This is a genomic window from Flavobacterium nitratireducens (assembly GCF_029625335.1).
In the GTDB taxonomy this organism is placed as follows: Bacteria; Bacteroidota; Bacteroidia; order Flavobacteriales; family Flavobacteriaceae; genus Flavobacterium; species Flavobacterium nitratireducens.
In genome coordinates this window covers 1,614,663-1,845,348 of sequence record NZ_CP121111.1, presented here as the reverse complement: position 1 = coordinate 1,845,348, position 230,686 = coordinate 1,614,663, and the positions used below count along the sequence as shown (strand labels likewise).

The 230,686-nt window shown below is 34.1% G+C and carries 203 protein-coding genes, 6 tRNA genes and 12 pseudogenes (2 of these 221 only partly in view); 105 read left to right on the top strand and 116 right to left on the bottom strand.

What is annotated here, in order from left to right; all coding sequences use genetic code 11:
• Together P5P90_RS08760 and P5P90_RS08755 are read right to left on the bottom strand one after the other, a co-directional pair.
• Positions 1-788, bottom strand: the 5' portion of a protein-coding gene (locus P5P90_RS08760; protein ID WP_278034345.1) for a hypothetical protein. Its footprint begins 340 nt before the window's first position; 788 of the gene's 1,128 nt are visible here — the first part of the coding sequence; the start codon lies at positions 786-788; its stop codon lies beyond the left edge, outside the window.
• A 282-nt stretch (positions 789-1,070) separates the two neighbouring features.
• Positions 1,071-1,610 (bottom strand): hypothetical protein, encoded by a 540-nt coding sequence (locus tag P5P90_RS08755; RefSeq protein ID WP_278034344.1) that lies wholly within the window; start codon positions 1,608-1,610, stop codon positions 1,071-1,073.
• 240 nt (positions 1,611-1,850) lie between these two features.
• Between P5P90_RS08755 and P5P90_RS08750 the strand changes: the two genes are divergently transcribed.
• From P5P90_RS08750 to P5P90_RS08730, 5 genes and pseudogenes are all read left to right on the top strand, one after another.
• Positions 1,851-3,008, top strand: coding sequence for an aminotransferase class I/II-fold pyridoxal phosphate-dependent enzyme (locus P5P90_RS08750; RefSeq protein ID WP_278034343.1), 1,158 nt, complete (start codon positions 1,851-1,853; stop codon positions 3,006-3,008).
• Between the two features lie 42 nt (positions 3,009-3,050).
• On the top strand, positions 3,051-3,452 hold the full coding sequence (locus P5P90_RS08745) for a GxxExxY protein (RefSeq protein WP_278034342.1): 402 nt from the start codon (positions 3,051-3,053) through the stop codon (positions 3,450-3,452).
• Between the two features lie 150 nt (positions 3,453-3,602).
• Positions 3,603-4,223 (top strand): dethiobiotin synthase, encoded by a 621-nt coding sequence (bioD, locus tag P5P90_RS08740; protein WP_278034341.1) that lies wholly within the window; start codon positions 3,603-3,605, stop codon positions 4,221-4,223.
• 40 nt (positions 4,224-4,263) lie between these two features.
• Entirely contained in the window at positions 4,264-5,535 is a 1,272-nt protein-coding gene (gene bioA, locus P5P90_RS08735) for an adenosylmethionine--8-amino-7-oxononanoate transaminase (protein ID WP_278034340.1), read from the top strand.
• A gap of 27 nt (positions 5,536-5,562) precedes the next feature.
• Positions 5,563-6,718: pseudogene (locus P5P90_RS08730) on the top strand (beta-ketoacyl synthase N-terminal-like domain-containing protein).
• A gap of 151 nt (positions 6,719-6,869) precedes the next feature.
• On the opposite strand, the gene P5P90_RS08725 reads toward P5P90_RS08730, so the two are convergent.
• A complete protein-coding gene (locus P5P90_RS08725) occupies positions 6,870-7,346 on the bottom strand; it encodes a regulatory protein RecX (protein ID WP_278034339.1) in 477 nt (158 codons plus the stop codon).
• 250 nt (positions 7,347-7,596) lie between these two features.
• Between P5P90_RS08725 and P5P90_RS08720 the strand changes: the two genes are divergently transcribed.
• Together P5P90_RS08720 and P5P90_RS08715 are read left to right on the top strand one after the other, a co-directional pair.
• Entirely contained in the window at positions 7,597-10,725 is a 3,129-nt protein-coding gene (locus P5P90_RS08720; protein ID WP_278034338.1) for a hypothetical protein, read from the top strand.
• A gap of 232 nt (positions 10,726-10,957) precedes the next feature.
• Positions 10,958-14,287 carry an Ig-like domain-containing protein gene (locus P5P90_RS08715; protein ID WP_278034337.1) on the top strand — a complete coding sequence of 1,110 codons (3,330 nt, stop codon included), beginning with the start codon at positions 10,958-10,960 and terminating at the stop codon, positions 14,285-14,287.
• A 98-nt stretch (positions 14,288-14,385) separates the two neighbouring features.
• Here the strand turns inward: P5P90_RS08715 and bioB are convergent, their stop codons facing one another.
• From bioB to P5P90_RS08695, 4 genes are all read right to left on the bottom strand, one after another.
• Positions 14,386-15,471 carry a biotin synthase BioB gene (bioB, locus tag P5P90_RS08710; protein ID WP_278034336.1) on the bottom strand — a complete coding sequence of 362 codons (1,086 nt, stop codon included), beginning with the start codon at positions 15,469-15,471 and terminating at the stop codon, positions 14,386-14,388.
• Between the two features lie 91 nt (positions 15,472-15,562).
• A complete protein-coding gene (locus P5P90_RS08705; protein WP_278034335.1) occupies positions 15,563-16,000 on the bottom strand; it encodes a hypothetical protein in 438 nt (145 codons plus the stop codon).
• 66 nt (positions 16,001-16,066) lie between these two features.
• A complete protein-coding gene (locus tag P5P90_RS08700; RefSeq protein WP_340696391.1) occupies positions 16,067-16,474 on the bottom strand; it encodes a hypothetical protein in 408 nt (135 codons plus the stop codon).
• 142 nt (positions 16,475-16,616) lie between these two features.
• Entirely contained in the window at positions 16,617-17,549 is a 933-nt protein-coding gene (locus P5P90_RS08695; RefSeq protein ID WP_278034334.1) for a bifunctional riboflavin kinase/FAD synthetase, read from the bottom strand.
• A 207-nt stretch (positions 17,550-17,756) separates the two neighbouring features.
• Here P5P90_RS08695 and P5P90_RS08690 point away from each other — a divergent pair, with 207 nt between their 5' ends.
• Positions 17,757-20,429: a reprolysin-like metallopeptidase gene (locus tag P5P90_RS08690; RefSeq protein WP_278034333.1), complete on the top strand. Its 2,673-nt coding sequence runs from the start codon at positions 17,757-17,759 to the stop codon at positions 20,427-20,429.
• Positions 20,430-20,476: 47 nt separating this feature from the next.
• Here P5P90_RS08690 and pth read toward each other — a convergent pair whose 3' ends face one another.
• From pth to P5P90_RS08675, 3 genes are all read right to left on the bottom strand, one after another.
• Entirely contained in the window at positions 20,477-21,103 is a 627-nt protein-coding gene (gene pth / locus P5P90_RS08685; RefSeq protein ID WP_278034332.1) for an aminoacyl-tRNA hydrolase, read from the bottom strand.
• Positions 21,104-21,355: 252 nt separating this feature from the next.
• Positions 21,356-21,967, bottom strand: a complete 612-nt coding sequence (locus P5P90_RS08680) for a 50S ribosomal protein L25/general stress protein Ctc (protein ID WP_278034331.1) — start codon at positions 21,965-21,967, stop codon at positions 21,356-21,358.
• 31 nt (positions 21,968-21,998) lie between these two features.
• Positions 21,999-22,940: a ribose-phosphate pyrophosphokinase gene (locus tag P5P90_RS08675; protein ID WP_278034330.1), complete on the bottom strand. Its 942-nt coding sequence runs from the start codon at positions 22,938-22,940 to the stop codon at positions 21,999-22,001.
• Between the two features lie 285 nt (positions 22,941-23,225).
• On the opposite strand from P5P90_RS08675, the gene P5P90_RS08670 reads away from it, so the two are divergent.
• The 9 genes and pseudogenes from P5P90_RS08670 (at position 23,226) to P5P90_RS08630 (ending at position 34,462) form a co-directional block, all read left to right on the top strand.
• A tRNA-Leu gene (locus P5P90_RS08670) sits at positions 23,226-23,305 on the top strand.
• A gap of 245 nt (positions 23,306-23,550) precedes the next feature.
• Complete coding sequence (locus P5P90_RS08665; RefSeq protein WP_278034329.1) at positions 23,551-24,573, top strand: aldose epimerase family protein; 1,023 nt, start codon at positions 23,551-23,553, stop codon at positions 24,571-24,573.
• Positions 24,574-24,677: 104 nt separating this feature from the next.
• Positions 24,678-25,775, top strand: a complete 1,098-nt coding sequence (locus P5P90_RS08660; protein WP_278034328.1) for a glycoside hydrolase family 53 protein — start codon at positions 24,678-24,680, stop codon at positions 25,773-25,775.
• 2 nt (positions 25,776-25,777) lie between these two features.
• A complete protein-coding gene (locus P5P90_RS08655; protein WP_278034327.1) occupies positions 25,778-26,815 on the top strand; it encodes a glycoside hydrolase family 53 protein in 1,038 nt (345 codons plus the stop codon).
• Between the two features lie 135 nt (positions 26,816-26,950).
• Positions 26,951-29,376 (top strand): annotated as a pseudogene (locus tag P5P90_RS08650) (DUF4982 domain-containing protein).
• 83 nt (positions 29,377-29,459) lie between these two features.
• The gene (gene galK, locus P5P90_RS08645) at positions 29,460-30,626 is read left to right on the top strand and encodes a galactokinase (RefSeq protein WP_278034326.1); all 1,167 of its coding nucleotides are present in this window, start codon (positions 29,460-29,462) and stop codon (positions 30,624-30,626) included.
• Positions 30,627-30,631: 5 nt separating this feature from the next.
• Complete coding sequence (locus P5P90_RS08640) at positions 30,632-31,681, top strand: UDP-glucose--hexose-1-phosphate uridylyltransferase (RefSeq protein ID WP_278034325.1); 1,050 nt, start codon at positions 30,632-30,634, stop codon at positions 31,679-31,681.
• Positions 31,682-31,708: 27 nt separating this feature from the next.
• Positions 31,709-32,757: pseudogene (gene galE / locus P5P90_RS08635) on the top strand (UDP-glucose 4-epimerase GalE).
• 19 nt (positions 32,758-32,776) lie between these two features.
• Positions 32,777-34,462, top strand: coding sequence for a sodium/sugar symporter (locus P5P90_RS08630; RefSeq protein ID WP_278034324.1), 1,686 nt, complete (start codon positions 32,777-32,779; stop codon positions 34,460-34,462).
• Between the two features lie 52 nt (positions 34,463-34,514).
• Here P5P90_RS08630 and P5P90_RS08625 read toward each other — a convergent pair.
• The 21 genes and pseudogenes from P5P90_RS08625 to aspS all read right to left on the bottom strand — a co-directional run.
• A pseudogene (locus P5P90_RS08625) lies at positions 34,515-34,838 on the bottom strand (LexA family protein); the annotation flags it as partial.
• A 106-nt stretch (positions 34,839-34,944) separates the two neighbouring features.
• Positions 34,945-35,568 (bottom strand): DinB/UmuC family translesion DNA polymerase, encoded by a 624-nt coding sequence (locus tag P5P90_RS14190; protein ID WP_340696390.1) that lies wholly within the window; start codon positions 35,566-35,568, stop codon positions 34,945-34,947.
• 158 nt (positions 35,569-35,726) lie between these two features.
• Positions 35,727-36,218 carry a Y-family DNA polymerase gene (locus P5P90_RS14185; RefSeq protein WP_340696389.1) on the bottom strand — a complete coding sequence of 164 codons (492 nt, stop codon included), beginning with the start codon at positions 36,216-36,218 and terminating at the stop codon, positions 35,727-35,729.
• A 287-nt stretch (positions 36,219-36,505) separates the two neighbouring features.
• Positions 36,506-37,483: a Gfo/Idh/MocA family protein gene (locus P5P90_RS08615; RefSeq protein ID WP_278036499.1), complete on the bottom strand. Its 978-nt coding sequence runs from the start codon at positions 37,481-37,483 to the stop codon at positions 36,506-36,508.
• A gap of 24 nt (positions 37,484-37,507) precedes the next feature.
• On the bottom strand, positions 37,508-38,224 hold the full coding sequence (locus tag P5P90_RS08610) for a DsbA family oxidoreductase (RefSeq protein WP_278034323.1): 717 nt from the start codon (positions 38,222-38,224) through the stop codon (positions 37,508-37,510).
• 147 nt (positions 38,225-38,371) lie between these two features.
• Complete coding sequence (locus P5P90_RS08605; RefSeq protein WP_278034322.1) at positions 38,372-39,742, bottom strand: NADH-quinone oxidoreductase subunit N; 1,371 nt, start codon at positions 39,740-39,742, stop codon at positions 38,372-38,374.
• A 52-nt stretch (positions 39,743-39,794) separates the two neighbouring features.
• On the bottom strand, positions 39,795-41,237 hold the full coding sequence (locus tag P5P90_RS08600) for a complex I subunit 4 family protein (RefSeq protein ID WP_278034321.1): 1,443 nt from the start codon (positions 41,235-41,237) through the stop codon (positions 39,795-39,797).
• 9 nt (positions 41,238-41,246) lie between these two features.
• Positions 41,247-43,130 carry an NADH-quinone oxidoreductase subunit L gene (nuoL, locus tag P5P90_RS08595; RefSeq protein WP_278034320.1) on the bottom strand — a complete coding sequence of 628 codons (1,884 nt, stop codon included), beginning with the start codon at positions 43,128-43,130 and terminating at the stop codon, positions 41,247-41,249.
• A gap of 6 nt (positions 43,131-43,136) precedes the next feature.
• Positions 43,137-43,457: an NADH-quinone oxidoreductase subunit NuoK gene (gene nuoK / locus P5P90_RS08590; protein WP_026712543.1), complete on the bottom strand. Its 321-nt coding sequence runs from the start codon at positions 43,455-43,457 to the stop codon at positions 43,137-43,139.
• 1 nt (position 43,458) lies between these two features.
• A complete protein-coding gene (locus tag P5P90_RS08585; protein ID WP_278034319.1) occupies positions 43,459-43,998 on the bottom strand; it encodes an NADH-quinone oxidoreductase subunit J family protein in 540 nt (179 codons plus the stop codon).
• Positions 43,999-44,562 carry a NuoI/complex I 23 kDa subunit family protein gene (locus P5P90_RS08580; RefSeq protein WP_278034318.1) on the bottom strand — a complete coding sequence of 188 codons (564 nt, stop codon included), beginning with the start codon at positions 44,560-44,562 and terminating at the stop codon, positions 43,999-44,001.
• 113 nt (positions 44,563-44,675) lie between these two features.
• Positions 44,676-45,728: an NADH-quinone oxidoreductase subunit NuoH gene (gene nuoH, locus P5P90_RS08575; protein WP_278034317.1), complete on the bottom strand. Its 1,053-nt coding sequence runs from the start codon at positions 45,726-45,728 to the stop codon at positions 44,676-44,678.
• A 3-nt stretch (positions 45,729-45,731) separates the two neighbouring features.
• Positions 45,732-46,775, bottom strand: coding sequence for an NADH-quinone oxidoreductase subunit G (locus P5P90_RS08570; protein ID WP_278034316.1), 1,044 nt, complete (start codon positions 46,773-46,775; stop codon positions 45,732-45,734).
• An 84-nt stretch (positions 46,776-46,859) separates the two neighbouring features.
• Positions 46,860-48,227: an NADH-quinone oxidoreductase subunit NuoF gene (nuoF, locus tag P5P90_RS08565; protein ID WP_278034315.1), complete on the bottom strand. Its 1,368-nt coding sequence runs from the start codon at positions 48,225-48,227 to the stop codon at positions 46,860-46,862.
• Between the two features lies 1 nt (position 48,228).
• Complete coding sequence (locus tag P5P90_RS08560) at positions 48,229-48,759, bottom strand: NADH-quinone oxidoreductase subunit NuoE family protein (RefSeq protein ID WP_278034314.1); 531 nt, start codon at positions 48,757-48,759, stop codon at positions 48,229-48,231.
• A gap of 3 nt (positions 48,760-48,762) precedes the next feature.
• The gene (locus P5P90_RS08555) at positions 48,763-50,001 is read right to left on the bottom strand and encodes an NADH-quinone oxidoreductase subunit D (protein ID WP_278034313.1); all 1,239 of its coding nucleotides are present in this window, start codon (positions 49,999-50,001) and stop codon (positions 48,763-48,765) included.
• A 32-nt stretch (positions 50,002-50,033) separates the two neighbouring features.
• Positions 50,034-50,555, bottom strand: a complete 522-nt coding sequence (locus P5P90_RS08550; RefSeq protein ID WP_278034312.1) for an NADH-quinone oxidoreductase subunit C — start codon at positions 50,553-50,555, stop codon at positions 50,034-50,036.
• Position 50,556: 1 nt separating this feature from the next.
• Positions 50,557-51,105: an NADH-quinone oxidoreductase subunit B gene (locus tag P5P90_RS08545; protein WP_278034311.1), complete on the bottom strand. Its 549-nt coding sequence runs from the start codon at positions 51,103-51,105 to the stop codon at positions 50,557-50,559.
• A gap of 137 nt (positions 51,106-51,242) precedes the next feature.
• Positions 51,243-51,608 (bottom strand): NADH-quinone oxidoreductase subunit A, encoded by a 366-nt coding sequence (locus P5P90_RS08540; RefSeq protein WP_278034310.1) that lies wholly within the window; start codon positions 51,606-51,608, stop codon positions 51,243-51,245.
• Positions 51,609-51,844: 236 nt separating this feature from the next.
• Positions 51,845-52,039 (bottom strand): cold-shock protein, encoded by a 195-nt coding sequence (locus P5P90_RS08535; protein WP_035634121.1) that lies wholly within the window; start codon positions 52,037-52,039, stop codon positions 51,845-51,847.
• A gap of 128 nt (positions 52,040-52,167) precedes the next feature.
• Positions 52,168-53,916, bottom strand: a complete 1,749-nt coding sequence (gene aspS, locus P5P90_RS08530; RefSeq protein ID WP_278034309.1) for an aspartate--tRNA ligase — start codon at positions 53,914-53,916, stop codon at positions 52,168-52,170.
• 237 nt (positions 53,917-54,153) lie between these two features.
• On the opposite strand from aspS, the gene P5P90_RS08525 reads away from it, so the two are divergent.
• On the top strand, positions 54,154-54,522 hold the full coding sequence (locus tag P5P90_RS08525) for a toxin-antitoxin system YwqK family antitoxin (protein ID WP_278034308.1): 369 nt from the start codon (positions 54,154-54,156) through the stop codon (positions 54,520-54,522).
• 253 nt (positions 54,523-54,775) lie between these two features.
• On the opposite strand, the gene P5P90_RS08520 is transcribed toward P5P90_RS08525, so the two are convergent.
• From P5P90_RS08520 to P5P90_RS08500, 5 genes are all read right to left on the bottom strand, one after another.
• The gene (locus P5P90_RS08520; protein ID WP_278034307.1) at positions 54,776-57,952 is read right to left on the bottom strand and encodes an efflux RND transporter permease subunit; all 3,177 of its coding nucleotides are present in this window, start codon (positions 57,950-57,952) and stop codon (positions 54,776-54,778) included.
• Between the two features lie 195 nt (positions 57,953-58,147).
• Positions 58,148-59,215 (bottom strand): efflux RND transporter periplasmic adaptor subunit, encoded by a 1,068-nt coding sequence (locus P5P90_RS08515; protein ID WP_278034306.1) that lies wholly within the window; start codon positions 59,213-59,215, stop codon positions 58,148-58,150.
• Position 59,216: 1 nt separating this feature from the next.
• Positions 59,217-60,554 carry a TolC family protein gene (locus P5P90_RS08510; protein ID WP_278034305.1) on the bottom strand — a complete coding sequence of 446 codons (1,338 nt, stop codon included), beginning with the start codon at positions 60,552-60,554 and terminating at the stop codon, positions 59,217-59,219.
• The gene (locus tag P5P90_RS08505) at positions 60,554-61,153 is read right to left on the bottom strand and encodes a TetR/AcrR family transcriptional regulator (RefSeq protein ID WP_278034304.1); all 600 of its coding nucleotides are present in this window, start codon (positions 61,151-61,153) and stop codon (positions 60,554-60,556) included. The genes P5P90_RS08510 and P5P90_RS08505 overlap by 1 nt, the downstream gene beginning before the upstream one ends.
• Positions 61,154-61,184: 31 nt before the next feature.
• Positions 61,185-61,706, bottom strand: a complete 522-nt coding sequence (locus P5P90_RS08500; RefSeq protein WP_278034303.1) for a YceI family protein — start codon at positions 61,704-61,706, stop codon at positions 61,185-61,187.
• A gap of 205 nt (positions 61,707-61,911) precedes the next feature.
• On the opposite strand from P5P90_RS08500, the gene P5P90_RS08495 reads away from it, so the two are divergent.
• Positions 61,912-62,886, top strand: a complete 975-nt coding sequence (locus P5P90_RS08495; RefSeq protein ID WP_278034302.1) for a polyprenyl synthetase family protein — start codon at positions 61,912-61,914, stop codon at positions 62,884-62,886.
• 46 nt (positions 62,887-62,932) lie between these two features.
• Positions 62,933-63,283, top strand: a complete 351-nt coding sequence (locus P5P90_RS08490) for a hypothetical protein (protein WP_278036498.1) — start codon at positions 62,933-62,935, stop codon at positions 63,281-63,283.
• 364 nt (positions 63,284-63,647) lie between these two features.
• Here the strand turns inward: P5P90_RS08490 and P5P90_RS08485 are convergent, their stop codons facing one another.
• Together P5P90_RS08485 and P5P90_RS08480 are read right to left on the bottom strand one after the other, a co-directional pair.
• On the bottom strand, positions 63,648-63,833 hold the full coding sequence (locus tag P5P90_RS08485; RefSeq protein WP_278034301.1) for a hypothetical protein: 186 nt from the start codon (positions 63,831-63,833) through the stop codon (positions 63,648-63,650).
• Positions 63,834-64,181: 348 nt separating this feature from the next.
• Entirely contained in the window at positions 64,182-64,727 is a 546-nt protein-coding gene (locus P5P90_RS08480) for a hypothetical protein (protein ID WP_278034300.1), read from the bottom strand.
• Positions 64,728-64,842: 115 nt separating this feature from the next.
• Here P5P90_RS08480 and P5P90_RS08475 point away from each other — a divergent pair, with 115 nt between their 5' ends.
• The 4 genes and pseudogenes from P5P90_RS08475 to P5P90_RS08460 all read left to right on the top strand — a co-directional run bounded on the left by P5P90_RS08475 (position 64,843) and on the right by P5P90_RS08460 (position 70,440).
• Complete coding sequence (locus tag P5P90_RS08475) at positions 64,843-67,632, top strand: 2-oxoglutarate dehydrogenase E1 component (RefSeq protein WP_278034299.1); 2,790 nt, start codon at positions 64,843-64,845, stop codon at positions 67,630-67,632.
• 83 nt (positions 67,633-67,715) lie between these two features.
• Positions 67,716-68,942: a 2-oxoglutarate dehydrogenase complex dihydrolipoyllysine-residue succinyltransferase gene (odhB, locus tag P5P90_RS08470; protein WP_278034298.1), complete on the top strand. Its 1,227-nt coding sequence runs from the start codon at positions 67,716-67,718 to the stop codon at positions 68,940-68,942.
• Between the two features lie 268 nt (positions 68,943-69,210).
• The gene (locus P5P90_RS08465) at positions 69,211-69,627 is read left to right on the top strand and encodes an endonuclease domain-containing protein (RefSeq protein ID WP_278034297.1); all 417 of its coding nucleotides are present in this window, start codon (positions 69,211-69,213) and stop codon (positions 69,625-69,627) included.
• A 30-nt stretch (positions 69,628-69,657) separates the two neighbouring features.
• Positions 69,658-70,440 (top strand): annotated as a pseudogene (locus tag P5P90_RS08460) (ThuA domain-containing protein).
• A 67-nt stretch (positions 70,441-70,507) separates the two neighbouring features.
• Here P5P90_RS08460 and P5P90_RS08455 read toward each other — a convergent pair.
• The 6 genes from P5P90_RS08455 to urtA all read right to left on the bottom strand — a co-directional run bounded on the left by P5P90_RS08455 (position 70,508) and on the right by urtA (position 76,066).
• A complete protein-coding gene (locus P5P90_RS08455) occupies positions 70,508-71,206 on the bottom strand; it encodes an ATP-binding cassette domain-containing protein (RefSeq protein ID WP_278034296.1) in 699 nt (232 codons plus the stop codon).
• Between the two features lie 49 nt (positions 71,207-71,255).
• A complete protein-coding gene (locus P5P90_RS08450) occupies positions 71,256-72,026 on the bottom strand; it encodes an ATP-binding cassette domain-containing protein (protein WP_278034295.1) in 771 nt (256 codons plus the stop codon).
• A gap of 15 nt (positions 72,027-72,041) precedes the next feature.
• Entirely contained in the window at positions 72,042-73,049 is a 1,008-nt protein-coding gene (urtC, locus tag P5P90_RS08445; protein WP_278034294.1) for an urea ABC transporter permease subunit UrtC, read from the bottom strand.
• An 18-nt stretch (positions 73,050-73,067) separates the two neighbouring features.
• Positions 73,068-73,961 carry an urea ABC transporter permease subunit UrtB gene (gene urtB / locus P5P90_RS08440; protein WP_278034293.1) on the bottom strand — a complete coding sequence of 298 codons (894 nt, stop codon included), beginning with the start codon at positions 73,959-73,961 and terminating at the stop codon, positions 73,068-73,070.
• A gap of 75 nt (positions 73,962-74,036) precedes the next feature.
• Positions 74,037-74,810 (bottom strand): hypothetical protein, encoded by a 774-nt coding sequence (locus P5P90_RS08435; protein WP_278034292.1) that lies wholly within the window; start codon positions 74,808-74,810, stop codon positions 74,037-74,039.
• A 41-nt stretch (positions 74,811-74,851) separates the two neighbouring features.
• Positions 74,852-76,066 (bottom strand): urea ABC transporter substrate-binding protein, encoded by a 1,215-nt coding sequence (gene urtA / locus P5P90_RS08430; RefSeq protein WP_278034291.1) that lies wholly within the window; start codon positions 76,064-76,066, stop codon positions 74,852-74,854.
• 257 nt (positions 76,067-76,323) lie between these two features.
• Here urtA and ureA point away from each other — a divergent pair, with 257 nt between their 5' ends.
• From ureA to P5P90_RS08390, 8 genes and pseudogenes are all read left to right on the top strand, one after another.
• The gene (ureA, locus tag P5P90_RS08425) at positions 76,324-76,626 is read left to right on the top strand and encodes an urease subunit gamma (RefSeq protein WP_278034290.1); all 303 of its coding nucleotides are present in this window, start codon (positions 76,324-76,326) and stop codon (positions 76,624-76,626) included.
• The gene (gene ureB / locus P5P90_RS08420) at positions 76,623-76,982 is read left to right on the top strand and encodes an urease subunit beta (protein ID WP_278034289.1); all 360 of its coding nucleotides are present in this window, start codon (positions 76,623-76,625) and stop codon (positions 76,980-76,982) included. Before ureA ends, ureB begins: the two co-directional genes overlap by 4 nt.
• Positions 76,983-76,990: 8 nt before the next feature.
• The gene (gene ureC, locus P5P90_RS08415) at positions 76,991-78,712 is read left to right on the top strand and encodes an urease subunit alpha (RefSeq protein ID WP_278034288.1); all 1,722 of its coding nucleotides are present in this window, start codon (positions 76,991-76,993) and stop codon (positions 78,710-78,712) included.
• Entirely contained in the window at positions 78,713-79,204 is a 492-nt protein-coding gene (locus P5P90_RS08410; RefSeq protein WP_278034287.1) for an urease accessory protein UreE, read from the top strand.
• Positions 79,204-79,889, top strand: a pseudogene (locus P5P90_RS08405) (urease accessory protein UreF). The gene P5P90_RS08410 and the pseudogene P5P90_RS08405 overlap by 1 nt, the downstream one beginning before the upstream one ends.
• A 9-nt stretch (positions 79,890-79,898) precedes the next feature.
• Positions 79,899-80,534 carry an urease accessory protein UreG gene (gene ureG / locus P5P90_RS08400; RefSeq protein WP_278034285.1) on the top strand — a complete coding sequence of 212 codons (636 nt, stop codon included), beginning with the start codon at positions 79,899-79,901 and terminating at the stop codon, positions 80,532-80,534.
• Positions 80,531-81,310 (top strand): urease accessory protein UreD, encoded by a 780-nt coding sequence (locus P5P90_RS08395; protein ID WP_278034284.1) that lies wholly within the window; start codon positions 80,531-80,533, stop codon positions 81,308-81,310. The genes ureG and P5P90_RS08395 overlap by 4 nt, the downstream gene beginning before the upstream one ends.
• Positions 81,300-81,995 carry a hypothetical protein gene (locus P5P90_RS08390; protein ID WP_278034283.1) on the top strand — a complete coding sequence of 232 codons (696 nt, stop codon included), beginning with the start codon at positions 81,300-81,302 and terminating at the stop codon, positions 81,993-81,995. Before P5P90_RS08395 ends, P5P90_RS08390 begins: the two co-directional genes overlap by 11 nt.
• 23 nt (positions 81,996-82,018) lie before the next feature.
• Here the strand turns inward: P5P90_RS08390 and P5P90_RS08385 are convergent, their stop codons facing one another.
• The 8 genes from P5P90_RS08385 to P5P90_RS08350 all read right to left on the bottom strand — a co-directional run bounded on the left by P5P90_RS08385 (position 82,019) and on the right by P5P90_RS08350 (position 89,944).
• Complete coding sequence (locus P5P90_RS08385; RefSeq protein WP_278034282.1) at positions 82,019-82,780, bottom strand: hypothetical protein; 762 nt, start codon at positions 82,778-82,780, stop codon at positions 82,019-82,021.
• 21 nt (positions 82,781-82,801) lie between these two features.
• Complete coding sequence (locus tag P5P90_RS08380; RefSeq protein WP_278034281.1) at positions 82,802-83,239, bottom strand: retropepsin-like aspartic protease; 438 nt, start codon at positions 83,237-83,239, stop codon at positions 82,802-82,804.
• Entirely contained in the window at positions 83,199-84,323 is a 1,125-nt protein-coding gene (locus P5P90_RS08375; protein ID WP_278034280.1) for a CHAT domain-containing protein, read from the bottom strand. The genes P5P90_RS08380 and P5P90_RS08375 overlap by 41 nt, the downstream gene beginning before the upstream one ends.
• Before the next feature lie 14 nt (positions 84,324-84,337).
• Complete coding sequence (locus P5P90_RS08370) at positions 84,338-85,900, bottom strand: tetratricopeptide repeat protein (protein WP_278034279.1); 1,563 nt, start codon at positions 85,898-85,900, stop codon at positions 84,338-84,340.
• A 171-nt stretch (positions 85,901-86,071) separates the two neighbouring features.
• Complete coding sequence (locus P5P90_RS14375; RefSeq protein ID WP_479724210.1) at positions 86,072-87,070, bottom strand: DUF7849 domain-containing protein; 999 nt, start codon at positions 87,068-87,070, stop codon at positions 86,072-86,074.
• 65 nt (positions 87,071-87,135) lie between these two features.
• Entirely contained in the window at positions 87,136-88,023 is an 888-nt protein-coding gene (locus P5P90_RS14370; protein ID WP_278034277.1) for a PKD domain-containing protein, read from the bottom strand.
• Positions 88,024-88,330: 307 nt separating this feature from the next.
• On the bottom strand, positions 88,331-89,305 hold the full coding sequence (locus P5P90_RS08355; protein WP_278034276.1) for a hypothetical protein: 975 nt from the start codon (positions 89,303-89,305) through the stop codon (positions 88,331-88,333).
• Positions 89,306-89,656: 351 nt separating this feature from the next.
• Positions 89,657-89,944, bottom strand: a complete 288-nt coding sequence (locus tag P5P90_RS08350) for a hypothetical protein (RefSeq protein ID WP_278034275.1) — start codon at positions 89,942-89,944, stop codon at positions 89,657-89,659.
• 110 nt (positions 89,945-90,054) lie between these two features.
• Between P5P90_RS08350 and P5P90_RS08345 the strand changes: the two genes are divergently transcribed.
• The 5 genes from P5P90_RS08345 (at position 90,055) to P5P90_RS08325 (ending at position 94,518) form a co-directional block, all read left to right on the top strand.
• On the top strand, positions 90,055-90,633 hold the full coding sequence (locus tag P5P90_RS08345; RefSeq protein ID WP_278034274.1) for an RNA polymerase sigma factor: 579 nt from the start codon (positions 90,055-90,057) through the stop codon (positions 90,631-90,633).
• Positions 90,634-90,642: 9 nt separating this feature from the next.
• Positions 90,643-91,368 (top strand): tetratricopeptide repeat protein, encoded by a 726-nt coding sequence (locus tag P5P90_RS08340; RefSeq protein WP_278034273.1) that lies wholly within the window; start codon positions 90,643-90,645, stop codon positions 91,366-91,368.
• A 154-nt stretch (positions 91,369-91,522) separates the two neighbouring features.
• On the top strand, positions 91,523-92,302 hold the full coding sequence (locus tag P5P90_RS08335) for a TatD family hydrolase (RefSeq protein ID WP_278034272.1): 780 nt from the start codon (positions 91,523-91,525) through the stop codon (positions 92,300-92,302).
• Between the two features lie 61 nt (positions 92,303-92,363).
• A complete protein-coding gene (locus P5P90_RS08330; RefSeq protein WP_278034271.1) occupies positions 92,364-93,506 on the top strand; it encodes a 1-acyl-sn-glycerol-3-phosphate acyltransferase in 1,143 nt (380 codons plus the stop codon).
• Positions 93,490-94,518 carry an asparaginase gene (locus P5P90_RS08325; RefSeq protein ID WP_278034270.1) on the top strand — a complete coding sequence of 343 codons (1,029 nt, stop codon included), beginning with the start codon at positions 93,490-93,492 and terminating at the stop codon, positions 94,516-94,518. The genes P5P90_RS08330 and P5P90_RS08325 overlap by 17 nt, the downstream gene beginning before the upstream one ends.
• A gap of 146 nt (positions 94,519-94,664) precedes the next feature.
• On the opposite strand, the gene P5P90_RS08320 is transcribed toward P5P90_RS08325, so the two are convergent.
• Complete coding sequence (locus P5P90_RS08320; RefSeq protein ID WP_278034269.1) at positions 94,665-97,127, bottom strand: glycoside hydrolase family 3 C-terminal domain-containing protein; 2,463 nt, start codon at positions 97,125-97,127, stop codon at positions 94,665-94,667.
• A gap of 151 nt (positions 97,128-97,278) precedes the next feature.
• Between P5P90_RS08320 and P5P90_RS08315 the strand changes: the two genes are divergently transcribed.
• Both P5P90_RS08315 and P5P90_RS08310 read left to right on the top strand, forming a co-directional pair.
• On the top strand, positions 97,279-98,025 hold the full coding sequence (locus P5P90_RS08315; protein ID WP_278034268.1) for an NUDIX hydrolase: 747 nt from the start codon (positions 97,279-97,281) through the stop codon (positions 98,023-98,025).
• Positions 98,026-98,107: 82 nt separating this feature from the next.
• A tRNA-Ser gene (locus P5P90_RS08310) sits at positions 98,108-98,194 on the top strand.
• 233 nt (positions 98,195-98,427) lie between these two features.
• Here P5P90_RS08310 and P5P90_RS14340 read toward each other — a convergent pair.
• The 4 genes from P5P90_RS14340 to P5P90_RS08300 all read right to left on the bottom strand — a co-directional run bounded on the left by P5P90_RS14340 (position 98,428) and on the right by P5P90_RS08300 (position 102,113).
• Complete coding sequence (locus P5P90_RS14340) at positions 98,428-98,916, bottom strand: DUF4982 domain-containing protein (RefSeq protein WP_422851707.1); 489 nt, start codon at positions 98,914-98,916, stop codon at positions 98,428-98,430.
• Between the two features lie 337 nt (positions 98,917-99,253).
• Positions 99,254-100,204: a glycoside hydrolase family 2 TIM barrel-domain containing protein gene (locus P5P90_RS14335; protein ID WP_422851736.1), complete on the bottom strand. Its 951-nt coding sequence runs from the start codon at positions 100,202-100,204 to the stop codon at positions 99,254-99,256.
• Between the two features lie 228 nt (positions 100,205-100,432).
• Positions 100,433-100,891 carry a sugar-binding domain-containing protein gene (locus tag P5P90_RS14330; RefSeq protein ID WP_422851706.1) on the bottom strand — a complete coding sequence of 153 codons (459 nt, stop codon included), beginning with the start codon at positions 100,889-100,891 and terminating at the stop codon, positions 100,433-100,435.
• A 223-nt stretch (positions 100,892-101,114) separates the two neighbouring features.
• A complete protein-coding gene (locus tag P5P90_RS08300) occupies positions 101,115-102,113 on the bottom strand; it encodes a GntR family transcriptional regulator (RefSeq protein WP_278034267.1) in 999 nt (332 codons plus the stop codon).
• A gap of 177 nt (positions 102,114-102,290) precedes the next feature.
• Between P5P90_RS08300 and P5P90_RS08295 the strand changes: the two genes are divergently transcribed.
• Positions 102,291-102,542, top strand: a complete 252-nt coding sequence (locus tag P5P90_RS08295; protein ID WP_278034266.1) for a transposase — start codon at positions 102,291-102,293, stop codon at positions 102,540-102,542.
• 127 nt (positions 102,543-102,669) lie between these two features.
• Positions 102,670-103,398, top strand: coding sequence for a porin family protein (locus tag P5P90_RS08290; protein ID WP_278034265.1), 729 nt, complete (start codon positions 102,670-102,672; stop codon positions 103,396-103,398).
• Here P5P90_RS08290 and P5P90_RS08285 read toward each other — a convergent pair.
• Entirely contained in the window at positions 103,393-103,605 is a 213-nt protein-coding gene (locus tag P5P90_RS08285) for a hypothetical protein (RefSeq protein WP_278034264.1), read from the bottom strand. The genes P5P90_RS08290 and P5P90_RS08285 overlap by 6 nt on opposite strands.
• Positions 103,606-104,164: 559 nt before the next feature.
• Between P5P90_RS08285 and P5P90_RS08280 the strand changes: the two genes are divergently transcribed.
• From P5P90_RS08280 to P5P90_RS08270, 3 genes are all read left to right on the top strand, one after another.
• The gene (locus P5P90_RS08280; protein WP_278034263.1) at positions 104,165-106,609 is read left to right on the top strand and encodes a bifunctional UDP-N-acetylmuramoyl-tripeptide:D-alanyl-D-alanine ligase/alanine racemase; all 2,445 of its coding nucleotides are present in this window, start codon (positions 104,165-104,167) and stop codon (positions 106,607-106,609) included.
• 85 nt (positions 106,610-106,694) lie between these two features.
• Positions 106,695-107,078 (top strand): large conductance mechanosensitive channel protein MscL, encoded by a 384-nt coding sequence (mscL, locus tag P5P90_RS08275; RefSeq protein ID WP_278034262.1) that lies wholly within the window; start codon positions 106,695-106,697, stop codon positions 107,076-107,078.
• 173 nt (positions 107,079-107,251) lie between these two features.
• On the top strand, positions 107,252-108,247 hold the full coding sequence (locus tag P5P90_RS08270; RefSeq protein ID WP_278034261.1) for an aspartate-semialdehyde dehydrogenase: 996 nt from the start codon (positions 107,252-107,254) through the stop codon (positions 108,245-108,247).
• A gap of 243 nt (positions 108,248-108,490) precedes the next feature.
• Here P5P90_RS08270 and P5P90_RS08265 read toward each other — a convergent pair whose 3' ends face one another.
• Complete coding sequence (locus tag P5P90_RS08265; protein ID WP_278034260.1) at positions 108,491-108,916, bottom strand: SMI1/KNR4 family protein; 426 nt, start codon at positions 108,914-108,916, stop codon at positions 108,491-108,493.
• 213 nt (positions 108,917-109,129) lie between these two features.
• On the opposite strand from P5P90_RS08265, the gene P5P90_RS08260 reads away from it, so the two are divergent.
• The 10 genes from P5P90_RS08260 (at position 109,130) to P5P90_RS08220 (ending at position 119,919) form a co-directional block, all read left to right on the top strand.
• A complete protein-coding gene (locus P5P90_RS08260) occupies positions 109,130-109,480 on the top strand; it encodes a hypothetical protein (protein WP_278034259.1) in 351 nt (116 codons plus the stop codon).
• 199 nt (positions 109,481-109,679) lie between these two features.
• Positions 109,680-111,923: a TonB-dependent receptor gene (locus P5P90_RS08255; protein ID WP_278034258.1), complete on the top strand. Its 2,244-nt coding sequence runs from the start codon at positions 109,680-109,682 to the stop codon at positions 111,921-111,923.
• A 246-nt stretch (positions 111,924-112,169) separates the two neighbouring features.
• Positions 112,170-112,823 carry a flavin reductase family protein gene (locus tag P5P90_RS08250; protein WP_278034257.1) on the top strand — a complete coding sequence of 218 codons (654 nt, stop codon included), beginning with the start codon at positions 112,170-112,172 and terminating at the stop codon, positions 112,821-112,823.
• Complete coding sequence (locus P5P90_RS08245) at positions 112,816-114,285, top strand: cryptochrome/deoxyribodipyrimidine photo-lyase family protein (RefSeq protein WP_278034256.1); 1,470 nt, start codon at positions 112,816-112,818, stop codon at positions 114,283-114,285. The genes P5P90_RS08250 and P5P90_RS08245 overlap by 8 nt, the downstream gene beginning before the upstream one ends.
• A gap of 85 nt (positions 114,286-114,370) precedes the next feature.
• Positions 114,371-114,517: a DUF2256 domain-containing protein gene (locus P5P90_RS08240; protein WP_278034255.1), complete on the top strand. Its 147-nt coding sequence runs from the start codon at positions 114,371-114,373 to the stop codon at positions 114,515-114,517.
• The gene (locus tag P5P90_RS14180) at positions 114,510-115,325 is read left to right on the top strand and encodes a cryptochrome/photolyase family protein (protein WP_340696388.1); all 816 of its coding nucleotides are present in this window, start codon (positions 114,510-114,512) and stop codon (positions 115,323-115,325) included. Before P5P90_RS08240 ends, P5P90_RS14180 begins: the two co-directional genes overlap by 8 nt.
• An 8-nt stretch (positions 115,326-115,333) precedes the next feature.
• Entirely contained in the window at positions 115,334-116,044 is a 711-nt protein-coding gene (locus tag P5P90_RS14175) for a cryptochrome/photolyase family protein (protein ID WP_340696387.1), read from the top strand.
• Entirely contained in the window at positions 116,041-117,333 is a 1,293-nt protein-coding gene (locus P5P90_RS08230) for a DASH family cryptochrome (RefSeq protein WP_278034254.1), read from the top strand. Before P5P90_RS14175 ends, P5P90_RS08230 begins: the two co-directional genes overlap by 4 nt.
• Before the next feature lie 40 nt (positions 117,334-117,373).
• Positions 117,374-119,503, top strand: a complete 2,130-nt coding sequence (locus tag P5P90_RS08225) for a prolyl oligopeptidase family serine peptidase (protein ID WP_422851705.1) — start codon at positions 117,374-117,376, stop codon at positions 119,501-119,503.
• 101 nt (positions 119,504-119,604) lie between these two features.
• Positions 119,605-119,919, top strand: coding sequence for an HPF/RaiA family ribosome-associated protein (locus P5P90_RS08220; protein ID WP_278034252.1), 315 nt, complete (start codon positions 119,605-119,607; stop codon positions 119,917-119,919).
• Positions 119,920-119,995: 76 nt separating this feature from the next.
• Here P5P90_RS08220 and P5P90_RS08215 read toward each other — a convergent pair whose 3' ends face one another.
• Complete coding sequence (locus P5P90_RS08215) at positions 119,996-120,760, bottom strand: L,D-transpeptidase family protein (protein ID WP_278034251.1); 765 nt, start codon at positions 120,758-120,760, stop codon at positions 119,996-119,998.
• A gap of 148 nt (positions 120,761-120,908) precedes the next feature.
• Positions 120,909-121,577 (bottom strand): L,D-transpeptidase scaffold domain-containing protein, encoded by a 669-nt coding sequence (locus tag P5P90_RS08210; protein WP_278034250.1) that lies wholly within the window; start codon positions 121,575-121,577, stop codon positions 120,909-120,911.
• 316 nt (positions 121,578-121,893) lie between these two features.
• Between P5P90_RS08210 and P5P90_RS08205 the strand changes: the two genes are divergently transcribed.
• The 7 genes from P5P90_RS08205 (at position 121,894) to P5P90_RS08175 (ending at position 127,062) form a co-directional block, all read left to right on the top strand.
• Positions 121,894-123,258, top strand: a complete 1,365-nt coding sequence (locus P5P90_RS08205; RefSeq protein WP_278034249.1) for an ammonium transporter — start codon at positions 121,894-121,896, stop codon at positions 123,256-123,258.
• 104 nt (positions 123,259-123,362) lie between these two features.
• A complete protein-coding gene (gene trmB, locus P5P90_RS08200; protein ID WP_278034248.1) occupies positions 123,363-124,040 on the top strand; it encodes a tRNA (guanosine(46)-N7)-methyltransferase TrmB in 678 nt (225 codons plus the stop codon).
• Positions 124,041-124,087: 47 nt separating this feature from the next.
• The gene (locus P5P90_RS08195; protein WP_340696386.1) at positions 124,088-124,645 is read left to right on the top strand and encodes a LysE family transporter; all 558 of its coding nucleotides are present in this window, start codon (positions 124,088-124,090) and stop codon (positions 124,643-124,645) included.
• Between the two features lie 127 nt (positions 124,646-124,772).
• On the top strand, positions 124,773-125,108 hold the full coding sequence (locus P5P90_RS08190) for an MGMT family protein (RefSeq protein ID WP_278034247.1): 336 nt from the start codon (positions 124,773-124,775) through the stop codon (positions 125,106-125,108).
• Between the two features lie 185 nt (positions 125,109-125,293).
• A complete protein-coding gene (locus tag P5P90_RS08185; RefSeq protein ID WP_278034246.1) occupies positions 125,294-126,421 on the top strand; it encodes an Mrp/NBP35 family ATP-binding protein in 1,128 nt (375 codons plus the stop codon).
• A 14-nt stretch (positions 126,422-126,435) separates the two neighbouring features.
• Entirely contained in the window at positions 126,436-126,675 is a 240-nt protein-coding gene (locus P5P90_RS08180) for a NifU family protein (RefSeq protein ID WP_278034245.1), read from the top strand.
• A 69-nt stretch (positions 126,676-126,744) separates the two neighbouring features.
• The gene (locus P5P90_RS08175; RefSeq protein WP_026712464.1) at positions 126,745-127,062 is read left to right on the top strand and encodes a 2Fe-2S iron-sulfur cluster-binding family protein; all 318 of its coding nucleotides are present in this window, start codon (positions 126,745-126,747) and stop codon (positions 127,060-127,062) included.
• 59 nt (positions 127,063-127,121) lie between these two features.
• On the opposite strand, the gene P5P90_RS08170 is transcribed toward P5P90_RS08175, so the two are convergent.
• From P5P90_RS08170 to P5P90_RS08140, 7 genes and pseudogenes are all read right to left on the bottom strand, one after another.
• The gene (locus tag P5P90_RS08170) at positions 127,122-127,874 is read right to left on the bottom strand and encodes an SGNH/GDSL hydrolase family protein (protein ID WP_278034244.1); all 753 of its coding nucleotides are present in this window, start codon (positions 127,872-127,874) and stop codon (positions 127,122-127,124) included.
• A 53-nt stretch (positions 127,875-127,927) separates the two neighbouring features.
• Positions 127,928-128,710 (bottom strand): DUF3050 domain-containing protein, encoded by a 783-nt coding sequence (locus P5P90_RS08165; RefSeq protein ID WP_278034243.1) that lies wholly within the window; start codon positions 128,708-128,710, stop codon positions 127,928-127,930.
• Between the two features lie 171 nt (positions 128,711-128,881).
• Positions 128,882-130,059: pseudogene (locus P5P90_RS08160) on the bottom strand (acyl-CoA dehydrogenase family protein).
• 147 nt (positions 130,060-130,206) lie between these two features.
• Entirely contained in the window at positions 130,207-130,914 is a 708-nt protein-coding gene (locus P5P90_RS08155) for a tRNA1(Val) (adenine(37)-N6)-methyltransferase (RefSeq protein WP_278034242.1), read from the bottom strand.
• Positions 130,915-131,071: 157 nt separating this feature from the next.
• Complete coding sequence (locus P5P90_RS08150) at positions 131,072-131,401, bottom strand: four helix bundle protein (protein ID WP_278036497.1); 330 nt, start codon at positions 131,399-131,401, stop codon at positions 131,072-131,074.
• 82 nt (positions 131,402-131,483) lie between these two features.
• The gene (gene rimM / locus P5P90_RS08145; protein WP_278034241.1) at positions 131,484-132,008 is read right to left on the bottom strand and encodes a ribosome maturation factor RimM; all 525 of its coding nucleotides are present in this window, start codon (positions 132,006-132,008) and stop codon (positions 131,484-131,486) included.
• Between the two features lie 13 nt (positions 132,009-132,021).
• Positions 132,022-132,570: a 30S ribosomal protein S16 gene (locus P5P90_RS08140; RefSeq protein ID WP_278034240.1), complete on the bottom strand. Its 549-nt coding sequence runs from the start codon at positions 132,568-132,570 to the stop codon at positions 132,022-132,024.
• A gap of 192 nt (positions 132,571-132,762) precedes the next feature.
• Here P5P90_RS08140 and P5P90_RS08135 point away from each other — a divergent pair, with 192 nt between their 5' ends.
• Positions 132,763-133,242, top strand: coding sequence for a DUF6252 domain-containing protein (locus P5P90_RS08135; protein WP_278034239.1), 480 nt, complete (start codon positions 132,763-132,765; stop codon positions 133,240-133,242).
• Between the two features lie 112 nt (positions 133,243-133,354).
• Entirely contained in the window at positions 133,355-133,702 is a 348-nt protein-coding gene (locus P5P90_RS08130; protein WP_278034238.1) for an RNA recognition motif domain-containing protein, read from the top strand.
• 73 nt (positions 133,703-133,775) lie between these two features.
• Here P5P90_RS08130 and leuB read toward each other — a convergent pair whose 3' ends face one another.
• From leuB to leuC, 4 genes are all read right to left on the bottom strand, one after another.
• Positions 133,776-134,831, bottom strand: a complete 1,056-nt coding sequence (gene leuB, locus P5P90_RS08125) for a 3-isopropylmalate dehydrogenase (RefSeq protein ID WP_278034237.1) — start codon at positions 134,829-134,831, stop codon at positions 133,776-133,778.
• A gap of 39 nt (positions 134,832-134,870) precedes the next feature.
• Complete coding sequence (locus P5P90_RS08120) at positions 134,871-136,394, bottom strand: alpha-isopropylmalate synthase regulatory domain-containing protein (protein ID WP_278034236.1); 1,524 nt, start codon at positions 136,392-136,394, stop codon at positions 134,871-134,873.
• A 142-nt stretch (positions 136,395-136,536) separates the two neighbouring features.
• Positions 136,537-137,133, bottom strand: a complete 597-nt coding sequence (gene leuD / locus P5P90_RS08115) for a 3-isopropylmalate dehydratase small subunit (protein ID WP_278034235.1) — start codon at positions 137,131-137,133, stop codon at positions 136,537-136,539.
• 128 nt (positions 137,134-137,261) lie between these two features.
• Positions 137,262-138,656, bottom strand: coding sequence for a 3-isopropylmalate dehydratase large subunit (gene leuC / locus P5P90_RS08110; RefSeq protein WP_278034234.1), 1,395 nt, complete (start codon positions 138,654-138,656; stop codon positions 137,262-137,264).
• 705 nt (positions 138,657-139,361) lie between these two features.
• Between leuC and P5P90_RS08105 the strand changes: the two genes are divergently transcribed.
• Positions 139,362-140,186: a tetratricopeptide repeat protein gene (locus P5P90_RS08105; protein WP_278034233.1), complete on the top strand. Its 825-nt coding sequence runs from the start codon at positions 139,362-139,364 to the stop codon at positions 140,184-140,186.
• Positions 140,187-140,228: 42 nt separating this feature from the next.
• On the opposite strand, the gene P5P90_RS08100 is transcribed toward P5P90_RS08105, so the two are convergent.
• The gene (locus tag P5P90_RS08100) at positions 140,229-141,446 is read right to left on the bottom strand and encodes a S8 family serine peptidase (protein ID WP_278034232.1); all 1,218 of its coding nucleotides are present in this window, start codon (positions 141,444-141,446) and stop codon (positions 140,229-140,231) included.
• 263 nt (positions 141,447-141,709) lie between these two features.
• Here P5P90_RS08100 and dnaE point away from each other — a divergent pair, with 263 nt between their 5' ends.
• From dnaE to P5P90_RS08060, 8 genes and pseudogenes are all read left to right on the top strand, one after another.
• Positions 141,710-146,248 carry a DNA polymerase III subunit alpha gene (gene dnaE, locus P5P90_RS08095; protein WP_278034231.1) on the top strand — a complete coding sequence of 1,513 codons (4,539 nt, stop codon included), beginning with the start codon at positions 141,710-141,712 and terminating at the stop codon, positions 146,246-146,248.
• A 194-nt stretch (positions 146,249-146,442) separates the two neighbouring features.
• A complete protein-coding gene (gene trxA, locus P5P90_RS08090; protein ID WP_024980008.1) occupies positions 146,443-146,760 on the top strand; it encodes a thioredoxin in 318 nt (105 codons plus the stop codon).
• 83 nt (positions 146,761-146,843) lie between these two features.
• A complete protein-coding gene (locus tag P5P90_RS08085; RefSeq protein ID WP_278034230.1) occupies positions 146,844-149,405 on the top strand; it encodes a M1 family metallopeptidase in 2,562 nt (853 codons plus the stop codon).
• 4 nt (positions 149,406-149,409) lie between these two features.
• The gene (locus P5P90_RS08080) at positions 149,410-150,336 is read left to right on the top strand and encodes a DUF58 domain-containing protein (RefSeq protein WP_278034229.1); all 927 of its coding nucleotides are present in this window, start codon (positions 149,410-149,412) and stop codon (positions 150,334-150,336) included.
• Positions 150,337-150,423: 87 nt separating this feature from the next.
• Positions 150,424-150,497, top strand: a tRNA-Asp gene (locus tag P5P90_RS08075).
• 372 nt (positions 150,498-150,869) lie between these two features.
• Positions 150,870-150,943 (top strand) — tRNA-Asp (locus P5P90_RS08070).
• 135 nt (positions 150,944-151,078) lie between these two features.
• On the top strand, positions 151,079-151,555 hold the full coding sequence (locus P5P90_RS08065; protein ID WP_278034228.1) for a hypothetical protein: 477 nt from the start codon (positions 151,079-151,081) through the stop codon (positions 151,553-151,555).
• Between the two features lies 1 nt (position 151,556).
• Positions 151,557-152,276 (top strand): annotated as a pseudogene (locus P5P90_RS08060) (DUF4184 family protein).
• Here P5P90_RS08060 and P5P90_RS08055 read toward each other — a convergent pair.
• Together P5P90_RS08055 and P5P90_RS08050 are read right to left on the bottom strand one after the other, a co-directional pair.
• Positions 152,273-153,364 (bottom strand): glycosyltransferase family 2 protein, encoded by a 1,092-nt coding sequence (locus P5P90_RS08055; RefSeq protein ID WP_278034227.1) that lies wholly within the window; start codon positions 153,362-153,364, stop codon positions 152,273-152,275. The pseudogene P5P90_RS08060 and the gene P5P90_RS08055 sit on opposite strands and share 4 nt — an antisense overlap.
• Positions 153,364-154,308, bottom strand: a complete 945-nt coding sequence (locus P5P90_RS08050) for a hypothetical protein (protein ID WP_278034226.1) — start codon at positions 154,306-154,308, stop codon at positions 153,364-153,366. Before P5P90_RS08050 ends, P5P90_RS08055 begins: the two co-directional genes overlap by 1 nt.
• A gap of 55 nt (positions 154,309-154,363) precedes the next feature.
• Here P5P90_RS08050 and ruvC point away from each other — a divergent pair, with 55 nt between their 5' ends.
• The 8 genes from ruvC (at position 154,364) to P5P90_RS08010 (ending at position 159,459) form a co-directional block, all read left to right on the top strand.
• Positions 154,364-154,918: a crossover junction endodeoxyribonuclease RuvC gene (ruvC, locus tag P5P90_RS08045; protein WP_278034225.1), complete on the top strand. Its 555-nt coding sequence runs from the start codon at positions 154,364-154,366 to the stop codon at positions 154,916-154,918.
• Between the two features lie 62 nt (positions 154,919-154,980).
• Positions 154,981-156,108: a radical SAM family heme chaperone HemW gene (gene hemW, locus P5P90_RS08040; protein ID WP_278034224.1), complete on the top strand. Its 1,128-nt coding sequence runs from the start codon at positions 154,981-154,983 to the stop codon at positions 156,106-156,108.
• 32 nt (positions 156,109-156,140) lie between these two features.
• Positions 156,141-156,425: a GIY-YIG nuclease family protein gene (locus tag P5P90_RS08035; protein ID WP_278034223.1), complete on the top strand. Its 285-nt coding sequence runs from the start codon at positions 156,141-156,143 to the stop codon at positions 156,423-156,425.
• A gap of 39 nt (positions 156,426-156,464) precedes the next feature.
• On the top strand, positions 156,465-157,229 hold the full coding sequence (locus P5P90_RS08030; protein WP_278034222.1) for a cyclase family protein: 765 nt from the start codon (positions 156,465-156,467) through the stop codon (positions 157,227-157,229).
• Positions 157,226-157,627, top strand: coding sequence for a GNAT family N-acetyltransferase (locus P5P90_RS08025; protein ID WP_278034221.1), 402 nt, complete (start codon positions 157,226-157,228; stop codon positions 157,625-157,627). The genes P5P90_RS08030 and P5P90_RS08025 overlap by 4 nt, the downstream gene beginning before the upstream one ends.
• Complete coding sequence (locus P5P90_RS08020; protein WP_278034220.1) at positions 157,624-157,980, top strand: DUF4260 domain-containing protein; 357 nt, start codon at positions 157,624-157,626, stop codon at positions 157,978-157,980. The genes P5P90_RS08025 and P5P90_RS08020 overlap by 4 nt, the downstream gene beginning before the upstream one ends.
• Positions 157,980-158,342, top strand: a complete 363-nt coding sequence (locus P5P90_RS08015; protein ID WP_278034219.1) for an MmcQ/YjbR family DNA-binding protein — start codon at positions 157,980-157,982, stop codon at positions 158,340-158,342. The genes P5P90_RS08020 and P5P90_RS08015 overlap by 1 nt, the downstream gene beginning before the upstream one ends.
• 109 nt (positions 158,343-158,451) lie before the next feature.
• Entirely contained in the window at positions 158,452-159,459 is a 1,008-nt protein-coding gene (locus P5P90_RS08010) for a LacI family DNA-binding transcriptional regulator (protein ID WP_278034218.1), read from the top strand.
• Positions 159,460-159,542: 83 nt separating this feature from the next.
• On the opposite strand, the pseudogene P5P90_RS08005 reads toward P5P90_RS08010, so the two are convergent.
• Positions 159,543-160,427: pseudogene (locus tag P5P90_RS08005) on the bottom strand (IS982 family transposase).
• A 109-nt stretch (positions 160,428-160,536) separates the two neighbouring features.
• On the opposite strand from P5P90_RS08005, the gene P5P90_RS08000 reads away from it, so the two are divergent.
• The 4 genes and pseudogenes from P5P90_RS08000 to P5P90_RS07985 all read left to right on the top strand — a co-directional run bounded on the left by P5P90_RS08000 (position 160,537) and on the right by P5P90_RS07985 (position 166,037).
• A complete protein-coding gene (locus P5P90_RS08000) occupies positions 160,537-160,944 on the top strand; it encodes a hypothetical protein (protein WP_278034217.1) in 408 nt (135 codons plus the stop codon).
• A 326-nt stretch (positions 160,945-161,270) separates the two neighbouring features.
• On the top strand, positions 161,271-164,081 hold the full coding sequence (locus P5P90_RS07995; RefSeq protein WP_278034216.1) for a TonB-dependent receptor: 2,811 nt from the start codon (positions 161,271-161,273) through the stop codon (positions 164,079-164,081).
• A gap of 75 nt (positions 164,082-164,156) precedes the next feature.
• Positions 164,157-165,216: pseudogene (locus P5P90_RS07990) on the top strand (phytase).
• 191 nt (positions 165,217-165,407) lie between these two features.
• Positions 165,408-166,037 carry a tetratricopeptide repeat protein gene (locus P5P90_RS07985; protein WP_278034215.1) on the top strand — a complete coding sequence of 210 codons (630 nt, stop codon included), beginning with the start codon at positions 165,408-165,410 and terminating at the stop codon, positions 166,035-166,037.
• 344 nt (positions 166,038-166,381) lie between these two features.
• On the opposite strand, the gene P5P90_RS07980 is transcribed toward P5P90_RS07985, so the two are convergent.
• The 3 genes from P5P90_RS07980 to P5P90_RS07970 form a co-directional block, all read right to left on the bottom strand.
• Positions 166,382-167,482 (bottom strand): DUF4407 domain-containing protein, encoded by a 1,101-nt coding sequence (locus P5P90_RS07980; RefSeq protein WP_278034214.1) that lies wholly within the window; start codon positions 167,480-167,482, stop codon positions 166,382-166,384.
• Between the two features lie 164 nt (positions 167,483-167,646).
• Positions 167,647-169,248, bottom strand: a complete 1,602-nt coding sequence (gene pckA / locus P5P90_RS07975) for a phosphoenolpyruvate carboxykinase (ATP) (RefSeq protein WP_278034213.1) — start codon at positions 169,246-169,248, stop codon at positions 167,647-167,649.
• 72 nt (positions 169,249-169,320) lie between these two features.
• On the bottom strand, positions 169,321-169,713 hold the full coding sequence (locus tag P5P90_RS07970; RefSeq protein WP_278034212.1) for a DUF423 domain-containing protein: 393 nt from the start codon (positions 169,711-169,713) through the stop codon (positions 169,321-169,323).
• 403 nt (positions 169,714-170,116) lie between these two features.
• On the opposite strand from P5P90_RS07970, the gene P5P90_RS07965 reads away from it, so the two are divergent.
• The gene (locus tag P5P90_RS07965; protein ID WP_278034211.1) at positions 170,117-171,478 is read left to right on the top strand and encodes a saccharopine dehydrogenase family protein; all 1,362 of its coding nucleotides are present in this window, start codon (positions 170,117-170,119) and stop codon (positions 171,476-171,478) included.
• 9 nt (positions 171,479-171,487) lie between these two features.
• On the opposite strand, the gene P5P90_RS07960 is transcribed toward P5P90_RS07965, so the two are convergent.
• From P5P90_RS07960 to P5P90_RS07945, 4 genes are all read right to left on the bottom strand, one after another.
• The gene (locus P5P90_RS07960) at positions 171,488-171,667 is read right to left on the bottom strand and encodes an energy transducer TonB (RefSeq protein ID WP_340696465.1); all 180 of its coding nucleotides are present in this window, start codon (positions 171,665-171,667) and stop codon (positions 171,488-171,490) included.
• Positions 171,667-171,918, bottom strand: coding sequence for a 2OG-Fe(II) oxygenase family protein (locus tag P5P90_RS07955; RefSeq protein ID WP_278034209.1), 252 nt, complete (start codon positions 171,916-171,918; stop codon positions 171,667-171,669). The genes P5P90_RS07960 and P5P90_RS07955 overlap by 1 nt, the downstream gene beginning before the upstream one ends.
• A gap of 21 nt (positions 171,919-171,939) precedes the next feature.
• Positions 171,940-172,443: an energy transducer TonB gene (locus tag P5P90_RS07950; protein WP_278034208.1), complete on the bottom strand. Its 504-nt coding sequence runs from the start codon at positions 172,441-172,443 to the stop codon at positions 171,940-171,942.
• Positions 172,444-172,713: 270 nt separating this feature from the next.
• A complete protein-coding gene (locus P5P90_RS07945; protein ID WP_278034207.1) occupies positions 172,714-174,102 on the bottom strand; it encodes a dipeptidase in 1,389 nt (462 codons plus the stop codon).
• A 111-nt stretch (positions 174,103-174,213) separates the two neighbouring features.
• On the opposite strand from P5P90_RS07945, the gene P5P90_RS07940 reads away from it, so the two are divergent.
• Positions 174,214-174,295: transfer RNA gene (locus tag P5P90_RS07940), tRNA-Leu, on the top strand.
• Positions 174,296-174,374: 79 nt separating this feature from the next.
• Here P5P90_RS07940 and P5P90_RS07935 read toward each other — a convergent pair.
• The 11 genes from P5P90_RS07935 to P5P90_RS07885 form a co-directional block, all read right to left on the bottom strand.
• Entirely contained in the window at positions 174,375-174,941 is a 567-nt protein-coding gene (locus P5P90_RS07935; protein ID WP_278034206.1) for a hypothetical protein, read from the bottom strand.
• Positions 174,942-174,999: 58 nt separating this feature from the next.
• Positions 175,000-175,263 carry a hypothetical protein gene (locus P5P90_RS07930; RefSeq protein WP_278034205.1) on the bottom strand — a complete coding sequence of 88 codons (264 nt, stop codon included), beginning with the start codon at positions 175,261-175,263 and terminating at the stop codon, positions 175,000-175,002.
• Between the two features lie 18 nt (positions 175,264-175,281).
• Positions 175,282-175,692 (bottom strand): lipocalin family protein, encoded by a 411-nt coding sequence (locus P5P90_RS07925; RefSeq protein ID WP_278034204.1) that lies wholly within the window; start codon positions 175,690-175,692, stop codon positions 175,282-175,284.
• A 98-nt stretch (positions 175,693-175,790) separates the two neighbouring features.
• Entirely contained in the window at positions 175,791-176,999 is a 1,209-nt protein-coding gene (locus tag P5P90_RS07920; protein ID WP_278034203.1) for a hypothetical protein, read from the bottom strand.
• Between the two features lie 118 nt (positions 177,000-177,117).
• On the bottom strand, positions 177,118-177,240 hold the full coding sequence (locus tag P5P90_RS07915; protein WP_278034202.1) for a hypothetical protein: 123 nt from the start codon (positions 177,238-177,240) through the stop codon (positions 177,118-177,120).
• A gap of 4 nt (positions 177,241-177,244) precedes the next feature.
• Positions 177,245-177,523 (bottom strand): helix-turn-helix domain-containing protein, encoded by a 279-nt coding sequence (locus P5P90_RS07910; RefSeq protein WP_278034201.1) that lies wholly within the window; start codon positions 177,521-177,523, stop codon positions 177,245-177,247.
• An 86-nt stretch (positions 177,524-177,609) separates the two neighbouring features.
• Entirely contained in the window at positions 177,610-178,254 is a 645-nt protein-coding gene (locus P5P90_RS07905; protein ID WP_278034200.1) for a hypothetical protein, read from the bottom strand.
• Positions 178,255-178,289: 35 nt separating this feature from the next.
• Positions 178,290-178,523, bottom strand: coding sequence for a hypothetical protein (locus P5P90_RS07900; protein WP_278034199.1), 234 nt, complete (start codon positions 178,521-178,523; stop codon positions 178,290-178,292).
• Positions 178,524-178,976: 453 nt separating this feature from the next.
• Entirely contained in the window at positions 178,977-179,291 is a 315-nt protein-coding gene (locus P5P90_RS07895) for a helix-turn-helix domain-containing protein (RefSeq protein WP_278034198.1), read from the bottom strand.
• Positions 179,273-179,611 carry a type II toxin-antitoxin system RelE/ParE family toxin gene (locus P5P90_RS07890; protein WP_278034197.1) on the bottom strand — a complete coding sequence of 113 codons (339 nt, stop codon included), beginning with the start codon at positions 179,609-179,611 and terminating at the stop codon, positions 179,273-179,275. The genes P5P90_RS07895 and P5P90_RS07890 overlap by 19 nt, the downstream gene beginning before the upstream one ends.
• Positions 179,612-179,654: 43 nt before the next feature.
• Complete coding sequence (locus tag P5P90_RS07885; protein WP_278034196.1) at positions 179,655-181,025, bottom strand: phage integrase SAM-like domain-containing protein; 1,371 nt, start codon at positions 181,023-181,025, stop codon at positions 179,655-179,657.
• A 737-nt stretch (positions 181,026-181,762) separates the two neighbouring features.
• Between P5P90_RS07885 and P5P90_RS07880 the strand changes: the two genes are divergently transcribed.
• Both P5P90_RS07880 and P5P90_RS07875 read left to right on the top strand, forming a co-directional pair.
• Complete coding sequence (locus P5P90_RS07880) at positions 181,763-184,498, top strand: glycosyl hydrolase (RefSeq protein ID WP_278034195.1); 2,736 nt, start codon at positions 181,763-181,765, stop codon at positions 184,496-184,498.
• Between the two features lie 16 nt (positions 184,499-184,514).
• On the top strand, positions 184,515-185,063 hold the full coding sequence (locus P5P90_RS07875; RefSeq protein WP_278034194.1) for a glycoside hydrolase family 88 protein: 549 nt from the start codon (positions 184,515-184,517) through the stop codon (positions 185,061-185,063).
• 125 nt (positions 185,064-185,188) lie between these two features.
• Here the strand turns inward: P5P90_RS07875 and P5P90_RS07870 are convergent, their stop codons facing one another.
• Complete coding sequence (locus tag P5P90_RS07870; RefSeq protein ID WP_278034193.1) at positions 185,189-185,677, bottom strand: GntR family transcriptional regulator; 489 nt, start codon at positions 185,675-185,677, stop codon at positions 185,189-185,191.
• A gap of 444 nt (positions 185,678-186,121) precedes the next feature.
• On the opposite strand from P5P90_RS07870, the gene P5P90_RS07865 reads away from it, so the two are divergent.
• From P5P90_RS07865 to P5P90_RS07850, 4 genes are all read left to right on the top strand, one after another.
• Positions 186,122-189,196, top strand: a complete 3,075-nt coding sequence (locus P5P90_RS07865) for a SusC/RagA family TonB-linked outer membrane protein (protein ID WP_278034192.1) — start codon at positions 186,122-186,124, stop codon at positions 189,194-189,196.
• Between the two features lie 11 nt (positions 189,197-189,207).
• Positions 189,208-190,725: a RagB/SusD family nutrient uptake outer membrane protein gene (locus P5P90_RS07860; protein ID WP_278034191.1), complete on the top strand. Its 1,518-nt coding sequence runs from the start codon at positions 189,208-189,210 to the stop codon at positions 190,723-190,725.
• A gap of 161 nt (positions 190,726-190,886) precedes the next feature.
• Complete coding sequence (gene lacZ / locus P5P90_RS07855) at positions 190,887-194,024, top strand: beta-galactosidase, LacZ type (RefSeq protein ID WP_278034190.1); 3,138 nt, start codon at positions 190,887-190,889, stop codon at positions 194,022-194,024.
• A gap of 142 nt (positions 194,025-194,166) precedes the next feature.
• Entirely contained in the window at positions 194,167-194,454 is a 288-nt protein-coding gene (locus P5P90_RS07850) for a glycoside hydrolase family 36 N-terminal domain-containing protein (protein ID WP_278034189.1), read from the top strand.
• 141 nt (positions 194,455-194,595) lie between these two features.
• On the opposite strand, the gene P5P90_RS07845 is transcribed toward P5P90_RS07850, so the two are convergent.
• The 5 genes and pseudogenes from P5P90_RS07845 to P5P90_RS07825 form a co-directional block, all read right to left on the bottom strand.
• Entirely contained in the window at positions 194,596-195,957 is a 1,362-nt protein-coding gene (locus P5P90_RS07845; RefSeq protein WP_278034188.1) for a transposase, read from the bottom strand.
• Positions 195,958-196,188: 231 nt separating this feature from the next.
• Positions 196,189-197,096: pseudogene (locus tag P5P90_RS07840) on the bottom strand (pseudouridine synthase).
• A gap of 111 nt (positions 197,097-197,207) precedes the next feature.
• Entirely contained in the window at positions 197,208-198,164 is a 957-nt protein-coding gene (locus P5P90_RS07835) for a geranylgeranylglycerol-phosphate geranylgeranyltransferase (RefSeq protein WP_278034187.1), read from the bottom strand.
• A 37-nt stretch (positions 198,165-198,201) separates the two neighbouring features.
• A complete protein-coding gene (locus P5P90_RS07830) occupies positions 198,202-199,140 on the bottom strand; it encodes a mevalonate kinase family protein (RefSeq protein WP_278034186.1) in 939 nt (312 codons plus the stop codon).
• 57 nt (positions 199,141-199,197) lie between these two features.
• Positions 199,198-200,280, bottom strand: coding sequence for a diphosphomevalonate decarboxylase (locus P5P90_RS07825; RefSeq protein ID WP_278034185.1), 1,083 nt, complete (start codon positions 200,278-200,280; stop codon positions 199,198-199,200).
• A 103-nt stretch (positions 200,281-200,383) separates the two neighbouring features.
• On the opposite strand from P5P90_RS07825, the gene P5P90_RS07820 reads away from it, so the two are divergent.
• Positions 200,384-200,860 (top strand): TspO/MBR family protein, encoded by a 477-nt coding sequence (locus P5P90_RS07820; RefSeq protein ID WP_278034184.1) that lies wholly within the window; start codon positions 200,384-200,386, stop codon positions 200,858-200,860.
• Between the two features lie 9 nt (positions 200,861-200,869).
• Here P5P90_RS07820 and P5P90_RS07815 read toward each other — a convergent pair whose 3' ends face one another.
• The 10 genes from P5P90_RS07815 to P5P90_RS07775 all read right to left on the bottom strand — a co-directional run bounded on the left by P5P90_RS07815 (position 200,870) and on the right by P5P90_RS07775 (position 209,895).
• Positions 200,870-201,223: an iron chaperone gene (locus tag P5P90_RS07815; RefSeq protein ID WP_278034183.1), complete on the bottom strand. Its 354-nt coding sequence runs from the start codon at positions 201,221-201,223 to the stop codon at positions 200,870-200,872.
• A gap of 16 nt (positions 201,224-201,239) precedes the next feature.
• On the bottom strand, positions 201,240-201,983 hold the full coding sequence (locus tag P5P90_RS07810; RefSeq protein ID WP_278034182.1) for a hypothetical protein: 744 nt from the start codon (positions 201,981-201,983) through the stop codon (positions 201,240-201,242).
• A 55-nt stretch (positions 201,984-202,038) separates the two neighbouring features.
• Positions 202,039-203,262 carry a BaiN/RdsA family NAD(P)/FAD-dependent oxidoreductase gene (locus P5P90_RS07805; RefSeq protein WP_278034181.1) on the bottom strand — a complete coding sequence of 408 codons (1,224 nt, stop codon included), beginning with the start codon at positions 203,260-203,262 and terminating at the stop codon, positions 202,039-202,041.
• A complete protein-coding gene (locus P5P90_RS07800; protein ID WP_278034180.1) occupies positions 203,259-203,936 on the bottom strand; it encodes a glycerophosphodiester phosphodiesterase in 678 nt (225 codons plus the stop codon). Before P5P90_RS07800 ends, P5P90_RS07805 begins: the two co-directional genes overlap by 4 nt.
• A 43-nt stretch (positions 203,937-203,979) precedes the next feature.
• Positions 203,980-205,785, bottom strand: coding sequence for a glycoside hydrolase family 13 protein (locus P5P90_RS07795; RefSeq protein WP_278034179.1), 1,806 nt, complete (start codon positions 205,783-205,785; stop codon positions 203,980-203,982).
• Between the two features lie 224 nt (positions 205,786-206,009).
• Positions 206,010-207,917, bottom strand: coding sequence for an acetate--CoA ligase (gene acs / locus P5P90_RS07790; protein WP_278034178.1), 1,908 nt, complete (start codon positions 207,915-207,917; stop codon positions 206,010-206,012).
• A 22-nt stretch (positions 207,918-207,939) separates the two neighbouring features.
• Positions 207,940-208,302 (bottom strand): response regulator transcription factor, encoded by a 363-nt coding sequence (locus P5P90_RS07785; RefSeq protein WP_278034177.1) that lies wholly within the window; start codon positions 208,300-208,302, stop codon positions 207,940-207,942.
• Positions 208,299-209,474: a sensor histidine kinase gene (locus tag P5P90_RS07780; RefSeq protein WP_278034176.1), complete on the bottom strand. Its 1,176-nt coding sequence runs from the start codon at positions 209,472-209,474 to the stop codon at positions 208,299-208,301. Before P5P90_RS07780 ends, P5P90_RS07785 begins: the two co-directional genes overlap by 4 nt.
• 63 nt (positions 209,475-209,537) lie before the next feature.
• Positions 209,538-209,648: a transposase-like zinc-binding domain-containing protein gene (locus P5P90_RS14325; protein ID WP_422851703.1), complete on the bottom strand. Its 111-nt coding sequence runs from the start codon at positions 209,646-209,648 to the stop codon at positions 209,538-209,540.
• A 174-nt stretch (positions 209,649-209,822) separates the two neighbouring features.
• Positions 209,823-209,895 (bottom strand) — tRNA-Phe (locus P5P90_RS07775).
• A 99-nt stretch (positions 209,896-209,994) separates the two neighbouring features.
• On the opposite strand from P5P90_RS07775, the gene P5P90_RS07770 reads away from it, so the two are divergent.
• From P5P90_RS07770 to P5P90_RS07745, 6 genes are all read left to right on the top strand, one after another.
• Complete coding sequence (locus P5P90_RS07770; protein ID WP_278034175.1) at positions 209,995-210,729, top strand: type III pantothenate kinase; 735 nt, start codon at positions 209,995-209,997, stop codon at positions 210,727-210,729.
• Positions 210,722-211,972: a BamG family beta-barrel-assembly machinery protein gene (gene bamG, locus P5P90_RS07765; protein WP_278034174.1), complete on the top strand. Its 1,251-nt coding sequence runs from the start codon at positions 210,722-210,724 to the stop codon at positions 211,970-211,972. The genes P5P90_RS07770 and bamG overlap by 8 nt, the downstream gene beginning before the upstream one ends.
• A gap of 39 nt (positions 211,973-212,011) precedes the next feature.
• Entirely contained in the window at positions 212,012-212,569 is a 558-nt protein-coding gene (gene lptC / locus P5P90_RS07760; protein ID WP_278034173.1) for an LPS export ABC transporter periplasmic protein LptC, read from the top strand.
• Positions 212,570-212,587: 18 nt separating this feature from the next.
• Positions 212,588-212,782 (top strand): hypothetical protein, encoded by a 195-nt coding sequence (locus P5P90_RS07755; RefSeq protein ID WP_278034172.1) that lies wholly within the window; start codon positions 212,588-212,590, stop codon positions 212,780-212,782.
• A gap of 26 nt (positions 212,783-212,808) precedes the next feature.
• The gene (locus P5P90_RS07750) at positions 212,809-214,044 is read left to right on the top strand and encodes a hemolysin family protein (RefSeq protein WP_340696384.1); all 1,236 of its coding nucleotides are present in this window, start codon (positions 212,809-212,811) and stop codon (positions 214,042-214,044) included.
• Positions 214,045-214,151: 107 nt separating this feature from the next.
• A complete protein-coding gene (locus P5P90_RS07745) occupies positions 214,152-216,251 on the top strand; it encodes a peptidylprolyl isomerase (protein ID WP_278034171.1) in 2,100 nt (699 codons plus the stop codon).
• Between the two features lie 93 nt (positions 216,252-216,344).
• Here the strand turns inward: P5P90_RS07745 and P5P90_RS07740 are convergent, their stop codons facing one another.
• Together P5P90_RS07740 and P5P90_RS07735 are read right to left on the bottom strand one after the other, a co-directional pair.
• Positions 216,345-217,268 (bottom strand): GYDIA family GHMP kinase, encoded by a 924-nt coding sequence (locus tag P5P90_RS07740; RefSeq protein WP_278034170.1) that lies wholly within the window; start codon positions 217,266-217,268, stop codon positions 216,345-216,347.
• A gap of 29 nt (positions 217,269-217,297) precedes the next feature.
• Entirely contained in the window at positions 217,298-218,617 is a 1,320-nt protein-coding gene (locus P5P90_RS07735) for a hydroxymethylglutaryl-CoA reductase, degradative (protein WP_278034169.1), read from the bottom strand.
• A 180-nt stretch (positions 218,618-218,797) separates the two neighbouring features.
• Here P5P90_RS07735 and P5P90_RS07730 point away from each other — a divergent pair.
• The 5 genes and pseudogenes from P5P90_RS07730 to P5P90_RS14165 all read left to right on the top strand — a co-directional run bounded on the left by P5P90_RS07730 (position 218,798) and on the right by P5P90_RS14165 (position 224,792).
• Positions 218,798-220,965, top strand: a pseudogene (locus tag P5P90_RS07730) (S9 family peptidase).
• 2 nt (positions 220,966-220,967) lie between these two features.
• A complete protein-coding gene (locus P5P90_RS07725) occupies positions 220,968-222,512 on the top strand; it encodes a peptide MFS transporter (protein ID WP_278034168.1) in 1,545 nt (514 codons plus the stop codon).
• Between the two features lie 10 nt (positions 222,513-222,522).
• On the top strand, positions 222,523-224,280 hold the full coding sequence (locus P5P90_RS07720) for a peptide MFS transporter (RefSeq protein WP_278034167.1): 1,758 nt from the start codon (positions 222,523-222,525) through the stop codon (positions 224,278-224,280).
• 51 nt (positions 224,281-224,331) lie between these two features.
• Positions 224,332-224,523 carry a hypothetical protein gene (locus tag P5P90_RS14170; protein WP_340696383.1) on the top strand — a complete coding sequence of 64 codons (192 nt, stop codon included), beginning with the start codon at positions 224,332-224,334 and terminating at the stop codon, positions 224,521-224,523.
• Positions 224,502-224,792 carry a hypothetical protein gene (locus tag P5P90_RS14165; protein WP_340696382.1) on the top strand — a complete coding sequence of 97 codons (291 nt, stop codon included), beginning with the start codon at positions 224,502-224,504 and terminating at the stop codon, positions 224,790-224,792. Before P5P90_RS14170 ends, P5P90_RS14165 begins: the two co-directional genes overlap by 22 nt.
• A 6-nt stretch (positions 224,793-224,798) precedes the next feature.
• On the opposite strand, the gene P5P90_RS07710 is transcribed toward P5P90_RS14165, so the two are convergent.
• The 4 genes from P5P90_RS07710 to surE form a co-directional block, all read right to left on the bottom strand.
• Entirely contained in the window at positions 224,799-226,826 is a 2,028-nt protein-coding gene (locus P5P90_RS07710) for a ComEC/Rec2 family competence protein (protein ID WP_278034166.1), read from the bottom strand.
• Between the two features lie 38 nt (positions 226,827-226,864).
• Positions 226,865-227,356, bottom strand: a complete 492-nt coding sequence (locus tag P5P90_RS07705; RefSeq protein WP_278034165.1) for a C40 family peptidase — start codon at positions 227,354-227,356, stop codon at positions 226,865-226,867.
• Entirely contained in the window at positions 227,349-228,464 is a 1,116-nt protein-coding gene (gene lpxB, locus P5P90_RS07700) for a lipid-A-disaccharide synthase (protein ID WP_278034164.1), read from the bottom strand. Before lpxB ends, P5P90_RS07705 begins: the two co-directional genes overlap by 8 nt.
• A 78-nt stretch (positions 228,465-228,542) precedes the next feature.
• Entirely contained in the window at positions 228,543-229,322 is a 780-nt protein-coding gene (gene surE, locus P5P90_RS07695; RefSeq protein ID WP_278034163.1) for a 5'/3'-nucleotidase SurE, read from the bottom strand.
• A 172-nt stretch (positions 229,323-229,494) separates the two neighbouring features.
• On the opposite strand from surE, the gene P5P90_RS07690 reads away from it, so the two are divergent.
• On the top strand, positions 229,495-230,686 hold the 5' portion of the coding sequence (locus tag P5P90_RS07690) for a carboxy terminal-processing peptidase (protein ID WP_278034162.1). Its footprint extends 1,079 nt past the window's final position; 1,192 of the gene's 2,271 nt are visible here — the first part of the coding sequence; its start codon is at positions 229,495-229,497; its stop codon lies off the right edge, out of view.

The window sequence follows — 230,686 nt, the reverse complement described above, 5'->3', positions numbered from 1 at the left end:
GGTACACTCATAATAGCTTCGTTAGCTAATCTTGATGCAATTGTTTCTCTGTAGGTTCTGGTTCCGTTTTGTTCTCTTGGGTTACTCAAGTAATAGAAGTTACCATACATGCCAAAATTATCTTTGAATTTATAGAATGTATTTAGTTCCAGAGTTATTCCAGTACCTCCATCGCCTAATTGTATAGATTGATCAACAGTACGTAATTCATTGGTTCCGTCAGGTCCTACATTATGAAAATAGTCTTTATAATTGTAATCTCCAGTAGCAAGTTTAAGACCTAATCCTAACTGGATATTGATTTTTTCGTTTTTTAGAGGGTCTAATAACCATCTGTATACTGCAAATCGGATATCACCTATTCCAAATGAACTTGTAGTGTTTCTTTCTCTTTTGACATAGGTTCCATTTACTAGCCCATGTTCATATAATGAAGATCTTACATTGTTTATAATTGGAATGTCTACCATTGCTGACCAACGATTATTAATTATTCTTGTTAATGAAAGATCTACTATAGTTGAATAATTAATAACTTCTGTTCCTAGACTTAATCTTTCTTCGTTTTCTGTTGTTCCTGAAAAATGTCTAAAAGATCTAAAATATCGACTACCCGCTGTGAATTGCCATTGAGAAACATTGGTGCTGTCAGTATGTACCATCATGCAGCTTGTTGCATTACCTTTTATGGCCACACAACCTTGTGCAGTAATTGTTTTTGAAGAAATTAAGGCAAGAAATAATATGATGATATTTACTAAAATATGGTTTTGTGATTTTATTTTCATGTATATAGGATTAAATAGTCCATTCCATGGAAAATCTTTCTCATAGTTAATATATGAGAGGATTAGTGTGTTTCTAACTCATTGGTACACTCTAGTTGTGTTTGTTGTTTTTTAACAACAACATTGTGTGCCAAAATGTTAAGAAACATTTTGGAATGATCTTGTAAATTGATTGAAATAGCTCATTTTGATTATCAATAAACTTAATAATCAGGTGTTATATGTCATTTCTCCGATATTTTCATCGCAGAATTTAAACATATAAGCATGGTGCAAAGTGGATTAAGCTATTTTAGGAGGAGTGTAATGAATTGTTAAGAATCCATCAAGTAAAACATTATTAGGGTTTGAATGCGATCTTATACTGTATGTGGCTATTAACGGTTTTGTTTCTAGCTCGTAATAATCATTAGAGATATAATCTTTAATGAAAGATTTCATCATTTTTTTTAATGGGCTATTACTTTTAGAGGACTCATTAAACAATTGACTTGCAATAATATTTTTTGCTTCATTGCTAATCACCTCATTATGTTTATTTCTTAAATAATATAAACTTAAGATATTGTTTTTAATCCTTTTTTTAAATATGTGATAACTTTTGTTTTCAATGGTTATGTTTTCATTGACATATTCAAAATCAGTGTCTTCGATAAAAGAATATAAAGAAGCATTGAGATGGATTACCTTAAATGCTGATGTATCATTTTTTTCCATAGAGGCTACCCATGCTTGCTCCTCTTGTTGGGCAAACATCAGATAATATCCAAGTACATTGTAAAATAATGTAGCGATTAGAAAAAGTGATGCAATTCTTTTCATAGATTTCTAAAATAGAAAACTAATTTTAAGTTAAATGATTTTGATATAAAAAACAGCGTAAAATCAAGTCGAAAAGGTTTTCGAAAATTGTATTTCCTTGGTTTGTGATTCCTTTTTTTGATTTAAGTATGATATTATTGGTAAAAATGATTCTGAACTAGAAATCGAAATCCTTAGTTCAAAAACAGAAACAATAAACCGTCATATTTTATCCCAAAAAAGTTGCTTATTTTTGGTGCTATGAAAAAAATTCCCAAAAATCTTTCTAAGAAGCTTGAAATCCGTATGCAAAACAATGCATTGAGACAGTTGCCTTCAGAGAAAAAAAATATTGATTTTGCGTCCAATGACTATCTCGGATTATCTCAATCAGAAGCTGTTTTTCATGCAACCCATCAGTATTTAATTGAAAAGAAGAGGACTCAAAACGGGGCAACGGGTTCCCGATTGCTTTCGGGGAATCATAATTTATATAGTATAACAGAAGATTTTATTAGCAACTTTCATCAAGTTGAAAGTGCGTTGATTTTCAATTCGGGTTATGATGCTAATGTTGGTTTCTTTAGTTCCGTTCCTCAAAAAGGCGATTTGATTCTATATGATGAACTATGTCATGCTTCCATTCGCGACGGAATCCAATTGTCTTATGCTAAAGCCTATAAATTCAATCACAATGATTTTGAAGATTTAGAAAAATTTATAGTTAAATTCCAATCTTCCAAATCCCAAATTCCAACAAACATTTACATTGTTACTGAGAGTGTTTTTTCAATGGATGGTGATACACCAAATTTGGAAGAATTAGTTCATTTATCTGAAAAGCACAATTGCTATTTAGTACTTGACGAAGCCCATGCTTTAGGCGTTTTTGGTGTAAATGGGACAGGATTGGTTCAGCAGTTTGGCTTACAGCATAAGGTTTTCGCCCGAATTATGACCTTCGGAAAAGGATTGGGATGTCATGGTGCAGCAGTTTTAGGTTCTGAAGATTTGAAAGAATATTTAGTCAATTTTGCCCGAAGTTTTATTTATACTACAGGACTTTCACCTCATTCTGTAGCAACAATTTTAATTGCTTATCAGCATTTGGAAATCGAAAAGGAGAATATGCATTTGTTGAGAGAAAATATCATTCATTTTAATCAGCAAAAGAATTTATTGGGTTTGAAACCCATCTTCGTTCGAAGTAAATCGGCAATACAATCGGCGATTATTCCCGGAAATGAGAAAGTGAAATGGATTGCTAAGCAAATTCAGGAAAAAGGTTTTGATGTCAAAGCCATTCTTTCGCCTACGGTTCCTGAGGGACAGGAAAGACTACGTTTTTGTCTGCATGCTTTTAATTCGAAAGAAGAAATAACAGAAGTGTTGACTTTGTTGAGTAACTTTGTTTTTTAGCCCACAGATTTAACGGATGACACGGATTAATACTGATTTTATATGAGTGAACTGTTACATAAAAAAATCACCGATGATATTTTAAAAGTATATTTCGATATATACAATCATCTTGGGTATGGTTTTCTAGAAAAAGTATATCAAAATGCTATGTATTTCGAATTGCAGAAAAAAGGATATAAAGTTGAGGCTCAAAAATCTATAAAAGTATATTTAAAAGGTCAATTGATTGGAGAGTATTACGCGGATTTATTGATTGAAGATAGAATTATTATTGAATTGAAAGCATGTGAATTGCTTATGAGTGTACACGTTGCCCAATTGATGAATTATCTGAAAGCGACAAAAGTTGAAGTTGGTCTTTTGTTGAATTTTGGTGAAGAGCCGGAATTCAAACGTATTATTTATACGAACGATAGAAAGAAGAATTTAAACAATCAGTGATAATCCGTATCATCTGTTAAATCTGTGGGCTATTTTTTATGGGATAATTTTGAAAAGGAAATCTAGTAAAGACATTTACACTGCATTAAAGAAATTAAAACATTGTGAACTTTGCGCTTTCTTTGTGAACTTTAAGGTTAAACAAAATCTATGAAATTATTTATAACAGGAATTGGTACCGATGTAGGTAAAACAATCGCCTCAGCCATTATTACCGAAGCTTTAGAGGCTGATTATTGGAAACCGGTACAGGCTGGAGATTTAGATACATCGGATAGTCATAAAATAAAGGCTTTTTTATCGAATGATAAAACGGTAATTTATCCTAATAGTTATGCTTTAAATACGCCCGCAAGCCCACATTTGGCTGCTGAAATTGATGGAATTATTATTGATTTGGAAAAAATGACAGAACCTATCACTAATAATCATTTAGTTGTTGAAGGAGCAGGAGGAATATTTGTTCCATTGAATGATCAAGATTGTGTGATTGATTTGATACAACCCGATTATAAGGTAATTGTAGTTTCGCGTCATTATCTGGGCAGTATCAATCATACACTTTTGACTATTGAAGCTTTGCAAAGTCGAAAAATTACTATTGCGGGTATACTCTTTAACGGAAAGGAAAATCAAGCAACTGAATCTGTAATTTTGAAAAAAACAGGACTCAATTGCATTGGAAGAATCGAGGAAGAGCCTTATTTTGATCAAAATGTAATTCGTGAATATGCCGATTTGTTTCGAGACGAGCTGTTGAAACTTCAATAGCGATTTCAAAAATCAATAGCAATTTCAAATCTGAACTCAAATGAACTTAACAGAAAAAGACAGCCAATATCTTTGGCATCCTTATACTCAACATAAAACAGCTCAATTACCGATTGCAATTACTAGAGGTGAAGGTGCTTTGCTTTGGGATGAAAATAACAAGGAATATATTGATGCGATTGCATCTTGGTGGGTAAATCCATATGGTCATTCCAATCGTTTTATTGCCGATAAGATTTACAAGCAATTAACTATCTTAGAACACGTTCTTTTTGGAGGTTTTACACACGAACCTGCTATTCAGGTGGCAGAGCAATTGATGAAAATGTTGCCAAAGAATCAACAGAAAATTTTCTTTTCAGATAATGGTTCGACTTCGGTGGAAGTAGCAATAAAAGTGGCTTTACAGTATTTTTATAATAAAGGCGAGAAACGTACAACTGTTATTGCATTTGAAGATGCCTTTCATGGGGATACTTTTGCAGCGATGGCAGCTAGCGGAATTTCGTTTTATACTCAGGCTTTTCAAGGAATGTTTATCGATGTGGTTCGTATTCCGGTACCTGTGAAAGGGAAAGAACAAGTTAGTTTTGATACTTTAAAAAAAGTAATACAAGAAAAGCAATGTGCGGCATTTATTTTTGAGCCTTTGGTCCAAGGAGCAGCTGGAATGGTGATGTATGAGGCTGATGCTTTAGATGAGTTAATTAAAATTTGTCAGGAAAATAAAGTGTTGACGATTGCCGATGAAGTGATGACCGGTTTTGGAAAAACGGGTAAAACTTTTGCAATGGATTATGCTCAGGAAATGCCGGATATGATGTGTTTGTCAAAGGCTTTGACAGCGGGAACTATCCCAATGGCAATTACCACTTTTACTCAGGAAATATTTGATGCTTTTTATGATGACGATATCAATAAAGCCTTGTTTCACGGACATACTTTTACCGGAAATCCTACGGGTTGTGCTGCGGCTTTAGCTAGTTTTGAATTGTTGCAAACTCAGGAGATGCAGGAGAATATAATTCGAATAAATAAACGGCATTTGGCATTTCAGGAATATATACAAAATCATCCTAAAGTAACCGCAACTCGGGTTTTAGGGACTATTTTTGCTTTGGATGTTAAGAAAGAAAACGAGGAAACCTATTATGGTACTATGCGAACCAAACTCTATAATTTCTTTATCGAAAACGGGGTGATTTTACGCCCAGTTGGTAATATCGTTTATATTTTGCCACCTTATATCATGACCGATGAGCAATTGCAAAAAGTATATGATGTAGTCGAAAAAGCATTGGAAATAGTTTAATTTTGCAGCTCAATAAATATTTAGGATTTGTCAACAACCATTTCAATAACAGCCTTAGCTTCCATTTCTCCATTAGGTAATGATTTAAAAACCATTTGGGAAAATTACCTTTCACCGAATCATTGTTTTTCTAAAACACATTTAGACAAGCAAGAGACTTTAGTGGCTGCATTGGATCTAGATTCAAAAAAAGTTATTGAAGCTTTAAAAGAATCGGATGTTAAGTATAAATCGTTAGATAAATCGGTTTTGTATGCAATGGCGGCTTCGCGTAAGGCGGTTAATGAAGCGGGATGGGGTAAAAATGATGTTTTTGGAATTAATATTGGTTCTTCTCGTGGGGCAACTGAATTGTTTGAAAATCATTATAAAGAATATTTAGAAACAGGGAAGTCGCATACTTTAGCTGTCTCCAACCACTACTTTAGGAAATATTTCTTCTTGGGTAGGACATGACTTGCAATGTACAGGTCCTGAAATTTCGCATTCTATAACTTGTTCTACCGCTTTGCATGCGCTTTTAAATGGCGTGGCCTGGTTGCGTGCGGGTATGGTAGATAAATTTTTGGTAGGTGGTAGTGAAGCTCCTTTGACTGATTTTACCATTGCTCAAATGCGCGCTTTAAAAATCTATTCGCATAGTGAAGAAGCTTTTCCTAATCAGGCATTGAATTTTGAAAAGAAATTAAATTCGATGATTTTGGGAGAGGGTGCTGCTGTTTGTTGTATGGAAATAGGAAAAAAAGATAATGCTTTGGCTTATATTGAAGGTGTTGGTTATGCAACGGAAATTTTGGAACATAATATTTCTATTTCGGCAGAAGCTACTTGTTTTCAAAAGTCAATGAAAATGGCTTTAGAATATACTAATTTAGAAGATGTAGATGCGATTGTGATGCATGCGCCAGGAACTAAAGCTGGTGATTTAACCGAGTATAAAGCAATTCAGAAAATCTTTGGCGAAAAGCTACCTTTATTAACTACCAATAAATGGAAAATAGGACACACTTTTGGTGCTTCGGGTATTTTAAGTGTTGAATTGGCAATCTTAATGATGCAACACAATCAGTTCATCGGAGTTCCTTTTGCGGAAGCGCAAACACAAACGAAACCAATTAAAAAAGTTTTGGTAAATGCCGTAGGTTTTGGTGGAAATGCGGTAAGTGTTTTGTTGAGTTTGTAATAGAGTTATTATGCAAAGTTTCGCTAAGATTTCTTAAAGCTACGCTAATTATTATTTCATTTCAATCTTTGCGATAAAACTTTTTTACTTTGCGGTAGAATAGTAATTGTGCTTTTCAGTTGAAAGTTATGTGACTGAAAACGGAGATTGCTCAATGCTCACTAGCCTCTAATTCTTTTACTTTCTCGTAAACTAAATTACTTTCGAAACCTCTGCGAAGCATATAATCACAGAATTTTTTTCTTTTTTTGAGCGAATTGGTTTCGCGAATCGATTCCCAATTTCTGTTTGCTAATGTTTCAAAAGTGTCAAAATATTCTTCTGGGCTAATTTCTTTTAAAGCAATATTAATCAAAGTTTGATTGATGCCTCTGAATTTTAATTCATTGGTAATTCGAATTTTTCCCCAATGTTTAATTCTATGTTTGCCTCTGGCAAAACTACAGGCAAAACGTTCCTCGTTAAGAAAGTTTTCATTGATAAGATGCGAAATGATTTCATCAATTTCTGCGGCACTCATTTTCATGCTGCGCAATTTCTGCTCCACCTCTTCGTGGCAACGGTCTTGATACGCACAATAATGTTCGATTTTTTGGATGGCTTCATTAACAGAAAAAAAATCTTTCATGGTATCAATAAATTGGGTTTAAAAGAAAATGTAAAGGTATTTATTTCTGTTAAAAAGCGGATTTAATCCTGTCAAAAGATGTTTTTTCAGGTAAGTATGTATGTTGGCGACAAAAAATGCCTGTCATCGATTTTGTTTTACTATCTGATTCTTAATATCTTAATTTATTTCGTTGCTTAATTTTTAAGTCCATTTAGTTAATTGTTAATTGAAGGTTTATGCGAATATTTCTACGCAAAGGTTTTTTTTATTGAGTATTTTAGTAGGGTTTAATTTATCAGCTCAATGTATAATTTCTAGTGCTACAGACGCAAGTTCCTTAGGTTGTGGTAGTGGAGTTTTAAGTTCTTGTGGAGGGATAATAACTATTGGGAATGGAGTATCTCCAATTTCATTGAAAATGGATGCTGATTTAGATTTAACAAGTTGTGGAGTTGTACAATTGATTGTTGATAAAGCAATACTTGATTTTTCTGTTGCAAATAAAAGATTATATCTTGCTGAAGGCTCTTCTATTTCTTTTATAAATGGAGGAACTTTAAATCCTTCTGGGGGTACAGGCGGAGGATGTACTGGAAATGACAGATTGTATATTGGTGGGGTTTTGTTAGCAGCCTGTCAAGGGGGAGCTGGCATCCTTGGGTTTGATGAAGTAATATCTTTTGGTGGGACAGGAAAAGCTACATCGAATTCTCCTGTTTGTCCAGGAAATACAATTAATTTAACAGCTACAGCACCACCTATAGGGACTTATACTTATTCCTGGTCTGGGCCTGGACTTGCAGCAACTGCTTATAGTAGCAGTCCTAATTATTCTTTTACGGCTTCAACTACACCTTCAAGTCCTGTATATACAGTTTCTATGAAACGAACGTCGGATAATAAAATAATTACAGCAAATACAACTGTAAAAATAGAAACACCAACAATTACAACTCAACCTACAAATCAATTGGATTGTGAGGGGGCTTCCGTTAAATTTAAGGTTGTTGCAACGGGTACAAGTTTAAATTATACTTGGCAATATAAAAAACCAACAGATTCTAGTTTCACATCAATTATAGGTTCAGTTGCAAATACTTCGAATAATTCGACTAATGAGATTACGATTGGAAATGTTGGAAGTGCTCAATACCCTAAAGGTACTCAATTTCAGGTGATAGTTTCAAACGGGAGTTGTAGTGTGACCTCTAATGTTGTAACCCTTTCCGTAAACGAAATTTTAAACATTAATCCAATTTCAACCAATGTAAAGCAATGTTATGGAACAGATTATTCTTATACCGTTACTACTTCATACCCGTCTAATGTAGTTTCTTATCAATGGAAAAAATCAGTAACTACAGGTGTTTGGACAGTTTTGAATGATGGAGGTGCTTATTCTGGAGCAAACACAAATACTTTGAAAATTACTGGAGGAACTCCTGCTGAATCAGCCGAATATCGTGTTTATATTACTTTTAATAATTCAACAACTCAATGTAATGTTGACAGTGCTTCTAGAACAAGAAAAATTACTTTCTTGCCTCAATTGACTACACCTGTCACTACAATTACGCAACCCACTTGTTCAAATACGTTGGGAACTATTACTGTGGCCGTTCAAAGTGCCACGGATACCTATAGTTTTGATGGTGGACAAACCTATCAAGCTAGTAATGTTAAATCGGGATTAGCGGTAGGGACCTATGATGTGATAATAAAGAATGAGGCTGATTGTACATCCCCAGTTACAAGTTGTACCATTATTAGTGATACATCATACTGGAATGGAAGTACTTGGGTAAACGGAATGCCAGATAGTACAAGAAAAGTAGTTTTTCAACAAAATTTTAATTCTACATCTGACATTGAGGCGTGTTCTTGCCAAGTAACTAATGGGGCGAATGTTTTTATTAACAGTTATCACACCTTAAAAGTAACAAATGAAGTGAATGTGGCTAGTGGAAGCTTAACATTTGATAATACGGCTAGTTTAGTTCAAATTAATGATGCAGCAATTAATACGGGAGCTATTAATTATAAACGTTTTACTACTCCTGTGAGGCGTTTTGATTTTACCTATTGGTCGTCTCCGGTTGCTGATCAAACTTTAAAAAAATTATCACCTAATACATTTTATGATAAGTATTATGGGTATAATTCTAATACAGGATGGGTAATTTATTACTATGGTTCTGAAATTATGAAACCAGGGAATGGTTATTCAATAAGAGCCCCACAATCATTTAGTGTGAATGACCCTCAAGTAGATGCTGATCCAGTTTTTGTTGGAGTACCAAATAATGGTGAAATTCCTTTAACAATTGATGCAAATAAATTGTATTTACTTGGTAATCCCTATCCTTCGGCAATTGATGCTTATAAATTTTTGGAATTTAATGAAAACGTGCTAGAAGGGACACTATATTTTTGGACACACAATACAACGCCAACTGTTTCAGGAGGAGCTACTAAATACAACTATAATTCAAGTGATTATGCTACTTATAATCGCACGGGAACTGTAACTACCGCTACTCAAGCGGCAATAGGTGGTTATGTTCCTAGTGGGATGATAGCTGCAGGTCAAGGTTTTTTTGCACCTGCAAGTACTACTGGTGGGAATTTAAAATTTAAAAATAGTATGCGTGTTGCAGGTGGTGCTTATGGGGTGAATAATGCTCAGTTTTTTAAAGTGAACACAAAAGAAAAGCAAAGTCTAAATCATAAGGAAACGAATAGGGTTTGGTTAAATTTGACTAACACAGAAGGGATATCTAAACAAACATTGATAGGTTATTTAGAGGGGGCTACTAATGGTTATGATCCAGGGTTTGATGGGCAAATTTTGCCAATTCATCAAGAAATTGAGTTTTATAGTGTGAATCAAGGAAAGGCGTTGGCTATTCAGGGGCGTGCTTTGCCCTTTGTAGAGAAAGACAGCATTGCTTTAGCTTATAAAACAGATTATAGTGGAAATTTTCAAATTAGTATTCATAAAACGGATGGATTTTTAGATACTCAAGATGTTTTCTTGGAGGATAATTATTTGCATATAACTCACAATTTGAAAAAATCGCCCTATTTGTTTACAACGGAAAAAGGAGTGTTTGATAATCGATTTGAATTGCGTTATGTAGAGCAAAATAAAGTTGCTACCATTTCGAATCAAGAGGTTATGGTTTTGGTAAAGAATAAACAACTAAGAATTAAATCTTCTTCAGATTCTATTCAAAAAGTAATTATTTATAATTCGATAGGGCAAATTTTATATCAAAACAATCAAGTTAACCTCCATGATTATGTAGTTGAAAATTTGAATGTAGCTCATCAAGTTCTAATCGTGAAAGTAGTATTAGGAAATGGGCAAACACAAACTGTTAAAATTGTTTTTTGATTTTAGGATTTTGGTAGGCAACTTAGGCGCTTTTTTTAAATAGTAATTTTTTTAAAATCCCTTTAAACGTGGGATTTAAGTGCGTAAAAAGTGCGTTTTAACGACTAAATAAGCACGTCAACGTTTTTAATTTATCTAGCGATTATTATGCAATAATCTTGTATCGTGATTTAATTAGAAATAATTAATGATTATAGTTTTAAAGGCTTGCCCGGCTCCAAATCAAATAATTATGAGATTGAATTTTACTAATAATAGCTTCTTGTTTGTATTGTTTTTTACTTTGTTTATTGGACTTAAAGTAAATGCACAATGCGCTATCACTACTTCAAGAAATACAACTGGATTAACTTGTGGGACATCTCCCTTAACAGTTTGTAATGGGGTTGTGACAATTGGGGATGGAATAAATGCAATGGTTTTGACTATGACTTCCAATGTTGATCTTTCTTGTTTAGGTCCAATAAGATTTGTAGTTAAAAAATATGCAAATGTTGATTTTTCAACTGGAAATTATAATTTACAATTAGCTGATGGTTCTTCTATTGAAGTAGAAACAGGTGGGCAAATTGGTGCACCAACAAATTGTAGTGCTTCTGATTTGATTAAAATTGGAGATGTAAAAGTTGCTTCATGTACCGGACAAAGTGCATTAACAAATTTTCCTGATTTAGTTTCAAATGGAGGATATAGTTCAATTACAGCAACAGCAGATAATAGTTCAATATGTACTTCTGGAAGTACAACATTAAGAGCTAGTGCAAGTCCTTCAACCGGAGTTACTTTTAAATGGTATAATGCTCAAACAGGAGGGACTCTTTTGTCTACTGGAGCTAACTATACAATCCCTACGATTTCTACTACTACTACATATTATGTTGAAGGTGTTTACAGTGGATATACTACTGTTAGAAAAGCAGTAACAGTAACGATTGTTAACTTGTCTCAACCAACTTTAGGTACTGTAACGCAACCAACATGTAGTGTTGCAACCGGAAGTTTTTCTATTTCAAATTATAATGCTTCTTATTCTTATGCAGTATCTCCATCTACTGGAGTAATTGTATCAGGAAGTACAATTACAGCACCTGCCGGTACTTATACAGTGACTGCTACGTTAGGAAGTTGTACATCGACAGCATCTGCTAGTGTTACAGTAAATGCTCAGCCAGCTACTCCTGTGCAACCAACTTTAGGTACTGTAACGCAACCAACATGTAGTGTTGCTAAAGGAAGTTTTGCTATTTCAAATTTCGATGCTGCCTATACTTATTCTGTATCACCTGCAACAGGAGTTACTTTTTCAGGAAGTACTGTTGTTGCACCAGCAGGTACTTATACAGTTACTGCTATATTGGGAAGTTGTTCTTCAGTAGCTTCTGCTAGTGTTACAGTAAATCCGCAACCAGCTACACCTTTACAACCAACATTAGGTACAGTCGTACAACCAGGATGTAGTGTTGCAACAGGAAGTTTTACAATTACAAATTATAATGCATCTTATACTTATACAGTGTCTCCATCAACTGGTGTGTCCAGAACAGGAGCAAATGTTACAGCTCCAGCTGGTAATTATACAGTTACTGCTACATTAGGTAGTTGTGTTTCTGTAGCTTCTGCCAGTGTTTCGGTAACTGCTCAACCATCAATACCTTCGACACCATCAGCAGGTACACCAACCAATCCAACCTGTACTGTTCCTACTGGTAGTGTTACTTTGAGTGGTTTACCTGCAACAGGAACTATTATTCAAACAGGAACAAAATCTGAAACCTACACAATTTCAGGTAGTGGAAGTCAAATTATTTCAAGTTTGTTACCTGGAACTTACTATTTTTCTGCTTCTAATGGAACTTGTGAGTCTTCAATAGTACAAGTTGATATTGTAACTCCTGAAACAAATACATGGTCTAATGGTTCTTGGTCAAAAGGAACACCAACTATTAATCAAAGATTAGTTTTTGCTTCAGATTATACTAATGCTAATGATGTAGATTTAGTCGGTTGTTCATGTCAGGTGACTGGAACTTCAGCTGTTACTATCAAATCTGGGCGTACTATGAAAATAGAAAATGGTATTGAGGTAATGCCTAATGCTTCATTAACATTTGAAAATAATGCGAGTTTAGTTCAAATTAATAATGCAGCTGTAAATTCAGGAAATATTAATTACAGACGTTACACGGCAGCTGTTAAGAGATACGACTTTACGTATTGGTCATCTCCGGTTGCGGGACAAACTTTAAAGAATTTGTCGCCTAATACACTTTATGATAAATACTATAGTTACAATAATGGGTGGCAAATTATTTATAATGGTGCGGCTACTATGGTTGCGGGAAAAGGTTATCTTGTTAGAGCGCCACAAACATTTAGTATTGCTGTTGCTGCTGTTGATACTAATCCAATTTTTATTGGAACGCCTAATAACGGAGTGGTGTCTTTCTCAGTAGCTGGGAATCAAGTACATCTTTTAGGGAATCCTTATCCGTCAGCAATAGATGCAAATGCTTTTTTGGATGCCAATGCTGCAACATTAGAGGGTACACTTTATTTTTGGACGCATAATTCAGCGCCAAGTAGTGCAGTAGCTGGAGATGCTACTTACAATTATACAACAAGTGATTACTTAATTTATAATCGAGTAGGTGGTGTTGTTACTAACAATACTTCTAAGCCTTTTGATGGTAAAATTGCTGCAGGACAAGGCTTTTTTGCCCCTGCAAGTACTGCTGGAGGTACTTTAATTTTCAATAATAGTATGCGTGTAGAAGGGGGTGCTTCTGGAGCGAATAACTCACAGTTTTTTAAATTAAGTTCTACAACTAAAACAAGTGTTTCCACTGTAGAGAAAAGCCGTATTTGGTTGAATTTGTCAAATAAACAAGGCGCTTTCAAACAAATGTTAGTGGGATATATTAAAGGTGCGACAAATGATTATGATTCAGGTTATGATGGTGTAACCTATGATGGGAATCAATATGTTGATTTTTACAGTGTAAATCAAGCAAGTAAATATGTAATTCAAGGTCGTGCATTACCATTTGTAAAACAAGACACGGTTGTTTTAGGTTATAAATCAACTATAGTTGGAGAATTTCAAATCGGTATAGACCATGCAGATGGGGTTTTGGAAACACAAAATGTGTTTTTAGAAGATAAGACTTTGAATGTACTTCATAATCTTAAAAATGGGTCTTATACTTTTACAACTGAAAAAGGAGTATTTAACGATCGATTTGTATTGCGATATGTAGATAAAAATGCAGTAGAAGAAATAGCAGAAACACCTACACCAAATGACGGTGTTTCAAATAGTGGAAATGAAATTTCAAGTTCTATTGTGATTTATTCAAAAGATAAGCTTATTACGGTAAAATCTCCAGAAGTTGATGTGCAAAAAATTGTAGTTTATGATAGTACAGGTAAACTTCTTTATGCTAATGAAAATGTAGCTGTAGCTCAATTTACATTTACAGAACAACTTGCAAGTGATCAGGTTTTATTAGTAGATGTTTTATTGACAAATGGAACTAAAGTAAGTAGAAAGGTGATTTACTAGTTAAAAATGTGTAATTGCTTATAAATGCTACCAACAACTAAAAATGCCCTAAAAAGTATCACTTTTTAGGGCATTTTAGTTTGTGTAATTTATTCTATTTATTTTCCTTTTATTGAAGCTTCAACATTTCTTTCTATCACGTGACCTGGACGAGACCATTTTGGCTTCTCATCAAGTGGAGCAAATTGAGAATCTTCTGCTTCAACTGTTTTTGGCTGAGATACTTTTGTGAATGGTTTTTGAGGAATCAGTCCTAACATTTCAAACATCTTCATATCTTCATTAACATCTGGGTTTGGAGTAGTTAAAAGTTTATCACCTGCAAAAATGGAATTGGCTCCCGCAAAGAAACACATAGCTTGTCCTTCACGACTCATGTTAGTTCTTCCTGCCGAAAGACGAACTTGAGTTTCTGGCATTACGATACGAGTCGTTGCAACCATGCGTATCATTTCCCAAATTTCAACTGGTTTTTCTTCTTCCATTGGTGTTCCTTCAACAGCAACTAATGCATTGATAGGTACTGATTCTGGTTGTGGGTTTAAAGTTGAAAGCGCTACTAGCATACCTGCGCGGTCTTCGATTCTTTCTCCCATTCCAATAATACCTCCACTACAAACCGTTACATTCGTTTTACGAACATTGTCAATTGTTTCTAAACGATCTTCAAATCCTCTTGTCGAAATAACTTCTTTATAATATTCCTCAGACGTATCTAAGTTGTGGTTGTATGCATATAATCCTGCTTCTGCCAAACGATGCGCTTGGTTTTCCGTTAGCATACCTAGTGTACAACAAACTTCCATGTCCAATTTGTTAATGGTACGAACCATTTCTAGAACTTGATCAAATTCTGGTCCGTCTTTAACGTTTCTCCATGCAGCCCCCATACATACACGTGAAGAACCTGATTCTTTAGCGCGCAAAGCTTGTGCTTTTACTTGATTAACAGACATTAACTCGTTTCCTTCAACACCTGTGTGATAGCGTGCTGCCTGTGGGCAATACCCGCAATCTTCTGGACAACCTCCTGTTTTAATAGATAATAAAGTAGATACCTGAACCACATTTGGGTCATGGTGTTCTCTATGGATAGAAGCTGCTTCGTAAAGCAAATCCATCATTGGTTTATTATATATCGCAATAATCTCTTCTTTTGTCCAATTGTGTTTTGTAATACTCATTGTATTGTGATTTTTGATGGCTCAAAAGTAGTTAAAATGTTCAAAACGGCAATGCAATAGCTGTAAAAACGATTGGACTTAAAAAAGAAGATTAATCAGTTGAGAATTGATTGTTCCAATAGAGCATTAATAACATGGTTACTATGACAGATGAGGCTAGTCCTTCAAAAAGGAGAGAAATCGAATAAGCATCTATTGAAGGATTTCCGCCAAAAAGGAAACTTTCTGATAGCGATTGAACAAATGTATCTCCTCCTCGTAAATTGCTATATATTACAAGAGCAATTATGCTTAGTACTACACCTATAATTGCGGTAAATAAAGCGGATACAGCATTGGAAACAAATTTTTTCTTTCCTTCGTCAAGGTTCATCTGGATTGTTCGATTTACACCATAAAAAACAAATAAGATGTTTAGTATTCGTAAATAAAACAAATCAGATAGCTTAAGCATTTCCATCAGTATAAAATAGATTCCGATGGTTATAAAAATAATACATCCGTTAGTGATTTCTTTTGTAGATTTCATGATACTGTTTTTTATGGATGAATACTAAATAAAATAAAACCCAATCTACTTTAAATAGGGAACCGTTTAGTCCGATGGATATTTCTTTTTCCAGAATAGTAAAAGTGAAAAAGTAACAATAACAGCAGAAACAATTCCTTCAAAGAGTAAAGAAATGTTATAAGTCATAACAGAAGGGCTTCCTACAAATAACAACGATTCAGAAAGTGTTTTGATATATTCATCTCCACCTTTTGCGTAGATATAAGCTACTAGTCCTGAAATACTTAAAAATACGCCAGTTAATGAAGTAAATAATGCGGAAATGGCATTGTCTGCAAGGTTCGTTTTTCCTTCAACAAAATTGGTCTTCAGGCTTCTATTTACACCATAGTAGATAAAAATAATGTTGAATAGTCTTAGGTAGAAAAAATTGGAGAGGTGTAGCGCTTCCATCAACAAGAAATAAAGTGCAATACCAATAAAAATAATCACTCCATTATAAAATTCTTTAGGCAGTTTTATGCGCTTAATTTTTTAGGGTTAAAAAATAAATGTTTGATAAACAAGGTGTTGTCTATCGAATTTACGTAAAATATAGGAGTTAATTTAAAAAACGGCCTAGTTTTTTATTTACTTATGAAAGCGCTTTGATGTACTCGAGCGTTTGAGTTTTGTCTTTTTCGATTTGCTCTTTCAAAAGTGTTAGTGAGTCAAATTTTTGCTCTGCACGAATATGTTTAAGAATGGAAACACTAATGTTTTGGTCATATAAATCGGCATCAAAATTTAAAAAATGTATTTCAATCGATAGCTCTTCGCCTCCTACCGTTGGATTATGGCCAATATTCATCATTCCAAATACTTTTTGATTGTCGATTGTGCTTGACACAATATAAACCCCTTTTTGAGGGATCAGTTTGTAATCTTCTTCAATAGAAAGATTAGCAGTTGGGAAACCTATTGTTTTTCCTAGTTGTTTGCCTTTTATTACAGTTCCAGATAAAAAATAATCATAGCCTAGATATTTATTAGCCAAAAACATATTTCCTTCATTCAAGGCGTTTCTGATTTTGGTGGAACTTACCGAAATGTCATTGATTTCTTGGGCAGAAATTTGTTCAACTTCAAAGTCGTATTTTTTACCAAATTCAATAAGGTTATTGATGTCGGCAGTTCTATTTCGTCCAAATCGATGGTCGTAACCAATAATAATTTTTTGAATTTTAAATTGCTCTACCAAAACTGTCTTAACAAATTCTTCGGCAGTTAGTCTTGAAAAACTTTCGTCAAAAGGATGTATGACTAAATTTTGAATCCCTAATTGTTCTAGCAAATCAATTTTTTCAGAAATAGTATTTAGTAATTTTATTTCTGAACGCTCCTGTAAAATCATTCTTGGATGGGGAAAAAAAGTCAATACTAGACTTTCATAGTTAGTGTCAACCGTTTGTTGAATTAACCTTTCTAGTATTTTTTTGTGGCCAATATGAACCCCATCAAAAGTTCCCAAAGTAAGAATTGTTTTTTTTGGAGAACTGAAATCTTTTATAGAATGAAAAATCTTCAAAGTGATTATTTTATAGTAGTGCAAATTTATACTATCTAAATCATATTTTAGGCTTAGTGGTTTCTGTTTTTTTATTTGATTTTGGTAGAATTAGTAAAAAATGGATGTAATTGAGGTAATTGCATAGATATTCATTTGTTAATTAACGATGCTGTTCAATATTTTTGATTGGAATCGCGTATTTTTGAAACATAAATTTAGCAGCTTATGAAAATTAATACTCTATTCGTATTCTTTTTGTTATTTTTCTCCATTGTTAATGCGCAAGATAAAAACCCTTGGAAACGTGTTGATGCTTCTGCTGTTCAATCTACCGCTAGACTTTTAGGTAAAGTTGAATCTTCAAACGCTGTTTTATTTCAATTGGATGAAGAACATATAAAATCCAAGCTACAAATTATTCATGATACAAAACAGTCTGCTGTAACTGTTATCATTATTCCAAATGCCAAAGGAGAATTTGAAAAATTTTCTATACATGAGAATTCTAATTTTGAACCAGAATTGCAGGCTAAATATCCCGATATCCGCTCTTATTCAGGTGTGGGTATTTCTGATCCAACTGCAGTTTTGAATTTTAGTATGTCTTCTTTGGGTATCCAAACGATGATAAGTCGAAATGGAAATCAAATGGAGTTTATTGAAAAAGATTCAGATAATAAAGGTATTTATGTTGTTTTTGATTCGGAAAAAAAGATAAAAGAACGATTGCCTTTTAATTGTTCTACCGTAGATAACTCTTTTTCAACTAAGACAAGTAAGCAAACATCAAAATTAGTTTCAAGTGATCAAAAATTTAGGACACTTAGATTAGCCTTGTCCTGCACAGGCGAATATGCGGTTTATCATGGTGGAACAGTAAATGCTACTCTTGCTGCAATGAATGCTACTATGACTCGTGTAAATGGGGTTTTTAGTAGAGATTTAGCAGTCAAACTTTTGCTAATTGCAAACAATGATCAAATTATTTATACTAATGCTTCAACTGATCCGTATTCTAATGCTACAACAGGGGTAGGAAACGAAGATGTTGCTGGTGCTTGGAGTGCTGAATTACAAAATAATTTAAATACAGTAATTGGCAATTCAAATTATGACATAGGGCATTTGTTTGGAGCCACTGGTGGAGGAGGAAATGCTGGATGTATTGGCTGTGTGTGTAATTCAGGTAAAGGAAGCGCATATACGTCACCCTCAAATAATATACCCAAAGGAGATGCCTTTGATATCGATTTTGTAGCACATGAAATGGGACATCAGTTAGGTGCTAATCATACATTTTCTTATGATATTGAAGGTACTTCAGCTAATGTTGAGCCTGGAAGTGGTTCTACTATAATGGGTTATGCGGGAATTACAACTGATTATGATGTGGAATTGCGTTCTAGTGATTATTTTTCATTTGTAAGTATAAGTCAAATACAAACTAATTTAGCTACTAAAACTTGTCCAGAAATTTCAACAATAACGGCTGCGGCACCAACGGTAAATGCTGGTTCGGATTACACGATTCCTAAATCGACCCCATTTGTTTTAAAAGGCACTGCTAGAAATGTAGCTACGGATAGTTTTGTTTGGGAACAAAATGACCCAGCAACTTCTGCTAGTGGCGATTTAAGTTTGGCTGTTAGTACTAAAACAAATGGTCCGCTTTTTAGATCTTTTCCGCCGGTGAGCACAGCTGTTCGTTATATGCCAAGCTTTGAAAATGTTTTGGCAGGTAGGTTGACTAGTAAATGGGAATCTGTTTCATCTGTTGGTCGTACATTACATTTTGTGTTAACAGCTAGAGATAATGCTGCTGAAGGATTGGCTCAAACAGTTTCTGATGAAATGGTTGTAACGGTAAACGCAAACACAGGTCCATTTGAAGTTACCTCTCAAAATACCGAGAATTTAAGTTGGTTTCAAGATGCTGAACAAACAATTACATGGAATGTAAATGGAACAAATACTTTGGCTGGAGCTGCTACAGTAAACATCAAGTTATCTACAGATAACGGGCTAACATTTCCAATTACTTTAGCAGCCGCTGTTCCAAATGATGGTAATGAGGTGATAGTAGTTCCAAATGTTTCTTCGAAATTTTGTAGAGTTTTAATAGAACCAACGGATAATATTTTTTATGCTGTAAATAGTACCACTTTCGCTATTGGTTATATTGTGGAATCGAGTTGTCAAACTTTTAATTTTGCTACCCCTTATGAAATACCTGAACAAAGTAATTTTGATACTACAAGAGTAATTTCATTTCCGGCATCTTCATCATCTGTTGCTGATGTAAATCTTAATTTAGAAATTACACATTCTTATTTTTCTGATATTCAAATGGATTTAGTAAGCCCTCAAGGGACAGTTGTTAAGTTATTGTACAATGCCTGTGGAGATAGTAATGGTAAGTTGAGATTGGTATTTGACGATTTAGGTGAGAGTTTGTCTTGTTCGAATACTTCTTTACAAGCTGTTGCTCCAGATGGTGTTTTAGGTGATTTTAATGGCGAAAATCCTCAAGGAAATTGGACGTTGCGTATGCGAGATATGTTTACCAATGATACAGGAGTTTTGAATTCGGCATCGATTAGTATTTGTACGCAGGATTATAAGTTGATTCCGTATGGAGATGCTTCCAGTGATTTGATAGTTAGTTCTACTTCTAATGATGGTAATTTTAATGTTCAATATATCAGTAATTCAACTAGTAAAGAACTAGAAGTTATGGTTTTTGATATGGTTGGTAAAAGACTTTTTGCTGAGAAATATGTAAACAATGGTGGTTTTAATCAAAATATACAAATGTCTCAAAAGCCACATTCAGGGGTGTATTTAGTGGTGTTGGTAGATGGTTCTATTAAAAAATCGACTAAGATTATTATTAAATAATGTGTTATGAATCAATGAAAAAGGCGAGTGTTTGTTCTCGCCTTTTTTTATTTACCATTAAATGTTGTCATTGTGTTTTCTAGTCCAGCTGTTCCAAATGATTTTATCACTTCTGAAGCTATTTCTAATCGTTCTGGAAGGGCTTCATTTTCGGCAGAGTTCCATTCGCCTAAAACATAATCTACTTGTTTTCCTTTTTTGAATTCATCGCTAATACCAAATCGGAAACGAGTGTATTGATTGGTGTTTAGTACCAGGTTAATATTTTTAAGTCCGTTATGTCCACCGTCGCTGCCTTTAGGCTTGATTCGTATGGTACCAAAGGGTAAATTCAAATCATCAGTAATTACGAATACGTTTTCCAATGGGATGTTTTCTTTTTCCATCCAATATTGAACCGCTTTACCGCTTAAATTCATGTAGGTATTGGGTTTTAATAAAAAAAAGCTTCTTCCTTTGAATTTGTATTCGGCGAGTGAACCCAATTTTACGGTTTGGAAATCAAGATTTTCTTTTTTGGCTAAATGATCCAATACTTTAAAACCAATGTTGTGACGTGTATTTACATATTCGGCTCCGATATTTCCTAAGCCTACAATTAAAAATTTCTTCATATCAGTTGTGTTGTTCTCTGTTTTTGTTTTTGAAAACAGCTTTTTGAACCAGTTTTTCATTTTGCAAAAATAGTTTTTTTGAAGTTTCTAAGTTTCAGAGTTGCTAATTTTTTGAGTTTTCCGGTTATTAATGACAAATACAAAACTATAAAACCCAAATTAGCCCCGATAGAGCCGCTATCCTCGTAACGTAGTGGAGAGATATAGGCGATAGCGGGAATCTTGTTTGCTGGTAATCCTTGTCTTTCGCTTTTAATCAAAAAAAAAGCACCAGTTGGATAACTGATGCTTTTAAGTATGATTGAAAAAAGATTATTTTTTCTTTCCTTTTGCAGGTGCTTTTGCTGCTTTTGCTGCTTCTTGAGCTGCTTTCATAGCTGCACGAGACATCTTCACTTGGCAGATAACTGTGTTGTCTGGGTGCATGATTTTGAAGTCTGGTGTAGGTACTTTAGTAACATATAATTTGTTACCCATGTCAAGAGGAGTGATATCAGCTTCCACAAAATCAGGAAGATTTTTAGGTAAAGCTTTAACTTTTAATTTACGGTTGTTGATACGTAAATCTCCTCCGGCCATAACTCCTTTAGAGTTACCAGTGATTTTAACAGGAACTTCGATAGTGATTTCTTTATTATCAAATAATTGAAAGAAGTCAATGTGTAAGATTTTGTCAGAAACTGGGTGAACTTGAATGTCTTGTAAGATAGCATTGAAAGTTTTACCGTTTCCAAGGTCGATCACAACTGTGTGAGCGTTTGGAGTGTAAACCAAGTTTTTGAATGCTTTTTCTTCTGCTGAAAAATGAACTGGTTGATCTCCTCCGTATAACACGCAAGGAACCGCTCCAGCATTACGTAAGGCTTTAGTAGCAACTTTGCCCACGCTTTCTCTTTCTGATCCTTTAATTGTAATCGATTTCATTTTAAATATTTATAGTTATTAATACTCTTTTTTACATGATAAATTTTCCACTGATGGAATTGTTGTTTTGTACCATGTGCATCACTTCTGCAAAAAGTGGAGCGCAACTTACCACTCTGATTTTTTTAGATTCTTTCTTTAAAGGAATAGAATCAGTAACAATTAACTCGCTAAGTTTTGATTCTTCAATTCTTTCATAAGCATTACCCGATAATATGGCGTGTGTGCAAATCGCTCTTACGCTTAGTGCACCTCTTTCGATCATTAAATCGGCAGCTTTTGCAAGTGTTCCTCCCGTATCAATCATGTCATCAACCAAGATAACATTACGACCTTTTACTTCCCCAATTAGTTCCATAGTGTCGATAACGTTCGCTTGCTTTCTTTGTTTGTAGCAAATCACAACATCAGATGCTAAGAATTTTGAGTAAGCATAAGCTCTCTTTGAACCACCCATATCTGGAGAAGCAATAGTCAGGTTGTCTAACTTTAAGCTTTCTACATAAGGTAAGAAAATAGTAGAAGCAAATAAATGGTCTACTGGTTTTTCAAAGAAACCCTGGATTTGATCAGCATGTAAATCCATGGTCATAATTCTAGTTGCACCAGCAGCTTCAAGCATTTTAGCAATTAATTTTGCTCCAATTGGTACTCTAGGTTTGTCTTTTCTGTCTTGTCTAGCCCAACCAAAGTATGGCATCACAGCAGTAATATGTCTTGCTGATGCACGTTTCGCAGCATCAATCATCAACAATAACTCCATTAAGTTTTCGGTGCTCGGAAATGTAGATCCAATAAGAAAAACGCGTAATCCTCTTATTGATTCTTCAAATGATGGTTGGAATTCACCATCACTATAATGTGATAAAGAAACTTTCCCTAGCGGTATTCCGTATGCTTCGGATATCTTTTCTGCTAGATAGACACTTTTTGAACAAGCAAAAATTTTAGCTTCTGGTTCTCTTTGTGACATTTGATTTGTTGTTTTTACTCCGATTTGTTTTGTGTTTTTTAATTTCGATTTTTTTTCAAAGCTAAAAAACCTGTAAATGTCTCGGATGTAGTGAGTTAGTATATGCTGTTTTAACGAGCTGCAAATTTAGAAAATTAATTTGACTGTGAAAGTAAAATTTCCATTAATTTTGTTAGAAACTTTAATATTATTTTTTACATTTGCACCGTCTTAAACGATAAGACTTTTAGAGTTTATTTAAAATCTTATTGACCACTATAGAATAATTCGTTATTCTTAGCCTATGCCCAGGTGGCGGAATTGGTAGACGCGCTGGTCTCAAACACCAGTTCTTAGGAGTACCGGTTCGATCCCGGTCCTGGGTACAAAGCCTCTTTGAAAAAAGAGGCTTTTTTGTTTTTAATTATTTCGTTTCCTCCAGAGGTTTTAGTCTATAGTAAAGAAAAAGGCTCTATTTTTGTCTAAATGGGCGGAATTACCCCCTTTAATATTGCATTATACCCAGTTTATATCTAGTGGTTATTTTTAAAAACTGGTAGGTGCTGGTATATAATATGTGTAGTTTGTTCCTATTTTTGCTTTCCCAACCCAAAATAAAAAAACCAAAGATATGTCAACTTCTGAAAATAATTTATCCACTCTGGACTATGATGCTCCTTTTTACGAATTAACAAATGGAAATGGAGCAGTGGCAAAAGTAATACCTTTTGGAGCTACGGTTACCTCCTTAAAAATTCCAACTAAAAATGGTGATTTAATTGATGTGGTTTTAGGTTTTGATTCGGTTGAAGGTTATGAAAAATCCTTTCAACTAGATGGATCGCCTTATATCGGAACAACAGTGGGACGCTATGCGGGAAGAATTAATGAAGGTAAATTTGAATTGAACGGGAAAACGTACCAATTAGCCATCAATAATGGACCAAATTCTTTTCATGGAGGAATCAATAACTTTAGTAAAAAAACATGGAAAGTCGAGGCTGTAACTACGGGCAAAAATCCTTCAATCACTTTGAGTTATAGTAGTGCTGCTAATGAGGAAAATTATCCTGGAGAACTTACCGTAAGTTTGACTTATACATTATCTGAAGAAAACGAATTAATCCTTGATTATAAGGCAACAACGACTGAAGATACGATTATTAATTTGACGCATCATGGTTATTTTAATCTTGACGGACATCAATCGGATGTTAGTAATCAAGATTTAATTGTGTATGCTCAAAAAGTTTTAGAAACCAGAGAGGATTGTATTCCTACCGGTAAAATTTTAGAGGTAGCAGATACTGTTTTTGACTATAGAACGGCTAAAAAATGTCCTGCAACCATCGATAATACCTTTGTGGTTGAAAATAATGAAGCTGTAAAAGCAACACTTTTTAGTTCATTATCCAATATTAAAATGGACGTTTATACCGATCAACCCGGCGTTCATATTTATGTAGGCGGTAATTGTGGACCTGATTTAAAAGGAAAAGAGAATGCTTCGTATCATGCGTTAAGCGGAATTTGTTTTGAAACTCAAAATTTCCCAGATGCACCTAATCACCCACATTTCCCATCTGCTGTTTTGAAAAAAGGAGAGGTTTACACGCAAAAAACGACCTATAAATTCCAATCCAAATCAATTTAATTACCTAATTATGAAATCGCCATTAACAACAGGTTTGTTGAAAACAAACACTTATAAATAAAGGCTATAACATATTTGACCTTTAAAAAATAAATTTTACAAATATGAAAAAAACCTTTTTAACTATAGTTCTTCTTCTAAGCGTTTTGTTGCAAACAGCATGTTCGAGCGATAGCGAAAAAAGCGATGGCGGAACCGTTACGCCACCTGTAGTAACAAGTGATTTTATCAAAGCGGCTGATATTTCTTTTTTACCAGAAATAGAAGCGGCAGGTGTCGTTTTTACCAACAACGGAAAAACCGAAGACATGTTGACTACATTAAAAACTGCTGGTTGTAATACCATCCGAATTCGTTTGTGGAAAGACCCTGCCAATGGACATTCTGGGTTGACTGAAGTAAAAACTCTAGCACAGCGAGTAAAAAAAGCAGGTTTAAAAGTTTGGTTAACGGTTCACTATTCTGACGATTGGGCAGATCCTGCGGTTCAAACCACTCCAGCTGCTTGGAAAAACTTATCGTTTACTGATTTGAAAGCTGCGGTAGCTTCATACACCACAACTATTTTGACCGAAATTAATCCAGATATTATTCAAATCGGGAACGAAATCAATACCGGATTGCTATGGCCTCAAGGACATTTAATCAATCAAGAAGCACAATGTATAGATTTGTTAAAAACAATGAGTACTACCATTCGAAGCAAAGCGCCAAGTACCAAAATTATGATTCACTATGCAGGTGTTTCGGCTACAGATACTAATTGGTTTTTTACTAAAGTAAAAAGTGTCGATTATGATTATATCGGTTTGTCGTATTATCCAATATGGCACGGTAAAGATTTAGGCACAATAAAAAACACTATTGATGCCTTAGGAAAAAACTTTTCTAAAAAAGTATTGATTGCAGAAACAGCTTATCCTTTTACATTGGGCTATAATGACTGGACGAATAATATTGTTGGGTTAGATTCACAATTAGTTAGTGGTTATCCAGCTACAGCAGAGGGGCAAAAAAACTTTGTTTTGGCAATTAAAGATTTAGTGAAATCATCTACTTACGGACAAGGTTTTGCGTATTGGGGAGGCGAATGGGTTTCTTTCAAAGGCAACCAAGCTACTAATGGGTCTACTTTCGAAAATCAGGCATTCTATGATTTTTCAAATAAAGCATTGCCCGTTTTGCAAGCATTTACCAATTAGTTATGAATACTACAATTAGCGTTTTTCAAAGAATAGTGCTACTGCTTCTTTTTATAAGTAGTACCACTATCGCTTTGGCACAAAAGAAAAATAAAATGGCTTTCGCCAAAGGAGCCGACGTGAGTTGGTTGCCGCAAATGGAAGCTACGGGCTATCGTTTTTATGATACCGACGGAAAGGAAAAAGATTGTTTGCAATTGCTAAAAGAACGCGGAATGAATACCATTCGTTTGCGTGTATTTGTCAATCCAAGCCAAGATAAAGTAAGCGGTCATTGCAGTAAGGAAGAAACAGTAGCTATGGCTTTGCGTGCTCAAAAAGCCAAAATGCGCATTATGATCGATTTTCATTATAGCGATACTTGGGCCGATCCCGCCAAACAAGCCAAACCTGCTGCTTGGGTCAATTTATCATTCGATGCGTTACAGAAAAAAGTGTATGAACATACATTTGATGTGTTGACCGCTTTAAAAAAAGCAGGTGTTACTCCGGAATGGGTTCAGGTGGGAAATGAAATTCCAGGCGGAATGCTTTGGCCTGATGGGAGCACGAACAATTGGGCGCAACTGGCGCAATTGTTGAATAAAGGATACGAAGCGACCAAAGCTGTGAATGCCAAAATCAAAGTAATTGTGCACGTAGACGAAGGAAACAACAACGAAAAATTCCGTTGGTTTTTTGATAAAGCTACCGAGCATCAAGTAAAGTATGACGTAATTGGTTTGTCTTATTATCCGTTTTGGATTAAAAAAGACTATTCAGAAACCATAGCCGATTTACAAAAGAATCTGAACGATATGGCTTCACGTTATCAGAAAGAAGTAATGGTGGTCGAAGTCGGAGGTGTTGATGAACAAGTACAAAACACCAAAGAACTTCTAGATGCTACGATCAAAGCCGTAAGAGCCGTTCCCGATCATAAAGGTTTGGGCGTTTTGTATTGGGAACCGCAAGGAGCCAAATCTTGGAGTGGTTATGGCTTGAGTGCGTGGCAACCAGATGGGAAACCTTCACCAGCATTGGATGCTTTTAAAGAATAATGAATTGGATTCAGAATAAAGACGAAATAAGTAAACCATATTTCTGAATGTTAGAAATGAGGAAACTCTATAGATTAAAATAAAAACCTTATATTGCCTTAAATGTCTTATATGGTTCAAAAATATGTTGTATAAATGAAAAAAATACCCTCTTTTTTGTTGGTTTTTATAATTTTCACAACCATGGCTTTCTCTCAAGCGCGAGTGGTAAAGGTATTGGATGCCCGCTGGAAATTTCAAAAGGAAATTTTGAAGACGCTTTCAAAACGAACTTCAATGACTCGAAATGGGAATCAGTTACTGTTCCACACGATTGGGCAATTTATGGTCCTTTTGATAAAAAAGTGGACATACAAAATGTAGCCATCGTTCAAAATGGAGAAAATGTAGCTACCGAAAAAACAGGAAGAACAGGTGCCTTGCCGCATATTGGCACTGCTTGGTATCGCAATACTTTTACTTTGCCTAAAGATGCCAAAGGGAAAATAGTGCTACTCCTTTTTGAAGGCGCTATGAGTGAACCTCAAGTGTATTTGAATGGGAAAAAAGTGGGAGAATGGGCTTATGGCTATAGTTATTTTTATTTTGATGTTTCTCGATTCATTCAAGAAGGCGCTAATACTGTAGCAGTAAAGTTATCCAATAAAGAATTTGCCTCCCGTTGGTATCCCGGAGCTGGTTTGTATCGAAAAGTAAGTGTTATTATTAAGAACAATGAAAGCATTGACCAATGGGGGCAATTTATAACGACACCTTTTATTAGCGATGCCGTGGCCAAAGTCAATATTAAGACCAAAGCTTCTGGTGAAAATACACGTTTGGTGACCACCATTTTTGATGCTGAAGGGCACAAAGTAAGTGCAGAGGAATCTTCCTTACGCTTCGGAAAAGAGTTTGATCAAAATTTAAAAGTAGAGAATCCAAAATTGTGGAGCCCAGAAACGCCTTATTTGTACAAAGCGGTTGCTCAATTGTATGTTGGCAATGAACTAAAAGATGAGGTTGCCACCCGATTTGGAATTCGTGAAATTAAATATGAAGCCAATAAAGGATTTAGTCTTAATGGAAAAGTGACCAAATTCAAAGGGGTTTGTTTGCATCACGATTTGGGACCTCTTGGTGCTGCGGTAAACAAAGCGGCTTTGCGTAGACAGTTGACCATTTTAAAAGATATGGGATGTAATGCCATTCGTAGTTCGCATAATATGCCTTCTTTCGAGCAATTGGAGTTGGCAGACGAAATGGGCTTTTTGTTTTTGGCAGAGAGTTTCGATGAATGGGTTTTACCAAAAGTAGAAAACGGCTACCATCGCTTTTTTGACGAATATGCCGAAAAAGACATAGTGAATTTGGTACAAGCCACAAGAAATCATCCCTCAATTGTGATGTGGAGTTCAGGGAATGAAGTCCCAGATCAGTGGGGAGAAGCGGGTGTAAAACGGGCCAAATGGTTGCAGGAGATTTTTCATAGAGAAGATCCAACGCGTCCTGTAACCGTAGGAATGGATCAAGTGAAAGCGACTATGGAGTCTGGTTTTGGAGCTTTGTTGGATATTCCAGGATTGAATTATCGCGTGCATTTGTATGATGAGGCATTCAAAAAATTCCCACAAGGATTCATTTTGGGTTCCGAAACCGCTTCAACCGTGAGTTCTAGAGGGATTTACAAATTTCCTGTAGTACAAGAAAAAATGAAGCAATATCCAGACTTTCAATCTTCATCGTATGATTTGGAAGCCTGTAGTTGGTCCAATGTTCCCGATGAAGATTTTGTACTTCAGGATGATAAACCTTGGGTAATTGGTGAATTCGTTTGGACAGGATTTGATTATTTGGGCGAACCAACACCTTATGACGAAAGCTGGCCGTCTCGTAGTTCTTATTTCGGAATTAACGATTTAGCAGGCTTACCGAAAGACCGTTATTATTTGTACCGAAGCCGTTGGAACACCAAGGCAACTACGCTACACATTTTACCCCATTGGAACTGGGAAGGTCGCGAGGGACAAACAACACCTGTTTTTGTGTATACCAGTTACAACAGTGCCGAACTTTTTATCAATGGCAAAAGTATGGGCGTGCAAACCAAAAACAAAAACACTCCGCAAAACCGTTACCGCCTAATGTGGATGGATGTAAAATATGAACCAGGAACGGTAAAAGTGGTGGCTTATGATGACAATGGAAAAGTGGCTGAAGAAAAGGAAATCCGAACCGCTGGTCAACCGTACCAAATTGTTTTGGATACTGACCGAAAAACCATCACAGCCGATGGCGAGGATATATCGTTTGTGACGGTTTCTGTAGTGGATAAAAATGGAGTGCCTTGTCCAACAGCCACGAACCAATTAAAATTTAAAGTGTCAGGAGCAGGTACGTACCGCGCCGCTTGTAATGGAGATGCGACTTCACTCGAAATGTTCCATAAGGACACCATGAAATTGTTTAGCGGAAAATTGGTTGTATTGGTGAAATCGAAAACCACCGCTGGAGACATCCAACTAGAAGTAAAAGGAGCAGGTTTAAAATCGGGTAAACTGACTTTATCTTCAACTAAATAGAATTTACATTAAAAGAACACAAACGTTTTGAAAAAGATTTTTGTGAACTAATTCATAACAAACAACATAATAATTTAAATAAAATGAACAGTATTTTAATTGAAAAAACAAGAGCGTTCTTCAAATCGACTTTTGGGAACGACCCTCAAAAAGTGGTGCTTTCACCGGGAAGAATTAATATTATTGGAGAACATATCGATTACAATGATGGCTATGTATTGCCTGCTGCTATAGATAAGATTATTTGCTTTGCTTTTGCAAAAAACAATACCAATACTACTAAAGTAATCGCTTTAGATCTTAATGATTCGTTTGAAATTGATGTTACGGCTGAGGTTAATTTAGACGATAATGCATGGACAAATTACATTAGAGGTGTAATTAATCAATTAAAAGTAAACGGATTCCAATTAGAAGGTGTAAATTGTGTGTTCAGTAGTAATATTCCTGTTGGTTCAGGTTTGTCTTCTTCTGCAGCTTTAGAGTGTGGTTTCTTATTTGGGATGAATGATTTGTTTAATTTGAATATTAAACCAATTGATATTGCTTTGTTAGGACAAAAAGCGGAGCATTGGGTAGGAATCAAATGCGGAATTATGGATCAGTTTTCGAGTGTAATGGGACAAGAAGACAAAGTGATTAAAATTGATTGCCGCACTTTAGAATATACGTATCATGAAGCTAATTTTAGTGATTATTCGTTGATTTTATTTGATTCGAATGTAAAGCATTCGTTGATGACTTCGGCTTATAATGAAAGAAGACAACAATGTGAGGAAGGAATTGCCATTGTAAAGGCTAATTTCCCGGAAATTCAAAGTTTTAGAGATTGTACAGAACAAACAATCATTGATTTGAAAGACAAAATGAGTCATGATGTTTTTAGACGTTCTCTTTTTGTGGTAAAAGAAATCAACCGTGTAATTCAGGCTTGTGAGGCTTTAGACAATGGGAATATTGAATTGTTAGGCAAATTAATGTTTGCTACTCACGATGGCTTGTCTAAAGACTACGAAGTAAGCTGCGAAGAACTGGATTTATTAGTGGATTTAGCCAAAGCAGAACCAGCTGTTATTGGTTCAAGATTAATGGGAGGTGGTTTTGGAGGTTGTACCATCAACTTGGTTAAAAAAGGACAAGAACAAATCATTAAAGATAAATTTTCTAAATTATATACGGAAGCTTTCGGAATTGAATTGAAAATTTATGACGTTAAAGTAAGTAACGGAACATCACAATACACTAAATAATGACTATGAGACAGTTTGATATTAATGAAGATCCACATAGACGATACAACCCTTTAATCAACGAATGGGTTTTAGTTTCTCCACATCGTGCCAAAAGACCTTGGCAAGGTCAAAAAGAAGCTATTAATACAGTTGCTTTACCGGAATATGACCCAGAATGTTATTTATGTGCCGGAAATGTACGTGCTAATGGTGAAGTAAATCCGCCTTACGAAAGTAGCTTTGTTTTTGATAATGATTTTGCGGCGCTAAAACAAGAGCCTATTGCATTTGAAGGGAATGAAGAGAAAAGTTTCTTTAAAGCACAACCGGAAAGAGGGATTTCTAGAGTAGTGTGTTTTTCACCAAAACACAATTTGACTTTACCTGAAATGGATGTGGATGGAATTATCAATATTATCCATACTTGGCAAAGAGAATATACAGATTTGGGTAGTATTGATTACATCAATCACGTTCAGATTTTTGAAAACAAAGGAAGTGTAATGGGATGTAGTAATCCGCATCCACACGGACAAATTTGGGCACAATCATCATTGCCTACACAGGTTGAGAAAACACAAAACAACCTAAAAGAGTACTACGATAAAAACGGAAGTAATTTATTGCAAGATTATTTACAACAAGAAATCTTGAAAAAAGAGCGTATTGTGGTAGAAAATGATCATTTTGCTGCTATTGTTCCTTTTTGGGCTATTTGGCCATTCGAAACTATGATTATTAGTAAACGTCATATCACTAAAATCACCGAATTTACAGAAGATGAAGTGGCAGCTTTTGCAGTAATTTTAAAACAATTAACGTCTAAATACGATAATCTTTTCGAAACATCATTTCCTTATTCTTCAGGAATTCACCAAGCGCCAACAGATGGTGAGGAGCATCCGGAATGGCAATTCCACATGCATTTTTACCCACCTTTATTGCGTTCGGCTTCAGTAAAGAAATTCATGGTAGGATACGAAATGATGGGCGAATCTCAAAGAGATATTACACCAGAGAAAAGTGCCGAAATGTTGAGAAACTTATCTGAGGTACATTACAAACAAAAATAACTAAACGGATATTTAAAAAAACAAATCATGAAAATACTTGTTACGGGAGGTTTAGGTTTCATAGGTTCTCATACTGTAGTTGAATTACAAAACGAAGGTTTTGAGGTAGTGGTAATTGATAATTTATCAAATTCATCTGAAGACGTTTTAAAAGGAATTGAAGCCATTACAGGGAAAAAACCACTTTTTGAAAAATTAGACTTAAGAGAAAAAGCGGCAGTTCAGGATTTTTCAAAAGACATTCAGATGTAAACGGTGTTATCCATTTTGCAGCATCGAAAGCTGTTGGTGAAAGTGTTGGAAATCCGTTGTTGTATTATGAAAACAACATCAATTCTTTAGTGTATTTGCTTCAGGAATTAGAGAAAAAAGAATCGGCTAACTTTATTTTTAGTTCTTCTTGTACGGTTTATGGTCAAGCCGAAACAATGCCTATTAATGAAGATTCGGCAGTACAACCAGCTATGTCTCCATATGGAAATACAAAGCAAATTGGGGAAGAAATTATTACTGATGTTGCAAAAGTAAGCGGAATCAACGCTATTTTGTTGCGTTATTTTAATCCGGTAGGTGCGCATGCTTCAGTTGAAATTGGAGAATTGCCAATTGGTGTTCCGCAAAATTTAGTACCATTTATTACTCAAACCGCAATTGGGTTGCGTAAAGAATTATTAGTTTACGGAAATGATTACCCAACACCAGATGGAACTTGTATTCGTGATTACATCCATGTGGTTGATTTAGCTAAAGCACACGTTATTGCTTTGCAACGTTTAATAAATAATAAAAACGAAGCTAAAGTAGAAACTTTCAACTTAGGAACAGGAGTAGGAAGTTCAGTATTGGAAGTAATCAATGCTTTTGAAAAAGTGAGTGGTCAAAATTTGGCTTACCGAATCGTTGATAGAAGAGAAGGTGATGTTACCTTAGCTTATGCCAATACAGACAAAGCTAATCAAGTACTAGGTTGGAAAACCCAATTGACTCTTGAAGAAGCTATGGCTAGTGCTTGGAAATGGGAACAAAAATTAGAAGCTAAAAGCTTTTTGAATAGCTATCAATCAACCAATAATTAATAATTTAAAACTTTTTTTTATGAGCTCAACTCTCGGATTTGCAGATTATGCAGTCTTTATAATTTACTTTTTAATAGTATCTATTTATGGATACATTGTTTATCGCAAGCGCGAAAAAAACGAACACGATGCTAAGGCGTATTTCTTAGCCGAAGGAACTTTGACATGGTGGGCTATTGGAGCTTCGCTTATTGCTTCTAATATCTCTGCGGAGCAGTTTATTGGAATGAGTGGAGAAGGTTTCTTCTTAGGGATTGCAGTTGCTGCCTACGAGTGGGTTGCTGCTATATCACTTATTATTATCGCGATTTGGTTTATTCCTGTTTATTTGAAAAACAAGATTTATACCATGCCGCAATTTTTGAAAACACGTTATAATGAAACTACAGCTTTGATTATGGCTGTTTTCTGGTTGTTCTTGTATGTTTTTGTAAACTTAACTTCTATTTTATACTTAGGAGCTGTAGCGATTAACGGATTAGCAGGAGGAGAATATCTTCATGTAATTATGTTAGGTTTAGCGGTATTTGCTTTGATTATCTCTCTTGGAGGTATGAAAGTAGTAGCCTATACAGATGTTATTCAAGTAGCGGTATTGATTATTGGAGGTTTAGTGACTTCTTATATTGCTTTGACAACAGTAGGAGAATATTTTGGAGTAGGAAAAGATGCTATTGCAGGATTCAATGTATTAATGCAGGAAGCACCAGAGCATTTCAAAATGATTATTCCACGTCCAACAGCTACTTCTACACAATTAGAAATTGATAAATACCTTACTTTCCCTGGAATTTTATCTTATTTAGCAGGTATCTGGATTATCAACTTGAACTATTGGGGATGTAACCAATACATCACACAAAGAGCACTTGGAGCTGACTTAACTACAGCTCGTACAGGAATTTTATTTGCAGGATTGTTAAAATTATTAATGCCTGTAATTGTAATGTTACCTGGTATTGCTGCTTATGTTTTAAACGAAGGAGGTCATTTACCACAATTAGTAGGAGGAAAAGACGGTGCTTACTCGGCGATGTTGACATTCTTGCCTACAGGATTAAAAGGGTTATCAGTGGCGGCATTAACAGCAGCTATTGTAGCTTCGTTAGCAGGTAAAGTGAATAGTATTTCTACGATTTATACTTTAGACGTTCATAAAAAATACATTCAAAAAAGTGCTTCAGATAGAGCTCAGGTAAACATTGGTAGATATGCTGTTTTTGCTTCTATGGTTCTTGCAGTATTGTTTACATGGAATGATGTTTTAGGAATTGGAGGAGTTGGAGGATTTACCTATATCCAAAAGTATACAGGATTTATTAGTCCTGGAGTATTTGCTATGTTCTTCTTAGGGATGTTCTGGAAGCGTACAACAGGAACTGCAGCTATTGTGGGAGTATTAGCAGGATTCTTATTATCAGTATTGTTTAATGAATATGCACCAGCATTGTTTGGAAATGAAACGTTCTTATACACTGCTTGGCCAAATGGGAAAGGTGGATTTGAAATTCCATTCCACATTTGTATGGGATTATCATTTATGTTCACTATGCTTTTAATGGTTGCAGTGAGTTTCGCAGGACCAAAAGTGAACCCTAAAGCTTTTGAATTGGATACTGAAATGTTCAAGGTAAAACCACAAACAACAGTATTAATTATCATTACTTTATTAATTATCGCAGCTTTATACGTGAAGTTCTGGTAGGATTACAATAATAGTTTTAAATGCAAAGATGTGGAGTCGAATTTGTTCGACTTCACATTTTTTTTATCACATAGGTCACAATTCCCCAAATGATAAGTTGGTTTTCTTCAGTGACATTTATGGGGTTGTAATTTGAATTTTCAGGCATGAGATATAGACAATCTTTTTCCAGTTTGATGCGTTTTACAGTAAATTCTACATCGATAAAACAAACGGCGATTTTGTTGTCTTGTGGTTCAATGCTTCGGTCTACAATCAATACGTCCTTGTCTTCAATTCCTGCATCAATCATCGAATTTCCTTTTACTTTGATATAAAAGGTTGCCAGCGGATTTTCGCTTAGTTCCTTATTCAAATCGATGTTATTCTCCATGAAATCAGCTGCAGGCTAGGGGAATCCTGCCGATACACCATCAGGGATGAAAGGAATTCGCAGTTCGCTTTCGTAATCTGGTTTGTGGAATGTGAGTTTTGGATTTTTTTCATTCGCATCGTATTTCAAGAATATCTTTAAAACTAGTTGTGTATTTAGGCGATAAATACCTTTGGTTCATATCCCAAGTAAGATTTAAGTTTTGGCTTGCCAATTTTATTTTGGTATCCCCTAGTTTTGAATTCAACTGATCCATGACTTTCATCAAAGCCAAATGTTTTGGGTTTTCTTCTTCAAATAATTGAAACTGTTTTTGGTTTTCACCAATGAGTTCCGTAACAATAACACCTGCTTTTTTAAATTTCAAATTTTCGTTGCCTTTGTGTAATTGTTTGAATAATTCGACTGCTGTATTGGCAATGGTCAAAGTCGAATTGGTCGCAAAAGGCAAAGTCATTGCTTTGTTGAAATAGTATTGTGTGTTTTTGTTACTGTGTTTGTCAATAACAAGCATCACAATAACGGTATGACAACAGGATTTTTGCTTGCGTAATTTTTCGGCACAAACCGAAGCAAAGGTCGTGATACGTTCCCGTAGTAAATCATATTCTGCTATTTGTTTGGGAAAACTTCGGGTTATGGAAATGCTTTTCTTTTGTTCTACAATTGGTTCAAGTTCTATAACGGCTTTACCTTCCAATTCTGCCTTTAAGCGGAGTCCCACTACTCCCATTTCTCTCTTTATCCAGGCTTCGTGTTGCGGCTGAATAAAGTCAAAAGCCGTGTTGATGTTTCGTATTTTAGCTTTCTTAGTAGTTCGGTATCCAATGCCCCAAACATCCTCAATTTTAGTCCATTTTAAGGCTTTGATGCGTTTTTCTTCCGAGTCAATTACATAACACCTAGTGTGCGGTCTTGGAATTTCTTAGCAATTTTATTGGCAACTTTTGATAAGGCTTTGGTTTCGGCAAATCCAATACAAACTGGAATTCCAATCCATTTTTGAATCCTTTTTTTGATTTGGATGCCATAATCGTGGTAATCTGCAATGTTTAATCCATCAAAATTTAGAAAGGCTTCGTCTATACTATATATTTCTACGTTTGGTGTAAACTGTTGGAGTACTTCCATCACGCGACGACTTAAATCACCATAAAGAGCATAATTGGATGAAAATACTTTTACATCTTTCTCTTTTATCAAATCTTTGATTTGGAATGCTGGTACACCCATTGCAATTCCTGCAGCCTTGGCTTCATTACTTCTAGATATAACACAGCCATCGTTGTTAGATAATATCGCAACCGCTTTTCCGTTGAGTTCCGGCTGGAAAACACGTTCACAGGAAGCATAAAAATTATTACAATCGACTAAAGCATACATACTACAAAATTACATATTAGTATGCTTTTTATACGTTTTGAATTAGATTTTTGTTTATGAGCCACTATATTTTTATATGACTTATTTTTCGCTCAGTATTTATTTGTTCTTAATTTTTCAGGTTAACTTTGTTGTAAATTGTTTTAGTTTTTAAAATAAGTGCAACTGTTATTTATTTTTGGTACGATATGTGTTATTCTTTTTTTGGTTAGAAATTTGCTATTGGTTAGTAATTAATTAGTTTGTGTAGTTAGTTAAAAAGCTTCAGGTGGTTCTGAAGCTTTTTTTTATATTGAATTCATAATTTTATCCATGATCCAACTAGTGTGTAGGGCTGTTTTCCCTCCAGATGGATGTGTTCCATTACCCAATAGTTGTTCTTTCATTGCTTCTACATGATGTAATTGTACGTTTTCAGGATGTTCAATTACTAGAGGTATAGTTCCATTTTCATTAGTAAGTACAATTGGATTTTCGTCAAACACTGAAAATTCTATCGTTCCTTGGCTTCCGTAAATTATTACTTTGTCCTCTCTTTTTGTACATCCAAAATTCCAACTTCCAGTTCCTGTAATCCCCGTTTTGTGTATCCAGCAAGCTACTAATGCGTCTTTTGCAGAATATAAGTTTTGCTGGTTAGTACTTATACCTGAAACTTCTTCGAATTCGCCCAGTAAAAAATGAAATAAATCCAATCCATGGCTAGCTAAATCATCAAAATAACCGCCTTTAGCTACATTTGCATCTGTACGCCAGTTGTAAATTCCTGATAAATCCTGTGCAGAGGCAGGTTTGCTTAAATGCCAGTTGATATGACGGATTTCTCCAATACTATTAGCATCCAGCCATTTCTTTATTTGTGTAAATCGAGGTAGAGAACGACGATAATAAGCAACAAAAAGGGGTACTTTTTTGGTTTTAAATGCATCATATATTGTTACACAATCATCATAACTAGGAGCTAATGGTTTTTCAATACAACATGTTTTTCCTGCTTCAGCTACTTTTAGTCCATATAGTTTGTGCGAATTGGGTGGGGTAGCTATATATACAGCGTCTACTTCTGGATCGTTGATTAGTGCATCAGCATCCGAATAGAATTTTTTTATACCGAGTCTTTTGGCATAATCTTCTGCTTTTTCCGCATCTCTGCGCATTACGGCTACAATTTCAAATCCTTCGGTTTTTTGATAGGCAGGACCACTTTTCTTTTCAGTAACATCTCCACAACCTATAATTCCCCATTTGATGATTTTTTTGTTCAGAAGTATTCATTTTATCTTTTATCTTTAATTGCATCCATCTATGCCACAGCTAGCATTGTTTTCGGTATTCAAGATAGTAATTTTTGAATCAAACTGTCCTTCTTCCCATACCTTTTCTAAAGTTTTTATAAAGGTTTCTTTGTATTGGGCTCCTGAAATAGCATATTTGTTTTCAAATACAAAAAAGGGCACTCCTTGTATTCCAATTTTTTGCGCAAGTTCGATGTCTTGTCTTACTTCTTCTGAGAACTCATCTGAGTGTAGTACTTTTTCAATATTATTCGTTTCAAGTCCTGCTTCTAAACCTATTTGTTTTAATGTTTCATTGTCATCTACATTTTTTCCATCCGTAAAATAGGCTTTAAAAAGTAATTCTTTAAGTGTGTTTCCAAGCTTTTGTTTTTTAGCTAAATGAAGTAATCGATGTGCTTTGAATGTATTGGCCATAATGGCTTTTTCGAAATGGAATTCTAATCCCGAATTAGCAGCATTTTGAGTCGTATTTTCTAACATTTCTAGAGCCCATTCTTTGTTTTTTTGATACTTTTCGGCTAAATGTTCGGCTAAATTATCATTTTCTTCAGCAATAAAATAGGGGTCTAATTGGAAACTTTTCCATTCTATTTCAATGGCATCCTGATGTCCAAATTGTGCTAATGCCTGTTCTAATCTTCTTTTACCGATATAACAAAAAGGACATACAATATCCGACCAAATTTGAATCTTTAATTTATTTTCCATCTTTTTATCTTTAATATTTGTATATACAAATGTATAATTTCTTTTCCTAATTTGTTGTTTCTATATGTTTTAATTAGGATTGGTTTATGCAAATAAAAAAACCATCAAAACGAATCTTGATGGTTTGTATATAATTTGAACGTTTGACTATATTAAATCCAAAACAATTGAAGGGAAAAATCCTAAAGCAATGTTTAAAATTATAGCAACTACTGCAACTATATAGTAAAGTGTAGGAGTAGGGATTTTAGCTTCATTAGGTTCTTTAGTATACATTGCTAAAATTAATTTGAAATAATAGCCAACACTTATAATAGAGTTAATTACAGCTACAATCACTAAGGCTATGAAACCAGCTTGAATAGTTTGTGTAAATAAGAATAATTTAGCAAAGAAACCTCCGAAAATTGGAATTCCCGCCATAGATAATAAGGATGCAGTTAATATAGCAGCCATTAGTGGATTGTTTTTTCCTAAACCATGGAAGTTATTAATATCTTCATTTTCTCTTGTTTTACAAACGTATAATATCACGGTAAAGGCTGCAATACCAGCTAAGGCATAAGCTGAAGTATAATATAATAATGTTCCTGAAGATTTTTCGGTACTTAATAAAGTCATTAACATAAAACCAGCATGTGAAATACCTGAAAAGGCAAGCATACGTTTTACGTTTATTTGACGTAATGCCATGATATTTCCAACAGTCATAGAAGCAATAGATACAATCACAATTACTAATTGGAACGCCGGAGAAATATCAGCATTCATTGTTTTTACTAATTTGTAAAGTGTGGCAATAGCTACCACTTTAGCTAAAGTACTCATCAATGCAGTTGTCAAAGCTGGTGAACCTTCATACACATCTGGAGCCCAGAAATGGAATGGAACGGCTGCAATTTTGAAAAGCATTCCTATAAAAACCAATACAATTCCAATAGGAAACCAAATTGGTAATTCAGCTGAGTGTGATAATTCGCTTATTTCAGCAATATCAAAACTTCCCATTGCTCCGTATATTAAACAGATTCCAAAAAGGATAATGCCTGAAGCAAATGAACCCATTAAGAAATATTTCAAACCCGCTTCATTACTTTTAATACTTGTACGATTGCTTGATGCTAATACATAAAGGGCAATTGATAGTACTTCGATTCCTAAAAAGAACATCGCTAAGTTTCCAAAAGAAACCATTGCTACTGCTCCAGCTAATAAGAATAGTTTTATCGCAATAAAATCTGAAAATTTTGATGGACGATTTTCATAAAATTTTTGTCCTAAGATTACTAAAAATAGCGTTAGAATAATAAATAATGCTGAAAAAGCCGATGAATATTTGCCCACTACAATCATATTGTTGTAATAAGCAACAGGCGATTCGTTAATTTCTGAAATATCTAATCCCAGAATAGCTAGTAATCCAATTACTACTATTGGAACGATTGCTTTTCTAGCATCAAAAATTTCAAATAAAAGGCATAAAACACCTAATCCAATTATAGCTATTAATGTATTCATATTTTTTATTGTGATTCAGGATTAGAACCTGATATTAAATAGTCGGTCTTTATTATTGAATTTTAAAAAATGTTCTCAGTATCTGATCCAAAGCGGGAGTAATTAAATCATTGATTGGTTTTGGATACAAACCAAAAATGAAAATTACCGCAATGATGATTACTAAAACCAAAGTTTCATGAAAATTTACATCAGCAAAAACTCTTGTATTGGTTTCACCAAGCATTACTTGTTGGTACATTTTCAACATGTAATAAGCTCCTAAAATAATAGTTGTTCCTCCCAATAAAGCAAACCACAAATTGATTTGTGATAAACTGTATAATACGGTAAACTCTCCAACAAAGTTAAAGGTTGTTGGTAAAGCTACAGAAGCTAAAACTAAAATCATAAACAAAGAAGCAAATTTTGGTGCTTGTGAACGAATACCACCCATATCGGCAATGTTTCTGGTTTCATATCTTCTGTAGATAATTTCGGCAGCAAAGAACAAACCTACTACCACAAAACCGTGAGCTAACATTTGCAATACAGCTCCTCTTAGACCATCGATGTTTAAGGTATAACAGCCTGCTGCAATTAAACCTACGTGAGCCAAAGAAGAATAAGCCAATAATTTTTTTAAATCTCTTTGTCTTAATGCTACAATTGAGCCATAGATTACTCCTGCAATCCCTAAACCGATTAGTATTGGTAAATACGTTTTTGAAGCGATTGGAGCTAATGGAAGTTGCCAACGTAAAACACTATACAATCCCATTTTAAGCATAATACCTGATAAAAGCATGGTTCCAACTGTTGGTGCTTTTTGGTACACCTGTGCTTGCCAAGTGTGGAATGGTATAATCGGAATTTTAATAGCATAAGCTAAGAAGAATGCCCAGAAAACGAAGAATTGCTCTGTTCTGCTTAATTCTACTTTGTATAAATCTTGAATTAAGAAGCTTCCCGCTTTTTGATATAAATAAACAAAAGCAATTAACATAAATAAGGAACCTGCAAGCGTGTAGATAAAGAATTTAACTACTGCTTTTTTGCGTTCCTCTACATCACCATTACCCCAAATTAAAGCAATAAAGTAAATTGGAATTAGGGCCAACTCCCAGAAAATATAATACAATAAACCATCGGAAGCTAAGAATGTTCCTGTCATGGCAAATGACATAAACAAGATCAAAGCATAAAATGATTTTGCATTTTTATATTCATTTCCAAAAGACGAATAGATAATCAAAGGAGTTAATGCCGTAGTAAGCAAAAGCATAATTAATGATAAACCATCTGCAGTTAATGAATAAGCTATAGATGGATTATTAATCCAATAAGTAAAGAAACTTATATTTTCACCTGCATTATAACTGTTTAATAACGCTATAGATAATCCAAAAGCAACTAAGCTGAATAATAATGCCACTTTTGAAGCCAGTTTATCGCCAGCAAAGTAAGTAGCAAATGCGCCAACAAAAAGTATAATTAAAAGTACTGATACGTTCATGATATAAAATTATTGAGCTAAAAATAAATAAGTTACTATACTGCAAAGACCTAATACAAATACGAACAAGTAAAATCCAATACTTCCTGTTTGTAATTTTCTTCCTTGATAACTTATTTCGTTGGTTACTTTTCCTAATCCAAATACCAAAGCAGATAATGTTGTTTCTACATAATCTCTAAAGAATTTTGACAAGCCATTTATAGAGTTTACAAAGATCACATCGTAAATTTCATCAATGTAATATTTGTTGTAAAGCACTTTATCTAAACCTGTAATTTCTGAATCCTCAGCTGGAACTTGTCTTTGTTTAATGTATTTTACAAAAGCAATGATAATTCCAATTAATCCCCCTGCTACTGCTACTGCCATTAGTGCATATTCTTGTGTTCCAAAATGATGTGCTTCATGCGCTTCTTTTGAAAATAAAGGTGCTAAATAACCATTTAACCAGCTATTAGTTGGTAAGCTTATTGCACCCCCAATAGTCGCTAAAATAGCTAATACAATCAATGGGAAAGTAATTAAAGCCGGACTTTCGTGTAAGTGACTTTTTTGATGTTCAGTTCCTCTAAAATCAGTATAGAAAGTTAAGTACAATAAACGGAACATATAGAAAGCGGTCATCAATGATGCTAAAGAAGCGATTACCCAAAGAACCGTGTTATGTTCAAAAGCAGTCATTAATATTTCATCTTTCGAGAAAAATCCTGAAAAAGGAGGAATGCCTGAAATGGCTAATGTTGAAAGTAAGAAAGTGATAAAGGTAATTCCCATAACTTTTTTCAATCCTCCCATGTTACGCATGTCTTGTTCTCCATGTAAAGCATGAATTACCGAACCTGAACCCAAGAACAAACAAGCTTTAAAGAAAGCATGAGTAATTACGTGGAAAACGGCAATTTCGTATGCTCCAAATCCTAAAGCTAAGAACATTAATCCCAATTGTGATACTGTAGAATAGGCTAGTACTTTTTTGATGTCTGTCTGTACCAAAGCAATAGTTGCAGCAACTAAAGACGTTACAGCACCAATGATGGCAATGAAGTTTTGTACTTCTGGAGCTAAATCAAAAACATAATTCAATCGGGTAATCATAAAGATACCTGCAGTTACCATCGTAGCCGCGTGGATTAAAGCCGAAACCGGTGTTGGTCCTGCCATCGCATCAGGTAACCAAGTGTACAATGGAATTTGAGCCGATTTACCACATGCTCCAATGAACAAAGCAAAAGCAGCTAATGATATTAGGGATAAATCTACATTGCTAGATGAAACAATGGCTGTTTTTAAAGTAGTATAATCTAAAGTTGAGAACATAGCACCAATGATAAAAATACCAATTAGTAATCCTAAATCCCCAATTCTGTTCATGATGAAAGCTTTCTTTGCCGCATCATTATAATCTTGGTTTTTATGCCAAAACCCGATAAGTAAGTAAGAACAAAGTCCTACACCTTCCCAACCAATGAATAGTACTAATAAGTTGCTTCCAACAACTAAGGTAATCATGAAGAAGATGAATAAATTCAAGTAAGCAAAAAACTTATGCATATTTTCATCATCATGCATGTAGCTGATAGAATACAAGTGAATCAACGAACCAATTCCAGTTACAAAAAGCAACCATAAAACTGATAATTGATCTAAAAGAAAACCAAAATCAACTCTGAAATTACTAATTTGAATCCAATCGAATAATTGAATATGTATCGGCTGCTGGTCAATATTTATTTTTGAAAAGAAACAAAGTGTAAGCGCAAATGATAAGACAACAGTTAATGTTCCCACTACACCTGAAGCTGTTTTGCCAATATTTTTTCCAAAGAAAATATTAAATAAAAATCCTAAAAGAGGAGCTAATAATAAGAGTAAAGCTAAATTCGTATTCATTATCGTTTATCCTTTTAAGTTTTTTAAATTATTAATATCAATCGAACCTAAATTTCTAAAAATCGATACTAAAATAGCTAAACCTACTGCTACTTCGGCTGCTGCTACTGCCATAGAGAAAAACACAAAAACCTGTCCTTGTGCATCCTGATGATAGGTTGAAAATGCCACAAACAATAAGTTTACTGCATTCAACATAATTTCTATCGACATAAATACGATGATAGCATTTCGTCTGTATAACACTCCAAAAACTCCAATACAAAACAGTATTACAGAAAGGAAGATATAATTCTCAATGCCTATTTCATTTAAAATATTAGTCATTTTATTTCTCCGTTTTTTCTTTTTTAGACAATAGTACAACTCCAATCATTGCTACTAAAAGCAAGATAGAAGCAAATTCAAAAGGAACCATATATTCGTTCAGTAATACGTTTCCTAATACTTTTATAGATTGGTAATCTTCTCCAGTAGCAATATATTCTCCTTCAATTGGTTTAGAATTGATAAATACCAAAATCAAAACAATGCAGATTAAACAAAAAGAAACAATAGCTCCTAATCGGGTAATACGTGGTTTATGTACTTCATTTTCTTTATTCAAATTCATCAACATCAGTGTGAATAAGAATAAAATCATAATAGCTCCGGAATACACTATAATATGAACTATAGCCAAAAACTGAGCGTTTAATAGTAAATAATGACCTGCAATAGTGAAAAAACAAATCACTAAATATAAAGCACTATGAATAGGATTTCTACTAAAAATAGCTAAGAAAGCAGTAATAACGGTGATAAATGCCAGAATACAAAAAACAATTTGTATAGTAGTTACGTTTGCAAAATCAGGTATATGTATCATTTAGTTAGCGTTTTTAAGCCCGCCCGCTGCAAGCTGGTTAGTATTCTTTATAGCCATTTCTAAAGGCATCACTAATCTATCTTTTCCAAAAATAAAATCCTCTCTTTCATAACTGGAAGGAACTAATACTTTTGAAGTCGTTAAGTAAATTGCGTCTTTAGGACACGCCTCTTCACAAAGTCCGCAAAAAATACAGCGTAACATATTAATTTCGTATATCTCTGCATATTTCTCTTCACGATACAAATGTTTCTCATCCGCTTTACGCTCTGCCGCCTTCATGGTAATGGCTTCCGCAGGACAAGACAAAGCACATAAACCGCAAGCGGTACAGTTTTCTCTTCCTTGTTCGTCACGTTTCAACATGTGTTGTCCGCGATATACGGGACTCATCGTACGTACTTGTTCCGGATACATAATAGTAACCTTCTTAGAAAACAAGTGTTTTAGGGTAATAATTAATCCTTTTACAATCGCAACAAGATATAAACGCTCTAAAAAAGTCATCTCTTTGTTAGAGACTTGCTTTTTTCTTCCCGATAAGGATATGGTTTCTATTGACATCTTTTTTATTTTTATTTGAAGCTATTCCCGCTATTCGTTTCAATCTTTTAAGTTTTAAAGAAAAACTTAAAAGGATTTCCACTGCTATCGGGGCTAATACAACTCTTTGCTAATTAAAATCCTAAGAATGCTAGTAATTCATGTCTTAAAATTACAATTCCCGTAATCATGATGTTTAAAATCGAAAGTGGAATTAAAATTCTCCATCCTAAATGCATCAATTGATCGTATCTAAATCTTGGGATAGTCCATCTTACCCACATATAAAAGAAAATGAAGAAACATATTTTAGCAAATAAAACTCCAATTCCAATAACGTTAGCAATATTTACACCCCAGTTTTCTACAGCCCAACTCATTCCTGGATAATTGTAACCACCAAAGAATAATACAGCCAAGATGGTAGAAGAGATAAACATACTTGCATATTCAGCAAATAAATAGAATCCCATTTTCATCGAAGAGTATTCAGTGTGATAACCACCAATTAATTCACTTTCACATTCTGCTAAATCAAAAGGAGTTCTGTTCGTTTCAGCAAATGAACAAATTAAAAAGATTAAGAACGAGAGCGGTTGGTAAAACACATTCCATTTTAAACCTTCTTGTTGCAAACTTATTTCTCTTAAACTCAAGGTTCCTGTCATCATCAACAATGCAATTATAGATAATCCCATAGCAATTTCATAGGAAACCATTTGAGATCCAGCACGAACAGCACCCATTAAAGAGAATTTGTTGTTAGATGCCCATCCACCTATCATGATGCCATAAACACCAATAGAAAGAATGGCAAAAATGTACAACATAGCATTATCGATATCCGAAGCCTGTAAAATGATATCTCTTCCAAATAAATGAAAATGATCTCCCCAAGGGATTACAGCACTTGTCATCAATGCTGTACTCATAGCAATCGCTGGACCAACATAAAATAAGAATTTATTAGGAGTGTTTGGTTCAAATTCCTCTTTCGCAAATAATTTCATTCCATCTGCTAATGGTTGTAATAAACCTCCTTTTCCTGCTCTGTTCGGTCCTATACGGTCTTGCAACCAGGCTGCAATTTTACGTTCAGCAAGTGTAGAATACATGGCCATAACCATCGTAATGGCAAAGACAGCCAGAATGATCACACTTTTTTCTATAATAATTGTACTGTCCATTTTTTATAGATTACCATTTTTAAATTCTTTTTGCTCTTCTTTGCTCAACGGGATTGCCGTCATACTGATTTTTTTACGGTCTTGTTCTCTACCTTTCAAAATTCCTTCTTCAGTAGCAATGTGTACCGTATCCATTTTTCTGGTGTAATTGTTTTGGTTAATAACCGAATCTTTATCGAATTTTTTTGGTCCTTCAATTACCCAGTCAGCTGGATCTTTGTGGTCAAAACGACATTCGTTACAAATAAATTCTTCTACCTCGTGGTATTGATCTTTACGACCTGTAACTCTTTGAATTTCGTTACCAAACATCCAAACAGTTGTTTTTCCACAACATTTATCACAATCTCTGTGAGCATTATAAGGCTTGTTAAACCAAACTCTTGATTTGAAACGGAACGTTTTATCAGTTAATGCTCCAACTGGGCATACATCAATCATGTTTCCTGAGAATTCATTATCAATTGCCTTAGAAATACAAGTCGAAATATTAGCATGGTCACCACGGTCTAATACTCCATGAACTCTATTATCTGTTAATTGATCAGCAACAGCAACACAACGTTGACATAAAATACAACGGTTCATGTGCAATTGAATATTCGGACCAATATCTTCTGGTTCAAAAGTTCTTTTTTCTTCAATAAAACGGGTCTTCGATTTTCCGTGCTCAAAGCTTAAATCCTGCAAATCACATTCTCCAGCTTGATCGCAAATAGGACAATCTAATGGGTGGTTGATTAATAAAAATTCGGTTACTGACTGACGTGCTTCACGTACACGATCCGAATTTTTGCTATTTACTTCCATACCATCCATACATCCTGTTACACAAGAGGCCATCAATTTAGGCATTGGTCTTGGATCGGCATCACTACCTTTTGACACTTCCACTAAACAACAACGGCATTTACCTCCCGTTTTCTCTAGTTTAGAATAATAGCACATTGCAGGTGGAACTGATTCTCCTCCTATCATACGAGCAGCTTGCAGGATGGTAGTTCCTGGTGCTACTTCTATGCTTTGACCGTCTATTGTTACTTTCATTTATTCTTTTGTTTTTTTAGTTTTAGGTTTAAAAGTTTCAGGTTAACTAACTTCAAAACTTTAAACTTCTAACTTTAAACTATTTTATACTGTTTGTTTTGCTACCAAATGTCTTACTTTCTCAAAAGGCTCAGCAACAAAGTGATCTCTGTTTTTGATTCTTTCTGGGAAACGAATATGATATTCAAATTCTTCTCTAAAATGACGAATAGCTGCAGCTACCGGCCACGATGCGGCATCTCCTAATGGACAGATCGTGTTTCCTTCAATTTTACTTTGAATACTCCACAATAATTCGATGTCTTCTTCACGACCCTGACCATTTTCAATACGCCATAAAACTTTTTCTAACCATCCTGTTCCTTCTCGACATGGAGTACATTGCCCACATGATTCGTGGTGGTAGAAACGTGAGAAATTCCAAGTGTTACGTACAATACAAGCCGTATCATCGTACACGATAAATCCTCCTGAACCTAACATCGAACCCGTTGCAAATCCACCATCACTTAAGGATTCGTAAGTCATTAAACGATCTTCACCATTTGCTGTTTTAAAAATCAAATCAGCTGGTAAAATTGGCACAGATGAACCTCCAGGTACTAATGCTTTTAGAGGACGACTTGAACTCATTCCTCCTAAATATTCATCAGAATTCATGAATTCATCTACACTTAAACCCAATTCTATTTCGTAAACCCCTGGATTTTTAATGTTTCCAGATGCCGAAATTAATTTAGTTCCTGTTGATCTTCCGATTCCAATTTTTGCATAATCATCACCTGAATTATTTACAATCCATGGCACTGCTGCTATAGTTTCTACGTTGTTTACTACTGTTGGGTTCGCCCAAAGTCCTGAAACGGCTGGGAATGGTGGTTTGATACGTGGATTTCCTCTTTTTCCTTCTAATGATTCGATTAAAGCGGTTTCTTCTCCACAAATGTAAGCACCTGCACCACAGTGAACGTGTAATTCTAAGTCGTAACCTGTTCCTAAAATATTTTTCCCTAACCATCCTGCAGCTTTAGCCTCAGCAATCGCTCTTTCTAATATTTTAAAAACCCACATGTATTCTCCACGGATGTAGATGTACGAGCGGTTAGCGCCCAAGGCATAACTGGAAGTAATCATACCTTCGATTAATAAGTGAGGAATAAATTCCATCAAATACCTATCTTTGAATGTACCCGGTTCAGACTCATCGGCATTACAAACCAAGTGTCTTGGTTTTCCTGATTTTTTGTCAATAAAACTCCATTTCATTCCAGCTGGGAAACCTGCACCACCACGACCTCTAAGCCCTGATTTTTTTACTTCCTCAACGACATCGTCAGGAGTCATTGTTTTCATGGCTTTTTCAACAGAAGCATAACCGCCGTGTTGACGGTAAACTTCATAGGTTTTAATCCCTGGAACGTTGATTTTGTCTAATAATATTTTTCTTGACATCTTATTTATCGTGTAATATTATTTTATTATCTCGGCAATCAGCAATTAACTGATCGATTTTTTCTTTCGTTAAATGCTCTTTGTAAAAATCACCTAATTGCATCATAGGAGCATATCCGCATGCACCTAAACATTCTACCCCTCTTACTTCGAAAAGACCGTCTGGAGTCGTTTCACCGATGCCTACACCTAATTTTTCGCAGGTATAATCCATTAAATCTTCAACTCCGTTTAGACAGCAGCAAGAAGTTTGACAAAACTCAAACATGTATTTCCCAATAGGTTTTAGGTTAAACATGGTGTAGAAAGTAGCTACTTCGTAAACTTCGATAGGTAAAATTTCAAGAATTTCGGCAACTTTATCCATTAGCTCAACGCTTAACCAGTTGTCATGAGCATCCTGAACTTCGTGTAAAACGGGCAGTAAAGCCGATTTCTTTTTGTCTTCAGGGTAATGACTTATTAATTCATTGATGCGAGCCATCAATGCTTCAGTCATATTTATTTCTTGTTTGTGATGTGTACGTTCCATAATTTATGCGTCTAATTCTCCAGCAATTACATTTAAACTGGATAAAATAACAATGGCATCTGATAATAATGCGCCTTTTATCATTTCAGGATAAGCTTGGTAGTAAATAAAACAAGGTCTTCTAAAGTGAAGTCTGTATGGAGTACGACTACCGTCAGTTACTAAATAGAAACCAATTTCTCCATTTCCTCCTTCTACTGGGTGATAGATTTCGGCAACTGGAACAGGAACTTCTCCCATTACAATTTTGAAATGATAGATTAAGGATTCCATGTTGTGGTAAACATCCTCTTTTGGAGGTAAATAGTAATCAGGAACTTCGGCATGGTATTCGTTTCCAGCTGGCATTTTATCTAACGCCTGACGAATGATGCTTAAACTTTCCCAAACTTCGGCATTACGCACACAAAAACGGTCGTAGGTATCTCCTGATTTTCCTACTGGGACTTTAAAGTCAAAATCCTCGTAAGAACTATATGGTTGTGCAACACGAACATCATAATCCACACCAGCAGCTCGTAAATTTGGACCTGTAAATCCGTAAGCCATGGCTTTTTCAGCCGAAATAGCTCCAACGTTTACAGTTCTGTCAATAAAAATTCGGTTTCTTTCAAATAAGTTTTCAAATTCTTTCCAAGCAACCGGGAATTCTTCTAAAAACGTGTTTAGTAATTCAAAAGCTCTTGGTGACCAGTCTCTCTCAAAACCACCAATTCTACCCATGTTTGTTGTTAAACGAGCTCCACAGATTTCCTCGTAAATTTCATATACTTTTTCTCTAAATTGGAAAACATATAGGAAACCAGAATAAGCTCCTGTATCTACACCTAAAATCGAGTTACAAATTAAGTGATCGGTAATTCTAGCTAATTCCATTACAATTACTCTTAAATATTGAGCTCGTTTTGGAACTTCGATATTTAGTAATTTTTCTAAGGTCATCCACCATCCCATATTATTAATAGGAGAGGAGCAATAGTTCATACGGTCTGTAAGAGGGGTGATTTGATAGAAAGGACGATTTTCGGCAATTTTTTCAAAAGCACGATGGATATAACCAATAGTAGGTTCTGCATCCAGAATTCGTTCTCCATCCATCAACAGAATATTTTGGAAAATTCCGTGTGTAGCTGGGTGAGTAGGACCTAAATTCAAGATAGAAAGCTCGCTTCCGTCTTCATTTGATCGCTCTTTTATTATTTTAGCATAGCGATGCTCTGGTGGTAATAATAGTTCTGACATTTATAGAATGTGAAAAATTATATATTGTTTTTTTAGCAATTGTCTACTGTTCTTCCGAAGAAACGGTCGTCTTTATCAGTTCTTCCACCATCTTCCATTGGGAATTCTTTACGCATAGGGAAAGAAATCATTTCATCCATATTCAAAATACGTTTTAATTGTGGATGACTAATAAAGTTGATGCCGAAGAAATCGTATGTTTCTCTTTCCATCCAATTGGAAGTCAAGAATATATTAGAAACGGTTTTGATTTCAGGATTTTCTCCGTTAAGGAAAGTTTTGATTCGAATACGTTTGTTTTCGTACCAATTGTGCATGTGATAAACAACGGCAAATTGTTTATCAGCTGGGTTATCAGGATAATGAATTCCGCATAAATCTGTTAGGAAATGAAAACGTAATTCAGGATCGTTTTTTAAGAATAAAATGATTGCAGTGTTGTTTTTTGCATTAATTTCAAACGAAAAAATATCTCTTTCCTGTTGGAAATTAAAAACATCAGCTGCGAATGTTTCTACTAATTTATCTTGGATAGCTGTATTTTCTAATGCCATTTTATTTGATATTATAAGAAGCTAATAATTCTTGATACTCAGGTGAACTTCTTCTTCTTACTGATTCTGATTTTACAAGTTCTTGTAATTTCATTACACCATCAACAATTTGTTCTGGTCTTGGTGGGCAACCTGGAACATATACATCCACAGGGATAACTTTGTCAATTCCTTGTAGTACAGAATAAGTATCGAATATTCCTCCTGAAGAAGCACAAGCTCCTACAGCAATTACCCATCTTGGTTCAGACATTTGCTCGTAAACTTGGCGCAAGATTGGCGCCATTTTTTTGGAAATAGTTCCCATAACCATCAACATATCCGCTTGACGAGGAGAGAAACTTACACGCTCAGAACCAAAACGCGCTAAGTCGTAATGAGAAGCCATAGTGGCCATAAATTCAATTCCACAACAAGAAGTAGCAAAAGGTAATGGCCAAAGTGAATTGGCACGTGCCAAACCTACAACATCATTAAGTTTTGTAGCAAAGAATCCTTCACCTACAACACCTTCTGGAGGGGCAACCATATTTATTTTTGAATTACTCATTTTATAAATGTTATGCGTTATGAGTTATAAATTCATAACTTAAATTTAAAATCAATTTTTTTAAATCTTTTATCTTTTAAGATTTCTAGTTTTAGATTATAGTTTCTATTTAAAAATCTAAAATCTGAGATCTTTTATTAGTCCCATTCTAAAGCTTTCTTTTTGATGATATAGAAAAATCCAACCAAAAGTAAAGCCATGAAAACAATCATTTTTAGCATTCCTTCGATTCCTAATTCTTTGAAGTTAATGGCCCAAGGATATAGAAATATTACCTCGACATCAAACAAAACGAATAAAATAGCAACCAAGAAATATTTTACAGAAAATGGAATACGGGCATTTCCCACAGATTCAATTCCACATTCGAAGTTTTTATCTTTTGAAGCCGATTTTCTTCTAGGTCCTAGCTTACCTGAAATTAGGATGGTACCTACTACGAAACCTATTGCAAGTAAGGCTTGCATGAGAATTGGTAGGTAGTTAAATTGTTCTGATTGCATAGAAATAAATTTTGTGCTAAAATAAGTGACAAAGATATACTTCAATGTTATAAAACACAAGTTTAAAACCAAAATTACACATTGATTTTAAAGGTTTTTTTTGTAGTTTTTAATGATTATAAATAAGTAAATTTTGAATTTCTTTAAATAATCTAAAATTTTTAAGATTTGTACCAAAAAAAAGGTTCCGATACTATCGGAACCTTTTGGTCATTCGTAACAAAAAGCTATTTTGTTTAGATTACTGCAACTTTAGCAGCAACCTTTCCTTTTCTTCCTTCTTCTTCTTCGTAGCTCACTCTGTCTCCTTCGCGTAATTCTTCCGCGCTGATTCCTGAAGCATGAACAAAAATGTCTTTTCCTGTTTCTTCGTCTGTAATGAATCCGTAACCTTTTGATTCATTGAAAAATTTAACTGTACCTGTACGCATTGTAATAGTAATAATAATTTATAATAAGACAAATGTAATGTTTAATATCATACGAAAATGATTAATAGCAATATTTTTAATAAAATAATTGATATTCAGTGTTTTCAAACATTTTAAGAAGGCTTTTATTATAAATTTATTTTGATATGTAATTCCTCTAATTGCGTAGTATCAATAGCCGATGGAGCATCAATCATGACGTCTCTACCTGAGTTGTTTTTAGGGAAAGCAATAAAATCTCTAATGGTTTCCTGACCTCCTAAAATGGCAACCAATCGATCTAATCCAAAGGCTAAACCTCCGTGGGGTGGTGCTCCAAATTGGAAAGCGTCCATCAAGAATCCAAATTGCGCTTTAGCTTCCTCTTCTGAAAATCCTAAATATTTAAACATTAATTGTTGTGTAGCCTTATCGTGAATACGAATAGAACCACCTCCAATTTCGTTTCCGTTCAATACCATATCGTAAGCATTGGCGCGAACTTCCCCTGGTTTAGTTTCTAACAACGCAATGTCTTCTGGTTTTGGAGAGGTGAAAGGGTGGTGCATGGCATGATAACGACCGCTTTCTTCATCAAATTCTAATAATGGGAAATCCACAACCCAAAGCGGCGCAAAAACTTCCGGATTACGCAATCCTAAACGGGTTGCTAATTCCATACGCAAAGCACTTAATTGCGCTCTAGTTTTGTTAGCAGGTCCTGAAAGTACAAAAATCATATCGCCGGCTTTTGCTCCTGTTGTTTTAGCCCAGTTAGCTAAATCGTCTTGGTCGTAGAATTTATCTACAGATGATTTGTAAGTTCCGTCTTCATTACATTTTACATAAACCATTCCCGAAGCTCCTACTTGTGGACGTTTTACCCATTCGATTAAAGCATCGATTTCTTTACGTGTATAATTTCCAGCTCCAGGCACTGCAATACCTACTACTAATTCGGCTGCATTGAATACAGGGAATTCCTTATGTTGCGCAAATTCGTTTAGTTCTCCAAATTCCATCCCGAAACGGATGTCTGGTTTGTCATTTCCGTAGGTTTTCATCGCATGCTCATAAGTCATACGAGGGAATTTATCAACTTCAACTCCTTTTAATTCTTTTAATAAATGACGGGTCAATCCTTCAAAAATATTTAGGATGTCTTCTTGCTCTACAAATGCCATTTCACAGTCAATCTGAGTGAATTCAGGCTGACGATCGGCACGCAAATCCTCATCACGGAAACATTTCACAATTTGGAAATATTTGTCCATTCCACCTACCATCAATAATTGCTTGAAAGTTTGTGGCGATTGTGGTAAGGCATAGAATTGTCCTTCGTTCATACGACTTGGCACAACGAAATCTCTTGCTCCTTCAGGAGTCGATTTGATTAAATAAGGAGTTTCCACTTCGCAGAAATCCAAATCAGATAAATATTTACGAACTTCCATTGCTACTTTATGACGGAATAGCAAACTGTTTTTTACCGGATTTCTTCTAATGTCAAGGTAACGGTATTTCATTCGGATGTCTTCGCCACCGTCTGTTTCATCTTCAATTGTAAATGGTGGTGTTAATGCCGAATTAAGAATGTTTAATTCAGAAACTAAAATTTCAATTTCTCCTGTTGGTATGTTTTTGTTTTTAGCCTCGCGCTCAATTACCGTTCCTTTTACCTGAATTACAAATTCTCTTCCCAGCGTTTTTGCTAATTCGAATACGGTTTTTTCTGTACGACTTTCGTCAAATATTAATTGTGTTATTCCATAACGGTCTCTTAAATCCACCCAATTCATGAATCCTTTATCTCGTGATTTTTGAACCCAACCCGCAAGTGTTACTTCGGTGTTTATGTGTGAGGCGTTTAACTCGCCACAGTTATGACTTCTGTACATTATTGAAAAAATTTAATTATTTGGTTATAAGCCTTAAAAATGACTTGGCTGCAAATTTAGAACTAATTATGTACATTGAATTGAGAAAATCAATTTTTTAATGCATTGAATTTATTGGCTTTTTTAATTTCCAATGTTAAGTTTTTATCTAATGTTACTAAATTGTTACCAAAATGTTTTTTAAATGTAAATTAAGATGTAAATTTGATAAAAATAAATCATTTAAATTTTTACATCATGAAAAAATATATAATTATTGCAGCCGTTTTATTTACAGGAGTTATTTTCGCTCAAGATGCAAAACCAGTTTTAGAACCTTTTGGAAAAAAAGTAAAAGCTACTTATTTTTATGACAATGGTCAAGTGCAACAAGAAGGTTATTTTGTGAAAGGCAAATTAGAAGGAACTTGGGTTTCTTATGACGAAAATGGAAATAAAACCGCTATCGCCGAATATAAAAATGGAAAAAAAGTTGGAAAATGGTTTTTCTGGACAGATAACAATGATAAAGGATTTGCTACTTTAAGTGAAGTGGATTATTCCGATAACCGAATTGCATCAGTAAAAAACTGGAAAAAAGACGCAATTGTCAATAATATGAATTAAATCTACAATAGTTAATTACGAAAAAGGCTTCGCTGGAATTTTAGCGAAGCCTTTTTTATGGAACTAATTTTTTAGTTTAGTTTTCAATTTATAAGCAGCATACAAAGTGATTGCTGAAAGGATAATCCATAAGACATCTACAAAAAATAGCTGAAACTTTTTACTGCTAATGCAGTAAATCTATTCCTATAAAAACAAGAACCCACCTAAAATCAAATTTCAGGTGGGTTCTTTTATTGAAAAGGGGGTAAGATTACATGTTGTGTTTCGGGTTGAAACCGTCTTCACTTAGTTCTCTATGAACATAGTCGGCAACCATTTCGGCTTCGTAATCGATTTTTTCACCTTTAGAGAATTTAGCTATGATTTTTTCCATGATTTCATAAATCACCGGAACGATAATTAAAGTAAGGAATAAAGAAGAAATCAAACCTCCGATGATTACCCAGGCCAAACCATTTTTCCATTCGGCACCAGCTCCAGAAGCCAAAGCAATAGGAAGCATACCAAATACCATCGCAATAGTTGTCATCAGGATAGGACGCAAACGAGCGTGGTTTGCCTGAATCAAAGCAGTACGAATACTTTCGCCTGCTGCACGACGTTGATTCGTATAATCCACAAGCATAATCGCATTTTTACAAACCAAACCAATCAACATAATAATACCTAAAATGGTAAAGATATTTAATGAATTATTCGTTAATGCTAAGGCTAACATAGCTCCAATAAACGAAAGTGGAATAGCAAACAATACCACAAATGGATGTACGAAACTGTCGTATAATCCTACCATAACTAAGTACACTAAGATAATAGCCGCTAATAATGCAATTCCAAGTGTACCAAATCCTTCGGATTGATTTTCTTGATCACCTCCCCAAATGTAACTTACACCAGTAGGTTTTTCTAATTTTTGCAGTTTTTCCTCCCATTGGGTTACAATAGTTCCAGCTGGAACCCCGATGTTTTGACCTTGTACAGTTACTGAAGCCGTTTTGTCTCTTCGTTCTAATTTACTAGGTCCAGAACCTTCGGTTATAGTTGCAAATTGAGATAATTTAATTTGTTGTCCTAAATCATTAATAAAAATTAAGTTGCTTACATCAGTAATGTTTTTTCTATCAAAAGCATTGTATTTAATGTTAATATCGTATTCGTATTCACCAGCTCTAAATTTACCATCTGTATTCCCGCTGTAAGCTGTTTGCATGGTCATACCAACTGTTTGTAAGTTCAAGCCTAATGCCGCCATTTTATCACGATCCACCTGAACATTGATTTCAGGATTTCCGTCTTCAACGGTTAGTTTAATCTCGGTAGTTCCAGGAATTTTACGTAATTCAGCTTCGGCTAATTTGGCAAATTTCATGGCACTTTCTACATTAGGACCGGTAACAATTAATCCTAAAGTAGCATCTTCTGCCGAACCCATAATACCTACAGGTACTGTTTTTACTTTGGCACCAACCAATACTTTTTCTAATTGACGTTTCATTTTGGCTGCATATACAGAAGCTTCATCGGTGCGTTCTGATTGCTCAATCATTTTAACATCAATTTCAGCTTTATATGTGGTTGCCTGCGAAGCTCCCATACCTTCTGAAGTTTGACCTACAGTGGTAATTTGGCTATGTACATATTTTTGTTTTTTCAAATAGGCTTCTGCTTTTTGCGTCATGAAGTTGGTTTGTTCCAATGAAGCGTCTTTTGGCATTTCAATTTGCACTAAAAACTCACCACTATCCGAAGCAGCAAAGAATTCTCCACCTATAAAGCCTCCACCTAATAATCCTATTGTAGAAGCAAAGAATAAGATTACTACAATAACGATAGTTTTGATATAATGATTTAAAGACCATTCTAAAATTTCAGTAACCCAGTTAGTGAAACGAGTTAATAAACTTTCGAAACCAAGAATAATTCTTCCAAATAGATTTTTACCTTCAATATGTTCTAATTTTCCAAATCTTGAAGACAACCATGGAATAATAGTAAATGAAGCCAAAAGTGATAATAAGGTCGAAATTACTACCGTAGTACAAAATTGAGTAATAATATTAGAAACTAAACCGCTACTCATGGCAATTGGTAAAAATACCACCACAATTACTAAGGTAATTGAGGTTACTGTTCCGCCAATTTCTGCTGTTCCATCAAAGGCGGCACGAATACGACTTTTACCCATTTCCATGTGCCTGTAAATATTTTCTAATACCACAATGGCATCATCCACCAGAATACCTACAACGAGTGATAAACCAAGTAAACTCATTAAGTTTAAAGTGTAACCCATTAAGTAAATACCAATGAAAGTTGCAATTAATGAAGCAGGAATAGAAACCATTACAATTAATGAGTTTCTAATACTGTGCAAGAAGAACAACATTACTAATGCTACTAATATGACAGCAATCAATAAATCATGAATAACCGAATCAGCTGCTTCAAGGGTAAAAATAGTACTGTCTTTAGCTGTTTCTAGTTCAAGTTGTACAACCTTGTAATCTTTTTCCAGATTGCTAACCGTTTTAGCCACTTGTTCACTTACAGCAACGGCATTAGCATCTGATTGTTTTACTATTTGTAATACGATGGCACTTTTTTGATCTACACGAGCAATTTTCTCTGCAATTTTTTGGGTATCTTGAACATCAGCAATGTCTTGTAAGCGGATTTGAATTCCGTTTTTAGAAGAGATTACTAAATTTCTAAGTTCGTCAACATTTTTGTATTTACCAGCTAAACGGATAAGGATTTTTTGTTCACGAGTTTGAATATTTCCTGTAGGGAAATCAAGGTTTGATGCTAAAATCATTTGTTGCACTTGTGGGACAGACAAACCATAGCCTTGCAATTTAGTAGCGTCAAGGTTAACTTGAATTTCACGTTCTTGTCCACCAATGATGTTTACTTGTGCAACTCCCGGTACACGAGATAAAACGGGAGCAATTTTTTTGTCAATTAAGTCATAAAATGCGGCTTCGTCCATTTTACCATTGGCACCAATAGTAATGATTGGCATATCGCTCAATGAGAATTTGTTTAGTGACGGTGTTTTGGCGTCATCTGGTAAATCACTCAATATGGCGTTAATTTTTCGTTGTGCATCATTCATCGAAATATCTGCATTGGCATTCGAAGTCAATGTTATGGATACAACCGAAAGACTCTCATAGGATTTAGAATCAATTTTTTTGATGTTTTCTAAGGATGCAACTGCATCTTCTATTTTTTTTGTAACCGTGTTCTCAATTTCACTAGGAGAGGCTCCTGGGTATACAGTAGAAACCGTAATTACATTCATTTCGAATTTAGGGATCAGTTCATAGCCCAGCTGGCTGTAACTGAACAGACCTCCAAGGGTTAGTATCGTAAACAAAACGATAACTAAGGAAGGACGTTTTATGGATATTTCTGCTAATTTCATATTTTAATTTTAAGAAGGCTGTTATGAGTTAAAAGTTAAGTGTTAAGCGTTAAGTGTGACTGATATCTATTAGATTTTATAACATAGCATTATTTTATTAACGATGTTGTTGAAAATTGTTTAAGGAGTTAAAATGCGATTTCAATTTTTTAACAATTACCACTAACTTCTAACATATAACTCTTAACGAATAACTTATTTAATGATTTCTATTGTATTACCGTCTTGTAAGTTGATTTGTCCCGTTGTAATAACCGTATCTCCATCGGATAAACCGCTTAGGATTTCAACTTTGTCCCCTAAAATTCTTCCTGCAGTAACAGTTTTTAGTTTAGCAATTCCGTTTTCGGCAACAAAAACTTGATTACTACTTACACTACCTACAAAAGCTGTTCTAGGTATTACTGTCATGGTTTGTTTTTGTTGAGCTGATTTAAATACAGCTGTTCCATACATACCCGCTTTTAAATCATTATTAGCGTTGTTAGTGATTTCGATTTCAACAGGGAAATTTAAACTGCTATCCGCTTTTGCAGCGATAAAAGTAATTTTACCAGAAAATGTTTTGTCAGGGTACACACTGCTGGTTACGGTTATATTCGTACCTGTTTTTAAGTTGGCTACCTGACTTTCATTTACTGTTACTGTAAGTTTTAATGTCTTTACATTTACTATTTCGAACATTTTAGTAGCAGGCATTGCAGCAAGCATTGATCCTGGTTCTATGAATTTGGCGTTAATAATTCCATTTATTGGCGCTTTGATTCGAGTATCGCCTACGCTAATTTTTGCTTGTTTATAATTAGCTTCAGCATTTGTCAAAGCAACTTTTGCTTGATCTAGTTGTTGTTTAGTAACACCTCCTGTTTTGTATGCACTTTCAAAACGGTTGTAATCTGATTTAGCATTTTGATATACTGCTGCTGCAGCTTGTGCATTTACATTAATTGCGTCACCTCTCATAATGGCTAAGGTTTGACCAACAGCAACACGATCGCCTTCTTTTACAAGTACTTTGATTACTTTTCCTGAGTTTTCAGCTTCTAAGCTTAATTCTTGTTTTGGTTCAAAGTTTCCATTGGCTACAAAATCTAAAGATACTTCTTCTGTTTTTACAGTAGCTACTTTTACAGAAACACTGGCGTTTTTCTCAGCAACAATAGCAATTTTTTCCTCGTTTTCCTTTTTGTTCTTTGTCAATATAAATCCTATTAGTGCCAGTGATGCAATAATAATGACTGAAGTAGTTATAATTCTTTTCATGTTAGTTGTTTATTAATGTTTTTAGTTCGCCTTTTGATTTAATTAGTTTGATTTCTGCCAGTTTATAGTCTAAAACGGCTGCTGTATAGTTATTTTGTGCTTCTATTGATGCGTTTTCTGCATCTAATAAGTCGGTTAATGATGCTAATCCTTGTAAATAGTTGTTGTTGATGTTCTTTAAAATTTCATCCGCAAGTCGCATGTTTTCTTTTTGGTTTTCAAGCGTGATGATGCTATTTTCGATTTGTGTTATAGCATTTTTATAATCTAAATCCAATGCTAATTGGGTGTCTTTAATGTCTTCTTGTACGGTTCTAAGTTGAACATCAGCCTGTTTTACTTTAGCTTTGGTACCAAATCCTGAAAAGATAGGTACTCTTAAATTTAATCCAATTGCTGAGAAATCAGACCAATAAACACCATCAGAAGGATTGGTAAACCAAGGCATTTTAGGGCCTTGCCCCAAGTAATTGTAACTAGCCGAAAGCGATAGTGTAGGGTAGTAAGCGGCTAGAGTTGCCTTTTTTTGTAATACCAATAATTCTTCTTGTTTTTTTAGTAATAAATATTCAGTACGATTAGCTGTATTTGCTTCTGTAATGGCTAGAGGAGTAACTTCAAACTGGGTTTTCGGAATAATAATTTCAGTATTCATAGGCATTCCCATATAAAATTTCAACGCATTTTCTTGTAATTGTACTGCATTGATAATTTGTTGTTTCTGAGTGTTAATGTTCGATACATTTACAGTCATTCTGTCCAAATCAATTTTTTTAGCCAGTCCATTATCGTATTTTCCTTTTACAATATCACGAACTTTAGTAGTTGTTTTTAAATTTGTTTCAACCAAAGCTAATTTTTCACGAAGGATATATACTTGATAGTAATTGTTTGCTAATCTTTCAATTACTTCTTCTTCTGTTAATTGATTGTTGATTTGGTAAAATTCACGAGTCGTTCTGGCTGCTTTCAATCCAGTAAAAACAGATTGGTCAAATAAGTTTTGAGTTAATGAAACTCCAGCAGATGATGTCCATTTTTGCCCAAAAGCTGCTTGTATTGTAGTCCCTGGTGCGTTAAATGCAGAACCATCAATAACCGTAGTTTGAAGGATAGGATTGTAAGTTAGGTTCCCATTGGCAGAAATTTGTGGTAAAGCTCTGGAACGCACTTCCTGAATTTGATATTCACTGTTTTCCACTTTTAATTGTGCTTTCTTTGCATCTGCTTTGTTTTCAAGTGCGTATTTAATCGCATCTTTGAGTGTCAGCGTAGTTTTTTCTTGGGCATTTGTAATAGTTACAAAAGACAAAAGTGTTAATATTAGTAATTGCTTCATTATTTAGTTGTATTAAGTAAGTTTTTTTCTAGTTCTATAATTCCTGCTTTTGTAGCCATAGCTCGGGTGTGGTATTCTAAAGCTTCTAATTCAATTCGTTGCGCTTCGATTTCTGAACTAGTGTTTTCGTTAATATGGAAAATTAATATGTAATAAAATTTTACATAAGTTTCAATGTCAAGGTTTTCTCTGTATAAACCTTCAGCGATTCCTTTTTTTATATTTTCTCTAAACCAGTGTTCACATTGATTTATTTCTTGTTCTAATACTCTTTGATAGATCTCAGGATAATGTTTTTTTAATTGATATATAGGAGAACTATCGGTGTTGCTGTTAAATAGTTCTTTGAACATTTCTTTAATTTTGAAGTTTTCATGTATTGCATTGTATTTTTCTGCAACAACAGATTCTATTAATTTATGCACTTGTTTGTGAACAAGAGCGGTGCTTTCTTGTATTAAAACTTCTTTGTTGCAAAAATATTTGTAAATTGTTTTTTTAGAAATACACATTTCTCCTGCTATATCGTCCATAGTAATGCTTTTAAAACCAAGTTTTAAAAACATATCACTCGCTTTAGCAATAATTTTGTCTTTCATTTTATTTTAAATCTAATTTAGGGAACTTTTCTTAAATACTAAATTCTACATTAGCTACTAGTTTTATATCTTGACCTATACTAAGTCCGTTGTTGCTGTTGAATGAATTATAGGCTAGTCCAAAATCTTTTCTATTAATGTCGGCAGTGAGTTCAACCGCAAGTTTTTGCTCCCCATTTATATATTCTCTTTCTATAACTTCCACATCTAGTTCAACTGATTTAGTTATGTTTTTTATAGTTAAGTCTCCTTTTAAAAAATTGATGTTCTTGTTAATTTTTTGAAAAGAAGTCGATTTAAAACTAATTGTTGGGTATTGGTTTACGTCAAAAAAATCATTTAGTTTTAAATAGTTGCTAAATTGTTCCAGTTTTGATTCTCTGTTTTTTACGTCCAGTGAAAAAGCGATAGTGGCATCTTCGATTTCATTGTTATTAAAATTGGCATGACCTTGAAAATTGTTGATTGTTCCTCCTAAATAGGCAATTATTGAGTGTTTCATTCTAATTAAAACATCGGATTGCTTCGAATTAATTTTCCATTTTGTTTTCATACTTTCTTCTTTTGCAGTATTTAATGGTTTTTGTTTTAGCTTTTTAGGACTAGCGAATTTAATTGTTAAAATTTTTTGCAAATATAGAGCGGAAACTTTTAACACCAAAATAGTTTCTGTTGTTTTTATGATAATTTAACATTTCATTGATAAACGAAGTTTGTTATCCAATGGGAATGCTGTAAATTAGCCCAAAATTAAGTTTATGCACGCCGTAAGTCAGTATCAGGAATTTGTAGCCGAATATCTTCAATCACAGTTAGTGATAAAAGAACCGAAAAATTTATACGAACCTATACATTATATATTGGGTCTTGGAGGGAAAAGAATTCGTCCGGTTTTAACTTTGATGAGTGCAGAAATCTTTGATGTTTCTTATGAGAAAGCTTTACCCGCTGCTTTAGCGGTAGAGGTTTTTCATAATTTTTCTTTAGTTCATGATGATATTATGGACGATGCGCCTTTGCGAAGAGGAAATACAACAGTGCATGAAAAGTGGGATATCAATACAGGAATTTTGTCCGGCGATGCGATGCTGATTTTGGCGTATCAGTATTTTGAAAAATTCGAGCCCGTTATTTTTAGGGATTTGGCTAAGTTGTTTAGTAAGACAGCTTTAGAGGTATGTGAAGGTCAGCAATGGGATGTGGATTTTGAATCCAGAAATGATGTGACTATTCCTGAGTATTTAAAAATGATCGAATATAAAACTGCTGTTCTTGTAGCTGCGGCTATGAAAATGGGGGCAATTATTGCGGAAACTTCAGAGGAAAATGCAAACTTGATTTACGATTTTGGTTTGAATCTGGGAATAGCATTTCAGTTACAAGATGATTATTTGGATGCTTTTGGAGATCCGGAAACTTTCGGTAAACAAGTTGGCGGTGATATTATAGAGAACAAAAAGACTTATTTGTATCTGAAAGGGATGGAGTTTGCTAATGGAGTTGATAAACAGGAACTGGCTGATTTGTTTTCGGTTCAAATGGAGGAAAATGAAGCTAAAATTGCGCAGGTAAAAGAGATCTTTCTAAATTCAGGTGCGGCAAAAGCAACACAAAAAGCTATTGAAGCATATACTTTTAAAGCATTCGAAACTTTGGAAAAAATGGATATAAATTCTGAAAAGAAAAATATTCTAAGAGTCTTTGGAGAAGGGTTGATGGGACGCAAGGTATAATTAAATCAATTGAAAGGAATTTTAAGAATAATAAATAAATGTAATGATGTTCATAGCCCCAAAAAATTCCGATTTATTGCTTAGTGAAGCAGAAAAAGAAAAGCTGTATCTTAAATTAATCGAACAATTAAATAAAGATTTTAATCTGGCTAATGAAGGTGTCGATTTTCCTATGAGTATTTCTCCTAATGAATTAAAGATTCAGTTGCATGAGAAAATCTACCGACTGATTCAGTACAAGTTCGCTGAATATCTGAATTTACTTTATGTTATTGATGTTTCGGAAGATGAGGTTAAAAAACTAGACGGTTCTGATTTAGTGGTTCTTGCTGAAGATGTCGCTTTTTTAATCCTGAAAAGAGAATGGCAAAAAGTCTGGTTCAGGAATAAGTATTAATTATAAATGTGCTGATAAATAATAATTTACAGGTCTTATTTGTTATTTGTGTAGTTTTAAGAATAATTTTGTATAAACAATTACGTGCAAAAGTGTTTCTCTATAAACAACCCTTTCTTTTAACCATTACCCGAAAAGAGTTAGATATTTAATGTGACAAAAGATATAGTTTTACAAACGACCTCCTTGTTATCCCAAAACAATCACCAAATCCAGACTAAAAAAACACAAATTAAATTAATGATAATATAAAGCTACAAAATGATTGGCAATGATATTGTTATTTTATAGATTCAAAAAAATGCCTCGAAATATCGAGGCATTTTTTTGAATCTATAAAAGAGTAAGTTATTCTTAGTTTAGCTCAACATTTTTTGCCATTTTTTTTGCATTTTGCCATATCCTCTTTCGAGCATTTTTTATGATCTTCCATTTTGCATTTTGCTGTTTCTTTTGTTTTTTCGCTTTCTTTTGCTACAGGTTTTGTTTGTTGTGCGTTAGAGCAAATTGTAAATAAAGCGATTGCTACTAGGGTAATTATTTTTTTCATTTTTATATTTGAATTAAAATTTTTAATGTTTGATTATATTTTTGGAATCATTCCGAAAATTATAATTCAAATATAAAAATATAAAAAATTAATAATAAAAACAGGTTTAAGTTAATGTTTCCTTGGGAAATAGGTTTTGTTTTTTTCTGATTTGCAATAATTTTTGCACTTCTTTTTCTTTTCGAAGTTTTGATTTTTACCGCATATATTCCGGAACCTATGTTGTTAATTGGAATATGAATATTGTCTTGTTCTCTGTCTTTAAATATTCCATTTTGCAATTGATTCCCTGAATTCACAGTTGAATCTAACGTATTATTTCGGATGATTAGCGTTTTATATTGCAGTCTAAAAATAAAACCTCACAAAAGGCATAAAAGCATCACTATAAGCGCTTTTGTTTTCATCGTGTAAAACATTGTATCTAACGCCAATTGTTACGTTGCCATTTCGGTAACCAGTACCTAAAAATAATCCGGTATTCCAAAAGTTGCTGCTAAAATTATTGTTGCCAATGCCGTTAACATTAACTCTTAATTGTTCTAATTCGGCCGAAAGTTGGATTTCAGGTAAAGGGTTGAATAAGGTGATAAGGCTTCCGCCATATAAGTTGGAATCATGAGAATCTTTCACTTTAACATAGGTATATTGAGCACCTAAACCTACAGCGAAATAGTCGTTAACATTGTAAATGGCACTTGGTGCAATAGAAATATCAGTATATCGATTGCCAAAACTCAATCCTAAGCCACCTCCAAATTGTACTTTTTCCCAAAAATTAGGGCCTGATTCAAAATTAGAGTTTTGGTTTTGAGCGGATAAGGAAGAGGTGGATAATCCTAAAAGTGTGATCCAAATGACATGAAATAGAGCAATCGTATGTTTTTTTGCCATAAGTGTTTAGGGATTTAACATTTTAACAGTTAAAAGTGTTTTAATTTTCAAGTAAATTTAGTTGATTATTGTACTTTTGCCAAACTATTTTAACAAAAGTATATTCACTAACATTATGGATAGGTTTTCATTTTTAAATGCAGCGCATACCGAATTTTTCGCTCAATTATACGATCAATATTTAGAAAATCCAGATAGCATCGAGCCTAGCTGGAGAAGTTTTTTTCAAGGTTTCGATTTTGGAATGGAAACGTATAATGACGAAAATCCAATTCAATACAGCAGAGAAGTAGCTCCAGCAGCTTCAGTATCTTCAAGTTCTGTGGATAATAGCGCTATTTCAGAGCACCTTCAAAAAGAATTTAAAGTCGTAAAACTTATCGATGGATACCGTTCAAGAGGGCATTTGTTTACTAAAACAAATCCCGTTAGAGAACGTAGAACTTTTTCTCCAACACTTGATATAGAAAATTTCGGACTGTCTTCAGCTGATTTGAATACCACTTTTGATGCAGCCAAAATTTTAGGTTTACCACCTTCAACTTTGTCTCAAATTATTAGTAATTTAAAAACAGTTTATTGTCAGCATATTGGTATCGAGTATATGTATATTCGTAGACCAGAAATTGTAGACTGGATTCAAGATCGTTTAAATATCAACGAAAACCGTCCAACATTTACTGCTGATGAGAAAAAGGGAATTTTAAATAAATTAAACCAAGCGGTTTCTTTCGAGAACTTCTTGCATACAAAATACGTAGGTCAAAAACGTTTCTCTCTTGAAGGAGGAGAATCGATTATTCCAGCTTTGGACGCTTTGATTGAAAGAGCTGCCGAAAAAGGTGTAGAACAATTCGTAATGGGAATGGCTCACCGTGGTCGTTTGAACGTTTTGGCGAATATCTTTGGTAAATCGACTCAAGATATCTTCAGCGAGTTTGACGGAAAAGACTACGATCAGGAGTATTTTGACGGCGACGTAAAATACCACTTAGGACTTACAGCTGACAAAATCACTAAGTCAGGTAAAAAAATCAACATTAACTTAGCACCAAACCCTTCTCACCTTGAGACTGTAGGTGCGGTTATTGAAGGAATTACCAGAGCAAAACAAGATAAATATTTCCCAAATGATTTCTCTAAAGTGTTGCCTATCGCTGTTCACGGTGATGCTGCAATTGCAGGACAAGGGATTCTTTATGAAATCATTCAAATGGCTCAGTTAGATGGTTATAAAACAGGTGGAACAATTCACATTGTTATTAATAACCAAGTTGGATTTACAACTAACTATTTAGATGCTCGTTCATCAACTTATTGTACGGACGTTGCCAAAGTAACTTTGTCGCCAGTATTACACGTAAATGCGGATGATGCTGAGTCTGTTGTTCACGCTATGCAATTTGCATTGGATTTCAGAATGCAATTTGGACGTGACGTTTTCATCGATTTATTAGGTTATAGAAAATACGGTCACAACGAAGGTGATGAACCTCGTTTTACACAACCAGTATTATATAAAATTATTGCTAAGCACAGAAATCCAAGAGATATTTATGCTGAAAAATTATTATCGGAAGGAATCATTGATGCTAATTTAGTGTCAACTTTAGAGAAGGAATACAAAGACGACTTAGATCATAATTTAGAAGCTTCTCGTAAAAAAGATTTGACTATCATCACTCCGTTTATGCAGGATGAATGGAAAGGATTTAAGCAGGTTTCTGACGATGTAATGTTACAAAAAGTAGATACAAAAGTAGATAGAGCTACTTTGGATTCTATTATTAATACCATTTCTTCTTTACCGGAAGATAAAAAATTCATTAACAAGATTAGAAAAATTGTTACTGATCGTAAAGTAGGTTATGACAACAATACGTTAGATTGGGGTACAGCCGAAGCCTTAGCTTATGGTACTTTATTAACCGAAGGATTTGATATTCGTATTTCAGGACAAGACGTAGAGCGTGGAACTTTCTCTCACCGTCATGCGGTAGTAAAAGTAGAAGATTCTGAAGAAGAAGTAGTATTGTTAGATGCTATCGAAAACAAAAAAGGGAACTTCCGTATTTTCAACTCATTCTTATCGGAATATGGAGTATTAGGATTTGATTATGGTTATGCATTAGCTAATCCAAATTCTTTGACAATCTGGGAAGCACAATTTGGGGATTTCTCAAATGGTGCCCAAATTATGATTGACCAATACATCTCTTGTGGAGAAGATAAATGGAACAATCAAAACGGTTTGGTAATGTTATTACCTCACGGATATGAAGGGCAAGGTGCTGAGCACTCTTCGGCACGTATGGAGCGTTACTTACAATTATGTGCACGTCACAATATGTATGTTGCCGACTGTACAACTCCGGCTAACTTCTTCCACTTGTTAAGAAGACAAATGAAAACAGATTACCGTAAACCATTGGTAGTATTCTCTCCAAAAAGTTTATTACGTGATCCAAGATGTGTATCTACAGTTGAAGAATTAACAAACGGAGAATTCCAAGAAACTATAGACGATACAACAGTAAACAAAAAAGAGGTGAAAACTTTGGTTTTCTGTACAGGTAAATTCTACTATGATATCGTTGCCGAAAGAGAAAACAACGGACGTAATGATGTTGCAGTTGTTCGTATCGAGCAATTATTCCCATTACCTGTTGAGCAATTAAAAGCGATTATTGCACAATATCCAAATGCAGATGATTATGTTTGGGCTCAGGAAGAACCTAAAAACATGGGAGCTTACACGTATATGTTGGCTAACTTTGATCTGGTTAAATGGAGATTAGCTTCATTAAAAGCGTATTCAGCACCAGCAGCGGGAAGTTATACAAGAGCTAAACGCCGTCATGCTGATGCCATCAGAATGGTATTTGATAAAAATTTATTTAGATAAAAAATTAGTTTAAAGTTTAAGGTTTAAAGTTACGCTATTGTGCTTTGAACGTTAAACGATCCAAACCTTAAACAAAAAGAAAGATGATTTTAGAAATGAAAGTCCCATCACCAGGGGAATCTATAAAAGAAGTTGAGATTGCAACTTGGTTAGTAAAAGACGGAGATTATGTTGAAAAAGATCAAGCTATTGCTGAGGTAGATTCAGACAAAGCTACTTTAGAATTACCTGCTGAGGCAAGTGGTATTATCACTTTAAAAGCAGAAGAGGGTGATGCAGTAGCAGTAGGAGCAGTAGTTTGTCATATTGATACTGCAGCAGCTAAACCATCAGGTTCAGTTCCAGCAGCGGCTCCGGCAGCAGCACCAGTTGCTGAGGCACCAAAAGCAGCTCCTGTACCAGCGGCTCCTGCAGCACCAGCAGCTACTTATGCTACAGGAACTCCATCTCCAGCAGCTAAAAAAATATTAGATGAGAAAAACATCGCGCCTGCAACTGTAACAGGAACAGGAAAAGGTGGAAGAATCACTAAAGATGATGCAGTAAACGCTGTTCCATCTATGGGAACTCCTACAGGAGGAAGCCGTGGAATCGAGCGTACTAAATTGTCTATGTTACGTCGTAAAGTAGCGGAGCGTTTGGTTTCTGCTAAAAACGAAACTGCGATGTTAACTACTTTCAATGAAGTAAACATGACACCTATCAACCAATTGCGTAATGAATACAAAGATGCATTCAAAGCAAAACATGGTGGTGTAGGTTTAGGATATATGTCATTCTTTACAAAAGCGGTAACAAGAGCTTTAGAATTGTTCCCTGATGTAAACTCGATGATGGACGGTGATCACAAAATTGGATTTGATTTCTGTGATATCTCTATCGCAGTGTCTGGACCAAAAGGATTAATGGTTCCTGTTGTTCGTAACGCTGAGAATTTAACTTTCCGTGGAATTGAGGCTGAAATCAAAAGATTGGCTTTAAGAGCTCGTGATGGTCAAATTACTGTTGATGATATGACTGGTGGTACTTTTACAATCACTAACGGTGGTGTATTTGGTTCTATGTTGTCTACTCCAATCATCAATCCTCCACAGTCTGGAATTCTTGGAATGCACAACATTATCGAGCGTCCTATCGCTGTAAACGGTAAGGTTGAAATCCACCCAATGATGTACATCGCTTTATCTTATGACCACAGAATTATCGACGGTCGTGAGTCAGTAGGTTTCTTAGTTGCTGTTAAAGAAGCTTTAGAAAACCCTGTTGAATTGCTTTGTGGTGGAAACCCTAAAAAAGCATTTGAATTGTAATTCAAAAATGTCATTCTGAGCGCAAGCGAAGAATCTAGATATAAATCCCAAATTCCTCCCGATGCTTCGGGGTTGGTGTTTGGGATTTTCTTTTTATATTCGGGTATGGTATGATGCGTAAAGAACACCCCGCCCTGCGGGCACCCCTCTTAAAAAGAGAGGAAGTGTAGTGTGTAATTCGAATGTGAAATTTTACGAGGGTCTCTTCCCCTCCTTTGGAGGGGTGCCCTTAGGGCGGGGTGGCTACTATCTATAAATAAGTCAGATTATGAAACCTGAAATTCTTACTTATATTCATGAGAAACCTATTTACAGGAGAAGTATCGGATTATTGCCGTACAATAAAGTATTATCCGACAGAGCCAGGGCTTTGCGAAAAGCAGGAGTTTTGTCAGAAGTTATTTTTTGGAGACAAGTACGGAATGATACTTTTTGGTCTGTTGATTTTGACAGGCAGAGAATTATAGGTAGTTTTATTGTTGATTTTTATGTAAAATCTCTCGGTTTGATTATAGAAATTGATGGTTCGAGTCATAATGATAAAGAGGAATATGATGCTGTGAGAGAGGAGTTTTTTATTAATTTAGGATTGAATGTTTACAGGATTTCTGATTTTAGAGTGAAACACGATTTAGATAATGTGATGAAAGAATTAGAGAATTATATTATTCAGGAATTCGGTTGATTATTATAAAAACGAAATAAATAAAAGAAGATGAAAATAAAATTATTGTTGCTTACGCTTGTGTTTGGTTTGACCACTGCTTTTGCCAATCCGCCGGCTAAAAAACGAATTTTGGTTTATACTAAAAATGGTAAAGGCTATGTACATAAAAACATTGCTGCCAGCGTTGAAGCTTTGAAAAAGATTGGCGAAGCTAATAAATTGATTGTAGATGTTTCCGATGATCCTTCGGTAATGACTAACGAAAATTTGGCTAAATACAGTTGACTTGTGTATTCGAATACCAATAATGAAATTTTTGATACCGAAACACAGCGACAGGCTTTTGCAACTTATATTCATCGTGGAGGAAGTTTTGTAGGGATTCACAGTACTTCAGGTTCAGAGAGAGCCTGGTCCTGGTTTACCGCTATGGTAGGAGGAGTGTTTAAAAAACACCCCGCTTTTCAGTCTTTTGATATTAAAGTAATTAATAAAAAGCATCCTTCAACAGTTATGCTTCCGGAAATCTGGACAAAAGAAGACGAATGTTATTATATGGAAGAACTTAATCCGGGTATTCAGATACTTTTGGCTGCTGATTTACGAACTGTAAAAGATGATAATAAAGCGACTTATCCGGGACGTATTTTTGGGGATAATTTTCCATTAGCCTGGTGTCACGAGTTTGAAGGAGCCAGAGTGTTTTATACGGCTTTAGGGCACGATGCTAAGGATTATTCTAATCCGGTTTATCTGGCGCATTTAAAAGGTGGTATTTTATGGGCTTTAGGAGTAAATGGAAATTCTCAGAAGCGAGAGACCAAAAGATAGTCCGGATAATAAAAAGCCTTCATTTATTGACTATAACGAAGGCTTATATAATAGTTGTAATTAAGAGTTATAGTTTGATACTCTCTATAACCGATGCTCTGTTTTCATTTGTAATAAGGCCTTCTTTTGTTATTTGCCCGCCTTGAAGAAAGTAGTAGGAGTTTGATAACTCAAGAGCAAAACCAACAAATTGTTCAACTAAAAGAACAGATACACTAAGCTCTGAAGTAATTTTTTTTAATATTCTGCCAATTTCCTGAACAACATTAGGCTGAATTCCTTCAGCAGGTTCGTCCAGTATAATCATTTTTGGATCTATAACGAGCATTCTAGCAATGGCAAGTTGTTGTTGTTGTCCACCACTGAGCATTCCTCCTTTTCGTTTACTTATTCCTTTTAAGTCAGGAAAATAATCATAGCCCACTTCAAGAGCTTTTTTTAAATTCATTTTTCGTACTTCGCAGCCTAATAACATGTTTTCTTCTACAGTCAAATATGGGAAAATCATTCTTCCTTGGGGTACGTAACCAATTCCCATTTGAGAAATGGTTTCTGAATCTAATTTAGAGATTTCTTTTCCCTCAAAAATGATCTCACCATTAGATGAAGGCAGTAATCCCATGATAGATTTAAGAAGTGTTGTTTTTCCGGCTCCATTACTACCAATTATAGAACAAATTTCATTTTTAGGTACCTTAATGTTGATGTCGTGAATGGCTGCGGTTTCATCTGAATATCCGGCGGTCAAATTTTTTATTTCTAACATTTTTATTGAATTATAATGGTGTGAATTAAAGGGATGGGTTTTTGTTGTTTTATTTTTGTCTTCCCAGATAAATTTCAATCACTTGTTGGTTGTTTACAATTTGATCAAATGTGCCCCGGTCAATAATCATTCCTTCGTGCATAACAAGAACGGATGTCGAAAAATTGCTTACAAATTTCATGTCGTGCTCTACCACAAAAACGGTTCTTTCTTCGGCAATTTGAGTAAGTAATTCGCCGGTTTTATCGCGTTCATTAGGAGACATTCCGGCAATAGGTTCGTCTACTAACAGTAATTCCGGTTGATTAATAATAGACATGGCAATTTCTAACCATTGTTTTTGTCCGTGTGACAATGAACCACTAATGACATATTTATATTCTAATAAATTTAGCTTTTCAAGTGTTTCGTCTATAATTGCTTCCTGCTCACCAGATATTTTATAATTAAAGAGATACCAAATTGTCTTTTTTCCTGAAATCAGGGCGAGTTTCATATTTTCATAAACCGTTTGTGTATTAAAAATAGTTGGGTTTTGAAATTTCCGGCTAATTCCCATATGTACAATGTTTTCCGGTTTATTGTTTTGGATATGGGCATCACCTTTATAAATAATTTTTCCTTTAGATGTTTTTACTCTTCCGCAAATGGCATCCAAAATGGTAGTTTTTCCAGCTCCATTAGGGCCAATAATAAATTGGACACCTTTAGCAGGGAAATCAATGTTAATGTTATTTAATGCTTTGTAACCATCAAAATTAACTTCAACATCATACATACCTATAATTGGGTCTACTAATCTGTGTAATTTCTTATTCATTTTGAGCTTTGTTTATTATTTTTTGGAACCATTTTTTTCAATTAAGCTACCTACAATTCCTTTAGGAACAATTATGGTTGCGGCTATGAAAAGAAATCCATAGAAATACCACCAGTACTCTGGCATAGACTCAGAAAAACTTGTTTTTGCATAATTGATAATTATGGCTCCTACAATAGGTCCTAGTAAAGTGGCTCTTCCACCAATAGCTACCCATATTACAAATTCGGTAGACATTAAAATACTCATTATAGACGGAGAAATGATTCCAACAATTGGAACAAATAAGGCTCCTGCTACACCCGCTATTGCAGCTGAAGTGGCAAGTGTAAGGATTTTAAATGAATCAGTCTGATATCCTAAGAACCTAAGTCTTGTTTCACGGTCTCTGATGGCTTTGATAATGATTCCTCCATGTGTTTTTAGCATGAATTTTACAATAAAGTAGATGGCAACTAAAAAGAGAACCGTAATAATATATAATATTTTAATTAAAATCGGGTCGCTCAATGAAAGGCCAAATAATCCGTTAAAACCAGTGATCCCATTAGAACCTCCGGTGAAGCCTTGCTGTCCTACAAAGAGGATAGACATGATTAAAGTTATCGCCTGACTAATGATGGTAAAATATACTCCTTTAGTTCCTGATTTAAAAAGAGGAATTCCTACCAGTAAAGATAATGTTACAGGTAAAATAATTACCATAGCCAAAGCAAAAGGGAGGTATTGAAATGGTTTCCAGAACCAGGGTAACGTTTCTATTCCGGACCATTCCATAAAATCAGGCAGTGGCTGGGATTGTAGTTTCAGATACATTGCCATAGCATATCCGCCTAATGCAAAATAAACACCATGTCCAAGACTCAAAATACCGGTATAACCCCATAAAAGATTGATAGATATCGCAACTATGGAAAAGACTAAAAATTTACTTAGTAATGAAAGACGGAAATCAGAGAAGACAAATATTGGGATAATTACCAATAAAGCAATTGATAAAATAAAGATTGTTTTTTGTTTCATTTTTTATAATTCAAAAGATTAATCAATAGTACGGTCTTTCATAGGAGATAGTCCCTGAGGTTTGTATTGAAGTGTAACAAGCACTAAACATAAAATAATCACTTTGGCCATACTCGAAGTAGTAAAGCTTTCTATAAAAGGGCTACTGATTCCAATTAATAGTGCTCCAAGAATAGAGCCTCTAAGGCCTCCTATTCCTCCCAGGATCACTACTAAGAAGGTATCTATAATATAATTTTGACCTGTAGATGGTCCGATGGAGCCAAGCATTGAAATACAAATTCCGGCAATTCCGGCAAGACCGCAACCAAATGAAAAAGTAAAGGAATCGGCTTTCTTTGTATTGATACCAATGCATGCGGCCATAGAACGATTTTGCATTACCGATTGTAAAATTCTGCCTTTTGGGGTTTTATATATAAAATAATATACAAATAAACATACCATAACAGATATAAAGATGATTAAAATCCTATTGTAAGGCAGAGTGATATTTTGTGTTATTTTCCAGCCGTTGTTTAGTATTTTAGGCATCGGAGCATTTACGTTATTAGACCCGAAGATGTTTCTTGCTATTTGCTGCAGAATTAAACTAACTCCCCAGGTAGCTAAAATGCTGTCTAAAGGTCTGGCATATAGTCTTTTTATTATAAATTTTTCAACTAGGAATCCTATCCCGAAAGAGAGTAAAAAAGAGAGTAAAAAGGCTATAGCTAATGTAGTCCAGGAACCTTCACTACCAAAAACTAAACTCACAATGTAGCTGCTGTAGCATCCAATCATTATAAATTCGCCATGAGCAAAATTGATGACTCCCATCATCCCGAAAACAATACTCAATCCAATTGCTGTAAGTAAAAGAATTGAACTGATACTTAATCCATTAAATAAAAATGGTAGAAATTCTCCCATAACTTTTTGTATAAAAGGCAAATTGATTACATCGGTTTAATATTACTTCTGTAATCTATTTGCTAGAATTAATTTTTAAAATAAAGTAACGCCCAGTAATCCTGTCATTGTATGATTAATTGGGCTGGCAACTGCTCCTGCGCTTGCTTTTATGCTATAATTATCAGTAATTTTTATAGGTTTACTAATATTAACTCCGATTTCGTTAAAACCTGAGCTTTTAGCATCTGTTACAGCTTTATCTGTCCATTGCCAAAAAGTATTACCATTATCACTGTTTAAAGCAAAACCATAAGAAACATAAGGAGTAACAGTAATGTCATTCTCTAAACTAAAGTTATAAGATGCTTTAAAATATGAAGAGTATGTTTGAGAACCATCAGTATTTCTGTCTCTACCTCCAATAATTGTTGCAAGAAATAAATTTAAGCCTGTTTTAGGTACCGAATAGCCAACTGATAAATCAAAGAAGTGTCTGGTACCTTTTCCTAAATGGAAATAATTGGCTTGTGTGTGATTTCCGTATCCGGCATATGCAGGAGAGGCGGTATAATCACTATAATTAAATATATCCCATAATGAAATTGTAAAGCCTGATTTTGAATAAGAAATATAAGTATCTACATCTTTCCATATTCCGGCTAATCCATATCCATTCCAGGTACCTACTTCCAGTCCTCGGTATTTAAAACTGGCTTGTGCAGCTATAATTGGGTCTGGGCCAACAGCATATCCTCTCCAGTACCATTGATTATGAAGGGAAGCGGTGAAGTCAAATTTTCCTTTTTCTTGTGCGAAGAACAGAGTTGTGCTTAATAAAGCAACAAGTGTGAATAATATCTTTTTCATATATGGTCGTATATGGGTGTGTTTTTAGTGTGTTTTTTTAGTTATTGAATGTTTCCCGGAGCAATAACTTTTTTAGTTGTTGCAATGCTAGGGAAAGGGTCGGCTTTAATCATTTCAGGTGATTGATACATAATGTCAAATTGACCTTTGTCGTTTGCTTTACCAATCATGAAGTTTTTAATTGTGTGATTTGTAACAGGGTCAATTGATACTTTTCCTTCAGGTGCGTCAAAGCTAACTCCTCCAATAGCTTTTTGTACCTCTGCAGGTTCAAATGATTTTGCTTTTTTAACTGCCTCAGCCCAGATATATACTCCAAAGTAAGCAGCCTCAATAGGGTCATCGGTAACTTTGTCGGCACCATATTTAGCCTGATAAGCTTTAATGAATTTTTCGTTTGCCTCTCCTTTCGTACTCATGAAATAGTTCCAGGCAGTTAATTGGTCTTTCATAATATCTACACCAATTCCTTTTAATTCTACCTCGGCAATTGAGAATGACATGCAGGTTACAGCCGGAGCAACTAATCCGTTAGATTTCATTTGTTTGAAGAAACCAATGTTACTATCACCATTAATAGTATTCAATACAGCATCGGCACCTGAGTTTTTGATTTTTTGAACTATAGAGGAAAAATCAGTATGTCCCAGTGGAGCATATTCTTCTCCTACAACTTCATAGCCTTCTTTTTTAAGTTTGGCTTTGATAATTTTGTTAGCTGTTCTTGGGAAAACATAATCTGAACCTACTAAGAAGAATTTTTTCTTTCCTTCTTTAATTAAATAATCCACAGCAGGAAGGATTTGTTGGTTAGGAGCTGCTCCAGTATATATTATATTTTTGGAAGCTTCCATTCCTTCGTACTGAACAGGATAGAATAAAAGGTTGTTTTTAGTTTCAAAAACCGGCAAAACAGCTTTTCTGCTAGATGAAGTCCAGCATCCAAAAACAGCTTTTACTATGTCCTGATCGATTAATTTTGTAGCTTTTTCGGTAAATGTTGGCCAGTCTGAAGCACCATCTTCTACGATTGGCTCAATTTTTTTTCCTAAAACACCTCCTGCGGCATTAATTTCTTCTATTGCTAAAAGGGTAGCGTTTTTACAGTCTGTTTCGGAAATCGCCATTGTTCCGGATAAAGAATGTAGAATACCTACTTTTATTGTTTCGCCGCCTTCGTTGCTTTCAGAAGAACCGTTTTTTTTACATGAAGCAAATAATGCTAAAGCCGTAAATGTCAAAATGATTTTTCTCATAAGTTTTTATTTATTTTTGGTTATTGAGGCGGTAAAATTATAATTATTTTAATAAGACCCCTAAAAAAATAGGGGGTTGGCGGTAAGAATTATGGTATTTTTATTTAAAGACCCCTATTTTTTTGTATTTTATTTTTGAAATGATTTTTTTTGAGAAAATAATATTTAAGGGTATTTAATTGAAAATGTTAATCCAAAGATTCGGATTTCAATAAAAAATAATGATATTTTTGTAATGTAAAGATTAAATATAGACCATGCACTTAAGCCCAAAAGAAACAGAAAAATTACTCTTGCATCTGGCCGGAGAATTAGCTCATAAAAGAAAAAAGAGAGGACTTAAATTAAATTATCCCGAAGCAATTGCTTTAATAAGTTCAGAACTTTTAGAGGCAGTAAGAGACGGTAGAACTGTTGCCGAACTTATGCAATATGGGACTACAATTCTTAGTCGTGAAGATGTAATGGAAGGAGTACCGGAAATGATACATGATATTCAAATTGAAGCTACTTTTCCGGATGGAACTAAATTAGTAACCGTTCATAATCCAATTAAATGATACCAGGAGAATATATTTTAAAAGAAGGTGCTGTTGAAATTAACAGCAATAAAAGAACTATAAGTCTGGAAGTAGTTAATACCGGCGACCGTCCAGTTCAGATTGGTTCTCATTTTCATTTTTTTGAAGTCAACAAAAAAATGGATTTTGACAGGATGAAAGCCCTTGGAATGCGATTAAATATTGCTGCCGGAACTGCAGTACGTTTTGAACCAGGTGAAGAGAAAGAAGTAGAATTAGTTGAAATAAGCGGAACCAAAACTATTTTTGGATTTAATAATTTAATTGATTCCAATATAAACTCAATAGATAAAGAATTAATTCAGGAGAAATTAAACCAATTTCTAAAACCTTAGATTTTAATATGAGTGTAGAGATAAACAGAATAAAGTATGCCAACATGTTTGGTCCAACTGTTGGCGATAAAATCCGATTGGCTGATACGGAATTATTCATTGAAATTGAAAAAGATTTTTCGGTTTATGGTGAAGAAGCTAAATTTGGGGGAGGTAAGACCATCCGTGATGGAATGGCACAATCTGCAAGAGCAACAAGAAGCGAAGGAGTTCTGGATTTTGTAATTACCAATGCTGTGATTATTGATCATTGGGGAATTGTAAAAGGCGATATTGGAATCAAGGATGGAAAGATTGTAGGAGTAGGAAAAGCAGGGAATCCGGATACAATGGACGGAATTACTGAGAATATGATAATTGGAGCCTCAACCGAAGTGCATTCCGGAGCAGGTTTAATAGTTACTGCCGGAGGTATAGATACCCATATTCATTTTATATGTCCGCAACAAATAGAACATGCCTTATATAGCGGAGTAACCACAATGATAGGGGGAGGAACGGGACCGGCCGATGGAACAAATGCCACTACTGTAACTCCTGGTGCCTGGAATATTCAAAAAATGCTGGAAAGTGCCGAAGCTTTTCCAATGAATTTAGGTTTTTTTGGAAAAGGAAACTGCTCTACACTAGCTCCTTTGGAAGAACAAATTGAAGCGGGAGCATTAGGTTTAAAGATTCATGAAGATTGGGGAGCTACTCCTGCAACAATTGATGCATCTTTGAAAATAGCTGACAAATATGATATTCAGGTTGCAATTCATACGGATACACTTAATGAAAGCGGGTTTCTTGAAGATACAGTTAAGGCTATCGATGGAAGAGTAATTCATACTTTTCATACTGAAGGTGCTGGTGGCGGACATGCGCCAGATATTATTAAAGCAGCAATGTATCCTAATGTATTGCCTTCCAGTACCAATCCAACGCGCCCATTTACCATTAATACAATTGATGAGCATTTAGATATGCTGATGGTTTGTCATCATTTAGATAAATCCGTTCCTGAAGATGTTTCTTTTGCTGATTCCAGAATTCGTCCTGAAACTATAGCTGCCGAAGATATATTGCATGATTTGGGTATTTTTAGTATGATGAGTAGTGACTCTCAGGCAATGGGAAGAGTAAGTGAAGTTGTTATAAGAACTTGGCAGACAGCTCATAAAATGAAAGTTCAAAGAGGGTTTTTATCTGAAGATGAAGCTAATAATAACGACAATTTCAGAGTTAAAAGATATGTTGCAAAATACACCATAAATCCTGCAGTCTCTCATGGGATTTCTAAGCATGTAGGTTCTATAGAATCTGGTAAATTAGCCGATTTAGTATTGTGGAAACCCGCTTTATTCGGAGTTAAGCCGGAAATCATTATCAAAGGAGGAATGATTATAGCCGGACGAATGGGAGATCCTAATGCCTCAATTCCTACACCACAACCGGTTATTTATCGTCCTATGTTTGGGGCTTTCGGAAAAGCTTTGCATAAAACCTGTGTAACATTTGTTTCTAAAATAGCTATCGAAAATAAAACAATCGAGAAATACCAATTAAATAAAATAATCCTGCCTGTTGAAAATTGTCGCAACATAGGGAAAAAGGATTTGATTCATAACGATAAAACGCCAAATATTGAAGTTAATCCTGAAAATTATCAGGTAAGGGTTGATGGAGAGCACATAACCTGTGAACCTTTGAAAGAAGTACCAATGGCACAACGATATTTTTTATTTTAAATGATTATAACCAATAAAATAAAACAGGAAGCCCTTAGTCCTGAATCTAAAATAGAAGTTTTAATAGATTTTGAATGGTTTGAAGTTAATAAACGTATCCAGCATAAGATTGCCAGGGACGGAAAGAATTTCCGGTTTAAATTTTTGAATGAAAATCCGAATTTACAACAGGGAGAGGTTTTATATCAGGAAGCTGACAAAAATTATCGGGTTAATATTCTGCCTTGTGAGTGTCTGGTTATTATTCCTAAAAATAATTTCGAAACAGCTTCAGTTTGTTATGAAATAGGAAACAAACATTTGCCTTTATTTTATGAGGAACAAGCTTTACTGGTTCCGTATGAAAAGCCTCTTTTTCGTCAGCTTATAGCTATGGGTTTTGAAGTTCATGAGCAAAAAAGAATTTTGCTAACACCTTTAAGAACCTCAGTTGCGCCTCATGGAGAAAGTGGAACTTTGTTTTCTAAAATAATGAATTTAACTCAAAAATAATGAAAACTTCTTTGCTACATTTATTGCATTTGTCTGATCCTACTTTACCCATTGGCGGTTTTTCTCATTCTTATGGTTTGGAGACTTACACTCAAAAGGAAATAGTAAAATCAGTTGAAAGTGTGCACTTATTTTTAACAGAAATTTTATCCCATAGTGTTTTACATAATGAGGCTGCTTTTATTAGTCTTGTATTTGATGCCTGTGAGCAAAATAATTGGGATAAAATTATCGAGCTGGACAGTTTGTGTAATGCTTCTAAACTACCAAAGGAAATCAGAACAGCCAGTCAGAAATTAGGGGTTCGTCTGATGAAAATTTTCAGCCCTTTAATTCAAACAGATTTAACCGCCAGGTTAGAATCAGCCCTAAAAAACAAAAGTATTTATGGGCATTATTGCATTTTATATGCGATTTATGCTTATGAATTACAAATAGGAAAAAAAGAGACCTTAGAAGGTTTTTTTATAATACGGCTATTGGTTATATTACTAATGCGGTAAAATTAATTCCTCTGAGTCAGGATTCAGGTCAGGTATTGCTGTTTCAATTATTAACCCTTTTAGAGAACCTAGCTGAAAAGGCCTTAAAACCTAATATGGATTTAATTGGAATTAGTGCAACAGGCTTTGACATCAGGGCTATGGAACATGAAAACTTATATTCACGATTATATATGTCTTAAAATAAAAAGATGGAAAGAAGTTATATAAAAATAGGAGTGGCTGGTCCTGTAGGATCAGGTAAAACAGCTTTAATAGAACGATTAACAAGAGAATTAGCAGCTAAATATTCATTAGGAGTTATAACAAATGATATATATACTCAGGAAGATGCTGATTTCTTGACTAAAAACAGTTTGTTGCCAGCGGAACGAATCATAGGGGTGGAAACAGGAGGTTGTCCTCATACAGCAATTCGTGAAGATGCAAGTATGAATTTAGAGGCAGTAGACGAATTGGTAGAGCGATTCCCGGAAATTGAACTGGTTTTTATTGAAAGTGGGGGCGATAACCTTTCGGCTACCTTTAGTCCGGACTTAGCAGATTTAACCATTTTTGTAATTGATGTTGCCGAAGGAGATAAAATTCCAAGAAAAGGCGGACCCGGAATTACAAGAAGTGATTTGTTAATGATTAATAAAATTGATTTAGCTCCGTATGTTAATGCCGATTTAGGTGTAATGGAACGTGATGCGCGTAAAATGAGAAACGGAAAGCCATTCGTATTTACTAACTTAATGAAAAAAGAAGGATTAAATGACGTAATTGGATGGATACAAAAGTACGCTCTTTTAGAAGAGGTAAATGAACCTAATTTAGTCAGATGATTTCAAAAGTTATCGTAGAATCTGAAGTAAAGAATGGTATCACCCAATTAAAATCGGTGTTTTTTAATACTCCTTTTAAAGTTGTAGATATTCGGGAAGATAAAAAAAAGCCGTTATTAGAACTAATCTTAATGAGTTCTTCACCGGGTGTTTTAGATGGCGACGAATTGTATTTTGAATATATTCTGAATGAAAATAGCCAATTAGAGATTACGACCCAATCTTTTCAAAGATTGTTTACAATGGAGAAAGGTGCTTTTCAGGAAACAAAAGTTTTGATAAAAGAAAATGCTTTTTTATCCTATTTGCCGCACCCAAGCGTACCTCATAAAGGTTCTGATTTTAAAAGTAATAACACGATTTATTTGGAAAAAAATGCATCTGTTCTTTGGGGTGAAATTTTTACCTGCGGCAGGAAATTAAAAGGAGAGGTTTTTGAATTTACAAAGATGCAGTCTTTGACAAAAGTATATCAGGAAGATAAACTGGTATTTTTTGAGAATTTATATCTGAATCCTTCCGAATTTAATCCGATTAATCTAGGGCAGTTAGAAGGATTTACTCATCAGTTAAGTTTGTTTTTTCTGCATCAGTCTATTGATGTAAAAAAAATGAAAAGTGAATTAGATTTATTTTTGAAAGATAAAAATTGCGTGTTTGGAATTTCTGAAGCACCTGCAAATGGTCTCGTGATAAAAATTTTATACAACAAAGCCGAAAAATTAATGTCCTGGATGAAGGAAATAACTAAAATAATAAAACAGTATGGACTTTAATATAATCTGTTTTACGGTAATCATGATTAGTGCAATACATACCTTTAGTGGTCCCGATCATTATTTGCCTTTTATATTTTTATCCCGTTCTAAAAAATGGAGTTTGAAAAAAACACTTTTCTGGACTTCTTTATGCGGATTAGCTCATGTTTTAAGTTCTATTGTTTTAGGAATAGCAGGTATTTTTTTAGGTTGGACTTTAAAAAAAACCTTTCATATTGAGACAATTCGGGGTGGATTTGCATCCTGGATGTTGTTTGTTTTCGGATTGATGTATGTTTTATACGCTCTTTATAATATTAATAAAAACAAAATTCATAAGCATTTTGACGCTTCAGAAGAGGGTGAAATTTATGTTTTCGAACACCAACACGGACAAGCCATTGCTTCTAATCAGCGTTTTAAAGTAACTCCCTGGGTAATGCTTTTTATTTTTGCATCAGGACCCAGTGAACCAATGATTCCATTAATAATTTATCCGGCAATAGATTATTCGCTATTTGAAGTTGGGATTCTAATTGTAATTTATACTTTGGTAACCGTGTTAACAATGTTAAGCATGGTTATGATTGGTTTTTTTGGAACTAATTTTATTAATTATAAAGGTTTTGAAAAGTTTATAGAGTTAATCAGCGGTTCGATTATATTAATTTGCGGTTTTGGAATGATATGGCTTGGCTGGTAATTTTTTTGATTAAAAAGAATTCTTTAATTAAATGTTACCCAGTCAAACAGAGCATAATTTTGTATTGTTGGGATATGGTCACCAATAAAATTAAGATTTTCAACACTACAGAAAATTTTAAATTTAGTACTTGATCCGTAGTTAAGAGTCGTTGAAGTTATAACAGTATCATCTATTTTCCAGTTTACAACATATTTTTTCTTGTTGTTTAAAGTTAAATGAATACTGAAAGTGTACCATTGTCCTCTTTTGATTTTTGTTTGAAAAGAATGGGAAGGATTAGCCTGAGAAGTGGCATAAACGATAAGATCATCTGCAACAGCGTTTAATTGTTGGCGTATAGCTGTATTGCCGTAACCAATTTCAAAATCGAGTTCATGTGTATCATCGCTGTATAAAAAAGCTCCAATACTTGCGCAATCACCTACACCCATTTCAGGAACATAAACACGCCAGGAATATGTTCCGGCAGCATAAGTGGAAACCGATTTTACTTTGGTTCTGTCCCAGGTATTGGCATTGGTAAATATATGAAGCACGCCATTATCAATCCAGTAATTTGGATTTCCTGCCTGAGTAGCATCATCCCATTCGTTTAAATCGTTAAAATCCCATCTTTTTGAAGTATTTGTAGGTGTTTTCGAATTACCGGATCTGGCCATTTCTAAAGAATTGGATATTGATTTGTTTACAATTTGTGTTCCTTCAACGCTATCTTCATCAGAACAGGAAAATAAAAGCATTCCAAGAGCTAAGCAAGCTACTTTATAAAAAACAGATTTCATACTATTTTGGTTTAGAGTTGGTTAGCGTAAATATACACAATTATTATAATAGTCTATAATAGCTTTACCTTTCAATAAAATATCGGCACCAATAATCCCATCTACTGTTTTTACTTTATAGGCTGTCAGGGCTTCATTGACATGTGACATGTCAAAGATGATCAAGTCAAAGTCGTTGTTTTTCCATGTGCCTAATTGTAATTTGTTTTCTTTGGCAGTTTGTGTGTGCATTCCAGTAGCCCCAGCCCCAGATGCTTTCGTATTTGAATCTTCTGCTTGGAGTTGAAAAAGTTCAATACGTTCAAAACCTACACAACTATTGGAAGCTCCTGTATCCAGAATAAAACGACCTTCCACTCCGTTGATTTTGGCTTTAATCAGCAGGTGTTGGGTTTTAGTAATCTTGAATTTTACTTTTTTATATTTTTCCTTTTTTAGGACTTCTTGCAGCTTTTTCATTTTTATATCGGATAAAAAGCCAAATTAAGGCAATTACGAATAGAATTCCCAATACAATGTACGTATAATTTGTTGGGGTTTTATTGTTTTCCAAAGTGCCATAATACACAAAGGCACTCCAGTAATAAGGTGATTTTTTGGCATTAGAAATCTCAGGATTGTTTAAGAAATCTCTTTTGGCATTCGCGTTGGCTTCCAGATAGGATTGACCGTTTTTGATATTTTGGTAAAACGATTCCATAAAAACCGAAGTGGTGTAATCATTCACTTTCCATAAAGAAAACAGCAAGTTTTGCGCTCCGGCCCATTGAAATCCGCGAGCAATACTCATGGCACCTTCAGATTTATAGAGTTTGCCAATTCCCGTTTCACAAGCACTTAATACCACCAAATCAGGTTGGATTTTTAAATGATACAATTCCGAGTATAGAATATCCTGATCGTAAAATTTGATACTTGCTGGTGCTAGGATGTCTCCAGCATCAGCATGAGTGGAGAGGTGTAAAATGGAATAATTGGCTGCACTATTACTGAAATTTTTGAAATTAGCCGCTTTATTAGTTAAATATTTTCCTTTAAAATTGTGTTGGATGGACTTCATTTCGTTTTTAGAATAGGATAATTCCAATGGGGTTTTCTCAAAAACGGGAAAAACACCTAAAACCGTTTTGTCTTTATTTGTCATTCTGAGTTTGTCGAAGGACAAATAAAATTGCGCTGAGTTTTCATATCCAATATTAAAATCATTCAGCATATAATGCATCTGAGCAAAGTTGGTTGTTTTCGATTCTTTTGTAATTAAGGCTTCAAAAGGAAGAAAATTCAATATACCATCTGGAACTATGATGAGGTTTTTATAGCTAGAATTTTGAGGTAATTTCAGCATTGTATATAAAGAATGTCCATAATGATTGTAACCTGAAATGTTGTCAATTATTTTATTGGCATCACTAAAAAAATCTAAGAATGAAATTATTTTAGGGGTGGCAGTATGGTTATCCCAATAAAAATCCAGTCGTATTCTATTGTTATCCAGAATAAAAAAATACATTTTTTCAAAACCTGAAAAATACTCAATCATCATGGCTTTGTCTTTTTTCAGTTGGGCAAACAAGGATTTGATGTCGATTGTTTCTTTTTCCGAAACGGTATTTTCTGAACGAATTTTTTGAGCGAAAGCATTAATCCATTTTGCTTTTCAATTGCTTCGTTTATTTTTTCAATATTGGCTAAATCGCCTTTTTGTTGTTCTTTTAAAATGATATTACTCCAGTTTTGCAGTTGTTCTAAATGGAGTTTTTCTTTTCTCGAAAGGCTTGTTTTTTTGGATAAAAAACTTTTTAAAACACCTGATTTACTTTGTTCAGCCAATTGAAATGCAGCTTCGATATAGTTTTGTTTAGGTTCTTTTTGGTACAAATGGTAGTAGACAGCGATACACTTTTCAGTGCGCATCCGAACGCGGTTTTGATGGATGATTTTAGAGTTTTCATAAATCATCATATTAGAAAACAATTCTTCGATGTGAAAAGCCAAATTATAAGCTTCTAATGCCTTTTTTTCATGGTTTTGCAGTGAATAAATTGCTGCTCTCAAGTCTAAAGCATCGAGCAAACTGTTTTCGGTATAAAGCGAATTTTGTTCCGGAAGTTCACTTTTTTTAGGGTTGTAATTCGGGATTAAAAGTTTAAAAATGGCTTCAATAGATGCTGTTGCTTCTTTGAGTTTTTGTTGTTTGAAAAACAGCGAAGCTTCTTCATACTTGAATTGGGCTATTTGGCGTGAGCTAAGATTGGGTGTGGCGTAGAAATACTTTCTCGCTTTATCAAAATAGGAATTGGCTACATCAAATCGTAGCCATTGTGCATTGAGAGAAGCTAAATTGCGGTAACAATTGGCTAGTGTTTCACTTTGGATTTTTTCTGATTGTAATAATTGGATAGCTTTTAGATAGGAACTTTCTAATTTGTCAAAGCTATTTGGAACAAATTTTACAGTTAACCCTGGGTTTCTATAATTTAAAACATAACTATTTCCCAAATTATTCCATAAAATCCCTTTTTGAATTTTGGATAGTTTTTCGGTACGAATGGTTTTTTCTAGCAAATCTATCGCTAAATCATTCTTTCCAGAGTTTTGATATACATTCGATAAATTGAGTATTGCCGCTATTTTTTTTGCTTGATTTTTTTCTTGAGTAGCAATGTAATAATATTGTTTTATAGTGTTTTCGGCATTGTCGTAATCACCCAGAATGCTGTACAAGTTGCCTAAAGGTTTTAGGCAATATTCGATAATATCATAATTGCGGAGCTGGTATTTTTGATAGATTTTCCATGCTTTCTCGTAACTGGAAACGGCTTTTTGAACTTCGTTAAATTGATTTTCGTAATAGGCTTTGTTGCAATTTAGTATAACAATTGCTAGTAGTTCGTCTTTGGTTTTCGGTTTTGGATTTTTCCAAAACGCTGCTTCAGTAGTAGAGAGTTGGTTTAAATTTTCTGCTGTTGGATTGGCTACAAAAGAGTCAATGGCATTGTAGATTTTGTCTTCAGGGCTAAGTTGGTTTTGCCCAAAAATAATCAGGTGAAAAAGGAGTAGAAAAAAGAAAAAAGTCTTTTCATAGATAGTTGTTTCACAAAGATACACAAAGCATTGCACGAAGATTCACTAAGTTTTATTTAACCATATACCCGCCTGCCGGCGAGGCAGGAGTTATATAAGTTTTTGAAAGTTAACTAAGTGTTGAATAGGTCATGTAAGTTATTTTCATTTTATGAAAATTAAAATCTGTGTAAATCAGTTTTATCTGTGTCATCTGTGTCCCAAAAACTAAAACTTCCATATTCCATACACCTGAACATAATTAAAATTATCTTTGAAATTCATCACATAACGAGCGCCTAAACTTGGTCCGATGCGTGCAAAACCTAGAGTTAAGTCAAATAATAATCCCGATTTAAAATTAGTGAAAGTTTTGCTGTTACTTATGGTGTTTTCTTGAGTATTTATAATAGGAGAACCAGGTTTTTCAGATTCAAAAGTTTCAATTTTGGTGTAGCGTTCTTCTTTTTGCGAGGCATTAATATTCGCTTGAACACCAGTTCCTATACCGATATAATTATTGATGTTATAACGAATTAATAGTGGAATTTCGTTGTTGAAATTGGAATAACCCAGTGTTGATGTTGTACGTGTAGGTTGACGAACTCCATTAGAAGTGGTGCTAAAACCATTGGTAACGGTGGTTTCAGAGGTAAACTCGTGTTTGCTGTTGATTAATTCGGCTTGCCAGTAAAAACGATAAGATTTGTATGGAGAAATGGTGGCAGCCACAAAATAACTGCTAGATTTATCTAAATTAGGATAGATGTTGTAACCGGCCTTTGCACCAATAGAAATTCCGGGTAAGAATCGGGTAGTGGCGTAATTGGTAATAATAGGCTCGTTCTTATCAAAGAAAATAGATGTTCTACTCTTGGTGTTTACTTTGTGGAAGTCCTTGTTGAATTTCATCGAGTATTTTACAAAACCTTTAGTACTGTCTTTTTCTCTTACATTTTTTTGTTCGCTTCCCGGTAAATAAATGTTTTTGAAGGTAAAAAAGATTTGTTTTTGTTTGATTATAGTATCTAAACAGCTAGTAGTAGGGGCTTCGTCTTTTGGACAAATTGGGCATTCGGGATACATGCCTTCTATTTTGAAAGTTTTTTTGTCAAACATATCTGGAATATCGGTTTCTAAACGAATCATTCGAGCTGGGCCTTCACCATTGTTTTGAAAGCGTGTTTTGAAATTTACTCTTTTAAAACGGACGAAACGATAATTCATAAAACTTCCGTTAGAGCCCATTTTGTTAGGGTCGTGCGAAGTGACGATTTCCATTTCCAGATTTTTTACTTTATGATTTTTATAACTACGATTAGGAACATAAATACCACGCATAGTGATGGTTGCGCTGGTGTCTTTAAGCATTTCTGGAGTGGTTTTAAAGGTGTAAAAACATTACGAGTTTCCTGCGGATTCGCATCGTCAAATTCAAGTATGGAAACGTTTTTGAATGTTATATGTGCATCAGCAAGGGAGGCCTCTAAATCTTCTTCTGTGGTGGTGTTTTCGTATTTTTTTATTGGCAAATTGCTGTTAGAAGCCACAAAAGTGTTGGATTGGTCGGTATCTGTAATACTAGCAAAAGTATTTTCTTTAATTTCTCTTTCGCCGGCATAGGTGCGAAAATCAGAGAGTACAAAATTGTTGTCTTTGTATTGTTTTTCGTTGTAAAACAGATAAATTTTTCCGCTGCTCACATAATTTTCTAGGTTTTGATAACTTAAAATTACTTCCATTTCTTGATCAGGAATAGGATCGCAATTTTTTTGTAGTACAAAGCCATTTTGATCAGCAACGGATGCAATTTCGTCAAAATTTTTATCTGGTAAATCATTTACGACTACTTTTTTAGGTCGGGTAGCCGGCGGTTTTCCGTTGTCGTAATTGTTAGTTACCGTTAATCGGGTGTTGTAAGTTCCTTTGTTTTTATACGTATGCTTGGGTTCGGCAGCTTTGCTATAGGTGCCATCGCCAAATTCCCATAAATAAGAAAAACTTGGTTTGGGTGCTCCTGCAATTGGTATCAGTGGAGGAGTTTCGGGTTTGAAAAGCACAGTGTTTCCATTTTGACTGTAGTTGATCGTAGCTCTTCTGGTGATGGTGTCCTTGATTTTTTTTTGGGAGTAGGAGACTATAGAAATCAGAACAAAGAAAATAGATACTAGTGGTTTCATATATGTGAAATTTATTCTTTAGTGGTCATATATGTTATCGCCTTTTATTTATCGGTGTTTGCTTTCGCAAACTAGTTGTTTGTGGCGATTTCATAATCAAATCTGGTTTTAGCCCTGATGGAAGCGGCATCCTTTTATTGCTTTTTTTAATACATAGAAGATTGCTTCGCCTGTTCGCTTCGCTTGAGTCAGCGTACAGCAGGAATAGCTACTAATTTTTTTGGTTTGGTTTTTTAAAAATCTTTTAAAAATAGAAAAAAGTGATGAGCAAATCATCACTTTTTTCAGAAATTAAATTTGGGAATCTTTATTGGATCGCATTTATTGCGGCAATTAATTGGGCTTCGGTACCTACAGTAGTTTCTGCCATTGTGAAAGTGTATACATCATTTGCTTGAACAGTTACTCCTTTGATAGCATATCTCCAGTTGCCATTTTCTTCCGTTACAAAGATTACGTGGCAAGCTAAACCTACTGGAATTTGACCGTAATGTTCGCTAAATAATCCTTGAGCAGTGTAGGTGTCTAATTTGGCTAGAGCATTTGTTCCTTCTCCATCGTATGATAAGTAGATAGCACTGTTTGTGTTGTCGTATCCTTCTGGAGCATCAGCAAGAATAGTAGTTTTAGGTCTTGGGTCACTGTAAAATTTATCTACGTTAGTCCATCCAAAGTTTCCAAAGCTTACATAGTAGTTGTTTCCTTCACCCTGTACACCACCTTTTCCACCATTAGTTCCGTCAGCTTTACGAGCATCTTGCCAAGCTAAGTTTCCTTCGTCGTCAATAATACCTTTCCACAATGTCATCGTTGGATCTACACCTCCAGTTAAATTCGCAGGTACTAATAAAGTCATATTACAAGTAGTAGCTAATTCTTTTCCGTTTTGAGTTGCTTTGACAAAGAATTCTCCTCCTGAAATTAATAAGTTTCTTTTTCCATCAGGCAAAATTCCCATTGTTGGTTTGTTAGTAACTAACATGTTTCCTTTGTCAAATAACTCTACATATTCGATTTTTACTTCACCCGTTACTGGATTTCCGTCTTTAGTTAAGCAATTTCCGTTGATGGTTAATTTTACTCCTTTTTTAGAAGTCAAGGTTACAGCACCATCTCCGGCATTGATTGTAAATTCTTGTTTGATTTTGTCTAAAGCAACTTGTCTTACATTTGCAAATTCGGCTGCAGTTGCTGGAGTTTCTACTGTTTCTTCGTCGTTACAACTTACGAATGATAATGCTGCTAAAAATAAAAGTCCGATTGTTTTAAAATTTCTTTTCATGATTTCTTGGTTTTAATATTGTTAAAAATGATTTTCTTGTTTTATACTGTTATATCAATTCGGTTTTAAAATTGTTACCCCAGTATTTTAATTTTTTTGTTTTTAATTTTTTGTTTCTGTTGTTATATCAATTACTTTGATTTTTTGTTACCCTTTAATCTGAATTTATTTCAGATTCTTTTTAAAAAACTTTTTTTAATTCTGTTTTCTATTGGTATATCAACAAGGTTTAAAAATTGTTACCCTAGTATTTTAATTTTTTTTCAAAAGGATTTTTTTTCAATGTTTAAGAGCGTTTATATTGCTATATCAATAGGAGTTTCGAATTGTTACCCCTTTTTTTTTATTTTTTTATACTTCTAAACATTTTTCTTCAAATACATTTCCGTCTTCATCAATTGCAATAAGGATTTCTTTTTTAGGGATATGTGTTAGTGTACAGTAGATCCAGACGATTGACCAAATACCAATGGTGAGAATAAAAAGACTTAGGTGTAAATTGTGATTAATCTTTTTTTGTTCTTTTGTTAATACAACATACGGCAATTTGCTATTGTATTCAGTGATTATAAAGCCTGCTTTTACTTTTTTTGAAAGTTTCTTTGAAAATTTTTGAGAGGAATAAGTACTGATTTCCATGAATTCTAAATTTTGATTTTTTATATATCCAATTGGTTCTGCAAATGTTACCTGTGTACTTCCTAATTATTTCAGGATTCTTTTTTACATTAGCATATAAATTTTTTACTATGTCAAAAAATGTATTGCATCCTGATCAATATCTAATAGAAGGATTGGCGAATAATGATTCGGCAATTATTCGGTCTATTTATAAGAAGTTTGTTCCAAAAGTGGTTTCTTATATCAGGAACAACTCTGGCGATGAAGATCAGGCACAAGATGTGATTCAGGAAATCATGATTTTGTTATTCAATCAGGCTAAAGCCAAACAATTGCAATTGACTTGTCCTTTTGATGCCTACTTTTTTTTGTTATGTAAAAGAAGATGGTTAAATGAGCTTAAAAAAAGTTCTAATAAAGGGGTAACAATTTCCGAGGATTTTACATCTACTAATGAACCCACAGAAGAAATGGTGGCGCAAACAGAAGTCTTTGAAGAAAAGCAACAACTGTTTGATGCAATGTTTCAGCGATTAGGCGAAAAATGTCAGGAAGTTTTAAGGTTGAGTTTTACTTTAAAATCCATGGAAGAAGTTGCCGAGAAACTCAATGTAAGTTATGCTTATGTTCGAAAGAAAAAATCGCTATGCACAGGCCAGCTGACACAATGGATTCAAGAACATAGTAGTTTTAAATCATTAAAATAGTAAGGAGCCATGAAAGACGAGAAATACATCTTATTCGACCAATATTTGCAAGGCGAATTATCTGGGGAAGCACGCTTGAATTTTGAACAACAACTTTCAGAAAACAAAGAACTAGTCTCGGAATTTGAGACTTTCAAAGAAGTTCAATTGCAATTAGCAACCAAATTTGATTTTGCTGTAGATAGAGATACTTTCGAAGCTAATTTGAAAAAGATTTCAGAGGAACATTTTAAGCCTAAAAAAGCGAAGGTGATTTCAATGCAAACCTGGACGTATTTAGTTGCGGCTTCTGTGGTATTGTTGTTCGGATTGTTTTTGTTTAATCCTGATTCGAAACCCAGTTTTGAAGAGTACAATCAATATGAAACCGCTTATTTGAGCGAAAGAGGAGCGGTAATCGAAAGTTTGAAACCAGCCGAAGCAGCATTTAATGCTAAAGATTATAAAAAGGCTATTCCCCTTTTTGAATCTATTTTAAAAACAAATAAAACGGCCGAAATACAGTATTTTTATGCCGTTTCTTTGTTAGAAAATAACCAAATCAAGCAAGCCGAAGCGGAGTTTAATGCGTTGAAATCAGGAAATTCAATTTACAAAAATAAAGCGATTTATGGTTTAGCTTTAGCCAAATTAAAACAGAAAGACTATAAAGGATGCAAAGAAATCTTAGTAACTATTCCATCCGATTATGAAAACTACGATAAGGTTCAGGAGTTGTTAGATAAGCTGGATTAAACAGAAGATTCAAATTACTAAGGCACAAAAGAGTAAGGATATTTTACACTTTTGTGCCTTTTTTTGGTTTAAAATGATTTTTAAATAAAAAAAACGGCTCTTTTGTGTTGATTTCTTATAAAACTTTAGAACTTTGCGCTTTTAAAAATTACCATTGGAAACTAAATTAATTATTACCGATACGCATACCCATTTGTACAGCGAAGAATTTGATCAGGATAGAGACGAAATGATGCATAGAGCTTTTGAAGCTGGAGTAACACGTTTTTTTATTCCCGCTATCGATTCGGCTTATACCGTTGCTATGTACGATTTGGAACAAAAATATCCTGAAAATATTTTTCTGATGACTGGAGTGCATCCTACGCATGTGAAAGAGAATTATGAAGAGGAGTTGCAACATGTAGAAGCAGAATTAGCAAAGCGAAAATTCTATGCTATTGGCGAAATTGGAATTGATTTGTATTGGGATAAAACCCATCTGAAAGAACAACAAATCGCTTTTAAAAGGCAGATTCAACTTTCTAAAAAATACCAATTACCTATTGTTATCCATTGTCGTGATGCTTTTGATGAAGTTTTTGCCGTTTTAGAAGAAGAAAAATCAACTGATTTATTTGGGATTTTTCATTGTTTTTCGGGTACTTATGAGCAGGCTTTACAGGCTTTGTCTTATAATATGAAATTAGGAATAGGAGGAGTGGTAACTTTTAAGAATGGTAAGATTGACCAATTTTTACATCAAATAGATTTAAAACATATCGTTTTAGAGACAGATGCTCCTTATTTAGCACCAGTTCCTTTTAGAGGGAAAAGAAACGAAAGTAGTTATTTAGTCAATGTAATTGATAAATTATCACAGATTTACGGTGTTTCTGGGGAAGAGATTGCGAGAATAACTACTGAAAATTCGAAAGCAATTTTTGGGATTTAATGTAGAATTCGCTAAAATATAATATTTTTTTTGTTCATTTGTTTTTCTAACTAATACCAAAATGCAAAAGTTTGACGAGATTCGGCCTTATTATGATTCCGAAATAAATAAAGCCCTAAAAGGAGTGATTCATCATCCGATGTTAAAGTCATTGATGAATTTTTCTTTTCCTGATGTAGCCGATGAGGTTTGGAAAGAACAATTAATGAAGACACATTCCATTCGTGATTTTCAATGTAATTTTATCTATCAATCGGTTCAAAAAGTCTTAGAAAAAAGTTCTGAAGGCTTATCGACTTCAGGTTTCGAACATTTAGAACCTAATACTTCGTATTTGTTTATCTCTAATCATCGAGATATTTTACTAGATACCACTTTGTTAAATGCTACTTTATTTGAGCATGATTTAGTGATGACGGCTTCTGCCATTGGAGATAATTTGGTAAAACAGCCTTTTTTACATGTTTTAGCCAAATTGAATCGAAATTTTTTGGTTCAAAGAGGTCTAGGGCCAAGAGAAATGTTGCAAAGTTCGAAGACGTTGTCTGAATACATCAATCAATTGTTATTGCACGAAAATCGTTCGGTTTGGATTGCGCAACGCGAGGGAAGAACTAAAGACGGAAATGATGCGACCAATCCTGGAGTATTAAAAATGATTGGAATGGCATCAGACGAAGCGAATTTGATGGATTATTTTAAAAAAGTAAAGATTGTTCCCGTTTCTATTTCCTATGAATACGATCCTACTGACGCTTTAAAAATGCCACAATTATTAGCCGAAGCGAATAATGAAGTGTATGTAAAGCAGGAAAATGAGGATTTTATGACCATATTGAGTGGTGCTCTTGGGCAAAAGAAACGCATTTATATTCACATTGGAAAAGTTTTAGATACTGAAATTGATGCTATTGTTGCCGAAAACGACAATGTGAATAAACAGATTCAGGCTTTGGCACAAGTCATTGACGATTCGATTTTGACCAGCTATAAATTGTGGCCAACTAATTATATAGCTTACGATATCTTGAATAATACTGATAAGTATTCGAATCAATATACTGAGGATGAAAAGGCTGTTTTTGTTCGTAGATTAGAAAAACGAATTGACGCTTCAAATCCTATTGCCTTTCAGGGAATATTGGCTATGTACGCTAATCCGGTGGTCAATAAATTGAAATATACCCATGAACTCAAGGACTAAAATTCTTTTAATTTACACTGGGGGAACCATTGGAATGCGCAAGGATTTAAAAACCGGAGCGCTAAAGGTTTTCAACTTTAGTAAATTATTACAAAGAATTCCTGAGTTGAAACAATTGGATTGTGAGATAGAAACCATTTCGTTTCATAATCCAATTGATTCTTCAAATATGAAACCCGAGAAATGGACTGAAATTGCTTCAATCATTGCTTCTAATTATTCCGAATTTGATGGATTTGTGGTGCTTCACGGTTCGGATACCATGTCGTATACAGCTTCAGCTTTGAGCTTTATGCTCGAAAATTTGTCAAAACCAGTTGTTTTAACGGGTTCGCAACTACCTATTGGTGATTTACGCACCGATGCTAAAGAAAATCTCATAACAGCAATCCAAATTGCTTCTTTACAGCAAAATAATAAATCTGTAATTACCGAAGTCTGTCTTTATTTCGAATATAAATTGTATCGCGGTAATCGAACTACAAAGATAAATGCTGAGCATTTTAATGCTTTTGCTTCACCCAATTATCCGGCCTTGATAGAGTCGGGAGTTTATTTAAATTTGAAGTCCGAATTATTTTTAGCCCATAATCCGGCTATGGATTTAATTGTACATAAGGATTTAGATACTAATGTAGTGATCTTAAAATTGTTTCCCGGGATAAATAAAAATGTCCTCTCTGCTATTATTGGAATTCCAAACCTGAGAGGAATTGTATTAGAGACCTACGGTTCCGGAAATGCAACTACTGAAGACTGGTTTTTGAATTTAATCGAAAAAGCCATTGCTAAGGGTTTGCATATTGTGAATGTAAGCCAATGTACCAGCGGAAGTGTCAATATGGGGCAATATGAGGTGAGTTCTGCCTTGAAGCAAATAGGAGTGATTTCAGGAAAAGATATTACTACCGAGGCTGCGATTACCAAATTGATGTATCTGTTGAGTCAAAATATTCCTTTTGGCGACTTTCAGACTGTGTTTGAAACTTCACTAAGAGGAGAAATGTCATAAAAAATGCAATTTGGTTTTTCTAACTCATTTTTTTTTAGGACCAGATAATAGAAAACAAAAACGCTTTAAACCAATGATTTAAAGCGTTTTTGTTTTTAATTTATTCTTAAGTCAATCAATATATTTGACTGCTGTTGTAGTTGGTGTTAATTTCTCAAATCTGAAAATTGACTATCAGCAGCAAATGCAGAATGTGTTTTTTCTACTATTAATTCTTTAGCTAAAGAAAAATTTGCTGATTGTTTGATGTCTAATGATGAGGTGCCTATAGTTACATTGTAATTTCCCGCTTCAGCTATCCAAGCATTTTTTTTAGTAATAAATGATGCTAATTCTTTAGGATTCAATGTTAAAGTTAATGTTTGACTTTCTCCAGGTTGTAATACCTTTGTTTTAGCAAATGCTTTTAATTCTGATGTTGGTTTGTCAATTGTTTTTGAAGGAGCGCTAAGATATAATTGAACCACTTCTTTACCAGCTATTTTACCATTATTTTTTACTGTAACCGTAATATTCATTTTATTTTCAAATGTGTTTGAACTTAATTTAATATCCGAAACGTCAAATGAAGTGTACGACAATCCAAATCCAAATTCATAGGATGGTTTTAATTTAAATGTTGTAAAATAACGATAACCTACGTATATACCTTCCTCGTAGTTTACACTTGTTGGGTTTTCAGCCGGAGTTCCAATCCAGTTTTTAGCAGAAGGAGTATCTTCATATTTTACAGGAAATGTCATGGTTAATTTTCCAGAAGGATTTGTTTTTCCTGTGATAACATCAGCTACTGAATTTCCGCCCTCTTGTCCTGGTTGCCAAGGTAAAAGAATTGCATCTGCTTTATTTTTCCAACTTGCGGTTTCAATAACACCTCCTATATTAAGAACAACTATAACTTTTTTGCCTTGAGAATGAAAAGCTTCAGAAACATTGTCAATTAATTTAATTTCATCATCAGCCAAATTAAAATCTCCATCAATTATACGGTCAGCACCTTCACCAGCATTTCTACCAATTGTTATTAATGCAATTTCGGAAGATTGTGCTTTCTTTTGGATGATTTCTTTGTTTAGGTCTAATTCTAAAATACGCTTAGGGGTTGCCAATAGACCACCTTCCTTTTCACGTCGTTCCATTTCTTTTGCTTTTTGAACGGATGTGTATGGTTTGTACAAATCTTCTAATTCTTTGTCAATTGATAAACCGGCATTGTTTAATCCATCTATAAGTGTAACAGTATATGCTTCGTTAACATCTCCACTTCCGGTACCTCCTGAAATAAAATCATAAGAAGTTATTCCAAATACAGCAATTGGTGTTGCTTTTGAAGTAAATGGTAATGTGTTACCTTCATTTTTTAATAAAATTGTTCCCTCTGCTGCAGCTTGTCTTGTTACTTCTGCATTGGCTTTTAAATTAGGTTTTTCGGAATATTTATAATTATTCATAGAGGGTGATTTTAATGCCAATTCTAATATTCGTGTTAAATTGGTTTCAATCACTTTTGCAGATAATTTGCCATTTCTCATGTTTTCCAAAATAGCCTCTTTCTGGTTATTTGTTCCAGGCATTAATAAATCATTGCCTGCTGATAATTGTGCCGTAACATCACTCACATTTCCTTTTGTAAATGGAGATGATAAACTGTTAAACCCTCCAAACCAATCTGTCATTACCAAACCTTTGAAACCCCATTCATTTCTTAAAATAGTGGTTAATAAATCTTGTCTTTGAGAAGTATAATTTCCATTTACTAAATTGTAGGAAGACATAATTGTCCATGGTTGAGCTTCTTTGACAGCAATTTCAAACCCCCTGAGGTATATTTCACGTAGGGCTCTTTCGCTTATATGTGCATTGATGCCCATACGGTTGCGTTCTTGGTTATTGGCAACAAAATGTTTAACAGAAGTCCCTACACCATTAGATTGAATTCCGTTTACAATTGCTGCTGCTATTTTTCCAGTTAGGATTGGGTCTTCAGAATAGTACTCAAAATTTCTGCCACATAATGGATTTCTATGAATATTCATGCCTGGGCCAAGTAAAACATCCACACCATATTCTTTCACCTCGTTTCCGATTGCTTGTCCTACACTGTTGATTAATTCTGTATTCCAAGTAGAGGCCAATGAAGTACCAACAGGAAATGCAGTAGCGTAGTAGCTATTAGAATCATTATCTCTTTTCGGATTTATTCTCAAACCAGCAGGTCCATCAGAGACAACAACTGTAGGGATTCCCAAACGTTTTAAATCATAAGTTCCTCCAGCTGCTCCGGGAACTTTTCCTTGAAAACCTCCAGAGACAAATTTTAAAGTTTCTACATCAAAACCTGGCATTCCAATTCCAATCAGCATATTTGCTTTTTCTTCAGCTGTCATCTGTTTGATTATATCTTTAATCCTATCCTGTATAGGTAGACGGTAATCTTCATAGGGATCTAATTTTCCATTTTTGTTTAAATCTGCAAAATTATGACCATCTATAGTTAATGTAGGGTAATGATTAGTTTCTGGATAAGGATTTGTCCATGAAATACCTGAGAAAGCTACTGCAGACAATACTGTCACTTTTGCTATTTTGGTAATAATAGTTTTTTTCATTTTTTTAGTTGATTTAGTTTATTGCTTCATTATGAAGCAATATTAATCTTTTATTTTATATTTACAAAAAAAACATGCAGCAATTTTAATATTTTCAGATAGTTATGGTTTAATGTAAAGCAATTTCTATTTTTGTAGGGAAATAATTTATATGGATTTTAAAAGAAGGTTAGAAGAAAGATCAAATGAGGCATGGGAGAAGTATATTCCAAATTTGTCTGTTGATTGTGTTGTTTTTGGGTTTCATGATGCCCAGTTAAAAGTTTTAGTTATAAAAGTAAAAGATAAAGATGTTTGGCAACTTCCGGGAAGTTATGTATTGAAGAAAGAAAATCTAAATGAAGCAGCTATTCGGATATTGTTTGAGCGTACAGGTGCCTCGGATATTTATTTGCAACAATTTAGGGTATTTGGTGATTTAAATCGTAACCAGGGTTTCTTTGATGAATTGTCAGATGACATATGGAATAAACAACGTTTTATAACGATAGGTTTTTATGCTTTAGTTGATTATACTCAAGTGAATTTGGTTGAGGATGAATTTTCAGAAGTTTGTGAATGGAAATCCTTGGATGAATTACCGGTCTTAATGATGGATCATCGTGAGATTCTCGATACAGCATTAATCACACTTCGTAGACAGTTAAATTATAAGCCTATTGGATATAATTTATTGCCTGAAAAATTTACAATGCCTGAACTTCAAAAGCTTTATGAAATTATTTTAGATAAAAAACTGAATCGTGGTAATTTTTATAGAAAAATACTTCGATATGATATACTTGAAAAATTAGATGAAATTAGGAAAGGTGGAGCTCATAAAGCTCCAGACTTATACCGTTTTGATGTGAACAAATATCAATTAGCACTAAAAAAAGGACTAAATGAAGGTTGGTAGTTTGAGATGAAATTTAGCAGTAATTATTATTTGAATTTACTTTTCTGACTCATTTTTTTTCTTGTTATTTGCAAACCGAAATAGAGAGGTGTCCGAGTGGTTGAAGGAGCAAGCCTGGAAAGTTTGTATATGGGTAACTGTATCGAGGGTTCGAATCCCTTTCTCTCTGCTGATTTAAATTCTAAAAGGCATCAAAACCTCGAAAATCATAGTGTTTTCGAGGTTTTTTGTTTTCACCGTGTCCCGTCCTGAAATAACGATACACAAAAAATGGATATGCAAATTAGTGTTATAAAAGTTGGTCTATATAAAAAACCATAAAACTCACGTAAAGAGTTTTATGGTTTTGAAATTTAAATTATTGAAGGATATAATTTTGAATAGATTAAAGGATATCGATTTCTAATTTGTAGATTTTATGTTAATAATGCCTGGTTGAAGTCCATTTCCGGAAACTTTTAATGTTATAGTGCCTACTTTTTTAGTAGCTTTCACTAAGACTATCAGTTTTCCACTGAAAAGTTTCATAGTGTTTTTGTGAAACATTTCAGTTGAGGTAGCATCACCATTACAAGCAGCTCTATAGGTTCCTGCGCCATTTACTTCAAACTTCAATTGGTTATCCGCAAGAGGACAAGGAATACCATTTTTATCCACAACAGAAACAGTAACAAATGAAATATCTTCTCCATCTGCTTTTATGGTTTTACGGTCTGGAGTAAGAACAATTTTGTATGGCGTACCGGCTGTACGGATTTCGCTTTCAGCAGCCGATTTGCCATTCGAATCAAAAGCAACAACTTTTAGGGTTCCTGGTTCGTATTTTACATCATTCCACATCAAACGATATCTGTTTTGTGGAGTTGCATTGTTCTTTTTTTGGATGCCCATACTTTTACCATTCACAAAAATTCGGCGCTATCATAGCTGGTATAGACAAAAACAGGAGTAATTTCGCCTTCTCTTCCTTTCCAGTTCCAATGGGGTAAAATATGTACTGTTTTATCGGTAGTTTTCCATCTGCTTCTGTACAGGTAAAAGCGATCTTTTGGAAGACCAGCTAAGTCCGAAATTCCAAAATAAGAACTTCTGGAGGGCCATTTTTCATCATAAGGAGTAGGTTCTCCTAAGTAATCAAACCCAGTCCATACAAATTCACCAATAACCCAAGGTTTGTCATCCTGTAATACAAAATCCTCATCGGGTACATTAGACCAGCTACAGGCTTCTAAATCGTAAGAGGAACATTGTAAATCATCGTATTGTTTGTTTTTAATTGTTGTACAGGGAATTTGTAAACACCTCTTGAACTAACTGTAGAAGCGGTTTCTGATCCTAAAATGAAACCTTGTGGGAAAGCCTTATGAGCGTCCTCGTATAGATAAACTCTATAATTTAGCCCAGGTATATCAAGTAAAGAGCCAAATCCTGAGGCCATAGTTTGCTTAACTTGATCCATTCCTACTGTTACAGGACGTGTTGGGTCTTCTCTATGAAAAATATCTTGTAAAAATTTTACTCTTTTTAGTCCTTCGGCACCATATTGATCTGGGACTTCATTTCCAGAACTCCACATGACAATACATGGATGATTTCGGGTAGCTCGTACTAAATTAACAATGTCCTTTTCTGCATATTCTTCAAAGAAACGGTGGTATCCATTTTTTACTTTTGGCTTTGCCCATTCGTCAAAACTTTCAGCCAAGAATAGAAATCCCATTTCATCGGCTAGTTCTAATTGTTCAAAAGAAGGCATATTGTGCGAACTGCGAATCGCATTACAGCCCATATCTTTTAAGATGGTTAGCTGTCTTTTTAAGGCTGCTTTATTAACTGCTGCACCAAGTGGTCCTAAGTCATGATGAAGACAAACACCTTTGAATTTAATAGTCTTTCCATTTAAACTGAATCCGGTTTGAGGTTCGTATTTGATAGAACGTATTCCTAATTTTGTAATTTCTTCGTCTTTTAGCTTTCCATCACTAGAAATTAATTGGGTAACGGCGGTGTAAATATAAGGGGTTTCAGGACTCCATAAATGTGGATTATTGACATTAATCGTTTGCTCAAATTTTCCATCGATAGATTGTGGACTTTTAGCTGTTGCTACTATATTTTTTTTAGCGTCTTTTATAATTGTTACCATAGAACAATTTGTTCCATTCGCATTGGTTTTAATATTTACAGTTGCTAAGTTGTTATTTACTAAAGGTGTAGTGATAAAAGTGCTCCATTGGTCAAAACTTTCAGTATCTTTTACAATGATGCTTACTTTTCTGTAAAGTCCGGCGCCCGGATACCATCTTGAAGAATAAGGCTGGTTAGTCAGTTTTACGGCTAAAACATTTTCTGACCCAATTTTGATTTCATTTGTGATATCTATATAAAAATAGCTGTAGCCATAGCCTCATTGGCCTATTTTTTTTCCGTTTAAATAAATTTCAGGTTCACTCATGGCACCATCGAAAACAAGAAGTGCTTTTTTTCCTTGTTGGAATTGAGGGAGTGTAAATGTTTTACGATACCAGCCCGAACCTATATGCGGTAATGCACCTGTTCGACCCGTTTTTTCAGTGGCGACTTTTTCACCATTTTGTTCTATGGCTGTAACTTGTATGTCCCATTTTTTGTCAAAGGGACCGTAAATAGCCCAATCGTGGGGTACGCTAACGGTTTCCCATTGAGAGTCATTGAAGTTAATTGAGGAGGCATCTTCTTGTATATCCTTAGTAAATTTCCAATTCTCAGTAAGTAGTATTGTATTACGGCTATTTTTGAATGTTTTTTGCGCTAAAGCGCTTAATGATAAAAATCCTGTAAAAAAAAGTATTGTTGCAATTTTTACATTCATGTTTTGTATTCTCATTTTATATTTTTTTGAATTCGTTTTTGCATTAAAAGTAAAAACTTTTTTAATAAAATAATCCTGTAACTTGTTTCTTGTAATATTTGTTTAAAGGTATAAATATGCGGGTTTTGCATTTTACCAAAAAAAACAGTAAAATGTGTATTGCAACAAATTTAAGTGGTTTTGATTTTCTGTCTATCCTGTAATGACCTGTATGCTCGGGGTACAATTCTTTAGAGAATTACAAAGACCCCCTCACTATAAGACTGCTTTTATTTTCTATTTGTTCCTTTTTGTGATTGAGGATTAATTCGGCCAGGATGCGTCCCATTTCGTTAAAATCGGTAGATATGGTTGTGATTCCTTCGGCAACCACTTTTTTTAGCGGGGTATCATTGTAAGAGATGATGCCTACGTCCTGACCGATGAGTAATTTTTGTTTTTTAGACTGCTCAATCACATTTACCAGATGGCGATCATCGGGGATGATGTAAAGATCTCCTTTTTGGATTTCGTTATTTTCAAAATTAGAGATGATGTCGTAATGCAATTGATGCTTTTTGCAAAACTCGATAAAGCCATCCCTCATCCCGATAGGTTGTTTGTAACTGGAGAAAATCAAGATTAGTTTTTTGTATTTCTCAATTTTGTTTTTGCCCGATTCTAAGGCGTTATAGGTGTCTTTAAAGTGGTTTTGATGTACCGAAGGATAATCTTTTAGTTCCAAATTAGTTTGGTCCAGAATAAATACATCTTCTTCGGGTAATGTTTTGATTACCGATGCGGCATTGACCAAATTGGTGGGCATAATAATGTATTTAGAGTAATTTCCATTATTATCTTGAATGAGTTTCTTAAAGACTTCAGGGTTAAAATAATGGAAAAAAATATCGATTTCGGCATTGCGATTCATCGTTTCCATAAAGGAATTGTAAAGATCTTCCTTAAAGGCGTTTAATTCGTCGAATAATAAGAAAATGCGTTGTTCAAAACTAAAATCTTCACTTTTTACATAATAGCCTTTGCCTAATATAGCATAAATAATTCCTCTTTTTTTAAGTTCGTCATAAGCTAATAAAACAGTATCTCTCGAAATTCCGAATTCAAGCGATACTTTGTTTACAGAGGGAAGTTTATCACCTCTTTTTAATCGTTTTTCTGCAATTGAAATTTCGACAGATACAATAATCTGTTTGTATTTAGGGAGATTTTGTCTTTTGTTGATGGCGATTATTTTCATGAGAAAATTTTAAGGCAATAAATATATTAAAAATAACCGGTATATAGTGGTATGGTTTCTGAAAGTATTTTTTTGAGTTTCCCTTTAACTGAAAGTTGGATTTACTTGCTAAGTAGAATTGTGGACGTGCTAACTTAGCCATCACATAAAGTTAAGAAATAATCTTAATTTTAACCTATGAAACAAGTCCGCAAAATTTATGACAAAGCTTTTAAAGAAAAAGCCGTTCAATTGAGTTATGAGAGAACAAATGTATCAGAACTCTCCAGAGAGTTGGGAATCACAGCACCACAGTTGTATAAATGGCGTAAAGAGTTCGAGGAATTTGGAGAAGGAAGTTTTCCTGGGAAAGGAAATTTAAAACTCACTCCCGAGCAAGAAAAAATTCACGAACTAGAGAAGAGGTTTAGCCGAATTAAGAGGTCTTGAAAGAGGAATCAGAGGAAATCAAAATTAATATCATAAAAAGGAGCAATTTTTTTGCTCCTTTTTTGTTTAAATAGTGTTACTGTTCTATTCTAAAACAGTTAATTTTACATTACTAAATTTAGACTCAATGAATCTATTTCTCAGCCCATTTAAAGAAAAATTATTTTTTAGTATTTTGTTGGTATTACCTTTTCTCAGTGCTTTTGCACAGGAAGAAATAACTAAGCCGGAATTACAAGAAATAAAAGTAGATTCTTTATATAGAGAAGACCAGTTCTACTTTGCTTTTACTTATAATACTTTGCAGCAAAAACCGGTAGGACTAAAACAGCAAAAGTTCTCCATAGGATTGTCGGGTGGTTTTTTGAGAGATATGCCCATCAATAAAAACAGAACCAAAGCTTTTGCAACGGGAGTCGGTTTGAGTTTAAATAACTACAATCAAAATTTAGCAATTACTGGAACTGCTCAGGAGGCAAATTATGCCATTATGGACTCTCAAACGAGTTTTGATAAAAATAAATTTACCCAATTATTAATTGATGTTCCATTGGAGTTCAGGTGGCGAACATCCACGTATGAAAGTTATAAATTTTGGCGAATTTATGGAGGTGTCAAATTAAGCTACCTTGCCTATAGTAAGTCGGTTTTGAATGATAGTCAAGGTAAAACGCTCATTGCTAATAATAATGATTTTAATAAATTCTTGTACGGTTTATACCTTTCGGCGGGTTACAATACCTTTAATGTATATGCTTATTACGGTTTAAATCCTATTTTAAAAAACCTAAGTATCGAAGGCGAAAAAGCGAAGATGAACACGATGAATGTTGGGGTTATTTTTTACATTTTATAACCATAAGTACATCAAAAGTATCTGAGGTATACTTCCTGCTAGTACACCCATCGTCAATTCTTTTGGAGTATGTGCATTCATAATTAATCGCGAAGAAGCAACTAAACCATTCGTAATTACTAAAAAAATAGTGGTTAGCGTGCTAGTCGTTTGGTAATGCATACTCAATCCAAAAACAAAAAAAGTCAAAGCACTAATTCCTATCATATGCAAACTTGCTTTTTTATTGGCAAATAATAAAATCAAGGCAATGAGAGTACTGATTAAGGCACCAAGAAAAAAAAATGCAGTTCGGGATAGCGTTCAACGGTGATGCTTTTTTTTACTAGCAGAATCAGTAAAAAAGATTGGATTACTAATGGGAACTTTCTTTCGGATAATTCATGAGCCATGATGGAGCTTATTCGGCCAGTAGACTTTAGTAGAAAAAAAAGAGTATAGGAATAACAAATGTAATCACAGCTACCTCAAGTAAAACCAAAGATTTTTCTTTGTTGATAACATACGAATCTTCTGGAAACAAATAGAACAGCGTGGCATATATGGGGATAAATACCGGGTGAAAAATATAGGAGAAAAAAGGGAGTGTTTTTTTTAGCATGGTTCTAGGGCTTGGATATACAAATATAAGCAAACTTAGAAATCTTATTTGTGTAGGTTTTTAGATTTCATCGAACTCATTTTTTAATCTGTATTTCTATGGGTTCATTTTAAAAAGAAGTCTTATTTTTGAAGAAGTATTTTGCCATAACTCTATTTCGATTTCATGAATCTAACCATAAATAATGTAATAGCAATTTTAGATGCTCAATGGTTTGGACAACATCCAGAAGCCTGTATTGATAGTATTTCTATTGATAGTAGATCATTACAAAATAGCGAACACAGCTTGTTTTTTGCATTAATTGGACCTAACAATGATGCTCATCATTATATTCAAGAACTAATTTCAATTGGAGTTCAGCATTTTGTGGTAAGTTACATACCGGAAGCTTGTGCCGCTAAAGCCAATTTTTTAGTTGTTAAAAATACCTTAGAGGCCTTACAGCAATTGGCCGCTTATTACCGTAGTCTTTTTCATTTTCCAATTATTGGTTTGACGGGAAGCAACGGAAAAACAATCGTAAAAGAATGGCTTAATTTTTTGTTGAGTCCCGATTATAATGTAATTCGTAGTCCTAAGAGTTATAATTCACAAGTAGGAGTACCGTTATCGGTGGTGGCGATTAATGAAAAACACAATTTGGGAATTTTTGAAGCGGGAATTTCTACCGTTAACGAAATGGACAAATTAGAAAAAATCATCAAACCCAATATTGGTGTTCTGACGAATATCGGTTCCTCTCACGATGAAGGTTTTTCTAATTTAGATGAAAAAATCAAAGAAAAAATGCAGCTTTTTAACGATGCTGAAGTTTTGATTTATCCTAAAAGTGCTGATATTGAGAAATATATAAATCAAAATACAAAAGCTTTTTCATGGAGTTTTAAAGACGAAACGGCCGATGTTTTTGTGACTAAAAAAGTAGTTTCCAATCGTGAAACTACTTTGGAATACCAATTCAAAGGCAAGAGTTACGAATTAAAAATTCCATTTGTAGATAAGGCTTCTATAGAAAATGCAGTGTCGAGTTTGTTAGTCTTATTGCATTTTGAATATGAAATAGAGGTGATTCAATCGCGTATGGAAATGCTTTTTCCAGTCCAAATGCGATTGGAAGTTAAAAACGGAATCAACAATTGCAGTATCATTGATGATAGTTATAGTTCCGATTATCAGTCGTTGAAGATTGCGCTGGATGTTTTGGAAAGTCAAAATCAATACGACAAGAAAACGGTAATTCTATCGGATATTTTTCAAAGCGGTTTTCCTAACGAACAATTGTATGCCAAAGTGGCCAAACTGATTGTTTCAAACAAAATCAATCGAGTAATTGGAATTGGCGAAACCATTTCGGAATTCAAAGAGCAATTTTCAAATTGTATTACCTTTAAAAATACAGCCGAATTTATAGCCAATTTTGAAAAACTGGATTTTTCTAACGAAAGTATTCTTATTAAGGGAGCGCGTTCGTTTCAGTTTGAAGAAATTGTGACTTTGCTCGAAGAGAAAACCCACGAAACAGTCTTGGAAATCAATCTGAATGCACTAAGTTATAATTTGAATTTCTTTAAATCCAAGTTACAACCAAAAGTAAAAATCATGGTTATGGTCAAGGCTTTTGGGTATGGAAATGGCGGATTGGAAATAGCCAAATTGCTAGAGCATCACAAAGTAGATTATTTAGGCGTGGCTTTTGCCGATGAAGGAATTTCATTGAAAAACGGCGGAATCAAATTGCCTATTATGGTTTTAAATCCCGAAAGCACTAGTTTTTCGGCGATTATTCAATATGGTTTAGAGCCTGAAATTTATAGTTTAAAAGGTTTGCATGCCTTTTTAAAAATTGCCAAACAAAAGAATTTGCAACATTTTCCAATTCATATTAAAGTGGATACCGGAATGCATCGTTTGGGATTTGAAGAAAATACTGTGGACGAATTGATTGCTACCCTAAAAGGAAATTCAACTGTTAAGGTGCAAAGTATTTTGTCGCATATGGCCACCAGTGATGATGTGAATCATCATGATTTTGCACTGTCGCAAATTCGACTTTTCGATAAATTATCTTCAAAAATTATCAATGAATTAGGAATTAGTCCTATTCGTCATATTTTGAATACTTCGGGAATTTCTAATTTCAAGGAAGCACAGTTTGATATGGTGCGGTTGGGAATTGGATTGTACGGAGTGTCTAATGATGAAAACGAACAGAAATATTTGGAGAATGTGGGAACCTTAAAATCTATTATTTCTCAAATCCGAGTGATTCCTGCGGGTGATAGCGTGGGTTACGGGCGACGATTTATGGCGGAGAAAACGACAAAAGTGGCTACCATCCCCATTGGTTATGCCGATGGGATTTCTAGATCTTGGGGGAACGGAGTGGGTTTTGTAACGATTAAAGAACAAAAAGCGGCTATCCTAGGAAGTGTTTGTATGGATATGCTCATGGTCGATGTAAACGAAATTGATTGTTTGGAAGGGGATGATGTGATTATTTTTGGCGAAAGCCCAACGGTTTCACTTATGGCTAAAAAGTTAAATACGATTCCTTATGAGATCCTTACGAGTATTTCACAAAGGGTAAAACGAGTATTTTATCGTTAGTTTTTTTAATTGATGCTTTTTCTTCCTAAAAAAAGTTTAATTTAGTTACTTTAACTGAAGCTTAATTGTAAAAAACAAATTCAGTATGGGAATGATTTCAGAGTTTAAGGCCTTTGCTATGAAAGGTAACGTAGTCGATTTGGCAATCGGGGTTATCATTGGTGGCGCTTTCGGTAAAATTGTTAGTTCGTTTATTGACGATGTAATTACACCGTTATTATTAAAACCTGCTCTCGAAGCAGCAAGCTTGACCAAAATTGAGGAGTTAACCATTTTTGGTGGTGTAAAATACGGTTTGTTTCTTTCGGCGGTTATTAATTTTGTAATCGTTGCCTTTGTGTTGTTTATTCTTGTAAAAGCAATCAATGCTACTAAAAAGAAAGAAGAAGCTGCTCCTGCACCTGCGGCTCCAGCTGGTCCAACTCAGGAAGAATTATTGGCTGAAATTAGAGATTTATTGAAAAAGTAAACCGCTTCACTATATGTTTAACTAAACCATCCGCCACAGCGGATGGTTTTTCTTTTTTTGTTATATTTATAACTTTTTGTTATTTTTTGTGAATCGTCTTGTTTTCCTTTGAATATTAATTACTTTTGCAATTCGAAATTTGAAATGAATACAATTATAAAGATATATAACTTATGAAAATAGCAGTTGTAGGTGCAACCGGAATGGTTGGAGAAGTAATGTTACAAGTATTAGCTGAAAGAAATTTTGTTAAAGCAAATGACGAATTAATTCTTGTGGCTTCTGAGCGTTCAGTAGGAAAAGAAATGGAGTTTCAAGGGAAAACATACAAAGTAGTAGGATTAGCTACTGCTGTGGATATGAAACCGGAAATTGCTTTATTCTCAGCTGGTGGAGATACTTCATTAGAATGGGCACCAAAATTTGCTGCAGTAGGAACTACTGTTGTAGATAACTCGTCAGCTTGGAGAATGGATGCAACTAAAAAATTAATTGTTCCTGAAATCAACGCGAACCAATTAACAAAAGAAGATAAAATCATCGCTAACCCAAACTGTTCTACAATTCAAATGGTTTTGGCTTTGGCACCTTTGCATAAAAAATACAACATCAAACGTGTTATTGTTTCTACTTACCAATCAATCACTGGAACAGGTGTGAAAGCTGTAAAACAGTTAGAAAACGAATACGCAGGAATTGACGGAGATATGGCTTACAAATACCAAATCCACCGTAATGCAATTCCACAATGTGATGTTTTTGAAGATAATGGATATACTAAAGAAGAGATGAAATTAGTTCGTGAGACTAAAAAAATCTTAAGTGATAACTCAATTGCCGTTACAGCTACTGCTGTTCGTGTGCCAATCGTAGGTGGACACTCTGAGGCGGTAAACGTAGAGTTCTCAAATGATTTTGATATCAACGAAGTAAGAAGCATCTTAGAAAGTACAGAAGGTGTTATTGTTCAAGATAACTTAAAAGAATTTGAATACCCAATGCCATTATTTGCTCAAGGTAAAAACGAAGTATTTGTTGGTCGTTTAAGAAGAGACGAATCACAACCAAATACGTTGAACATGTGGATTGTTGCTGATAACTTAAGAAAAGGTGCTGCCACTAACACCATACAAATCGCTGAATATTTAGTAGCAAACAATTTAGTGTAAGTACTATATCATCATAAATAGAAAAGCTTCTCGAAATTTTTTGAGAAGCTTTTTTTATGTAGGAACAGAGTTTAAATCCGTCTATCAGGTTCTATATTCACACAATCTTGTCTTTGTGAGCGCAACTAAGCAATCTCATACAGCTTCTCACAAAATATTTTTTTTACTCATTGTTGCGGGCTCAGAATATAATTCTGCGCTAATGTTTGTGTATATCTGCGCGATCTGGTAAAAGTAGCTGAATTAATCAAACCAACCTTTTCCTGTATCTAGTCTATTTAGGAATTCCGTAAAATCTTTTCCAATATTAATATTGTACTCTGTGTCAAGGTCAATCGGAGTCAAAACTATTTGATTATTGTCAGTTTTATTAAATTCCATTGCAATAATTTCTGAGTTTCCATTTGAGCCAATTCCAATTGTGTTCAGCATATACTTTTGAATCTCATATGACTTATTGAATTCGATTAATTCTTCAGCCTCCCAAAGTTTTACATATTCTACATTAATAAAATCTTCAAAAGCTGAGTATTTTTGAAGGAAGTATTTATAATCATCTGGGAGTTTAATTTCAAAATACTTTTCAATGGACTGAATTGTAGCTTCATATTCAAAAGCTTTTTTCTGAAAATTATATTTGGTTAATAATATTTCAAGTCTGTTTTTCATAGAGAGCCAAATGAATTGTCTATAGCTTATTATATATGTCTTGTAAAATCAGTCTAATATACCCGATTTAGGGGATAGTTCTGAATACGAATTGTTTTTAATTAAATCCAAATATATTAAAATATTCTTACAAATTAATTCTAAGGTTATATAGTTGTTAAGAGCAGAGAAGGTATTAGGAATTTTTAATTTCAGCACTTACCTTTGCATCTCATGAAAAGAAAGCAAATTATATATAGTGTTACGCTGGTGGCGGGGGTATTGTTCTCAATACTGTTTCAGTCTTTTCACAGCTATGAACATTTAGAAAAACAGCTTTCGCATACGGTTTGTCATCACAAGACTACCCAAAACAAAAACGAAATTACCCATCAGCACAAGGTTTTTGAGCAATGTGAGGTATGTCATTTTGCTTTTAGTAGTTTTGTACAAACACAAATAGCTAACTATCATTTCTTCGTTGATTACAAAGAAATCCCTTTCTTTAGTAAAGAACAGCGATCTATTGTTTCTTTTCCGGGCAGCTTGTATGCCCATCGTGGCCCGCCTGCAAGTATTGTTTAATTACAGACTTTATTATTACTATTAAAATCATTTGTTTTTACCATTAAGAAGTTAAGAGAATTAAGTCATAATCTTAATAAATCGTAATCCCTTAATGGTTTAAAATAGTACAATGGTTTTGTAAACTAATTAAATCAATTCTATTTCCTTTTCTTCTATTGTTGTTCAATCAGGAGGAAATAAACAATACATTCTTTCAATGAAAAAATATATCATTGCCCTATTTTTAGGGTTATCGGCTATGGTGCAAGCCCAAAATACACTTTCAGGAACGGTTACCGATGAGGCGCAACAACCTATTATTGGTGTTTCGGTTTACATTTCAGAATTACATAAAGGCACCATCACAGATGCTAACGGAAATTATAGTTTTAAAAATTTACCCAATGGGAATTTCCGAATCGCTTTTAGCTACATGGGCTATAAAACTCTCAATCAATGGGTCGATAAACTAAACAAACAAACCCGATTGAATATTCAATTGCAAAGTGCCGTTTTGGAAATAGATGAGGTAATTGTGTCTACACCTTTCAATAAAATGCAATCGCAAAACGTAATGAAAGTAGAACACGAAAGCATAAATAGTTTAAAACAAAAAGGAACGGCTACCTTAATTGAAGGTCTGGCTACGATTCCAGGAGTTTCACAGATTTCAACAGGAACTTCAATAGGGAAACCGGTTATTCGTGGTTTGAGTGCCAATCGAGTTTTAGTGTATTCTCAAGGGGTTCGTTTAGAAAATCAGCAATTTGGAGGCGAACACGGTTTGGGTTTAAATGATGCTGGTGTGGAAAGCGTTGAGGTTATTAAAGGTCCGGCTTCTTTGTTGTACGGTTCGGATGCAATGGGTGGTGTTTTGTTTTTTAACCCTGAAAAATTTGCCGATGCTCACACTTTTAAGGCAAACGTGAATCAACGTTATTTTAGCAATACATTGGGTAGTAATGCCTCTGTAGGACTAAAAACATCAACAGATAATTGGAAGTTTTTGGCAAGAGGAACCTACAATACTCATTCGGACTATAAGATGCCAAATGGTGATCGTGTGACCAATACCCGTTATAATGAAACCGACTTTATAACCGGCGTTGCTTATAATAATACTACATTTTCAACGGTATTGCGATACAACTTTAACAAATTGGATTTAGGTATTCCAGAAGAAGGAATAGCAGAACAAACTATAAGTAAGCGTCCTGATTTTCCAAGCCAAGGGGTAGATAATCATTTGTTGAGTTTGAATAATGTGATCTATTTTGGTAATTCTAAATTAGATTTCGATTTAGGTTTTATTTCAAATAATCGAAAAGAATTTGAGGATAGTAATGTTGCTTCTTTAGATATGTTGTTGAATACCTATAATTACAATTTGAAGTATCATTTGCCTAAAAAAGGAAATTTTGAAACTATTTTAGGAGTGCAAGGAATGCATCAAACAAATAAAAATAGAGGAGAAGAGTATTTAATTCCAGATGCAACTACTAATGATTTTGGTGTTTTTGGTACAGTAAATTATGAATGGAGTACTAATGTATTACAGGCAGGATTGCGTTTTGATAATCGTAATTTAAATTCATTGGCTCATGAAGCCGAAGAACACGAGGAAGAAGAAGTTGGTGAAAAACACGAACATCATGGTGGTGATTTTGAAGCCTTGAGTAGGTCGTTTAATAGTTTTAATGCTTCTTTGGGGTATAAAACAAATCTTTCGGAACCATTGGTTTTGAGAGTGAATGTGGCTTCAGGATTTAGAGTACCAAATTTAGCCGAATTGACTTCAAATGGTGTGCATCATGGAACCAATCGTTTTGAAGAAGGAAATAGTGAATTGAAAAATGAACAAAATATTCAGACCGATTTGAATTTAGAATATCAAAATCAACATTTTGAGTTTTTTATAAATGGATTTTACAATCATATCGATAATTACATTTACGCGGCTCCTAATGGCGAAGTGATTGATGATACAAATGTTTTTGCTTATGTGCAAGACAATGCCCGTTTGTATGGAGGCGAAATAGGTTTGCATATTCATCCTCATCCACTGGATTGGTTGCATTATGAAACCAGTTTTGAAACGGTAACCGCTAAGAAACAAAATGGTGATTATTTGCCTTTAATTCCAGCTAACAAATGGAATAATACACTTCGTACTGAATTTAAAATCAAAAATTGGTTGGAAGAAGGTTTTGCTTCTTTTAATGTAAATACAACTTTTGATCAAAATAATGTTAGTGGTTTTGAAACGGCTACTAATGGTTATACCCTAATTAATTTAGGTTTAGGAGGAAAAGTAAAGCTGGGAAACAAAGCTTTTGATGTGAATTTGAATGCGAATAATCTATTCGATAAAAAATACATTGCACATCTTTCTCGATTAAAAACCGATGGTATTCCTAATATCGGTAGAAACATTGTTTTAGGACTCAATTTTAATTTGTAATTTTTATAAGTTCAAAGCTTAGTTAGCTTTTTAGCTAATAATAGATCAGTTTTAAACCATTAAGTTGTTAAGAATCATTGAGTTTTCTGCTCCTTTTTCTTAATTTCTTAATGGTTTTCTTGTTTGTTGACTTTTAGATAAAAGTTTTGTTTTTGTAATTTTGTTTAGTAAATTTATAAAAAGTTTAAACAAAATATAAATTGTTTTTGTTTACTCGGATTAGGAATTATTAACAACAGCAAGATCATGCAAAAACATTTTACAACGGAACGATTAGAATCTTTAGAAAAAGCTTACAGAACACATTTGATCAATAGTTTAGGAGGATTTAAGAGTGTTGCTTTGATTGGAACGATTAGTAAATCAGAGGTGACTAATTTGGCGATTTTTAGTTCCATTTTTCATATTGGAGCGCATCCTCCATTAATTGCAATGATCTTTAGGCCTAGTCCACCCGAGAGAAATACCCTTAGCAATATTCTGGAAACGGGTTATTATACTATCAATCACATAAACGAAAGTATCTACAAACAGGCGCATCAAACTTCTGCGCGTTACGATGAGGATATTTCAGAATTTGAGGTAACAGGTTTAGAAGCAGAATTTAAGAATGGTTTTTTTGCACCGTTTGTTAAGCAAAGTCATATTCAGATTGCTGTTCTTTTTAAAGAGAAAATAGATATTGCTATCAATAATACTTCAATGGTAATTGGAGAAATCACTGAGATTTATGTACCCGAAAATTGCATTAGTGACGATGGGTTTTTGGACATTGAAAAAGCAAATACAATTACCTGTTCTGGTTTGGATAGCTACCATAAGACAGTGCGTCTCGACCGATTAAGTTATGCTAAGCCTAATAAACCGCTAAGTTCCTTATCCATAAATTGTTGTGATTAAAAAAGAAATCAATATAGTTTGGTTTAAAAGAGATCTTCGTTTTGTTGATAACGAAGCGCTTTTTGCTGCTCATCATGCAGGTTTGCCTCTTTTGTTGGTTTATTTTTTTGAACCCTCTGTAATGAATTATCCCGATTCCGATGTTCGTCATTGGCGGTTTGTGTATGAGTCACTCAAAGAATTACAACAACGTTTAGCTGCTCACAAGGCTACAGTTTATTTTTTTCATTCCGAAGTACAGCCCGTTTTGGAGCAATTACTTCTTCGTTACGATATTAAAACGGTTTTTTCGCATCAGGAAATTGGAAACAAACTCACTTTTGATAGGGACGTAACTATAAAAGCTTTTTTTGAACAACATGGAATTGCTTGGAAAGAATCACAATTGCATGGTGTAATCCGAAAATTAAAATCAAGAATTGATTGGGAGAAAAGATGGGAAAAAGTAATGCGTGATGAGCCTAAAATAGTGGCAGAATCTGCACTGAATTTGGAAACAATAGAGGAATCTTTTTATCAATCGCTTAAAGGCGAAACACTTCCAGAATCGATTACCACTAGGAATACTAATTTTCAGCAAGGAGGAGAATATTGGGCTTGGCGCTATTTGGATAGTTTTGTAAAAAAACGATACGTTAATTACAGCAAACATATTTCTAAACCTGCCTTAAGTAGAAGTTCTTGTAGTCGTTTGTCTCCTTATTTGGCCTATGGCAATATTAGTATGCGAATGGTTTACCAATATACGAATCAACATTATAGTGAGTCGACTAACAAAAGAGCGCTTCGCAATTTTATTTCTCGTTTGCACTGGCATTGTCATTTTATGCAAAAATTTGAAGACGAATGCAGCATGGAATTTCAAAATCTTAATTCGGCATACGATAGTTTGATAAAGCCTAGAAACGAGAACTATATCAAAGCCTGGCAGGAAGGTAAAACAGGTGTTCCTATTGTAGATGCCTGTATGCGTTGTTTGGTCACAACAGGATATATCAACTTTAGAATGCGGGCCATGGTGGTTTCCTTTTTTACTTTTAATTTATGGCAAGACTGGCGAGAATTGCATTTTCTAGCAAGGCAATTTCTGGATTATGAACCAGGGATTCATTATCCGCAAATTCAAATGCAATCTGGAACGACAGGAATTAATACCATCCGTATTTACAATCCTATTAAAAATTCGGAAGATCATGATCCAGAAGGAGAATTTATCAAAAAATGGGTCCCTGAGTTGGTCGAAATACCATCGAGTTTAATTCATGAACCATGGAAATTGAATCCCATAGAACAACAATTGTATCGATGTGAGATAGGGACAGATTATCCAGCACCTATTGTTAATATTGAAGAAACAAGAAAGCAAGCGAGCGACATTGTGTGGAGTTTTCGAAAGAAAGACGAGGTCAAAGAAGAGGCTAAACGCATTTTGAAGAAACATGTAAAACAAAAGTCCTCTTGATGATTAGCCCACTTTTCGGATTTTCAGGAACTTTTTGTGGGTTTGAATTTCGATTCTGCTATCGTTAAATAAAAACAATTGTCAAATGAAAGGGGTTAAGAAACAACATCTTCCTAGTAAAATTTGCGTAAGCTGTAATAGACCTTTCGCATGGCGAAAGAAATGGGAAAAAGATTGGGAGCAAGTAAAATACTGTAGTACAAAATGCAGAAGCCAGAAAAATCATGAGTAAAACATTACGATTAGTGCTTGGAGATCAGTTAAATAGTCGTCATTCTTGGTTTAAGAATCAGGAGGATGGGGTTGTTTATGTAATGATGGAATTGCGTTCAGAAACCGATTATGTGCAACATCATATTCAAAAAGTAGTGGGATTTTTTGCTGCTATGAAGGCGTTTTATCTTGATTTACAAGCTAAAGGACAAAAAGTGTTGTATATTCATTTGAATGATGTATCTAATAAACAATCGTTTCAAAAGAATATTCAACTCTTAATTGAGGAGCATCAATTTACGCATTTTGAATACCAGCAACCTGATGAATATCGAGTAGATGAATTGTTAAAAGCATGTTGTCAGGCTATTACGATTTCTAGTACTATGGTTGATACCGAACATTTCTATACCACTCGATTTGAATTGGCTGAATTCTTCGAAGGCAAGAAAGTGTACTTGATGGAGAACTTTTATAGAATGCTGAGAAAAAAACATCATGTGCTCATGCAAGGAGGGCAACCACTTACAGGAAAGTGGAATTATGATAGTGATAACCGAAAGAAATTGCCAAAAAATCATAAGCCCACGCCACCATTGGTATTTTGTAATGATGTTTCGGCTATTGTTGATGAAGTAAACGAAGCAAACATAAAAACTATTGGGACAATTGATGCTAAAAATTTTTTTGGCCCATCACTCGAGCACAATCATTGCAATTGTTGGATTTTTTTCTTGCCGAATGTTTGCCACTGTTTGGTAGTTATCAAGACGCGATGCTTCCTAATGAATGGTCTCTATATCATTCTAGGCTTTCCTTTGCATTGAACGTAAAAATGCTATCGCCACAGGAAGTAATTGACAGTGCTATTCAAGAATGGTATCGAAGACCCGAAGTAATTGAGTATAATCAGTTGGAAGGATTTGTGAGGCAAATAATTGGTTGGCGAGAGTATATGCGTGGCATTTATTGGGCTCAAATGCCTGAATTTGCTTCGATGAATTATTTTTCACATCAGGCGAAATTGCCGCAATGGTTTTGGAACGGAAACACGAAGATGAATTGTTTGAAACAAGTCATTCATCAATCTTTGGAATATGCTTATGCTCATCACATACAACGCTTGATGGTAACGGGAAATTTTGCGCTTTTAGCAGGCATACATCCTGATGAAGTGGATGGTTGGTATTTAGGGATTTATATTGATGCCATCGAATGGGTTGAAATTACAAATACGCGTGGGATGAGTCAGTTTGCCGATGGAGGAATTGTAGGTACAAAACCTTATGTGAGTTCTGCTGCTTACATTGACAAAATGAGCCATTACTGTGGAAGTTGTTTTTATAAAAAGCAACTCAAAACAGGTGAAAAAGCATGCCCCTTCAATAGTTTATATTGGAATTTTTACGATAAACAGGAGGCTAAATTAAGTTCCAATCCACGTATTGGGATGATGTATAATCTTTGGCGGAAAATGAAATCATCGGATAAAGCAGCATTGTTAGAACAAGCAAATTACTATTTACAAAATATAGAGGATTTATGAAAACAGCTATTGTATGGTTTAAAACAGATTTACGTTTAGTTGATAATGAGACAGTATTGAAAGCGATTGCAAAAAGCGAAAAAGTAATAGCGGTGTATTGTTTTGAGGAGTCTCATTTTCAAAAAACCACCTATGGTTTTCAAAAAACAGGTAGTTTTAGAGCACAGTTTTTACTGGAATCCTTACAGGATTTAGATCGTAATTTGCGTCAATTAGGTTCTGGTTTAGTGGTGGTTAAAGGAAAAGCTGAGGTTGAAATTCCAAAAATTGTACAAGAATACAAAGCACAAAAGGTTTTTGCAAAAAAAGAAGTCACCATCGAAGAAAAGCAAACCGAAAGTTTGCTTCGAGAGGCTCTTTTTAAAATCCGATGCGAACTAGAAACCTTTAGTACAAGTACCTTATATCATCCCGAAGATTTGCCTTTTTCGATTAAAACTATTCCTGATTTGTTTACGAGTTTTAGAAGAAAGACAGAATTAGATGCAACGATTAGGAATGCATTTGAAAAACCAATTGCTATCCCATCGCCTGAAATTCCCGAATTGCAATTGCCCACACTAAAAGAGTTGGGTTTGGAGTATCAAGCTATGGATTCACGTGTAGTGCTTCCGTTTAAAGGCGGAGAAACCGAAGCTTTGAAAAGGCTACAATATTATTTTTTTGAATCCAAACAACTGTCTGTGTATAAAGAAAAAAGGAATGAAATGGTAGGAGGGGATTATTCTTCTAAGTTTTCGCCTTGGTTAGCTTTGGGTTGTATTTCGCCGCGAACCATTTACAAAGAAATAAAAAAATATGAATTGCAAAATGGGGCAAATGAATCTACTTATTGGTTGGTTTTTGAATTATTGTGGCGGGATTTTTTCCGTTTTCAGTTCAAAAAGCAACAAAATAAATTTTACAGACTTTCAGGTCTAAAAGAACGAGCCGATCAACCAAAAGCTTTTAATGAAGCTCTGTTTTTAGATTGGATTAATGGAACTACGGCTTCGGATTTTATCAATGCGAATATGCTCGAATTGAAGAAAACGGGATTTATGAGTAACAGAGGGCGACAAAATGTAGCAAGTTATTTTTGCAACGAACTCAATTTTGATTGGCGTATTGGGGCAGCTTATTTTGAATCCCAGTTAATTGATTATGATGCATGTAGTAATTGGGGCAACTGGGCTTATTTAGCTGGAGTGGGAAATGATTCCAGATCAAAACGATTATTTAATATAGAAAACCAAGCCGATACGTATGATAAGGATAGAATGTATAGAGATTTGTGGCTGAAAAAATAATTTAGAATCTGCAATTGATTGTTTTGTTACATTTGTGAATATGAAAAAATACAATATGAAACTTAAGCTTGTTTTTATAATGATGATAACAAAAGGAGCCTTTTCCTTCGGACAGAAATCAATTGTGTATCCTGAAACCCGAAGCGATAAAACGATTGATACCTATTTTGGTACTCAAGTAAACGATCCTTATCGTTGGCTAGAAGATGACCGTTCAGAAGAAACGGCTGCTTGGGTGGTAGCGCAAAATAAAGTAACCAATGCGTTTTTAGAGCAAATTCCATTTCGTAACCAGCTAAAAGCGCGAATGGAGCAGTTATGGAATTATGAAAAAACAGGCGCTCCATTTACCGAAGGTAATTTTACCTATTATTTTAAAAATAACGGTTTGCAAAATCAATCGGTTTTGTATCGTAAAGATGCGAATGGAAATGAATCGCTCTTTCTAGATCCTAATACTTTTTCAAAAGATGGAACAACTTCTTTGGGAGAAATTTCCTTTTCTAAAGATGGTTCAAAGTTGGCTTATTCCATTTCCGAAGGGGAAGTGATTGGCGAAAAAGTAATCATTATGGATGCTTTAAGTGGGAAGGTAATTGAGGATACATTAGTGGATGTTAAATTTACTAGTTTGTCTTGGCAAGGTAATAAAGGTTTTTATTATTCGAGTTATGATAAACCAAAAGGGAGTGAATTGTCGGCTAAGACGGACCAACACAAATTGTATTTTCATAAACTGGGTACATCTCAAAAAGAAGATAAGGTAATCTTTGGCGAAAGCCAAAAAAGAAGATATGTAGGAGGGACGGTTACACAAGACGATCGTTATTTGATTATTTCGGCGGCTAATTCTACTTATGGAAATGAGTTGTATGTAAAAGATTTGTCGCAACCCAACAATCCTATTGTTTCAATTGTAAGCGATTTTAAAAATGATTACAATATATTGGTGAATGAAGGTTCTAAATTGTTTGTGGTAACCGATTATCTGGCGCCAAATAAAAGAATTATTGTTATCGATGTAAGCAAACCATCGGTTGCCAATTGGCAAAATTTAATTCCAGAAAGTACGAATGTTTTAGAACCAAGTACTTGTAGCGGATTTATTTTTGCTAATTATATGAAAGATGCGGTTTCATTAGTAAAACAGTATGATTATTCTGGAAAATTGATTCGTGAAGTGCAGCTTCCAGGTGTAGGTACCGCAGATGGTTTTAGCGGAAAACAAAAAGATAAAATCGTCTATTTTACCTTTACAAATTATGTTACCCCTGCGACCATTTATGCTTTTAATCCCAATTCAGGATTGTCAAATGTATATCAAAAATCCAAATGTCAATTTAGTTCTGAAGACTATGAGTCGAAGCAAGTTTTTTATACCTCTAAAGATGGAACCAAAGTTCCTATGATTATAACCCACAAAAAAGGATTGGAATTAAACGGTAAAAATCCAACTATTTTATACGGTTACGGTGGATTCAATATTAGTTTGACACCTAATTTTAGTGTTTCTAATGCGGTATGGATGGAAAATGGAGGTGTGTATGCTGTTGCTAATTTGCGTGGAGGTGGCGAGTATGGTAAAGAATGGCATGATGCGGGTACAAAAATGCAAAAGCAAAATGTTTTTGATGATTTCATTGCTGCCGGTGAATATTTGATAGCTAAAAAATATACTTCTTCGAACTTCTTAGCCATTCGTGGCGGTTCTAATGGTGGTTTGTTAGTAGGTGCAGTAATGACACAACGTCCTGATTTGGCTAAGGTAGCTTTGCCTGCAGTTGGGGTTTTGGATTTGTTGCGTTACCATACTTTTACCGCTGGTGCTGGTTGGGCTTACGATTACGGAACAGCGCAGGATAACAAAGCAATGTTTGAGTATCTTAAAGCTTACTCGCCTTTGCATAATATCAAGAAAGGAGTGCAATATCCAGCCACAATGATTACAACAGGTGATCATGACGATAGAGTGGTTCCAGCGCATAGTTTTAAATTTGCAGCCGAATTGCAAGCGAAACAAACAGGGGATAATCCAGCTTTAATCCGTATTGATGTAAAAGCGGGTCATGGTGCTGGAAAATCATTGGCGGCAACGATTCAGGAAAACGTAGATATTCAGGCTTTTACTTTGTTTAATATGGGAGTTACTCCATTGTTGAATGCAAACTAGCCCTAGTTTTTTTCAATGTTTGTCACAAATTTTTACTAATACATTCGTTTTTTATTGTGTGGTTTATTAAATTAGAGGAATAATATTTAATCGATCAAACCATGAAAATTCAATTTAATACCGACAAACATATTGAGGGACACCAAAGAGCAGAAGCTTATTTTGCTACTGAAATAGAAACGGCATTAGCTCGTTTTGAAGAAAAAATAACTCGCGTTGAAGTACATTTTGGACAAGAAAATAGTGCAAAAATGGGCATCAAAGATAAGCGTTGCTTGATTGAGGTACGTCCGGCTAAATTAGCTCCTTTAGCTGTAACGGAACATGATGATACAAATGAAAAAGCTTTTAGAGGAGCACTAGAAAAAGTGAAAAAAGCATTGAAAACTACTTTTGAAAAACAAAAAGAACATTAATGTGCCATAAGTAAAGCATACAAAAAAGGCAGTTACACAAATTTGTAACTGCCTTTTTTTATTGCAAATTGTTGCTTTATTGATTAAATAATAAATGCGCTAATAAATCATCTCTTTTGTAGATGTCATTATAAAAGTGAATGGTTCCGTCGTTATCTACCGATGCAGTAAAATAACCAATGTACACTGGGATTTTGTTGGTAAGTGTATGCCAAGTTTCTTTACCGTTATGCATGGCTTCTTCAATTTTTTCAGCAGTCCATTTTGGGTCGTCTTTAAGGATTTCCATTGCTAATTCCTTTGGTTTTGCTACTCGAATACAACCATGACTAAAGGCTCGGCTCTCTGTTTCAAATAAACTTTTCGAGGGAGTGTCATGAAGATAGATATCATTAGAATTAGGGAATAAGAATTTAATTAGACCTAATGAGTTCTTAGGTCCTGGTCTTTGTCTAACACTATTGCCTTTCCATTCCATGTCGTGTTCGGCTAAGTAATTTGGATTTTTGGCTATTCCTGGTAGAATTTCATTTTTTAAAATGCTATTTGGAACATTCCAGTAAGGGCTAAAAACAATGTATTTCATTGGAGCACTAAAGATGATCGTTTTATTCATGGTTTTACCCACCACTACTTTTGAACGTAGAACCACTTCTTGGTTTTTGAAATACGAAAGTTGAAATGATGGAATATTGATAGCGATTAATTCTTTAGATTTTGGTATGTCACTAGAAACCCATCGACAGCGTTCCATGTTGACAATTATGGTTTTAATTCGTTCGCTAATAGGTATATTTAAATCTTGAATAAATGCCTTTGTGATGGTGCTTCCTGAAAGCATGCCATGTCTTTGTTTGTAATGCAAAACGCCTTGGGCTAATTCTTCGTCGTAAATCGCACTTTTAGAATTTGATTTAAGATCTTCAGATAGGTATAAACGGCTTCTTATTTCGGCAATGGTTTTGGCGCTATCTCCAATTTTGTAGTTGCTAACTGCTGTATCTATTGTAATGCTGTTCCAACCTCCTTTTTTTCAATTTGACGGTATTTTTGCAATGCTTTTTTAAGTAGAAAATATTGTCCAATAAGTTTTTTTCTTCTTTGTTAATGAGTGTAGGATTGGTCAAAAGGGAATCCAAATAGCTAACGTAAGAAAGTTTTTTTCTTGGTATATGCCAACCTGTTTCGGTCGATTTTTCAGAATCTAATCCGTGATAAACATTTTGTGCATAAAAAAAGTACATGGCCGAATGGAAAAGCTCTATTTCGGTATTTGGATTTGTGTCTTTTTCTAAGTTGTTTCTAATTTCATTTAGCTTTTCTTTATAGGGGATACTAATTTTTAGGCCTTCCTCGTCTATGTTGTTTATTTTGTCATACAAAAGATAGGCAAATTCATTAATGTTGTTATCGTCATACCAAACATAGTGGTATTGATGTTTTTGGTATAATTTCTTAACGTCCTTCTCGTATTTTTTTAGTAGCGAATAATTTTTGAAAAAAGTATTGATTGCGGTACTGTCGAAGGTTTTTTGGGTTGCTTCGGCAATAGGTTCTTTTTGTGCAATTGGATTTTCATCATTTTTGTTTTTGCACGAAAAAAATAATGATAAGATTGCAATTATAATAAGGCTGGAGGAAAGGATTATTTTTTTCATACGAACGGTTTTAAGTTTAATCCAAATGTTTTAAACAAAGTAAGATGAATTTATGGAATAGTAAATTACAATTTTTTCGGATTGTTTTACATAATAGCTGTTTTTTTATTACGAATTCAAATGTGAGTGTGCTAGAATTTGGCTTATAAAAATGTTATATTCTTTGAAAGAGCTAATTTTTTTTAACGAAATTATTTTTAAAAAGTTCAAAATGGGGTTTTTGTTGTAGAGTTCCTTATTTTATATGGTCAAGTGTTTGAAATGTAAATTATTTTTAAATTTGCCCCCATAAATTAATGGGTTAAACTAAGAAAATATGAAAATTGAGAAGCGTTGGATCATTTCTTTTGTTGTAATTAGTATTGTTTGTATTTCGGGACTTTTTTGGCAAGTACCCTTAGAACCTGAGGCTGTACATTCCCAATTTGGGACAATCGAACAAATCGTACCTGCCGATGTTGCTTGGATGCTTACTTCTTGTTGTTTGGTACTTATTATGACGCCTGGTTTGGCCTTTTTTTACGGCGGTATGGTAGGAAAGAAAAATGTGATTTCTACGATGCTGCAAAGTTTTATTTGCATGGGTGTAGTTACTCTAATTTGGGTTGTTGTAGGCTTTAGTTTGGCCTTTGGAGAGCCGTTAGGGATTCATATAGGAGATGGATTCTATAGTTTTGTAGGTGATCCAACAACTTTTGTGTTTTTAGATTACGTAGGTGTGTTACCTCATAAGTTGATTGCTAGTACGGTGCCTTTCATGCTTTTTTCTTTATTCCAAATGAAATTTGCAATCATAGCACCAGCTATTATTACAGGTTCTTTTGCTGAACGTGTTCGCTTTATTTCCTACTTATTATTCATTTGTTTGTTTAGTATTTTTATCTATTCTCCTTTGTGTCATGCAGTTTGGTACCCAACAGGGATTTTAGGGTCTTTCTTTGGTGTAAAAGATTTTGCAGGAGGAACTGTAGTACATATGAGTGCTGGATTTGCAGCTTTGGCTGGGGTTTTAGTTTTAGGTAAAAGAAAAAACAGCAATCATGTGCCTACAAATATTCCTTTTGTTTTATTAGGGACAGGTATGCTTTGGTTTGGGTGGATAGGTTTCAATGCCGGTTCATCAATGGAGGCTAATGGTGTTGCTGCAATGGCATTTGGGACTACTACTACAGCATCTGCTGCAGCTATGCTTACTTGGATTTTCTTTGATCGAATTAATGGTCGAAAAGTTTCTGCTCTGGGTGCTTGTATTGGAGCAGTGGTAGGATTGGTTTCTATTACTCCTGCAGCAGGTTATGTATCGGTTCCAGAGAGTATGTTTTTTGGATTTATAGCGGCTTTGGTATCTAATAAAATTGTGTACTCTAAATATTTAAAAGGTATTGATGATACCTTAGATGTATTTGCTTGTCATGGTGTAGGAGGGATCATGGGGATGATTTTAACCGCTATTTTTGCTCATGGAGAGGATGCAAGTTTGCTTCACGGTGGATGGGGTGTTTTTAGTCACCATATGACCGCTTTATTGCTGGTTTCTATTTATACTTTCTTTGGTGCTTATTTGTTATTTAAAATTACAGACAAAATTATCCCAATGCGTGTTTCTGAAGAAGCTGAGATTATGGGGCTTGATTTGTCACAACACGACGAAACTCTATTTCCTATAGAGTGTGCTGAATAAGTTTTTAAACTAACCACATTATTAACTAGGGCAAGTTTTTATTTATAAAAGCTTGTCCTAGGTCTTATTTATTTGCTTAATTTTGCGCAAATATTTTAAAAACAGTGGGAAGTAAAAATAAATTAAAACGATTCAAAGAGAACGAGACATTCAATAATGTTTTTCAACCAACTAGAGAAGAAGTAGTAGGTGATTTATTTTCTTTAAAAGGGAAATGGAATACGGACTTCTTTAAAAATGACAATCCTATCGTATTGGAATTAGGTTGTGGAAAAGGGGAGTATTCTGTAGGTTTAGCCGAAAGATATCCTAACAAAAACTTTATTGGTATTGATATTAAAGGAGCCCGTTTTTGGCGCGGTGCAAAAACAGCTGTTGAAACAGGTTTGCGTAATGTAGCCTTTGTTCGTACTCAAATCGAATTGATTAATCATATTTTTGCTGAAAATGAAGTGGACGAAATCTGGATTACTTTCCCGGATCCACAAATCAAATACAAGCGTACCAAACACAGAATGACTAATTCACAGTTTTTACAATTGTATAAAAAAATCCTTAAAAAAGACGGAGTAGTCAATCTTAAAACCGATAGCGAATTTATGCACGGTTATACATTAGGATTGTTGCACGGAGAGGGTCATGAGGTTTTGTATGCTAATCATAATGTGTATGTGAACGAAGGTAGTCCTGAGGAAGTTACTGCTTTTCAAACTTTTTACGAAAAACAATATTTAGAAATTAATAAAGCAATCACCTATATCCGTTTTAAGATTAAAGACTAAAGCCTTTCTGATATAAGATGTTTTGGGTATTCCTGTAAGTAAGGCTTATGAATATAATTGTATCCTTGTTATCTGGTTTTATTTCTGCCTTTATAGGAATTATTCCTCCAGGTTTGTTAAATATGACTGCGGCCAAAGTAAATATGAAAGACGGAAGGCGTCATGCTTTTTGGTTTGTTTCAGGTGCCGTTGTGGTTATATTTCTACAGGTTTATCTCGCTGTTTTGTTTGCTCAAATTATCAACAGTAGACCTGATATTGTTTTGCTATTGCGTGAAGTTGGCTTTGTGGTTTTTACGGCTTTAACAGTCTATTTTTTTTGGTTAGCCAAAACGCCTAAACTAAAGAAACCCAAGTTGAAAAAACACAGTACCAAGAAACGTTTCTTTTTAGGGATGTTTTTATCGGCATTGAATTTTTTCCCAATACCCTACTATGTTTTTATCAGTGTTTCCTTGTCATCGTATGCTCTTTTTTCTTTTGATCTTACTTCAATTTTAATTTTTGTAAGTGGAGCAGTTATAGGTTCGTTTCTTGTTTTCTATTTATACATTCTTTTTTTCAAAAAATTGAAACTAAGGCTGATTATCTTCTTCGTAATATGAATGTTATTATTGGAAGTATTACAGGTCTAGTCGCTATTTTGGCTTTGGTTAATATTTTACAACATTATTACAAAGCTTTTTTTGTTGGATAATTTTGCATTAGTGAAATATTTAATTTTACAGTACTATGTCGAATGCCGATAATGCTAATTTTTTTGAAAGAGTCTACACGGTAGTTAGGCAAATTCCTTATGGAAGAGTGACTTCTTATGGGGCTATTGCTAAATATCTAGGAGCTGCTCGTTCTTCAAGAATGGTTGGTTGGGCAATGAATGCTTCTCATACAATGGAAGATGTTCCTGCACATAGAGTAGTCAATCGAAAAGGCTTGCTTACGGGTAAATTTCATTTCGATGGAACCAATTTGATGCAGCAATTATTAGAGAATGAAGGCTTGCAAGTAGTCGATAATCAAATAGTCGATTTCGAAAAATACTTTTGGGATCCGCAGCAAGAACTTTAAAGCTTTAAAAGTCTAAAAATCACATTATAAGTCTTTATCGTTAGAACTGATAGCGGTATTAATAATTACAATTCAAATACTTTAAATTAAGAACTTAATCTATTATCTTTGCAATCTGAAATCAGTTTAAATAAACGTTGGCTTTTTAAACTGAAAATAGCAATTGAATAATAGTAAATATAGTAATGAAATTAGATAGAAAAGAAATTCTTAAGGCTTTAGAGACAATTACTATTGCAGGAGAAGGAAAAAACATGGTTGAAAGTGGAGCAGTTACCAATGTTCTTACTTTTGGCGATGAGGTAGTGGTTGATTTGGTTTTACACACTCCAGCCATGCATATTAAAAAACGTGCCGAAGACGATATCAAAAAGACAATTTTAGAGAAAGTTTCTGCCGAAGCTAAGATTAAAGTTAATATAAAAGTTGAAGCTCCTGAAAAGCCAGAAATTAAAGGAAAAGCAATTCCAGGAATCAAAAATATTATTGCTGTAGCTTCTGGTAAAGGAGGTGTAGGTAAATCTACTGTAACAGCAAATTTAGCGGTTTCATTAGCTAAAATGGGCTTCAGTGTAGGGGTTTTAGATGCGGATATTTATGGTCCATCAATGCCTATCATGTTTGATGTTGAAAATGAAAAACCAATTTCGGTTACGGTTGATGGAAAATCAAAAATGAAACCTATTGAAAGCTATGAAGTAAAAATGCTTTCCATTGGGTTCTTTACCTCGCCAAGTCAAGCCGTAATTTGGAGAGGTCCTATGGCTTCTAAGGCTTTAAACCAAATGATTTTTGATGCCGATTGGGGAGAATTGGATTTTATGTTAATCGATTTGCCTCCTGGTACAGGAGATATCCACCTTTCTATTATGCAATCATTGCCTGTAACCGGTGCTGTTGTAGTAAGTACACCTCAGGCTGTGGCTTTGGCTGATGCTAAAAAAGGAGTTTCTATGTTTATGTCAGAAGCTATCAATGTTCCTGTGTTAGGAATTATTGAAAACATGGCTTATTTTACTCCAGAAGAATTACCTAACAATAAATACTATATTTTTGGTCAAGAAGGCGCTAAAAATTTAGCAGAAGATTTAGCAGTTCCATTTTTAGGGGAAGTTCCAATTGTTCAATCTATTCGTGAAGCAGGAGATTATGGTCGTCCAGCAGCTTTGCAAACAGGGTCGATTATCGAAACAGTTTTTGAAAATATTACACGTAAAGTGGTCGAAGAAACCGTTAGCAGAAATGAAAGTTTACCTGCTACTGAAGCGATAAAAATTACTACTATGGCTGGTTGTTCAGCGGTAAAAAAATAATTTAAGTAAAGAAAATGACAACAGAAGAATTAACAATTGAAGTTCAAAAAGCACTTGCTGAAATCAGACCTTTTTTAGAGTCCGATGGAGGTAATATTAGTCTTATTTCTATAGAAGATGATAAGCATGTAAAGGTGCGTCTTGAAGGAGCTTGTACTAATTGTAGTGTGAATCAAATGACACTTAAAGCTGGCGTGGAAACAACAATTAAAAAGTTTGCTCCACAAATAGAAACAGTTGTAAATGTTTTGTAAGGCATAGGTTGTCTAAAAATTATTTACCCAAATTATTTTGTTCAATCAATCAATTCCCAATAATAAATAATGGATGTTTTAATTAAAATTAAGGATAGAGAAGGAGTAGTTCATGAGTTACAAGCTCCTACAGATATGGCCATGAATATCATGGAACTTTGTAAAGCTTACGAATTGCCTGTGGAAGGTACTTGTGGAGGAATGGCAATGTGTGCTTCTTGTCAATGTTATGTTTTAAATGATGTGGCTTTGCCAGAAATGGGAGAAGATGAAGAAGCGATGCTTTCTGAGGCTTTCTATGTAAAATCGAATAGTCGTTTGGGTTGTCAAATTCCTATTACTGTAGATCTAGAAGGATTAGAATTAGAATTAGCTCCTGAGAGTTAATATTCGATTTTGTGTATATATTATAATGAATAAGGCTGTTTTTAATTGAAAAAGCAGCCTTATTTGTTTAGTATCGTTACCGCTCGAGGAAGAATTCGTTCTACAAATAATCTGTAGGCATAATCAGAAGGATGTAAGCCATCAGAGGCTACTAAATTTGTATTATTTAAGCCTTGTCGAGTTATATCTGTAATATTGATGAAAAGTATTTCATTTGATTCACAATAAGTTTTTGCAAAGGAATTGTAACGATCAATTTCTTTTGATATATTTTCGGTATTACCAAAGCTTTGCCCGTAAGGAGTGTAAGTATAATCTGGAATAGAAACTACCATTAATTTGTTTTTATCACCTTTGGCCATACTAATTGCTTTGGAAACAAGTTGCGGAAATTCTTTTTCGTAAATGCTAAAATTCAAACCTCTATATTGGTTGTTGACACCAATTAATAGTGTAACCAAATCAAAATTAGGGGCTGGTTTGTTGATATCGATAGCTTGTATCAATTCGCTTGTTGTCCATCCTGTTCGGGCAATAACTTCTAGCGAAAACTTGTTTTGTAGATTAAGGTTTCTCAAGGATTCTTTTAGTTGCTCAGGAAATTTACAGGTTTCGCATACACTTTGTCCTATGGTGTAGCTATCGCCTAGTGCCAGATAGTTTACAGTGTAGTTTAGTGTAGCAAGTGATAAAGATGTATTTACTTTTGGCGGACTTGTGGTAGGGGATATTATCAATGCATTTTCGGTACTGCAACCTATGCTGATTGCTATAAACAAAAACGTAACTACTATTTTTAATTTTCTTTTCATGTTAAAATCAATTTCTAGTAGTTACGTTTTTTTTGATGTTATGGATTAGTGTTTTAAGCCATTTCTACTTTCATGGAGATTATTTCTTCAATCGCATTCCAAAGTTCGATTCTTTTTTCTAAGGCCAGAATCGATACTTCTTCTACTTCTTTCCACTTTTGTTCGTCATTTTCGCAAAGTTCATTAATCATTTGCATTGCCATAGGTCCGTGTTCGTCGGCATCTAGCTCAATGTGTCTTTCAAAGTAGTAGATTAATTTGCTTAAATCAGTTTCTGGGAATTGAGCCTGAAAGTTCTTTAAAATGGCAAAGAACATGCTTGGGATTAAGTCTTCACGGCCAAAAGTAAAGGCTGCAGCTATTTCATGCGGTTTTCCTTCTTCAATAACACGGAACGTAAAGTCTATAAATGCTTTAATGTTGGGGTGTAAATCACTTTTTTTTATTGCTACAAAAATGTTTTGTAAAGATTGTATTTGCTCTAAGAAATGTTGGATTTTGCTTGTATCTGCTCCACAAGCCTCCATTGCTTCGATGTACATTTCGTAATGACTTTGATGTCTTCCGTCCAGCGCCAAATCACTTTCCTCGGCTAAAACAATTTCGTTAATTAAATATCTTGTTTCTGGATTTTTAGTTGCAAACCATGGTGTGCTAGTGCATGTTAGTCTTTCTTGTAAAGCTTTTAATAAAGACATAAAGTCCCAAACAGCATACACATGGCTTTCTAGAAAGGTGTGTAAATCCTCTATCGTTTTTACTTTGCTGTAAAGTGAATGTTGGAGTAATACGTTTTTTTGGGTCTCAATACTTTTATTAATATGCTGAATATTCATCGTGTAATAATTTTGTGTAAAGATAAAAAAGCTATAAGTTTTCAGTGAAATTTGCTATCAATTTTATCAATACTTTAATAATTGTTTCTTCTTGTTAATTACGATTTCAATCCTTTTTTGGTTTTAAGTTTTTTTAATAATTTTTGTTTAATGGAGTCTTTTCTCATTGTCTTATTTAAAAGCTGAAATACCCGTGATGTCCATTCCTGTTATCAGTAAATGGATATCATGGGTTCCTTCATAAGTAATGACCGATTCCAGGTTCATTATGTGTCTCATTACAGAATAATCTCCAGTGATTCCCATAGCACCAAGTATTTGTCTTGCTTCACGTGCGATGTTGATGGCCATGTCGACATTGTTGCGTTTAGCCATTGATATTTGCGCCGATGTTGCCTTGCCTTCATTTCGTAAGGTGCTTAATCGCCAAGTTAAGAATTGTGCTTTGGTGATTTCAGTAATCATTTCGGCTAGTTTTTTTGCTGTAATTGCATGCCTGCTATGGGTTTGCCAAATTGAATTCTTTCTTTGGCATAACGCAAAGCGGTATCATAACAGTCCATTGCCGCACCAATGGCACCCCAAGCAATTCCGTAACGAGCCGAATCCAAACAACCCAGTGGCGCACCCAATCCAGATTTGTTAGGGAGTAGGTTTTCTTTAGGGACTTTGACGTTGTCAAAAATTAATTCACCAGTTGCCGAAGCGCGTAATGACCATTTGTGATGGGTTTCGGGAGTGGAGAATCCTTCCATGCCACGTTCTACAATTAAACCATGAATTCTTCCTTCTTCGTTTTTGGCCCATACGACAGCAATATCAGCAAAAGGGGCGTTTGAAATCCACATTTTAGCACCATTTAAGAGATAATGGTCACCCTTGTCTTTAAAATTGGTAGTCATTCCTCCAGGGTCGGAGCCGTGATTGGGTTCGGTTAAACCAAAGCAGCCCATCCATTCTCCAGAAGCCAGTTTAGGTAAGTATTTTAATCGTTGTTCTTCGTTACCGTATTTCCAAATAGGATACATAACCAATGATGATTGTACAGATGCTGTTGAACGTACACCTGAATCACCTCTTTCTATTTCTTGCATGATCAAGCCATACGAAATTTGGTCTAATCCTGCGCCGCCATATTCTTGTGGGATGTAAGGTCCAAAAGCACCAATATCGGCTAATCCTTTTATAATTTGTGTAGGGAATTCGGCTTTTTGGGCATAGTCCTCAATGATGGGAGAAACTTCGCGTTTGACCCATTCGCGAGCAGCGTCACGAACCAATTTATGTTCCTCTAATAAAAGTTCATCAAGGTTGTAATAGTCTGGTGCTTGAAATAGATCTGGTTTCATGGTTTCTCATTGGTATTATAGTGGTGGAACTTTTTTAATGTAAAATCAAAAGTTATACTATAAATTTACACAAAGGATTTTTAATCAAGCATGAAAAAGTAATTAAAATTCTCTTAAAATAAAGATGGCTAATTGGATTTGAATGATTTACATTTTTAAATAAAAATCCTTCGTCAGTTCAATGTATTCTGGAGTGTATTGTTGGCGAGCAGTTTCGATGATGAGTTCGTCAATAGGAAATTCAGAATTTTCATTTCGGCTGAAAGCCAATAAACTGCGTTTAATCTCAGAAGTAGGTGTGCCTTTTACGCGGGTAATTTTTAAAGGGTATAATTCATATTCATCGGCTAATGCCAAGAATTTTTCTTCTTCTTTGAACGGAATGATTACTGCGAAAATTCCATTTTCAGAAAGCAATAAAGCGGCTGCTTCAATTAAATCTTCAAATGGCATGGCGTCTTGAAAACGTGCCAAGTCTCGTTTACTGTTGTCAGATTTGTAATCTTCACTAAAAAAAGGAGGATTAGAAACAATAATATCGTACTCGTCTTCTGGTTCTTCCACAAATTCTTCTAAAGCGGCATGAAAACAAAATAAGCGATCATTCCAAGGGGAGTTTTCAAAATTGTCTGTTGCTTGTTCGTAGGCATCTTCGTCAATTTCTAAAGCATCAATTTGTTCGGCATGACTTCTTTGGGCTAACATCAATGCAATGATTCCGGTTCCAGTGCCAATATCCAAAATACTAAACGGATTGTTTTCAAGAGGAGTCCAAGCACCTAGTAAAACACCGTCAGTGCCTACTTTCATAGCACAACGGTCTTGTTCTATAGAGAATTTTTTGAATGAAAACATAAGGTAAAATCCCGATTTTTTAAATTCCAAATTCCAAATGAATTGGGAAAATCCAAATTTAGATTAAAATATTCGAATTCCTATTCTAATTATTGAAATTCGGAATTTAAATATTGGAATTTATTTTAGTTGTTATTGCCGATAAAATTTTTCTTAATTATTCGATTTCAAATAATAAAGCTTCTGAATTTTCTTTTAATTCTGGATTTGATTCTTGTAATAAACGAAGCCAATATTTAGATTCTTTAGCTTCCTTTCTGGTGATTTTTAACCGAAAAGACAAATCTTTTTCTCCAAGTTTTTCGTTTGCTTCGATGTAATTAGCTCCAACTGAACCAGAGGATCTCACTAGTTGCTTTCCATCTTCAATATTTGAAATTGTTTTTGGTAGCTTTTGAATATAGATTCTACATTCTTTATCAAATAAAAAAGTTCTTTCTTCTAAATCAAATGGTTTTCCATAAAGTGTTAAATCTCGATTTCCAATCTAAACCCAAATATAATCAATTGACGTAATTTTTATTACGATTTTTGGAATTTGGAATTTGAGTTTTTTTTTGGAATTTCCTTTAAAGATACATCTCAATCAATCCTTCAGGCAAATCCATGATGATTTTTTTGTTTTCGCGATCTACTTTTACTAAGAAATGATCGATCATTGGGATTAAAATTTCGGTGCCGTCTTTTATGACTTCAAATAGAGGCTGAGCGGTTGTATCGTTAATGGATTGGATTTCTCCCACATTGCCTAATCTTTTATCTTCAATTTCAAAACCTATTACTTCGTGAAAGTAAAATTTGTTACCACTAAGTTTTGGTAACATGCTTAATGGAAGGTATAATTCACTTCCTATGAGGTTGTCGGCCTCAGCTTCGGTATTGATATCTTCAAAATGAACCCTTAGGAAGTCATTTTTATGTAGTGAACTACTTTCAATAAAAAAAGGAACCAAGTGTTTGTTGTAGTCAACAAACACTGATTCCAAATTTTCGTATAACTCAGGTTCGTCGGTGTCTAGATAGATTAGGACTTCTCCTTTGTAACTAAATTTTTTAGCGATTTTACCTAAATAGAAACAATCTTGTTTACGCATTTCGCTATTAAAATTAAGCTTGAGCTTCTTCGTTGTTTTCTTCAGCAGCTGGAGCCTCTTCTTCAGTTGAAGCAGCTTCTTCTGCTTGAGCAGCAGCAATTGCATCAGCTTCAGCTTGAGCAGCAGCAGCGATACGTTTCGCGTTTACTTCTTGTTCTGCTTTTAATGCTTTAGCTTTAGCATCAGCTTGCGCTTTTGTTAAACCATCTTTTTTAGCATTAACTTTTCCAGCTTTAGCTTCTAACCATTCAGTTAATTTAGCGTCAGCTTGTTCTTGTGTCAAAGCTCCTTTACGAACTCCTCCATCAAGGTGGTGTTTTAATAAAGCTCCTTTGTAAGAAAGGATAGCTCTTGCAGTGTCAGTTGGCTGAGCACCATTGTGTAACCATTTAACAGCGCTATCAAGGTTTAAGTCGATAGTTGCAGGGTTAGTGTTTGGATTGTAAGTACCGATTTTCTCTAAGTATCTACCATCTCTTTTTGAGCGAGCGTCTGCTGCTACAACCCAGTAAAAAGGTTTTCCTTTTTTACCGTGTCTTTGTAATCTAATTTTTACTGACATAATCTTTATGATTAAATTTTGAGGTACACGACCTCGATTAATTAAGGCTGCAAAGATACATTATTTTTTAATATAGCAAATAGAATTTTAGTATTTTGATATGTAATAATTTAGCGATTTTTTTGTTTCTTTTTTTAAGCATTTCTGTTATTTTAATTCGAATAGTTTATTTTTGTTTGTAAATTTTATTTTATGAAAAAGTTTTACCTTTTTTTAGTTTTATTTTTCTCTTTGTTTTCTTGTCAAGAGGATGTTAAGTTTAACAATCCAGCCTTTCAAGGAATGAAAGATAATGTCCTTTGGAAAGCTGTTCAAACTCGTGCAACAGTATATTCAAGTGGGAAGGTGGTTGTTGAGGCCTATACAGCTACTGAGGTAATGACCATAGAAAATAGTTCTACGGCAGTAGGTGTTTATACTATAGGAACAAATGCCAATACAACGGCAAATTATCAATATACGGATCCAATTACTAAAGAAAAAATTATATTTTCTTCGGGTTTTAATGTGGGTAATGGTGCGCTTGAAATTACTGAATATGATGCTGTTGGGAAAACAATTTCAGGAACATTTAAATGTAATTTAGTTAATACTTTCGATAATCCAATGGCTGGGCCAACATTAAATTTTCAATATGGTGTTTTTTATAAAGTGCCTGTTACTGTAAATTAAGTATATTCTCTTTTCTCTATATAAAAATAAATAAGAATATAAATATGCTTATTTATAGTGTGTTATAAAAAAATAAGACTACATTTGTTCTAATTATTGTAAATAAATATATATGAACATTTTTGTTGGAAGCCTTCCATTCAGTATTGAGGAAGCAGATTTAAGAGAGTCTTTTGAGGCTTACGGAGCAGTTGATTCTGTTAAAATTATTACTGATAAATTTACTGGAAGAAGTAAGGGGTTTGGTTTTGTTGAGATGCCAGTTGATGCTGATGCTCAAAAAGCAATTGAAGAATTGAACGGAGCGTCTGTTCAAGGTCGTACAATTGTAGTGAATAAATCAGAACCAAAACCAGAAGGTGAAAGAAGAAGTTTTAATAACAACCGTAGAAATGATTCTCGTGGAAGTTATGGAAACAACCGTGGTGGTGATAGCCGTGGAAACAGAGGAGGATACTAAAATTATTTTTCTTGATATAAAAAAGGAGACAGTTGTTAAATTGTCTCCTTTTTTTATGTGTAATTGGTAGGTATTAGATATTAGCTGCTAACCAATCTCCAACTTCTTTAGTTCCGTAAGCTTTACCACCGTTAGCTAAATCTTCAGTAACAACACCTGCTTCTAATGCTTTGTTAACAGCATCTCTCATTGCTTTTCCTTCTTCCATCAATCCGAAGTTTTCAAACATCATAGCAGCTGATAATACAGTAGCCATTGGGTTAGCAATATTTAAACCTGTTGCTTGTGGGTAAGAACCGTGTATTGGTTCAAATAAAGATACTTCTGCTCCCATAGATGCTGATGGCATTAATCCCATAGATCCTGAAATTACAGAAGCTTCGTCAGTTAAGATATCTCCAAATAAGTTTTCAGTAATTAATACGTCGTATGAATTAGGCCATTGAACCAAACGCATCGCAACTGCATCCACAAATTCATAACTTACCTCAACTTCTGGATAGTCTTTTTCCATAGCTTGAACAGTTTCTCTCCATAAACGTGAAGTTTCAAGTACGTTAGCTTTGTCAACACAACATAGTTTTTTTCTACGAGTCATCGCTAATTCGAATCCTTTTTTAGCCAAACGTTGTACTTCAGCTCTTGTGTAAACACAGTTATCATAAGCAGTATCTCCACCGTCTCTTCTTCCTTTTTCACCAAAGTAAATACCACCAGTTAATTCTCTTAAGAAAACTAGGTCAGTTCCTTCAATTCTTTCTCTTTTTAATGGAGATTTATCTAATAAAGATGGGAAAGTAAATGTAGGTCTTACGTTAGCAAATAAACCCAATGCTTTACGCATTTTTAATAAACCTTGTTCTGGTCTTACAGGTGCAGAAGGATCGTTATCATATTTAGGGTGACCAATTGCTCCAAATAAAACTGCATCAGCATTTTTACAAACTTCGTGAGTGGCATCTGGATATGGTTCTCCTACTGCATCAATCGCAGCAGCACCGGTTAAAGCTGGTTTCCAAGTAATTTCATGTCCAAATTTTTGTGCAATTGCATCTGATACTTTTACTGCCTGATCAATTACTTCTGGTCCGATTCCGTCCCCTGCTAAAAGTGCGATATTTAACTTCATTATTTTATATTTATATTAATTTATTGTTTTTGTTCTAATTTAAACTGCTATTACGTTGAGCATTTTTTGAGTTGCAATGATTGCAGCTACGGTTTGGTCAGAATCCAATCCTCTTGTTTTGAATTCTTTTCCGTCGTTTACCCAGGTGATAATGGTTTCGCATAAAGCATCCGAACTACTTCCGGGAGGGATTCTTACCGCGTAATCAGTAAGTTTGGGTAAAGTCATTTTTTTGGTTTTATAAATTTTTGTCAAAGCATTCATAAAAGCATCAAACTGACCGTCTCCTTGTGCGTGTTCCTCAATGATTTGTCCGTCTATTTTTAAGCAAATAGTGGTTGACGGTCTCATTCCTTTGGCGTGAGATAACAAATAGGATTCTATGGTAACTTTTTCCTGATAGGTATGACTATCTAATACGTCAGAGATGATATAAGGCAGATCTTCTTTGGTAACTGTTTCTTTTTTGTCTCCCAATTCAATAATTCTTTGGGTGACCAATTTTAAATCTTCCTGATTTAATTGCAAACCTAATTCCTGAAGGTTTTTTTCAATATTAGCTTTTCCGGAAGTTTTTCCTAAAGCGTATTTTCTTTTTCTTCCAAAACGTTCCGGAAGTAAATCGTTGAAATATAAATTGTTTTTATTGTCCCCATCAGCGTGAATACCGGCTGTTTGAGTAAAAACATTGTCGCCTACAATTGGCTTGTTGGCTGGGATTCGGTAACCGGTAAAGGTTTCGACTAATTTACTAACTGAGTATAAAGAAGTTTCTTTTACACCAATTTCGATTTCGGGCATGAAATCATTGATTACTGCAATCGTACTGGCCAGTGGCGCATTTCCGGCGCGTTCTCCCATTCCGTTTATGGTCACGTGCAATCCGTGAATACCTGCTTTTAAGGCTTCCATTACGTTAGCAACGCTTAAATCGTAGTCGTTGTGTGCGTGGAAATCAAAATGAATTCCGGGATATCTTTGAGTGATTTCTGAAATATATTCGAAAGTTTCCGAAGGGATAAGTACGCCCAAAGTATCTGGAAGCAATATTCTTTTTACGGGTTGGGTGCTGATGAAATCTAAATATTGGTAAACATATTCTGCTGAATTACGCATACCATTACTCCAATCTTCTAAATACACATTGGTTGTAATCCCATTTTCATTGGCCAAAGCAATACTTTCGGCTATTTCAGTAAAATGCTGTTCAGGTGTCTTTTTTAATTGATGAGTAAGATGATTTAAGGAACCTTTGGTTAACAGATTTTGAACTTTTGCCCCCGTTTTTTTCATCCATTCAATAGAAAGACCTTTATCTACAAAAGTCAATACTTCAATTTTATCGGTATATCCTCTTGCTTCGGCCCAAGTCATAATCCCCTTAACACCTTCAAATTCGCCTTCACTAACACGAGCAGAAGCAATTTCGATACGGTCTACATGTAACTCTTCTAATAATAATTGGGCAATGGTTAGTTTTTCTGCAGCAGAAAATGATACTCCTGAGGTTTGTTCACCATCACGAAGTGTCGTATCCATTATTTCAATTTTTCTCTTTCCCATTATAATTTTGATGCTTAAAAAAGTTCTGATTTCATCAAACAGAAATCATTTTGTTATGTGTTTTATAAAACGGTAAAAGCAGCTGCTAAATACAATTCCAGAGGAATGCTTTAGCAGCTGCGTTTTAGTATGATTGTATTATTTAGTAAGGTAGCTTGCTAGCAAAACTTACGATTTCTTCTTTCACACTTTGTAAATAGTCGATATCATCAAAACCATTTAACATGTTGTTCTTCTTATATCCATTGATATCAAAAGATTCTTTTTCTCCTGTCGCTTTTAAAGTGATTGTTTGCTCTGGTAAGTTGATTTCTAATTCCGTATTCGGATCCGCTTCAATTGCAGCAAAGATTTTATCTGAAAATTCAGGAGAAACCTGTACTGGTAAAACACCAATGTTTAAACAGTTTCCTTTGAAAATATCTGCAAAGAAAGAAGAAACTACAGCGCGGAATCCATAATCGTAAACAGCCCAAGCAGCGTGCTCACGAGAAGAACCAGAACCGAAGTTTTTTCCACCCACAAGGATTTTTCCACTGTATGTTGGGTTGTTTAATACGAAATCTGCTTTTGGAGTTCCGTCTCCGTTGTATCTCCAGTCTCTAAAAAGGTTGTCTCCAAAACCTTCGCGTTTTGTAGCTTTCAAGAAACGAGCAGGAATGATTTGATCAGTATCTACGTTCTCAATAGGTAGTGGCACTGCACTACTAGTAAGTATATTAAATTTATCGTATGCCATTTTATTAGATTTTTAGATTTCAGAATTCAGATTTTATATTATCCATTAAGGGAGCTAAAATCATAAATATTTAAAATCTTTTTATTTTTTTAATTCTTTTTTGAAACTTTTATTGAATTGTTATTCAATTACAATAAATCTCTTGGATCTGTCAATTTTCCTGTAACTGCTGCTGCTGCTGCCATAATTGGAGAAGCTAATAATGTTCTAGAACCTGGACCTTGACGACCTTCGAAGTTTCTGTTAGAGGTACTTACTGCATATTTTCCAGCTGGTACTTTATCATCATTCATTGCTAAACAAGCCGAACATCCTGGTTGACGTAATACGAAACCAGCTTCAGTAAGGATGTCTAAAATTCCTTCTTCTTTGATTTGTGCTTCCACAACGTGAGAACCAGGAACTAACCAAGCTGTAACATTATCAGCTTTTTTACGGCCTTTTACAATTTCAGCAAAAGCTCTAAAGTCTTCGATACGACCATTAGTACAACTTCCTAAGAAAACATAATCAATAGGTTTTCCAATCATTACGTCATCTTCATTGAAGCCCATGTAAGCTAATGATTTTTTATACGTTTCTTCACCGCCTTCTACTTCGCTTGCAGCAGGAATGTGTTGGCTGATACCAATTCCCATTCCAGGGTTTGTTCCGTAAGTGATCATTGGCTCGATATCTTCCGCATTGAAGTTTAATTCAGCATCAAATGTTGCGTCAGCATCTGTTTTTAAAGTTTTCCAATATTCTACAGCCTTAGTCCAAGCTTCTCCTTTTGGAGCATATAATCGTCCTTCTAAGAAATCGAAAGTTGTTTGGTCAGGAGCAATCATACCACCACGAGCACCCATTTCGATAGAAAGGTTACAAACAGTCATACGACCTTCCATAGTCATTTCTTCAAAAACATTTCCTGCATATTCTACGAAATATCCTGTTCCTCCAGAAGTAGTTAATTTAGAAATAATGTATAATGCAACGTCTTTAGGAGTAACACCTTTGTTTAGTTTTCCGTTAACGTTGATACGCATTTTTTTAGGTTTTGGTTGCATAATACATTGAGTAGAAAGCACCATCTCTACTTCAGATGTACCAATACCAAAAGCGATAGCACCAAAAGCACCATGAGTAGAAGTATGTGAATCTCCACATACGATTGTAGCACCTGGTAAGGTAATTCCGTTTTCTGGACCTACTACGTGTACAATTCCATTTTTTTGATGACCTAATCCCCAGTGTGAAATACCGTATTCTGCTGCATTAGTTTCTAATGCTTTTAATTGATTTGCAGATAAAGCATCTTCAACAGGCAAGTGTTGATTAATGGTCGGTGTATTGTGATCGGCAGTTGCGAAAGTACGTTCTGGATATAATACTGATACGCCTCTTGTTTTAAGCCCCAAGAAAGCTACTGGACTTGTAACTTCGTGAATGAAGTGACGATCAATAAAAAACACATCTGGTCCGTCTTCAATTTTACGCACAACATGCGAATCCCATACTTTGTCAAATAATGTCTTGCTCATTTTTTAATTTTTTTAGTGTATTTCTGTGTTTTGTGATACTAACTTTTTTGAATAAGCTAGTAACAAGAACGCAAAAGTATAAAAATCAAACCATGTAGTCAATTAATATTATCAATTATATACGATACCCAAACTATATTAATACTGTGCTGTGCTTTTATTTTGCCTGCTTGTGTTTTAGAGAGTTAGTTTTTTTATTTCTGTTTAGGATTGATAAAGTTGTGTTTGTAACAGTATGTAAACTACTTTGTGTTTTGTGAATTTTTAATTGTTTTTAGTTAATTGGCTTGTTTTGTTTGGGAATTATTGGAATGTTTGCTTGAAAACAATAAAATCAATAAGGTTTTGCTTTCGATTTAAGTTTTTCGGAAATCTTTTTTAATTTCAAAATAAATTATAACGGATCATTTTTTAGGTGGGAATTATTTTTATGTAATATTACGACAACCAAAAAAATAAGAAAGTTGGATTTTATGGGTGTTTTTGAATAGTTTAGAGATGAACTATTGTCCAAATTTTTAGGTTAATAAGTAATGCGAGACCTATTTATTCTGTTTATAATTGCGTAAATTTATAGTATTAATTTTGATAAATCGAGAAAGGTGTTTTTTTGATTTAGATAAGTTTATGTAGTTCATATTTGCTGTATGAGCAATTTGTTCCAAGAGAAATTAATATGCTGCATGTTTCATTCACAAGAGAGTTATGAAGAAGAATATTGTGATAGTGTTATTTGTGATTTTTTGTGTTAATCATTGCTATTATGGTTATGGACAAATGCGTAAAATTTATAGTACCATTGAAACTAAAGGTGTTTTGTATTATAAGGTTGAAGAGATTATTAATATGGCGTTTGGCGGTACTAATGTCTGGTATACTGTGTCGGATTTGAGTTTGATTAGTAAAGTTGATTTAGGTCCTGAAAATGTTAGAATAATTACACCTTTTTATAAGGATAAAAGTTATTTGAAAAAGAGTTATTATATAGAAACTAAAAACGCAAATATTAATACGGAAAAAAATCGGGAACCTACCCAGCTTGTAGCGATTTCAATTGAAAGTGGGAAAATTGAAATACCTGAAAATTCTCCTTTGGATCAAAGGGTACTAGCTCTGGTTATTGGTAAAATAATTAAAATAGAGCCTGTTTCTGATTTAAAAAACGAAGCTTTAGTTGAAACTAAAGCTTCGCCTGTTTCTGTTTCTCCTGTTAATCTAAAAGTTTTGCCTGAAAAGAAAGAGCCTCAAAAGGAAAAATTGGATTATATTTTGGTTAATGTGGTTTATGTTTATGAAAGAGTGCTTGAAAAAGGTTATAAATCTGCCTATATGTCAAGAGAAGTAGCCAATTATTATTATTTCAAAGGCCAAATGGAAAAAGCTGCTAAATGGTACGAAGAACTCTTTGTGTTGTCTAATGAGCAGTTGGAGCCTATTTATTATTACCGTTTTGGAGATGCTTTAAAAAAGACAGGGAAAACCACGAGAGGCAATGCTCTAATTGAAAAATTCAATCAGTTGATGGAGTGAAGCATTTTTAAACTTTCTGTTTTTCCAGTTTCTTTTATTTATTTAATAATGAGCAATTGGATCAGGGGTTCCATCAGGGTCACCTGAAACATTTCCTGATGAGTGTACAGGGCCTAATAACAATAATCCGCATACATGTGGAGTTGCCATAGAAGTTCCGCTTATGGTGTTCATGCCGCCTCCTTTCCATAAAGAAAGAATGGATACTCCGGGAGCGCAAAAATCTACTGAAGGGCCATAGTTAGAAAAATAAGCAAAAGTATCGTTTTTATCCATGGCTGAAACAGTGTAAATGTTTGTGCCATTAACACTGGCAGGCGAATAATTATCAGCATTAGCGCTGTCATTTCCTGCTGCTATGGCAAATTTAACTTTTACAGATGCTTTAGTTACTGCATCGTTTAGTGCTGAATCTTTAGGGCCTCCTAAACTCATATTAGCGGCATCACCGTCTTTACCATTTGCTCCAACATAGTCTACTCCGGCAATAACACCTGAGTAAGATCCGCTGCCACGACTGTCTAAAACACGTACGGCTACAACCGTAGCTCCTGCTGCAACTCCTACTACTTGAATGTCGTTGTCTATTGCGGCTACAGTTCCGGCTACATGTGTGCCGTGTCCATTGCCATCATTTGGGTTATTTGCATCAATTCCTCCCAGAAAGCTTTTATTAAGTCCTGTTTTGTTTACATTCAAATCCGGGTGGGTTAAATCTATTCCGGTGTCAATTATCCAGGCTGTTTTTCCTGCTCCGCTAAGTCCGCCGCCAACACGAGTTATTCCCCAAGGAATTACTTCTGCCGGATAAGTTGTACCTCCGCCACTTCCTGGTTTTCCTTTTAAGATAGATAATTCAGGATTTAGAGTTATCGTATAATCTTGTTCTATAGATTTAACGCGATCATCTTGTCTTAGGCTTAGTAGTTGCTCTTTGTCTAATTGGGCTGCAAATCCGCTAATCGTGTAGCCAAAGGTTTGTTTTATTTTGTCCGAAGTTAGTTTTATAGTTGAAAAACGTGCCAGATAGTCTTTTTTCAATGATAAAATCCTGTCACTGTATTTTTGAGTATTGTATTTACCGGATACATTTTCTTTTAAAACTACAACATATTGACCCGGAATCGGTTTCATGGTGTAGTTTGAAAGCGGACTCAATTCCTGAACTTCTATCTCAGTGTTGTTTTGACAACTTGTGATTAATAATAAAGAAGAAAAAAGGCTTAAGGACAATCGTATAACAGAAGTAAAGTTTTTCATGGGGGTAGTTTGGTTAGGATTAATAAACTCTTAAAATTAATTAAAAAACAAATCATAAACAATTGTTTCTCTGTTTATTAATTTTTTATTGAGTTGTTTTAGATACTATGATTAATGTTTGTAATTTAATTTTTACGTATTTAATGAAAATGTAAATCGACTTTTTTGTTGATAAATTGAGTTAGTTCTTTCTTTAAAAATAAACTAAATTTGAAATTCAATTTTTGTGATTTTTATAAATTACAAATACTTCAAAAACAGCTATGTACTTAATATTCGATACAGAAACCACGGGTTTACCTAAGCGTTGGGACGCACCTATTACTGATACTGCCAACTGGCCGCGTTGTATTCAAATTGCATGGCAACTCCATGATGATATGGGGCAGTTAGTAGAGCATCAGGATTATTTGGTAAAACCAGAAGGCTTTAATATTCCTTATGACGCAGAGCGTATTCATGGTATTTCAACAGAGTTAGCAGAAGCGGAAGGAATCACTTTGGCTGAGGTTTTAGAAAAATTTAATATCGCTTTAAGTAAAGCCAAATTTATTGTCGGGCAAAATCTGGGTTTTGATGTCAATATCATGGGCTGTGAGTTTCATCGTATGGGAGTGGATTCACCAATGGCTTCGATGCCTGTTTTAGATACTTGTACCGAGGTTACGGCTAATTTGTTAAAATTACCTGGAGGTCGTGGAGGTAGATTCAAATTGCCAACATTGACCGAGTTACACGAGTATTTATTCAACGTTCCTTTTGCGGAAGCGCACAATGCAACTGCCGATGTTGAGGCAACTACGCGTTGTTTCTTAGAATTAATCAAAAGAGAAGTTTTTACTAAAGAAGAGTTGGACGTACCGGCTTCCTACTTTAAGGATTTTCAGGCCAAAAATCCGCAGGAAATTCAACTTATCGGATTAAAGCATATCAATCTTAAGGCAGCTTCAGATAAAATTCGTCAGCAACTTCAAAAGTCGGAAGGAGCTGCACCTCAAACTACAATTTCTGAGGAAGACAGAAAAGATTTTTCGGAGGCAAAATATGCCCACTTACATAATCATACGCAGTTTTCGGTTTTACAGTCTACTATCGGGATTGGACCTTTAGTTGCTGCTACGGCGAAGAATAAATTTCCGGCGGTAGCCATGACCGACACTGGAAATATGATGGGGGCTTTTCATTTTGTAAGTGCCGTTATGAATCACAACAAAGGGGCTTCGGCAAAGAATAAAGCTTTAATCGAAAGTGGTGAAGAACCTACAGAGACTGAAATCAAACCAATTGTTGGTTGTGAGTTTAATATTTGCGAAAATCATAAGGATAAATCCAAGAAAGACAACGGATACCAAGTTGTTTTGATGGCTAAAAATAAAAGGGGTTATCATAATCTGGCCAAAATGGCGTCCATTGCTTATGTTGATGGTTTTTATTACGTACCCCGAATTGATAAAACAGTTGTAGAAAAGTATAAAGAAGACATCATGGTTTTGTCGGGGAATTTATACGGAGAGATTCCGAGTAAAATCCTGAATATTGGTGAAAACCAAGCCGAAGAAGCTTTGTTGTGGTGGAAAGCACAATTTGGAGATGATTTTTATCTAGAAATCATGCGCCACAATCAGGAAGATGAAAATAGGGTAAATAAGACCTTAATTGAGTTTTCTAAGAAGCATAATGTGAAGTTAATTGCTACTAATAATACCTATTATTTAAATAAAGAAGATGCTAATGCGCACGATATTTTATTGTGTGTCAAAGATGGAGAAAAACAAGCTACTCCTATAGGAAGAGGTCGCGGTTACCGTTACGGTTTGCCTAATCAGGAGTATTATTACAAATCGGATGAAGAGATGAAAAAACTCTTTGCTGATTTGCCTGAAGCGATTATCAACATACAGGAAATCATAGATAAGGTCGAAATTTACTCTTTATATCGTGATGTATTACTTCCTAAATTTGAGATTCCTGACGAATTTAAAGTTCCCGAAGATTTAGTAGATGGAGGGGTTCGCGGTGAAAATGCTTATCTGCGACATTTAACCTATACAGGTGCGGAACGTCGCTACGAAGAAATTACCGATGAAGTACGAGAACGTTTGGATTTTGAGTTAATGACTATTTCCAATTCGGGTTATCCGGGTTACTTTTTGATTGTACAGGATTTCATAGCCGAAGCACGTAAAATGGGAGTTTCGGTAGGTCCAGGTCGTGGATCGGCAGCTGGTTCGGCAGTGGCTTACTGTTTAGGGATTACCAATATTGACCCTATTAAGTACGATTTGCTTTTTGAGCGTTTCCTGAATCCCGACCGTGTATCCATGCCCGATATTGATATCGACTTTGATGATGAGGGTCGTGGTCGTGTAATGGATTATGTAATCAATAAATATGGAGCCAATCAGGTGGCGCAGATTATTACCTATGGTAAAATGGCGACTAAATCGGCGATTCGTGATACCGCACGTGTACTGGATTTGCCACTTTTTGAAGCAGATAGAATTGCGAAATTGATTCCGGCAATGATGCCAGGAAAATGGAATTTGGCCCGATTTATTTCTGAAAGTGAGGATGATGTCAAAAAAGCTTTAAAATCTTCTGAAGAATTTGATCGCGTTAAAGAATTAATCGCAATTGCCAATGAAGGAGACTTGGCAGGTGAAACGATTCAGCAGGCCAAAATTCTGGAAGGTTCGATGCGTAATACGGGTATTCATGCCTGCGGGGTAATTATTACTCCAGATGATATTACGAATTTCGTACCAGTTATAACAGCAAAGGATTCAGATTTATATGTTACTCAGTTTGATAACTCGGTTGCTGAGAGTGCTGGATTATTGAAGATGGACTTCTTGGGTCTGAAGACCCTGACTTTGATTAAAGAAACCGTAAAATTGGTCAAGTATCGCACGGGAATAGAACTCAATCCGGATAATTTTCCAATTGATGATGCGAAAACCTATGAGTTATTCCAGCGTGGTGAAACAGTAGGGGTGTTTCAATACGAGTCGCCAGGAATGCAGAAATACATGAAGGACTTAAAGCCTACCGTATTTGCCGATTTGATTGCGATGAATGCCTTGTATCGTCCGGGACCTTTAGAGTATATTCCTTCTTTCGTTCGAAGAAAAAATGGCGAGGAAGAAATTACCTATGACTTAGATGCTTGTGAAGAATACCTGTCTGAAACCTATGGAATTACGGTATATCAGGAGCAGGTAATGCTTTTGTCCCAAAAGTTAGCCGGATTCTCTAAGGGGGATGCCGACGTACTTCGTAAGGCGATGGGTAAGAAGCAAAAAGACGTTCTGGATAAGATGAAAGGGAAATTCATTGATCAGGCGGTGGCTAAAGGCCATGATGAAAAGAAACTGGATAAAATCTGGACGGACTGGGAGGCCTTTGCGAGTTATGCCTTCAATAAATCACACTCTACCTGTTATGCTTGGGTGGCTTATCAAACGGCTTATTTGAAAGCGCATTATCCTGCCGAATATATGGCGGCGGTACTTTCGAATAATATGAATGATATTAAGCAGGTGTCCTTTTTTATGGAAGAATGTAAGCGAATGGGCTTGCAAGTTTTAGGACCTTCTGTGAACGAATCGTATTATAAATTTACCGTAAACGATAATTATGCCGTTCGTTTCGGGATGGGAGCAATCAAAGGAGTTGGTGCTGGAGCCGTAGAAACTATTGTTGAAAACAGAAAAAACGGATTGTATAAATCCATTTTTGATTTGGCGAAACGAATTGATTTGCGTGCCGCTAATAAAAAGGCTTTTGAAAATTTAGCCTTGGCAGGAGGGTTTGATTGTTTTGCGGATACGCACAGAGCACAATATTTCCATGATGATGGTGATGGGATTACTTTTTATGAAAAAGCCATGCGTTATGGTTCTAAATTTCAGGAAAATGAAAACTCTTCGCAAGTAAGTTTGTTTGGCGAAACTTCTGAAGTTCAAATTGCCGAACCTGTAGTTCCTCCTTGTGAAGATTGGAGTACTATGGAAAAATTAGCCAAGGAAAAAGAAGTTGTAGGGATTTATATTTCCGGACATCCATTGGATGATTTTCGATTTGAAATGAAATATTTCTGTAATGCCAAGTTAGATGCTCTAAAAAATATGGAAGCTTATGTGGGTAAAACTTTGACTCTTGGTGGAATTATTAATAATGTTCAACATCGTGTGGCAAAGAATGGTAAAGGCTGGGCTACATTTGCTTTAGAAGGTTATGATGAAAGTTATGAGTTTCGAATTTTTGGAGAAGAATATTTAAAATTCCGTCATTTCTTCATTCAAAACAATTTTATGTTTATAAAGCTCACTATCAAAGAGGGATGGATGAATCAGGAAACGGGCAAAAAAGGAGAGCCAAGATTGCAATTTGTAGAGATGAAACAGTTACAAGATGTTTTAGAGTCATTTGCTAAAAAATTAATTGTGCTATTGAATATTAAAGATTTACATCCTGATTTTATTCATAAATTGAGTAATTTGTTTAACGTGAATAAAGGGGATAATCAGGTGACTTTTGAAATAATGGAGTTGGAGAAAATTAAAAAATTAATTGAAGTAGCTCCTGTTGTTGACGAAAATGAAGAAGTGGTTTTTGATGATGATATCGATGATGCCGAAGCAGCAGATATAACTCAGACTAAAGCAGTTCAAGTAACCGAAGTGGAAGAAGTAAAGGTGGTGACCAAATTAAGTATGGTAAGTAGAAGATTGAAGGTGAAAATTTCTACTGAATTATTACAAGAATTGGAGAAAATGCAAGTAAATTTCAAACTAAACTAAATGAAAATGGGTTTTTAGATTCCTCCTTTTTTCTCCGTATTTATACTGAAAGTGGAGTTTTCTGATAATAATTAACAATATATTAATAGCCAAAACCAATTTAGGAATGATGTTTACTTAATATTTAATTTCTAAATTTGCAATGTGTTTAAGGAATTAAAGACTTTTGATTTATAAATTTTAAATAAAGAAATATGGCATTAGCAATCACAGACGCTACTTTTGAAGAAGTAGTTTTGAAATCAGATAAACCTGTAATGGTAGATTTTTGGGCAGCTTGGTGTGGACCATGTAGAATGGTTGGACCAATCATCGACGAATTAAGCAATGAATACGAAGGGAAAGTTGTTGTAGGTAAAGTTGATGTAGATGCAAACCAAGAATTTGCTGCAAAATACGGAGTGAGAAACATCCCAACAGTATTGGTTTTTCATAACGGAGAAGTAGTAGGTAAGCAAGTAGGAGTTGCTCCTAAGCAAACTTACGCGGATAGTTTAGACGCTTTGTTGTAATCGTAAGATTATGATTTATATGAGAAAAAGGTTTGGCGCAAGTCAAGCCTTTTTCTATTTTTAGTCACTAATATGTTGTTAAAATGAGGCTCTACCTGTATTTATTTTGTTTTTTGGTTGTGGGTGCTTCAGCACAAAATAGTTCTTTTTCTGATCGATTAGCTCAGGAAGGAATTTCGAAAGAATTGGCCGTTTATAGAAAACAACAGCTTTCGGATGTTAATTATGTATTGTCATTTTCTATTCCTCTTAACAAGGTGGATGCTATAGCTTCAAAATTGCAATTGCGTTTAAAAATTGCCGATTTGTCGAATGCTTTATTTTTGGATTTTAATGAGAAAAAGGAAAATATAAAGTCAGTTCAGATAAATGGAAAAACCATTCCTATAGTTCATGAAAGACAACATCTTATTATAGATAAAAGTTTCTTGAAATTGGGTGTTAATGAAATTAAAGTTGATTTTATTGCTGGTAATTTGTCGTTGAATAGAAATAATGATTATCTGTACACATTGTTAGTTCCAGATCGAGCGAGTACACTATTTCCTTGTTTTGATCAACCAGATATTAAAGCTAAATATACCTTGTCAATAACTGCTCCTAATAATTGGGAGGTGCTTACTGCGGCTGCCGTAAAAAAGCAAACAAATTCAGCTGACTTTATTACCTACGATTTCAAGACTTCTGATAAAATGAGTACCTATTTATTCTCGTTTGTTGTTGGTAAGTTTAGTAAAGTAAAAAGAAATCTAGGACATTTTGATATGACTATGTTATATCGTGAAACGGATACAGCAAAAATTCAAACTAGTACTCAGGAAATTTTTGATTTACATGAAAAGTCATTAGGCTTTTTAGAAGAATATACTAAGGTTAAATTTCCTTATCAAAAATTAGATTTTGCCTCTATTCCAGGACATCCTTTTGGAGGAATGGAGCATGTAGGTGCTATCCAGTATAAAGAATCAAGTTTGTTTTTGGATCATAGTGCAACGAGTAGTGACAAGTTAGACAGAGCAAAGCTAATAGGACATGAGACTTCTCACATGTGGTTTGGAGATTTGGTTACTATGAAATGGTTTGATGATGTATGGATGAAAGAGGTGTTTGCCAATTTTATGGCTGGGAAAATTATGAATCCTGCATTTCCAGAAATCAATCATGATTTACAGTTTTTGTTAACACATTACCCAAGTGCTTATGCTGAAGATCGAACTTTAGGTACGCATCCTATACGTCAAAATTTACCTAATCTTAAAGATGCAGGTTCGCTTTATGGGAATATTATTTATAACAAAGCGCCCATTATGATGCGTCAATTGGAGACCTTAATTGGAGAAGCTGTTTTTCAAAAAGGAGTTCAAAAATATATTCAGAAATATGCAAATGATAATGCCGATTGGAATCAGTTAATAGATATTCTAGATGAAGAAACCCCGATTGATTTAAAGCAATGGAGCAAGGTTTGGGTAAATGAATCGGGTCGACCTATTATTAGTAGTTTGGTAGAATATGACACTGTTAATCGTATTAAAAAATTTGAAATCAGTCAACAGGCTGAAGACGGTTCTGCTAATTTATGGTCACAAATTTTTCAGATTGGTTTAGTTTATCCTGATGGAATTAAAGTCGTTGATGTGGTTTTGGATAAAAAAACAATTTCTTTAGAGGCTATAAAAGGTTGGGCAAAGCCTGAATTTATTGTATATAATTATAATGGTTTTGGTTATGGTGTTTTGCCAATAGAAGAAGCAGATATTGATAAAATGAATACAATTAAAGATGAAGTTGCTAGAGCATCTAGCTATATTAATTTGTATGAAAATGTGTTGGTGGGTAATGTACCTGCGGTGAAAGCTATCGATGTTTTATTGAAAGCGATGAAAGAAGAACAAAATGAATTAGTACTTCAATTAGCTACTTCGTATGTTCGAACTATGTATTGGAATTATTTATCAGAAAAGCAACAGCAACTCTATCAAAAGATAATCGAGGATTTTAGTTATGCTTATCTAAAGTTGGATAAATTACCTAATAACAAGAAAAATGTATTTGGTATGTTTACTTCGGTTGCCTATTCTGTTACTGGAAAAGAGCGTTTGTATGCCATTTGGAATAAAACGGATACTTTTGAAGGTTTGAAATTAAATGACGATGACTTTGAAAGAATGGCGATGTTATTGTCTTTGTATCAGCATCCAAAAGCAGCATCCGTTTTGGTTAAAACTTTGGAAGAAATCAAAAATCCAGATAAAAAAAGTCGTTTTGAATTTTTGCTTCCCGCATTGTCTAATGATGCCGCAGTTCGAGATGCATTAGTGCAATCCTTTAAAGAGGAGAAAAACAGAACCCATGGAACATGGGTAATCACCGCTTTGAGTTATATAAATCATCCTTTGCGTCAGGAAAGTGCACAAAAAAAACTTAAATTGTACTTGGAAATGTTGGAAGAGGTTCAGCGAACAGGAGATATCTTCTTTCCTAAAAGTTGGTTAAGTGTTACGATTGGTAATTATACTTCTCCATATGCGTTTCAGGTTATGGAAACTTTCTTAAAAGAAAATCCTAATTTGAATCCAATGTTGAAAAGAAAATTGCTACAAGCAACTGATGCATTGTATCGAGCCCATAAGATAAAACAATAAGAAAATGAAAATCGAATCTCAAATAGAGAAAATATCGAGCTTCCAACATTTAGAATTGTTGGCTAATCAGGTTGTAGAAGGCTTTATTTCGGGAATGCACAAAAGTCCGTTTCATGGATTTTCGGCTGAGTTTGCCGAACATAAGTTGTATAATTCGGGCGAAAGTACCAAACATATCGATTGGAAACTTTTTGCTAAAACGGATCGGTTGTATACCAAACAATTCGAAGAAGAAACTAATTTGCGATGTCATATTATTATTGATAATTCATCATCCATGCATTATCCTAAGTTGAAGGCTAACCAGCATTTTTATGAAAATAAAATAGGTTTTTCGGTATTGGCATCTGCGGTTTTGATGAATTTATTAAAGAAACAAAGAGATGCAGTAGGTTTAAGCGTCTTTTCAGATAGCTATGAATATTATGCTCCCGAAAAAGGAAGTGACCGTCATCATCGAATGATTTTGAATACACTTGAAAATCTTTTGAAGGATTCGAAAGAAAGAAAAAATACAGATACGATTACTTATTTACATCAAATTGCAGAGAAAATGCATCGCCGTTCCATGATTGTTTTGTTTACAGATATGTTTCAAACAGCTGATGAAGATAAGTTGTTGAGTGCGTTGCAACATTTAAAACACAATAAGCATAAGGTGGTTTTGTTTCATGTAATTGATAGTCAAACCGAATTTAATTTTGATTTTGATAATTCACCTCGCAAATTTATAGATGTGGAAACTGGGGATGAGATTGCTCTTTTTGCCGAAAATGTGAAAGAGGAGTATGAAAAGCAGGTAGCTGAGTATTTTAAAAAACTGGCTTTAAGTTGTGCTCAAAACAAAATCAAGTATGTTCCAGTGAATATAAGAGATGATTTCCAAAAAATAATGCTAACCTATTTGGTTGAAAAGCAAAAGTTTGGGTAGTTGTGCCGAAAAATATTTTATTTTTTTAATTAAAAACACTTGCGTAAATAGAAATCTGTTGTATCTTTGCCACCGCAATAAAGCAGAGGTTTGGTAGTTCAGTTGGTTAGAATACATGCCTGTCACGCATGGGGTCGCGGGTTCGAGTCCCGTCCAGACCGCTAATATTGGGAAAGCCTTTCGTAACAGAAAGGCTTTTTTTTCCACTATACGGTATCGAAAGCTAGTTGTGTTGTTTGGGTTAGCCTTAGTTAAGCTAACCTTGGTTTAGTAGTTAGACCAATGAAAAGCTTTTCACTTAATTGTGAATGGCTTTTTTGATTTTAAGGCTAATTTTGATTATCATAATTAGGTAAAAAGTTACTTTTCTTTTTTTAAAAATCATTTTTATTAATCTTGTTTGTTGTAAATCAGTCTTTTGGCTTGTCGTTTTCCAAGTCAAATAAGAGTGAATTAAAAAATATTTTTATTTTTTAAAAAAATACTTGCGCATAAAGAAATCTGTTGTATCTTTGCCACCGCAATAAAGCAGAGGTTTGGTAGTTCAGTTGGTTAGAATACATGCCTGTCACGCATGGGGTCGCGGGTTCGAGTCCCGTCCAGACCGCAAAATTTGCAGAAAGCCTTTCTTAACGGAAAGGCTTTTTTTATTAAAACTATTTCCTCTATTCTTTTTTATCTTAGAAAAATCCAAAAATGATTGTATTTTTATAGAAAATTAATTTCATACAACAGCAATATCTTGAATCAGTATTACTTTTTATTCGTTTTTATTCTGTGTACTTCTTGTCAATATTTCGAGAAGCAAGTGCCGTCTGAGAAAGAATTATTGCAAAAGGAATTAAAAGAAATCAATTGGAAAGAGGTAGATGAATATCCTTCTTTTACTGATTGTGATAAATTGACGGATAAAAAACAACGCCAACAATGTTTTTTTGAATTTCTTAGTCAGTTAATCCAAGAAAAATTAGAAATAGATACGCTTTCTGTGCTATATCCAGAATTAGATACGATTGAGGTGAAAGTAACTGTTTTCCCTGATTCAAGAATGCAGTTTGAACCACATTTTCCTAAAGATTCAGTGGCTTATGATACCATAAAAATTGATAGTATTTTACATGCCCGTTTGGTGAATTTTCCAAAAGTAAATCCAGCACTCAAACAAGGAGTTCCAGTAAAAACGCAGTTCATTCTTCCAGTAATAATTAAGGTTGAGTAAGATGCCATTTACTTTTTCACATCCGGCTATTGTACTTCCCTTTCTAAAAAAGAAACATTTTTCGGCTACCGCTCTAGTCGTGGGCACTATGTCTCCCGATTTAGAGTATTTTTTTCGAATGAAAATTCAAAGCGAAATCAGTCATACTTTTTAAGGGATATTTTTAGTTGATCTTCCTTTGGCTTTGATAATTGCATTTTTGTTTCATGGAATTATAAAAAAACCATTAATAGAGAATCTTCCTTTATTTTTTCAAAAAAGACTTGTCATTTTAAAAAACTTTGATTGGAATTGCTACTTTAAAAATAATCTTCTCATAGTGTTTTTATCTTTTATTTTTGGAACAATGACACATATCTTTTGGGATTCTATGACGCATTGGGATGGTTATATAGTTCAAAGAGTTTCTTTTTTTAATATGCAATTTGTTGGTTTTTCTATTTATAAAATAGCCCAACATTTGAGTTCTGTTGTAGGATTGTTAGTTATTAGTGTCTATTTTTTACGATTAACTGAGGTCAAACTAGATAGGCTTACAATTGATTATAACTATTGGCTTGCTGTTCTTCTTTTTACAATAGGAATACTAATAATTCGATTTTTACTTTGGGATGTGTCTAATTATAATAAGATTGGGAATCTAATTGTGAGTGTCATTTCTTCAGTTGTACTAGCAACTGCATTTGCAGGAATTCTTTTTAGGAACCAAAATAAGATTTAAAATCGCCTTCCTTTCCATTCGTATTTTCCAACTAGAGCGTACAATGCGACAGCTACACTAAAAAAAGGATAAAGTAATGCAGAAGTGACATAAGAAGTTGTTTTGCTTTTTAAAAAAGTATTTGTTTTGTGTATCAATACAAAGTCGATGCTGAGTTTGCATAAAAATACAAAACATAAAATATACGGATTACCAACTCCAAACAATAAACTCCAAACAACAAACAATAAACCTAAGTTTCCTCCAAAAACAATTAATCCTAACATTTTACCAAAAGTACTTTGATAAGAAGTAGTTTTAGAAGCCCAACGGACTCTTTGGTAAAAAAGAGATTTCCAGTTATTCAAAGGTTTAGTGCTTACAATGAAATCTTCCGATTTTAAATAATGAACCTTATTAGGGAATTGTTGCATGGCTTTTTGTAATAAAAAAACATCATCGCCACTGGCAATTGTACCATTGCCTTCAAAACCATTTAATGAATGGAATAAGGATTTGGAATAAGCCAGATTCGCTCCGTTACACATAAAACCTTTCCCGATTCCAAAACTGCCTATGGTAGCACCTTGCAAACTAGCTAAGTCTAATTGTTGAAAATGATGTAAAAAAGATTCATTCACTAAATAGTTTACCGCTCCTGCAATCATAGAAGCGTCATGGGTCTGAATATAATTGTCTAAGGTCAAAAGCCAATTTTTGGGTATTACACAATCGGCATCAGTGGTAATAACCCATTCGGTTTTTATCTTTTGTATGGCAGTTGTAATAGCGTCTTTTTTGGGTGAATTGGAAGTTCGAATGTTGTCTATTATTGTTAGTTGGAATTTGGAATTTAAAATTTGGAATTTTTCTGTCGATTCATCATCAACCAATAGTACTTCGAATAAATCGAAAGGATAATTCATCTTTTCCAAACTCTCCAGTAAAACCGGAAGATTTTCGGCTTCGTTTCGGAAAGGAACAATGATTGTAAAGCTGGTTTTCGGTTTTAAATCAATGTGGTTGTTTTTTTTTATTTTGCTAAAACCATAAATCAAAAGCAATATAGCTGCAAAATAAAAGCTTAATATTACAATCAAAAGAATCATTAGGCAATAGTTTTAGTTTTAAAACCCAAAACATAATAACTTCCTATTACTACTGGGATTACCACATTCAAAAACCACATTAGGGTAGAGATAAAAACCACGATCCATTCGTTTACGCCCAAAATTCCAAAGAAATAAATCGCTACACTTCCTTTTACAGCGAAATCCAAAAACTGAAAAGTAGGTAAAGAAGAAGCTAGGAAATAAACGCTCGAAATAGCAGCCATTAATGTTAAATAGGGTAAATCAACATCAAAAGCTAAAAACAGAAAATAGTATTGGTGCGAAAAAACAAGATAACGACAAATACCCAATACGATATTTCGTCGATGAATGCTTTTAGGAATCTCGTTAATTTTATGAATGAGTTTTTCGATAGAATAGCCTTTGATAGCGATTTTTTTTATCGAAAATAGCAATACAATTATACCGATTAAAATCCCAAAAAGTAGTAAAACCGTTTTTGGAGTGATAATATTGAAAAGCGAATTGAAATATAGTAATCCAAAAAATCCAAAAACAACAGTGAGTACCATTTGGATTCCGTTGCAAATTAGGTTTAGAAAAACTACTTTTTTAGCTTCCGATTTATTGAAGAATAAGGCTTTGCCTGCGTATTCACCTACGCCGTTTGGAGTAAAAAGTCCCGCTGTTAAAGCGGCCAGTACTTGTTGAGTGGATTCAGATACAGTAATTTTTCGAATAAGTTGCGCGAGATTTTGCCATTTCAAAATTTCAAAATAACGATTTAAAACACTTAAAGACAAAATAAGCACTATTCCAGAAACTGATTGGTTTTTGCGAAATAAAACCATGAATTTTTGCCAATCCAGCTGGTCGTTATTCGCTAGTTGGTTGTAAATAAAATAGAATGCGCCAGCAACAATCAAAATTTTGATTAGAAGTACTAGGAATTGCTTAGTTTTGTGAGGTATTGAAATCATTGGTGCAAAGAAACGAAATCTTTGAACTTTGTACTTTAAACTATAAATAAATCTTTTGGCAAGCGAACGTATCATATTAGGAATTGACCCAGGAACCACAATTATGGGGTTTGGTTTGATTCGTGTTATTAATAAAAAAATGGAGTTCGTTCAGCTTAACGAATTGCAATTGTCTAAATACGACAATCATTATCAGAAACTCAGAATCATATTTGAGCGCACTATCGAGTTAATTGATACGCATTGTCCAGACGAAATTGCCATTGAAGCACCTTTCTTTGGAAAAAATGTCCAATCGATGTTGAAATTAGGGCGAGCCCAGGGTGTGGCAATGGCAGCAGGGCTTTCTCGTGGAATTCCTATTACCGAATATGAGCCTAAGAAAATTAAAATGGCAATTACCGGAAATGGAAATGCCAGTAAAGAACAGGTGGCTAAAATGCTGCAACAACTTTTAGGCTTGAAAGAATTGCCTAAAAATCTCGATTCTACCGATGGTTTGGCTGCTGCGGTTTGTCATTTTTTCAATTCAGGAAAAGTGGTGGCGGGTAAAAGTTATTCTGGTTGGGATGCTTTTGTAAAACAAAATGAAGAAAGAGTAAAAAAATAGTGTTCAGTGGTCAGTTTTCAGTAATAGTGCTGTAAACTGCGACGGGACTGTAAACTAATAAAATGAGCGGCATCTACATCCATATCCCTTTTTGCAAGCAGGCTTGCCATTATTGCGACTTCCATTTTTCGACTTCAATGAAGAAGAAAGACGAAATGATTTTGGCTTTGGTCAAAGAAATCCAACTTCGAAAGGAAGAGTTCAAAGAAGAGGTAGTTGAAACGATTTATTTTGGAGGAGGAACGCCAAGTAGATTGCTGATTGAAGATATACAATTGCAGATTGCAGCAATTTATGAAAATTATAAAGTAGTTGAAAATCCTGAAATTACTTTAGAAGCTAATCCCGACGATTTATCGGAAGACTATTTGATTAATTTGAAACAAATAGGAATCAATCGACTTTCAATTGGAATTCAGTCTTTTTTTGAAGAGGATTTGCAAATGATGAATCGGGCGCATAATTCGGAGGAAGCCATGAAATGCCTGGAAACTGCAACTAAATATTTTGATAATATCTCGCTGGATTTGATTTATGGTATTCCAGGGATGAGCAATGACAAGTGGAAACAGAATATAGAAACGGCTCTAAGCTTTAAGATTCCGCATATTTCCAGTTACGCATTGACGGTGGAACCTAAAACCGCTTTGAACAAATTGATTCAAACTGGAAAAATAGCAGAACCCAAAGACGAAGTCGCATCGGAACATTTTATGATTTTAGTAGAAACGCTCGAGGCAAATGGTTTTGTGCATTATGAATTGTCGAATTTTGGAAGACCCGACTATTTTTCTAAAAACAATTCGGCCTATTGGTTAGGGAAAAAATACATTGGAATTGGACCTTCGGCACATAGTTATGACGGAATTTCCAGAAGTTGGAACATTGCCAATAATCTTCTGTATTTAAAAGCGATTCAGGAAAATAAACTACCTAATGAAGTAGAGGTTTTATCTATTGCCGACCGTTACAACGAATATATTATGACCGGTTTGCGCACCATTTGGGGTGTTTCTTTGGATAGAATTCAGGCGGAATTTGGTCAGCATTATTTTGATTATTTATTGAAACAGGGGCAAAAATTCATTGATGACGAATTACTTTTTATAAAAGGTAACATACTGAAGCCTACTTCTAAAGGAAAGTTTTTAGCGGATGGGATTGCGAGTGATTTGTTTATCCTGAATTAATTTCAGGATCTTACCATTTTAATACTATGATTATGGAAAAAGGATATGTATATATTTTGACGAATAAAAATCATAGTGTTTTATACATTGGAGCTACTAAAAATTTGAAAAATAGAATTGATTGCCATATTAAGGGGAAGGGTGCTGTATTTACTAAAAAATATAATGCAACAATATTGGTTTATTTTGAAGTATTTGATGATTATTCAGATGCTTTCAAAAGAGAAAAACAATTAAAAAACTGGCATAAAGACTGGAAATTGAATTTGATAAAATTAGTAAATCCAGAATTAAAAGATTTATATTTGAGTTTATAAATGTATCTCATAAGAGATGCTGAAATAAATTCAGCATAAATGATAGCAACAATTAATAATTTCCAAATTGATTTATCAAAACCAATTGATATATCTATTCCGTTGACTAACACGGATGCGAATCCGATTGCTTGGTATTTGGAGAAGCCTGAAATAAGTCCTGTAGTTTTTGGTGATTGGACAGGAAGTGTGAAAGCGGGTGCTTCGACTAATTTTAATACCATTGTTTTCAATCCGCATGCACATGGTACCCATACCGAATGTCTGGGGCATATTACCAAGGATTTTTACAGTATCAATCAATGTTTGACACATTTTTTCTTTTTGGCTGAATTGATTTCGGTAGAACCTGAAGTTCAAGGAGAAGATTTAGTGATTACATTAAATAGCATCTTGACAGCGCTCGATGTGATATTAAAATTTGGTGTTCCTAAAGAAGCATTAATCATTCGTACTTTGCCAAACTTGGAATCTAAAAAACATAAAAACTATTCGAATACTAATTCTCCTTATTTGTCGGAAGAGGCAGCGCGGTACATTTGCGAAAGCGGAATAAAACATTTGCTAATCGATTTGCCAAGTGTAGATAAAGAACATGACGAAGGTAAATTGGTTTCACACAAAGCTTTTTGGAATGTAAAAAATATCAATCAGATTAATTCTGATGCGCGTTTGGATGCGACTATTACGGAAATGATTTATGTTCCGGATGCAATAAAAGACGGAAGTTATTTGTTGAATTTGCAAATCGCTTCTTTTGAAAATGATGCCAGTCCGAGTAAACCCGTTTTGTACAAAATATGATAACCGTATCTACAGATAAGAGTCAATTGGATATTGCTTTTATTCATAATTTCACTAAAGCTATTTATTGGGCAGCGCCGCGAACTATTGAAGAGGTGCAGACTTGTATTGATAGTTCCTTTTGTTTTGGGATTTACTTAAACGAAAAGCAAATTGGTTTTGCTCGTGTTATAACCGATTATGTGGTTTTTGCCTATGTTATGGATGTTTTTATTGATGAAAATCACCGAGGAAATGGTTACTCGTCCATTTTGATTGAGGCGATGATGAAAGAACCCTTACTCAGTCAAATTAAAATATGGCGATTAGCGACTACTGATGCGCATTTTTTATATCGTAAATTTGGATTTAAATCGCTGGCTCATCCTGAAAAATTAATGGAAAAAGTTGTAGTATGAAATTAGTACTTAAATTAGAAGAATTAGGATTATTGGTTTTAGGGATTTATCTTTTTAATCTTTTGGATTATCAATGGTGGTGGTTTTTAGTTTTGATTTTGACTCCTGATTTTTCAATGATTGGTTATCTTTTTGGAAATAAAACAGGTGCAATTTGTTATAATTTGTTCCATCATAAAGCAATTGCAATTTTAATTTATTTAGTTGGAATTTACTTTGGTCAAGAAATATTGCAATTGGCAGGAGTGATTTTATTTTCACATTCCTCATTAGATAGATTGATGGGGTATGGGCTTAAGTACGAAAGTGGATTTAAAGACAGCCATTTGGGAAAAATTGGAAAAAACGAATAATGAATTTAGAAGAATTTTACGAATATTGTCTTTCTAAAAAGGGAGTTACGGAGCATTTTCCTTTTGATCAGGATACTTTAGTTTTTAAGGTGGGAGGGAAGATGTTTGCACTTTCCTCTTTGAAACAATGGGAATTAGGAAAGCCATCTGTTAATTTAAAATGTGAGCCAGAATTGGCTAAAGAATGGCGATTGCAATTTGACGCCATTCAACCCGGTTTTCACATGAATAAAAACCATTGGAATACCGTTGCTATTAATACCGAGCTTATGGATTCTTTTTTGAAAGAAATGATTGATCATTCTTATGGATTGGTTTTGAGTGGATTAACTAAAAAGGCGCAGCAAGAAATATTAGGCTAATCTTACTTTTTTTGAACTTTTCTCAAATTAAAAAAACAAAAGTGTATAAAATTTGTTTTTTATAATTTATATTATCATAATTGTGTTGTAAACGTTTACATTTATCAAGTTGTCAAATTTAAAAGCAGTTGCGGAGCATTCAAAGGTGTCTATAGCCACAGTATCTAGGGTTATTAATAATGATCCAAAGGTAAGTAAAGAAACTGTGCTTAAAGTTCAGGCTTCTATTAAAGCTTTGGACTATAAACCGAATCGTGTTGCACAAAGATTAAGAAGTTCTAATAGTAAAACGAAATTATTAGGCTTGATTATTCCAGATATTCAAAATCCATTTTTTGTTGATGTGGTAAGAGGTGTGGAAGATTATGCTTATCGAAACAACTTTGCCGTTATGATTGGTAATTTTGGTCAGGATGAGAAAAAAGAAAAATTGTATTTGGATATTTTTCAATCGGAAAACATTGATGGTTTAATTGTAGCTCCTATCCATGGAAAAGATAAGGGGATTGAAAATTTAGTAAAAAACGGAATTCCTGTTGTTTGTATTGATAGAGGTTTGACAGATATTGAAGTTGATATTGTAAAGGTTGATAATGAATTAGGTGCATTTAATGCGGTTGATCATTTGTTAAGTATTGGTCATCGTAGAATTGCATTTATTTCGGGTAATTTTAAAATTCCAACTTACACTGGGCGTTTAGAAGGTTACAAGAAGGCATTGCGTAAATACGGAATTCCATTTGATGAGAAATTGGTTTTTGCAAAAAACGCCGATTATAAGAGTGGATTTGATTTGGCAAATTTAATTTTAGAGTTAGAAGATAGGCCAACAGCAGTTTTTTCGGGAAATAATCTGTTGACTTTAGGGGCGCTTGAAGCCATTCATGGTAAAAACATTAAAATTCCTGAAGAAATTTCAATTATAGGTTTTGATGATATGCCATGGTCTATCTCTTTAAATCCGCCTTTAACAGCAGTGCGTCAGCCAGGTTTTGATATGGGACGAAAAGCTGCTGAAATGTTATATGAAAGAATTGCTAATCCAAGTAAAAAGAATGAGAGTGTTATTCTTGATACTGAATTAATGATAAGAAAGTCTACTACTCGTTTGGAGTAGTTTTTTTTAGTTAAAAAAATGTAAACGTTTACATTTTGATTTGAGTTTGTTTTTTTACTAGAATGTTAACCCGTTGGGTGAAATTAAATAATTTGATTTTTAATATTATTTATAGGTCTATCAAATATGAATTTATTGATATATTGAATTAGAGTCATTGCTGTTATTTTTGCTAAAATTCTTGTTTTAAAACCAGCAAAAGATTTAGCATAATTTCTTCGAATTAAAAACTGGTCGCATAATTGTGAAAACTGGGTTTCAATTCTTTTTCTTGATTTTCTAAAAATATAGGGTTGAGGCTTATAGTTTTTTTGATTGGATCTCATTGGTGTTTCTAATTGGATTTTTACTGTTCGAAATAGGTCTAGCTGAATCGATTCTGACAATTACCCTTTATCTCCAAGTAATACACAATCAGATAATTGTTGTTTTATATTCTTTAGAAAATGAACATCATGAACTTCTGCTTTTGTAATCTCTAAAGAATGGAAAACACCATCTACAGAACAAACTCCATGTAATTTATATCCATAAAACCAATTGTTTTGTGAGGCACAAAAACCTTTGGAAGGAGCTGTTTCAAAATGCTCTTTACATATTTTAATTCGGCAATGACGAGAAAATTTACAGATTTCCAACGGCATACTGTCAACAATAAAATAATTCTCAAACTCAAGAAATCGACTCGCTAGTTTGCTTCGGACTTCTTCAGAAAACAAAAACAGTTTTCTTCTTCTTTTGTTGAATTGACTGCGTTCAATTAAGTTAGGAATTAAATCTGGACTAATTTGTTTGAAAAGTGAGTTTTCACTATCAATAGACATAAATTCAGCAGTTAAACTAAGTGCTACGACCTCTAAATCAGACATCTTGCCGCTTCTTCCAACTCTTGATTTAAATAATGAATCATAATTCAAAGAACTTATAACTTCTAAAACCTTAAAATAATTTTTAACTATATTTGACATGGATGTTGGTTGTTTAGCGACTTCAAGATACTGCTTTGCAGTGTCTTGACCAATATCTAATCAATTTAATTTACTTCAAATAATTTCACCCAACGGGTTAATTTTACTAATGCTTTTCTATTCATCTGTTTTCGGACAGAAAAAAATAGATTTAATCATATGTTCAGAAGGAATTTACGAAACGAAATGCGTGTATGATGAAGACGACAAAGAAGGAGAAAAATCTTTTTTAAGGTTTTATCCAAATGGGAAAGTATTGAGTGTTGGAACAGAATGTGACGCAACAGTTACAGATTTAAAAATTTGGTTAAACTTAGAAATGGAAAACAAATCAATTGGAGATTATAAAATTAAAAGGAGAAGAATAAAATTCTTAACAACAAGCTCAATAGGTACCGTAAACTATCGAGGTCGAATAACAAAAAGTGGAATCTTAAAATTGAAAATGAAAAGCCTGATAAATGGTTACAGAAGTACCGAAGAATATCATTTCGTCAAAGTTGAAGGATTGAAATAAAAAACAGTTGCTAACAGTTAAGAGTTTCCTCGCCAGCATACCACAAACAGCCAAGCCTTAGCGAACGGACGAAATAATGAAAGCTGTATTCATTAAAAACACTCTAATAGTGAGTTTGAACTCGTTTTATAAAAGTTAAAGCAAAGCCTTAAGAAGTGATTCCTTGGGGCTTTGTTTTTTTTAATCTAGTTTGAAGTTTTATAGATGTTATTTTTATGTAAAATAAGTAATATTTATTCTGGCTGAAGATAACAGTATCTTAATTTTAATCTTAATTTATAATAATATTACCCAACTAATTTTGCATCGTAAAAATTAAAACAACGATGAAGAAAAATTATTTAGTAGTATTCCTTTTCTTAGTAACGCTTATGGGTTATGCACAAAGAGGAGTAATTTCAGGGAAAATTTTAGATCAGGCAGATAAATTCCCTTTGCCAGGAGCAATGGTTCAAATTGAAGGAGAAAATAAATATACTATTTCGGATGGTAATGGTAGATATGAATTTTTGAATGTAGAACCGGGCACTTATCAAATAGATATACGTTATATTGGATACAGTCCATCCACCGACAAAGTAACTGTAGTGGCGGGTAAAAATGCAGTGGTTAATTTTAATCTTAAAACTTCAGGAACAGAATTAAACGAAGTGATTGTTGGTGATGTACTAAAAGGACAAGCCAAAGCGTTGAATCAACAAAAAAACAATAGAAATTTAGGAAATGTTATTTCGGCTGATCAAGTGGGTCGTTTTCCAGATGCAAACATTGGTGATGCGCTAAAAAGAGTACCGGGTATTACCATGCAAAATGACCAAGGAGAAGCTAGAAATATTATCATTAGAGGATTGGCACCTGCTTTGAACTCTGTTACTTTAAATGGTGACCGTATTCCATCGGCTGAGGGAGATAACAGAAATGTTCAAATGGACTTAATTCCATCAGATATGATTTCTACTATCGAAGTCAATAAAACATTAACTCCTGATATGGATGCTGATGCCATTGGAGGTTCAGTAAATTTGGTTACTAGAGCTACACCTAACAAGGAAAGGATTTCGGCTACACTAGCTGGAGGTTATTTGCCTATACGTGAAAAAGCTTCTTACACAGCAGGTTTGGTGTATGGAAATCGTTTTCTAGATAGTAAATTAGGGTTGGTAGTAAGTGGTTCTTATAATAACAACGATTACGGTTCGGATAATATTGAAAACGTTTGGTCAAAAGACGAATTTGGAAATACTTTTTTGAGTAAGGCAGAAATCAGACAATATGATGTACAACGTATCCGTCGAAGTGCATCGGTAGCATTTGATTATAAATTCAATGATAATAATACCATTTTTGCCAATGCCATGTACAATTGGAGGGACGATAGAGAAAATCGTTTTAGAGTAACTTATGATAATATTGTTCCTACTTATTCAGGAGAAAATATTACGGGTTATTCTGTTAGAGTAAGACGTCAAACTAAAGGTGGTGTAGATAATGATCGTAATAAAAACAGAAGATTAGAAGATCAACGTGTGCAAAATTATGCCTTACGTGGAGAACACTTAATTAATTCAAAATTAGATTTGGATTGGTCTGCCAATTATTCTACTGCCAGAGAGTACCGTCCGGGTGAGCGTTATGTTGAATACCGTCAAAAAGGGGTGGCAGCGACTCAAGATTTGTCGGATGAAAGATTGCCATTAGTTACAACTACTGGGGAAGCTTTGGGTAAATTAAAATTTAATTCTGTTACCGAAAACACCAATGATACTGACGAAAGTGAATTAGGAGCAAAGGTGAATATTCGTTTTCCATTTTCTATTATTCCTTCACAAAAAGGACGTATTAGAACCGGTCTTCGTATGCGATTAAAAGAAAAATCAAGGGATAATAATTTCTTTTCTTATGAGCCAATAAATGACGATATGGCTACATTGGCTTCTGTTCCTACTAAATCTTTTGATGGAAAAGGATATAATCCGGGAAGTAAATATGTAGCAGGAACTTTTGCATCGGCATCCTATTTAGGAGGATTAGATTTACATAACGCAACATTGTTTGAAGGGCAAGATGAGCCTTCTGAATATTTGTCGGTAAATTATAATGCAAAAGAGAATATTTTTGCAACTTACATTAGATGGGATCAGGATTTTAATGATAAATTATCGATGATTTTTGGTCTCCGTGCCGAAAATACACGTATCGATTACACAGGAAATCGTGTATTAGACGAAGAAGAATTAGAAAATGAAATCAATACAACTAATACTTATACGAATGTGATGCCAGGTATTTCATTTAAGTATAATGCAACTGATAATTTGATTTTTAGACTAGCAGCGACTACAGCTCTAGCGCGTCCTAATTATTATGACTTAGCGCCTTATGTGAATAATGCGGCTTCAGACAGAGAAATTTCTGCTGGTAATCCAGACTTGAAAGCAACCTATTCTTATAACTATGATTTGATGGTAGAGAATTATTTCAAATCGGTAGGTTTGATTTCTGGAGGAGCTTTCTATAAAAACTTAAATGATTTTGTTTACAAATACAGCACTAATCAATTTTCGAATGCGGATTTTGCTGCTAATTTTCCAAATCAAAATAACCCAATTCCTGTTGGTGAAGAATGGAAATTCGTTCAATCTAAAAATGGAAAAAATGTAGATGTGTACGGTTTTGAGGTTGCTTTACAACGCAGATTGGATTTCTTACCGGGTCAGTTCTTAAAAGGTTTTGGAGTGTATTTGAACTATACTTACACGAAATCAAAAGCAAAAGGAATTGCTGACGAAGATGGAAATGAACGTAAAAATGTAACACTTCCAGGAACAGCACCACATATGTTTAATGGGTCGTTATCTTGGGAAAATAAACGTTTCTCAGTTAGAGTTTCTACTAATTATACCGCTGATTATATCGATGTTTTAGGCGCTGATGCTTCAGAAGATAGCTATTATGACAAACAATTTTTTGTAGATGCAAATGCGGCTTTCAAGATTACTAAAAACTTGCGTCTTTTTGCTGAAGCAAATAACATAACGAATCAGCCTTTACGTTATTACCAAGGAGAAAAATCACATACGCAGCAATTAGAATATTACCAAGGGCGTTATAATTTTGGATTGAAGTTTGACTTTTAATCTTAAGCGAAGAATTAAATGTAATAACAGGGCATTTTTGTGTCCTGTTATTCTGTTAGTATAGAAAAAAGAAATATGAAAAATACATTTATCATTACTGCATCAATTGCAATAGTAACTTTAAATTCCTGTGGAAGTTCTTTAGCGCCTGTTCGCAAAGATGCTATAAAACCTGTGAGTGTTACCCAAAAAACGGCTCATGATACTGATGATCCCGCTATTTGGATTCATCCAGCTGATGTTTCCAAAAGTATTATTATTGGTACCGATAAAGAGACCGATGGCGGATTGTATGCCTTTGATTTGCAGGGAAAAATCATCAAAAAATCCATCACTCTACAAAGACCAAATAATGTGGATATTGCGTATGGATTGATGGTTAATGGAAAAAAAATAGATATAGCGGTTACTACCGAAAGAGAAACTAATAGTATTCGTATTTTTAGTTTACCAGATTTAGAACCAATTGATAACGGCGGAATAGCTGTTTTTGAGGGAGAAGAAATGCGTGGTCCAATGGGAATTGCTTTGTACACCCGACCAAGTGACAAAAAGATATTTGCTGTGGTGGGAAGAAAAAAACGGTCCTTCAGGAAGCTATTTATGGCAATACGAACTAACCGATGCCGGAAATGGAATTGTTAGCGGGAAAGTAGTGCGCAAATTTGGAGCTTATAGCGGTAAAAAAGAAATAGAAGCCATTGCAGTAGACAATGAACTAGGAACGGTGATTTATTGCGACGAGCAATTCGGAATTAGAAAGTACAAGGCTAATCCAGATGAAAATGATAATACGGAGTTAGCTCTTTTTGGTCAAAATGATTTTAAGTCGGATCATGAAGGGATTGCTATTTATAAAACTTCGGAGACTAAAGGATATATATTAGTTTCGAATCAGCAGGCGAATACCTTTATGGTGTATCCAAGAGAAGGAGCTAATGGAAATCCAAATGAATATCCATTATTAGCCGAAATCCCAACATCAACGATTGAATGTGATGGTGCCGATGTAACGAATGTAAATCTTGGCGGTGCCTATCAAAACGGACTTTTTGTAGCCATGAGCAATGGTAGAACCTTTCATTACTATAGTTGGGATACTATACAGCAGTTGATTGATGCTGCTAGAAAGTAGTTTCTTTTAATCATAAGTTATTAAAAGCCTTAGCCTAAATCTGAATGAAGATTGGGTTGAGGTTTTTTTATTACAGTTAAAGTTGAATTGCATGCTTTTTGTAAGACTATTTAGTATATTTGAATATATTGTAAGTGTCTAAATGTATGAAAAACAAACTCTTTTTTATCGTAACATTTCTCTTAATCTAATTGAACTCTTTTGCTTGCTTAAATGGAGAAACCAAAGAACTTAAAAATGGCATACTTGTTTATGAAGATTACAGTGGAATAGTTCCGTATGGGCATAATTTTTATGTGGATAATTTTCAAAAACTAATTAAAGAATTAGATAGTCTTTATAAAGTTAAAAAAGATATAGATTATTTATCTGATAAAGGATATGTTTTAACTGTAGAGGGAAAGTATAAGGAGGCATTAACCATTTATTTAGAAATTGAGAAGTTAAGACCTAATAGATATTCTACAGCTTCAAATGTTGGGACTATTTATGAGCTTTTGGGTGATAATCAAAAAGCATTATTTTGGATAAATAAAGCTATCCAATTAAATCCTACATCGCATGAGGCTTCTGAATGGCTTCATTCAAAGATATTACAAGCTAAATTAGGAGGATCTAAGTATATAAATGCTGATTTTTTAATAAATACAAATTTTGGAAATGATGATGAGCCTAGAAGTAATCTGTCTAAATCTCAAAGAGAATCTTTAATGAAAGCTCTTTATTATCAGTTAAATGAAAGAGTGACTTTTATTAAAAATGAAGATCCAATTATTGGAGTTTTACTGTTTGAATTAGGGAATTTGGCTTTTTTTAGATGAAAAATATGATGAGGCGAAGGAGATATATGGTAAAGCTAGAGATTATGGTTTTAATAGTGAAGTTTTGAAAATAAGATATGGTTCCGCAGATTCGAAAACTTCAAATTTTTTATATTATAAAATGAATACACTTCATAAAATTATTAAAAAACTAAATACAGAAAATCAATACCATAAAAACTTATTTGTAATCATATTGACTTCGGCATTAATTATTATTGTGTTATTATTAATTGTGATTTGGAGGCTGAGAAGAAGGTGAAATGTAGTATTAGTTCTTTTATATGAATTTTAATATTTGAAACACAAAACCCGAAACTCTCTAGTTGTCGGGTTTTGTGTTTTTACAAAGTCTTCTTCTGTTTCTCTAAAAAATTATTGGATTGCAGTTCCAGTAAATCCGTTGCGTTTTTTCGTTGTAAATCATACAATTGCTTGTCTTCGGCAATGTCCTGATATATTTTGTCGTGCATGGCTGCACTGGTTTTTACAAGTAAATTTCGTTGGTATTTGTCTTGTTCCAATGTCGTTTTTAAAGCTGTTTCTAAATCTTCTAATTTAAAATCGTATTCACCTTTAGGAGATAATAATTTGGCAATAATGGGCGAAGTTTCAATAGCCAGAAACAACAACATAATAAACACCGATGGCAACCAAGGCAATTTGTTCAGCGCATTGATACGTGCCATTAGACCGTCAAAGCCATCAATGATAGGTTGGGTCTCGGTAACTTTTTTGTCTAAATCGGCTTGCAGATTTTTGTTCAAAGCTTCTTTTTCGGCAATTTTAGCCAGATTGTTTTTTCTGATAGTGTCTAATTCGGCGGAAGCCAAATTATGTTTGGTAATCTTTTCTTTAAACACAGGCCCTTTTCCCAATTTCATCGTTCCTTTAGTGCCTTCGGCTTCGGCAATATAAGTTTCGTAAAGGGTGTTTACTTCTTTTTCTTTATCGGTAATTTCTTTTTTCAAAGCGGTAATTTCAGCCTTGTTTTTATCCAAATCTGATTTAAAATAGGTGGCCACTTCCTTTTTGTTGTTCAAAGCCATGGCATTTTTTTCTTTCAATAAAACGGTATTGATTTCTTTTTCGAAAATTTTAATTTCGAGGGGTTTCGAAATCACAACAGCAATGATAATCGCCAGAACAATTCGGGGAGTTGCTTGTAGAAATTCGCTACTTAAACGATCTCTTTTTCGAATCGTAGAAACAATAAAACGATCCAGATTGAAAATAAGCAAGGACCAAACTATCCCCAAAGCAATAGCAGGATAAATACTGTCGAAAACGGTAAACAGCGCATAAGCACTAGCTAAGAAAGCCATTACTGCAGTAAAGAATACGGTGGCGCCAATGCCTGCGTATTTTGTTTTTTCCCCTTCGGAACAACCTTCAAGCAGGTTTTTGTCAGCCCCAGAACAGAGGATAAAAAAGGATTGTAACATGATTGTTTTTAATTAAGTTTTGATTTTAGTTTTTTGTTTGGAGAAATGCACACAAATTTAACGCCAAAAAATGAAACTTAGTGTAAATATCTGATAATGTGTTGTTAAATAAAAAATGCTGTTCAATTAAGAACAGCACTTGTCTATTTTTGGTTGGTTTATTTTTAAACTAAAGGTCCTCCAGCAAGGATTTCCTCATTTGCATAAGATTCAAATTTTTGGAAATTAGCTTTGAATTTCTGAGCTAGTTCTACTGCTTTGGTATCATACAAATCTTTGTCTTCCCAAGTGTTTCTAGGATTTAAAATTTCGCTTGGAACATTCGGACAAGATTGTGGTTTTGCAATGCCAAATACTTTGTGGTTTTCATATTTCACATGATCTAATTCGCCATTTAAGGCTGCTGTAATCATGGCGCGGGTATATTTTAATTTCATGCGATTTCCTATTCCGTAAGGACCTCCTGTCCATCCCGTGTTGATTAGCCAAACTTTAACATTCGCTTCTTTCATTTTTTGGCTTAACATTTCGGCGTATCTGGTTGGGTGAAGTGGCATAAAGGGCGCTCCAAAACAAGCAGAGAAATTAGGCTGGGGTTCCGTAACTCCTGCTTCAGTTCCAGCCACTTTAGCTGTATATCCAGAGATAAAATGGTAGGCAGCCTGACCTGGCGTTAATTTTGAAATGGGAGGCAAAATCCCAAAAGAATCGGCAGTCAAGAAAAAGATGTTCTTAGGGTTTTTTCCAATAGAACCTGATTGGATGTTATCGATGTGGTAGATAGGGTAACTCACACGGGTGTTAGGTGTGATTGATATATCGGTATAATCGACTTCCTTAGTTTCTTTTTTGCAAACTATATTTTCTAAAAGCGCACCTTTTTTAATTGCTCTGAAAATATCTGGTTCGTTTTCTTCGCTTAGGTTTACCACTTTTGCATAGCAACCACCTTCAAAATTGAATACGGTATTTTCATTAGTCCATCCGTGTTCGTCGTCACCAATTAATTTTCGGTTTGGATCGGCAGAAAGTGTAGTTTTTCCTGTACCGGATAATCCAAAGAAAATAGCGGTTTCACCATTTTCTCCCACATTGGCACTACAGTGCATTGGTAAGGTATTTTTGAAAACAGGTAGAATGAAATTCATAGCCGAAAAAATCCCTTTTTTTATTTCGCCAGTATAGCCTGTTCCTCCTATTAATGCTACTTTTTTAGTGAAATTCAAAATTGCAAAGTTCCCCTGACGTGTTCCGTCTACTGCTGGATCAGCCATGAAACTAGGTACGCAAACTACCGTCCATTCTGCCACGTAATTTAAAAGTTCTTCTTCGCTTGGTCGTAATAACATATTGTAGCAAAATAGATTGGCCCAAGCGGTTTCGGTTACAACACGAACATTCATTTTGTAATTAGGGTCAGAACAAACATAAGTGTCTCTTACAAAAACCTCTTTATCTGTCAGGTAGTTACAAACCTTCGAGTATAATTTGTCAAAGGCTTCAGGAGCAAAAGGGATATTGATATTTCCCCACCATATTTCATTTTCAGTAATTGCATCTTTCACAATAAATCGATCCTGTGGAGAACGCCCAGTGAATTCACCTGTGTTAATGGCGAGTGCTCCCGTTGATGTTTCGATTCCTTGCCCTTTTTCAATCGTTATTTGATGTAATTCATTAGGACTTAGTTGGTAATGAATAGTTGCATTTGTAATTCCAATGTTATCTAACGAAATCGTTTTCGTAAAAAGACTGTTATTGTTCATAAGTTTTAAGTTGCCTGTTGTTTTTAGATATTACAAAGGTAATTATTTAAGCGCTTTAGTGTTGTGAAAATTCTAATTTTGTGATTTTTTGTTAAAAAAATCCATAAATAAGACAATCCATGATAAGATTAATAAAAAACCACCTATTGGTGTTACGAATCCTATAATTTTGAAATCAAAGGCGGTAAGCGAATTTGTAGCTAATAAATAGATAGAACCAGAGAATAAAACAACTCCCGAAAGCACAAGGCCGTAGATGTATTTTTTGGATTTTAAAGAGAGGCTACTCATGTTGCCAATGAATAATAAAAATAAGGCGTGGTACATTTGGTAACGAACCCCTGTTTCAAAAGTAACTAACTGTTCTGGGGTTAATAAGGCTTTTAAGGCATGAGCACCAAAAGCACCTAAAATTATTGCAATCATTCCTAATAGCGCTGCAGTAGAATATATTTTTTTATCCATTGTGTGAATTTTTTGTTGCTACAAAAGTATTCCAAAACTAACGAACCCAAAAAGTTTTAATGGTTTAGTTTGCCTGCTTTTATGCTAAAGTTTTGTGAATTTTTATTCAAGAAGATTCGATTATTGTTTCGCCGTCCTTAGCTTCCGCAGTCGAGTGTCAAATGTTTGAAGAATGCGTAAAAAGAAAATCTGTTTGACCCCGAATCCTTTCGGGGGAGTTATTTTCTTTTAGCATTCGAAAACTAATTTGACCGACGAGGAAGTAGAGACTTGATTTTTTTGTTTCTTTTTTGATCAAGCAAAAAAGAAAGTAGTATTAATGATAAATAAAGATGTCTTTATAGGTTATTCATATTTGGGTCTACAACTACATTTGCCTATTTTTACAATATAAATTCAAGTTATGAGAGTCGTTTTAATTATTGGTGCAGGAAGATCGGCTTCTTCGTTGATTCAATATCTATTGGATAAATCGGAAGAAGAACAATTGCAATTGCAAATTGCCGATTTGTCTTTGGAGTTGGCTCAAAAGAAAACCAATAATCATCCTAATGCGACACCACTTGGACTAGATATTCACAATCAAAAACAGAGAGCAGAAGCCATCCAGCATGCCGATATAGTTATTTCGATGTTGCCGGCACATTTGCATATTGAAATTGCAAAGGACTGTGTTCTTTTCAAGAAAAATCTCGTAACCGCCTCGTATGTCAGTGATGCGATGCAGGAATTAGATGCTGAGGTCAAAAAAAACGGACTCATTTTTATGAACGAAATGGGTTTAGATCCCGGAATCGATCATATGAGTGCGATGAAAGTCATTGACGAAATCAGAGAACAAGGCGGAAAGATGCTTTTGTTTGAATCCTTTTGTGGTGGATTAGTTGCTCCCGAATCCGATACGAACTTGTGGAATTATAAATTTACCTGGGCGCCGCGAAATGTGGTTTTAGCAGGGCAAGGTGGCGTGGCCAAATTTATTCAAGAAGGAACCTATAAATACATTCCGTATACGAGTTTGTTTCGTCGAACCGAATTTTTGGAAGTAGATGGATACGGTAAATTTGAAGCCTATTCCAACAGAGATTCCTTAAAATACCGAAATATCTACGGTTTAAAAGATATACTTACGCTCTATCGCGGAACGATTCGAAGAGTAGGTTTTTCCAAGGCTTGGAATATGTTTGTACAACTGGGCATGACGGATGATTCCTATATCATGGAAGATTCCGAAAACATGAGTTATCGACAGTTTATCAATTCGTTTTTGCCGTACCACCCAACCGATTCGGTGGAAATAAAAACCCGATTCTTGCTCAAAATTGACCAAGACGATATCATGTGGGACAAATTATTGGAGTTGGATTTGTTCAATGACAAAAAGCTTGTCGGACTTAAAAATGCGACTCCAGCCCAGATTTTAGAAAAAATCCTGAATGACAGTTGGACACTACAGCCCGAAGACAAAGATATGATCGTGATGTATCATAAATTTGGCTACGAAATTAATGGCGAAAAAGTACAAAAGGATTCCCAGATGGTTTGCCTAGGTCAAGATCAAACCTATACTGCCATGGCTAAAACCGTTGGTTTACCTGTGGCTATGGCTGCGTTATTGATTTTGAACGGAAAAATTAAAACTACAGGGGTTCAAATTCCTATCCGAAAAGAAGTGTATTTGCCTGTTCTGACAGCATTAGAAAAATACGGCATTCGCTTTACCGAAAAACCAATGCCGTATTTGGGGTATAATTATTTGAAATAAATGACTTGATTAATTTCCTGTAACAACTGTAATTGGAAGGCTATAGGTTGTGCGAACAGGAGTGCCATCTTCTAGTTTGCCTGGAATCCAATTTTTAAGTTGCGTTACGCATCTTATTGCTTCTTCACCTGTACCATAACCAATATCTTTTAATATTCTCGCATTGGTCAAACTGCCGTCAGTTTCAATTATGAATTCAATGTAAATTCTTCCTTTAAGGCCTTTTTTTCTGGTAACTTGTAAGTTTTAGCAACGTCCGAATAAAAATTATCCATTCCACCACGGTAGACAGGTTTTTCAAAAACTTCAACAGTAGTATATATATTGTCTTTTGGATCCTCTATTGTATTTGTATTTATTGCTAAAGTATGTGTAACTCTAATTGGCTTTCCGTTACGTGTGGCTGGATTCCATTTAGGAGATTCTTTTAATACTCGCATTGCTTCTTCGCCGGTACCGAATCACATGTCTTTTAAAATTTTTATTTCTGATAAAGAGCCGTCTTCTTCAACCACAAAAGAAGTGAAAACATTTCCTTTTGGACAACCTTGTGGTATTTTAAAATTTTGTTTTAGGTATTCTTTTAGTTTGTCTCTACCACCGATAAAAGTAGGCTGTGTATCCTTAACTAGTTTTTCAATAATTTGCTGATTTTCGGGGGTGCCTTTTTGTGTAATGATTGATATCGGCAATGAATATAATACTCTAACGGCTTTTTCGTTTTGGATATCAGGATTCCATTTTGGACATTCTTTAAGTACGCGAACAGCTTCTTCACCTGTTCCGTAACCGATGTCTCTTAAAACTTTTATATCTATTATCGATCCGTCCTTTTCGATAACAAAGGTTGCGTATACTTTTCCTTGTAATCCCTCAACCTTTGGAGTTTTGAAGTTTTTTCCAATAAATTGATAGAAAGCATCTATGCCACCCGGGAAAGTGGGTTTTACATCTATGCCAGCCATATTTTAGATTAGGTCATTGGTTTGTGCTTCTACTTGTTGAGTATTTATCAGGATTGAAAATAGAAGTATAAGCTTTATTATGTTTTTGCTTGTAGACATGATTGATTTTTTTACTATTGGTTAAAAGCTTTGCAATTTTAACAAAAAAATCATTGCATAATAGTTGTAGAAAAAATAAAAAATCCGTTTATTCTTTTTTAAGAGTAAACGGATTTAGTTTTTTAAACTTAGGGAGCTTTGTGAAGAACTTTGCAGCCTTTGCGGTTAAAATTACTTCGATAACTCCACAAAGTTTTTATAGAACAACGGGATGGTTTCGATTCCTTTTAGGTAATTGAAAATCCCAAAATGTTCGTTAGGAGAGTGGATGGCATCGCTGTCTAAACCAAATCCCATTAAAATGATTTTGCTTTTTAATTCTTTTTCAAAAAGGGCTACGATTGGAATACTTCCTCCGCCTCTTACAGGTACAGCTGGAACCCCAAAAGTTTCGGTGTAAGCCATGTTGGCCGCTTTGTAACCAATGCTGTCAATAGGGGTTACGTAACCCTGACCTCCATGATGAGGCGTTACTTTGACGGTAACTGCCTTAGGCGCAATGGCTGTGAAGTGTTTGGTGAATAATTCGGTGATTTCCTCCCAGTCTTGGTTAGGAACTAAACGCATCGATATTTTGGCGTAAGCCTTAGATGGAATTACGGTTTTTGCTCCTTCGCCAGTGTAACCACCCCAAATTCCATTGACATCCAGTGTTGGGCGAATCGAATTGCGTTCGTTAGTAACATAGCCAGTTTCTCCGTAAACCTCTTTTAAATCGAGTGCTTTTTTGTATTCTTCTAAGCTAAAAGGAGCTTTGGCCATTTCGGCTCTCTCCTCTGCAGATAATTCTTCTACCTTGTCGTAAAAACCAGGAATGGTAATGTGATTGTTCTCGTCGTGAAGCGAAGCAATCATTTTGCTTAAGATATTGATAGGATTGGCAACTGCTCCGCCGTACAATCCGGAGTGCAAGTCGCGGTTAGGACCTGTAACTTCTACTTCTACATAGCTCAAACCACGCAAACCTGTTGTGATGGATGGTTGTTGGTTCGAAATCATTCCTGTATCAGAAATTAGGATGACATCGTTTTTAAGTTTTTCTCGGTTGTTTTCTACATAGCTTTTTAGGTTTACGCTACCTACTTCTTCTTCCCCTTCAATCATAAATTTTACATTGCAAGGCAAACAATTGTTGGCAACCATGTATTCTAAGGCTTTTACATGCATGTACATTTGTCCTTTGTCATCACAAGCGCCGCGGGCAAAGATAGCGCCCTCTGGGTGAAGTTCGGTTTTTTTGATTACGGGTTCAAATGGGGGAGAAGTCCATAATTCGATTGGATCAGGCGGTTGTACATCGTAATGGCCGTAAACTAAGACAGTTGGTAAATTAGGGTCGATAATTTTTTCGCCATAAACAATTGGGTAACCATCTGTTTCACAAATTTCTACCTTGTCGCAACCTGCCTTTTCAAGACTTAGCTTTACTGCTTCGGAAGTGTCTATAACGTCTTGATTATAAGCGGAGTCAGCACTCACAGAAGGGATTTTTAATAAATCGATAAGTTCGTTTATAAAACGCTCTTTGTTGTTTTGTATGTAATTCTTTATATTTTTCATTTATGAAACATAAGTTTGAGTGCTTTCAAAAGTACAAAAAACAGAATAATAATTTTTTTAATTTTTTTGCTTTGAATATTGGAAAGTATCCTTATATTTGCACCCACAATCGCGGATATGGCGAAATTGGTAGACGTGCCAGACTTAGGATCTGGTGCCGCAAGGCGTGTAGGTTCGAGTCCTATTATCCGCACTTTTAAAATGCAACTATCTTATTTTTAGATTGTTGCATTTTTTGTTTTTAAAACTTGCCCAACCGTTGCCCAACGGCGTCATAATTTTAATTTTTTGTTTATAATTTCTTCAATGTCTTTTTTGTTTACCCCATAAATTTTAAGCAAGTCAATTGTTTTTCTAATATTTGACTTTAAAGTTATTTTTGCTCCATAAACTTGATAACTCAATTTGTTGAATTTTATCTCTTCTTCAGTAAAACCTTCTTTCTCTAATCTAAGTAAATGCCAGTCTGAATAATTTATAGGCATTTTAATACTTCTTAGTATTTTATCTGTTTCGAAAAAAGTTGTTTCCACTTCTATAGACAGACTTTTTATTGTCAGTGTGTTTTCTGTAAACTTACACTCTATCGAAGTTTCTTTTTGTGACTTAATGATGTCGAGGAAGTACAATAAGCCTATTGTTGCCTTAACGGTATTTTTTGTCTCGCAATCTAATATATATATTGTTCCTGGAATTACTAATGTTAGTTTTCCGTTCGTTATGGTTATTTCTAAAACAGTAGATTTTCTCCATTGAGGACTTTTTCCTAAAACTTTTGAAATTTCTTTTAAGGTTTCAAGTAACGTTGATTTTTTTATTATGAAACAAGATGTATTCAATTTTGTTGATTTAATTGTTAAAATATGTTGGTCTTTTTAGAATATTTAAATATGATTCCTACTCTGCTAATAAAGTGTCGGTTTCTATTGTTTTTATTTTCATTGATTGATTTTGTGAATCATATTTATAGTATGTGTCCTTGCCCTCACTTGAGTCATGAATATAAATTATTCCTGTCTGGGTATCAATAACAGCGGTGGGAACAGCATTAGATATTGGTTGATAACGTCCTTTTTGACTTATCAAATAGCCTACATAAACAAATGCAGTCAAACTTAAAACAAAAGCAATTACTTTGCTTGATTTCCATACTTTTTCCATGATGATTTATTTTTTAAATTATTTGGTATAAGTTTCAACAAGTGTTCCCTCTCCAAGAATAACACTTTTCAAAATTAATTTTGCTGAGGTTAATTCTAAAATTTGATATGTGGTTGTGGTACCTGATCCATACCATGAAATTTTTAAATTTGTATTATTCAATAAATAGGGGCCAGTTTCAATAGTATCCGGACCATAGGTTGTATTAGAAGTTTTATTTTGATAATAGAAATTTGCTATATTATCTGAGGTTAATTCTATTTTATATGAAGAACTAACATTTTTCCCATCTAGTTTAGCATTGTCAAGTGTCCAAGTTCCTGTTAGTTTACTTGTGTCAACAGTTGTGGAGGTTGTTTCATTGTTGTCGTTTGAGCAAGAGAAAAGTGTAAATGCTAATAGGACAAATAATAAAATTGTTTTTTTCATAATCATAGGACTTTTTAAATTAAAATATATTGTTAACGTGTTTTCCTATAAAAGAATGACTATTAAATGAGAAAAGCAATACCCACTTTTAGTGATTTTTAAAAACCTAAATCAGAAAACATATTGATTTGTTGAGGTGGATAAATTCTCTCCTGTTTAATCATTTGATTGCTTTTCGTGTTTCTGATATTATGCGCTATTTCTTTTATCTGTGTTTCGAAGTCCGACGACAACCAACGTTTTGAAAGATAACGCCGTTTGATTTGTTCAAATATTTTCGGATCATTTTTATAATAGTGTTTCAATCCTGTATGGGATAGTAAAACACTATTGTCTTTCTGCATAGAAATATCAATTTTTGTTACCTGACAAGCTACACGATTTGACAATATAGTTAAAGGGTCAATTTGCGTAGTTTTGATATTAAGTAAATCAATTTTTTTACTTAAAATTTCGGAGGTTTGAAATTGTACTTTGTCGGAGAATCGAGCAGTTAAATTTTTAAGTTGTTTTCTGTGGTAATTAAATAAGTCCTTTTGATTGTTGGAAAGTAATTCAGTCCAGTAAAGTGGGTTTTTGTAATTGTTTAGGCTTTTACTTTGTGAGCAAATTGAATTATCATAGAAAAGGATATTGCTGAATTCTTTTAGTAATTCATTTTTGAAGTTATGTAGTCCGTGAGTTTTTAAGTCGTTGAGGTTGTAAATGCCTAAATTATTTAATTTTTCCATTTTGGTATATTTAATCTCAAAACGCATTATTTCTGTTTTAATTTGAAACCCTTTTGATTTGTAATGTAATGCCTTATTGTAGATTTTTATAATATATTGAGCGTGTTGAGCCTGTTTATATTTGCCCTCGTCTGAATTATGTTTGTATTCAAATGGTAAGGTTTTGTGCAGGAAGCAATAGTTTAGTATTTCGTTCGTTTGTATTGGGGGTATTATGTTAATTCCTATTTCAAGACACTTTAAAATGCAGTTTTCTAATTGAATTTTAAATTTGTTTTCCATGTCTTTTAATACCCATAAAAAAGCCTCAAAATTGAAGTCATTGAAATTGTGTGCTCCGTTGTTCCAATACTTATGTAAACTGCCTGATAAGGTAACTGTGCCGGTATCATATATGATGAACTCTAAGCCGTTATAAAATGCGTTTTTAAAGGGTGTAATCTTATTTCCATACCGGTTTACCGTCTTAAGTTCTCCCGTTGATAAGTTGATATTGTCATAGAAATCCAATAAGGGATTTGCCTCTAAAACAGAGTGAAGCTGATCCTTGATGATAATTTTTATGAAGTCTACCAATTGACTATATTTGTAATGCGTTTTGATATTGCCTGTTGAAACGAACTTTTGAACAAAGTATAAACGAGAGCCTGAACAACTCTCGTTTTTTTGCTTTAGATTTACTGAATAAAAGGGATTAATTGAGATTGATGCCTATTCTTTCGAGTAGTCTTGTCAATAATTTTTCAGAAATTGGATTACATTGTTTCAATCCTGAAAAAAGATGTTGAATAGGTGTTTTGTTGCTTTGAGGTTCCATAGTCTTAATCGTTTAAAGGTTTAAGACTTGCATGAACTTCAGAACTTAAAAAATATACTCGTCCTGAAATACCTAGAGGACGTAATTTGCCTGTACGCGTCCAATTATGAATTGTGCTGATGTCCACGCCAAACATTTTGGCTACATCTTTTCTTGAAAGATATTCTTTTTGGGGTTCGGGTTTGAAGTGTTTAAGAAATTCGTCTAAATGGGCTTTTACCTCGTTTGCGATTTCTTTTTTAAACTCGTTAGGTGTTGTGATGATTTGAATTGCTTGCTCCATAACTAATTGTTTTTTTGTTATAGGAGCAAAATTCAATAAATGTAGTACTGTGGGTAAAAAGTGGGTAAAGGAACTTTTACCCTTTTCTATTTGTTTAGACCTAATTCATCAAAATAGTTATCTAAATTATTGGTTTTGACGTGGTATTTATTATTCATTAAATCCCTTGCATTGTCTTTGTCGCAACCTAATATATATGCTAAAAGTTGATATTTTTCTAAATCCCCAATATTTAGGGTTCTTATTTTATTTTCTATACCAACTAATTTATTTGCAAGGTTGTATCTATCTAATAAATTTAGTTTTTTTCCGCCTAGCAATTGACTTTTGTTTTTCTTTGGGTTTAGATTTTTCTCAATTTCTAAAATTTTTTTAAGTTTTGTATTGTAGAAAATTGACCGACATCCCTCTTTTTCTGATTTTTTGTATTTTTCTCTATGTTGTTTTAAATGGTATTTTAGGTAGTCTTCAATTTCATCGGATGTGGCAGTTTTGTATGAATTCAAATATTTTTTTTCTTTCTTAATTTCTTCATAAACTTCGTCGTCAGTCAAATTAGATTTTCTATCATATTCATCCTTGACTTTTTTGATAATTGTAATTTCCTGTTCAATAAAGTGTTTTTCATTTTTGTCAGGGTTTTCGATTAGAAAAATCATTTTTTTAGAATTGTATTCTTCTTCAAGTCTTGCAATTATAAATTGTTTGGTTGCTGATAGATTATTTTGCATTTGCCTGTTGGTTTTTGTTTTGAACTAAGTTGATTTTAATTTAATGAATCTTTGAGGTTTGATATTAAATTTTCCTTTCTAAATATATTGATTAGTTTCTTTCTGGCACTCTCTGTATAAACTGTATTGTCAATGCAATAAAGTTGATCTTCTGTTAAACCTGCTATTTCTTTGTTTGCTTTCAAGAATTCTTTTTCAAGTTTTTTTCTGTTTTCAATGTTTGTAATTGTATTTAAAAATTTTTTCTGTGTTTGGTTTAAATTGCTCATGTTTTATGTTTTCGTTTAAGTTAATTTTGTTCTTACAGATAGTGCGGTAGGGTTATACACTATTTTTAGGGGCTTCAATTTGTAGATAAAAGTCTTTTTATTCAAGGGGGTGGGGCTTTTTTTTGATTTTATAATTCAATTTTTTTTGAAATTCATTTCTTTACTAGTTAGATAGTCTCATAACATTCTTATTTTGATACTTATCAACAAAAGTTTTTTTGTGTTATTATAATTCGGTTAATGTCTTTTTGTAAAATTGATATTTAAATAAGGGATTCAAAGCCTTTTATTTCAGTATGTTTGAAACAAACCTTTTGTTTTGATTTATGTGTTGTCTAATGATTTATTTTGCGTGTCCGTCGTTGCCAAGTAACAAAGATTTGTTTATCAATCAAATTGTATTTTAAGGTTTAACTTGTGTTGAGTTTATTCGATAAAAAAAATAACTTGTGATTACTTTAATTGCAACGACAACCCCAAAGCATTAATTATCTGCATGAAGTTAGAAAGTTGCAAGTCGGTTTTGCCTTGTTCAATTCGGGCAATATAGGCTCTGTTTTTGCCTATTTGTTGGGCAAGTTCTTCTTGGGTAAGGTGTTTTTCTTTGCGTTTTTCTTTTATCAATTCGCCATAATAAAAGGCGAGTGCCTTGGCGTTAAATTCTTCACGCTCTGGAGTTCCTTGTACGCCGTAATGATTATCTATATAATCATTCATTGTAGGTAACTCTTTTTTTATTTTCTCTAAATTTAGTTTTGGTCTTGCCATTGTTCTAATATTTTGATTGCTAACTTTATTTGTTTGTCGTAGTCCTTTGTTGATTTTTTCATAAAACCATTGAGAAACAAAATGTAGTTACATTGGTTTATGTTGTCGTGGTCTATGGTAAAAACAATAATCCGATATTCATTTTTAACCTGTACCCGAACTTCGTAAAAATCGGTATTGGTTAATTTCTTGGCAACTTTGGCGTTTATTATGTTTTGTGTTATCAGGATTTCAGACAGATAATCTATTTTTTGCTGTGTTGCTGAATCCAGATTTTCTAAAAATTCCGTAAACTCTAAAGTTTTAAATATGGTTCTCATTGATTTATCTTTTGCAAATGTAACGAATTAGATACAATATTGTTTATTTTGTTCCGTTTTTTAACACTCTCATTTCGGGGGTTTTGTCTTTGTTTAGTTTTTCATAGAACTGCATAAATAAATCCGCATTTGCATCTTTATCTTCTCGTTTGTTGATGTAGGTTAAAAACAAACTTTCTTTAGAGTGTCCAGTTATATTTATCAAAATGGGTGTAGGTATCTTTTTGTAGTAGTTCGATGCAAAAGAACGTCTAAAACAATGCGAGGCGATTAATTCGTATTTAGGATAGTTTCCTAATTCCTTACGGTTGGTTTCTGTATTTAGTTTTGTTCCTTTAACTATCTCAACAATTCCAGCAAGTTTACAAATTACTTTTGCGTATTCATTTAGTTTTTGATGTGGGATTTTTTTAGGTAAGTTGTTTTCGATAATATCGATAACGTGAGGCGCAATGATTCCAATTGTAACGCTCTTATTTGTTTTCTGTTGTATGATGTCGATATAGTAGTTTTTGCCGTTATATCTTATGTTTTCGTTTGTGATTTCTAATAAATCCCCACCACGTTGCCCAATTTCACAACCTAACAAAATCCAGTTGCGAACATTATTTAAACTTTCGGGAGTAATAGAAAGGTTTTTAGTTAGTTCGGGATTGTCTTTTTTAAATTGGTTAAGTTGTTCTTTATCTGATAAATCAACATTTTTAATCAATTCCAATTCATCAAAAGATAAAGTTTGAATGTATCGGTCTTTGTCGCTCTCTCTAAAAAAAGGAATTATTTTAGAATAGGGAGTAACTGGAATTTCGTTCTTTTCGGCATCAATGCAAACGGTCTTTAAAATCTCTAATTGTTTCCCTGCGTAATTAGTAGAGTAATTTTTAGTATTAATCAACCAGTTAGTAAATTTGTCAACAAAAGGTTTTGTAATCTCTACAAACTGGATTTGTTTCTTAATCTTTTTTTGGTATTCAGTAATAATGTTTCGAAATAAAGTATAGTTTTTAATAGTGCTAGGACTTAAACCGATTTTGTTTTTTACTTTTCGGGTGTTTGCGTTATCAATAATGTATTGAATGTGATTAATTAATAAACTGCTGTCGGTTTTAACAACTCTATTAAAACAATCATTGATTTTTATTTCTAACCAGTTGGAATCGATTAAAACGCCATTTCCTAAATCAGTATTAAGATTGTTACTGATATAAGAATCTAATTTTTTTAGGTCGTTAGATATTTTTTTGTTGGTTTCGTTGTTTTGTTTGGGTAGTCCTGTTGTTTCGCTCCAGTCTTTTGGGTTAATGGTAAAACCAGTATTTAACTCAAAAACATTATCTCTATTTAATGATAAACGAACTTTGATAGAAACATTTTTATTTGCCTTGCTTCTTAATCTGAATTGAATTGTTGCCATATTGTGAACTTTTGAACTTTGAACAATTCAAAAGTAATCAATTTTGTAATACGTTTTACAAAGTTGCCCAACCGTTGCCCAACCGTTTTAAGATTTTATTCAATTTCATTCATTTTTATTCTATTGTTAAATGAGGTTTGTAATCTTTGTTAAGTATTGAATTTATTGGTTTTTTAATGTATTTTTGTAGAGTTTTTGGGAGTTTGTGAAAATTGCCAAATTGAGGGTGTAGGCGTGTAGGTTCGAGTCCTATTATCCGCACAGAAAGCTTCTCAATCGAGAAGCTTTTTTTATGCCTTATTTTTCTATAATTCTGGTTGTTAAAGTTGTAAGTAGCTTTATTGGAATACGCTTCAAAGCTGAGGTTGTGTTTTTTTGTGTATTTTTATTTCGTATTGACACAAATTTTAATCCTTGTTTTTTATGAATTATCTAATGCGAAAAGCAGATTTTGTCTTTCATGAAATAGTAGTTTTTCATTCAGGAAAAGCGTAATTGCCTAAATTTTGGCAGTCGGTTATTGATTTTGGTTCATTCTATTGATTTGTTTTGTGTCTAACAGGACGGTGCAGGATAGTTGGTAAACTTTGCTTTGATAATTTTATAAGCTCAATAAATTTTGGAGGCGGTTTAAAAATCATTAAATTCATTTCTATGAAGTAAATGAAAATAGACTTTTAAATTGAAGATTAAATTTTTTGAATCCAACACATATTTTATTTTACAAGAATTAATCCATGAAAATAAAACTACAATTTATTCCTTTTTTTGCTGGAATTTTGTTTGCCATAGATGCTACTGCGCAATCCAAACAAGTGGATTCGGCATGGCCAGAAACTAAAAATGTAAATAAACCATGGGCACGTTGGTGGTGGATGGGAAATGCGGTTGACAAACCCAATTTGAAATCCAGTTTAATCGATTTTCAAAAAGTAGGTATAGGAGGAGTAGAGATTACACCTATTTATGGAGTAAAAGGAGAGGAGGCTAATTTTATTGATTATTTGTCGCCTAAATACATGGAAATGTTAGACTACACGGTGAAGATAGCCGATAGTTTAGGAATGCAAGTGGATATGGTATTAGGTACTGGCTGGCCTTACGGTGGTCCGCAGGTTACACTTCCTTATGCGGCAATGAAATTAGTTGTAGAAAAATATGAAGTTAAAAAAGAGGATCTTTTTAATAAAGAATTAAAGCCTAGTTCAGAAAAGGATAAAATCCCAGCACAATTACTAGCGGTTTCCGCTTTTGGTGCTGATGGCTCTTATTTGGATTTGACAAAGCAACTGAATGGAAATTTGTTGCAATGGAAAGCTGCAAATACGGACTATACTATTTATGCAATTTTTGCTGGAAAAACTGGTCAACAAGTAAAACGTGCTGCTCCCGGTGGAAAAGGTTACACTTTAGATCATTATTCGGAGGAAGCATTGAATGCTTATGTAGTTCCATTTGATAAAGCTTTAGTTGGTTTTGAAGGAAAGTTAAGGGCTATTTTTAATGATAGTTATGAAGTTTATGGTACTGATTTTACACTTCATTTTTTAGAAGAATTTGAAAAACGCCGAGGCTATGATTTAAAAAAATACCTGCCACAATTGTTGAGTAAAGAAGATTCGGAAATAGGCAATAGAGTAAAGAGTGATTACCGTGAAACTATTTCGGATTTGCTGTTACATAAATTTGATTTGCCTTGGACAAAATGGGCCAATGCTAAAAATTTTAAAACCAAATTGCAGGCGCATGGTTCGCCCGGAAATTTAATTGATTTGTACGCCTCTGCTGATATATCCGAATGTGAAACCTTTGGTTCCATGCCGTATGATATTCCAGGTTTTCGCAGGGAAATTGAAGATATTAGGAATGGTGATGCCGACCCAGTGATGCTCAAATTTTCTTCATCGGCGGCACATATTGCAGGTAAACCATTGACTTCTTCAGAAACTTTTACTTGGTTGAGAGATCATTTTAAAACGGCACTTTCGCAATGCAAACCTGAAGTGGAAGATTTATTCCTTAACGGAATTAATCATGTTTTTTTACATGGTTCAACCTATTCTCCTAAAAGAGCAGAGTGGCCTGGATGGAAGTTTTATGCTTCTGTAAATTTCAATGCTAACAATGCGATTTGGGAAGATGCACCAGGATTGTTTTCGTATATAGCCAATTGTCAATCCTTACTTCAATCAGGGAAATCAGATAATGGAACCTTGCTGTATTATCCTGTGTATGATACTTGGGGGAAAAATTTAGAAGGGAATTTATTTTTTCAATTTAAAATACATTCTTTGGATGAGTGGTTGCATGGAACTCCTTTTTACAAAACGACTGAAAAATTGATGGAGAAAGGTTATGGAGTCGATTTTATTTCGGATAGCTTCATAGCTCAAGCAACTGTAAAAGAGGGATTGCTGGTTCTTCCCGGGAATAGTTATAAGGCTTTGGTGGTACCTGATTGCGATAAAATGCCTTTGGCTACTTTAGAAAAATTGATTGCTTTGAAAAAAGCAGGTGCTTCAATTATTTTTGAAGGTTTGCCAAAATCGGTTCCGGGATTATATAATTATGAAGTTCAAAATGAAAAAATGGCTCAATTAATTGCGTCCAATAAAATGCTTGTAGAACCGGTAACTGATGTGTTTAAAGCGCTTACTGAAGCAAATGAAAAGCCGGAAACATTAGTAGAAACCGGTTTAAAATTCATTAAAAGAGATGTAAATGGAGAAAAAATTTATTATTTGGTAAATCATACTCCTAAAACTATTGAAGGCTTTATTCCTTTGGCTGTAGCCAATAAAAAAGTCTTGATTTTAGATCCATTAACGCGAAAAGTGGGAAATGCAGAAGTGAAGTCAGATGGATTAAGTACGATGGTTAAGATTCGTCTGGAATCTGGGAAATCATTATTTCTACAAACAGAAAATAAACCATCGGCTAAACCATGGAAATATATGGAGCCTAAAACAGTACCTATCGCTTTAAAAGGGCAATGGGATTTAGCTTTTGAAAAAGGAGGTCCTGCTTTGCCTGCTCCAGTAAAGCTTGATAAATTAGAATCATGGACAAAATTTAGTCCTGAAGCCGAAGCTTTTTCAGGTACTGCTACTTATACTTTACAGTTTGATAAACCAACAATTGATGCTAAAATATGGCAATTGAATCTGGGAGATGTTAGAGAAAGTGCTAAAATTTGGTTGAACGGAAAATATATTGGACCAGCATGGTCAGTCCCTTTTTCAATTGAATTAGGAAAGTTAAAAAGAAAACAAAATGAATTAAAAATTCAAGTGACAAATCTTTCCGCAAATCGTGTTCGCGACCTCGAATTAAAGGGCAAAGAATGGAAGATTTTTTATGAGATTAATATGGTGGATAAGGACTATAATAAATTTGATGCTACTAAATGGGCTCCTATGCCTTCAGGATTAAAAGGTCCTGTCTCTATTACTCCATTGGTAGAAAATAAATAATAAAAACCCCTCGATAATGAAAAAAAGGATTTTGTTTTTAAGTTTATGTTTGCTGTTAAGCAGCATAACTTTTGCCCAACAAACATTTGATAGAAAAGAAGTATTGGCTCAAATGGAATTGGCTAATAAATACTTTATGGACAAATGGCCAGACACTGGAAAGACAATTGTAACTAATAAAGAGCGTCCTAGTAATATTTGGACTCGTGGTGTTTATTACGAAGGATTAATGGCTTTACATGAAATTAATCCTAAACAAGTTTACTATGATTATGCCTATTCATGGGCAGAATTTCATAAATGGGGATTTAGAAATGGAAATGCCAATAGAAATGCGGATGATTATTGTGCTGCACAAACCTATATTGATTTGTATAACATAGAGCCTGATGCCAAAAAACTAAAAAACACCAGACAATGCATCAATATGCTGTTGAATACCCCGCAACTAAATGATTGGTCTTGGATTGATGCGATTCAAATGGGAATGCCTGTTTTTGCTAAACTGGGTGTTTTAGATAAAGACAATCGTTATTTTGGACGTGCTAACTTAGCCATCACATAAAGTTAAGAAATAATCTTAATTTTGATTAATGAAGTGCATCTAAGATGAAAAACACAAGCCATATCCATAAACCTGCTGCAAACTTCTTAAAAGAGCACTGCTAAAATTGTATTTAAAGCATAAATTCAGCCAACTGGTAGGGTTTTGATTATCGATGCGGCGGCAACTAAATTGGTTGGCATGATGATGTATTTCGTGTAGTTACCGTTACTGTCGTTTATCAGTTTCTGGAAAACCTGGGTGTTGAAATTATGAAAGAAAATGTCCTCCTGAACATCTTTTCCAATGTTTTCTAAAAAGGAATTATAGAGGTCTTCTTTGAAAATATTTAACTCGTCGAAAAGTAGAAAAATTCGCTGTTTAATTCGGACTTCAGTACTTTTTACATAGTACCCTTTCCCAAGAATAGCGTAGATTATTCCCCTTTTTTTCAATTCTTCATAGGCCTGTAAAACGGTATCACGGGACAAGGAAAATTCCAGACATACTTTGATTATGGAGGGGAGTTTTTCGTCTTTTTTTAAATGGCCTTCCTCAATCGTTTTCTCTATCGATAAAATGATCTGTTTGTACTTTGGGACACCCTGATTATTCTGAATATTTATGATTTTCATGAGTAAGATTTTTCGCAAATATACAAAAACCGGTAGGTACCAGTATGTTGTATTTAACTTTTATTTTACTTTTGATTTTTAATATTTCGTAAATAATTAATATAAAAAAAACACATATCATATTTAACGTCTAATTTTTTTACATAAATAATTTGATTTTACGTCTAATAGAGGAGGTATTTGTTTTTTAGAATTTGCTAACGAAAATGAAATTAAATAGTGGACTCTTGATCATTTTGGTCCTGATGTTTTACAAGAATAATAGAATGTACAGTATAAAAATTTACTTTAAAGGAAATAAAGAATAGTAATAATTCCGAATGAATTGATTTCGAACCCAATTTCAGTTTTATTCGTCTACAATTGAAACTACTATTTTTTGTCTTTTTTAAAGGATAATAGATTGCCAAGAATAACTAACTAATTTTTAAAAACTATGAATTTATGAAAAACATGAAGAATGTAAATCAGATGTCAAGAATAAAAGCATTCTTAACATCTAAACTCACTCTGTCATTAGTCATTATGGTCTCTTGTATTAGCTTGCAGGCTCAAAATACTATTACAGGTTCTGTTGGAGATCAAAAAACATCCCAGTCAGTCATTGGAGTTTCAGTATCTGTCAAAGGAACAAAGAATGCAACCATAACAGATGTTGATGGTAATTATAAATTAAATGTTGCGGATACTAATGCTACATTAGTGTTCTCTTATATCGGATATGTTACAGTTGAAGAGGCTATTGCCGGTAGACAAGTGATAAATGTTTTGCTTAAAGAAGAAAACAACACATTAAACGAAGTAGTGGTAATTGGATACGGTACTGTTAAGAAAAGTGATTTAACAGGAGCTGTTGGAGGATTAAAGGCAACACAATTAGATTCTCAAAGTAATACGAATTTAGGGAGTGCAATACAAGGTAAAATTGCCGGTGTTACTGTAGAGTCTGCTGGTGGTGCCCCTGGTTCTGGAACCAGAATTCAGATTAGAGGTGCAGGATCATTAAACAATAACAATCCTTTGATATTAGTAGATGATATCGCAGTTGCCTCTATGAACAATCTGAATCCAAATGACATCGAATCAATTCAAGTTTTGAAAGACGCTTCTGCTGCAGCAATTTATGGGTCAAGAGCTGCAAATGGTGTGATTTTGATTACCACAAAGAGTGGAAAGAAAGGGGAGATGAAAGTGAGCTTTGACTCTTTTTATGGGATTGCCAGTGTGACTAAAAAACTAGATTTGTTAAATCAAGAACAATGGGCAAAGGTAAGTAATGCGGCCTATAGTGCAGCAGGAAAAGCACCATTAGCCATTGCGCAAAACCCTGAAGTTCCTGGAGCAGGAATTAATTGGCAGAATGAAATTTTCAGAGCAGCTCCTACACAAAACTATTCATTAGGGTTTTCTGGAGGTTCAGATAATTTAAAATATAATATGTCTTTGAGTTACTTTAATCAAGAAGGAGTCATCAAGAAAACGAATTATGACCGTGTTAACTTAAGAATTAAATCGGATTACAAAAAAGGTATTTTTAAAATCGGAGAAACAGTAATGTTGACCAAAGAAAAAAGAAATGATTTACCAGGAATACCAGGACAAGGAAGAAATATTCTTGGAGCTGCTATTTCTATGATTCCAGGGTTTGCAATTTATAATGAAAATGCAGTAGGAGGATATGGTGGAGCATCAGGTGCAGTTACGGATATATTCAATCCAGTGGCAGCTTTGAATCTTATTGATGTTAAAAATGATTACTACCAAGCATTGATTAATACTTATGCAGAAGCAAGTTTCTTTGACGGTTTTAAATATAAATTAAATGTTGGGGTAACTGCTTCAGAACATAAAAGTTATAACTATACACCACGTTATGAAGTGGGTGGATTCTTCAAGAATTCAAAAAATACTTTAGCGGAAGGAAGTAACTTAAACCAATACTATCAAATAGAAAATACTTTAAACTATTCTAAAAATTTTGGTAAGCATTCGGTAAACTTATTGTTAGGACATACTATTTATGAAAATAATTTCCGTTCTATTTCAGGTTCCGTTCAAGGTATGCCTGATGGTATATTTGTTTTGGCAGGTGCTGAACAACCAGCTATTTCAGGGTATGCTACTGAGAATAAATTGATTTCTTATCTTGGACGTGCGATATATTCGTATGATAACAAATATATCCTTACGGCAACTTTTAGACGTGATGGTTCCTCTCGTTTTAGCCCAGAAAATAAATGGGGAAATTTCCCTTCCATTTCTGCAGCATGGGGAATAGGAAAAGAACAGTTTTTCAAAAATTTAGGTTTGCCTGTGTCTGAATTCAAAATACGTACTAGTTATGGTATTTTAGGAAATCAAGAAATTGGAGATTACCAGTATCTTGGGGCAATTACATCAGGAATAAGTTATGGTACAGGAGAACCAAATACACTTTGGATAGGAAACATTCAAACAGATTATCCTGCGATTGGATTAAAATGGGAATCAACTTCAACGGCTAATGTTGGTTTTGATTTAGGGTTATGGAATGGTAAATTAGATTTTACTTTTGATTACTTCCAAAAAAACACTTCCGATTTACTTTTACGTGTGCCAATTCCATTGTCAGTAGGTTCTAGTAATGACCCTTACACTAATGCAGGAAAGGTTTCAAATAAAGGTTTTGAAATGGGATTAACATACAATCAAAAAGTTGGAGAAGTTAATTTCTCTATAACTTCTAATATTTCAAGTGTAAAAAATCGTGTTGAAGAATTGAGTACTGGAAGCCAGATTCTTGAAGGTTCTAGAGGAGCATTTCATGGATCAGCAGTGACATACAGCAAAGTAGGATATCCTATTTATTCTTTTTTCCTTGTTAAGACTGACGGATTATTCAGAACACAAGAAGAACTGGATGCACATAATTTGAATGGAAATCCTATTCAGCCTAGAGCCGAAATTGGAGACATCAGATATGTTGATTTTAATGGAGATGGAAAAATTGATGCTGGAGACAGACAATTTAGAGGTAGTGCTTTTCCTGATTTTGAATACGGATTCCGTCTTCAAGCAGATTGGAAAGGAATTGATATGACCCTTGCTCTTCAAGGAGTTCAAGGAAATAAAATATATAATGGAAATAATACTGACTTAGCAACAGTAAAAGCAAATATAAATTATGCTAGTTCAACTTTAAATTCATTTACTTTTAATCCAAACTCTAATTTTCCAAGATTAAATATTGATGATCCAAATGATAATGGTGCTGATTACTCAGATCGTTTCCTTGAAAATGGATCTTATCTTAGATTAAAAACGATTCAATTAGGATATACGTTTCCTAATGACTTAAGTCAAAAATTATCAATTGACAGATGTCGATTCTATGTTGCAGGTGATAATCTTTTTACTTCTACTAAATACACAGGATACAATCCAGACGTTTCGGCTGATGCACTTGGAGGTAGAGGAATCGATTATAAATCATATCCATTAAGCAAAACCATTATTTTTGGGATGCAACTTAACTTTTAAATCAACGAAAAATGAAAAAGAAATTAATCATATTATATTTTATCGGAGGGCTGGCCTTGTTTAGTTCTTGTTCTGATAACCTTGAATTAGAGAATCCAAATAAATTAACAACCACTTCTTTTTGGAAAACTGAAGCGGATTTAGAGTCTGGATTAGCAACTGTTTATAATGTATTAGTAGATAACAATAACGCAGGTTATTGGGAAATCCAAGCGATGCAATTGAAAGAAAACAGAACAGAAAACTTTGTTGCAAGAAATGATGTTCCAGGACGTTATGCCGTTTCTAGCTATAAGAATACTCCTAGCACAAATGAGACGACAGGGATGTATAAAGCGATGTATATTGGTATATTTCGTGCTAATCAAGTAATTAGTTATGCGCCTCAAATCACAGGTATTAATGAAACAAAAAGAGCGCAATTAGTTGCAGAGGCTACTTTTCTTAGAGGATTGAACTATTTTAATTTGGTAAATGAATTTGGAAGTGTTCCAATTTTTACTGAATTAGCAAAAGGATCTTCAGATTATTTTAAAGAAAAATCAACTGAAACAGAAGTTTGGAATCAAGTAATTGCTGATTTCCAACATGCTGCTTCAAGTCCGCTACCTGAAATTTATCCTGCAACTTTAAAAGGAAGAGTGACAAAAAATACGGCAATCGCTTATCTTGGAAAAGCCTATTTATATTTAAGAGAATGGGCAAAAGCCGAAGAGCAATTTTCTAAATTAGTAGATAATGAAGAGGCTAATGGTCTTGGTCTTTTGGATGATTATGCACAATTATTTGATGGTAAACATGAAAATAGCAAAGAATCAGTATTTGAAATTCAGTTTAGCAGACAAGGTGGTGCAACTATCTGGGGAGGAAATCCATCAGAAAGAACAAGAGCAACAACGATGGCTCAAGAATTAGCTCCTGGAGAAGTAGGAGGTTGGTTTGAGTTATTGCCTACGAAAGTATTGTTAGACGCGATGACCAAAGAGAAAACGGTTGACGGCGGTTTTGACCCTAGAGCTCTTGCTACTTTGGCTTGGAACTATCCGGGTAGTACCTATTATAATTATGATTTTGCATCAAAGTTTGGGGCAAATGCTATATGGATTAGAAAAAATCAAAACTGGTGGAACAATGATGAAGGAGATTGGAAATCTGAGTTGAATGAATATGCAATGCGTTATGCTGATGTTCTTTTAATGCTTGCTGAAGCAAAAACAATGCAAGGAAAAGTAGCCGAAGCCGCACCTTTGGTAAAAAGAATCAGAGATAGAGCGAAGTTAGCTAATATCACGATGACAGGATGGAGTCAAACTCAAATGATGGATGAAATCATGCACCAAAGAAATGTTGAATTTGCTCGTGAAGGGATTCACTGGTATGATTTAAGAAGATGGGGTACTTTAGAAAAAGTAATCAAAGATAGTCAAGTTGGCGGTTATCTTAATTACTCAGCAAAATACAACTACTTTCCTATTCCAGAAAGTGAGTTGAATAACAACCCAAAAATGACCCAAAATGCCAATTGGTAATATGGGTTATACCTTTTAATTAATAAAAGATTAAAATAAGAACTTGACAAATGGTTGATGTGTTATATTATAGCGGATTAATCATTTGTCATTTCTTATAAACATCTGATAGCTTTATGTTTATAAGATAAAAGTATTTCAATCTTAAAAATTCATTATATATGAAAAAAGTAACAATTTTATCCTGCATTTTTACCATTATTTCTTTGGTTGTGTGTGCACAAGAAAAGCCAACGACTAACGATTGGGAAAATCCAGCTGTATTTCAGATTAATAGAGAACCTGCAAGAGCGGCTTTTTTGCCTTATGCTGATGAGTCATCTGCTATTGCTGATGATTATACACGTTCCCCTTGGTTTCTTACCTTAGATGGGAAATGGAAATTTAATTGGTCGCCAACACCAGACCAACGCCCGAAAGAATTCTTCAAAACAGATTTTAATACGACCAATTGGAAAGAAATTACGGTTCCTTCTAACTGGGAATTAAATGGGTATGGAATTCCGATTTACACTAATATAATCTATCCGTTTGTTAAAAATCCACCGTTCATAGATCATGCAGATAATCCAGTGGGGTCTTACCGCCGTGCTTTCGAGTTGCCAGAAAACTGGAACGGACGCCGTGTTTATCTCCATTTTGAAGCAGGAACTTCAGCGATGTATATTTGGGTAAATGGAGAAAAAGTAGGCTATAGTGAAAACACGAAGAGTCCAACAGAATTTGATATAACTAAATATGTAAAAGCGGGTAAAAATCAGATTGCCGTTGAGGTCTATCGTTGGAGTGATGGTTCTTACCTGGAGGATCAAGATTTTTGGCGTTTGTCAGGAATTGATCGTGATGTCTATCTTTATAGTACAGCTAATACCCGTATTGCTGATTTCTTTGCACGTCCTGGTCTTGATGCTTCCTATAAAAACGGAAGTCTGTCTGTTGATGTTAAACTGAAGAATATGAATGCGGTTGCAAAAAACAACCAGATTGTTGAAGCTAAATTAGTAGATGCAGCCGGGAAAGAAGTTTTTAAGAAAACAATAAAAATTAATGTAGGAGCTAATTCAGTTGAATCAACAACTTTTACACAAAATGTTTCTACACCTAAATTATGGAATAATGAAACACCAAATCTTTATACTTTATTGCTTACGCTAAAGGATGAAAATGGAAAATTTATTGAAACGGTTGCTACGCAAATCGGTTTCCGAAAAGTAGAATTGAAGAACGGGCAATTATTGGTCAACGGTATTCGAATTATGGTTCATGGTGTGAATATTCATGAACATAATCCTAAAACAGGTCATTATCAGGATAAAGAAACTATGATGAAGGACATTAAGATGATGAAGCAATTAAACATTAATGCGGTACGTTGCAGTCATTATCCAAATAACTTAATGTGGGTAAAATTATGCAATAAATATGGTTTATTCTTAGTAGATGAAGCTAATATTGAAAGTCATGGAATGGGAGCTGAATTGCAAGGCTCTTTTGATAAAACAAAACATCCTGCTTATCTTCCGGAGTGGAAAGCAGCTCACATGGATCGTATTTATAGCTTAGTGGAACGCGATAAAAACCAACCTTCAGTTATCCTTTGGTCTTTGGGTAATGAATGCGGAAATGGACCTGTTTTTCAAGAGGCTTATAATTGGATAAAAAATAGAGATAAAACACGATTGGTTCAATTTGAGCAAGCAGGAGAAAAAGAATATACGGATGTGGTTTGTCCGATGTATCCAAGTATGGATTACATGAAAGAGTATGCCAAACGTAAGGACGTAAAACGCCCTTTTATTATGTGTGAATATGCTCATGCTATGGGTAATAGCAGTGGAAATTTTCAAGAATATTGGGACGTTATTCGCAGCAGCAAAAACATGCAAGGAGGATTTATTTGGGATTGGGTAGATCAAGGATTTGAAATGACTGATGAAGTAGGACGTAAATACTGGGCCTATGGTGGTGATATGGGAAGTCAAAATTATACCAATGACGAGAATTTTTGTCACAACGGTTTAGTTTGGCCAGATCGTACGCCTCATCCAGGTGCTTTTGAAGTTAAAAAAGTGTATCAAGATATTTTATTTTCAGGAGTTGATTTGAAAAAAGGACTTGTTCAAGTAGAAAATGGATTTAGTTATACCAATCTTGATAAATATCTATTCAAATATGAAGTGCTGAAAAATGGGTTGGTTATCAAAACGGGAACTATTGCTATTCGTCTTGCACCACAATCTAAGAAACAGGTTCTGCTAGAATTGCCAAAATTATCTACCGAAGACGGAGTAGAATATCTTTTAAATATTTTTGCCTACACAAAAGACGGTACCGAAGTTTTGCCTCAAAATTTTGAAGTTGCCAGAGAACAGTTTTCAATTAGTGAGAGTAAATATTTTGTAAAAGCAGTTAGTAATAAGGGATCGAAACCTGCAGTTAAAGAAACTAAAGATTGGATTACGCTAAATGCGTCTGGTGTTGAAGTGACGATAAACAAAAGCACTGGTCTGATTCAAGATTACAAATCAAACGGAGAACGTTTTTTCAATCAATTACCGGTTCCTAATTTTTGGCGTGCACCAACCGATAATGATTTTGGAAATAATATGCAGGTGGCAAGTAATGTATGGAGAACCGTGGGAAGAATCAGTAGTTTGAACTCCATTGAGGTCAAAGAAGAGTCTGGAAAAACAACTGTTGTGGCTACTCTTTTCTTAGGCGATGTAGCGTCAACGTATACGATTGTTTATACAATGAACTCAGATGGAAGTTTAACGATGGTAAATACATTCAAGGCAGGAAGTAATCCATTGTCTGAAATGCCTCGTTTTGGGATGCTATTTTCTCTTAAGAAAGAACTTGATAATTTCAGTTATTATGGTAGAGGGCCTTGGGAAAATTATCAGGATAGAAATACTTCATCATTGAAAGGGATTTATCAAAGTAAGGTTGCCGATCAATATGTTCCCTACACGCGTCCTCAGGAAAATGGATATAAAACAGATGTTCGTTGGTTAACACTGACAAATAATTCAGGAAACGGAATTGAAATTGAAGGTTTGCAGCCTTTAGGTGTAAGTGCTCTTCATAATTATCCTGAAGATTTTGATCCAGGTTTGACGAAAAAATACCGTCATACGAATGATATTACACCACGTCATGAAGTTGTAGTATGTGTTGATTTAGCACAAAGAGGTGTTGGTGGAGACAATAGTTGGGGCGCTATGCCACACGAACAATATCAATTGAAAAACAAAGACTATAGTTACGGTTTTGTTATTAAACCTAAAAAGAAATAAAATAGTTATAAAAACCCATGACGTTTTTGGAATGCATGAAGAGTTATGAAATTGTATACCCGATAAAGATGATGACATTTAGAACAAGAATTATGAAATAAAAACTAGAATCCTATTTTAATTAATAAATCCTTCTTTAGAATTGAAATATATCAGTCATAAAAAAGAAAGAGTCGATAACAATGCCATACTGACAAGAATTCTTTTGAAAGATCCTGTTTATCCATCTGAAGTTACATTGTGCTATAAAGTTTGGGCAAAAGAAAACATTATCGAACAATGGACCGAAATAAAACACAGTGAGAAGAAAGCTGTTTTACTTCAAAAATTTGCATCAGCGAATTTATATTTCACCAATAAAGACTTTTATCTTATCAGTTTTCAAGGAGAATATTTAGGCACATTCAGAAGTAAGTGTACTTTTGAGTAAAACAAACATAAAAAATGACCGATTTTGATTTTCACTATCGGTCATTTTTATTATGACTACGTTTTTAAAGATATATTTGTCAAGAAAACAGATTTTTGCTCACAACAGGACGTAGTTATCCCATGACAATTATTTCATTTTTTAAGCTGCTATATTAAGTGATTTTATAAAAATCCTTCTTCCAATTTCCAGGGCATTGGCTGTATGGATTCCGAAGAAAATCCAAAGTATCTCACTCTTTTTAGTTTTGGCTTTGATTTTTTTCAGATTGTAATGCTCCTTTTCTTTGCCAAAACTTCCCTCCAGGCGTGTGGAGCGTTCTTTTTTAATTTCTCTGGCTAAAATTTTACGCTGTTCTTCATTTTTACCAGCTTTTCCTTTTCTAACAAAATCGGATTGGATCTTGCAACCAGAGGTAAATGTCCGGTTTTTATTGGTAGCATAAATAGCATCAGCTCCCAGCATTTTTATTTTAGTTTTCGTCAAATTTTGTGCGCAAAAAATACTGCTTTGCAAACGGGTTCCCTCATTGAAAGCTCGGTATTGGATATGTTCAATAAAATTGATTCCGTCAATCTGAATTTTATTCACTTTAGCTCCAAACTCTACTTGTTTGACTTCTTTGCCGCGGACAATTGGGCGTATGTAACTTTTGCTGATACTTACAATTCTATCAGGAACACTTTTCCCTGTTTTAAATATTTGTGCCTGTTGCTGATAGACTTTAGTAATAATAGAACGTTGTTGTTTGTATTTTAAAGTAAATACAAAGGAATTTTGATTTTCAATTTTATTGAGTTCGCCATTGAGTTTGTATAATAATTTCAGTAATCCTCTGGTTACCTTTGTACGGTATTTGGATTGTTTTTTTCGCTTTTTCGAATACTCATTATAGCGTCTGCACCAATCCAAATATTTGGTTCGGGGTAATTTTATTTGTAAAATTCGGCATAAAGATTCCATTTGTTTATAGTTCCACTGAACGCATTCCCAAAGCAATTTCTGATTGGTTGGAAAACGCACTTCGCTTTCATAACAAGTCGCATCAGTAAACATTTTGTCTAAGTCCTTCATATAAGGAATCCAACTCTTGGCAAGTATTTCTTGAGATTTTCTAATATTTAAACCCTTGGAAAGTTCCACTCTAATTTGGCTCACAATTTTAAAGTTGGTAAGCGGTTTGTTAATGGGAATGAGAATGTCGCAAAAAAACTGCATAAAAATATTTCCGTTCAAAAGTTCGATTAGTTTCTTATCCGAACAACCGTAATAGTTCTTAAGCATCATTAGGGCAATTTTCCCTTTGGGACTAAAATAGCAATGAGTTCCTTTTTTGGAATCTTTCAATTTGAAAGCTTGACCAAGTTCCGAAAAAGGCGTAGAAAGGTAAATTTTACCCAAATGGGTTTTTAGAAATTGGGCGTAAAAACCATCAAAATCTTTATTGATAGTAAAAATTGGAATTTCGTATTGAAATTCGCTTAAACGTATTATTTTTGGCATCGCATTTATAAAGAAAACCCCGTTTTTGAATCATATTGAGCAATTTCGGGGTTTGTTCCTTCTAAATACAACACCTATTCTATTGATAAACAACAGTTTTTGGTATTATGAATGTGCCAATGTAAAGGCTAAGTTAATGAATCCAAATAACTGGTATTTGCCATTTAAATGGTAATAATTTACTTTGAATCATAAAAAAAAACGCATCTATGATGCGGTTTTTTTGTGAATTTAAAAATGTTTCAAATTGATGATTTCTTGTTCAGTAAGTAATCTCCAGTTTCCTCTTGGTAGGTTCTTTTTAGTCAATCCAGCAAAAGCTACTCGGTCAATTTTTAATACATCATAATCCAGATGTTCAAAAATATTACGGACTACCTTAATATTAGAGGTCTTTAATTTAAGTCCCACTTCGCTTTTGGGTTCACCTTCAATATAGCTTATTTCTTCTACAAAAACGCGGTGACCTTCTATTACTAGACCCTTGCTAATTTTTTCTAAATCTTCAAATTTCAAGTTTTTGTCTAGAGAAACTTGGTATATTTTTGATGATTTTTGATTAGGAAGCGTAAACTTTCTAATCATATCAGTATCATTTGTAAATAATAAAAGTCCAGTCGTGTTTTTATCCATTCTACCTACAGGAGCAATTTTAGCAGTGGTAGAACCTTTGACTAATTCTAAAACATTGCGGAATTCTTGTCCTTCATCTAATGCCGTAGTAAAGTTTTTAGGTTTATTTAATAGGATGTAAACCTTTTTTTCCGGTGTCAAAGTAACACCGTCAAAGTTTACAACATCTCCTGGTTTTACTAAATAACCCATTTCAGTAACTGGATTTCCATTTACTTTTACATTTCCTGATTGAATGTAGATATCGGCATCACGACGCGAACAAACGCCTGAATTAGAGATGTATTTGTTTAAACGAATTTCATCCTTTGCTTTTGGTCTTTTAGCGACTGGATTTGGTTTTTTTCTATTTTTTTGGTAGCCTCTTCTGAAGCTTTAGCACTAAATTTAGGTTTTTTAGTTCCTTGTGCTCTTTTCGGCAAAGCAGGCTTTGGCTTGTTAGCATTTGGTCTTGAGCTATTAGGTCTAGAACCACCTCTTTTATTGTTGCCTTCCTTATTATTCATATTATTCGATAATTTTTGCAAAGATAGTATTTATATCCTTGTTAATTGATAAATGCCAATTATAAAACGATAACTATCTCTTTAGTAGGTGATTTTGATTGTTTGTGCCTTTTAAAATGACAAAAGTAGTTTCTTTCCATGCCATAAAACACTTGGGTCAATAAGTATAATACAAAAGACTCCGGACACAATTAAAAATTTTAGGACATTGTGCAGTAATAGAAACTGAATTTTAGTGTTGGATTTCCAAAGATACAGTAAGAAGAAAATTAGAATAATCAGGCAGGAATAAAAGTAAATATCCATATAGCCTACATCGTACATTTCGATTAAAATGTAAATAGGTAATAGCGTAAAAAGGGTTAATATGCTGATGATTTTTTTCGAAGCTTCTTCACCGTAAATAATGGGTATGGTTTTATAATTGTCTACAAGGTCTCCTTTTATGTTTTCTAAATCTTTAATCATTTCTCTAATCAATAATAATAGAAATAAAAAAGTAGCGTGTGCAAAAATCACAACAAATTGTCCCTTGTAGTTTTCTATTTCGTATATAGGTAATTTGGTGTAATAATATAACAATATGGCGAAAAAAGGCAGTACAGCCATAATTGAGGCCATAAGGTTGCCAATAAAAGGATATCTTTTTATTTTATGAGAGTAGAACCAAATCAGAAAAATATAAACCGAAAAAAACAATAAAGCACGCCAAGAAATAAACCAAGCAATCGTGGCAACAATGAAATTTAAAGTAAAATAAACTTTTAGTTTCGTACTTTGACTCACTAATCGGTCAAGCATGGACTTATTAGGTCGGTTGATTAAATCCTTTTTACTGTCGTAAAAATTATTGATGATATATCCCGATGCGATGCTTAATGAGGAAGCAAAAACAATCAAAAACAAATTGAAATCGAGCAGTACATCTAAGGCTCTTATTTCTGGTGCCAATATAAATATAGCCGATAAATATTGCGCTAAAATTATTATTGGAATGTTGTAACCTCTAATTACAGAGAACAAACTGACAATTTTTAACGCTAAAAGTTTGTGTTTTCTACTAAACATTTTAGACAGTTATTGTTGTGTTCTTTATGGCGTTCTATTAAAATTGATAAACTACTTCTAGTTTGTAATCTTTTAATGAAGCTTTGGCACGTTCTAAATCCTCTGTGAAGCCCAGAATGTATCCGCCTCCGCCTGAACCACATAGTTTTAAATAATAATCATTTGTTTCGATACCTTTTTGCCAAATTTCATGAAATTGCTCAGGAATCATAGGTTTGAAATGATTTAAAACGACACGGGATAACTTTTTAGTATTACTAAACAATGATTTCATGTCTCCACCTAGGAAGTTTTCGACACAAGCATCGGTATATTTTACAAATTGATTCTTTAGCATAGCACGGAAACCTTTATCTTTAAGATTTTCCATGAAAATATTAATCATTGGAGCCGTTTCACCAATGATTCCAGAATCTAAAAGGAAAACAGCAGCTTTCCCATCAAAACTTTGTGATGGAATTCCTGTTGCTTCAATATGATCTTTTGAATTAATCAAAATTGGAATACTCAAATAGCTGTTTAATGGGTCTAATCCTGAACTTTTTCCGTGGAAAAAGCTCTCCATTTGAGAGAATATATTTTTTAACTCTAATAATTTTTCACGAGTTAAGTTTTCTAAAACAGTGATTTTGTTTTGGGCATATTTGTCGTAAATAGCTGCAACTAATGCACCACTACTCCCTACACCATAACCTTGTGGAATACTGGAATCAAAATACATTCCAGTTTCAATGTCGTTTTTTAACGATTTTAAATCAAAAGAAACCAAATTTGTTTTTTCGTTTTCCAAGGATTCTAAATAATCAGCAAAACGTTTTAAACTAGCATTAGAAGCAATGGCTTCTGCCGAAGGATTATCATTTTTTTTCAAAGCTCCGTTAAAAAAATTATACGGAATAGAAAGCCCTTTCGAATCACGAATAATTCCGTATTCTCCAAAGAGTAATATTTTTGAGTAAAATAAAGGTCCTTTCATATCTAATTTAATTAAAAATTAAGTTGTTATCTATCAAAGTAAAGGTATGAAAAAAGTTTAGTATTCAATTGCTCCCTCTCCAATATCGTCACAAATGTACTGCTCATTTTGACAATAGCCAACTAATTCGGCTTTAATAAATTGCAGTACTTTTTCTTTTACGTTTTCAGGGTATAAAACATGTACATTAGCACCTGCGTCGAGTGTAAAACATACTGGGGTTTGTGTATCTTTTCTAAATTTCCAAATCCTATTAATGATTTCTAATGTGTTCGGTTTCATCAAAATGAAATAAGGCATCGAAGTCATCATCATGGCGTGTAAAGTCAGAGCTTCACTTTCTACAATTTGGATGAATTCTTCCAGATTACCTTTTTCAAAAATGGCAATCAGTTTGTCTAAATTTTCATGCGCTTGCGCAAATCGCCTTTCGGCAAATGGATGATTGTGCATCAAGTCATGCCCTACAGTGCTAGAGACCTGTTTTTCGCCTTTATCAACCAATAAAATGGTGTCTTGATAATTTTTGAAATTGTCATGAATACGGTAAGGATACTCCACTCCATATTCATCTGAACTTCCTTTAATATTGGCTTGATTTCCCCAAACTACTACTTTGCCTTTTACACTTCGACAAGCACTTCCGGAACCTAAACGTGCCAAAAAAGAAGCTTTTTGATAAAAATACTCTTCCGTCATTTCAGGATTTAAGGCTTTTTCTAAACGCATTAGGTTCATAGCTAAAGCGGACATTCCTGAAGCAGAAGAAGCAATTCCGGAACTGTGCGGGAAGGTGTTTTGCGTATCTATGGTAAAATGATAATCTTTTAAAAATGGCAAATAGCTTTCAATTCGTTCAAAGAATTTTTGAATTTTGGGTTTGAAGTCTTCTTTTGGTTTTCCTTCAAAAAGTAAGTCAAACGAAAAATTTCCAGAATTTCTGTTCTTCTCAAAAGCCAGTTTTGTAATTGTTTTACAATGGTTTAAAGTAAAACTTACCGATGGATTGGCTGGGATTTGATTGGTTTTCTTTCCCCAATATTTCACTAAGGCAATATTACTGGGTGCACTCCATTGGAAGGAACCGTTTTCAATTGTTTTAGAATAGCTATTTGGAATAAAATCGTTTGCTGTAAACATGACTGATGAAATTTGGCGCAAAGATACTTTTTTTGATTTATTCGTTCGTTTCTTATTAGGTTATTCGTTACAAAGTTTTGACTATTTTTGAAAAAAAAACGAAATGAACAAGATCATTAAAATAATTGCTGTTGTTGTATTGTGTTTGGGTGTTGGTTATTTTTCGGGAATAGAAACACGTTCGGCTATATTAGACTGGTATCCTACCTTAGTAAAACCAAGTTTTAATCCGCCTAATTGGGTTTTTGCACCAGTTTGGACTATGTTGTATATCATGATGGGAGTGGCAGCTGGATTGGTTTGGAATCGCTATACTGATGATAAGGACAGGGTTAAAAAAGCATTGGTGTTCTTTTTGATCCAATTGGTTTTGAATGCACTTTGGTCGTATTTGTTTTTTGGTTTGCACAACCCAATGTTAGCCGGAATAGAAATTGTTCTTCTTTGGTTATTTATTTATGAATGCTATTTGCAATTTTCAAAAATCAACAAAATTGCAGCTTATTTGTTAGTGCCTTATTTGGCATGGGTTAGTTTTGCTGCTGTTTTGAATGCTAGTATTTGGTGGTTGAATCGATAATGTTCAGCTTTATTTCTTGAATTTCTCTTCATTTTCTATTACACGAAAAGCAACAATTTCTTTGATTAGGTCGTATGGAATAGGTTTGTCAAAAGGAAATTGAACAGAACCTTTTCCTTGTTTGTACTGGGATAATGCTGTTGCAAATTGCGTATGACCTGAGGGAGTAGCATACAGTCCGATGTGATTTTTGAAGGCTGCAAAATAAACCAAGGGTTTCCCAAATGTTTTATAGGCGGGTATCCCATACGCAATACTTTCAATGCAGTTAGGAGCTTCGGATTTAATGATGCTTCTTATTTTTTGAGTTATTTTTTGAATCTCATCCGGAAGCGCATTGATGTATTGTTCTACATTTTCCATTTTCGATACCTATAAATTACTCAGTAGCATTTGCTTTTTTGAATTCTATGTTTTTTTCGAATAAAAAATCCATTAATTCAAGTGCATTTGAATTTTCGGAAATGATTTTTTTGGATTTGGGATCAAAGTTGCAGAAGCTAAGAAATCTGTCAATTTCTGTGTTCTTTATTTGTAATGTTTCAGTAAAGAAATTTTCGTCAAAATTGGCAATGGTTATTTCTTTGAAAGCCTCAGGATTGTCTGCTTTTATTTTTTTCCCTTTCAAAAGGTCTCCAAAAAGCATTTTTCCAATTTTGACAAAATCCATTCCGTTAGTAATGGTACCATCATTAATATCTGGATTTTTTAATTGTTTGGATTGTCTGTAAACGGCAACTTCATCTCTTTTCATTTGTTCCCATTTTTTGTCAAATTTCCAATCAACATCAATTTTACGAATAACTACTTCTTTTAGTTCTTCTGGTTTTTTGTCAATTGCAATAATGATGTTGTTTGTTTCCAAGTCTTCAAAACTCAATTTGATTCTCTTTAATTGATAGTCTTTGTCGTAAAAAAGAATGCTGTCGTTAACATCGGCAACAAGAATAAATTCCCCTTTTTCGTTAGTTTTTGTATTTATTTCCTTTGTTTTATTGATTACATCTACATTCTGTAATAAAAAACGTTCAGACATCACTTTGCCTCTCAGTAGTTTATGAGTTTGAGAATAACTAAAATGACTAATTAAGATAAAAATAGCAAGAAGGAAATTTGATTTCATAGGATTAAGATATGTAAGTAAAGTTACAGTATTATCTTTCGAATTCCTTTTAAAATTATGTTAATTTAAGTGAAATGGCATTGGCCAAAATAAATCCGCTAGTCCAAGCATTTTGGAAGTTAAATCCACCTGTAATAGCATCGATATTCACAATTTCACCAGCAAAATATAGATTTTCGTGAATTTTGCTTTCCATGGTTTTAAAATTGATTTCTTTTAAATCAATGCCGCCTGCAGTAACAAATTCTTCTTTGAAAGTACTTTTTCCGTTCACTTGGAAAGAGGCGTTAGTTAATTGTTTGGCTACATTTTGAATTTGATTTTTAGATAAATCCGCCCATTTTGCTTCAGCTGAAATTCCAGAAGCCAAGACTAAACTTTCCCACAGTCTGTTTGTAATCTCAAACGGAGATTTTTTTGAAACCGTCTTTTTTGCTTGCTCCTGTTTTAATGTTTTCAAAAGTTCTTCGGCTTCTTCAGTGTCAATATCGTTTAACCAATTGACGAAAATGGTGAATTGATAATTTTTGTCATGTAAAATACGGGCGCCCCAAGCCGAAAGTTTTAAAATAGCAGGACCGCTCATTCCCCAATGGGTGATTAATAAAGGTCCGGTTGAAGCAAGTTTGCTGTCTTTAACTTTTACCGAAACCTGAGCCGAAACGCCAGGCAATTCTTTTATTCTAGGGTCTTTGATATTAAAAGTAAATAGGGAAGGAACTGGGGTTACTATTGCATGACCTTGTTGTTGAAGCATCTCCCAAATTTTAGGATTACTACCCGTAGCCATTACCAATTTCTCCGCCAGATAATTCTCGTTTTGAGTTTCTATTTTCCAAAGATTCTCTTTCTTAAAAATGGACTGTACAGATTGTCCAGTAAGTACCGAGATTCCAAGTTTTTTTGTGGCTTTTAAAAAACAGTCAATAATAGTTTGCGAGCTGTTAGATACAGGAAACATCCTGCCGTCTTCTTCTATTTTAAGTTCGACTCCATGTTTTTCAAACCATTCAATGGTGTCGCCCGAGCAAAATTGATGAAAAGGACCTTTTAATTCTTTTTCTCCACGAGGATAAAATTTAACTAATTCATTTGGTTCAAAACAAGCATGTGTCACATTGCAACGACCACCGCCAGAGATGCGTACTTTTTGCAATACTTCGGCTCCTCGTTCCAGGATAGCCACTTTTATCTTTGGATTTTTTTCAACGATATTAATGGCTGTAAAAAATCCTGCAGCACCACCGCCAACAATTATTATGTCAAAATTTTGATTCATATTCTATCTGGAAAATCGGAGATGATTCCGTTTACATTAAAAGATTTCATTTTTGTAATATCCGTTTTTTCGTTTACTGTCCAAGGAAATACTTCAAAGCCATTTTGTTGTAAAATTTGGGTGTTTTCTGCATTCAATAATTTAAAATCAGGATGTATGGATTTGGCCTGAATCCATTTTGCGAAAGCGATAGCTTCTTCCCAATCCTCTTCGGTAAGGACACCAATAGGAATTTTTGGATTTCTTGATTTTAGCTCTTTTAAGGCGTTCCAGTCAAAGCTTGAAACGATAAAATCAGTATACGTCCAGTTTTTATTATGGATGTATTTTTCAATAATTTCGATTACTTTGGGTATGGTTTCGTAACTTTTTAATTCGATATTAACCCAACATCGACGGTTGACTAAGTTTAGCACTTCTTCTAAAGTGGGAATATATTGCTGATCTTCAATTTTGAATTTTTGTAATTCTGAACAGCTCATTTGATTTACAAAGCCTTTGCCGTTTGTCGTTCGGTCAATGGTTTCATCATGAATCACCATAAGTTTAGCATCATTACTCAGGTGAACATCGAGTTCAATGCCATGCGCTTGCATTTCAATCGCTTTTTCGAAACTTATAAGGGTGTTTTCAGGTGTGTAACCCTTAGCACCACGATGTCCTATTTTGAGCATTGATTTTTTTTTTTACAAAGATAGCAAATAGGAAAGTTAAGGATTATTCTAGTTCTAAAATTAATGCCGATTTTCCTTCGATGGTAATTGGCTGACGTAAATCATACGTAATTTGAGTGATTATTTCTTTTCCTTTGGTGTAATTTTCGATATTTTCTTTGAAACGTGCAGTGCCAAATTCTTGTTTTTCAGGGTGGTTGTTTATGATAACCATCACACATTTGTGTGAATTGTATCTAAAATAGACGTATACATTATTTTGTGGGATGTAATGGGTTGTTTTGCCAAAATGGATTGCATCATTGGTTTTTCGCCATTGAAACAATTTACTTGTAAAGTCAAAATAGGCTTTTTGACATTCAGAACGGCTTTCAGGATTGAAAGCATTGTTTTTGTCGTTAGCCCAACCTCCTGGGAAGTCTCTTCTAATGTCTGCGTCTCCTAAACTTTGGTCTCCTGTCATGCCAATTTCGGAACCATAATACAATTGGGGTATGCCTCTCAAGGTGGCCAGCATACACATTACTAATTTGTATTTACGGATATCATTGTTATAATTGTGATTAAGTCTTCGGCTATCATGGTTTTCGCCAAATATTAATAGGTTATTGGTGTTGGGAAACATAAAATCTTTGGCCAATAAATCGTATATTTTTGTTATTCCTTGATCCCAGGTGTCGTCATCTTCATTGAAAACAGTTTGTAGCGCATCTGATAAGGCAAAATCCATTACGCTAGGTAAATACGAATTGAAGTTTTGGATTTTTGCAATAGGACTGTCTTTCTGCCAATACGAAAGTAAACTTTGATTTCGCATGGTAATTTCGCCTACAAGATTAAAGTTTGGGTATTCGTCTGTAATTGCTTTGGTCCATTTGGCTACCTCTTTTGGTTCTGAATAATTATAAGTATCAACTCTAAAACCATCCAAATTAGCGTATTCAATCCACCAAATGGCATTTTGTTTTAGATAGTTTAAAACCAATGGATTGCTAATGTTTACGTCGGGCATCGTAGGGACAAACCAACCGTTGAGGCAAATCATTCGGTCAATTTTAGAGGCGTTTATGTCAATTGCGGTAGTTCTTTTATGATTGGTCTCGGTGTAGGTTTCAAATCGGTGAATCCAGTCGTTCGTTGGAGAATCTTTAAATATCCAATGTTCAATTCCCCAGTGATTTGTAACATAATCCATGATGATTTTAAGTCCTTGTTCATGTGCTTTTTCAACTAAACGTACATAATCTTCATTGGTGCCGTAACGAGGATCAATTTTATATACGTCAGATTGGGCATAACCGTGATAGGAATATTGTGCATCATTGTCTTCGCATAAAGGTGTGCTCCAAATAGCTGTTGCACCGAGCGATTTTATATAATCCAAATGCTTGATAATCCCTTCAATATCGCCACCATGACGACCTTGTGGTAGATCTCTGTTGTATTTTTCAGCAGTGGTTTTGTCGTTTTGATTGTTTGGATTTCCATTGGCAAAACGATCCGGCATTAAAAGGTAAACACAATCTGAGGCATCGAAACTTTGTCGTAACGCGGAATCTTTTCGCCTTTTTCTGAGTTCGTATTTTTGAATATGTCTTTTTTTGTTGTTCAACTCGAAAATAAATTCAATTTCATTTTCAGTACTATTTCGAGTATCTATTGTAATAAATAGGAAGTTGGGATTTTCAGTTCGAGTGATATTGGTTATGGCACAACTATTTTCAGAGGTAACCTTGCACTGACTGATATTTTTTCCGTAAAAAAGGATTTGAAGTTCTGGATTGTGCATTCCTAAAAACCAAAAAGGAGGCTCTATTCTTTGTATTAATGTATTGGATTCATTTTTCATAAAAATAGATTACCGAATATTTGTAAAATACAAGCTTGATTATCAGTGTTGGTTATATTGTAAATGCCAGCAATTGTGCTAATCGAACAAATAGTGTTGTTCTCGCAATGTAGTAAAAATTACGCTTTTTTTAGGTAATCAGAGAGTTTAATTGATTGAATTGATAAAAAAAGCTGCTCTGGGAAGGAGCAGCTTTGGATTTGTATAATAATTATGATTGAATATTAGATTCTTCCATCTTTAATTTCATCAACAATTTCAGGGTTTAACAAGGTGGTTGTGTCACCAAAGTTTGAAAAATCTCCTTCAGCTATCTTACGTAGAATACGACGCATAATTTTTCCAGAGCGTGTTTTCGGTAATCCTGATACAAATTGGATTTTATCTAATTTGGCAATAGGTCCAATATGGTCAGCGATATGCTGATTGATTTCTTTTGCAAGGTTTGCTTTGTCGCGTTTTTCTCCTGTTTCTTTAACAATAACAAAACCATAAAGGGCATTTCCTTTAATATCATGTGGGAAACCTACAATAGCACTTTCGGCTACTGCTGGGTGTTCGTTAATAGCATCTTCAATAGGTGCTGTCCCTAAATTATGTCCTGAAACAATAATTACATCATCAACACCACCGGTGATACGGTAGTAACCTACTTCATCGCGCAATGCTCCGTCTCCACTAAAGTATTTACCTGGGAAGGTAGAAAAATAGGTTTCTTTATAGCGCTTGTGGTCTCCCCAAATAGTTCTGGCAATTCCAGGCCAAGGGAATTTAATACATAAGCTTCCAACGACTTGATTGTCTTCAATTTCATTTCGTTTTTCATCCATTAATACAGCCTGAATTCCTGGAAGAGGAAGAGTTGCATAAGTAGGTTTTGTTGGAGTGATAAATGGTAAAGGGGAGATGAGGATTCCTCCAGTTTCTGTTTGCCACCAAGTATCCACAACAGGACAACGTTTTCCGCCTACGTGGTCATTGTACCAGTGCCAAGCTTCTTCGTTGATAGGTTCTCCAACAGAACCAATAACTTTTAATGAACTTAATGGGTATTTTTGAACATAATCCAAACTTTCTTTTGCCAAAGCTCTAATGGCTGTAGGCGCAGTATAGAATTGGTTTACTTTGTGTTTTTCGATAATTTGCCAAAAACGACTAAAGTCAGGGTATGATGGTACTCCTTCAAATATTACGGTAGTGGCTCCGTTTAATAGTGGTCCGTAAAGGATATAAGAGTGTCCGGTAATCCAACCGATATCGGCAGTACACCAGAAAATATCATTTTCTTCATAATTGAAAACATTCTGGAAGGTATAAGCAGTGTATACCATATAACCTGCTGTAGTGTGTACCATTCCTTTCGGTTTTCCGGTTGAACCCGAAGTGTAAAGAATAAATAATGGGTCTTCGGCATCCATAATTTCAGCCGTGTTGTTATCAGAGGCAGAATCTAAAAGAGGTGCTAACCATAAGTCACGACCTTCTTTCATCTGAACTGTAGTATTTGTTCTTTGGGCTACTAAAACTTTTTCTACCGATGGACAATTGTTAAGCGCTTCGTCTACAATTCCTTTTAAGTCGATGGTCTTGTTACCACGATACCCACCATCTGAAGTGATGACCATTTTGCATTCGCTATCGTTAATGCGGGCTGCAACAGCTGAGGCAGAAAATCCTGCAAACACGACTGAGTGAATAGCACCGATACGAGCACAAGCCAGAGTAGCGATGGCTAATTCAGGAATCATAGGTAGGTAAATACAAACACGATCTCCTTTTTGAACTCCTTGACTTAATAATACATTAGCCATTTTGCTTACTTTTTGATGTAATTCATTGTAAGTAAATGATTGTGAAGGTTCGTCTGGGTTGTTTGGTTCGAAAATAATAGCTGTTTTTTCGCCTTTTTTTGCAAGATGGCGATCAATACAGTTTTTAGTGATGTTTACTTTAGCATCAACAAACCATTTGATTTCGGCTTCAGCCATGTTAAAATCAACAACCTTGTCCCATTCTTGGTACCAAGTAAAGTTTTCTGATGCGATTTTGTCCCAAAATTTCTTCGGGTCTTTGATCGATTTTTTGTATTCTTTGAAGTACTCTTCGAAATTACTTATTTTGTAACGACTCATGATTTTATGAAAAGGGTTTTAGTTAGTTTAATAATTCTTGGACTTGTTCTACTAATTTCTTTAATGAAAAAGGTTTAGTGATGTAGAGGTTGGCCTCTAGAGCAAGACCTTTTTCAATATCTTGTTCTTTGTTTTTTGCTGATAGAAAAATTACTTTACAATTTTCTAAGGCTGGGTTTTTCTTTATTTGTTCTAATGTACTGTAGCCATCCACCATTGGCATCATTACATCAAGTATGATGATGTCTGGTTGTTGATTTTGTAATGTGTCTAATGCTTCTTGCCCGTCGCGTGCAATGAATACTTCAAAATTGTTTTTTTTGAAGGTGTATTCCAGCGACATTACAATATTAGGCTCGTCATCTACAATTAATATTTTTTTCATTTTTCGGATGTATTGTAATTGGGCAATGTAAAAGTAATAGTTGTTCCGTTACTTTGGGAACTTTCGGCCCAAATTTTTCCTTTATGGTGTTCAATAATTTTTTTACAAATAGCTAATCCTAAGCCGCTTCCTATTGGTTTTTTAATATTTTGATTTCGAGACTGATAAAATTTGTCAAAAACAGCTTCTAGATCTTCTGGATTTATTTCTTTCCCGTTATTGTGAATACTTACCGATACAAAATTAGCATCTTCATAAATGTTGATTTTTATTTTGCCTTCAGTATTTGGACAAAATTTTATGGCGTTCGAAAATAAGTTGTGTACTACCTGAATAATACGTTCTTCATTATAGAAAGCTTTTATTTCACTCTTTTGATGGGGATATTCGAGACTTATTTTTTTGTTTATAATTAATTGCTGTAAAGATTCTAAAGTATTATTTATAGTATTACAAATGTTATTTCTTGAAAGGTAGATCTTTTGTTTGCCCGTTTCAAATTTTTCTAAATCCAACAGTTTATCAATTAAACGGTTAAGTCGGTCGGATTCGGCCATGATGTTTTGTAAAAACTTTTGACGAACTTCGGTTGGTATGTTTTCATCGTCATGCAAAATTTCAGTAGCTGCTCTAATGGCGGTAATAGGAGTTCTCAACTCGTGGGTTACCGTATCTAAGAATTCATCTTTTTGCATGTCCTTATTGATGAGTTCCTGATTGGCCGACTGAAGTTGTTCGGACAGCATTTTTAATTCATTCGAACTTTCAACCAGTTTTTTATTGATGATGATATTTTCTTTGGATTCTTCTAAAATGCGTAATACTTCAGGAAGACTGATTTTGTCTTCTTTAGCAACGCTCGATATTACAATTTTAGCCGAAGCGGTTCCAATATGTCCAGTGAGTAAATTCTCGGCAAATTTAATAAAACGGGCATCGGCTATTTCATTGTCTTTGTCGATATTGTATTTTAAATTAAAAATATTCAAGGCTCTTTTGGTTCTTTCGCTTCCTAAAAAACGTTCCAATATTTTTTGAATATCTGAAATATTTGCTGTTCCTTTCCAAACGTAGGCATTTTCGTGATTCGTAATGTAACGGTCAATATCTACAAACATTTCGGCATAGTTACGTTCTCTGTAATTGCCGCTAAAACTTACTGAAACGGCCATGTAACTCAATAAGTTGTAATGTCTTGGTTACGTAATAATCATCTATTTTTTTTCCAATTTTATTTACCGTAAAAAATAGTTACAGTTTTTGCATAAATAGCGCTGCTTGTTTTTGATAATACCACTTTTAACAATTGCATTGTTTTGACATTTAGGGCATTTGATATCATCCATGTATATAAATTTTGCATAAATATATCAAATTTGCAAATATGTATTGGGATTTTTTTAATAACACATGGGAGTGATGGGTTAATTGCTTAATCCCTAAGTTTTGGACTTGACCCAAAAAGCATTTGAAACATTACCCAAAAACAAAAAACCCGAACTCTAAGAATTCGGGTTTTGTGGTACCTCCAGGGATCGAACCAGGGACACATGGATTTTCAGTCCATTGCTCTACCATCTGAGCTAAGGTACCGTGCTTGTTGCGGGTGCAAATATAGAACCATTTTTAATATATCCAAAACATTTTTATCAAAAAATCTATTTGTACCTTCGTGCAATCAAAATGTAAAATATGATAGTTACTGTTGATGTGGGTAATACCCGAATTAAAGCTTCTGTATTTGAGGGAGATACAAGTTTTGGTTTTTTTGTTTTTGAAAAAGTAGCACTTGGTGAAAACCTTAAAAAAATTTTAGATGACTTTCCTTTGGTAGAATCTGTGGTTGTTTCTTCTGTTGGGGATATTGATAAAGCTTCTTTTTTAGTTTTTGAATCAAGAGTAAAAGTTTGTTTTGTAAGTCGTGAAAATGTTTTTCCTTTCGAGAATAATTATGGCACACCCAATACACTTGGAATAGATCGAATGGTGCTGGCTGCTGGTGCGACCCTAATGTTTCCAAATCAGAATAGGCTCGTAATTGATGCAGGAACGTGTGTTACCTACGATTTTGTAGATGAAAATAATGTGTATCAAGGTGGTGCAATAGCTCCAGGGATGCGTTTACGATATGAATCCATGCATAATTTTACGGCTAAGCTGCCTTTACTGCAATTAGAAAGCCCGGAATCGTACATAGGGAAATCGACTGCTCAATCCATGCATTCGGGTGTGGTAAACGGATTGGTCTATGAAATTGACGGCTTTATCGATACATATAGAGCAAGTTGTACAAAAATTATCATAATTTTAACGGGTGGAGATGCAGAATTTTTGGCTAAACGATTAAAAAATACCATATTTGCCAATTCAAATTTCCTTTTAGAGAGTTTGAACCAAACTTATCAATACCAAATCAACAATGATTAAAAAAATTATTTCAAGCCTTTTTTTACTTTTCTCTATAGTGTCATTTGCTCAAGAAGGAACTTCTTCTCCTTATTCTTTTTACGGTATAGGCGATGTAAGGTACAAAGGAACTATTGAAAGCCGTTCCATGGGAGGGATTCAAGTTGAACAAGATAGTATTCATATTAATTTAGATAATCCTGCAAGTTATTCGAATTTAAAGTTGACGACTTTTACAGTTGGAGGTGGTTATAATATGACTACATTAAAAAATAATGTTAGTTCTGAAAAAGCAAAAAGAGTAACTTTTGATTATTTGGCTGTTGGATTACCTATGGGTAAGTTAGGAGTAGGTTTTGGATTGATTCCGTATTCATCGGTGGGATATAAAATAAATTCGTACACTACAGAGGTTGGACAAACAAGTTCTCGTGATTTTGCTACTGGAGGTTTAACTAAAGCCTTTTTTTCTGCCTCTTATAAGTTAGTTCCAGATTTTACCTTAGGTGCAACTGTTGAATACAATTTTGGTAGTGTAGAAACAACAAATATTAATTTTGTCAATGGAGTAAATATTGGTACTCGTGAGATTAATAAAGCAGACTATTCTGGAGTGAATTTCAATTTTGGTGCGATGTATCAAACCAAATTAAACAAAAAACTGAATTTGTATAGTAGTTTGAGTTACAAGTTAGAGGGTAAATTAGCTTCAGATAATTTAAGAAATATTGTAGTGGTTTCAACTTCAAACGGAGTTGATATTTCAGCAGTAGAGACCCCTTATGAAGAATCGTTTAGAACTAAATTGACTTTGCCTAGTGAAGTTCGATTTGGTGTAGGGATTGGAGAATCTAAAAAATGGCTTGTTGGTGCACAATACGTTATGGCGAGTGAAGGAAACTTGGTTAATACATACAATGTTTCGTCAAATGTTTCGTATGAAAAAGGATTAAAATACAGTGTAGGGGGATATTTTATTCCTAACTACAACTCCTTTTCTAGTTATGCAAAACGTATTGTATACAGAGCGGGCTTAAAATACGAACAAACAGGTTTAATTGTAAATTCAGAGTCAATCAAAGATCAGGGAGTTACTTTAGGTCTTGGATTACCTATTACAGGAAGTTTTTCAAATGTGAATTTAGGATTTGAATTTGGAAAACGCGGTACAACTAATGCTGGATTAGTTCAAGAGAATTATCTAAAATTTAGCGTAGGACTTTCATTAAATGACAGATGGTTTGTTAAGAGAAAGATCGATTAATATAACTGGTAAATTTGTTTTCATCGTATTCTTTTCTTTATGCTTCTATTTAAAAGAGATAAATTATATTTAATAGTAGTCATGGCTTTTGCTGTGACTCTGTTTTTTGGGTGTGAAAGTAATTTTAAAAAAGTACAGCAGGCTAAGATTGTTGAGTTTACTCCGACAGGTGATGCAGATAATGTTAATTTAAAATATACCGATTCGGGTGCTATTAAAGCCGAATTAGTGAGTTCTAAAATGTTAGATTATGCTGTTGTGGCTTTTCCTTTTACTGAGTTTCCCAAGGGAGTTTTAGTTACGGTGTATGATAAAGGGGGTAAAAAGACCCGTATTACCTCTAATTATGCAATTTCATATAAATCAACTAATATAATTGATTTGCAAGGAAAGGTGAAAATCGTATCTCAAGACGGACAAATGCTCGAAACGGAGCAATTGTATTACGATCAAAAAAATGAATGGTTTTTTACAGAGAAAAGATATAAATTTACTGATTTGAAAGGGTCTTCAAATGGTCAAGGAATTGATTTTAGTAAAGATTTTAAAGTGATAAATTCACAAAGAATAACAGGCGAAGTTTTATCGGCCGAATAAATTTTCAATTTTACAATTATGAATTATTTAAAATATACACCTTACATCTATTTAGTATTTGCAGCTTTTTTTGTTTATGATGCAATAGAAAAATGGAATAATCCTAAAGAAACTCCTTTGTTGAGTCTTTTAATTGCTGGTTTGGGTGTTTTTATGTTTTTCTTCAGAAGACGTTTTGTAAAAAAAATGCAGGATCGTAATCGTAAATCGTAATTAATGGAAATTAGTATTATAATTATTTGTCTAATACTATCCGCTTTTTTTCGGGGATGGAAATTGCATTCATCTCTTCCAATAAAATCTATCTTGAAATTGAAAAAAAACAAGAAGGTTTTGTTTCTAAAATTTTAACTAAACTTACCGAGAAACCCTCTAAGTTTATTGCAGCAATGCTTATTGGAAACAATGTTGCCTTAGTTGTTTATGGTTTCTTTATGGGTGATCTTTTGATGAAATGGATTTTATCTTTTGATTATCCATTTTCTGATTTTTTTACTTTGCTAGTTCAAACAGTGCTTTCAACTTTGATTGTGTTAATCACAGCAGAGTTTTTTCCAAAAGTGTTTTTTCAGATTTATTCCAATTTCTTAATCAAGTTTTTTGCTGTTCCTGCTTATCTCTTTTATCTCTTATTTTATACGGTTTCTTCATTTATTATTTGGCTTTCCGATTTGATTTTGAAACGTTTTTTTAGAACCGAAGGTGACCAAATTCAATTGTATTTTTCTAAAATTGAACTAGGAAATTACATAACAGAGCAAATGAGTAGTGTAGAAGATCATGAAGAAGTAGATTCTGAAATTCAAATTTTTCAAAATGCATTAGAATTTTCGGGTGTGAAAGCGAGAGATATTATGACTCCTAGAACCGAAATTTTGGCTGTGGATTTATATGATTCGGTAACAGAATTGAAAGACTTATTTATTGAAACAGGTTATTCTAAAATTTTAGTTTACGAAAATTCGTTAGACGAAATCATAGGTTATGTTCATTCTTTTGATTTATTTAAAAAACCAAAAAACATCAAATCGGTTGTTATTCCAGTAGAATTTGTTCCGGAGACTATTTTTATTAAAGAAGTGATGGATTTACTTATTAAGAAGCGAAAAAGTGTTGCGGTTGTTTTAGATGAATATGGTGGTACATCTGGGATAATAACGGTTGAAGATATCGTTGAAGAACTTTTTGGGGAAATTGAAGACGAACATGATTCTGACGAGGAATTAATCGAAAAAGAACTTGAGGAGAATGTGTATCTTTTTTCGACTCGTTTCGACGTAGAGTATTTAAATCAAACCTATAAATTGCAAATTCCAGAGAGTGATTCTTATGGCACTTTAGGTGGTTTTATTGTAGATTTTACTAAAGAAATACCTCAAAAAGGAGCTGTAATCACCATTGGTGACTATCATTTTGTGATAGAAGAAGCAACAAATAAAAAAATTGAATTAGTGAAGATGACAGTGAAAGAGTAATTTTTTAATAAAAGTGAAAAATCTTTTAAAATAAAACGTTACTTGTATTGTTATTAGCGAGATAATTGTATTTTCGCAAACTGAATATAAAATTAACAACAATAAAAATGGCAGTTTTATCAAAAATTAGACAACGTTCAGCTTTAATGATTGGACTTATTGCATTTGCTTTATTTGCATTTGTTATTCAAGGTTTATTTGAAGGAGGAACTTTTAAATTTAATACAAAAGACGTAGGAAGTATCAATGGAAAGGATATTTCATTTGAGGATTTTAGAATAAAAGTTAGTAATGTTGAAAAAAGTGGTCAAGGTATTACTTCTACTGCAGCTGCAAATAGAGTTTGGGAACAGGAAGTTTCTGTAGCTTTATTGACGTCTGAATTTGATAAATTAGGATTGAGAGTGGGTGAAAAACACATCATCGAAATCTTAAAATCGGATCAAAATATTGGTCAAAACCCAATGTTCTTGAATGCTGCTGGAATGTTTGATTTAAATAAATTCAAAGATTATTTTAAAGCTAATCCAGAACAAGCTAGTTTTTTAAAAGAGAGAGAAAAAGATGCTGAGTTGAATGCTAAATATCAAATATATAGCACTCTTGTAAAAGCGGCTAATTATACAACTAAAGCTGAAGGAAAATTAAAATATGAAATGGAAGCTAATAAAGCGAACTTTTCATACGTAGGAGCTTTGTATTCTTCAATTAAAGACAGTGAGGTTAAAGTTACTGATGATGAGATTTTAGAATACATGAAGAAAAATCCAAAAAGATTTAAAGCAGATGAGACGCGTTCTATTGAGTATGTTTTAATCGAGGATAAACCATCAAAAGAAGATTTAGCTGAGGTTAAATCTAAAATCACAAGTTTGTTATCTGGAAGTGTTGTTTATAATCAAGCAACGGGTAAAAACGATACTGTAGCTGGTTTTAGAACTACTGCTAACCCAATTGAATTTGTAAATTCGAATTCAGATATCCCATATGATTCTTCTTATGTTGCTAAAAAAGATTTACCTGCTGTAGATGCAGAGCAATTATATAATTTAGCGCCAGGAGCTGTTTATGGTCCATACGTTTTTGGTGATTACTATTGTATTTCTAAGTCTTTAGGTAGAAAAGTAGGTGTAAATGCAAAAGCAAGTCACATCTTAATTAGTTATGAAGGAGCTCAAGTTCCAAACCAAAGAGAGAAAAGAACTAAAGAAGAAGCTAAAGCTAAAGCAGAAGAAGTGTTAGCTCAAGTTAATGCTAATCCTGAAGGATTTATGATGTTGGCTTTCCAATATTCTGATGATTCATCTGCACAACAAGGTGGCGATTTAGGTTATTTTGGACCTGGTCAAATGGTGAAGCCTTTTAGTGATTTTGTATTCAATAACGGAATTGGTAAAATTGGTTTAGTAGAAACACAATTCGGTTTCCATATTATTAAAGTTACAGACAAACAAGATGGTGTACGTTTAGCTACTGTAGCTCAAAAAATTGAACCATCTGAAGTGACTTCTGATAAAGCTTTTGCTCAAGCAACTAAATTTGAAATGGATGCTGCTGATAGCGATTTTAATAAAGTAGCTAAGGCTATGAAATTAGCAGTAGTTCCAGCTGTATCTGTTGCTGCTATGGATGAGAATTTTGGTTCTTTAGGGAATCAAAGAGCAATTGTAAGATGGGCTTTTGGTGAAGATGCTAAATTAGGTGCTGTGAAGCGTTTTGAAATTGCCAATGTAGGTCACGTTATTGCAACTGTAAAAAGTATTGATGATTCTGGATTTGCTCCGATTGATCAAGTAAGGCCTTATGTAGAAACAAAATTGAAGAATGCTAAAAAAGCAGAAATTCTTAAAGCGAAAATGACTGCTTCTTCACTTGAGGCTATTGCAAAAGCAACTGCTAGTAAAGTTGAAAATGCGGTTAACGTAACTTTAGATAATCCAGTATTAAACGGAGGTGTAGGTCAAGAACCAAAAGTAGTTGGGAATGCATTTGTTTTAGCTCCTAACAAAATTTCTGCTCCTATCGAAGGAAATACAGGAGTTTATGTTGTTAAAACAACTAGTATTGTAAAAGCTCCTGCTGTTAAAGATGTTGCTCCTTATGTAGCTAAATTAAAAGCGCAATCAGCTAATGATGTTAGTAGAGTATTGCCAGCTCTTAAAGATATTGCTGATATTAAAGATAACAGAAGACAATTTAGCTTCTAGTTTTATATAGATTAATTTTAATTTCATAAAAAAAACGTCTCGGACTGAAATTTCAGTGTTGAGACGTTTTTTTTTTGATGAAATTTTAGCTCTTTATTTTAAAATCATGTCTTTGTAACTAATGATTGTTTTAAAGCCTTTTGAAGCAAAATAGGTGGTTGGGTTTAACTCCGAAATGACCATAATGAAATCGCCACCCCAAGCGCCAAGGCTTTTCGTTTCTCCAATAAAATCGGAGAATAAATCTTCTTTTACGGTTGTGGTTTCTAGAATCGTGCTCATCAAAGCTTCGTGATTGGCAATTGCTATTGCCATTGAGCCAGCGGTTTTAGCATGGATGATTTCTTGAGTGATTTTGTCTATTTTGCTAACGTTCTTTTCAGTGTCAGTTGTTTTATTTTTTCTGTAATTGGCAATTGCTGCTTTACTGCTCTGTTTTTTGTTTAGGTAAACAAAGTATATATTTTCTGCGAAACTCGGATGAAAAGGAATGCTTTCTACTTTTGGTTTGCCATTTTTTAATTGGTAGATTATCGGATTGTTGTTTTGTGCACATGCGATATCATAGCCACTTCCTCCAAAACTTTTTTCTAACAATTCAAAGGCGTCAATTTGTAACCATTGAGCAATATTGTTAATTAATGTAGATGAAGTTCCTAATCCCCATTTTTTTGGAAAACTTAATTCGGTACTGATGTTGTAGCCCTTCTCTTTTTCAAGAAATGTAGGATTTAATAAATAGGCTTCGTGGAGAATTTTAATCAGAGAGTGTTTTATAGATTCTTCTCCAGCCAAATTTGGGTCTATAATTTCTGAATAGGAAATTTTGTCCTCAAACCAAATACTTCCATCACTATCGTAACTTACCCAATTGATTTCTGGCTGACTTATTTCTTCGATAATTAGATTTTGACCAAATTTAGTTGGCAAAGCCAAAGCTTTAGCCCCATCTAAAACTAAATATTCAGCGGTAATTAATAGTTTACCGTTGCTGTAAAAAGTTTGTTTTGTTTCCATTTTAGAATTTAAATGATTTACAAATACAATTATGTATTCCTAATACTTTCAACAAAGGAGACCACACCACTATGTGATACCACATGGTTCTTGAAGTGTTTTTGAACCAAATGACGTTCTTCTTCAGTAGCTTCTAATTGATTTAAAATATTATTCAAATGCATTTTCATGTGTCCATCTTGAATACCTGTAGTTGTCAAAGAGCGTAATGCAGCAAAATTTTGTGCTAAACCTGCAACAGCAACAATTTTCATTAATTCGGCTGCCGATGGATTTTCAAGCATTTCTAAAGATAGTTTTACTAAAGGATGTAAGCTGGTTAATCCGCCTACTGTTCCTAAAGCCAAAGGGATTTCTAGCCAAAAACTAAAGATTTCGTTTTCTATTTTTGCATGTGATAAACTACTGTATTGTCCCTCTTTTGATGCGTAAGCGTGTACCCCAGCTTCGACTGCTCTAAAATCATTTCCTGTGGCTAAGATTACAGCATCGACACCGTTCATAATTCCTTTATTATGCGTTACAGCTCTATATGGTTCCACCTCGGCAATTTGAACTGCACGAACAAATCGCTCGGCAAAAGCTTCTGGATTTGGAATGTGTTTTTCGGATAGGTCTGCAACGGGACAGGAAACCTCTGCTCTTACAATGCAGTTAGGAACGTAATTAGAAAGGATACTCATCACGACTTCAATGTCTTTTTCTTCTTCCGTAAAAAGTTTGTAAGCCTGTGCCTCCTTTTTTAATATGTTGGCAAATTGTTCCAAACAAGAATTAATGAAATTGGCACCCATACTATCCTTTGTTTCAAAGGTAGCATGTAGTTGAAAGTAATTCGGAAGCAGGTTTGTTTTATCTTCAAGTGTAATATCCAGAATTCCGCCTCCTCTTTGCTGCATGTTTTTCGTCAAGTCATGAGTTTCAGAGAAAAATTTGGCTTTTGTTTCTGCAAAAAATAATTCAAGTTTAGAACTATCCCCTTTGTACATAAAATGGACTTGTCCTATTTTTTCGGTTTTAATTACGGTAGCTTTAAAACCTCCTCTGGTTGACCAATATTTTGCCGCTTTGGAAGCAGCAGCCACAACAGAACTTTCTTCAATTGCCATTGGAATCGTATAATTTTTACCGTTAATTAGGAAATTTGGTGCGACTCCAAGAGGAATATAAAAGTTACTTATGGTGTTTTCAATGAATTCATCATGAAGTTTTTGAAGTTTTTCATCTGAATTCCAATATTTTTTTATTAATTCGATAGCTTTTGTAGGGCTAGAAAAGTAAGTTGTTGCTATCCAGTTTATTTTTTCTTCCTTGGATAATTTAGAGAATCCGGCTACGGCTGTGTTCATTTTCAATGGATTATGAGTATAAAGTACTGCAAATATACGCTATAGTGTTTTTATTTGCTATTAATTTATTGTCAATTAATTCGATAATTTTAGTCGGATTATTGCGTTTTTAACAGAGTTTTGATTAGATGATTGAGTTTTTTTTATTAATATTGGAAATTTATTTATTATCGTAAGTGTATGAGGACAAAACAATATTCATTTTTTCTTTTTTTGCTAAGTTTCGTTTCTTTTGGTCAACAAAAAATTTCGGTTGAATCTATTTATCGAGGGATGTTTAGTACTCAAGAGATGTACGAACTACAATCGATGAAGAATTCTAATCAATACACCGTCCTAAATTATAATCAAGAAACGCAGTCCTCACAAGTTGATTTGTATAATTTTTCCAACTTAGAAAAAACAGCTATTCTTATTGATTCAAAATCGCATCCATCTATGCCTGCAATCGAAGGTTATACTTTTGATGCAACTGAAAAAATGATGCTGTTAGCTTGTAACACAACTCCAATTTATCGTCGTTCTTCAACAGCAGATTATTATTTGTATGATATTGCTAAAAAACAGTTGACTAAACTTTTTGATTTTCAAATTCAAGAACCAAGTTTTTCACCTGATGGTAAAAAAATCGCTTTTGCACGTGATAACAATTTATTTGTTTATGATATTTCTGCCAAAACAACGGTACAAATTACGAATGATGGTGCTAAAAATGCAATTATCAATGGTATTTGTGATTGGGTTTATGAAGAGGAATTTGAATTTGTTAGGGCTTTCGATTGGTCAAAAGACAGTAAAAAAATTGCTTTTATTCGTTTTGATGAAACTGAAGTTCCTGAATTTTCCATGACTATTTTTGGACATGAATTGTATCCTTATAATCAAACTTTTAAATACCCTAAGGCCGGAGAGAAGAATGCGGTTGTTTCATTGCACATTTATAATGTTGATTCGAAAGCGACCAAAGAAGTAAGTATGAGCAATTATACTGATTTTTATATTGCAAGGTTGCAATGGACCAATGAGGCGAATGTCTTATCGGCTCAGGTGTTAAATCGTCATCAAGATAATTTAGATTTGCTATTTATTGATGGAGAGACAGCAGAAAAAAAGTAGTTCTTAATGAAAAAGATAAGGCTTATGTAGGGGTTACAAATGATTTAACCTTTCTAAGCGACAATAGTTTTGTTTGGACTAGTGAAAAAGACGGATTTAATCATATTTATCACTATGATAAAACAGGAAAATTAATCCGTCAAGTTACAAGGGGAAATTGGGAAGTGACTTCGCTTTATGGAATTGACGAGAAATCGAATACTGTTTTTTATCAATCCACTGAAAATGGTTCTATCAATAGAGGAGTTTACAAAATAGGTTTAAAAGGAAATAATAAATTAGCTCTTTCAAATGCTATTGGAACTAATTCGGCTACTTTTAGTCCTAATTTTGATTTTTATGTACTTCAATTTTCAAGTGCCACTCAACCTACTACATTTTCACTTATTGAAACTAAGACGGCTAAGGAGTTGAAAGTAATTGAAAATAACAATGCATTGAAAACCAGATTAGCTTCGTATAATTTGCCTAGCAAAGAATTCTTCGTCTTAAAAACAGAAAAAGGAAATGAATTAAACGCTTGGATTTTGAAACCAAAGGATTTTGATCCAGCAAAAAAGTATCCTGTTTTTATGACGCAATATTCAGGGCCAGGTTCACAACAAGTTGCCAACCATTGGAATACATTAGATGATTATTGGTATGCAATGCTAAGTCAGCAAGGTTATATTGTGGTATGTGTTGATGGAAGAGGGACTGGTTATAAAGGTGCTGCATTTAAAAAAGTTACCCAATTGCAATTGGGTAAATATGAAGTAGAAGATCAGATTGATGCTGCCCGAGCGATAGGTAATTATCCGTATGTAGATGCATCTCGAATTGGAATTTTTGGTTGGTCATTTGGTGGATTTATGGCTTCAAATTGTATTTTGAAAGGAAATGATGTGTTTAAAATGGCAATAGCGGTTGCACCAGTTACTAATTGGAGATTTTATGATTCGGTATATACCGAAAGATACATGCATACACCGCAAGAAAATGCAAGTGGATATGACGATAATTCACCAATTAATTTTGCAAAACAATTAAAAGGAAAATATCTTTTGATTCATGGAAGCGCAGATGACAATGTACATGTACAAAATGCGATGGAAATGATGTCTTCCTTGATTCAAGCAAATAAACAATTTGATTCTCAAATCTACCCAGATTGTAATCATGGGATTTATGGTGGGATGACCAGAATCCAATTGTTTACTAAAATGACTAAATTTATCCAAGAAAATTTATAATTATGAGTGATTCATTGCCAAAACAGAAAGAATTTTTTGGACACCCAGTTGGGCTTTTAATATTGTTTTTTACCGAAATGTGGGAGCGATTTTCCTTTTATGGGATGAAAGCATTACTCATTTTCTATTTAACACGATATCATCTTTTTTCAGATTCAAATGGTAATTTATTGATAGGGAGTTACGCTGCTTTGGTTTATGCTGTCCCTGTTATAGGAGGATTTCTAGCGGATAAATATTTGGGTTTTAGAAAAGCAATTATTTTTGGGGCAATAATGCTTGTCTTAGGACATTTAGGTATGGCTTACGAGGGTAATGCTGCCACACAATCAGTCACAGGTGAGATTAGTCGAGACGAGGTAGCCTTGCAATTTTTTTATTTTTCATTATCCTTGATTATTGTTGGGGTGGGCTTTTTAAAAGCTAACATTTCTTCTTTAGTAGGTGAACTTTATGAAGTAGGAGATAAAAGAAGAGATTCTGGTTTTACCTTATTTTATATGGGAATCAATTTAGGGTCATTTCTAGCAACTATAATTTGTGTTTGGTTAGGAGAAACTTATGGATGGAGCTATGGATTTGGGGCTTCTGGTATTGGAATGACATTAGGTTTGATTACGTTTATTTTAGGTAAGAAATATTTGCAAGGAAAAGGGGAGTCAAAAGTGCCAGCTGTTTTAGATAATAAATATTTAGGTATAAAAATAGAATGGATTATTTATGCTTTGAGTTTTTTATCTGCTTTAGTGTTTTGGCAAATGGTGCAACGCCACGAGGTGGTTTCATATTCTTTGATGGTAGCAGGAGCACTTTCAGTAGTTTATATTATCTATTATAGTATCACTCAATTGGATAGAAAAGCTAGAGAACAGCTAATTGCTTTAACAATATTGATTGTTTTTACTGTAATTTTTTGGGCTTTGTTTGAGCAAGCTTACACTTCTTTAAATTTATTCGCTGATAGAATATTAGATAGAACGGTTTTCGGGCATACCTTTTCAGCAGGACAGTTTTTAAGTTTTAATGCTTTATTTATTATTTTATTAGCTCCTGTATTTGCATGGTTTTGGGTTAAATTGGGTAAATACAATCCTAATGCGGCCGTGAAGTTTGGTATAGCCTTACTTTTAGTTGGTTTGGGATTTGGTTCTTTAGTGTTCGGAATTTCGATTTCCGGAATGGGGAAAGTAGCCATGATTTGGTTAGTGCTTACTTATTTTTTACACACCTGTGGGGAATTGTGTTTGTCACCTGTTGGGCTTTCAGCGGTAACCAAATTGTCTCCAGTGAAAATTGTAGGTTTTATGATGGGGGTTTGGTTTTTAGCAACGGCAAGTTCTGAATTTATAGCATCGATTTTAGCTAATATTGCTTCTGTAGATACTTCAAATGGAATGGCTCCCGATTTGAATTTGGCTAAGCAAACTTATTTAGTATTGTTTGAATACTTATTTTATACAGGATTAGGCGTTGGCTTTTTATTATTACTAATTTCGCCTTTTATAAAAAAATTAATGCACGGGGTAGATAAAGAATTAAATAATTAATATTTATAATATGGATCAAAATTCAAAAGATCAGTTTTTTAGTAATAATGTTTTAGGTCATCCTGCAGGCCTTTTTGTGTTGTTTTTTACTGAAATGTGGGAGCGTTTTTCTTTTTACGGAATGCGTGTTTTGCTTATTCTTTTTTTAACGGCCTCTTTGATAGGTGATAATCCAGGGTGGGGATGGAATGCAGAGAATGCGGGTGCCTTGTATGGAACTTATGCTTTGCTACTTTATATTACACCTATTTTTGGAGGAATAATAGCCGATAGATATCTTGGCTATAGTTGGGCTGTAGTTTTGGGTTCCGTTTTAATGACTTTGGGGCATTTGGCCATGTTTATGGATACTCCTTTAATGTTATACATTGGTTTAGGATTATTAGTTTTGGGTACAGGTTTTTTTAAGCCTAATATGACTTCTATTTTATCTGAAATGTATAAAAAATTCCCAGAGAAAAAAGATGGTGCCTATACTATTTTTTATATGGGTGTAAATGCCGGAGCCTTCTTTGGAATGATGCTTTGCGGTTATTTGGCTTCAAACTTAGGATGGCGTTGGGGATTTGGTTTGGCAGGTGTTTTTATGTTATTGGGAACTTTCCAATTCTGGATGGCAAAACCTTTATTTGGCGGAATTGGTGATAAACCTATAGAAGAGAAAAAACAAGCTATTATTGAGCAAAATAAACTTTCTGATAATCCAGAAGACAAACCTAATCCCTTTACAGTTATTGATTATGCTTTAATTGTAATTTCAACTTTAATAGGTTTATTGTATGCTTTTAATGATCCACTTTCTAAAATAGGACATGTCAATTTATTCCCATTTACTATTGTAGGATTAGACGGTTCTATTTTTGTTGCTTTAGTTGGTTTAGCATTGTTTTTATTTTTAGTAATTTCTCGACTATTGCGTTATACAACAATAGTGAGAGATAGAATGATTGCGGTAATTGTTTTTGCATTCTTTACTATTTTTTTCTGGATGTCTTTTGAACAAGGAGCCTCTTCATTGGTTATTTTTGCCAGAGATAATGTAGATAGATCTATAGAAGGAACTTCGTTAACTGTTTTTAATACAATTAATACCTTATTGACTATAGTTCCTTTGGTAATTATTTCATGGGTATTGATTTTATTAGCTAAACAGACTTGGAAAAAAATTACTTCTTCAGTGGTTATTTTAGCGGTTACTTTTATCTTGGTTTGGATTATCGCTTTGTGGATGTTGAATAATGAATTTAGTAAAGAAGCTTCAGAAATTGACCCAAGTTGGTTTTCTATTATGAACTCTTTCTTTATTATTGCTCTAGCTTCAATTGTTTCTAAAATTTGGGATAGTAAGTTTAATCCACCTGCAGCAACTAAATATGGTTTGGGATTAATCATTATGGCTATTGGTTTTGGTTTGTTGGCTTATGGTTCGCATGGTGTTCAAGAAGGTGTAAAAGTTTCTTCTATTTGGTTAGTTTTAGCATATTTATTTCATACTCTTGGTGAATTATTCTTGTCACCGGTAGGTTTGTCTTATGTTTCGAAATTAGTGCCTGCAAGAATGATTGCTTTCATGTTTGGAATGTGGTATCTGGCTATAGCAATCGGAAATAAATTAGCAGCAGTTCTTGGAGGACAAATAGAAAATATTACTAAAACCTATTCATTGTCAACTTTCTTTTTAATTTTTACCATTGTTCCTATTGTAGCAGGTCTTATCGTAATCGCTTTAAATCCTGTGATGAAAAAATTAATGCATGGTATTAAATAAAATTATTGGCAGTATTTTTGTTACTTTTATTGCATGAATCTAATTGTAATTATGAAGAAACTATTTTTAATTGCTTTATTCTTTTGTGGTCTTGTTACGTCTCAAGCACAGGAATTAAAGTGGTATACAGATGTGAAAGAGGCAGTTGCTGTAAGTAACAAGGAAAGCAAACCATTATTTCTTTTTTTACTGGAAGTGACTGGTGCGGATGGTGTATTCGTTTGCAAAAAGAAGTTTTTCTAACCCCAGATTTTAAAAAATGGGCAAAAGAAAAAGTGGTTTTAGTAGAGTTAGATTATCCTCGTGCGGTTCCTCAATCGCTAGAAATTAAGAAACAAAATTCGGAATTACAGGAAGCTTTTGGCGTTCAAGGATATCCAACTGTGTTTTTTGCAAATGCTACTAATACAGATGGGAGAGTGAATTTTCAAGGTTTAGGAAGAACAGGTTATGTTGCTGGTGGACCAACTGCTTGGTTAGAAGTGGCTAACGGAATTTTGAATCAGAAATGATATAATTTAGTTTAATTGAAAGAATCCCTTTTCGGCAGTAGCATGAAAAGGGATTTTTTGTTTTTCACAACTTTTCTGCCATTGTTTTAGTATAGATTGGTAATTGGAACCATCTGCAATAATTATTTTAGGTTTTACCGTTAGGAGAAAACGGTCTAAGTTGACTTTCGGCGTTTGAGTCAGTACAACAATATCAGGTTTTGAATTTTTTGGAAAAATACCAAAGCTATCTAAAATTAATATTTTTTTGCCATTAAAATAGGCAGTGTGACTCAGTGATTCTTTCTTTTTTATTTGGCTGAAATGATTAATTAAATAGGATTTTAGTGACTTGTTTTCGGTAATAGTAGAATCATTGCTATAAGTGTACACTTCATTTCCTTCTCTTTGAACCAGAAGTGTCTTCTTTTTTAGATGAAAAACAATCCATTCGCTTTGCTGAGCAATACGCCAGTTGTTAAGTATTATTGCTGACTGTAAACTAATGATGGATACAAGTACGCATAAGAGTTGGTTAAAATGATGTTTTTTAAACCAAAGAATTGTTGTGATGATTACAATATAGCTGAAAACAAGAAATAGTCCATTAAAAGGAATGTCTTTAATGATGAATTGTTCAAATGAGGCAATGAAATGAATAATTTGATTTAGAATTTGTATGCTCCATTCAAATGGTTTTACTAGCCAAATAGTAAGCCCATTTAAAGCTGCTAAAACCATAATTAGTACTCCTAAAAGCATAATAACACTTAATAAAGGTATTACCGCTAAGTTTGTTATGAAAAATAGTCCAGGAAACTGATGGAAATAATACAAGCTTAGAGGCAAAGTACCTATTTGCGCTGCAAAAGAAACAGTGAGGATATCCCAGCAGTATTTGATGAATTTGTTTTTGGGTTGCCAATACGATTGTAAAATAGGTTGGAACCAAATGATAAAAAATACAGCAAGATAACTGAGTTGAAAACCTACGTCAAAAAGAAAGTACGGTTGGAAAAGTAAAATTAAAAGTATAGAAACAATTAGCGTATGGTAGATGTTGACGTTTCTTTTTAGATGAAAACCTATGGCTACAAATGAAAACATGGTAACAGAACGCACTACTGAAGCAGATAGGCCAGCTATTAAGGCAAATGAAAAAAGGCTAGTTAAAATGAGGCATAATTTTAAAAATGAGCCTTTCCTAGTGTTTGGAATGGTTTGGAGTATAAAATTTAAGAATAAAAAAATAAAACCCACATGTAAACCAGAGACTGATAAGATATGAACAGCCCCTGCATATTGATAATCTTGGATGATTTCAGGAGCAATTTCTTGACGCTGTCCTAAAATTAATGCAGTTGCTATCGCTAAAGCTTCGGGGTTAAAATGGTTGGTTTCTAGGTTTTTAGTAATTTTTGAATTCAGTTTAGCTGTGTAATACCAGATGTCTTTTCTAGCTTGCTGAGCTATTTTAATAGATTCAGGATTAGCAAATATTTGGACGTATATTTGTTTGTTCTTTAGGTAATTACTGTAGTCAAACTGATTCGGGTTTTTAGGCTTTTTGTTGGGTAAAAGTTGGGTTCGTAGTTGTATAATGGTTCCCACTTCAATTGCTTTATTGTATTTCCTTTTAGGAAGATTTATCAGAATTTTTCCGAAATATTTTTGGTTATTAATTGTTTGAATGATGCCAACATAGCGTTCATAGTTTTGAATGTTTTTAATTTTTTCTTGGATGACTAGACTAACTAGCACTTCTTTATTGTTTTTTGAGTTAAAATGACTGTAATGGTTCTTTCGGAAAGTATCGGTTTGAACCATTACGCTTGTCATACCTATCAAAAAGGAAATAAGATAGGAAAGTAATCCAAAACAGAATTTACTAGTCCAAGTGTTCTTTGAAGCCCAAAAAGAAAGTGATAAACCAATGAAAGAAAGGAGTAGTAGTCCAAAAGTATATTTAGGATTAGGAATCCAGTAATAAGCCACTAGTATTCCTAGTAGAAAACCTATGCTAATTCTGGCCAATGGAAAATGTAGTACTTTCATAATTCTAAAGTACTAATTTTCTTTAATTATTTAGTTTTTTATAATAAAATTCTATTGATTTTTACAAAGCTTTTTTTGTAGTAAGCTTCTTTGGTCGAGGAGATTATCACTCCTTTTGATGTTGAAGAATGGATGAATTGTATTTCGTCGTCTTTTACTTCAATTACAATGCCTACATGATTAATTTGGTTTCGATTGTTGGTCTTGAAAAATATTAGATCGCCTTTTTGAGCTTTAGAAAAGTCTCTTCCTAAATCGATTCCCACTCTGGCTTGTTCTGATGAGCTTCTAGGGAGTTTGATGTCGAAGCGGCTAAAGGTAGAATACACTAAACCGGAACAATCAAATCCAGATTTTGTAGTTCCAGAGCTTCTGTAGGGTGCACCTAAATGATCGGATGCCGATTCGATAATTTGCTCGGCTAATCGATTGTTGCTTTTAGATGTGCTTGCCGAAGTAGATTTACAAGAGGTGAAAACCACTGGTAATAGTAGTAATAGTAGTAGTGGGGTTACTAGTTTTTTAAACATTTAAATCAGAAATTATTAATTGAGCTGTTTTTTCACTAGCCCCTGTTCCTCCTAATTTTTGTTCCAAGGTATCGTATTGGGTTAAAAGATTTTTTCGGTACTCAGGGTTTAGTATTTTAGTTAACTCCTTTTTGATGTTTTTAGTATTACAATTATCTTGGATTAATTCAGTTACTACTTCTTGGTCCATTATTAAATTTACTAATGAAATGTATTTCAGGGTGATAATACGTTTTGCGATTTGGTAGGAAATCCAACTTCCTTTATAACAAACAACTTCTGGAACCTTAAAAAGTGCTGTTTCTAAGGTAGCTGTTCCAGATGTAACCAAGGCTGCATGTGCAGTTTTCAACAAATCATAGGTTTTATTCGAAATGAATTTGATGTTCTTTTTGGTTATGAAGGTTTTGTAAAACTCGTATTCCTGACTAGGGGCACCAGCAATTACAAATTGGTATTCAGGGAAATCATCAACAACACTTAGCATGATTGAAAGCATTTTAGTGATTTCTTGTTTTCTACTGCCAGGAAGTAAAGCAATAATTGGTTTTTCACTCAATTGATTTTCTGTTCTAAAAGTGGCAGCATCAATTGGTTTTTGATTTTGGATAGCATCAATTAGTGGATGACCTACAAATTCTACAGGATAGTGGTGTTTGTCTTCGTAGAAGTTTTTCTCAAAAGGCAAAATCACATACATCTTATCAATATCTCTTTTGATGGCTTTAATTCGGCTTTCTTTCCATGCCCAAATTTGAGGAGAAATATAATAGTGGGTTTTAATTCCTAATTCTTTAGCCCATTGGGCAATTCGCATATTAAAACCGGGATAATCAATAAAAATAATTACATCGGGCTGGAATTGAGAGATGTCTTCTTTACAGATTTTAATGTTATTTAATATGGTTTTCAAATTAAATACTACTTCTACAAATCCCATGAAAGCTAAATCGCGATAGTGTTTAACTAATGTTCCACCCACAGCCTGCATTAAATCACCTCCCCAAAAGCGGATTTCAGTTTTGTTGTCTTGTTTTAAAAGCGCTTTCATTAGGTTTGAACCATGTAAATCGCCCGAAGCTTCTCCTGCTATGATGTAGTATTTCATTGTTAGTTTTTAATTTTATAAGTATTCAAAATTACTTATTCCATTTTCAGGAATCAAGTAAGATGCTCTTTTAATGGTTTATTGTTTCCAATTCCAAGTGTTGAGTTGTTGGGTAGCATGATAAGCTGTGAGGTCAAACTGAACGGGTACGATTGAAATATAACCGTTTTTTAAAGCCCATTCATCGGTGTCTTCGCCATGGTCTTGGTTTATGAATTCACCAGAAAGCCAATAATAATCACGACCTTGAGGGGTTTGTCTTTTATGGAAATTTTCTTTCCAATAAGCTTTGGCTTGTCGGCAAATTTTTATGCCTTTGATTTCCTCCTGTTTTAGTTTTGGGAAATTTACATTCAAAACCACATCTTTTGGTAATTTATTAGCTAGAACTTCTAAAGTGATTTTGCGAATAAAAGGCTTTATTTCTTCAAAATTTGCATTCCAATCAAAGTCTAATAGCGAAAAGCCTATTGCAGGAATCCCTTCAATACCAGCTTCGATTGCGGCACTCATTGTTCCAGAGTAAATTACGTTGATAGAAGAATTTGAGCCATGATTAATTCCTGAAACACATAAATCAGGTTTTCTATTTACGACTTCGTTAGTGGCAATTTTAACACAATCGGCAGGTGTACCAGAGCAGCTGTAAATGGCTATAGTATCTTTTTCGGTTGAAATTTTATTTAAATATAAGGTTTCATTGGTAGTAATGGCATGTCCCATTCCGCTTTGCGGTTTATCTGGTGCAACCACTACAATTTCTCCAATTTCAGACATGACAGCAATTAAAGCTTGAATACCTGGAGCAGTCACTCCATCGTCATTAGTAATTAATATTAGGGGGTTATTTTGGCTCATTTTTTGATGAATTGTTTGGGAAGTGTCTTATTTTCAAACAAAGTAAATAAATTTTATTGAGTTCGAAGATTATTAGGATTAAGAAAAGAACAATTTTATATCTTTAACAAAAAATTATAGAAGCCTTATCATTGTTGGCTTAGAATTTCCTTTAACTTAGTTTAAAAAATGAATGAATACTATTATTAGTCTTATGAAGAGAAATTATAAAATACTACTTGCCATAGTTTTTCTATCGGTAACATTGTTTGCATTTAAAATGAAATCAGTTTCAGGTGATGAAACGGATAAAGATAAATTGCTATTGGAATTGTTGACATTCGTTATTGAAAAAGGACATTACAGCCCAGCTACTATTGATGATAATTTTTCAAAAGGAGTGTATAAAGATTACATTCAGGCGTTAGATCCTTCGAAACGTTTCTTTCTACAATCGGATATTGATGAATTTGCAAAATATGAATTAGAGTTGGATGATCAGTTGATGAATAAAGATTTAAGTTTTTTTTCATTGACATACGACCGTTTAATGCAAAGAATGAAAGAAAGTCAAGATGTATATAAAGAGATTTTGAAAAATCCTTTTGATTATACTATCGATGAAAGTTTTAATACGGATTATGAAAAAGCTCCTTATGCAAAAACAAATGCTGAATTAAAAGAGCGTTGGAGAAAGCAATTAAAATTAACGACTCTTTCTTCATTGACAGACCGATTGAAATTGCAAGAAAATAAAGGAAAGCTTTCTAAAGAAGAAACGGATATGCTTAGTAATCCTACATCTACTTCGGATGAAGATGCTGTATCAGAAACAACAAAAAAAGACGATTCTAAAGCCGTTATTGAAGTTAAATCTTTCGAAGAATTAGAAAAAGAAACACGTACTTCTACTTCTAAATCTTTGGATGAGTATTTTGGATTTATGAAAGATTTAGATCGAAATGATTGGTTTTCGGTTTATATAAATTCAATCACTGCTCGTTTTGATCCACATACGAATTATTTTGCTCCTGAGGAAAAAGAGCGTTTTGATGTAAGTATGAGTGGGACATTGGAAGGAATTGGAGCTCGATTACAAAAGAAAAATGACTATACTGAGATTTCTGAATTAATTTCAGGAGGACCAGCTTGGAGAGGAAAAGAATTAGAAGCTGGGGATTTAATTATCAAAGTAGCGCAAGGTGATGATCAGCCTGTTGATGTTGTGGGTATGCGCTTAGACGATGTGGTTAAGAAAATTAAAGGACCAAAAGGAACTGAAGTTCGCTTAACTATCAAAAAAGTGGATGGAACTATAAAAGTAATTTCTATCATTAGAGATGTGGTTGAAATTGAAGAAACCTATGCAAAGTCAAGTATTGTTG

Bases quoted from the DNA above. Each gene is read 5' to 3' on its own strand.
- P5P90_RS08755 (WP_278034344.1), bottom strand. From the start codon at position 1,610: ATGAAAAGAATTGCATCACTTTTTCTAATCGCTACATTATTTTACAAT.
- P5P90_RS08750 (WP_278034343.1), top strand. From the start codon at position 1,851: ATGAAAAAAATTCCCAAAAATCTTTCTAAGAAGCTTGAAATCCGTATG.
- P5P90_RS08745 (WP_278034342.1), top strand. From the start codon at position 3,051: ATGAGTGAACTGTTACATAAAAAAATCACCGATGATATTTTAAAAGTA.
- bioD (WP_278034341.1), top strand. From the start codon at position 3,603: ATGAAATTATTTATAACAGGAATTGGTACCGATGTAGGTAAAACAATC.
- bioA (WP_278034340.1), top strand. From the start codon at position 4,264: ATGAACTTAACAGAAAAAGACAGCCAATATCTTTGGCATCCTTATACT.
- P5P90_RS08725 (WP_278034339.1), bottom strand. From the start codon at position 7,346: ATGAAAGATTTTTTTTCTGTTAATGAAGCCATCCAAAAAATCGAACAT.
- P5P90_RS08715 (WP_278034337.1), top strand. From the start codon at position 10,958: ATGAGATTGAATTTTACTAATAATAGCTTCTTGTTTGTATTGTTTTTT.
- bioB (WP_278034336.1), bottom strand. From the start codon at position 15,471: ATGAGTATTACAAAACACAATTGGACAAAAGAAGAGATTATTGCGATA.
- P5P90_RS08705 (WP_278034335.1), bottom strand. From the start codon at position 16,000: ATGAAATCTACAAAAGAAATCACTAACGGATGTATTATTTTTATAACC.
- P5P90_RS08690 (WP_278034333.1), top strand. From the start codon at position 17,757: ATGAAAATTAATACTCTATTCGTATTCTTTTTGTTATTTTTCTCCATT.
- pth (WP_278034332.1), bottom strand. From the start codon at position 21,103: ATGAAAAACTGGTTCAAAAAGCTGTTTTCAAAAACAAAAACAGAGAAC.
- P5P90_RS08680 (WP_278034331.1), bottom strand. From the start codon at position 21,967: ATGAAATCGATTACAATTAAAGGATCAGAAAGAGAAAGCGTGGGCAAA.
- P5P90_RS08675 (WP_278034330.1), bottom strand. From the start codon at position 22,940: ATGTCACAAAGAGAACCAGAAGCTAAAATTTTTGCTTGTTCAAAAAGT.
- P5P90_RS08665 (WP_278034329.1), top strand. From the start codon at position 23,551: ATGTCAACTTCTGAAAATAATTTATCCACTCTGGACTATGATGCTCCT.
- P5P90_RS08660 (WP_278034328.1), top strand. From the start codon at position 24,678: ATGAAAAAAACCTTTTTAACTATAGTTCTTCTTCTAAGCGTTTTGTTG.
- P5P90_RS08655 (WP_278034327.1), top strand. From the start codon at position 25,778: ATGAATACTACAATTAGCGTTTTTCAAAGAATAGTGCTACTGCTTCTT.
- galK (WP_278034326.1), top strand. From the start codon at position 29,460: ATGAACAGTATTTTAATTGAAAAAACAAGAGCGTTCTTCAAATCGACT.
- P5P90_RS08640 (WP_278034325.1), top strand. From the start codon at position 30,632: ATGAGACAGTTTGATATTAATGAAGATCCACATAGACGATACAACCCT.
- P5P90_RS08630 (WP_278034324.1), top strand. From the start codon at position 32,777: ATGAGCTCAACTCTCGGATTTGCAGATTATGCAGTCTTTATAATTTAC.
- P5P90_RS14190 (WP_340696390.1), bottom strand. From the start codon at position 35,568: ATGGGAGTAGTGGGACTCCGCTTAAAGGCAGAATTGGAAGGTAAAGCC.
- P5P90_RS14185 (WP_340696389.1), bottom strand. From the start codon at position 36,218: ATGTATGCTTTAGTCGATTGTAATAATTTTTATGCTTCCTGTGAACGT.
- P5P90_RS08610 (WP_278034323.1), bottom strand. From the start codon at position 38,224: ATGGAAAATAAATTAAAGATTCAAATTTGGTCGGATATTGTATGTCCT.
- P5P90_RS08605 (WP_278034322.1), bottom strand. From the start codon at position 39,742: ATGAATACATTAATAGCTATAATTGGATTAGGTGTTTTATGCCTTTTA.
- P5P90_RS08600 (WP_278034321.1), bottom strand. From the start codon at position 41,237: ATGAACGTATCAGTACTTTTAATTATACTTTTTGTTGGCGCATTTGCT.
- nuoL (WP_278034320.1), bottom strand. From the start codon at position 43,130: ATGAATACGAATTTAGCTTTACTCTTATTATTAGCTCCTCTTTTAGGA.
- nuoK (WP_026712543.1), bottom strand. From the start codon at position 43,457: ATGACTAATATTTTAAATGAAATAGGCATTGAGAATTATATCTTCCTT.
- P5P90_RS08585 (WP_278034319.1), bottom strand. From the start codon at position 43,998: ATGATACATATACCTGATTTTGCAAACGTAACTACTATACAAATTGTT.
- P5P90_RS08580 (WP_278034318.1), bottom strand. From the start codon at position 44,562: ATGTCAATAGAAACCATATCCTTATCGGGAAGAAAAAAGCAAGTCTCT.
- nuoH (WP_278034317.1), bottom strand. From the start codon at position 45,728: ATGGACAGTACAATTATTATAGAAAAAAGTGTGATCATTCTGGCTGTC.
- P5P90_RS08570 (WP_278034316.1), bottom strand. From the start codon at position 46,775: ATGAAAGTAACAATAGACGGTCAAAGCATAGAAGTAGCACCAGGAACT.
- nuoF (WP_278034315.1), bottom strand. From the start codon at position 48,227: ATGTCAAGAAAAATATTATTAGACAAAATCAACGTTCCAGGGATTAAA.
- P5P90_RS08560 (WP_278034314.1), bottom strand. From the start codon at position 48,759: ATGGAACGTACACATCACAAACAAGAAATAAATATGACTGAAGCATTG.
- P5P90_RS08555 (WP_278034313.1), bottom strand. From the start codon at position 50,001: ATGTCAGAACTATTATTACCACCAGAGCATCGCTATGCTAAAATAATA.
- P5P90_RS08550 (WP_278034312.1), bottom strand. From the start codon at position 50,555: ATGGCATTAGAAAATACAGCTATCCAAGATAAATTAGTAGAAACATTC.
- P5P90_RS08545 (WP_278034311.1), bottom strand. From the start codon at position 51,105: ATGAGTAATTCAAAAATAAATATGGTTGCCCCTCCAGAAGGTGTTGTA.
- P5P90_RS08540 (WP_278034310.1), bottom strand. From the start codon at position 51,608: ATGCAATCAGAACAATTTAACTACCTACCAATTCTCATGCAAGCCTTA.
- P5P90_RS08535 (WP_035634121.1), bottom strand. From the start codon at position 52,039: ATGCGTACAGGTACAGTTAAATTTTTCAATGAATCAAAAGGTTACGGA.
- aspS (WP_278034309.1), bottom strand. From the start codon at position 53,916: ATGTACAGAAGTCATAACTGTGGCGAGTTAAACGCCTCACACATAAAC.
- P5P90_RS08525 (WP_278034308.1), top strand. From the start codon at position 54,154: ATGAAAAAATATATAATTATTGCAGCCGTTTTATTTACAGGAGTTATT.
- P5P90_RS08520 (WP_278034307.1), bottom strand. From the start codon at position 57,952: ATGAAATTAGCAGAAATATCCATAAAACGTCCTTCCTTAGTTATCGTT.
- P5P90_RS08515 (WP_278034306.1), bottom strand. From the start codon at position 59,215: ATGAAAAGAATTATAACTACTTCAGTCATTATTATTGCATCACTGGCA.
- P5P90_RS08510 (WP_278034305.1), bottom strand. From the start codon at position 60,554: ATGAAGCAATTACTAATATTAACACTTTTGTCTTTTGTAACTATTACA.
- P5P90_RS08505 (WP_278034304.1), bottom strand. From the start codon at position 61,153: ATGAAAGACAAAATTATTGCTAAAGCGAGTGATATGTTTTTAAAACTT.
- P5P90_RS08500 (WP_278034303.1), bottom strand. From the start codon at position 61,706: ATGAAAACAAAATGGAAAATTAATTCGAAGCAATCCGATGTTTTAATT.
- P5P90_RS08495 (WP_278034302.1), top strand. From the start codon at position 61,912: ATGCACGCCGTAAGTCAGTATCAGGAATTTGTAGCCGAATATCTTCAA.
- P5P90_RS08490 (WP_278036498.1), top strand. From the start codon at position 62,933: ATGTTCATAGCCCCAAAAAATTCCGATTTATTGCTTAGTGAAGCAGAA.
- P5P90_RS08485 (WP_278034301.1), bottom strand. From the start codon at position 63,833: ATGAAAAAAATAATTACCCTAGTAGCAATCGCTTTATTTACAATTTGC.
- P5P90_RS08480 (WP_278034300.1), bottom strand. From the start codon at position 64,727: ATGGCAAAAAAACATACGATTGCTCTATTTCATGTCATTTGGATCACA.
- P5P90_RS08475 (WP_278034299.1), top strand. From the start codon at position 64,843: ATGGATAGGTTTTCATTTTTAAATGCAGCGCATACCGAATTTTTCGCT.
- odhB (WP_278034298.1), top strand. From the start codon at position 67,716: ATGATTTTAGAAATGAAAGTCCCATCACCAGGGGAATCTATAAAAGAA.
- P5P90_RS08465 (WP_278034297.1), top strand. From the start codon at position 69,211: ATGAAACCTGAAATTCTTACTTATATTCATGAGAAACCTATTTACAGG.
- P5P90_RS08455 (WP_278034296.1), bottom strand. From the start codon at position 71,206: ATGTTAGAAATAAAAAATTTGACCGCCGGATATTCAGATGAAACCGCA.
- P5P90_RS08450 (WP_278034295.1), bottom strand. From the start codon at position 72,026: ATGAATAAGAAATTACACAGATTAGTAGACCCAATTATAGGTATGTAT.
- urtC (WP_278034294.1), bottom strand. From the start codon at position 73,049: ATGAAACAAAAAACAATCTTTATTTTATCAATTGCTTTATTGGTAATT.
- urtB (WP_278034293.1), bottom strand. From the start codon at position 73,961: ATGGGAGAATTTCTACCATTTTTATTTAATGGATTAAGTATCAGTTCA.
- P5P90_RS08435 (WP_278034292.1), bottom strand. From the start codon at position 74,810: ATGAAAAAGATATTATTCACACTTGTTGCTTTATTAAGCACAACTCTG.
- urtA (WP_278034291.1), bottom strand. From the start codon at position 76,066: ATGAGAAAAATCATTTTGACATTTACGGCTTTAGCATTATTTGCTTCA.
- ureA (WP_278034290.1), top strand. From the start codon at position 76,324: ATGCACTTAAGCCCAAAAGAAACAGAAAAATTACTCTTGCATCTGGCC.
- ureB (WP_278034289.1), top strand. From the start codon at position 76,623: ATGATACCAGGAGAATATATTTTAAAAGAAGGTGCTGTTGAAATTAAC.
- ureC (WP_278034288.1), top strand. From the start codon at position 76,991: ATGAGTGTAGAGATAAACAGAATAAAGTATGCCAACATGTTTGGTCCA.
- P5P90_RS08410 (WP_278034287.1), top strand. From the start codon at position 78,713: ATGATTATAACCAATAAAATAAAACAGGAAGCCCTTAGTCCTGAATCT.
- ureG (WP_278034285.1), top strand. From the start codon at position 79,899: ATGGAAAGAAGTTATATAAAAATAGGAGTGGCTGGTCCTGTAGGATCA.
- P5P90_RS08395 (WP_278034284.1), top strand. From the start codon at position 80,531: ATGATTTCAAAAGTTATCGTAGAATCTGAAGTAAAGAATGGTATCACC.
- P5P90_RS08390 (WP_278034283.1), top strand. From the start codon at position 81,300: ATGGACTTTAATATAATCTGTTTTACGGTAATCATGATTAGTGCAATA.
- P5P90_RS08385 (WP_278034282.1), bottom strand. From the start codon at position 82,780: ATGAAATCTGTTTTTTATAAAGTAGCTTGCTTAGCTCTTGGAATGCTT.
- P5P90_RS08380 (WP_278034281.1), bottom strand. From the start codon at position 83,239: ATGAAAAAGCTGCAAGAAGTCCTAAAAAAGGAAAAATATAAAAAAGTA.
- P5P90_RS08375 (WP_278034280.1), bottom strand. From the start codon at position 84,323: ATGATGATTGAGTATTTTTCAGGTTTTGAAAAAATGTATTTTTTTATT.
- P5P90_RS14375 (WP_479724210.1), bottom strand. From the start codon at position 87,070: ATGAATTATCGTTTCGTCCGTTTTAAAAGAGTAAATTTCAAAACACGC.
- P5P90_RS14370 (WP_278034277.1), bottom strand. From the start codon at position 88,023: ATGAAACCACTAGTATCTATTTTCTTTGTTCTGATTTCTATAGTCTCC.
- P5P90_RS08355 (WP_278034276.1), bottom strand. From the start codon at position 89,305: ATGAAAAGAAATTTTAAAACAATCGGACTTTTATTTTTAGCAGCATTA.
- P5P90_RS08350 (WP_278034275.1), bottom strand. From the start codon at position 89,944: ATGGAAATCAGTACTTATTCCTCTCAAAAATTTTCAAAGAAACTTTCA.
- P5P90_RS08345 (WP_278034274.1), top strand. From the start codon at position 90,055: ATGTCAAAAAATGTATTGCATCCTGATCAATATCTAATAGAAGGATTG.
- P5P90_RS08340 (WP_278034273.1), top strand. From the start codon at position 90,643: ATGAAAGACGAGAAATACATCTTATTCGACCAATATTTGCAAGGCGAA.
- P5P90_RS08330 (WP_278034271.1), top strand. From the start codon at position 92,364: ATGCAAAAGTTTGACGAGATTCGGCCTTATTATGATTCCGAAATAAAT.
- P5P90_RS08325 (WP_278034270.1), top strand. From the start codon at position 93,490: ATGAACTCAAGGACTAAAATTCTTTTAATTTACACTGGGGGAACCATT.
- P5P90_RS08320 (WP_278034269.1), bottom strand. From the start codon at position 97,127: ATGAAAAAAACTATTATTACCAAAATAGCAAAAGTGACAGTATTGTCT.
- P5P90_RS08315 (WP_278034268.1), top strand. From the start codon at position 97,279: ATGGATTTTAAAAGAAGGTTAGAAGAAAGATCAAATGAGGCATGGGAG.
- P5P90_RS14340 (WP_422851707.1), bottom strand. From the start codon at position 98,916: ATGGGCATCCAAAAAAAGAACAATGCAACTCCACAAAACAGATATCGT.
- P5P90_RS14330 (WP_422851706.1), bottom strand. From the start codon at position 100,891: ATGAGAATACAAAACATGAATGTAAAAATTGCAACAATACTTTTTTTT.
- P5P90_RS08300 (WP_278034267.1), bottom strand. From the start codon at position 102,113: ATGAAAATAATCGCCATCAACAAAAGACAAAATCTCCCTAAATACAAA.
- P5P90_RS08295 (WP_278034266.1), top strand. From the start codon at position 102,291: ATGAAACAAGTCCGCAAAATTTATGACAAAGCTTTTAAAGAAAAAGCC.
- P5P90_RS08290 (WP_278034265.1), top strand. From the start codon at position 102,670: ATGAATCTATTTCTCAGCCCATTTAAAGAAAAATTATTTTTTAGTATT.
- P5P90_RS08285 (WP_278034264.1), bottom strand. From the start codon at position 103,605: ATGATAGGAATTAGTGCTTTGACTTTTTTTGTTTTTGGATTGAGTATG.
- P5P90_RS08280 (WP_278034263.1), top strand. From the start codon at position 104,165: ATGAATCTAACCATAAATAATGTAATAGCAATTTTAGATGCTCAATGG.
- mscL (WP_278034262.1), top strand. From the start codon at position 106,695: ATGGGAATGATTTCAGAGTTTAAGGCCTTTGCTATGAAAGGTAACGTA.
- P5P90_RS08270 (WP_278034261.1), top strand. From the start codon at position 107,252: ATGAAAATAGCAGTTGTAGGTGCAACCGGAATGGTTGGAGAAGTAATG.
- P5P90_RS08265 (WP_278034260.1), bottom strand. From the start codon at position 108,916: ATGAAAAACAGACTTGAAATATTATTAACCAAATATAATTTTCAGAAA.
- P5P90_RS08260 (WP_278034259.1), top strand. From the start codon at position 109,130: ATGAAAAGAAAGCAAATTATATATAGTGTTACGCTGGTGGCGGGGGTA.
- P5P90_RS08255 (WP_278034258.1), top strand. From the start codon at position 109,680: ATGAAAAAATATATCATTGCCCTATTTTTAGGGTTATCGGCTATGGTG.
- P5P90_RS08250 (WP_278034257.1), top strand. From the start codon at position 112,170: ATGCAAAAACATTTTACAACGGAACGATTAGAATCTTTAGAAAAAGCT.
- P5P90_RS08240 (WP_278034255.1), top strand. From the start codon at position 114,371: ATGAAAGGGGTTAAGAAACAACATCTTCCTAGTAAAATTTGCGTAAGC.
- P5P90_RS14180 (WP_340696388.1), top strand. From the start codon at position 114,510: ATGAGTAAAACATTACGATTAGTGCTTGGAGATCAGTTAAATAGTCGT.
- P5P90_RS14175 (WP_340696387.1), top strand. From the start codon at position 115,334: ATGCTATCGCCACAGGAAGTAATTGACAGTGCTATTCAAGAATGGTAT.
- P5P90_RS08230 (WP_278034254.1), top strand. From the start codon at position 116,041: ATGAAAACAGCTATTGTATGGTTTAAAACAGATTTACGTTTAGTTGAT.
- P5P90_RS08225 (WP_422851705.1), top strand. From the start codon at position 117,374: ATGAAAAAATACAATATGAAACTTAAGCTTGTTTTTATAATGATGATA.
- P5P90_RS08220 (WP_278034252.1), top strand. From the start codon at position 119,605: ATGAAAATTCAATTTAATACCGACAAACATATTGAGGGACACCAAAGA.
- P5P90_RS08215 (WP_278034251.1), bottom strand. From the start codon at position 120,760: ATGCTTTCAGGAAGCACCATCACAAAGGCATTTATTCAAGATTTAAAT.
- P5P90_RS08210 (WP_278034250.1), bottom strand. From the start codon at position 121,577: ATGAAAAAAATAATCCTTTCCTCCAGCCTTATTATAATTGCAATCTTA.
- P5P90_RS08205 (WP_278034249.1), top strand. From the start codon at position 121,894: ATGAAAATTGAGAAGCGTTGGATCATTTCTTTTGTTGTAATTAGTATT.
- P5P90_RS08195 (WP_340696386.1), top strand. From the start codon at position 124,088: ATGAATATAATTGTATCCTTGTTATCTGGTTTTATTTCTGCCTTTATA.
- P5P90_RS08190 (WP_278034247.1), top strand. From the start codon at position 124,773: ATGTCGAATGCCGATAATGCTAATTTTTTTGAAAGAGTCTACACGGTA.
- P5P90_RS08185 (WP_278034246.1), top strand. From the start codon at position 125,294: ATGAAATTAGATAGAAAAGAAATTCTTAAGGCTTTAGAGACAATTACT.
- P5P90_RS08180 (WP_278034245.1), top strand. From the start codon at position 126,436: ATGACAACAGAAGAATTAACAATTGAAGTTCAAAAAGCACTTGCTGAA.
- P5P90_RS08175 (WP_026712464.1), top strand. From the start codon at position 126,745: ATGGATGTTTTAATTAAAATTAAGGATAGAGAAGGAGTAGTTCATGAG.
- P5P90_RS08170 (WP_278034244.1), bottom strand. From the start codon at position 127,874: ATGAAAAGAAAATTAAAAATAGTAGTTACGTTTTTGTTTATAGCAATC.
- P5P90_RS08165 (WP_278034243.1), bottom strand. From the start codon at position 128,710: ATGAATATTCAGCATATTAATAAAAGTATTGAGACCCAAAAAAACGTA.
- P5P90_RS08155 (WP_278034242.1), bottom strand. From the start codon at position 130,914: ATGTTTTCATTCAAAAAATTCTCTATAGAACAAGACCGTTGTGCTATG.
- rimM (WP_278034241.1), bottom strand. From the start codon at position 132,008: ATGCGTAAACAAGATTGTTTCTATTTAGGTAAAATCGCTAAAAAATTT.
- P5P90_RS08140 (WP_278034240.1), bottom strand. From the start codon at position 132,570: ATGTCAGTAAAAATTAGATTACAAAGACACGGTAAAAAAGGAAAACCT.
- P5P90_RS08135 (WP_278034239.1), top strand. From the start codon at position 132,763: ATGAAAAAGTTTTACCTTTTTTTAGTTTTATTTTTCTCTTTGTTTTCT.
- P5P90_RS08130 (WP_278034238.1), top strand. From the start codon at position 133,355: ATGAACATTTTTGTTGGAAGCCTTCCATTCAGTATTGAGGAAGCAGAT.
- leuB (WP_278034237.1), bottom strand. From the start codon at position 134,831: ATGAAGTTAAATATCGCACTTTTAGCAGGGGACGGAATCGGACCAGAA.
- P5P90_RS08120 (WP_278034236.1), bottom strand. From the start codon at position 136,394: ATGGGAAAGAGAAAAATTGAAATAATGGATACGACACTTCGTGATGGT.
- leuD (WP_278034235.1), bottom strand. From the start codon at position 137,133: ATGGCATACGATAAATTTAATATACTTACTAGTAGTGCAGTGCCACTA.
- leuC (WP_278034234.1), bottom strand. From the start codon at position 138,656: ATGAGCAAGACATTATTTGACAAAGTATGGGATTCGCATGTTGTGCGT.
- P5P90_RS08105 (WP_278034233.1), top strand. From the start codon at position 139,362: ATGAAGAAGAATATTGTGATAGTGTTATTTGTGATTTTTTGTGTTAAT.
- P5P90_RS08100 (WP_278034232.1), bottom strand. From the start codon at position 141,446: ATGAAAAACTTTACTTCTGTTATACGATTGTCCTTAAGCCTTTTTTCT.
- dnaE (WP_278034231.1), top strand. From the start codon at position 141,710: ATGTACTTAATATTCGATACAGAAACCACGGGTTTACCTAAGCGTTGG.
- trxA (WP_024980008.1), top strand. From the start codon at position 146,443: ATGGCATTAGCAATCACAGACGCTACTTTTGAAGAAGTAGTTTTGAAA.
- P5P90_RS08085 (WP_278034230.1), top strand. From the start codon at position 146,844: ATGAGGCTCTACCTGTATTTATTTTGTTTTTTGGTTGTGGGTGCTTCA.
- P5P90_RS08080 (WP_278034229.1), top strand. From the start codon at position 149,410: ATGAAAATCGAATCTCAAATAGAGAAAATATCGAGCTTCCAACATTTA.
- P5P90_RS08055 (WP_278034227.1), bottom strand. From the start codon at position 153,364: ATGATTCTTTTGATTGTAATATTAAGCTTTTATTTTGCAGCTATATTG.
- P5P90_RS08050 (WP_278034226.1), bottom strand. From the start codon at position 154,308: ATGATTTCAATACCTCACAAAACTAAGCAATTCCTAGTACTTCTAATC.
- hemW (WP_278034224.1), top strand. From the start codon at position 154,981: ATGAGCGGCATCTACATCCATATCCCTTTTTGCAAGCAGGCTTGCCAT.
- P5P90_RS08035 (WP_278034223.1), top strand. From the start codon at position 156,141: ATGGAAAAAGGATATGTATATATTTTGACGAATAAAAATCATAGTGTT.
- P5P90_RS08030 (WP_278034222.1), top strand. From the start codon at position 156,465: ATGATAGCAACAATTAATAATTTCCAAATTGATTTATCAAAACCAATT.
- P5P90_RS08025 (WP_278034221.1), top strand. From the start codon at position 157,226: ATGATAACCGTATCTACAGATAAGAGTCAATTGGATATTGCTTTTATT.
- P5P90_RS08020 (WP_278034220.1), top strand. From the start codon at position 157,624: ATGAAATTAGTACTTAAATTAGAAGAATTAGGATTATTGGTTTTAGGG.
- P5P90_RS08015 (WP_278034219.1), top strand. From the start codon at position 157,980: ATGAATTTAGAAGAATTTTACGAATATTGTCTTTCTAAAAAGGGAGTT.
- P5P90_RS08000 (WP_278034217.1), top strand. From the start codon at position 160,537: ATGCTTTTCTATTCATCTGTTTTCGGACAGAAAAAAATAGATTTAATC.
- P5P90_RS07995 (WP_278034216.1), top strand. From the start codon at position 161,271: ATGAAGAAAAATTATTTAGTAGTATTCCTTTTCTTAGTAACGCTTATG.
- P5P90_RS07980 (WP_278034214.1), bottom strand. From the start codon at position 167,482: ATGTTACAATCCTTTTTTATCCTCTGTTCTGGGGCTGACAAAAACCTG.
- pckA (WP_278034213.1), bottom strand. From the start codon at position 169,248: ATGAACAATAACAGTCTTTTTACGAAAACGATTTCGTTAGATAACATT.
- P5P90_RS07970 (WP_278034212.1), bottom strand. From the start codon at position 169,713: ATGGATAAAAAAATATATTCTACTGCAGCGCTATTAGGAATGATTGCA.
- P5P90_RS07965 (WP_278034211.1), top strand. From the start codon at position 170,117: ATGAGAGTCGTTTTAATTATTGGTGCAGGAAGATCGGCTTCTTCGTTG.
- P5P90_RS07955 (WP_278034209.1), bottom strand. From the start codon at position 171,918: ATGCGAGTATTAAAAGAATCTCCTAAATGGAATCCAGCCACACGTAAC.
- P5P90_RS07950 (WP_278034208.1), bottom strand. From the start codon at position 172,443: ATGGCTGGCATAGATGTAAAACCCACTTTCCCGGGTGGCATAGATGCT.
- P5P90_RS07945 (WP_278034207.1), bottom strand. From the start codon at position 174,102: ATGAAAAATATAAAGAATTACATACAAAACAACAAAGAGCGTTTTATA.
- P5P90_RS07930 (WP_278034205.1), bottom strand. From the start codon at position 175,263: ATGGAAAAAGTATGGAAATCAAGCAAAGTAATTGCTTTTGTTTTAAGT.
- P5P90_RS07925 (WP_278034204.1), bottom strand. From the start codon at position 175,692: ATGAAAAAAACAATTTTATTATTTGTCCTATTAGCATTTACACTTTTC.
- P5P90_RS07915 (WP_278034202.1), bottom strand. From the start codon at position 177,240: ATGGAACCTCAAAGCAACAAAACACCTATTCAACATCTTTTTTCAGGA.
- P5P90_RS07910 (WP_278034201.1), bottom strand. From the start codon at position 177,523: ATGGAGCAAGCAATTCAAATCATCACAACACCTAACGAGTTTAAAAAA.
- P5P90_RS07905 (WP_278034200.1), bottom strand. From the start codon at position 178,254: ATGCAAAATAATCTATCAGCAACCAAACAATTTATAATTGCAAGACTT.
- P5P90_RS07900 (WP_278034199.1), bottom strand. From the start codon at position 178,523: ATGAGCAATTTAAACCAAACACAGAAAAAATTTTTAAATACAATTACA.
- P5P90_RS07895 (WP_278034198.1), bottom strand. From the start codon at position 179,291: ATGGCAAGACCAAAACTAAATTTAGAGAAAATAAAAAAAGAGTTACCT.
- P5P90_RS07890 (WP_278034197.1), bottom strand. From the start codon at position 179,611: ATGAGAACCATATTTAAAACTTTAGAGTTTACGGAATTTTTAGAAAAT.
- P5P90_RS07885 (WP_278034196.1), bottom strand. From the start codon at position 181,025: ATGGCAACAATTCAATTCAGATTAAGAAGCAAGGCAAATAAAAATGTT.
- P5P90_RS07880 (WP_278034195.1), top strand. From the start codon at position 181,763: ATGAAAATAAAACTACAATTTATTCCTTTTTTTGCTGGAATTTTGTTT.
- P5P90_RS07875 (WP_278034194.1), top strand. From the start codon at position 184,515: ATGAAAAAAAGGATTTTGTTTTTAAGTTTATGTTTGCTGTTAAGCAGC.
- P5P90_RS07870 (WP_278034193.1), bottom strand. From the start codon at position 185,677: ATGAAAATCATAAATATTCAGAATAATCAGGGTGTCCCAAAGTACAAA.
- P5P90_RS07865 (WP_278034192.1), top strand. From the start codon at position 186,122: ATGAAAAACATGAAGAATGTAAATCAGATGTCAAGAATAAAAGCATTC.
- P5P90_RS07860 (WP_278034191.1), top strand. From the start codon at position 189,208: ATGAAAAAGAAATTAATCATATTATATTTTATCGGAGGGCTGGCCTTG.
- lacZ (WP_278034190.1), top strand. From the start codon at position 190,887: ATGAAAAAAGTAACAATTTTATCCTGCATTTTTACCATTATTTCTTTG.
- P5P90_RS07845 (WP_278034188.1), bottom strand. From the start codon at position 195,957: ATGCCAAAAATAATACGTTTAAGCGAATTTCAATACGAAATTCCAATT.
- P5P90_RS07835 (WP_278034187.1), bottom strand. From the start codon at position 198,164: ATGTTTAGTAGAAAACACAAACTTTTAGCGTTAAAAATTGTCAGTTTG.
- P5P90_RS07830 (WP_278034186.1), bottom strand. From the start codon at position 199,140: ATGAAAGGACCTTTATTTTACTCAAAAATATTACTCTTTGGAGAATAC.
- P5P90_RS07825 (WP_278034185.1), bottom strand. From the start codon at position 200,280: ATGTTTACAGCAAACGATTTTATTCCAAATAGCTATTCTAAAACAATT.
- P5P90_RS07820 (WP_278034184.1), top strand. From the start codon at position 200,384: ATGAACAAGATCATTAAAATAATTGCTGTTGTTGTATTGTGTTTGGGT.
- P5P90_RS07815 (WP_278034183.1), bottom strand. From the start codon at position 201,223: ATGGAAAATGTAGAACAATACATCAATGCGCTTCCGGATGAGATTCAA.
- P5P90_RS07810 (WP_278034182.1), bottom strand. From the start codon at position 201,983: ATGAAATCAAATTTCCTTCTTGCTATTTTTATCTTAATTAGTCATTTT.
- P5P90_RS07805 (WP_278034181.1), bottom strand. From the start codon at position 203,262: ATGAATCAAAATTTTGACATAATAATTGTTGGCGGTGGTGCTGCAGGA.
- P5P90_RS07800 (WP_278034180.1), bottom strand. From the start codon at position 203,936: ATGCTCAAAATAGGACATCGTGGTGCTAAGGGTTACACACCTGAAAAC.
- P5P90_RS07795 (WP_278034179.1), bottom strand. From the start codon at position 205,785: ATGAAAAATGAATCCAATACATTAATACAAAGAATAGAGCCTCCTTTT.
- acs (WP_278034178.1), bottom strand. From the start codon at position 207,917: ATGAGTCGTTACAAAATAAGTAATTTCGAAGAGTACTTCAAAGAATAC.
- P5P90_RS07785 (WP_278034177.1), bottom strand. From the start codon at position 208,302: ATGAAAAAAATATTAATTGTAGATGACGAGCCTAATATTGTAATGTCG.
- P5P90_RS07780 (WP_278034176.1), bottom strand. From the start codon at position 209,474: ATGGCCGTTTCAGTAAGTTTTAGCGGCAATTACAGAGAACGTAACTAT.
- P5P90_RS14325 (WP_422851703.1), bottom strand. From the start codon at position 209,648: ATGGATGATATCAAATGCCCTAAATGTCAAAACAATGCAATTGTTAAA.
- P5P90_RS07770 (WP_278034175.1), top strand. From the start codon at position 209,995: ATGATAGTTACTGTTGATGTGGGTAATACCCGAATTAAAGCTTCTGTA.
- bamG (WP_278034174.1), top strand. From the start codon at position 210,722: ATGATTAAAAAAATTATTTCAAGCCTTTTTTTACTTTTCTCTATAGTG.
- lptC (WP_278034173.1), top strand. From the start codon at position 212,012: ATGCTTCTATTTAAAAGAGATAAATTATATTTAATAGTAGTCATGGCT.
- P5P90_RS07755 (WP_278034172.1), top strand. From the start codon at position 212,588: ATGAATTATTTAAAATATACACCTTACATCTATTTAGTATTTGCAGCT.
- P5P90_RS07745 (WP_278034171.1), top strand. From the start codon at position 214,152: ATGGCAGTTTTATCAAAAATTAGACAACGTTCAGCTTTAATGATTGGA.
- P5P90_RS07740 (WP_278034170.1), bottom strand. From the start codon at position 217,268: ATGGAAACAAAACAAACTTTTTACAGCAACGGTAAACTATTAATTACC.
- P5P90_RS07735 (WP_278034169.1), bottom strand. From the start codon at position 218,617: ATGAACACAGCCGTAGCCGGATTCTCTAAATTATCCAAGGAAGAAAAA.
- P5P90_RS07725 (WP_278034168.1), top strand. From the start codon at position 220,968: ATGAGTGATTCATTGCCAAAACAGAAAGAATTTTTTGGACACCCAGTT.
- P5P90_RS07720 (WP_278034167.1), top strand. From the start codon at position 222,523: ATGGATCAAAATTCAAAAGATCAGTTTTTTAGTAATAATGTTTTAGGT.
- P5P90_RS14170 (WP_340696383.1), top strand. From the start codon at position 224,332: ATGAAGAAACTATTTTTAATTGCTTTATTCTTTTGTGGTCTTGTTACG.
- P5P90_RS07710 (WP_278034166.1), bottom strand. From the start codon at position 226,826: ATGAAAGTACTACATTTTCCATTGGCCAGAATTAGCATAGGTTTTCTA.
- P5P90_RS07705 (WP_278034165.1), bottom strand. From the start codon at position 227,356: ATGTTTAAAAAACTAGTAACCCCACTACTACTATTACTACTATTACCA.
- lpxB (WP_278034164.1), bottom strand. From the start codon at position 228,464: ATGAAATACTACATCATAGCAGGAGAAGCTTCGGGCGATTTACATGGT.
- surE (WP_278034163.1), bottom strand. From the start codon at position 229,322: ATGAGCCAAAATAACCCCCTAATATTAATTACTAATGACGATGGAGTG.